224 protein-coding genes, 1 tRNA gene, 3 rRNA genes, 1 other RNA gene, 2 pseudogenes and 1 other annotated feature (2 of these 232 cut by a window edge) are annotated in these 230,686 nt (G+C 54.3%); of the genes and pseudogenes, 150 read left to right on the forward strand and 81 right to left on the reverse strand.

Annotation, left to right across the window (positions count from 1 at the left end; translation table 11 throughout):
- Together cheA and SK58_RS07555 are read left to right on the forward strand one after the other, a co-directional pair.
- On the forward strand, window positions 1-552 hold the final stretch of the coding sequence (gene cheA / locus SK58_RS07550) for a chemotaxis protein CheA (RefSeq protein WP_045341445.1). The gene continues 1,437 nt to the left of window position 1, outside the view; the window shows 552 of its 1,989 coding nt (coding positions 1,438-1,989); the start codon falls outside the window, past its left edge; its stop codon occupies window positions 550-552.
- A complete protein-coding gene (locus tag SK58_RS07555; RefSeq protein WP_015571587.1) occupies window positions 549-1,052 on the forward strand; it encodes a chemotaxis protein CheW in 504 nt (167 codons plus the stop codon). Before cheA ends, SK58_RS07555 begins: the two co-directional genes overlap by 4 nt.
- Window positions 1,053-1,117: 65 nt before the next feature.
- Here SK58_RS07555 and SK58_RS07560 read toward each other — a convergent pair whose 3' ends face one another.
- The 12 genes from SK58_RS07560 to smpB all read right to left on the reverse strand — a co-directional run bounded on the left by SK58_RS07560 (window position 1,118) and on the right by smpB (window position 12,738).
- Window positions 1,118-2,173 (reverse strand): ABC transporter ATP-binding protein, encoded by a 1,056-nt coding sequence (locus tag SK58_RS07560; RefSeq protein ID WP_015571586.1) that lies wholly within the window; start codon window positions 2,171-2,173, stop codon window positions 1,118-1,120.
- A 1-nt stretch (window position 2,174) separates the two neighbouring features.
- Window positions 2,175-3,386, reverse strand: a complete 1,212-nt coding sequence (locus SK58_RS07565; protein WP_047716675.1) for an ADP-ribosylglycohydrolase family protein — start codon at window positions 3,384-3,386, stop codon at window positions 2,175-2,177.
- A complete protein-coding gene (locus SK58_RS07570) occupies window positions 3,383-4,783 on the reverse strand; it encodes an extracellular solute-binding protein (RefSeq protein ID WP_032649199.1) in 1,401 nt (466 codons plus the stop codon). The genes SK58_RS07565 and SK58_RS07570 overlap by 4 nt, the downstream gene beginning before the upstream one ends.
- Before the next feature lie 14 nt (window positions 4,784-4,797).
- Complete coding sequence (locus SK58_RS07575; protein ID WP_017692842.1) at window positions 4,798-5,697, reverse strand: carbohydrate ABC transporter permease; 900 nt, start codon at window positions 5,695-5,697, stop codon at window positions 4,798-4,800.
- Complete coding sequence (locus SK58_RS07580) at window positions 5,697-6,620, reverse strand: ABC transporter permease (protein WP_223825259.1); 924 nt, start codon at window positions 6,618-6,620, stop codon at window positions 5,697-5,699. The genes SK58_RS07575 and SK58_RS07580 overlap by 1 nt, the downstream gene beginning before the upstream one ends.
- Before the next feature lie 121 nt (window positions 6,621-6,741).
- The gene (rbsK, locus tag SK58_RS07585) at window positions 6,742-7,980 is read right to left on the reverse strand and encodes a ribokinase (protein ID WP_048219593.1); all 1,239 of its coding nucleotides are present in this window, start codon (window positions 7,978-7,980) and stop codon (window positions 6,742-6,744) included.
- A gap of 541 nt (window positions 7,981-8,521) precedes the next feature.
- Entirely contained in the window at window positions 8,522-9,361 is an 840-nt protein-coding gene (locus tag SK58_RS07590; protein ID WP_048219595.1) for a TIR domain-containing protein, read from the reverse strand.
- Window positions 9,362-9,411: 50 nt separating this feature from the next.
- On the reverse strand, window positions 9,412-10,371 hold the full coding sequence (locus tag SK58_RS07595; protein WP_048219597.1) for a reverse transcriptase family protein: 960 nt from the start codon (window positions 10,369-10,371) through the stop codon (window positions 9,412-9,414).
- A 30-nt stretch (window positions 10,372-10,401) separates the two neighbouring features.
- Window positions 10,402-10,593, reverse strand: coding sequence for a hypothetical protein (locus SK58_RS07600; RefSeq protein ID WP_048219599.1), 192 nt, complete (start codon window positions 10,591-10,593; stop codon window positions 10,402-10,404).
- A gap of 452 nt (window positions 10,594-11,045) precedes the next feature.
- Window positions 11,046-11,720: a hypothetical protein gene (locus tag SK58_RS07605; protein ID WP_048219601.1), complete on the reverse strand. Its 675-nt coding sequence runs from the start codon at window positions 11,718-11,720 to the stop codon at window positions 11,046-11,048.
- 82 nt (window positions 11,721-11,802) lie between these two features.
- Window positions 11,803-12,166, reverse strand: a transfer-messenger RNA (tmRNA) gene (gene ssrA, locus SK58_RS22195).
- An 89-nt stretch (window positions 12,167-12,255) separates the two neighbouring features.
- The gene (gene smpB / locus SK58_RS07610; RefSeq protein WP_003863115.1) at window positions 12,256-12,738 is read right to left on the reverse strand and encodes an SsrA-binding protein SmpB; all 483 of its coding nucleotides are present in this window, start codon (window positions 12,736-12,738) and stop codon (window positions 12,256-12,258) included.
- A gap of 156 nt (window positions 12,739-12,894) precedes the next feature.
- Between smpB and SK58_RS07615 the strand changes: the two genes are divergently transcribed.
- Window positions 12,895-13,332, forward strand: coding sequence for a type II toxin-antitoxin system RatA family toxin (locus tag SK58_RS07615; RefSeq protein WP_003863117.1), 438 nt, complete (start codon window positions 12,895-12,897; stop codon window positions 13,330-13,332).
- Complete coding sequence (locus tag SK58_RS07620; RefSeq protein ID WP_017383006.1) at window positions 13,322-13,609, forward strand: RnfH family protein; 288 nt, start codon at window positions 13,322-13,324, stop codon at window positions 13,607-13,609. Before SK58_RS07615 ends, SK58_RS07620 begins: the two co-directional genes overlap by 11 nt.
- A gap of 108 nt (window positions 13,610-13,717) precedes the next feature.
- On the opposite strand, the gene bamE is transcribed toward SK58_RS07620, so the two are convergent.
- The 3 genes from bamE to nadK all read right to left on the reverse strand — a co-directional run bounded on the left by bamE (window position 13,718) and on the right by nadK (window position 16,820).
- Window positions 13,718-14,056 carry an outer membrane protein assembly factor BamE gene (gene bamE / locus SK58_RS07625; RefSeq protein ID WP_003863121.1) on the reverse strand — a complete coding sequence of 113 codons (339 nt, stop codon included), beginning with the start codon at window positions 14,054-14,056 and terminating at the stop codon, window positions 13,718-13,720.
- Window positions 14,057-14,194: 138 nt separating this feature from the next.
- Window positions 14,195-15,856 (reverse strand): DNA repair protein RecN, encoded by a 1,662-nt coding sequence (recN, locus tag SK58_RS07630; RefSeq protein ID WP_045333281.1) that lies wholly within the window; start codon window positions 15,854-15,856, stop codon window positions 14,195-14,197.
- 85 nt (window positions 15,857-15,941) lie between these two features.
- A complete protein-coding gene (gene nadK, locus SK58_RS07635) occupies window positions 15,942-16,820 on the reverse strand; it encodes an NAD(+) kinase (protein WP_017383004.1) in 879 nt (292 codons plus the stop codon).
- A 122-nt stretch (window positions 16,821-16,942) separates the two neighbouring features.
- On the opposite strand from nadK, the gene grpE reads away from it, so the two are divergent.
- Complete coding sequence (grpE, locus tag SK58_RS07645; protein ID WP_003863126.1) at window positions 16,943-17,536, forward strand: nucleotide exchange factor GrpE; 594 nt, start codon at window positions 16,943-16,945, stop codon at window positions 17,534-17,536.
- A gap of 51 nt (window positions 17,537-17,587) precedes the next feature.
- Here grpE and SK58_RS07650 read toward each other — a convergent pair whose 3' ends face one another.
- Both SK58_RS07650 and SK58_RS07655 read right to left on the reverse strand, forming a co-directional pair.
- On the reverse strand, window positions 17,588-18,874 hold the full coding sequence (locus SK58_RS07650) for an HlyC/CorC family transporter (RefSeq protein WP_026094274.1): 1,287 nt from the start codon (window positions 18,872-18,874) through the stop codon (window positions 17,588-17,590).
- A gap of 19 nt (window positions 18,875-18,893) precedes the next feature.
- A complete protein-coding gene (locus SK58_RS07655) occupies window positions 18,894-19,685 on the reverse strand; it encodes a cytochrome C assembly family protein (RefSeq protein ID WP_014832951.1) in 792 nt (263 codons plus the stop codon).
- A 166-nt stretch (window positions 19,686-19,851) separates the two neighbouring features.
- On the opposite strand from SK58_RS07655, the gene ffh reads away from it, so the two are divergent.
- The 7 genes from ffh to SK58_RS07690 all read left to right on the forward strand — a co-directional run bounded on the left by ffh (window position 19,852) and on the right by SK58_RS07690 (window position 25,269).
- A complete protein-coding gene (gene ffh, locus SK58_RS07660) occupies window positions 19,852-21,213 on the forward strand; it encodes a signal recognition particle protein (protein WP_003863132.1) in 1,362 nt (453 codons plus the stop codon).
- A gap of 116 nt (window positions 21,214-21,329) precedes the next feature.
- Window positions 21,330-21,578: a 30S ribosomal protein S16 gene (rpsP, locus tag SK58_RS07665; protein WP_003863133.1), complete on the forward strand. Its 249-nt coding sequence runs from the start codon at window positions 21,330-21,332 to the stop codon at window positions 21,576-21,578.
- A 15-nt stretch (window positions 21,579-21,593) separates the two neighbouring features.
- Entirely contained in the window at window positions 21,594-22,133 is a 540-nt protein-coding gene (rimM, locus tag SK58_RS07670; RefSeq protein WP_032609925.1) for a ribosome maturation factor RimM, read from the forward strand.
- Between the two features lie 31 nt (window positions 22,134-22,164).
- Window positions 22,165-22,932 carry a tRNA (guanosine(37)-N1)-methyltransferase TrmD gene (gene trmD / locus SK58_RS07675; protein WP_014832949.1) on the forward strand — a complete coding sequence of 256 codons (768 nt, stop codon included), beginning with the start codon at window positions 22,165-22,167 and terminating at the stop codon, window positions 22,930-22,932.
- A 43-nt stretch (window positions 22,933-22,975) separates the two neighbouring features.
- Window positions 22,976-23,323 carry a 50S ribosomal protein L19 gene (gene rplS / locus SK58_RS07680; RefSeq protein ID WP_002914145.1) on the forward strand — a complete coding sequence of 116 codons (348 nt, stop codon included), beginning with the start codon at window positions 22,976-22,978 and terminating at the stop codon, window positions 23,321-23,323.
- 132 nt (window positions 23,324-23,455) lie between these two features.
- Window positions 23,456-23,860 (forward strand): DUF2946 domain-containing protein, encoded by a 405-nt coding sequence (locus tag SK58_RS07685; RefSeq protein WP_045911905.1) that lies wholly within the window; start codon window positions 23,456-23,458, stop codon window positions 23,858-23,860.
- Between the two features lie 38 nt (window positions 23,861-23,898).
- Window positions 23,899-25,269 (forward strand): PepSY-associated TM helix domain-containing protein, encoded by a 1,371-nt coding sequence (locus tag SK58_RS07690; RefSeq protein WP_045911904.1) that lies wholly within the window; start codon window positions 23,899-23,901, stop codon window positions 25,267-25,269.
- 2 nt (window positions 25,270-25,271) lie between these two features.
- Here the strand turns inward: SK58_RS07690 and SK58_RS07695 are convergent, their stop codons facing one another.
- The 4 genes from SK58_RS07695 to SK58_RS07710 form a co-directional block, all read right to left on the reverse strand.
- On the reverse strand, window positions 25,272-25,757 hold the full coding sequence (locus SK58_RS07695) for an OmpA family protein (protein ID WP_017382956.1): 486 nt from the start codon (window positions 25,755-25,757) through the stop codon (window positions 25,272-25,274).
- A 12-nt stretch (window positions 25,758-25,769) separates the two neighbouring features.
- Window positions 25,770-26,990, reverse strand: coding sequence for a diguanylate cyclase DgcN/YfiN (gene dgcN / locus SK58_RS07700; protein ID WP_017692859.1), 1,221 nt, complete (start codon window positions 26,988-26,990; stop codon window positions 25,770-25,772).
- Window positions 26,983-27,519, reverse strand: a complete 537-nt coding sequence (locus tag SK58_RS07705; protein WP_032619208.1) for a regulatory sequestration protein YfiR — start codon at window positions 27,517-27,519, stop codon at window positions 26,983-26,985. The genes dgcN and SK58_RS07705 overlap by 8 nt, the downstream gene beginning before the upstream one ends.
- Window positions 27,520-27,672: 153 nt before the next feature.
- Window positions 27,673-28,047, reverse strand: coding sequence for a DUF2799 domain-containing protein (locus SK58_RS07710; protein WP_032649145.1), 375 nt, complete (start codon window positions 28,045-28,047; stop codon window positions 27,673-27,675).
- A 212-nt stretch (window positions 28,048-28,259) separates the two neighbouring features.
- On the opposite strand from SK58_RS07710, the gene aroF reads away from it, so the two are divergent.
- Genes aroF through SK58_RS07725 form a run of 3 tightly spaced genes read left to right on the forward strand, consistent with a single transcriptional unit; the run spans window position 28,260 to window position 31,395 of the window.
- The gene (gene aroF, locus SK58_RS07715) at window positions 28,260-29,330 is read left to right on the forward strand and encodes a 3-deoxy-7-phosphoheptulonate synthase AroF (RefSeq protein WP_006811632.1); all 1,071 of its coding nucleotides are present in this window, start codon (window positions 28,260-28,262) and stop codon (window positions 29,328-29,330) included.
- 10 nt (window positions 29,331-29,340) lie between these two features.
- Entirely contained in the window at window positions 29,341-30,462 is a 1,122-nt protein-coding gene (gene tyrA / locus SK58_RS07720; protein ID WP_045906905.1) for a bifunctional chorismate mutase/prephenate dehydrogenase, read from the forward strand.
- Window positions 30,463-30,522: 60 nt separating this feature from the next.
- Complete coding sequence (locus SK58_RS07725) at window positions 30,523-31,395, forward strand: SMP-30/gluconolactonase/LRE family protein (RefSeq protein ID WP_045340486.1); 873 nt, start codon at window positions 30,523-30,525, stop codon at window positions 31,393-31,395.
- Here SK58_RS07725 and pheA read toward each other — a convergent pair.
- The 4 genes from pheA to bamD all read right to left on the reverse strand — a co-directional run bounded on the left by pheA (window position 31,392) and on the right by bamD (window position 34,159).
- On the reverse strand, window positions 31,392-32,552 hold the full coding sequence (gene pheA / locus SK58_RS07730) for a bifunctional chorismate mutase/prephenate dehydratase (RefSeq protein ID WP_015571567.1): 1,161 nt from the start codon (window positions 32,550-32,552) through the stop codon (window positions 31,392-31,394). The genes SK58_RS07725 and pheA overlap by 4 nt on opposite strands.
- Window positions 32,553-32,582: 30 nt before the next feature.
- Window positions 32,583-32,708: a sequence feature (Phe leader region), on the reverse strand.
- Complete coding sequence (pheL, locus tag SK58_RS22835; protein WP_100229775.1) at window positions 32,660-32,707, reverse strand: pheA operon leader peptide PheL; 48 nt, start codon at window positions 32,705-32,707, stop codon at window positions 32,660-32,662. (Overlaps the previous feature by 48 nt.)
- 104 nt (window positions 32,709-32,812) lie before the next feature.
- Entirely contained in the window at window positions 32,813-33,154 is a 342-nt protein-coding gene (raiA, locus tag SK58_RS07735) for a ribosome-associated translation inhibitor RaiA (protein WP_003863162.1), read from the reverse strand.
- A gap of 267 nt (window positions 33,155-33,421) precedes the next feature.
- A complete protein-coding gene (gene bamD, locus SK58_RS07740; RefSeq protein ID WP_003863164.1) occupies window positions 33,422-34,159 on the reverse strand; it encodes an outer membrane protein assembly factor BamD in 738 nt (245 codons plus the stop codon).
- Window positions 34,160-34,290: 131 nt separating this feature from the next.
- On the opposite strand from bamD, the gene rluD reads away from it, so the two are divergent.
- The 9 genes from rluD (at window position 34,291) to SK58_RS07785 (ending at window position 46,142) form a co-directional block, all read left to right on the forward strand.
- Window positions 34,291-35,271, forward strand: coding sequence for a 23S rRNA pseudouridine(1911/1915/1917) synthase RluD (rluD, locus tag SK58_RS07745; RefSeq protein ID WP_017383977.1), 981 nt, complete (start codon window positions 34,291-34,293; stop codon window positions 35,269-35,271).
- A complete protein-coding gene (yfiH, locus tag SK58_RS07750) occupies window positions 35,268-35,999 on the forward strand; it encodes a purine nucleoside phosphorylase YfiH (protein ID WP_039270053.1) in 732 nt (243 codons plus the stop codon). Before rluD ends, yfiH begins: the two co-directional genes overlap by 4 nt.
- A 129-nt stretch (window positions 36,000-36,128) precedes the next feature.
- Window positions 36,129-38,702 (forward strand): ATP-dependent chaperone ClpB, encoded by a 2,574-nt coding sequence (gene clpB, locus SK58_RS07755; RefSeq protein WP_017692862.1) that lies wholly within the window; start codon window positions 36,129-36,131, stop codon window positions 38,700-38,702.
- Between the two features lie 429 nt (window positions 38,703-39,131).
- Window positions 39,132-40,673, forward strand: a 16S ribosomal RNA gene (locus SK58_RS07760).
- Between the two features lie 84 nt (window positions 40,674-40,757).
- Window positions 40,758-40,833 (forward strand) — tRNA-Glu (locus tag SK58_RS07765).
- 182 nt (window positions 40,834-41,015) lie between these two features.
- Window positions 41,016-43,921: ribosomal RNA gene (locus SK58_RS07770) — 23S ribosomal RNA — on the forward strand.
- A gap of 65 nt (window positions 43,922-43,986) precedes the next feature.
- Window positions 43,987-44,102 (forward strand): 5S ribosomal RNA (gene rrf, locus SK58_RS07775).
- Together the 16S, 23S and 5S rRNA genes with 1 tRNA gene alongside form the textbook arrangement of a ribosomal RNA operon.
- A 128-nt stretch (window positions 44,103-44,230) precedes the next feature.
- Window positions 44,231-44,683, forward strand: coding sequence for a DUF4385 domain-containing protein (locus tag SK58_RS07780; RefSeq protein ID WP_032619240.1), 453 nt, complete (start codon window positions 44,231-44,233; stop codon window positions 44,681-44,683).
- A gap of 151 nt (window positions 44,684-44,834) precedes the next feature.
- Window positions 44,835-46,142, forward strand: coding sequence for an MFS family transporter (locus SK58_RS07785; RefSeq protein ID WP_017383558.1), 1,308 nt, complete (start codon window positions 44,835-44,837; stop codon window positions 46,140-46,142).
- On the opposite strand, the gene SK58_RS07790 is transcribed toward SK58_RS07785, so the two are convergent.
- The 5 genes from SK58_RS07790 to trxC form a co-directional block, all read right to left on the reverse strand.
- On the reverse strand, window positions 46,139-46,462 hold the full coding sequence (locus SK58_RS07790) for a YfiM family lipoprotein (protein WP_003860739.1): 324 nt from the start codon (window positions 46,460-46,462) through the stop codon (window positions 46,139-46,141). The two genes, SK58_RS07785 and SK58_RS07790, sit on opposite strands and share 4 nt — an antisense overlap.
- Window positions 46,463-46,507: 45 nt before the next feature.
- Window positions 46,508-47,863, reverse strand: a complete 1,356-nt coding sequence (gene pssA / locus SK58_RS07795) for a CDP-diacylglycerol--serine O-phosphatidyltransferase (protein WP_026094276.1) — start codon at window positions 47,861-47,863, stop codon at window positions 46,508-46,510.
- A gap of 109 nt (window positions 47,864-47,972) precedes the next feature.
- Window positions 47,973-50,636, reverse strand: a complete 2,664-nt coding sequence (gene pat, locus SK58_RS07800; protein ID WP_048219604.1) for a bifunctional acetate--CoA ligase family protein/GNAT family N-acetyltransferase — start codon at window positions 50,634-50,636, stop codon at window positions 47,973-47,975.
- Window positions 50,637-50,671: 35 nt separating this feature from the next.
- On the reverse strand, window positions 50,672-51,370 hold the full coding sequence (gene tapT / locus SK58_RS07805; protein WP_003860734.1) for a tRNA-uridine aminocarboxypropyltransferase: 699 nt from the start codon (window positions 51,368-51,370) through the stop codon (window positions 50,672-50,674).
- A gap of 70 nt (window positions 51,371-51,440) precedes the next feature.
- Window positions 51,441-51,860 (reverse strand): thioredoxin TrxC, encoded by a 420-nt coding sequence (trxC, locus tag SK58_RS07810; protein WP_015572133.1) that lies wholly within the window; start codon window positions 51,858-51,860, stop codon window positions 51,441-51,443.
- A 204-nt stretch (window positions 51,861-52,064) separates the two neighbouring features.
- On the opposite strand from trxC, the gene SK58_RS07815 reads away from it, so the two are divergent.
- The gene (locus SK58_RS07815; RefSeq protein ID WP_017383555.1) at window positions 52,065-53,150 is read left to right on the forward strand and encodes a tRNA/rRNA methyltransferase; all 1,086 of its coding nucleotides are present in this window, start codon (window positions 52,065-52,067) and stop codon (window positions 53,148-53,150) included.
- A 39-nt stretch (window positions 53,151-53,189) separates the two neighbouring features.
- Here the strand turns inward: SK58_RS07815 and ung are convergent, their stop codons facing one another.
- Complete coding sequence (ung, locus tag SK58_RS07820) at window positions 53,190-53,879, reverse strand: uracil-DNA glycosylase (RefSeq protein ID WP_003860729.1); 690 nt, start codon at window positions 53,877-53,879, stop codon at window positions 53,190-53,192.
- Between the two features lie 315 nt (window positions 53,880-54,194).
- Here ung and grcA point away from each other — a divergent pair, with 315 nt between their 5' ends.
- Entirely contained in the window at window positions 54,195-54,578 is a 384-nt protein-coding gene (grcA, locus tag SK58_RS07825) for an autonomous glycyl radical cofactor GrcA (RefSeq protein ID WP_003860727.1), read from the forward strand.
- 52 nt (window positions 54,579-54,630) lie between these two features.
- Here grcA and srmB read toward each other — a convergent pair whose 3' ends face one another.
- Window positions 54,631-55,959: an ATP-dependent RNA helicase SrmB gene (gene srmB / locus SK58_RS07830; RefSeq protein ID WP_017383554.1), complete on the reverse strand. Its 1,329-nt coding sequence runs from the start codon at window positions 55,957-55,959 to the stop codon at window positions 54,631-54,633.
- Between the two features lie 132 nt (window positions 55,960-56,091).
- On the opposite strand from srmB, the gene SK58_RS07835 reads away from it, so the two are divergent.
- Window positions 56,092-56,829, forward strand: a complete 738-nt coding sequence (locus tag SK58_RS07835) for a tRNA(1)(Val) (adenine(37)-N(6))-methyltransferase TrmN (protein WP_017383553.1) — start codon at window positions 56,092-56,094, stop codon at window positions 56,827-56,829.
- Here SK58_RS07835 and nadB read toward each other — a convergent pair.
- Window positions 56,814-58,433: an L-aspartate oxidase gene (gene nadB / locus SK58_RS07840; RefSeq protein ID WP_048219606.1), complete on the reverse strand. Its 1,620-nt coding sequence runs from the start codon at window positions 58,431-58,433 to the stop codon at window positions 56,814-56,816. The genes SK58_RS07835 and nadB overlap by 16 nt on opposite strands.
- Before the next feature lie 425 nt (window positions 58,434-58,858).
- Between nadB and rpoE the strand changes: the two genes are divergently transcribed.
- From rpoE to SK58_RS07865, 5 genes are all read left to right on the forward strand, one after another.
- Complete coding sequence (gene rpoE / locus SK58_RS07845; protein WP_006176728.1) at window positions 58,859-59,434, forward strand: RNA polymerase sigma factor RpoE; 576 nt, start codon at window positions 58,859-58,861, stop codon at window positions 59,432-59,434.
- Between the two features lie 31 nt (window positions 59,435-59,465).
- Window positions 59,466-60,116, forward strand: coding sequence for an anti-sigma-E factor RseA (rseA, locus tag SK58_RS07850; RefSeq protein ID WP_015572138.1), 651 nt, complete (start codon window positions 59,466-59,468; stop codon window positions 60,114-60,116).
- Complete coding sequence (gene rseB, locus SK58_RS07855; protein WP_003860717.1) at window positions 60,116-61,069, forward strand: sigma-E factor regulatory protein RseB; 954 nt, start codon at window positions 60,116-60,118, stop codon at window positions 61,067-61,069. The genes rseA and rseB overlap by 1 nt, the downstream gene beginning before the upstream one ends.
- Window positions 61,066-61,542, forward strand: coding sequence for a SoxR-reducing system protein RseC (gene rseC / locus SK58_RS07860; protein WP_006811609.1), 477 nt, complete (start codon window positions 61,066-61,068; stop codon window positions 61,540-61,542). Before rseB ends, rseC begins: the two co-directional genes overlap by 4 nt.
- Window positions 61,543-61,973: 431 nt before the next feature.
- Complete coding sequence (locus SK58_RS07865; RefSeq protein WP_006811608.1) at window positions 61,974-63,203, forward strand: tyrosine-type recombinase/integrase; 1,230 nt, start codon at window positions 61,974-61,976, stop codon at window positions 63,201-63,203.
- Here the strand turns inward: SK58_RS07865 and xis are convergent.
- From xis to SK58_RS07910, 10 genes are all read right to left on the reverse strand, one after another.
- Window positions 63,181-63,465 carry an excisionase Xis gene (gene xis / locus SK58_RS22210; protein WP_022651668.1) on the reverse strand — a complete coding sequence of 95 codons (285 nt, stop codon included), beginning with the start codon at window positions 63,463-63,465 and terminating at the stop codon, window positions 63,181-63,183. The two genes, SK58_RS07865 and xis, sit on opposite strands and share 23 nt — an antisense overlap.
- Before the next feature lie 46 nt (window positions 63,466-63,511).
- Window positions 63,512-63,754 (reverse strand): DUF4060 family protein, encoded by a 243-nt coding sequence (locus SK58_RS07870; protein WP_017692869.1) that lies wholly within the window; start codon window positions 63,752-63,754, stop codon window positions 63,512-63,514.
- Window positions 63,741-64,352 (reverse strand): ASCH domain-containing protein, encoded by a 612-nt coding sequence (locus SK58_RS07875; RefSeq protein WP_032635810.1) that lies wholly within the window; start codon window positions 64,350-64,352, stop codon window positions 63,741-63,743. Before SK58_RS07875 ends, SK58_RS07870 begins: the two co-directional genes overlap by 14 nt.
- 34 nt (window positions 64,353-64,386) lie before the next feature.
- Window positions 64,387-65,472 carry a RecT family recombinase gene (locus SK58_RS07880; protein WP_022651666.1) on the reverse strand — a complete coding sequence of 362 codons (1,086 nt, stop codon included), beginning with the start codon at window positions 65,470-65,472 and terminating at the stop codon, window positions 64,387-64,389.
- 9 nt (window positions 65,473-65,481) lie between these two features.
- On the reverse strand, window positions 65,482-68,547 hold the full coding sequence (locus tag SK58_RS07885) for a RecE family exodeoxyribonuclease (RefSeq protein WP_048219609.1): 3,066 nt from the start codon (window positions 68,545-68,547) through the stop codon (window positions 65,482-65,484).
- Window positions 68,548-68,669: 122 nt separating this feature from the next.
- On the reverse strand, window positions 68,670-68,957 hold the full coding sequence (locus tag SK58_RS07890; RefSeq protein ID WP_022651664.1) for a hypothetical protein: 288 nt from the start codon (window positions 68,955-68,957) through the stop codon (window positions 68,670-68,672).
- An 83-nt stretch (window positions 68,958-69,040) separates the two neighbouring features.
- A complete protein-coding gene (locus SK58_RS23050) occupies window positions 69,041-69,199 on the reverse strand; it encodes a YdaE family protein (RefSeq protein ID WP_032654607.1) in 159 nt (52 codons plus the stop codon).
- 9 nt (window positions 69,200-69,208) lie between these two features.
- The gene (locus tag SK58_RS07900) at window positions 69,209-69,394 is read right to left on the reverse strand and encodes a YdfD/YebW family protein (protein ID WP_032665954.1); all 186 of its coding nucleotides are present in this window, start codon (window positions 69,392-69,394) and stop codon (window positions 69,209-69,211) included.
- 119 nt (window positions 69,395-69,513) lie between these two features.
- Window positions 69,514-69,699, reverse strand: a complete 186-nt coding sequence (locus tag SK58_RS07905) for a hypothetical protein (protein ID WP_032619247.1) — start codon at window positions 69,697-69,699, stop codon at window positions 69,514-69,516.
- 191 nt (window positions 69,700-69,890) lie between these two features.
- Window positions 69,891-70,304, reverse strand: a complete 414-nt coding sequence (locus SK58_RS07910; RefSeq protein ID WP_017693529.1) for a helix-turn-helix domain-containing protein — start codon at window positions 70,302-70,304, stop codon at window positions 69,891-69,893.
- Between the two features lie 120 nt (window positions 70,305-70,424).
- Between SK58_RS07910 and SK58_RS23170 the strand changes: the two genes are divergently transcribed.
- The 6 genes from SK58_RS23170 to SK58_RS07935 all read left to right on the forward strand — a co-directional run bounded on the left by SK58_RS23170 (window position 70,425) and on the right by SK58_RS07935 (window position 74,266).
- Complete coding sequence (locus SK58_RS23170; protein WP_017693528.1) at window positions 70,425-70,655, forward strand: helix-turn-helix domain-containing protein; 231 nt, start codon at window positions 70,425-70,427, stop codon at window positions 70,653-70,655.
- 2 nt (window positions 70,656-70,657) lie between these two features.
- Window positions 70,658-71,200: a toxin YdaT domain-containing protein gene (locus SK58_RS07915; protein ID WP_048219611.1), complete on the forward strand. Its 543-nt coding sequence runs from the start codon at window positions 70,658-70,660 to the stop codon at window positions 71,198-71,200.
- Window positions 71,201-71,635: 435 nt separating this feature from the next.
- Window positions 71,636-72,628, forward strand: a complete 993-nt coding sequence (locus SK58_RS07920; protein WP_039270085.1) for a replication protein — start codon at window positions 71,636-71,638, stop codon at window positions 72,626-72,628.
- Window positions 72,612-73,304, forward strand: coding sequence for a replication protein P (locus SK58_RS07925; RefSeq protein WP_048219613.1), 693 nt, complete (start codon window positions 72,612-72,614; stop codon window positions 73,302-73,304). Before SK58_RS07920 ends, SK58_RS07925 begins: the two co-directional genes overlap by 17 nt.
- An 11-nt stretch (window positions 73,305-73,315) precedes the next feature.
- Complete coding sequence (locus tag SK58_RS07930) at window positions 73,316-74,002, forward strand: DUF1627 domain-containing protein (RefSeq protein ID WP_048219615.1); 687 nt, start codon at window positions 73,316-73,318, stop codon at window positions 74,000-74,002.
- A gap of 3 nt (window positions 74,003-74,005) precedes the next feature.
- Window positions 74,006-74,266 carry a DUF977 family protein gene (locus SK58_RS07935; protein ID WP_048219617.1) on the forward strand — a complete coding sequence of 87 codons (261 nt, stop codon included), beginning with the start codon at window positions 74,006-74,008 and terminating at the stop codon, window positions 74,264-74,266.
- Window positions 74,267-74,439: 173 nt separating this feature from the next.
- Here the strand turns inward: SK58_RS07935 and SK58_RS07940 are convergent, their stop codons facing one another.
- A complete protein-coding gene (locus tag SK58_RS07940) occupies window positions 74,440-75,414 on the reverse strand; it encodes an SDH family Clp fold serine proteinase (protein WP_369700084.1) in 975 nt (324 codons plus the stop codon).
- A gap of 422 nt (window positions 75,415-75,836) precedes the next feature.
- Between SK58_RS07940 and SK58_RS07945 the strand changes: the two genes are divergently transcribed.
- The 9 genes from SK58_RS07945 to SK58_RS07990 all read left to right on the forward strand — a co-directional run bounded on the left by SK58_RS07945 (window position 75,837) and on the right by SK58_RS07990 (window position 80,158).
- Complete coding sequence (locus SK58_RS07945; RefSeq protein ID WP_048219621.1) at window positions 75,837-76,196, forward strand: helix-turn-helix domain-containing protein; 360 nt, start codon at window positions 75,837-75,839, stop codon at window positions 76,194-76,196.
- A gap of 2 nt (window positions 76,197-76,198) precedes the next feature.
- Window positions 76,199-76,675, forward strand: a complete 477-nt coding sequence (locus SK58_RS07950; RefSeq protein WP_048219623.1) for an ImmA/IrrE family metallo-endopeptidase — start codon at window positions 76,199-76,201, stop codon at window positions 76,673-76,675.
- Between the two features lie 459 nt (window positions 76,676-77,134).
- Window positions 77,135-77,368 (forward strand): DinI-like family protein, encoded by a 234-nt coding sequence (locus SK58_RS07955; protein WP_048219626.1) that lies wholly within the window; start codon window positions 77,135-77,137, stop codon window positions 77,366-77,368.
- Between the two features lie 404 nt (window positions 77,369-77,772).
- Complete coding sequence (locus SK58_RS07965) at window positions 77,773-78,372, forward strand: DUF1367 family protein (protein ID WP_017693509.1); 600 nt, start codon at window positions 77,773-77,775, stop codon at window positions 78,370-78,372.
- Between the two features lie 5 nt (window positions 78,373-78,377).
- Window positions 78,378-78,578 carry a hypothetical protein gene (locus tag SK58_RS07970; protein ID WP_032645668.1) on the forward strand — a complete coding sequence of 67 codons (201 nt, stop codon included), beginning with the start codon at window positions 78,378-78,380 and terminating at the stop codon, window positions 78,576-78,578.
- Window positions 78,569-78,862 carry a DUF1364 family protein gene (locus SK58_RS07975; RefSeq protein ID WP_048219628.1) on the forward strand — a complete coding sequence of 98 codons (294 nt, stop codon included), beginning with the start codon at window positions 78,569-78,571 and terminating at the stop codon, window positions 78,860-78,862. The genes SK58_RS07970 and SK58_RS07975 overlap by 10 nt, the downstream gene beginning before the upstream one ends.
- Entirely contained in the window at window positions 78,859-79,215 is a 357-nt protein-coding gene (locus tag SK58_RS07980; protein ID WP_048219629.1) for a RusA family crossover junction endodeoxyribonuclease, read from the forward strand. Before SK58_RS07975 ends, SK58_RS07980 begins: the two co-directional genes overlap by 4 nt.
- Entirely contained in the window at window positions 79,212-79,349 is a 138-nt protein-coding gene (locus SK58_RS22840) for a YlcG family protein (protein WP_017692888.1), read from the forward strand. Before SK58_RS07980 ends, SK58_RS22840 begins: the two co-directional genes overlap by 4 nt.
- Window positions 79,346-80,158, forward strand: coding sequence for an antitermination protein (locus tag SK58_RS07990; protein WP_006811581.1), 813 nt, complete (start codon window positions 79,346-79,348; stop codon window positions 80,156-80,158). Before SK58_RS22840 ends, SK58_RS07990 begins: the two co-directional genes overlap by 4 nt.
- Before the next feature lie 143 nt (window positions 80,159-80,301).
- On the opposite strand, the gene SK58_RS07995 is transcribed toward SK58_RS07990, so the two are convergent.
- Window positions 80,302-80,673, reverse strand: a complete 372-nt coding sequence (locus tag SK58_RS07995) for a hypothetical protein (RefSeq protein ID WP_006811580.1) — start codon at window positions 80,671-80,673, stop codon at window positions 80,302-80,304.
- A gap of 561 nt (window positions 80,674-81,234) precedes the next feature.
- Between SK58_RS07995 and SK58_RS08000 the strand changes: the two genes are divergently transcribed.
- From SK58_RS08000 to SK58_RS23175, 33 genes are all read left to right on the forward strand, one after another.
- Window positions 81,235-82,206, forward strand: a complete 972-nt coding sequence (locus SK58_RS08000; RefSeq protein ID WP_047736739.1) for a P63C domain-containing protein — start codon at window positions 81,235-81,237, stop codon at window positions 82,204-82,206.
- Window positions 82,207-82,384: 178 nt separating this feature from the next.
- On the forward strand, window positions 82,385-82,771 hold the full coding sequence (locus SK58_RS08005) for a phage holin family protein (protein WP_032654570.1): 387 nt from the start codon (window positions 82,385-82,387) through the stop codon (window positions 82,769-82,771).
- Window positions 82,758-83,039 carry a phage holin family protein gene (locus SK58_RS08010; RefSeq protein ID WP_022651286.1) on the forward strand — a complete coding sequence of 94 codons (282 nt, stop codon included), beginning with the start codon at window positions 82,758-82,760 and terminating at the stop codon, window positions 83,037-83,039. Before SK58_RS08005 ends, SK58_RS08010 begins: the two co-directional genes overlap by 14 nt.
- Window positions 83,039-83,668: a glycoside hydrolase family 19 protein gene (locus SK58_RS08015; RefSeq protein ID WP_023304238.1), complete on the forward strand. Its 630-nt coding sequence runs from the start codon at window positions 83,039-83,041 to the stop codon at window positions 83,666-83,668. The genes SK58_RS08010 and SK58_RS08015 overlap by 1 nt, the downstream gene beginning before the upstream one ends.
- A gap of 7 nt (window positions 83,669-83,675) precedes the next feature.
- On the forward strand, window positions 83,676-83,945 hold the full coding sequence (locus SK58_RS08020) for a hypothetical protein (RefSeq protein WP_023314673.1): 270 nt from the start codon (window positions 83,676-83,678) through the stop codon (window positions 83,943-83,945).
- A gap of 1,095 nt (window positions 83,946-85,040) precedes the next feature.
- The gene (locus tag SK58_RS08035) at window positions 85,041-85,271 is read left to right on the forward strand and encodes a hypothetical protein (protein ID WP_003859853.1); all 231 of its coding nucleotides are present in this window, start codon (window positions 85,041-85,043) and stop codon (window positions 85,269-85,271) included.
- Between the two features lie 219 nt (window positions 85,272-85,490).
- On the forward strand, window positions 85,491-86,489 hold the full coding sequence (locus SK58_RS08040; RefSeq protein ID WP_015570934.1) for a terminase small subunit: 999 nt from the start codon (window positions 85,491-85,493) through the stop codon (window positions 86,487-86,489).
- Window positions 86,467-87,774: a terminase large subunit domain-containing protein gene (locus SK58_RS08045; RefSeq protein WP_045349479.1), complete on the forward strand. Its 1,308-nt coding sequence runs from the start codon at window positions 86,467-86,469 to the stop codon at window positions 87,772-87,774. The genes SK58_RS08040 and SK58_RS08045 overlap by 23 nt, the downstream gene beginning before the upstream one ends.
- Window position 87,775: 1 nt before the next feature.
- Complete coding sequence (locus tag SK58_RS08050) at window positions 87,776-89,164, forward strand: DUF4055 domain-containing protein (protein WP_048219632.1); 1,389 nt, start codon at window positions 87,776-87,778, stop codon at window positions 89,162-89,164.
- Between the two features lies 1 nt (window position 89,165).
- Entirely contained in the window at window positions 89,166-90,257 is a 1,092-nt protein-coding gene (locus tag SK58_RS08055) for a phage minor head protein (protein ID WP_048219633.1), read from the forward strand.
- Window positions 90,258-90,343: 86 nt separating this feature from the next.
- Window positions 90,344-91,114: a hypothetical protein gene (locus SK58_RS08060; protein ID WP_045331455.1), complete on the forward strand. Its 771-nt coding sequence runs from the start codon at window positions 90,344-90,346 to the stop codon at window positions 91,112-91,114.
- Between the two features lie 12 nt (window positions 91,115-91,126).
- A complete protein-coding gene (locus SK58_RS08065; RefSeq protein WP_015570929.1) occupies window positions 91,127-92,080 on the forward strand; it encodes a major capsid protein in 954 nt (317 codons plus the stop codon).
- A gap of 2 nt (window positions 92,081-92,082) precedes the next feature.
- Window positions 92,083-92,361: an Ig-like domain-containing protein gene (locus SK58_RS23055; RefSeq protein ID WP_223862367.1), complete on the forward strand. Its 279-nt coding sequence runs from the start codon at window positions 92,083-92,085 to the stop codon at window positions 92,359-92,361.
- Window positions 92,362-92,397: 36 nt separating this feature from the next.
- Entirely contained in the window at window positions 92,398-92,880 is a 483-nt protein-coding gene (locus SK58_RS08070) for a DnaT-like ssDNA-binding protein (protein ID WP_048219635.1), read from the forward strand.
- A gap of 1 nt (window position 92,881) precedes the next feature.
- Window positions 92,882-93,142 (forward strand): hypothetical protein, encoded by a 261-nt coding sequence (locus tag SK58_RS08075; protein WP_032654540.1) that lies wholly within the window; start codon window positions 92,882-92,884, stop codon window positions 93,140-93,142.
- Window positions 93,143-93,145: 3 nt separating this feature from the next.
- Complete coding sequence (locus SK58_RS08080; protein WP_032654538.1) at window positions 93,146-93,496, forward strand: hypothetical protein; 351 nt, start codon at window positions 93,146-93,148, stop codon at window positions 93,494-93,496.
- A 1-nt stretch (window position 93,497) separates the two neighbouring features.
- Window positions 93,498-94,082, forward strand: a complete 585-nt coding sequence (locus tag SK58_RS08085; protein ID WP_048219637.1) for a hypothetical protein — start codon at window positions 93,498-93,500, stop codon at window positions 94,080-94,082.
- Window positions 94,079-94,489, forward strand: coding sequence for a DUF4128 domain-containing protein (locus tag SK58_RS08090; RefSeq protein WP_048219639.1), 411 nt, complete (start codon window positions 94,079-94,081; stop codon window positions 94,487-94,489). Before SK58_RS08085 ends, SK58_RS08090 begins: the two co-directional genes overlap by 4 nt.
- A gap of 57 nt (window positions 94,490-94,546) precedes the next feature.
- A complete protein-coding gene (locus SK58_RS08095) occupies window positions 94,547-95,218 on the forward strand; it encodes a phage tail protein (RefSeq protein WP_048219641.1) in 672 nt (223 codons plus the stop codon).
- A 61-nt stretch (window positions 95,219-95,279) separates the two neighbouring features.
- Window positions 95,280-95,591, forward strand: a complete 312-nt coding sequence (locus SK58_RS08100; protein ID WP_022651271.1) for a phage tail assembly chaperone — start codon at window positions 95,280-95,282, stop codon at window positions 95,589-95,591.
- Between the two features lie 47 nt (window positions 95,592-95,638).
- On the forward strand, window positions 95,639-95,902 hold the full coding sequence (locus tag SK58_RS08105) for a DUF1799 domain-containing protein (protein ID WP_045911865.1): 264 nt from the start codon (window positions 95,639-95,641) through the stop codon (window positions 95,900-95,902).
- A complete protein-coding gene (locus SK58_RS08110; protein WP_048219643.1) occupies window positions 95,899-98,811 on the forward strand; it encodes a phage tail tape measure protein in 2,913 nt (970 codons plus the stop codon). Before SK58_RS08105 ends, SK58_RS08110 begins: the two co-directional genes overlap by 4 nt.
- Before the next feature lie 74 nt (window positions 98,812-98,885).
- Window positions 98,886-99,239, forward strand: coding sequence for a hypothetical protein (locus tag SK58_RS08115; protein ID WP_020690998.1), 354 nt, complete (start codon window positions 98,886-98,888; stop codon window positions 99,237-99,239).
- Between the two features lie 56 nt (window positions 99,240-99,295).
- Window positions 99,296-99,643, forward strand: coding sequence for a phage tail protein (locus SK58_RS08120; RefSeq protein ID WP_015570921.1), 348 nt, complete (start codon window positions 99,296-99,298; stop codon window positions 99,641-99,643).
- Complete coding sequence (locus tag SK58_RS08125) at window positions 99,640-100,395, forward strand: phage minor tail protein L (RefSeq protein WP_048219645.1); 756 nt, start codon at window positions 99,640-99,642, stop codon at window positions 100,393-100,395. The genes SK58_RS08120 and SK58_RS08125 overlap by 4 nt, the downstream gene beginning before the upstream one ends.
- 1 nt (window position 100,396) lies before the next feature.
- Window positions 100,397-101,107, forward strand: a complete 711-nt coding sequence (locus SK58_RS08130) for a C40 family peptidase (RefSeq protein ID WP_048219647.1) — start codon at window positions 100,397-100,399, stop codon at window positions 101,105-101,107.
- Window positions 101,108-101,140: 33 nt separating this feature from the next.
- Window positions 101,141-101,770 (forward strand): tail assembly protein, encoded by a 630-nt coding sequence (locus SK58_RS08135; RefSeq protein WP_015570918.1) that lies wholly within the window; start codon window positions 101,141-101,143, stop codon window positions 101,768-101,770.
- A 52-nt stretch (window positions 101,771-101,822) separates the two neighbouring features.
- Complete coding sequence (locus SK58_RS08140) at window positions 101,823-105,368, forward strand: TipJ family phage tail tip protein (RefSeq protein ID WP_048219649.1); 3,546 nt, start codon at window positions 101,823-101,825, stop codon at window positions 105,366-105,368.
- A gap of 43 nt (window positions 105,369-105,411) precedes the next feature.
- Window positions 105,412-105,726 carry a hypothetical protein gene (locus SK58_RS08145; RefSeq protein ID WP_022651029.1) on the forward strand — a complete coding sequence of 105 codons (315 nt, stop codon included), beginning with the start codon at window positions 105,412-105,414 and terminating at the stop codon, window positions 105,724-105,726.
- On the forward strand, window positions 105,727-106,398 hold the full coding sequence (locus tag SK58_RS08150; RefSeq protein ID WP_048219651.1) for a hypothetical protein: 672 nt from the start codon (window positions 105,727-105,729) through the stop codon (window positions 106,396-106,398).
- Window positions 106,399-106,505: 107 nt separating this feature from the next.
- A complete protein-coding gene (locus SK58_RS08155) occupies window positions 106,506-106,739 on the forward strand; it encodes a phage exclusion lipoprotein Cor (protein ID WP_017382566.1) in 234 nt (77 codons plus the stop codon).
- Window positions 106,740-106,797: 58 nt separating this feature from the next.
- Window positions 106,798-108,063, forward strand: a complete 1,266-nt coding sequence (locus SK58_RS08160; RefSeq protein WP_047727259.1) for a phage tail fiber protein — start codon at window positions 106,798-106,800, stop codon at window positions 108,061-108,063.
- A gap of 8 nt (window positions 108,064-108,071) precedes the next feature.
- Complete coding sequence (locus SK58_RS23175; protein WP_229654969.1) at window positions 108,072-108,896, forward strand: phage tail fiber protein; 825 nt, start codon at window positions 108,072-108,074, stop codon at window positions 108,894-108,896.
- On the opposite strand, the gene SK58_RS08170 is transcribed toward SK58_RS23175, so the two are convergent.
- Window positions 108,874-109,386, reverse strand: a complete 513-nt coding sequence (locus tag SK58_RS08170) for a phage tail fiber protein (protein ID WP_306461097.1) — start codon at window positions 109,384-109,386, stop codon at window positions 108,874-108,876. The genes SK58_RS23175 and SK58_RS08170 overlap by 23 nt on opposite strands.
- A gap of 321 nt (window positions 109,387-109,707) precedes the next feature.
- Between SK58_RS08170 and SK58_RS08175 the strand changes: the two genes are divergently transcribed.
- The 11 genes from SK58_RS08175 (at window position 109,708) to acpS (ending at window position 121,792) form a co-directional block, all read left to right on the forward strand.
- Window positions 109,708-110,256 (forward strand): recombinase family protein, encoded by a 549-nt coding sequence (locus SK58_RS08175; protein ID WP_006811570.1) that lies wholly within the window; start codon window positions 109,708-109,710, stop codon window positions 110,254-110,256.
- Between the two features lie 116 nt (window positions 110,257-110,372).
- Complete coding sequence (locus SK58_RS22845) at window positions 110,373-110,795, forward strand: hypothetical protein (protein WP_047729222.1); 423 nt, start codon at window positions 110,373-110,375, stop codon at window positions 110,793-110,795.
- Window positions 110,796-111,553: 758 nt separating this feature from the next.
- Window positions 111,554-113,224, forward strand: a complete 1,671-nt coding sequence (locus SK58_RS08180) for a FliC/FljB family flagellin (RefSeq protein WP_032635822.1) — start codon at window positions 111,554-111,556, stop codon at window positions 113,222-113,224.
- Window positions 113,225-113,369: 145 nt separating this feature from the next.
- Window positions 113,370-114,302 (forward strand): RNA-guided endonuclease InsQ/TnpB family protein, encoded by a 933-nt coding sequence (locus SK58_RS08185; protein ID WP_048219653.1) that lies wholly within the window; start codon window positions 113,370-113,372, stop codon window positions 114,300-114,302.
- A 976-nt stretch (window positions 114,303-115,278) separates the two neighbouring features.
- Window positions 115,279-117,084: a translation elongation factor 4 gene (gene lepA, locus SK58_RS08190; protein ID WP_003860714.1), complete on the forward strand. Its 1,806-nt coding sequence runs from the start codon at window positions 115,279-115,281 to the stop codon at window positions 117,082-117,084.
- A gap of 15 nt (window positions 117,085-117,099) precedes the next feature.
- A complete protein-coding gene (gene lepB / locus SK58_RS08195; RefSeq protein WP_006811565.1) occupies window positions 117,100-118,074 on the forward strand; it encodes a signal peptidase I in 975 nt (324 codons plus the stop codon).
- A gap of 223 nt (window positions 118,075-118,297) precedes the next feature.
- Window positions 118,298-118,978, forward strand: coding sequence for a ribonuclease III (gene rnc / locus SK58_RS08200; protein WP_003860711.1), 681 nt, complete (start codon window positions 118,298-118,300; stop codon window positions 118,976-118,978).
- Window positions 118,975-119,880, forward strand: coding sequence for a GTPase Era (gene era, locus SK58_RS08205; protein WP_003860709.1), 906 nt, complete (start codon window positions 118,975-118,977; stop codon window positions 119,878-119,880). The genes rnc and era overlap by 4 nt, the downstream gene beginning before the upstream one ends.
- Before the next feature lie 17 nt (window positions 119,881-119,897).
- Window positions 119,898-120,605, forward strand: a complete 708-nt coding sequence (gene recO, locus SK58_RS08210) for a DNA repair protein RecO (RefSeq protein WP_015572142.1) — start codon at window positions 119,898-119,900, stop codon at window positions 120,603-120,605.
- A gap of 75 nt (window positions 120,606-120,680) precedes the next feature.
- Window positions 120,681-121,412 (forward strand): pyridoxine 5'-phosphate synthase, encoded by a 732-nt coding sequence (gene pdxJ, locus SK58_RS08215; protein WP_015572143.1) that lies wholly within the window; start codon window positions 120,681-120,683, stop codon window positions 121,410-121,412.
- Window positions 121,412-121,792 (forward strand): holo-ACP synthase, encoded by a 381-nt coding sequence (gene acpS / locus SK58_RS08220; RefSeq protein WP_015572144.1) that lies wholly within the window; start codon window positions 121,412-121,414, stop codon window positions 121,790-121,792. The genes pdxJ and acpS overlap by 1 nt, the downstream gene beginning before the upstream one ends.
- Here the strand turns inward: acpS and SK58_RS08225 are convergent.
- Window positions 121,789-122,049, reverse strand: coding sequence for a YfhL family 4Fe-4S dicluster ferredoxin (locus tag SK58_RS08225; RefSeq protein ID WP_003860704.1), 261 nt, complete (start codon window positions 122,047-122,049; stop codon window positions 121,789-121,791). The genes acpS and SK58_RS08225 overlap by 4 nt on opposite strands.
- Window positions 122,050-122,105: 56 nt before the next feature.
- Entirely contained in the window at window positions 122,106-122,954 is an 849-nt protein-coding gene (locus SK58_RS08230; protein ID WP_003860702.1) for a MurR/RpiR family transcriptional regulator, read from the reverse strand.
- 118 nt (window positions 122,955-123,072) lie between these two features.
- On the opposite strand from SK58_RS08230, the gene murQ reads away from it, so the two are divergent.
- The 4 genes from murQ to tadA are packed head-to-tail and all read left to right on the forward strand — an operon-like array spanning window position 123,073 to window position 126,546.
- Entirely contained in the window at window positions 123,073-123,969 is an 897-nt protein-coding gene (gene murQ / locus SK58_RS08235) for an N-acetylmuramic acid 6-phosphate etherase (protein WP_048219655.1), read from the forward strand.
- A gap of 9 nt (window positions 123,970-123,978) precedes the next feature.
- Complete coding sequence (locus SK58_RS08240) at window positions 123,979-125,343, forward strand: PTS transporter subunit EIIC (protein ID WP_015572146.1); 1,365 nt, start codon at window positions 123,979-123,981, stop codon at window positions 125,341-125,343.
- A gap of 3 nt (window positions 125,344-125,346) precedes the next feature.
- Window positions 125,347-125,982 (forward strand): phosphatidylglycerophosphatase C, encoded by a 636-nt coding sequence (yfhb, locus tag SK58_RS08245; protein ID WP_017383550.1) that lies wholly within the window; start codon window positions 125,347-125,349, stop codon window positions 125,980-125,982.
- Window positions 125,983-126,006: 24 nt separating this feature from the next.
- Window positions 126,007-126,546, forward strand: coding sequence for a tRNA adenosine(34) deaminase TadA (gene tadA / locus SK58_RS08250; RefSeq protein ID WP_023304227.1), 540 nt, complete (start codon window positions 126,007-126,009; stop codon window positions 126,544-126,546).
- Here the strand turns inward: tadA and mltF are convergent.
- Window positions 126,434-127,984 (reverse strand): membrane-bound lytic murein transglycosylase MltF, encoded by a 1,551-nt coding sequence (gene mltF, locus SK58_RS08255; RefSeq protein WP_017383549.1) that lies wholly within the window; start codon window positions 127,982-127,984, stop codon window positions 126,434-126,436. The genes tadA and mltF overlap by 113 nt on opposite strands.
- Before the next feature lie 267 nt (window positions 127,985-128,251).
- On the opposite strand from mltF, the gene purL reads away from it, so the two are divergent.
- From purL to glnB, 5 genes are all read left to right on the forward strand, one after another.
- Complete coding sequence (gene purL / locus SK58_RS08260) at window positions 128,252-132,139, forward strand: phosphoribosylformylglycinamidine synthase (protein ID WP_023295163.1); 3,888 nt, start codon at window positions 128,252-128,254, stop codon at window positions 132,137-132,139.
- 532 nt (window positions 132,140-132,671) lie between these two features.
- Window positions 132,672-134,105, forward strand: a complete 1,434-nt coding sequence (gene qseE / locus SK58_RS08265; protein ID WP_003860691.1) for a two component system sensor histidine kinase QseE/GlrK — start codon at window positions 132,672-132,674, stop codon at window positions 134,103-134,105.
- On the forward strand, window positions 134,102-134,854 hold the full coding sequence (gene qseG, locus SK58_RS08270; RefSeq protein WP_015572149.1) for a two-component system QseEF-associated lipoprotein QseG: 753 nt from the start codon (window positions 134,102-134,104) through the stop codon (window positions 134,852-134,854). Before qseE ends, qseG begins: the two co-directional genes overlap by 4 nt.
- Window positions 134,851-136,188, forward strand: a complete 1,338-nt coding sequence (gene glrR, locus SK58_RS08275) for a two-component system response regulator GlrR (protein WP_015572150.1) — start codon at window positions 134,851-134,853, stop codon at window positions 136,186-136,188. The genes qseG and glrR overlap by 4 nt, the downstream gene beginning before the upstream one ends.
- A gap of 80 nt (window positions 136,189-136,268) precedes the next feature.
- Window positions 136,269-136,607 carry a nitrogen regulatory protein P-II gene (glnB, locus tag SK58_RS08280; RefSeq protein WP_003860685.1) on the forward strand — a complete coding sequence of 113 codons (339 nt, stop codon included), beginning with the start codon at window positions 136,269-136,271 and terminating at the stop codon, window positions 136,605-136,607.
- A gap of 80 nt (window positions 136,608-136,687) precedes the next feature.
- On the opposite strand, the gene hmpA is transcribed toward glnB, so the two are convergent.
- Window positions 136,688-137,878 (reverse strand): NO-inducible flavohemoprotein, encoded by a 1,191-nt coding sequence (gene hmpA / locus SK58_RS08285; protein ID WP_048219658.1) that lies wholly within the window; start codon window positions 137,876-137,878, stop codon window positions 136,688-136,690.
- Between the two features lie 304 nt (window positions 137,879-138,182).
- Between hmpA and glyA the strand changes: the two genes are divergently transcribed.
- Window positions 138,183-139,436, forward strand: coding sequence for a serine hydroxymethyltransferase (glyA, locus tag SK58_RS08290; protein WP_003860678.1), 1,254 nt, complete (start codon window positions 138,183-138,185; stop codon window positions 139,434-139,436).
- Between the two features lie 53 nt (window positions 139,437-139,489).
- On the opposite strand, the gene SK58_RS08295 is transcribed toward glyA, so the two are convergent.
- A complete protein-coding gene (locus tag SK58_RS08295; RefSeq protein WP_015572152.1) occupies window positions 139,490-139,912 on the reverse strand; it encodes a DoxX family protein in 423 nt (140 codons plus the stop codon).
- 172 nt (window positions 139,913-140,084) lie between these two features.
- On the opposite strand from SK58_RS08295, the gene SK58_RS08300 reads away from it, so the two are divergent.
- Window positions 140,085-141,224: a 3-phenylpropionate MFS transporter gene (locus SK58_RS08300; protein ID WP_017692912.1), complete on the forward strand. Its 1,140-nt coding sequence runs from the start codon at window positions 140,085-140,087 to the stop codon at window positions 141,222-141,224.
- Here the strand turns inward: SK58_RS08300 and csiE are convergent, their stop codons facing one another.
- Entirely contained in the window at window positions 141,225-142,502 is a 1,278-nt protein-coding gene (gene csiE / locus SK58_RS08305; protein ID WP_015572154.1) for a stationary phase inducible protein CsiE, read from the reverse strand.
- Between the two features lie 125 nt (window positions 142,503-142,627).
- Here csiE and SK58_RS08310 point away from each other — a divergent pair, with 125 nt between their 5' ends.
- Window positions 142,628-143,266 (forward strand): DUF1007 family protein, encoded by a 639-nt coding sequence (locus SK58_RS08310; RefSeq protein WP_047636755.1) that lies wholly within the window; start codon window positions 142,628-142,630, stop codon window positions 143,264-143,266.
- Window positions 143,257-144,237: a nickel/cobalt transporter gene (locus SK58_RS08315; protein WP_047726723.1), complete on the forward strand. Its 981-nt coding sequence runs from the start codon at window positions 143,257-143,259 to the stop codon at window positions 144,235-144,237. The genes SK58_RS08310 and SK58_RS08315 overlap by 10 nt, the downstream gene beginning before the upstream one ends.
- Before the next feature lie 61 nt (window positions 144,238-144,298).
- On the opposite strand, the gene suhB is transcribed toward SK58_RS08315, so the two are convergent.
- Entirely contained in the window at window positions 144,299-145,102 is an 804-nt protein-coding gene (gene suhB, locus SK58_RS08320; protein ID WP_003860668.1) for an inositol-1-monophosphatase, read from the reverse strand.
- Window positions 145,103-145,234: 132 nt separating this feature from the next.
- On the opposite strand from suhB, the gene trmJ reads away from it, so the two are divergent.
- The 11 genes from trmJ (at window position 145,235) to sseB (ending at window position 154,031) form a co-directional block, all read left to right on the forward strand.
- Entirely contained in the window at window positions 145,235-145,960 is a 726-nt protein-coding gene (gene trmJ / locus SK58_RS08325) for a tRNA (cytosine(32)/uridine(32)-2'-O)-methyltransferase TrmJ (RefSeq protein WP_015572157.1), read from the forward strand.
- A gap of 236 nt (window positions 145,961-146,196) precedes the next feature.
- On the forward strand, window positions 146,197-146,688 hold the full coding sequence (gene iscR, locus SK58_RS08330; RefSeq protein WP_015572158.1) for a Fe-S cluster assembly transcriptional regulator IscR: 492 nt from the start codon (window positions 146,197-146,199) through the stop codon (window positions 146,686-146,688).
- 119 nt (window positions 146,689-146,807) lie between these two features.
- Window positions 146,808-148,022, forward strand: a complete 1,215-nt coding sequence (gene iscS, locus SK58_RS08335; RefSeq protein ID WP_003860663.1) for a cysteine desulfurase — start codon at window positions 146,808-146,810, stop codon at window positions 148,020-148,022.
- A gap of 24 nt (window positions 148,023-148,046) precedes the next feature.
- Window positions 148,047-148,433, forward strand: a complete 387-nt coding sequence (gene iscU / locus SK58_RS08340) for a Fe-S cluster assembly scaffold IscU (protein WP_003860661.1) — start codon at window positions 148,047-148,049, stop codon at window positions 148,431-148,433.
- Window positions 148,434-148,446: 13 nt separating this feature from the next.
- A complete protein-coding gene (gene iscA, locus SK58_RS08345; protein ID WP_003860659.1) occupies window positions 148,447-148,770 on the forward strand; it encodes an iron-sulfur cluster assembly protein IscA in 324 nt (107 codons plus the stop codon).
- A 76-nt stretch (window positions 148,771-148,846) separates the two neighbouring features.
- Entirely contained in the window at window positions 148,847-149,362 is a 516-nt protein-coding gene (gene hscB / locus SK58_RS08350; RefSeq protein ID WP_003860657.1) for a co-chaperone HscB, read from the forward strand.
- A gap of 14 nt (window positions 149,363-149,376) precedes the next feature.
- Entirely contained in the window at window positions 149,377-151,227 is a 1,851-nt protein-coding gene (gene hscA, locus SK58_RS08355) for a Fe-S protein assembly chaperone HscA (protein ID WP_032654486.1), read from the forward strand.
- A 1-nt stretch (window position 151,228) separates the two neighbouring features.
- Complete coding sequence (gene fdx, locus SK58_RS08360; RefSeq protein ID WP_003860652.1) at window positions 151,229-151,564, forward strand: ISC system 2Fe-2S type ferredoxin; 336 nt, start codon at window positions 151,229-151,231, stop codon at window positions 151,562-151,564.
- Between the two features lies 1 nt (window position 151,565).
- Window positions 151,566-151,766 (forward strand): Fe-S cluster assembly protein IscX, encoded by a 201-nt coding sequence (iscX, locus tag SK58_RS08365; RefSeq protein ID WP_003860650.1) that lies wholly within the window; start codon window positions 151,566-151,568, stop codon window positions 151,764-151,766.
- Window positions 151,767-151,827: 61 nt separating this feature from the next.
- Entirely contained in the window at window positions 151,828-153,114 is a 1,287-nt protein-coding gene (gene pepB, locus SK58_RS08370) for an aminopeptidase PepB (RefSeq protein ID WP_048219660.1), read from the forward strand.
- Between the two features lie 140 nt (window positions 153,115-153,254).
- Window positions 153,255-154,031: an enhanced serine sensitivity protein SseB gene (gene sseB / locus SK58_RS08375; RefSeq protein WP_023325069.1), complete on the forward strand. Its 777-nt coding sequence runs from the start codon at window positions 153,255-153,257 to the stop codon at window positions 154,029-154,031.
- Window positions 154,032-154,048: 17 nt separating this feature from the next.
- On the opposite strand, the gene SK58_RS08380 is transcribed toward sseB, so the two are convergent.
- The 4 genes from SK58_RS08380 to SK58_RS08395 form a co-directional block, all read right to left on the reverse strand.
- Window positions 154,049-154,819 (reverse strand): MurR/RpiR family transcriptional regulator, encoded by a 771-nt coding sequence (locus SK58_RS08380; protein ID WP_017692918.1) that lies wholly within the window; start codon window positions 154,817-154,819, stop codon window positions 154,049-154,051.
- Window positions 154,819-155,664 (reverse strand): 3-mercaptopyruvate sulfurtransferase, encoded by an 846-nt coding sequence (gene sseA, locus SK58_RS08385; RefSeq protein ID WP_048219661.1) that lies wholly within the window; start codon window positions 155,662-155,664, stop codon window positions 154,819-154,821. Before sseA ends, SK58_RS08380 begins: the two co-directional genes overlap by 1 nt.
- An 89-nt stretch (window positions 155,665-155,753) precedes the next feature.
- The gene (locus SK58_RS08390; RefSeq protein ID WP_048219663.1) at window positions 155,754-157,121 is read right to left on the reverse strand and encodes a 6-phospho-alpha-glucosidase; all 1,368 of its coding nucleotides are present in this window, start codon (window positions 157,119-157,121) and stop codon (window positions 155,754-155,756) included.
- A 12-nt stretch (window positions 157,122-157,133) separates the two neighbouring features.
- Window positions 157,134-158,678, reverse strand: coding sequence for a PTS transporter subunit EIIC (locus SK58_RS08395; RefSeq protein WP_048219665.1), 1,545 nt, complete (start codon window positions 158,676-158,678; stop codon window positions 157,134-157,136).
- A 286-nt stretch (window positions 158,679-158,964) separates the two neighbouring features.
- Here SK58_RS08395 and SK58_RS08400 point away from each other — a divergent pair, with 286 nt between their 5' ends.
- The 17 genes from SK58_RS08400 to SK58_RS08480 all read left to right on the forward strand — a co-directional run bounded on the left by SK58_RS08400 (window position 158,965) and on the right by SK58_RS08480 (window position 183,276).
- Window positions 158,965-163,917 carry an alpha-2-macroglobulin family protein gene (locus SK58_RS08400; RefSeq protein ID WP_048219667.1) on the forward strand — a complete coding sequence of 1,651 codons (4,953 nt, stop codon included), beginning with the start codon at window positions 158,965-158,967 and terminating at the stop codon, window positions 163,915-163,917.
- A gap of 1 nt (window position 163,918) precedes the next feature.
- Window positions 163,919-166,246: a peptidoglycan glycosyltransferase PbpC gene (pbpC, locus tag SK58_RS08405; protein WP_048219669.1), complete on the forward strand. Its 2,328-nt coding sequence runs from the start codon at window positions 163,919-163,921 to the stop codon at window positions 166,244-166,246.
- An 88-nt stretch (window positions 166,247-166,334) separates the two neighbouring features.
- Window positions 166,335-168,713 carry a DMSO/selenate family reductase complex A subunit gene (locus tag SK58_RS08410; RefSeq protein WP_048219671.1) on the forward strand — a complete coding sequence of 793 codons (2,379 nt, stop codon included), beginning with the start codon at window positions 166,335-166,337 and terminating at the stop codon, window positions 168,711-168,713.
- Window positions 168,710-169,339, forward strand: coding sequence for a DMSO/selenate family reductase complex B subunit (locus tag SK58_RS08415; RefSeq protein WP_015572168.1), 630 nt, complete (start codon window positions 168,710-168,712; stop codon window positions 169,337-169,339). The genes SK58_RS08410 and SK58_RS08415 overlap by 4 nt, the downstream gene beginning before the upstream one ends.
- Window positions 169,332-170,111 (forward strand): dimethyl sulfoxide reductase anchor subunit family protein, encoded by a 780-nt coding sequence (locus SK58_RS08420; RefSeq protein WP_032669390.1) that lies wholly within the window; start codon window positions 169,332-169,334, stop codon window positions 170,109-170,111. The genes SK58_RS08415 and SK58_RS08420 overlap by 8 nt, the downstream gene beginning before the upstream one ends.
- Window positions 170,111-170,986: a 4Fe-4S binding protein gene (locus SK58_RS08425; RefSeq protein ID WP_045911325.1), complete on the forward strand. Its 876-nt coding sequence runs from the start codon at window positions 170,111-170,113 to the stop codon at window positions 170,984-170,986. The genes SK58_RS08420 and SK58_RS08425 overlap by 1 nt, the downstream gene beginning before the upstream one ends.
- A gap of 124 nt (window positions 170,987-171,110) precedes the next feature.
- Window positions 171,111-171,542, forward strand: coding sequence for a nucleoside-diphosphate kinase (gene ndk / locus SK58_RS08430; protein ID WP_003860625.1), 432 nt, complete (start codon window positions 171,111-171,113; stop codon window positions 171,540-171,542).
- 147 nt (window positions 171,543-171,689) lie between these two features.
- A complete protein-coding gene (locus tag SK58_RS08435; RefSeq protein ID WP_003860623.1) occupies window positions 171,690-172,856 on the forward strand; it encodes a dual-specificity RNA methyltransferase RlmN in 1,167 nt (388 codons plus the stop codon).
- Window positions 172,857-173,147: 291 nt separating this feature from the next.
- Window positions 173,148-174,158: a cytoskeleton protein RodZ gene (rodZ, locus tag SK58_RS08440; RefSeq protein ID WP_045911326.1), complete on the forward strand. Its 1,011-nt coding sequence runs from the start codon at window positions 173,148-173,150 to the stop codon at window positions 174,156-174,158.
- 26 nt (window positions 174,159-174,184) lie between these two features.
- Window positions 174,185-175,303: a flavodoxin-dependent (E)-4-hydroxy-3-methylbut-2-enyl-diphosphate synthase gene (gene ispG, locus SK58_RS08445; protein WP_017383528.1), complete on the forward strand. Its 1,119-nt coding sequence runs from the start codon at window positions 174,185-174,187 to the stop codon at window positions 175,301-175,303.
- A gap of 81 nt (window positions 175,304-175,384) precedes the next feature.
- On the forward strand, window positions 175,385-176,659 hold the full coding sequence (gene hisS, locus SK58_RS08450) for a histidine--tRNA ligase (protein ID WP_022649001.1): 1,275 nt from the start codon (window positions 175,385-175,387) through the stop codon (window positions 176,657-176,659).
- Between the two features lie 13 nt (window positions 176,660-176,672).
- Window positions 176,673-177,293, forward strand: coding sequence for a YfgM family protein (locus SK58_RS08455; protein WP_017383526.1), 621 nt, complete (start codon window positions 176,673-176,675; stop codon window positions 177,291-177,293).
- A gap of 10 nt (window positions 177,294-177,303) precedes the next feature.
- Window positions 177,304-178,482, forward strand: coding sequence for an outer membrane protein assembly factor BamB (gene bamB, locus SK58_RS08460; RefSeq protein ID WP_017383525.1), 1,179 nt, complete (start codon window positions 177,304-177,306; stop codon window positions 178,480-178,482).
- Window positions 178,483-178,594: 112 nt separating this feature from the next.
- The gene (gene der, locus SK58_RS08465; protein ID WP_022648998.1) at window positions 178,595-180,067 is read left to right on the forward strand and encodes a ribosome biogenesis GTPase Der; all 1,473 of its coding nucleotides are present in this window, start codon (window positions 178,595-178,597) and stop codon (window positions 180,065-180,067) included.
- A gap of 299 nt (window positions 180,068-180,366) precedes the next feature.
- The gene (locus SK58_RS08470) at window positions 180,367-181,908 is read left to right on the forward strand and encodes a peptide MFS transporter (protein ID WP_015572174.1); all 1,542 of its coding nucleotides are present in this window, start codon (window positions 180,367-180,369) and stop codon (window positions 181,906-181,908) included.
- Between the two features lie 61 nt (window positions 181,909-181,969).
- The gene (locus SK58_RS08475; RefSeq protein ID WP_048219674.1) at window positions 181,970-183,004 is read left to right on the forward strand and encodes a Gfo/Idh/MocA family oxidoreductase; all 1,035 of its coding nucleotides are present in this window, start codon (window positions 181,970-181,972) and stop codon (window positions 183,002-183,004) included.
- Window positions 183,005-183,054: 50 nt separating this feature from the next.
- Entirely contained in the window at window positions 183,055-183,276 is a 222-nt protein-coding gene (locus tag SK58_RS08480) for a zinc ribbon domain-containing protein (RefSeq protein WP_015572176.1), read from the forward strand.
- On the opposite strand, the gene SK58_RS08485 is transcribed toward SK58_RS08480, so the two are convergent.
- The 3 genes and pseudogenes from SK58_RS08485 to xseA form a co-directional block, all read right to left on the reverse strand.
- The gene (locus tag SK58_RS08485; protein ID WP_006811517.1) at window positions 183,273-183,623 is read right to left on the reverse strand and encodes a protealysin inhibitor emfourin; all 351 of its coding nucleotides are present in this window, start codon (window positions 183,621-183,623) and stop codon (window positions 183,273-183,275) included. The two genes, SK58_RS08480 and SK58_RS08485, sit on opposite strands and share 4 nt — an antisense overlap.
- A pseudogene (locus SK58_RS08490) lies at window positions 183,624-184,642 on the reverse strand (M4 family metallopeptidase). It lies immediately after the preceding gene.
- Between the two features lie 58 nt (window positions 184,643-184,700).
- A complete protein-coding gene (gene xseA / locus SK58_RS08495) occupies window positions 184,701-186,074 on the reverse strand; it encodes an exodeoxyribonuclease VII large subunit (protein WP_032654466.1) in 1,374 nt (457 codons plus the stop codon).
- Between the two features lie 159 nt (window positions 186,075-186,233).
- Between xseA and guaB the strand changes: the two genes are divergently transcribed.
- Together guaB and guaA are read left to right on the forward strand one after the other, a co-directional pair.
- Window positions 186,234-187,700: an IMP dehydrogenase gene (gene guaB, locus SK58_RS08500; protein ID WP_003860601.1), complete on the forward strand. Its 1,467-nt coding sequence runs from the start codon at window positions 186,234-186,236 to the stop codon at window positions 187,698-187,700.
- A gap of 67 nt (window positions 187,701-187,767) precedes the next feature.
- A complete protein-coding gene (gene guaA, locus SK58_RS08505) occupies window positions 187,768-189,345 on the forward strand; it encodes a glutamine-hydrolyzing GMP synthase (protein WP_006811514.1) in 1,578 nt (525 codons plus the stop codon).
- 526 nt (window positions 189,346-189,871) lie between these two features.
- On the opposite strand, the gene SK58_RS22850 is transcribed toward guaA, so the two are convergent.
- The 4 genes and pseudogenes from SK58_RS22850 to SK58_RS08520 form a co-directional block, all read right to left on the reverse strand.
- Window positions 189,872-190,060, reverse strand: a complete 189-nt coding sequence (locus SK58_RS22850) for a hypothetical protein (RefSeq protein ID WP_154299765.1) — start codon at window positions 190,058-190,060, stop codon at window positions 189,872-189,874.
- Entirely contained in the window at window positions 190,047-190,898 is an 852-nt protein-coding gene (locus SK58_RS08510) for a DUF6602 domain-containing protein (RefSeq protein ID WP_154299766.1), read from the reverse strand. The genes SK58_RS22850 and SK58_RS08510 overlap by 14 nt, the downstream gene beginning before the upstream one ends.
- Before the next feature lie 161 nt (window positions 190,899-191,059).
- Window positions 191,060-191,400 (reverse strand): annotated as a pseudogene (locus SK58_RS23065) (integrase core domain-containing protein); the annotation flags it as partial.
- Window positions 191,401-191,758: 358 nt separating this feature from the next.
- Window positions 191,759-192,112, reverse strand: a complete 354-nt coding sequence (locus SK58_RS08520; protein ID WP_015572178.1) for a helix-turn-helix domain-containing protein — start codon at window positions 192,110-192,112, stop codon at window positions 191,759-191,761.
- A 337-nt stretch (window positions 192,113-192,449) separates the two neighbouring features.
- Here SK58_RS08520 and SK58_RS08525 point away from each other — a divergent pair, with 337 nt between their 5' ends.
- A complete protein-coding gene (locus SK58_RS08525; RefSeq protein WP_023295135.1) occupies window positions 192,450-193,625 on the forward strand; it encodes an efflux RND transporter periplasmic adaptor subunit in 1,176 nt (391 codons plus the stop codon).
- 23 nt (window positions 193,626-193,648) lie between these two features.
- Window positions 193,649-196,801 carry a multidrug efflux RND transporter permease subunit OqxB gene (oqxB, locus tag SK58_RS08530; RefSeq protein ID WP_017692935.1) on the forward strand — a complete coding sequence of 1,051 codons (3,153 nt, stop codon included), beginning with the start codon at window positions 193,649-193,651 and terminating at the stop codon, window positions 196,799-196,801.
- A gap of 66 nt (window positions 196,802-196,867) precedes the next feature.
- Here the strand turns inward: oqxB and SK58_RS08535 are convergent, their stop codons facing one another.
- The 3 genes from SK58_RS08535 to SK58_RS08545 form a co-directional block, all read right to left on the reverse strand.
- Entirely contained in the window at window positions 196,868-197,347 is a 480-nt protein-coding gene (locus SK58_RS08535) for an RrF2 family transcriptional regulator (protein WP_003860591.1), read from the reverse strand.
- A gap of 167 nt (window positions 197,348-197,514) precedes the next feature.
- The gene (locus SK58_RS08540) at window positions 197,515-198,903 is read right to left on the reverse strand and encodes a sensor histidine kinase (protein ID WP_045327324.1); all 1,389 of its coding nucleotides are present in this window, start codon (window positions 198,901-198,903) and stop codon (window positions 197,515-197,517) included.
- Window positions 198,903-199,580, reverse strand: coding sequence for a response regulator (locus SK58_RS08545; RefSeq protein WP_017383516.1), 678 nt, complete (start codon window positions 199,578-199,580; stop codon window positions 198,903-198,905). Before SK58_RS08545 ends, SK58_RS08540 begins: the two co-directional genes overlap by 1 nt.
- A gap of 203 nt (window positions 199,581-199,783) precedes the next feature.
- On the opposite strand from SK58_RS08545, the gene SK58_RS08550 reads away from it, so the two are divergent.
- The gene (locus tag SK58_RS08550; RefSeq protein WP_023295132.1) at window positions 199,784-200,620 is read left to right on the forward strand and encodes a MipA/OmpV family protein; all 837 of its coding nucleotides are present in this window, start codon (window positions 199,784-199,786) and stop codon (window positions 200,618-200,620) included.
- A 129-nt stretch (window positions 200,621-200,749) separates the two neighbouring features.
- Here the strand turns inward: SK58_RS08550 and SK58_RS08555 are convergent, their stop codons facing one another.
- The 3 genes from SK58_RS08555 to SK58_RS22245 all read right to left on the reverse strand — a co-directional run bounded on the left by SK58_RS08555 (window position 200,750) and on the right by SK58_RS22245 (window position 202,301).
- Window positions 200,750-201,496 (reverse strand): alpha/beta fold hydrolase, encoded by a 747-nt coding sequence (locus SK58_RS08555; RefSeq protein WP_032649056.1) that lies wholly within the window; start codon window positions 201,494-201,496, stop codon window positions 200,750-200,752.
- Window positions 201,497-201,506: 10 nt separating this feature from the next.
- Window positions 201,507-201,974, reverse strand: a complete 468-nt coding sequence (locus SK58_RS08560) for a DUF6130 family protein (RefSeq protein WP_045327329.1) — start codon at window positions 201,972-201,974, stop codon at window positions 201,507-201,509.
- A gap of 156 nt (window positions 201,975-202,130) precedes the next feature.
- Complete coding sequence (locus SK58_RS22245; protein WP_017383512.1) at window positions 202,131-202,301, reverse strand: YfgG family protein; 171 nt, start codon at window positions 202,299-202,301, stop codon at window positions 202,131-202,133.
- A 368-nt stretch (window positions 202,302-202,669) separates the two neighbouring features.
- On the opposite strand from SK58_RS22245, the gene SK58_RS08570 reads away from it, so the two are divergent.
- The gene (locus SK58_RS08570) at window positions 202,670-204,910 is read left to right on the forward strand and encodes an EAL domain-containing protein (RefSeq protein ID WP_017692941.1); all 2,241 of its coding nucleotides are present in this window, start codon (window positions 202,670-202,672) and stop codon (window positions 204,908-204,910) included.
- Between the two features lie 4 nt (window positions 204,911-204,914).
- Here SK58_RS08570 and ppx read toward each other — a convergent pair whose 3' ends face one another.
- From ppx to purM, 4 genes are all read right to left on the reverse strand, one after another.
- Window positions 204,915-206,453 (reverse strand): exopolyphosphatase, encoded by a 1,539-nt coding sequence (ppx, locus tag SK58_RS08575; protein ID WP_003860570.1) that lies wholly within the window; start codon window positions 206,451-206,453, stop codon window positions 204,915-204,917.
- Between the two features lie 3 nt (window positions 206,454-206,456).
- On the reverse strand, window positions 206,457-208,517 hold the full coding sequence (gene ppk1, locus SK58_RS08580) for a polyphosphate kinase 1 (protein WP_006811494.1): 2,061 nt from the start codon (window positions 208,515-208,517) through the stop codon (window positions 206,457-206,459).
- Window positions 208,518-208,744: 227 nt separating this feature from the next.
- Entirely contained in the window at window positions 208,745-209,386 is a 642-nt protein-coding gene (purN, locus tag SK58_RS08585) for a phosphoribosylglycinamide formyltransferase (RefSeq protein ID WP_048219677.1), read from the reverse strand.
- Window positions 209,383-210,420 carry a phosphoribosylformylglycinamidine cyclo-ligase gene (purM, locus tag SK58_RS08590; protein WP_017383509.1) on the reverse strand — a complete coding sequence of 346 codons (1,038 nt, stop codon included), beginning with the start codon at window positions 210,418-210,420 and terminating at the stop codon, window positions 209,383-209,385. Before purM ends, purN begins: the two co-directional genes overlap by 4 nt.
- A 266-nt stretch (window positions 210,421-210,686) precedes the next feature.
- On the opposite strand from purM, the gene SK58_RS08595 reads away from it, so the two are divergent.
- The 4 genes from SK58_RS08595 to SK58_RS08610 all read left to right on the forward strand — a co-directional run bounded on the left by SK58_RS08595 (window position 210,687) and on the right by SK58_RS08610 (window position 215,130).
- Entirely contained in the window at window positions 210,687-212,117 is a 1,431-nt protein-coding gene (locus SK58_RS08595; RefSeq protein ID WP_023295128.1) for a 6-phospho-beta-glucosidase, read from the forward strand.
- Between the two features lie 216 nt (window positions 212,118-212,333).
- Complete coding sequence (upp, locus tag SK58_RS08600; protein WP_003860560.1) at window positions 212,334-212,960, forward strand: uracil phosphoribosyltransferase; 627 nt, start codon at window positions 212,334-212,336, stop codon at window positions 212,958-212,960.
- Window positions 212,961-213,042: 82 nt separating this feature from the next.
- Window positions 213,043-214,332 carry a uracil permease gene (gene uraA, locus SK58_RS08605; protein ID WP_032673269.1) on the forward strand — a complete coding sequence of 430 codons (1,290 nt, stop codon included), beginning with the start codon at window positions 213,043-213,045 and terminating at the stop codon, window positions 214,330-214,332.
- Window positions 214,333-214,428: 96 nt separating this feature from the next.
- Window positions 214,429-215,130 carry a DnaA inactivator Hda gene (locus SK58_RS08610; protein WP_166792068.1) on the forward strand — a complete coding sequence of 234 codons (702 nt, stop codon included), beginning with the start codon at window positions 214,429-214,431 and terminating at the stop codon, window positions 215,128-215,130.
- A gap of 86 nt (window positions 215,131-215,216) precedes the next feature.
- On the opposite strand, the gene SK58_RS08615 is transcribed toward SK58_RS08610, so the two are convergent.
- From SK58_RS08615 to celB, 3 genes are read right to left on the reverse strand one after another with little or no spacing between them, the layout of a single operon-like run.
- Window positions 215,217-216,635: a leucyl aminopeptidase family protein gene (locus tag SK58_RS08615; RefSeq protein ID WP_032673268.1), complete on the reverse strand. Its 1,419-nt coding sequence runs from the start codon at window positions 216,633-216,635 to the stop codon at window positions 215,217-215,219.
- Complete coding sequence (locus tag SK58_RS08620; RefSeq protein ID WP_015572193.1) at window positions 216,635-217,591, reverse strand: N(4)-(beta-N-acetylglucosaminyl)-L-asparaginase; 957 nt, start codon at window positions 217,589-217,591, stop codon at window positions 216,635-216,637. The genes SK58_RS08615 and SK58_RS08620 overlap by 1 nt, the downstream gene beginning before the upstream one ends.
- A 3-nt stretch (window positions 217,592-217,594) precedes the next feature.
- A complete protein-coding gene (gene celB, locus SK58_RS08625; RefSeq protein ID WP_048219680.1) occupies window positions 217,595-218,914 on the reverse strand; it encodes a PTS cellobiose transporter subunit IIC in 1,320 nt (439 codons plus the stop codon).
- Window positions 218,915-219,059: 145 nt separating this feature from the next.
- Here celB and SK58_RS08630 point away from each other — a divergent pair, with 145 nt between their 5' ends.
- Complete coding sequence (locus SK58_RS08630) at window positions 219,060-219,884, forward strand: homeodomain-like domain protein (RefSeq protein WP_045141747.1); 825 nt, start codon at window positions 219,060-219,062, stop codon at window positions 219,882-219,884.
- Here the strand turns inward: SK58_RS08630 and arsC are convergent.
- Both arsC and bepA read right to left on the reverse strand, forming a co-directional pair.
- Entirely contained in the window at window positions 219,881-220,237 is a 357-nt protein-coding gene (gene arsC / locus SK58_RS08635) for an arsenate reductase (glutaredoxin) (protein ID WP_017383503.1), read from the reverse strand. The genes SK58_RS08630 and arsC overlap by 4 nt on opposite strands.
- Window positions 220,238-220,250: 13 nt before the next feature.
- Window positions 220,251-221,714, reverse strand: a complete 1,464-nt coding sequence (gene bepA / locus SK58_RS08640) for a beta-barrel assembly-enhancing protease (protein WP_023295124.1) — start codon at window positions 221,712-221,714, stop codon at window positions 220,251-220,253.
- 220 nt (window positions 221,715-221,934) lie between these two features.
- On the opposite strand from bepA, the gene SK58_RS08645 reads away from it, so the two are divergent.
- Window positions 221,935-222,999 (forward strand): AI-2E family transporter, encoded by a 1,065-nt coding sequence (locus SK58_RS08645; protein ID WP_003860546.1) that lies wholly within the window; start codon window positions 221,935-221,937, stop codon window positions 222,997-222,999.
- Window positions 223,000-223,138: 139 nt separating this feature from the next.
- Here the strand turns inward: SK58_RS08645 and bcp are convergent, their stop codons facing one another.
- On the reverse strand, window positions 223,139-223,609 hold the full coding sequence (gene bcp / locus SK58_RS08650; protein WP_015572198.1) for a thioredoxin-dependent thiol peroxidase: 471 nt from the start codon (window positions 223,607-223,609) through the stop codon (window positions 223,139-223,141).
- On the reverse strand, window positions 223,609-224,178 hold the full coding sequence (locus SK58_RS08655) for a glycine cleavage system transcriptional repressor (RefSeq protein WP_000213743.1): 570 nt from the start codon (window positions 224,176-224,178) through the stop codon (window positions 223,609-223,611). The genes bcp and SK58_RS08655 overlap by 1 nt, the downstream gene beginning before the upstream one ends.
- Window positions 224,179-224,323: 145 nt before the next feature.
- Between SK58_RS08655 and dapA the strand changes: the two genes are divergently transcribed.
- From dapA to ypfH, 6 genes are all read left to right on the forward strand, one after another.
- Complete coding sequence (gene dapA / locus SK58_RS08660) at window positions 224,324-225,202, forward strand: 4-hydroxy-tetrahydrodipicolinate synthase (RefSeq protein WP_003860542.1); 879 nt, start codon at window positions 224,324-224,326, stop codon at window positions 225,200-225,202.
- 16 nt (window positions 225,203-225,218) lie between these two features.
- Window positions 225,219-226,253 carry an outer membrane protein assembly factor BamC gene (gene bamC / locus SK58_RS08665; RefSeq protein ID WP_017383500.1) on the forward strand — a complete coding sequence of 345 codons (1,035 nt, stop codon included), beginning with the start codon at window positions 225,219-225,221 and terminating at the stop codon, window positions 226,251-226,253.
- A 109-nt stretch (window positions 226,254-226,362) separates the two neighbouring features.
- Window positions 226,363-227,076, forward strand: coding sequence for a phosphoribosylaminoimidazolesuccinocarboxamide synthase (purC, locus tag SK58_RS08670; protein ID WP_001171626.1), 714 nt, complete (start codon window positions 226,363-226,365; stop codon window positions 227,074-227,076).
- 120 nt (window positions 227,077-227,196) lie between these two features.
- Window positions 227,197-228,066 (forward strand): KPN_02809 family neutral zinc metallopeptidase, encoded by an 870-nt coding sequence (locus SK58_RS08675; RefSeq protein WP_001303362.1) that lies wholly within the window; start codon window positions 227,197-227,199, stop codon window positions 228,064-228,066.
- Window positions 228,066-230,012, forward strand: coding sequence for a tRNA(Met) cytidine acetyltransferase TmcA (locus tag SK58_RS08680; protein WP_040117929.1), 1,947 nt, complete (start codon window positions 228,066-228,068; stop codon window positions 230,010-230,012). The genes SK58_RS08675 and SK58_RS08680 overlap by 1 nt, the downstream gene beginning before the upstream one ends.
- Window positions 230,013-230,085: 73 nt before the next feature.
- A protein-coding gene (gene ypfH, locus SK58_RS08685; protein ID WP_023295120.1) for an esterase crosses the window boundary here: on the forward strand, window positions 230,086-230,686 show its 5' portion. 95 nt of this gene lie beyond the right edge of the window; the window shows 601 of its 696 coding nt (coding positions 1-601); the start codon lies at window positions 230,086-230,088; its stop codon lies off the right edge, out of view.

Consider the following 230,686-nt stretch of genomic DNA (forward strand, 5'->3'; position numbering starts at 1 on the left):
CGTCGTAACATTATGGCCATGGGCGGCCATGTCGAAGTCCTTTCAAAGCCGGGAGAAGGCACGACGATACGCATTATTCTGCCTCTGACGCTGGCAATCCTTGATGGCATGCTGGTGAAAGTTGGACAGGAGATCTATGTTCTGCCGCTCGGCGCGGTAATGGAATCGCTGAGGCCCGGCGAGGATATGCTCTGCCGCTTCGTCGGGGAGGAACGCCTGCTGCAAATTCGTGGCGAGTATCTTCCGCTGGTGATGCTGCGTCAGCGCCTATCGGTGCCCGGCGAGACCGCACCTGAAGATGGCATTGTGGTGATCGTCCAAAGCGCTGGATGCCGCTACGCCCTGTGGGTCGATCAGCTCATTGGTCAGCAACAGGTTGTGGTAAAAAACCTCGAACAGAACTATCGCAAAGTACCGGGCGTTTCAGCCGCGACCATTCTCGGTGATGGCAGCGTTGCGCTAATCCTCGACGTGGTTGAACTGTCGACGATGAACGGACAAAAGGAAAACCATGTCAGGCCGACGTTCGGCAAGCAAGGAGTAAAAGCATGACCCAAACAACGACAAAGCCTGCGGGCGCGGACGCCATTGCGCAGGAGTATCTGGTTTTTCGTCTCGGTAACGAAGAATATGGGATCGACATTCTGAAGGTACAAGAGATACGTGGATGCGATAGCGTTACTCGTATCCCGAACGCGCCAGGTTTTATCACCGGCGTGACCAACCTGCGCGGTGTGATAGTGCCAATAGTTGACCTTCGCGTGCGCTTCAGTCTTCCTGACGTTCAGCAGGATGACAGTACGGTAGTGATCATCCTTAACCTTAATAATCGCGTTGTAGGAATCGTGGTAGACGGTGTGGTTGACGTGCTGTCGATGGACATGGATCAGATTAAACCGACGCCGGACTTCGCGTCCATGCTATCAAGCCGCTATCTTCTTGGGCTTGGCGTGATGGAAAACAGAATGATCATCCTGGTCAATATCGAAATGCTGCTCAGCCGTGAAGAGATGGATATGGTGGATTCGATGCTGGAAACTAGCCTGGCCTAGCCTGATTTATACCCACCGCCATTATGAAATCCCCCTGCGATTGCAGGAGGGATTGATTAAGCATTCTATGACCGCAGGCGCTTACCGGTCTGGGCATCAAACAAGAACATTTTTTCCGCGTCTACGGTGAGGAAGACCTTCTGACCCACGTTGATATCCAGCTTTTCATGGGACACCACGATCAGCTCCTGATCGTTGATACGCACCCGGATCTCCTGTCCTTCCCCGGTCATTTCTATCAGCACGATTTCCGCTGGCATCCCTGACTCGCCGAGCCGGATATAGTGCGGTCGGGTGGCGCAGATGATCTCCATCCCTTCAATATGTGAGCGGAGGGGGCAGGGGAAGCGGTAGCCGTTGTTGAGCACAATCTCGCCGTGCTGAATCACGCCTTTAAGGGTGTTAATTTCCGGCGTGCCGATAAAGCCCGCGACAAACAGGTTATCCGGGTTACGGTACAGCTCTTCCGGGGTGCCGACCTGCTCAATATGTCCGGCATTCAGCACCACAATCCTGTCCGCCATGGTCATCGCTTCCGTCTGATCGTGCGTCACGTAGATGGTGGTGCGACCCATCCGCTGGTGGATCTTACGAATTTCTCCGCGCATTTTATGGCGCAGTTTGGCGTCCAGGTTGGAGAGCGGTTCATCAAACAAAAAGGCCTTCGGGTCACGCACCAGCGCGCGTCCCATCGCCACGCGCTGACGCTGGCCGCCGGAAAGATCCCGCGGGAGGCGATCGAGCAGATGCGTCAGGCCGAGGATTTCCGCTGCCTCTTCCACGCGCGCCATCCGTTCCGCTTTTGAGACGCTGGCAAGCTTCAGGGCAAAACTCATGTTGTCCCGCACCTTCATGTGTGGATAGAGCGCATAGCTCTGGAACACCATGGCGATATCGCGTTTTTTGGCGGGCAGAGTGTTGACCACCTCGCCGTGCATCAGCAGTTCACCGGAGGTGATGTCTTCCAGACCCGCAATCATGCGCAGCAGGGTGGATTTCCCACACCCGGACGGGCCGACCAGCACAATAAATTCGCCTTCGTGAATGCTCAGCGAGATCCCTTTAATGATGCTGACGTTGCCGTAGGATTTGCCGAGATTATTTAAAACGATTTGGCTCATGTTACTCTCCTCGCCCGGCGGTGTGGCCTGGCTGCAATAATGGCATGACGTGCTGGCGGTAAAGCGCCGCCGCAGCGAGATCCTGCTGGATAATGCTTTGTGCTGATTCGCTGAAGCGCAGCGCGGCCGTACGCAGATCCAGGCGGTTGGCGCTATCAATACCCGCCAGCACCTCAGGTTCGACAATGGCTTCCCCGTGCAGCGCGCCTAAAATCGCGCCGCTCATCACCCCGATAGAGTCGGTATCACGGCCTGAATTGATGGCGTCTTCCACCGCGCCGCGAAACTCGCCTTCGCGCAGCAGGCAGAAGGCCAGCGCCATTGGCAGTTCCTCAATCGACATCAGACGCGAGGGCTGGTAGGCCATGGTCGGGACGCCCGCTTTTTCCGGGCCGTGCATCAGGTCATCACCCATCGGTGAGAAGGGCAAAAGCGCATCGTGCAGGGCGTCAACGACCTGTTGATAATCCCATGCGGTTCCACGGTAGCGACGCGCGACCTCAAGCGTTGCCGCAATGGCCTGGCGGGTGCCGTCTTTAGCCAGTTTCAATGCGATGTTGGTGATAGCCTCAATGGTGATGCCAGGAATAAATGCCGCTGCAACGCAGGCGGCGAAGACCCCGGCGGCCTCCAGCCCATAGCTCTGCTGATGCCCCTGGGTGAAATTAATGGCTTCCTGGTAAGCTGCCTCAGGGTTGCAGGCATTAATAGCTCCGATGGGGGCGGCATACATGGCTGCGCCGCAGTTCACCATATTGCCCACGCCGCCCTGGCGCGGATCGCAGGCGGCCAGTTGCAGACGATGGAAGATCCATTTTTCCGGATAAAACAGGCGCTCAATAACCAGCGCTTCCCGATCCAGTTCCGGCACCCAGCGCGGTTCCCAGGCAATCTTCCGCACAAAAGACTCCCCCATATCCCACGCATCAACGTGACGGCCCAGCTCGCTGTAAACCTCCATCAGGCAGAGCGTCATCAGCGTATCGTCGGTGATGATACCGTTGCCGCGTACGCGGTTGTTGCGCCGTGCGGACGGCTCGTTCATCCGGTGCCAGCGCTGGTGGATGGAGGTGACGCGGCCATATTTCTCCGCGATTTGCCGGGCGGAGAGTTTCTCAACCGGTCCGCCTAAGGCATCACCGAACGCCACGCCATACAGCATGCCCAGAATGCGGGACGTGAACGATAAATCAGCGGCTTGAGTAACGGTCATTTTAATTTTTCCTCTGCATATTCGGTCATGGCGTTTCCACCTGCGGCTTTCCAGGCGCTGACATACTGATCCCACTGATCAAATGACGCTTTGCCAGAGACAAACTGGTACGCCCACTGGTTATAAATACTGCTGGTTGAGTCGATGGCGGCGGCAAACGACGCCGGGAAGATAAAGGCGTTATCCGCCGTAAAATAACGTTGTGAATTGTCGATATAGCGCAGCATCGCGGGCGTCCGCCACTCCACCGGCGGCTTCCAGTTGGCGGCCTGGATAAACCGCGGATACCAGGCATTAATTTTTGGCGTCACGTTTATCGTGTTGCCCTTACGAACGTAGTGCGTGTTCTCGAAGCCCATCTGCTCCATCATTTGCCCTTCCGGGCTTGCCAGAAAATCGAGCAGGATCATCACTTCCTTTTTATGTTTCGAGAGCGAGGACATGGCAAAGCCGCGCGTTTCCATGGAAACATCTGTCGCCGCCAGCCCTTTACCTGCCGGGCCTTCGGGTGGGTCGAGCAGGGTGAGGGTGGCGTCAGGATGGATCTGGCGCATCTTTTCCTGGTACACGCCGACGTTGCCCGGCGATGAGACGGATACCACGCCAACCTTGCCGGTATAAAACTCATCCTCTTTTAGCTCCCAGTTGGTGGTGATGTACTGGGAGGAGAGCAATCCTTTCTGATACAGCGAATGATAGAACTCCAGCTTGCTCCGCTCCTGCGGGCTTATCTGGGCGTTGATCAGCTTGCCCTGATCGTCCTTGAGCCAGGTGGCGTGAATGCCAAACGCCGGGTTCATAAAACCGTCGAGATCGCGCAGGTCTTTCTCGGAGGTGATCCCCCAGCTATCCGTTTTACCGTCGCCGTTGTAGTCACCGGCGTGGATCGCATTGAACAGCGTGACGTACTCCGTCAGCGTTTTGGGTGATGCGCTGAATCCGCTCTTCTGTAACCAGTCCTCACGGATCACCGGCTGGCGCGCGCGCAGGGGAAAGACATACAGCAGGGTCGGATGGTTTTGCAGGCGAAGCTGGTTGTGCGGCCACAGCGCCTCTTTCAGATAGCGGGTTTGCGCAATCCACGGACGCCAGTCTTCAAGAATGCCCTGTTCGACCATCTTCTGGTCGCTGCCGTTGAAATAGATCAGATCAGGGATGGTGCCGGAGAGGAGCATCACGTTCAGCACGTCGGAGTAGCCGGAAGACGACAGGTTGACGATCTCAATGTGGATATCGTGTCCCTGGCGTGCCAGCGCCTGCTCGATTCGCTGAATATGCGCGACATCTTCGCGGTTGGTGGTCAGCAGATCTTTTTCCACAATCCGGATAGTGACCGGCTCGGCCCAGACGGCCTGGCATAACAGCAGGCCGCAGGCGATTGCTGTGAATAATTTCATCGTCATCGCTCCTGTTAACCCTTCACCGCGCCGGACATGGTCCCTTTGGTGAAGAAGCGCAAAATAATCGGGTAGATGGCAATCAGCGGGGCGATGGTTAAGGTGATCATCCCGGCTTTCAGCGCCTTGATGCTGATCTGGCTGGCATCGGTGTAGTTCGACATGCTTTCGACGCCTACCATCGCCAGCTTATCGCCCTCGACGACAAACTGACGCAGCACCACCTGCAACGGCCATTTGTCCGGGTCGTTGAGGTACACCATGGCGCGGAAAAACTCGTTCCAGTGCAGCACCATGTAAAATAACGTGATCATGGCAATGGACGATTTGGCGACCGGCATAATGACGTACCACAGCGTCTGGAACGGGTTCGCGCCATCGAGTTCCGCGGCTTCCAGCAGCTCCTCCGGGATCTCTTCGAACAGGCGAACCAGAATAATCAGGTACCAGGCGAAGACGGCGCGATACAGGATGACGGACCAGTAGCTGTTCAGTAGCCCCAGCTTTTTCATCACCAGAAAATCGGGGATGATGCCCGGCTCAAAGACGATGGTGAACAGGACAAACATAAACAGCCAGCGGCGTCCCGGCAGGCGTTTTTGCGCCAGCGCCCAGGCCAGCAGCACGGTGAAAACTACGTTGATGATGGTGCCCACCACGGTAATCAGCATCGCATTGCCAAACCCGCGCAGCACGGCTTCGTTGGTCAGCAGCAGCTTCCATACGTCCAGCGAAAAGCCCTGCGGAATAATCTCCAGGCCGCTCATACCGGGCACGTTTGCCGGGCTGGAGAAGGATATCGCCACCAGGTTGAGGATCGGTTGTAGCGTCACGACAACCAGCAGCATCAGTACCGAGAGAATGAGCACGTATTCGATGCGCTCAAAAGGGGTGCTTCGTGATGAGATGCGCATTACCAGACTCCTTTACCCGTCAGGCGTTTTGAAACGTTATGTGCCAGCACGATAAGGATCATGCCGATCACGCCTTTGAATAACCCTGCGGCGGTCGCCAGCGAGAACTCCCCGGTGCGCAGGCCCATGCGGTAGACGTAGGTGTCGATGATGTCTATCTGACCGTTCACCACGTCGTTGGTCATGTTGAAGACCTGATCAAAACCCTGGCTCAGGAACAGCCCGACGTTGAGGATAAACAGCGTGGCGATGGTCGGGGTGATAGCGGGCAGGGTGATGTGCCAGATTTTGCGCCAGCGCCCGGCACCATCCATTTCCGCCGCTTCATACAGCTGTGGATCGATGGCGAGGATCGCCGCGATGTAAAGTAATGAGTCCCAGCCCGCGCTGCGCCACATTTCAGTGAACACCAGTACCCAGCGGATAGAGCCGCTGTCGGTCATAAAGGGGATCGGATCGTAGCCCATCGATTTAATGATGTCGTTAACCGCGCCATCAACCGGCGAGAGCGTGGCAATCGCGATACTGGCGATCACCACCCAGGAAAGATAATGCGGCAGATAAATCACCGACTGGACAAATTTACGGTAACCGGATGAGCGCACTTCATTGAGCAAGAGCGCCACGATAATGGGAACCGGAAAAATAAAAATCAGCTTCATTGCGCCGATAATCACGGTGTTCTGTATCACCTGCCAGAAAACAGGGGATGACATCAGCGTGGCAAAATACTGCATCCCGACCCAGATATTCGGCGGGATAATACGGTACTGCTCAAACGCAATTTTTGTTTCCCAAATGGGTAAATAGTGCCAGATAAAAAAATAGATAACCCCAGGCAGGGCCATCACGTAGAACGGCCACCACCGGCGTAACGTCTGGCGGCAACGTGCCATGCGGGATAGTGTTTGCTGGTGAGGCATGTTATTTACCTGCGGTATCGCGCCGCCGGGTTTAGATTCTGTCAGGGCTTTCATCGGACATACTCCCATTACTGAAATGGTTGTCGTGAATATAATCTGTGTTTGCAGAAATATGCGTGCGTTAAATTTTCTCGGTGAGAATTTTTTTATCGTTATATTGCGCGAGGCGGGTCAGGACATCTTTATATTCAGGCATATTTGATGCGCCTTCTTTTTCGACGGCCAAAGAGGCGAAAGCACAGGCAAATTTTGCTGCCTGAATAATGGATTCCCCTTTCGCCATCGCGGCGGCGAATGCGCCGTTGAAGGCATCGCCAGCACCGGTGGTATCCACACATACGGCTTTCAGCGCCGGGATATGAATGAATTGCTCACCGTCATAAATAAGCGCGCCTTTCGCTCCCATGGTGATGATGACGTGACCTACCCCTTTCGCTTTAATGGCTCTGGCGGCTTCCTTCGCGCTGGCAAGATCCACAATATGAATGCCGGACAGCAATGAGGCCTCAGTCTCGTTTGGGGTCAGAAAGTCCACGTTCTTCAGGCAGCTAACCACATCAGATGACCAGGGGGCAGGGTTCAAAACCACCTTAATCCCGTTACGGCGGGCAATTTCAATGGCCCGAAAGGTAGCGGGTAGATTATTTTCCAGCTGGGTTAAAAAAATATCTGCGTTTTTCACTTCAGGGGTAATCGCTTCAACTTCATCGGCTGTAATGGACCGATTGGCCCCAGGGCTGATGGCAATCATATTTTCACCATCACTTTGACAAACATAAATAAGCGCGGTGCCGGTTTTCTGATCTTTATCCTGATAAAGCGTGAAGCTGTCGATAGCAGAAGATGAAAGATGTTCAAAGGCCAACTGACTAAACTGATCGTTACCCACCTTACCGACAAAATGGGTTTTAACATTGCATTTGCTTACGGCCAGCGCCTGATTGGCGCCTTTGCCGCCGGGTCCAATAATGGTATTTTCGGAAAAAATAGATTCTCCGCTTTGCGGGAAACGATCGACATTAGCAATAATATCAACGTTGAATGAACCCAGAATACAGACTTTACCTTTCATCTTTCGCCCTTTATGTCGGGATTTGATCGTTTTTCTTGACTGCGCGGAGTCAAAAAAATGAATGATATTGCTATCTAAATTATTGACTGATTGGGTATGAAAAATACGGCGTTTGATAATTGCCCCACCGTGGCATCGCTCAATGCCGCCTTCCTGCGCTAATAAGTTCAGGTCGCTGCGAATCGTTTCCCTGGTGACGTTAAATACTTTCGCAAGCTGATTCACCGTCGCCCGTTCGTACCTGTTAAGCCAGGTCAAAATTGCATAATGCCGTTCTTTATTGAGCATAAGGTCACCTCTGTAGTTATATTATTGTTTCCTTGTTGTTAATGTTTTGGTGTTGTTCACAGATCGTTCGATAAAACAAAAGGAAACGGAAATATATGAGGTGATAACTATTTAATATCAATTGGTTATGTTGATTGCGTCAAGGGGGGTTGGGCTTTGATTTGCAGTGCGGGGATTTCAACGATGGCATGGGCCATGACGCAACGTTAGATTTTTCTCGGGCGCTTTAGCACGCAGAACATTGGTGTAGGTCTGGGGGGCTGTGGCTGATCCGGCATGAACCGGAATACCTGAACGTATAGCGATAATCGCCGGACTAAGTCGAATGGCTCGGAAAACGACAGACACAGAAAAGCCCGCAGGGCTTGCGCCGTGCGGGCTTTCAGGACTTCATCGGATGACTCTGGTAATCACCGATGGAGAATTTTGGTGGAGCTGGCTGAGAGCGACACCAAATACTAACTGTCTGATTCCTTGAGCAATGTAGCGGGAATCAATGTCACAGCAGTATGGCACATTTATAAAAGGCTCTTCAAGTGGTTCACACTAGCTTGTTCATATCAATGTCAAATCCAGCTTGTTTCATTTCTTTAGCCAACTGAAAGTGCCATGCGTTTGCCTCATCCATCTTTATGTAGACGACCCCACTAATATCGTTTGGAAGCTCTATTGCTCCATCAACCAAAGCCACTACACGATCTCTTCCTAACTTACTTATTAAAAAGCCATGTTCGAAAACAACATTTTGACGAGCACGTAGCTGTAGGTTGTCTGCATTGCCTTTGGAATTACCTATATCATCCGGTGTGTAGAGGACAACAGCAAATCCAACATCAGTATATTGCTCGATTTTCTCGATTATTGTTCTACCTGAGCTTGCTTGTTCATGCAGAATGATAGCTTTGTAATCCAATTGTTCTACAAATCGAGCTGTCTTGGTCTTCGCAGCATCATCATGCCCATGGACGATGAAAACCTTGTTAGAGTTCGAATTAGCTATTGATTTAGACGGTTTCTGGGACGAAGTCGATTTTTTGCTACCTGCGGGACCCGTGATGAACTCATCTGTTACATCAGTGGCTCGATATATTGCACGTTCTAAGTAAGATGGTCCCCCGATCATAAACACGCTGGAGTTTTGATCTTCTGCCTCTATTGCAGGTATTAAGGATTCAATGCTGGATTCAGTAGCCTTAACAGTTAATCTGTTAATTTCTGATGTTTGAATAGTCGTACCGTTTACTGTAATTGGATTGCCCTGCTCGTAAGGTTCTATGAAGCGAGCTATTAGCTGTTCTTTCGTGAGATCGGTTTTGTTTTCTTCAACGCCGGCTTTCCCGGTTTTTGCTGGTTTCTTTTCAATAACAACGTGATACAACATTTCATTTTCCTTGTATGGCACGATGATTATTTTAATCTCGCTGCGGTTTTTTAAGTACCTTGCTCTGATAGCTTTTTCGCGGTTTTAAGCTGCTGTGTGAAAAAACGAGCTTTATCTTTCTGTCTGGAGTCAACTTGACCAGCTGCATGCAGCTTACCTGCTAGCTTTTCTAGATGGATTATTTTTGCAGCGTTGTCTTTTGCTTCAGCCAAAATAGCAAATTCTTTTCCGATTGAATCATTGTGTGCCCAGCGTACCTTGAGTTCTCCATCCTGAATCACTATCCCTGTAAGTAGCTTTCCCTCTGATGACGAATAAAATCGCTCTTTCTTGTCTTTAGAGGTGAGACCATGAGAACGAATACATTTTTTAGCTTGGGCGGCAAATCCTTTTGGGATTTTCGAACCAGAGAACGCTACATCGTCAACATATGCCGTAAATACCAAGCTGTTTGAGGCTGCAAGGTTGCTAAGCTCGTCAAACATATCCTTATTGCCCCAAAACGCTATAGCCATGCTTATCGGGCTGCCTGTGGGCACTTTTCCTGCAAAGGTTGCGAGATTGGTCATTACATAAGCCACATCAGGTGACATCTCAAATTTATCAACAAATGCCTTATAGACCTTCGCTGCCCTAGTCGAGGGGAAAAACTTGTGAATGTCGAGCTTCAGAAGTTCAGTTGCTTGCTTATGTGATTCTGCATTAGTCAGGGTTGAATGCTTCTTCCGACCCGAGTGAAGATATGGAGGTAATTCGATTCTGCTCAATAAAAAGCCGATCTTCCTGTGAACTGCTTTGAGTTGGGCAATTGGTTCCTGAATCTTCCTCCCAGCGTCGTTTTCGAATTCTTTGAAAGCTGAATCAAGCATTAACTTATCTGCTTGTTTCTTTGATAAGCCAATGACTTGTAGGAGTTTTTTCTTGTTTTTAAGCTTGAATAGAGGAGATTGATTTAGGGGGTAGAGTTTGAGGGATTTTTGAAGACTAGGGGTACGTTTTGTGCTTTTCATTGTTGTTTATCCTATCTATTACGGCCTCCATTACAGGAATCCCTTGATGGAAGCTAAGATGAAGGCAACAGTATCAGAGTGAATAATCGCTGTGAAAGCCTCGTTGGCAACACAGCTCAAGAAAAACATGCCTAAGCCTTTAAGGTTTTTCTTTAACTCATCACTCACACAAAACGTTTGCTGAATACTAGCCTGGCATTTTTTACGTGTCTTTCGACCCATAATACATCTCCTTCTCAGTTCCCGGTTACCACTATGGTTACCGGCCTCGCCTGAACTGACAGGAATAAGAGATGTTCAGCAATTAACCCCAGTTTTCGACGTCACTTAGTGACGTCCCCTCGCCACAATCCCGGCAATACCAACTGTCACAGCAAGTACCAGAGCGTTGGTGATGCGTTAGCATCGTAACGTTGGAACATTGAGAACGTGTGGCATGCGTCGTGTGGGGAGAGAATAGAGGCCGAAGCCTCCACGATGGCTGACAAGCAGACCATCAAGCTTTTGCGAGGAGCTCTCTCCTAGGTACTAGCAGGATCATTTTATGATCAGATTCATGTGGTTAGCAATAGCGAAGAGGGGGTATGTTTCGAAATGTGAGTGAAAATGATTATGGGTTTTAGGGTGCGAATTCTACTCCCTAACAGGAAGCTGAATTCGTTGATTGAACAACTCTACTTATAACTACAAGGATGCCAGTTGCCCTTATCCCACAGGAAGAACTGGATTAAGTTGTTCTGCACTTTAGGAAGAATTTTGGCTCTGACATTGCCGTTACTGAATATGAGGATACCGCCCAAAATAATTGCTCTGGTATCCTGCAAGGATTTGACCTTGGCTTGTGCCACCATGCGAGCAATGACCTGGTAATCGTATTCACTGAGAGTAGCTTTGAGGTGTGGTAGTTCGTCCAGAACTGTACTTGCTTCGGCCCGGTGCAGAGATGGTTTATCATCGTAAGCGATGCGTTCTTTCAAATCAGAGACAGCCATATCTAATGTCTCAAGATAATCGTTCAGATCACCTTCATTACGTGCAGAGCCGCAGAACCAATGTTCTGTTTCCTCGGCGGTCCATTCGGCAATTTTTGCTCGAAGTTTTGCTCTGATTTGCTCTTGTGCTGATTTTTCCATCACGCCATTCTTCAGTTTCTTGGGGGCCCCCAAAGAAGCAACCATCTGTTGGCAAAGTGTCTGTAAACGAAGGGCAAGAAGACGAGCACGCTGAAAGCTTGCTGTTTGCAGGCTCAGTCTGTATTCGATGGCATTGCCGTCAGATACGAAACGCTTCCTGAACCACCAGGTGTGGTTACGCTTATAGAGGTAATGGGGGATGCTATTTGATGGCATATGGTACACTCCTGAGTCACAGTTGTGCCACACGCCCAAAGAAAAACGGCCTGAAACTCTAAGAGAATCAGGCCGTTATATTTGGTGGAGCTGGCGGGAGTTGAACCCGCGTCCGAAATTTCTACATCCTCGGTACTACATGCTTAGTTTGTCTTTACATTCGCACGCCAGCTGCGGACAAACACGCCACTGACGAACTAGCCTGATTAGTTTTAACGCTTCAACCCCAGGCAGGGTTTCCACGCGATCTCTTTTGGGTTTGACCTCTCTTTGATCCCCGTCTTAAGAGCGGAAGCTAGGGAGAGAGGGCTCTTAGCAGGTTATTAAGCTGCTAAAGCGTAGTTTTCGTCGTTTGCGACTATTTTTTTGCGGCTTTTAACGAGGCAAACCGCCCCTCGGCATGCACCTTGGGTTTCGCAAATCCCGTCGAATCCAGAATCAGCCCCAATAGTGTTGAACTCAGTATACCAGATTTTACTTCCTCGACACCAGCCCGAAACGCTAACTTATTGAATAGTACAATAAGTGCGCAGAATCAACGTCCTGCGTTTTTCATGATACGTGCTTTGTCGAGCTGCCACTCGCGTGCTTTCAGGTCAGTACGTTTGTCGTGCTGTTTCTTACCTTTCGCCACGCCGATTTTCACTTTGCACCAGGCGTTTTTCCAGTACAAAGAGAGCGCCACCACGGTGAAGCCTTCGCGGTTGATGCGTCCGTAGAGGGATTCCAGTTCGCGCTTGTTCAGCAGCAGCTTACGGGTGCGGGTAGGATCGCAGACGTAATGTGAAGAGGCGACGGTCAGCGGCGTAAAGTTCGCGCCGAACAGGAAGGCCTCACCGTCTTTCAGGATCACGTAGCTGTCGCCGATATTGGCTTTCCCGGCACGCAGCGATTTTACTTCCCAGCCCTGCAACGCAAGGCCTGCCTCGAATTCTTCTTCGATGAAATACTCGTGGCGAGCACGCTTGTTAAGCGCAATGGTCGCCGAACCAGGTTTATGTGCTTTTTTCTTCGTCATAAGTGTCGTAAAGCCGTCGGTAATCTGATTTTAAAAAGTCACCTCATTGCGTCCTGTGAGGTCTAACGCGCTATCTTAGCACGAGATAAGGCTTAGCGTTTTTTTAACAGGTGATAAATGTTATTATTTGTCTGTTGTGTGACCATGGAAAATGCTATGCCTCAGATTAGCCGTACCGCGCTTGTTCCTTACAGCGCGGAACAAATGTATCAGTTAGTGAACGACGTTCAGTCCTATCCGGAATTTATTCCGGGATGCACCGGTAGCCGGGTGCTGGAATCCGGCCCGACGCAGATGACTGCGGCCGTGGATGTCTCCAAAGCGGGGATCAGCAAAACGTTCACCACGCGCAATACCCTGACGAGCAATCAGAGTATTTTGATGCATCTGGTGGATGGTCCGTTTAAAAAACTGATGGGGGGGTGGAAGTTTACGCCGCTGAGCGCTGACGCCTGCCGCATTGAGTTTCATCTGGATTTTGAATTTACCAATAAGCTGATCGAACTGGCGTTTGGCCGTATCTTTAAAGAGCTGGCCTCGAATATGGTTCAGGCGTTCACCACGCGCGCCAAAGAGGTTTACAGTGTCGCATAAGATTGCTGTTGAGGTGGTGTATGCGCTGCCGGAGAAGCAGTATTTGCAGCGCGTGATGCTTGAAGAGGGTGCCACCGTTGAGGCGGCTATCCGGGCCTCCGGCATCCTTGAACTTCGCCGTGATATTGACCTGGCGAAGAATAAAGTCGGCATTTATAGCCGTCCGGTAAAGCTTGCTGATGCGCTGAAGGATGGCGATCGGGTTGAGATTTATCGCCCGCTGATTGCTGACCCGAAAGAGCTGCGCCGTCAGCGAGCGGAGAAATCGGGTAAGTAACGCTTTCTCCCCCGGTGGCGCTTCGCTTACCGGGACTACGATTCTGCGTAAGAATTCAGATACAAAAAAGGTGCTCATTGAGCACCTTTTTGCGTTGCTGACGCCTGATTATTTGGTCAGGGCAGGCTTGTTGTCGATGTTGGTCAGCACGCCGGCACTGCTGAAGGTCAGCGTCAGGGTTTGCTGGGTCACATCTTCATGACCAGGCTGCTGGCGGAATACATAGAACCAGGTGTTTGTGCCGAACGGATCGGACATCATCGGGGTTCCCAGGGCATAAGCGACCTGCTGTTGTGTCATACCCACGCGGATTTTGGACACATCGTTAGGGGTAAGGTAGTTCCCCTGGTTGATGTCAGGACGGTAAACCACTTTCTCCAGAGTGGAACAGCCTGCGGTCAACATCAGAAGAACCGCTGCGGCAGCGGTCAGCGTTTTACAGCGCATAGTGATTTGATTCCTTTTCGGGCCCGAGCAGTACGCGGCTCATATGTAATATGCCGATGATAATAGACCTTGCCCCACTTTGAAACCGGTCTGGCGGCGTTTTTGTTGTTCTGTATGACCCTGAGATCCCGAAAAAGTTTATGCCGCCAGCAGTTCTTTCGCATTCGCAAGCGTATTGCGGGTGACTTCACTGCCGCCGAGCAGGCGTGCCAGCTCTTGCAAGCGTGAGCGTTTATCCAGCGGCTTCATGTGCGTTTCCGTCATTTCGCCATCGGTTTCCTTGCTGACGATAAAGTGGTGATGACCACAACCGGCGACCTGCGGCAGGTGAGTCACACACATGACCTGCGTCGATTCACCTAACTGACGCAGCAGTTTGCCGACAACGGCCGCGGTCGGGCCGCTGATACCCACATCCACTTCATCGAAAATCAACGCCGGGGTTTCCATTTTACGGGCGGTAATCACCTGAATGGCCAGGGCGATACGCGACAGTTCACCGCCGGAAGCCACTTTCGAAATCGCCTGCAAAGGCTGGCCCGGGTTGGTGGTGACGCGGAATTCTACGCGATCTGCGCCTTCCGCCGTCAGGTGATTCTCTTCAAAGCGAACATCTATGGTGAACACCCCATGCGGCATCGCCAGCGTATGCATGCTGTCGGTAATGTGCTGGCTAAGCTCCAGCGCATAGTGTTGCCGCACGTCATGCAGCCGTTTCGCCGTTTCCAGCGCCTGCTGATGATGCAGATTAACCGCCAGAGACAAGGTTTCAAGGGAATCGGCCTGATCGTCCAGCTGCTGCTGTTCCTCCAGCAGAGACTGATAGTAATTCGGCAGCTCTTCCGGGGTTACGTGATGCTTACGCGCCAGTGAAATCTGCCGGGAGATGCGTTGCTCAAGCTCGAACAGACGGTTCGGGTCGAGATCCAGACGTTCACAGTAGTGGCGCAGTTCATCCCCGGCTTCTGAAATCTGAATCGCGGCCTCTTCCAGCATTTCCAGTACGCCAGAAAGCTTATTGTCCATGCCGGTCAGTTCGGTCACAAGCTGACGCACGTTATACAGCTGGCTCTGCAAATTCACGTCTTCGCCATCCGCCAGCATATTAAGGGCAGTCTGGCTGGTGGAAAGCAGCTGACCGCTGTTGGCCAGACGCTTGTACTCTTCGTCGATTTGCTCAAATTCACCCGCCTGCGGGTTAAATTCGTTCAGCTCTTTCAGCTGATATTCCAGCAGCTCGGCGCGCGCGGTACGCTCCTGGCTTTGCTGCTGATGCTGCGCAAGTTCGCGGCAGCTTTGATGCCACTGACGATAGTGCTCCGCCATGAGTTGAGTAAGCGCGTACTCACCTGCGTAGCCATCAAGCAGGACTTTCTGTTGTTCGGGTTTGATTAACTGCTGGTGCGCATGCTGACCATGGATCTGGATGAGCAGCTGGCCCAGCTCGCGAAGCTGGGAAAGGGGAACCGCTGTACCATTGATAAAACCGCGGGAGCGGCCATCGCTGCTGATGACGCGGCGAAGTAAACACTCACGTCCGTCTTCGAGCTGGTTCGCTTCCAGCCAGCGCAGGGCGGCAGGTGTGTCTTTCAACGAGAAGCGGGCGCAGAGATCGGCACGGGCGGCGCCTGTGCGCACCATATCCCCCTCAGCACGACCGCCGAGGCACAAGCCGAGGGCATCAATGGCAATGGATTTACCTGCACCGGTTTCACCGGTAATCGCCGTCATTCCGCTATGGAAGTCGATCTCAAGCTCACGAACAATGGCAAAGTTGCTGATGGTCAGTTGTGCCAGCATAATTGTTTTCCTGTATGAAAAACCATAACTGTGTTTGTATACAGTATAAACTGGTTTTATATACAGTAAAGTGCTGGATGCAAAATCAGAACAATTTTTTTGACCAGCCGAGCTTGGAGCTTAATGTGTTGAAATAGCTGTAATCTTTCGGGTGAATCAGGTTCAGATGGTAATCGCAGCGGCGAATGAGGACATCTTCACCTTCCTGAATGGGGAGCGCAATCTGACTGTCGCAGCTGATCTCCAGGTCGTTACGGCGATGGGAAAAACGCAGGCGGATGGTGCTGTCGCCGTTGATCACCAGCGGACGCGCCGAGAGCGTATGCGGGAACATCGGCACCAGGGTAATGGCATCCAGCGATGGCGTCAGGATTGGGCCTCCGGCTGAAAGTGAGTAGGCGGTTGACCCCGTCGGGGTTGAAATAATCAGCCCGTCAGAACGCTGCGAGAAAGCGAAGATTTCGTCGATATAGACTTCGAACTCGATCATGTGCGCCACTTTACCGGGATGGAGAACCACCTCGTTTATGGCGGTGCTGATGCGCTTCTGGCAGTCCTGCTGACACACCTGGGCTTCCAGTAAAAACCGTTTTTCACTGATATAGTGGCCTTCCAGCACGTCCGCCAGCTGCTGCTGCGCATTGTCCGGGTCGAGGTCGGTCAGGAAACCGAGATTGCCACGGTTTATACCTATAACCTTAATATCATAGCGAGCCAGCGTTCGCGCTGCGCCCAGCATATTGCCGTCGCCACCGACCACCACGGCGAGATCCGCCTGCTGGCCAATTTCCGCCAGCGTGCCGGTTCTGACGCTTTTAAGCTGCAACTCCTGGGCGATCTGCTGCTCGACCATCACTTCATAGCCTTTACCACACAGCCAGCGATACAACATTTCATGTGTCGTCAATGCGGTAGGGTGACGCGGATGGCCGACGATCCCAATACACCTGAAATGATTATTCATTTTCTGGAGGTCCTTGTGCCTGATGAATGATGACAATCTGCCTTGTTCCCTTGAATCCAGGAAACTGATCCCCATAATAAGCGAAGTTAGCGAGATGAATGCAGAAAAACGCGGAGAAATTCATGAGTAGTAAAGAACAGAAAACGCCTGAGGGGCAAGCCCCTGAAGAAATTATCACGGAACAGCACGATGAAGTTGAGGCAGTAGAGCCAGACACGTCTGCTGAGCAGGTGGACCCGCGCGATGAAAAAATTGCCAACCTGGAAGCTCAGTTGGTAGAAGCGCAGAATCGCGAACGCGATGGCGTACTGCGTATCAAAGCGGAAATGGAAAACCTGCGCCGTCGTACCGAGCTGGACGTTGAAAAGGCGCACAAATTTGCGCTGGAGAAATTCGTCAACGAACTGCTTCCGGTGATCGACAGCCTGGATCGCGCGCTGGAAGTGGCGGATAAAGCTAACCCGGATAACGCGGCGATGATTGAAGGCATTGAGCTGACGCTGAAATCCATGCTGGATGTGGTGCGTAAGTTCGGTGTTGAAGTGATTGCCGATACGGATGTACCGCTGGATCCAAACGTTCACCAGGCCATTGCGATGGTGGAATCCGAAGACGTTGCCGCGGGTAACGTGCTGGGCGTGATGCAGAAAGGGTATACCCTGAACGGTCGTACTATTCGCGCTGCGATGGTGACCGTGGCGAAAGCGAAAGCATAACGTGCTGCCTGTAGTGCCGGGTGGCGGCGTTCGCCTTACCCGGCCTACATTTTATTCGGCAATACTTTCGCGTAGAGGCTTAACGGGCAGGACCTTCACCTGCTTAATCATGTTGTCCTGAACGTCCAGAATATCAATATCATACTGTTCAATGCGCACGCGCGTGCCTGCCGCCGGGATCTCTTCCAGCGCTTCCAGGATCATACCGTTCATCGTCCGCGCTTCGTCTTCCGGCAAATGCCAGTTGAACGCTTTATTGATTTCACGAATGTTGGCGCTGCCGTCGATAAGCACTGACCCGTCGTTTTGCGGGGTGACCTCTTCCGCAAGGGAAGGCGACATTGACGTGGTAAAGTCCCCGACAATCTCTTCCAGAATATCTTCGACCGTCACCAGCCCCTGTATGTCGCCGTATTCATCCACCACCAGGCCGACTTTCTTCTTGTTTCGCTGGAACTTCACCAGCTGCGTGCTGAGTGGGGTGCCTTCCGGCACGTAGTAAATTTCGTCGGCGGCGCGCAGCATCACCTCTTTGGTGAACTCGTTTTTCTCAGTCATCAGACGATAGGCCTCGCGCACGCGCAGCATGCTGATGGCATCGTCGAGGGAATCGCGATAGAGGACGATACGCCCGTGCGGGGAGTGCGTCAGCTGGCGGACAATGGCCTTCCAGTCGTCGTTGATATCAATCCCGACGATTTCATTGCGCGGCACCATGATGTCGTCAACGCTGACCTTTTCCAGATCCAGCACCGACAGGAGCATGTCCTGATTGCGGCGGGAGATCTGCGAGCGGGATTCATTCACGATGGTACGCAGTTCGTCTTTGCTGAGCGCGCTACTAATGGTGACGTCTGCCTTTATACCGACCATGCGCATCAGCACCCGTGTCACCATATTCAGCAGCCAGACCAGCGGCATCATCAGAATAAGCAGCGGTGCTAACAGGAAGCTGCTCGGGTAGGCGACTTTTTCCGGGTAAAGCGCGGCGATGGTTTTGGGCAGCACTTCCGCAAACACCAGCACCACAAACGTGAGCACACCTGTGGCAATCGCCACGCCTGCGTTGCCGTATAGACGCATCCCGACGATGGTGCCCAGTGCAGAGGCGAGAATATTGACCAGGTTGTTACCGATAAGCACCAGGCTAATCAGCCGGTCCGGCTTACGCAGAAGCTTTTCGACACGACGCGCGGCACGGTTACCCTGCTTGGCGCGATGGCGTAACCGGTAGCGGTTCAGCGTCATCATGCCGGTTTCAGAGCCAGAGAAATAAGCGGAGATGACCACCATGATGACCAGAATGACGATCAGCGTGGTGGTAGAGATGTGTTCCAGGGGGAACTCCTTTTGTTACTTAGCCAGCAAATTGCTGTATGAAGCGGCTACCAAAATAGGCAAGCGTGAGAATGCCCGCACCCGCTACGTTGAACCAGACCACGCGACGACCGCGCCAGCCTTCATGATAATGGCCCCATAACAGGACAATATAGACAAACCACGCGATGATGGAGAGGACCGCTTTATCGATATTCTCCACGCTGAACAGGTTCTTCATATAAAACAAGCCCGTGCACAGCGTCAGCGTCAGCAGAACCACACCGACCTGGGTGATGTGGAACATCTTACGCTCAATCACCATCAGCGGCGGCATTTCGTGGTTAAACGCCAGCTTTTTATTTTTCAGCTGGTAGTCAATCCAGGCGAGTTGCATGGCGTAAAGGGCGGCGATGATCAGCGTCGCGTAGGAGAACAGCGACAGGCCAATATGCACCAGCATCCCCGGCGTGGCTTCCAGGTGAGTAATAAACTCATTGGGCATGAACGTGGCTAACGCCAGGTTGATCAGCGCAAAGGCGTAGACTATCGGCAGCAGCAGCCAGCCACGGTTTTTAGACGCGACAATGGTCATGACCGTACAGATCATCAGGCTGACCAGCGAGCCGACGTTCAGTACGCTCAGATTCTGCACGCTGCCGTCGCCGGGAATGATGCGTGATTCCAGCGCAAACGCATGGCTAATCAGTGCGATCACTGCCGAAAGAATAGCCATGCGCCGCCAGCCGCTGTTTTTTTGCAGCAGGCCAGGAATGATCAGCGCGAGGCTGACAGAGTAGGCAACAAGGGCGATCAGTGCGAAAACAGGCATATAGGCGTCGACAGTTGTCTTAATAAGAAAGAGAAGCAGTATAACGTTACGTGACGCCTGCTCCAACCGTTGCATAACAACAAAGGCGCCTTCATGTTATACTCCGGCAAAATTCTGTGTATGTGTCGCCCAGGCGACCTAACGTTTCTACCCCAGGCGAGAGACAATGTTTGATAATTTAACCGATCGTTTGTCGCGCACGCTGCGCAACATCAGCGGCCGTGGACGCCTCACCGAAGAGAACATCAAGGAAACGCTGCGCGAAGTGCGCATGGCGCTGCTGGAAGCAGACGTCGCGTTGCCGGTCGTGCGTGATTTTATCAACCGCGTGAAAGAGAAAGCGGTTGGCCATGAAGTGAACAAGAGCCTGACTCCGGGTCAGGAGTTCGTCAAAATCGTCCGTAACGAGCTGGTTTCGGCGATGGGCGAAGAGAACCAGGTGCTAAACCTGGCGGCTCAGCCGCCGGCCGTCGTGCTGATGGCGGGTCTGCAAGGTGCGGGTAAAACCACCAGTGTCGGTAAGCTGGGGAAATTCCTGCGCGAAAAGCACAAGAAAAAGGTGCTGGTGGTGTCGGCGGACGTGTATCGCCCGGCGGCGATCAAACAGCTGGAAACGCTGGCCGAGCAGGTTGGCGTAGACTTCTTCCCGTCCGACGTGGCGCAGAAGCCTGTCGATATCGTTAACGCGGCGCTGAAAGAGGCGAAGCTGAAATTCTACGACGTGCTGCTGGTGGATACCGCCGGTCGTCTGCACGTTGACGAAGCGATGATGGACGAAATCAAGCAGGTGCATGCTTCTATCAATCCGGTAGAGACCCTGTTTGTTGTTGACGCCATGACCGGTCAGGATGCAGCGAACACCGCAAAAGCGTTTAACGAAGCCCTGCCGTTAACCGGCGTGGTGCTGACCAAAGTCGACGGCGATGCCCGCGGCGGTGCGGCGCTCTCTATTCGTCATATCACCGGTAAGCCAATCAAGTTCCTCGGCGTGGGCGAGAAAACCGAAGCGCTGGAGCCGTTCCATCCGGATCGTATTGCCTCCCGTATCCTCGGCATGGGCGACGTGCTGTCGCTGATCGAAGATATTGAAAGCAAGGTTGACCGCGCGCAGGCGGAAAAACTCGCCAGCAAGCTGAAAAAGGGCGACGGTTTCGATCTGACCGACTTCCTTGAGCAGCTGCGTCAGATGAAAAACATGGGCGGCATGGCAAGCCTGATGGGCAAACTGCCAGGCATGGGCCAGATCCCGGACAACGTCAAATCCCAGATGGATGACAAAGTGCTGGTGCGTATGGAGGCCATCATCAACTCGATGACGCTGAAAGAGCGCGCGAAGCCAGAAATCATCAAAGGTTCCCGTAAACGCCGTATCGCAGCCGGTTGCGGCATGCAGGTGCAGGACGTTAACCGCCTTCTGAAACAGTTCGACGACATGCAGCGCATGATGAAGAAAATGAAGAAAGGCGGCATGGCGAAGATGATGCGCGGCATGAAAGGCATGATGCCTCCCGGTTTTCCTGGGCGTTAATCGCTTTTGAGATTGCTTTTTGCCCGAAAATGAGTAAAATTTTCGGGCTTTTAATATGACACCCGGGCTCCGTTCCTCGATGGGGCCCGGTTGTTTTATTCACACAAGAGGATGTTATGGTAACTATTCGTTTAGCTCGTCACGGCGCTAAAAAGCGTCCGTTCTACCAGGTTGTTGTGACTGACAGCCGTAATGCACGCAACGGTCGCTTCATCGAGCGCGTTGGTTTCTTCAACCCACTGGCCGCTGGCGCAGAAGAAGAAACCCGTCTGGATCTGGATCGTATCGCTCACTGGGTTGGCCAGGGCGCTACTGTTTCCGATCGCGTTGCTACGCTGATCAAAGCAGCAAACAAAGCAGCTTAATCTGTCACGGTGGTCATGATGAGCAATAAAGCACCTGTTGAACCGATCGTATTGGGAAAAATGGGTTCTTGCTACGGTATCCGTGGTTGGCTCAGAGTGTTTTCCTCCACTGAAGACGCTGATAGCATTTTTAATTACCAGCCCTGGTTTATCCAGAAAGGCGGTAAGTGGGAAGAGGTCGAGCTGGAAAGCTGGCGTCACCACAATCAGGACATCATCATCAAGCTGAAAGGCATTGACGATCGTGATGCCGCGAATGCGCTGACTAATTGTGAAATTGTCGTGGATTCGTCGCAGTTGCCACAGCTGGAAGAGGGTGACTACTACTGGAAAGACCTTATGGGTTGCCAGGTAGTGACCACTGAAGGCTACAGCCTGGGGAAAGTCATCGACATGATGGAAACCGGGTCAAATGACGTTCTCGTCATTAAGGCAAACCTGAAAGATGCATTTGGCATCAAGGAGCGGTTGGTTCCGTTCCTCGATGGACAGGTTATCAAGAAAGTCGATCTCACTACTCAAACCATTGAAGTAGATTGGGATCCTGGTTTTTAAATTCTCCGGATAAACGGTAAAAGACGGCGCTATGTGGATTGGCATAATTAGCCTGTTTCCTGAAATGTTCCGCGCGATTACCGATTACGGGGTAACTGGCCGGGCAGTAAAGAATGGCCTGCTGAGCATCCAGAGCTGGAGTCCTCGTGACTTCACGCACGACCGGCACCGTACCGTGGACGATCGTCCTTACGGCGGCGGACCGGGGATGTTGATGATGGTGCAACCCTTACGGGACGCCATTCACACAGCAAAAGCCGCGGCAGGTGAAGGCGCGAAGGTGATTTATCTTTCACCTCAGGGACGCAAGCTTGATCAAGCGGGCGTGAGCGAACTGGCGACGAATCAAAAGCTGATTCTGGTCTGTGGTCGCTACGAAGGGATAGATGAGCGTGTAATTCAAACCGAGATTGACGAAGAATGGTCTATCGGCGATTACGTTCTCAGCGGTGGTGAGTTACCAGCAATGACGCTGATTGACTCCGTTGCCCGGTTCATTCCGGGTGTACTGGGCCATGAAGCTTCGGCAACGGAAGATTCGTTTGCCGATGGATTGCTGGACTGTCCACACTATACTCGTCCTGAAGTGTTAGAAGGGATGGAAGTCCCGGCAGTATTACTGTCTGGAAACCATGCCGAGATACGTCGCTGGCGTTTGAAGCAGTCGCTGGGCCGAACCTGGCTTAGAAGACCTGAACTTCTGGAAAACCTGGCTCTGACTGAAGAGCAAGCAAAGTTGCTGGCCGAGTTCAAAACTGAACACGCGCACCAGCAGCATGAACATGATGGGAATGCGTAATACGCTCCCGAATATCAGTTTACCCAGGATAAGAGATTAAATTATGAGCAACATTATTAAGCAACTTGAACAAGAGCAGATGAAGCAGGACGTACCTTCCTTCCGTCCAGGTGACACCGTGGAAGTGAAAGTATGGGTTGTTGAAGGTTCCAAAAAACGTCTGCAGGCATTCGAGGGCGTGGTTATCGCTATTCGTAACCGCGGTCTGCACTCTGCATTCACTGTTCGTAAAATTTCCAACGGCGAAGGCGTTGAGCGTGTCTTCCAGACTCACTCTCCGGTAGTTGACAGCATTGCTGTTAAACGTCGTGGTGCTGTACGTAAAGCTAAACTGTACTACCTGCGTGAGCGTACTGGTAAGTCTGCTCGTATTAAAGAGCGTCTGAACTAAGATTCGCTTAAGCGACATCCTGTTAGAAAGGGCTGGCCGAAAGGCTGGCCCTTTTTTTATCCCATCGCACCTCTCGCGTTAACCCTTCCGTCATAAATCATTTACAATGTTCGCCTCTTGGGTGGAGGGTAAGTGGATAACGTACTGCATCAGCATAGCTGGAAACGCGCAGCGGCATTGACCGCGCTGTTTGCGATCCTGCTGATCGTCGTGGCGCCGCTGATCTCCGTCTCGCTGCAAAAAGATCCCATGAGCGCCATGCCGGGCATGCACCACGACATGAGCATGATGTCGATGGACGAGCATCATGGTGATATGCCGCATTCTATGCCAGTTGACCATGCGGAGGCGTGCGGCTACTGCGTGCTGTTAGCGCATGTTCCGGGCGTGATGCTGGCGCTTATCGTTCTGCTCAGCGTGGTGTTGCAGCGGCTGCGCGTGAAGCCGCCTCGTCAGGCGGTCAGCCACTGGCACTTTTTCCCCTGGCTTTACCCCAATACCCGCGCGCCGCCGCGTCGGTCTGCTTTCTCCCTTTAAAACAAAATCACTCACTTTTTGCCTTAAAAAGGAAAAGTATGACTACCTGCACTCCGCGCGCGGCATGGAGAAACCTGCTGCGTCGCCTCCATTTCTATATCGGGCTGTTTGTCGGTCCGTTTATCTTCTTCGCAGCGCTGACCGGAACGCTGTACGTCGCCACGCCGCAGCTTGAAAAGGCGCTGTACCATCATGCACTCCACACGGATGCCGTGGGTGAGGCGCAGCCTCTTGCTGAACAAATTGCCGTGGCGGAAAAGGCCGTGGGTTCAGCGCTGCGTTTACATGCTGTACGTCCGGGGCTGGAAGGGGGCGAAACGACCCGCGTGATGTTTGCCGACCCGGCGCTGGGTCCCTCCGAGCATCGGGCTATTTTTATTGATCCCACCAGCCTTGAGATTCGAGGGGATATGACCGTGTACGGCACCAGCGGGATTTTACCGCTGCGTCAGACTATCGATTATCTGCATACCTCGCTGATGCTGGGCAACATCGGGCGCCTCTATAGCGAGTTAGCCGCCTCGTGGATGTGGGTTGCTGCCCTGGGCGGGATCGCGCTGTGGTTCTACACCCGACCGAAGCGCCGTATTAACAATCGTTTCCAGAATCGTCGTCGCCTGCATGTGATCTTAGGCTGGACGTTACTGGCGGGAATGCTGCTGTTCTCAGTCACCGGGTTAACCTGGTCACAATGGGCCGGTGGCAACGTCGATAAGCTGCGTGCAGAGATGAACTGGCTGACGCCGCAGGTAAATACCACCCTTTCCGGTGCGCCGGAAATGAGGGATGAACACGCCGAACATCGTGGTCATCACGGGGAAATGACGATGCCTGAAATGCCAGTCAAACTGTCGCTTTTTGACAACGTATTGCAGGTCGCCCGCCAGTCAGGGATTGATGCGAACAACGTTGAGATCCGTCCGGCAAGCAGGGTCGACCAGGCCTGGACGGTGACGGAAATCGATCGCCGCTGGCCAACGCAGGTTGATGCCGTTGCCGTGGATCCCCACTCACTGAAGGTGCTGGACAGCACTCGCTTCGGGGATTTCCCGCTGATGGCTAAACTCACCCGCTGGGGCGTGGATTTCCATATGGGGATCCTGTTTGGTCTGGCAAATCAGCTGCTGCTCATCGCGTTTGGCGTTGCGCTGTGTGTGTTAATTATCTGGGGATACCGGATGTGGTGGATGCGTCGCCCTGCAACGTCAGCCGCGAATCCGGTACAGACGCTCTGCCAAAGCTGGCTGGCATTGCCGCTGTGGGGAAGGGGAATGACGTTCCTGATAAGCCTCCTGCTGGGGCTGGCGTTGCCGGTAATGGGCGTCAGTCTGGCGGTCTTTATTGTGATTGACTGGCTGCGCTGGCGAGCAGGTTCAGGCGTGTCGCTCGCCGGAACAGCCGTTAAATAGCCTTAAGGCGTGCTGATGACTACCGCAACCCGGCGGTTTTCAGCGCGCCCCTGCGCAGTGCGGTTGCTGCTGACAGGGTATTTTTTGCCTAAGCCCCGCGTAGTGAGATTGCTGCGCGGGATGTTCGCGCCCTTCGCCCAGGCATCCGCCACAACATTGGCACGTTTTAACGAAAGCGCTTCGTTGTAGCTCTCTTCGCCATAGTTATCCGTATGGCCATCCATCCTGGCGTGGTTCAGACCGGTTGCCGCCAGGCGTGAGGCCATAGTCTGGATCTGCGTTTCACTTTCCGGGCGCAGCCTGGCGTCATTTTTATCAAACAGGATCTTATCCGACAGGCCCAGAGACCAGTCGCCATTCAGTTCGTTAAAGCCGTAGGATTTCATGGCCGCAATTTGCTCTGGCGTGAATTTTCCTTCAGGGGATGACTGGCATCCGGACATTACCAGTGATGCCAGTATTAACGGCGCAAAGTATCGCTTTAACATATCGTCTTCCTTTCAGGATATTGTTTTCGAACGCTGGTTTTTGACCAGATACATATTGCGATCGGCTTGCTCCAGTAATGCTTCAACGGAGGCATTTTCCCACGCCAGAGCAAAGCCAATGCTGAGGGACATTGATGCTGTGTGCCCGTTATGCAGATCAAACGGACGGATAAATTGCTGCGACAGCGCAGCGCAAATAAATTCGACCTCACGTGCGGTGTGGACGCCGTAAAGGATCATGGCAAATTCATCGCCGCCAAGACGGTAAGACTGATGACGTTTTTCGCCAAACTCGACCATCCTTTTGGCGGCTTCGATCAGTACGCAGTCACCCGCGGCATGACCCCAGGTGTCATTGATAACCTTGAAGTTATCACCGTCCAGGAAGAGCAGGGCAGAATTGGTTTTTGCTGAAGCGTCGTTCATTAATGCCGCAATGTTGTTGCGAAACGCGGCGCGGTTTGCAAGCCCCGTGAGCGGATCGTGCATAGCGGTACGCAACAGTTGAGCGTTTTTCGCCTGTAGCTTGAGCTGCCACTCTTCCATTTCATCCAGCAGGCTGTTGAAGTCTTCACCAAACTGGTGGAACTCTTCAATGCGGCCTTCCGTTACCCGGCGAGAGAAGTTGCGGTTAGTGCGAACGTCATGCACAACGTCAGTGATGTTTTGCATTTCAACAACCATGCCATGATGTAGCGAGCGGGTGATGGTCAATGCGACGGCAGAGGCAAAAAGAATGCAGCCGGTGAGGACCGCAAATGAGAGCCAGATAAAGTGGCTAATCAGGCTGTCTCGCGCGGTCAGACGAATTTCGCCAATCACATTGCCATTATGTATGATGGGCTGTGCAACAGGAACAGGGAACAACCACCGGTTGACCAGCGCGCCCAGCGTGTCGGTATTATCCGCCGGGTTCCATGACCACCAGGCAAACCGTTTATGATGTGCGTTAAGCACTTCCGCCACGGCGAACTGCCCCTGCTTGCCGAGGGTCGCCAGCGTTTCATTTGCCGCCACGGCATCGTTGAACACCAGAGAGGCTTCAAGGCTGTGGCTCATGGTGGCGCCGGTAAGTTCGAGGTTTTTTTGCGCGTATTGCTTTAATGTCACCACGGAAGCGAAACACAGCAGCAACCATATAAACGTCATCGTTATAATGACGCTTATCATGCTGATTCGTCGCAACGTTCTTTTAAACGTCGGACGCGGTGTTGGTGCGACTTCCTTATTCATGCTTCTTATTCCGTGCGAGCATTAATACATCCGGATTGACTCTTACGCCACTGCGCGCCAGCGCATCCAGATTTACGGAAAACCTGACGAGGTTGTGCTCTATTATCAGACAAAATGCGCTGCCAATAACGCATTCAGGATTTTGTTCTGACATTAATAGCAACGCCTGGCCCTGATATTGATTTATTATTTCCTGTTGTTTTGCCGGCGACTCGCTCCCGAAATAGAGGGCATCACACCTTGCTGCGAGTGCTTCCCGATCGCTGTGCACAATGACAGGACTATAGGGCAACGGGTTGTGTTCATCTTCACTGCTGAGCGCCTGTCTGTAATGGGAAGAGGCATAAATACAGAGCTTAGGCTGGCCGGACAGTGCTGGCCATCGGGTGTAGCTCACAATGCCAGAAACAATCGAACGTACTGATTTATCCGTTTCCGTGAACGAGCCTGCCGTTGCAGGGGCTACTAAAATGAACAGTATTAGCGCCAGGGGGAGTCGGAGCAAAGCGATCAAGATTGCATTTCTCATCAGAATCCGCCAAACCGCCCCGGAAATAGATGTCCTTAAGAATTGTCGGCAGAATACCATTGTTTATCAAAGCCGTCATTATGTCAGAAATATCCCTGTTTTGACCTAAGCTAAATCTTACAGTGAGCTATATTCAGAGGAATTAAGGCAGGCTCAATTAAGCCTGCTGGAACGCATACTTTCATCCAATCCTTGTTGCCAGGATTCATGCAGTTTTACTGCATTTTCAGTTGCATCGCAGCTGGCAGGAAATGATTTGCCCGCTAATCCCCAGGCGTGAATAAAGCCCTCTTCGCATATTTTTTTCTGTCCGTCAGCGTAGCCACGAAGATATTCCGCTCGATCAACCTGAGGGTCATTAAAACTATCGGCCAGAGCCTGGTTATCTTTAACCGGAACACCATTCATAGCGTCTTCTTTACCGGCCGTGAACCAGTCCGGTCTGGTCCAGTCAGGCTGAAAAGTATAAGGATTGATCTGGCAACCCGACAAAATCAGCGACAACAACATAAAAGCAATTGAACGCATGGCTATTCTCCTTTTTGTGAGCATAGCCTGGCTTACAGGCGTGCGTGTGTAATTTTAACTTTACGATTTTAGGCCATTATTTTTGCAATTAAAGGGTCGGTGTAAAGTAATGTGTACGTATTTTGGATTGAAATCTTTACTTAATGTGATATCGTTGTGTCACCTCTTCGAGGAAAACCACTATCGCAAACGAGTTTGACAGGATCGCAATCATGCAAAAAGACGCGCTGAACAACGTACATATCACTGACGAACAGGTGTTAATCACCCCGGATCAACTGAAGGCGGAATTCCCGCTGAGCGTCGCGCAGGAAGCTCAGATTGAGCACTCGCGCCAGACCATTTCTGACATTATCGCTGGCCGCGATCCGCGCCTGCTGGTGGTATGTGGTCCTTGCTCTATTCACGATCCTGAAACCGCCATTGAGTACGCTCGTCGATTTAAAGCATTAGCGGAGGAGGTCAGCGATAGCCTCTATCTGGTGATGCGCGTCTATTTTGAGAAGCCACGTACGACCGTTGGCTGGAAAGGGTTGATCAACGATCCGCACATGGATGGCTCGTTTGATGTGGAAGCAGGACTGAAAATTGCGCGTCGCCTGCTGGTGGAACTGGTGAGCATGGGGCTGCCGCTGGCTACCGAAGCGCTGGATCCGAACAGCCCGCAGTACCTGGGCGATCTCTTCAGCTGGTCTGCGATTGGGGCGCGCACCACCGAGTCACAAACCCACCGCGAGATGGCGTCTGGCCTGTCTATGCCGGTTGGTTTTAAAAACGGTACCGACGGCAGCCTGGCCACGGCGATTAACGCCATGCGCGCCGCCGCCATGCCCCATCGTTTTGTCGGGATCAACCAGGCGGGCCAGGTATGCCTGCTGCAAACGCAGGGCAACCCGGACGGGCATGTGATCCTGCGCGGTGGTAAAGCGCCAAATTACAGCCCGGCGGATGTCGCGCAGTGTGAAAAAGAGATGGAACAGGCGGGACTGCGTCCGGCGCTGATGGTAGATTGCAGTCATGGTAATTCGAATAAAGATTACCGTCGCCAGCCTGCGGTTGCAGAATCTGTGATTGCTCAGATTAAAGATGGCAACCGTTCAATTATCGGCCTGATGATTGAAAGTAATATTCATGAAGGCAATCAGTCATCGGAACAGCCGCGTAGCGCGATGAAGCCCGGCGTCTCGGTCACCGATGCCTGCATTAGCTGGGAAACCACCGATGCGCTGCTGCGTGAGATCCACAAAGATTTGAACGGCCAGCTGGCGACGCGTCTGGCATAAGAGGGTAGTTATGGTTGCTGAATTGACCGCATTACGCGATCAAATTGATGAAGTGGATAAGGCGTTGCTGGATCTTCTGGCGCGCCGCATGGCACTGGTTGCTGAGGTCGGCGAGGTTAAAAGTAAATACGGACTGCCGATTTACGTTCCGGAGCGTGAGGCCTCTATGCTCGCCTCCCGCCGTAAAGAGGCGCAGGCCCTGGGCGTATCACCTGATTTGATTGAGGACGTCCTGCGTCGCGTGATGCGGGAGTCCTATTCCAGCGAAAACGACAAGGGCTTCAAAAGCCTCTGTCCGTCGCTGCGCCCGGTGGTTATCGTCGGTGGTGGCGGGCAGATGGGGCGTCTGTTTGAGAAAATGCTGACGCTTTCTGGCTATCAGGTGCGTATTCTGGAGAAAGAGGACTGGTCGCACGCGCCGGAGCTGATGAAAGACGCCGGAATGGTTATCGTCAGCGTGCCGATCCATGTGACGGAGCAAATAATCGCGAAACTTCCTCCGCTGCCGCAAGATTGCATACTGGTGGACCTGGCCTCCGTTAAAAATGGTCCGCTACAGGCAATGCTGGCGGCGCACACTGGCCCCGTGCTTGGGTTACACCCGATGTTTGGCCCGGACAGCGGAAGCCTGGCGAAGCAGGTAGTGGTTTACTGTGACGGACGGCAGCCGGAAGCCTACCAGTGGTTCCTGGAACAGATCCAGGTCTGGGGAGCACGTTTGCACCGCATTAGCGCGGTAGAGCATGACCAGAACATGGCGTTTATTCAGGCGCTGCGCCACTTTGCAACCTTCGCCTATGGGCTGCACCTGGCGGAAGAGAACGTTCAGCTTGAACAATTGCTGGCGCTTTCCTCGCCAATCTATCGTCTGGAGCTGGCGATGGTCGGGCGACTGTTTGCCCAGGATCCGCAGCTTTACGCCGACATCATCATGTCGTCTGAAAATAATCTGGCGCTGATCAAGCGCTATTATCAGCGTTTTGGCGAAGCGATCACCTTGCTGGAACACGGCGATAAACAAGCCTTTATCGACAGTTTCCGTAAAGTGGAGCACTGGTTCGGTGATTACGCCACGCGATTCCAGAGTGAAAGCCGCACGCTGTTGCGCCAGGCAAATGACAGTCGCCAGTAATGCGATGATGTATATACTGAAAGCCAGCATTGCTGGCTTTTTTCATTTTGGGGAACTGTCATGGCTGAACCGCAGCTGCTGTTGAACTATACCGGGCATCTGCCCGAATGCCCGACGTGGAGTGCAGAAGAGAAGGCGCTCTACTGGGCGGATATCCTGGAAGGGGAGATCCATCGGTACCATCTGCCCACCGCAGAGCACTCGGTGCTCTCATTCCATGAAGAAGTTGGGTGTTTTGCCCTGCGTGAACGCGGCGGATTTATCGTCGCGATGCGAAACGCCATCTGGCTGACCGATAAACACGGCCTGCTCCAGCGTAAGGTTTGCGATAACCCGTCCAACCCGCAGCTTGCACGCTTTAACGATGGCGGTACCGATCATCAGGGACGGTTTTATGCGGGCACGTTCTGGGGGCCGGGAGATTATAACGGCGCCATGCTGATGCGTATCGACAACGACCTGACGCCGCAAGTGATCCAGTGCGATATTCACGGGCATAACGGTTTAGCGTTTAGTCCTGATAAACGGTGGATGTTTACTTCTGATACGCCGAACGGCGTGATCTACCGTACGCCGCTTGATGAGCAGGGAGAACCCGGTAAGCGCGAAGAGTTTCGCCGGTTTAGCGAGGGAGAAGGTATACCCGACGGTGCGGCAATGGATGAGGAAGGCTGCTACTGGAGCGCACTGTTTGACGGCTGGCGTATCGCACGGTTTTCACCGCAAGGCGAACAGCTGGAAGAGTATCGGCTGCCGGTACGCTGCCCGACAATGGTCTGCTTTGGCGGCGACGATATGAAAACGCTGTTTATCACCACCACGCGGGAAAATATGGAGGCGGAGGAGCTGGCGAAATATCCGCTTTCCGGTGCCATCTTCACCCTGCCTGTAAATGTGGCAGGGATGAAGAAAAGCCGCTTTATCGAACGTTAAGCCGGATCGACCGGGACCACGTTTTCGCTCGGATAGCAGCCCAGCACTTTCATGGAGCGTGTGATCTCGCCCAGTTCGCGCAGGGCTTTCTGCATGGACGCAGACTCCAGGTTGGCCTGAACGTCGAGATAAAACATTTCTTCCCACGGGTTGCCATGTATTGGGCGGGATTCCAGCTTCGTCATGATCAGGTTGTGATTACGCAGCACCAGCAGCGCTTCAACCAGCGCACCCGCCTGCTGGCCGGTCGCCATCAGCAGGGTGGTTTTCGCCGGGACCTGGTCCGACACGTTGATGGCCTTGCGGGCCAGAACCACGAAACGGGTGATATTCTGCGTCTGGTTGGCCAGATTGCGTTCCAGCACCTGTAAGCCATACAGCGCGCCGCCCGCTTCGCTACCGAGAGCCGCGACGGCAGAAGAGTTTGCCTGCGCCACTTTTTCCATCGCCGCCGAGGTGCTTTCGGTGTATTCAATTTTCCAGTGCGGATAACGGTTCAGGAACTGGCTGCACTGCTGGAACGGCTGCGGGTGGCTGTACACCGTTTCGATCTGACTCAGATCGGTTGAGCCAGAGACCAGCACGCAGTGATCGATAGGGATAGTCAACTCGCCGACTAACGACAGGCTGGTGTGCTGGAGCAGATCGTAAACATCGTTGATGGCACCGGAACTGGTGTTCTCAATAGGCACTACGGCGTAATCTGCCTGGCCGGTTTCGACCTGGTTGAAAATGTCTGCAAATTTCGCGCAGCCGCTCTCAATAAACTCTTCGAAATGGCGGGCTGCGTACTGGCGAGCTGCCAGGTGAGAATAGGACCCTTTCGGGCCGAGGAAAGCGATACGAGCAGAGTGCGGGTTGGTTTTGTTCAGATGCTGCTGGAGCAGGGCTTGTTGCGTCAGAACGGAGTCTTCGATGATGAGCTGGAACAGGCGGGTGATGTAGTGCGCATCCAGATGATGCGCTTTGCCGAGTTGAATCAACCGTTCCAGTAAATCACGTTCGCGATCGATATCGCGCACCGGCCGATGGGACTCGAGCTTGGCTTTGCCCACTTCAACGGCGAGCGCGCGGCGTTCTGCCAGCAGGGCCAGTAATTTTTCGTCGAGTGCACTGATTTTTACGCGTAAATCCAGGAGCGGGTTTTCCGGTGTCATAGTGTTGTCTGTCTCATTTTATCGTTATCAATAAAAAAGGCCTCCCGGTGTGGGAGGCCTTGTTGTTCGTCTTCGCATTCTTTATCACACGACGAAACGCCTCCCGGTCAGGGGAAGGTAAAAAAGAATGCGAAGAAAAACGGCGTCTGTTTCATAAAGTCATCCTGAAATTGATAGGGTTAAAGTACCTGCACTGTTTTGATCCTGTCAATAAAAAACGCGCCCGAAGGCGCGTTGTCGGTACACTCAATTTTAGAGGATTACTCTTCTTCAACTTCTTCCGCGAAGCTGGCGTCTTTCACCGAGGTTGCGGCGCGACGTGCTTCACCTTTGTGTTGCACTTTATTGAGCTGCCGTTCCAGCTTGTTGATCAAATCGTTAATTGCGGTGTACATATCCTCGTGTTTTGCGCTGGCGACCAGATGGCCGTTTGGAGTATTGATAGTTGCATCAGCGATGAAACCCTGCGGCTCCTTGGACAGGATGATATGTGGATTAATCAAATGTGTTTGCCATTTATCCAGTTTGGCGAGACGGTCTGCGACATGCTGGCGGATTGCCGGAGTAATTTCCATTTGTTTACTGGTAATGTTCATTGTCATAAATTTTACCTCTTGTCTTTCCGTCTTGGTGATTCCAGCATACCCGACCTAATGTCAAAATGTGTGATTTAGATCACGTTATTTTGTCGGTTTTTGTCAGGGAATCTTTTTTGTGAGGCAGGGCAGGAAGAGGTGAGATTTACCTTGTCGAAGCCAACAATTGCGGTCATAGTTGAATGGATGTGTTGAAGCTAAACCGCTTCAGCGTAAGTGTGAAAGAATAAAAAAACGGCAGCCCGCGGGCTGCCGTTATGCGTTGTAGCGGTATCAGGTGTTGCTGCTGTTCGCGGCGATGATTTTCGCCACTTTGTCAGCCTGAGCCGTCATCTGCATCTGGCGATACGCATTTTCCATCAGCTTCAGGCCATCACGCGTGGCCTGGGTATCCGGATAATCACGCAGCATGCCTTCTACACGGTTAACCACGGCAACCCATGCGCCACGGCGGGTGTAGTATTCCGCAACGGAGTACTCATATTTCGCCAGACGATCTTTCAGGAATACCAGACGCTTAGTGGCATCGGTAATGTACTGGCTGTTCGGGTAGCTACGCACCAGTTTGGAGAAGTCATTGAAAGCATCACGCGCATGTTGCGGGTCACGGTCGGAACGATCCACCCCGAAGAAGCCCTGCAATGCACTGTCATCCAGCGCCATGTTAGTCAGGCCGCGCATGTACATCACGTAATCGATGTTAGGATGGGTAGGGTTCAGACGCATGAAACGATCGATAGTTGCCTGAGCCAGCGGCAGATCGGCATTTTTGTAGTAGGCGTAGATAAGATCTAACTGTACCTGCTGCGAATACGGACCAAACGGATAGCGATTATCCAACGCTTCCAGTTGCGTTATCGCCTGTTTCCAGTTACCGTCCTGCAACTTTTGTTGTGCAGTCGCATAGATTTCATTCGGCGGATTGTCAGGGACCTGTTCATTCGAACCGGAGCAGCCCACCAAAGCCAGGCTCAACGTGGCCGCTGCCACCAGATATTTCATGCGCGTCATGACGTTTTGACTTTCCTCAAATGTTTGTCCGGGAGAAACTCAGTTCCTGCTCCCGATTAAGACCAGCTACAATAGCACACTATATTAAACGGCAAAGCCGTAAAACCCAACGTTAAACGAAGAAGCAGTTTATGGCACAACGAGTAGAACTCACCGCAACAGTCTCCGAAAATCAGCTCGGTCAACGCTTAGATCAGGCTTTGGCCGAATTGTTCCCTGATTATTCGCGTTCACGCATAAAAGAATGGATCCTTGACCAGCGCGTGCTGGTAAACGGCAAGATCTGGGACAAACCAAAAGAGAAAGTGTTTGGTGGGGAAGCTGTCGCCATCAATGCTGAAATCGAAGAGGAAGTCCGCTTCGAGCCGCAGGATATCCCGCTGGATATCGTCTACGAAGATGACGATATTCTGGTCATCAACAAGCCGCGCGACTTTGTTGTTCATCCGGGCGCGGGCAATCCTGACGGTACGGTACTTAACGCTCTCCTTCATTATTATCCGCCGATTGCCGACGTACCGCGTGCCGGTATCGTTCACCGTCTGGATAAAGACACCACGGGTCTGATGGTGGTGGCGAAGACGGTCCCAGCTCAGACTCGCCTGGTGGAATCTTTGCAATTGCGCGAAATTACCCGTGAGTATGAAGCGGTGGCGATCGGGCATATGACCTCTGGTGGCACAGTTGAAGAGCCTATCAGCCGTCACCCAACCAAGCGTACGCATATGTCCGTACACCCGATGGGTAAACCGGCGGTAACCCACTACCGCATCATGGAACATTTCCGTATTCATACGCGCCTGCGTCTGCGTCTGGAAACCGGGCGTACTCACCAGATCCGCGTGCACATGGCGCATATTACCCATCCGCTGGTGGGTGACCCGGTTTACGGCGGTCGTCCGCGTCCACCAAAGGGCGCATCGGATGAATTCATCTCCGTGCTGCGTAAATTCGATCGCCAGGCGCTGCATGCGACGATGCTGCGTCTTTATCACCCAATTACTGGAATTCAGATGGAATGGCATGCGCCGATCCCACAGGATATGGTGGAACTTATCGACGCGATGCGCGCAGATTTCGAAGAACATAAGGATCACGTGGACTGGTTATGACCAAACTGATTGTCCCGGCGTGGCCACTGCCTGAAGGCGTGGCCGCCTGTAGTTCAACCCGTATCGGTGGCGTGAGCCAGGGCGCGTGGGAGTCTCTGAACCTCGGTGCGCACTGTGGCGATAACCTGGAGCACGTTGAAGAGAACCGTAAACGCCTCTTTGCTGCGGGAAACCTTCCTTCAAAACCGGTCTGGCTTGAGCAGGTGCACGGTAAAGCGGTGCTGAAGCTGACGGGGGAGCCCTATGCGTCTAAGCGCGCCGATGCTTCGTACAGCAATACGCCGGGAACGGTTTGCGCGGTGATGACTGCTGATTGCCTGCCGGTGTTGTTCTGCAATAAGGCAGGAACTGAAGTGGCTGCTGCCCACGCCGGATGGCGAGGCCTGTGCGAAGGCGTGCTGGAAGAGACCGTTGCCTGCTTCCATGACGATTCTGCAAATCTCATCGCCTGGCTTGGCCCGGCGATTGGCCCGCAGGCGTTTGAGGTCGGGCCCGAAGTGCGCGATGCCTTTATGGAAAAAGATCCGCAAGCGGTCGAAGCGTTTGTGGCTTCCGGAGATAAATATCTGGCCGATATTTATCAGCTTGCCCGCCAGCGCCTGAATAACGTCGGCGTGACCCAAATCTTCGGCGGAGATCGCTGTACCTTCACCGAAAAGGGTGATTTTTTCTCCTATCGCCGCGACAAGACGACAGGTCGTATGGCAAGTTTCATTTGGCTGATATAACCTAAAGAATCAAGACGATCCGGTACGCGCCGTTTTCTTTTCACATAATTCAGGTTATTAACCTTGAATAATTGAGGGATGACCTCATTTAATCTCCAGTAGCAAATTTGACCTGTTATGGGAGGAGTTATGCGTCTGGATCGTCTTACTAATAAATTCCAGCTTGCTCTCGCCGATGCCCAGTCCCTCGCACTGGGGCACGACAACCAATTTATCGAACCTCTTCATTTAATGAGCGCCTTGCTGAATCAGGAAGGGGGATCGGTACGTCCTTTATTAACGTCCGCTGGCATTAATGCCGGCCAGTTACGCACCGCCATCGATCAGGCGCTGAGCCGTTTACCGCAGGTAGAAGGTACCGGCGGCGACGTGCAGCCGTCGCAGGATCTGGTGCGCGTGCTGAACCTTTGCGACAAGCTGGCGCAAAAACGTGGGGACAACTTTATTTCGTCAGAGCTGTTTGTTCTGGCGGCGCTTGAATCACGCGGTACCTTAACCGACCTGCTGAAATCCGCCGGTGCAACCACCGCTAATGTGACCCAGGCGATTGAGAAAATGCGCGGAGGTGAAAGCGTGAACGACCAGGGAGCCGAAGACCAACGTCAGGCTTTGAAGAAATTTACGGTCGACCTGACCGAACGTGCCGAGCAGGGCAAACTTGACCCGGTAATCGGCCGTGACGAAGAAATTCGTCGGACTATCCAGGTACTGCAACGCCGTACCAAAAACAACCCGGTGCTGATTGGTGAGCCAGGCGTCGGTAAGACCGCCATCGTTGAAGGGCTGGCGCAGCGTATCGTTAATGGCGAAGTGCCCGAAGGGCTGAAAGGCCGTCGCGTACTGGCGCTGGATATGGGCGCGCTGGTGGCCGGGGCGAAATACCGTGGTGAATTTGAAGAGCGTCTGAAAGGCGTGCTGAACGATCTGGCGAAACAGGAAGGTAACGTCATCCTGTTTATCGACGAACTGCACACCATGGTGGGGGCGGGTAAAGCTGACGGCGCAATGGATGCCGGGAACATGCTGAAACCTGCGCTGGCACGTGGTGAACTTCACTGCGTCGGCGCCACTACGCTGGACGAGTACCGTCAGTACATTGAAAAAGATGCCGCGCTGGAGCGTCGTTTCCAGAAGGTGTTTGTCGCTGAACCAAGCGTAGAAGATACCATCGCCATTTTGCGTGGTCTGAAAGAGCGTTATGAGCTGCACCATCACGTGCAGATCACCGACCCGGCCATCGTTGCGGCGGCGACGCTTTCGCATCGTTACATTGCCGACCGTCAGTTGCCGGATAAAGCCATCGACCTTATCGATGAAGCGGCGTCCAGCATCCGTATGCAGATTGACTCGAAACCGGAAGAGCTGGACCGACTCGATCGCCGCATTATCCAGCTCAAGCTGGAACAGCAGGCGCTGAACAAAGAGTCTGACGAAGCGAGTAAGAAACGCCTCGATATGCTTAACGAAGAACTGGACGAGAAAGAGCGTCAGTATTCTGAGCTGGAAGAAGAGTGGAAAGCTGAGAAAGCCTCCCTCTCTGGCACCCAGACAATCAAGGCGGAGCTGGAGCAGGCGAAAATTGCCATTGAGCAGGCCCGTCGCGTAGGAGATCTGGCGCGGATGTCCGAGCTACAGTACGGCAAGATCCCTGAGCTGGAAAAACAGCTTGAGATCGCCACGCAGTCGGAAGGCAAAACCATGCGTCTGTTACGTAATAAAGTGACGGATGCCGAGATTGCCGAAGTGCTGGCGCGCTGGACGGGTATTCCTGTGGCTCGCATGATGGAAAGCGAACGTGAGAAACTGCTGCGTATGGAGCAGGATCTGCATCAGCGCGTCATTGGACAGAACGAAGCGGTCGAAGCGGTATCTAACGCCATTCGTCGTAGCCGTGCGGGGCTGTCCGATCCGAATCGTCCAATCGGCTCGTTCCTGTTCCTGGGGCCAACCGGTGTCGGTAAAACCGAGCTGTGTAAAGCGCTGGCTAACTTTATGTTCGACAGCGATGACGCGATGGTGCGTATCGATATGTCCGAGTTTATGGAGAAACACTCCGTCTCGCGTCTGGTCGGTGCGCCTCCGGGATATGTCGGTTATGAAGAGGGCGGTTACCTGACGGAAGCGGTTCGTCGTCGTCCTTATTCCGTCATCCTGCTGGATGAAGTGGAAAAGGCTCATCCTGACGTGTTTAACATTCTGTTGCAGGTGCTGGATGATGGGCGTCTGACGGACGGGCAGGGAAGAACGGTCGACTTCCGTAACACGGTGGTGATCATGACCTCGAACCTGGGTTCCGATTTGATTCAGGAACGCTTCGGTGAGCTGGATTACAGCCATATGAAAGATCTTGTGCTGGGTGTGGTCAGTCAAAACTTCCGTCCGGAGTTCATCAACCGTATTGATGAAGTGGTCGTGTTCCATCCGCTGGGCGAGAAACACATCGCGTCGATTGCGCAGATCCAGTTGCAGCGTCTGTACAAACGTCTGGAAGAGCGTGGGTATGAAATCCACATTTCCGACGATGCGCTGAAACTGCTGAGCGAGAATGGTTACGATCCTGTTTATGGTGCGCGTCCGTTAAAACGTGCTATCCAGCAGCAGATCGAAAACCCGCTGGCACAGCAAATCCTCTCTGGGGAGCTGGTTCCGGGCAAAGTTATTCGTCTGGAAGCCAACGACGATCGCATTGTGGCAGTGCAGTAAGTCACAAAACGCAAAAACGGGCCGCTTGCGGCTCGTTTTTGTTTAAAAACCAGGCGAAAATTGAGGTCTGGGATGTGATTTGCCTGGAAAGTGAGCGGTCAGTAAATAATTTTCACTTTATCCTTGCAGGTTCGGAATTACTCCCTATAATGCGCCTCCACTGACACGGAACAACGGCACGCAAGCCGCCGGGTCAGCAGAGAAAAGCAAAACAAACGCTTGACTCTGAAGCGGGAAAGCGTAATATGCACACCCCGCGCCGCAGCGAAAACGAAGCGGCACTGCTCTTTAACAATTTATCAGACAATCTGTGTGGGCACTCAAAGTGACATGGATTCTTAATGTCTTCGGACACTAAATGAATACCAAGTCTCAACGAGTGAACACGTAATTCATTACGAAGTTTAATTCATTGAGCATCAAACTTTTAAATTGAAGAGTTTGATCATGGCTCAGATTGAACGCTGGCGGCAGGCCTAACACATGCAAGTCGAACGGTAACAGGAAGCAGCTTGCTGCTTCGCTGACGAGTGGCGGACGGGTGAGTAATGTCTGGGAAACTGCCTGATGGAGGGGGATAACTACTGGAAACGGTAGCTAATACCGCATAACGTCGCAAGACCAAAGAGGGGGACCTTCGGGCCTCTTGCCATCGGATGTGCCCAGATGGGATTAGCTAGTAGGTGGGGTAACGGCTCACCTAGGCGACGATCCCTAGCTGGTCTGAGAGGATGACCAGCCACACTGGAACTGAGACACGGTCCAGACTCCTACGGGAGGCAGCAGTGGGGAATATTGCACAATGGGCGCAAGCCTGATGCAGCCATGCCGCGTGTATGAAGAAGGCCTTCGGGTTGTAAAGTACTTTCAGCGGGGAGGAAGGCGATAAGGTTAATAACCTTGTCGATTGACGTTACCCGCAGAAGAAGCACCGGCTAACTCCGTGCCAGCAGCCGCGGTAATACGGAGGGTGCAAGCGTTAATCGGAATTACTGGGCGTAAAGCGCACGCAGGCGGTCTGTCAAGTCGGATGTGAAATCCCCGGGCTCAACCTGGGAACTGCATTCGAAACTGGCAGGCTAGAGTCTTGTAGAGGGGGGTAGAATTCCAGGTGTAGCGGTGAAATGCGTAGAGATCTGGAGGAATACCGGTGGCGAAGGCGGCCCCCTGGACAAAGACTGACGCTCAGGTGCGAAAGCGTGGGGAGCAAACAGGATTAGATACCCTGGTAGTCCACGCCGTAAACGATGTCGACTTGGAGGTTGTGCCCTTGAGGCGTGGCTTCCGGAGCTAACGCGTTAAGTCGACCGCCTGGGGAGTACGGCCGCAAGGTTAAAACTCAAATGAATTGACGGGGGCCCGCACAAGCGGTGGAGCATGTGGTTTAATTCGATGCAACGCGAAGAACCTTACCTACTCTTGACATCCAGAGAACTTTCCAGAGATGGATTGGTGCCTTCGGGAACTCTGAGACAGGTGCTGCATGGCTGTCGTCAGCTCGTGTTGTGAAATGTTGGGTTAAGTCCCGCAACGAGCGCAACCCTTATCCTTTGTTGCCAGCGGTCCGGCCGGGAACTCAAAGGAGACTGCCAGTGATAAACTGGAGGAAGGTGGGGATGACGTCAAGTCATCATGGCCCTTACGAGTAGGGCTACACACGTGCTACAATGGCGCATACAAAGAGAAGCGACCTCGCGAGAGCAAGCGGACCTCATAAAGTGCGTCGTAGTCCGGATTGGAGTCTGCAACTCGACTCCATGAAGTCGGAATCGCTAGTAATCGTGGATCAGAATGCCACGGTGAATACGTTCCCGGGCCTTGTACACACCGCCCGTCACACCATGGGAGTGGGTTGCAAAAGAAGTAGGTAGCTTAACCTTCGGGAGGGCGCTTACCACTTTGTGATTCATGACTGGGGTGAAGTCGTAACAAGGTAACCGTAGGGGAACCTGCGGTTGGATCACCTCCTTACCTTAAAGAACCTGCCTTTGTAGTGCTCACACAGATTGTCTGATGAAAAGTAAATAGCAAGGCGTCTTGCGATTGAGACTGTACGTCCCCTTCGTCTAGAGGCCCAGGACACCGCCCTTTCACGGCGGTAACAGGGGTTCGAATCCCCTAGGGGACGCCACTTGCTGGTTCGTGAGTGAAAGTCACCTGCCGTCATATCTCAAAACTGACTTGCGAGTCATGTTTGAGATATTTGCTCTTTAAAAATCTGGATCAAGCTGAAAATTGAAACGACACACAGCTCATGTGTGTTCGAGTCTCTCAAATTTTCGCAATCAGAAGTGAAACATCTTCGGGTTGTGAGGTTAAGCGACTAAGCGTACACGGTGGATGCCCTGGCAGTCAGAGGCGATGAAGGACGTGCTAATCTGCGAAAAGCGCCGGCGAGGTGATATGAACCCTTGACCCGGCGATGTCCGAATGGGGAAACCCAGTGCAATCCGTTGCACTATCGTTAACTGAATACATAGGTTAACGAGGCGAACCGGGGGAACTGAAACATCTAAGTACCCCGAGGAAAAGAAATCAACCGAGATTCCCCCAGTAGCGGCGAGCGAACGGGGAGCAGCCCGGAGTCTGAATCAGCTTGTGTGTTAGTGGAACGGTCTGGAAAGTCCGACGGTACAGGGTGATAGTCCCGTACACGAAAGCACACATGCTGTGAACTCGAAGAGTAGGGCGGGACACGTGGTATCCTGTCTGAATATGGGGGGACCATCCTCCAAGGCTAAATACTCCTGACTGACCGATAGTGAACCAGTACCGTGAGGGAAAGGCGAAAAGAACCCCGGCGAGGGGAGTGAAAAAGAACCTGAAACCGTGTACGTACAAGCAGTGGGAGCCTCTTTTATGGGGTGACTGCGTACCTTTTGTATAATGGGTCAGCGACTTATATTCTGTAGCAAGGTTAACCGTATAGGGGAGCCGAAGGGAAACCGAGTCTTAACTGGGCGTTAAGTTGCAGGGTATAGACCCGAAACCCGGTGATCTAGCCATGGGCAGGTTGAAGGTTGGGTAACACTAACTGGAGGACCGAACCGACTAATGTTGAAAAATTAGCGGATGACCTGTGGCTGGGGGTGAAAGGCCAATCAAACCGGGAGATAGCTGGTTCTCCCCGAAAGCTATTTAGGTAGCGCCTCGTGAATTCATCTTCGGGGGTAGAGCACTGTTTCGGCTAGGGGGCCATCCCGGCTTACCAACCCGATGCAAACTACGAATACCGAAGAATGTTATCACGGGAGACACACGGCGGGTGCTAACGTCCGTCGTGAAGAGGGAAACAACCCAGACCGCCAGCTAAGGTCCCAAAGTCATGGTTAAGTGGGAAACGATGTGGGAAGGCACAGACAGCCAGGATGTTGGCTTAGAAGCAGCCATCATTTAAAGAAAGCGTAATAGCTCACTGGTCGAGTCGGCCTGCGCGGAAGATGTAACGGGGCTAAACCATGCACCGAAGCTGCGGCAGCGACACTATGTGTTGTTGGGTAGGGGAGCGTTCTGTAAGCCGTTGAAGGTGTGCTGTGAGGCATGCTGGAGGTATCAGAAGTGCGAATGCTGACATAAGTAACGATAAAGCGGGTGAAAAGCCCGCTCGCCGGAAGACCAAGGGTTCCTGTCCAACGTTAATCGGGGCAGGGTGAGTCGACCCCTAAGGCGAGGCCGAAAGGCGTAGTCGATGGGAAACAGGTTAATATTCCTGTACTTGGTGTTACTGCGAAGGGGGGACGGAGAAGGCTATGTCAGCCGGGCGACGGTTGTCCCGGTTTAAGCATGTAGGCGGAGGTTCCAGGTAAATCCGGTACCTTATTAACGCTGAGGTGTGATGACGAGGCACTACGGTGCTGAAGTGATAAATGCCCTGCTTCCAGGAAAAGCCTCTAAGCATCAGGTAACACGAAATCGTACCCCAAACCGACACAGGTGGTCAGGTAGAGAATACCAAGGCGCTTGAGAGAACTCGGGTGAAGGAACTAGGCAAAATGGTGCCGTAACTTCGGGAGAAGGCACGCTGATGTGTAGGTGAAGCCCCTGCGGGTGGAGCTGAAATCAGTCGAAGATACCAGCTGGCTGCAACTGTTTATTAAAAACACAGCACTGTGCAAACACGAAAGTGGACGTATACGGTGTGACGCCTGCCCGGTGCCGGAAGGTTAATTGATGGGGTTAGCGGCAACGCGAAGCTCTTGATCGAAGCCCCGGTAAACGGCGGCCGTAACTATAACGGTCCTAAGGTAGCGAAATTCCTTGTCGGGTAAGTTCCGACCTGCACGAATGGCGTAATGATGGCCAGGCTGTCTCCACCCGAGACTCAGTGAAATTGAACTCGCTGTGAAGATGCAGTGTACCCGCGGCAAGACGGAAAGACCCCGTGAACCTTTACTATAGCTTGACACTGAACACTGGTCCTTGATGTGTAGGATAGGTGGGAGGCTTTGAAGCGTGGACGCCAGTCTGCGTGGAGCCAACCTTGAAATACCACCCTTTAATGGCTGGTGTTCTAACGTGGACCCGTTACCCGGGTTGCGGACAGTGTCTGGTGGGTAGTTTGACTGGGGCGGTCTCCTCCCAAAGAGTAACGGAGGAGCACGAAGGTTGGCTAATCCTGGTCGGACATCAGGAGGTTAGTGCAATGGCATAAGCCAGCTTGACTGCGAGCGTGACGGCGCGAGCAGGTGCGAAAGCAGGTCATAGTGATCCGGTGGTTCTGAATGGAAGGGCCATCGCTCAACGGATAAAAGGTACTCCGGGGATAACAGGCTGATACCGCCCAAGAGTTCATATCGACGGCGGTGTTTGGCACCTCGATGTCGGCTCATCACATCCTGGGGCTGAAGTAGGTCCCAAGGGTATGGCTGTTCGCCATTTAAAGTGGTACGCGAGCTGGGTTTAGAACGTCGTGAGACAGTTCGGTCCCTATCTGCCGTGGGCGCTGGAGAATTGAGGGGGGCTGCTCCTAGTACGAGAGGACCGGAGTGGACGCATCACTGGTGTTCGGGTTGTCATGCCAATGGCACTGCCCGGTAGCTAAATGCGGAAGAGATAAGTGCTGAAAGCATCTAAGCACGAAACTTGCCCCGAGATGAGTTCTCCCTGAGACTTTAAGTCTCCTGAAGGAACGTTGAAGACGACGACGTTGATAGGTCGGGTGTGTAAGCGCAGCGATGCGTTGAGCTAACCGATACTAATGAACCGTGAGGCTTAACCTTACAACACCGAAGGTGTTTTGGCGAAGAGACGAAATTTTCAGCCTGATACAGATTAACAGAATTTGCCTGGCGGCTTTAGCGCGGTGGTCCCACCTGACCCCATGCCGAACTCAGAAGTGAAACGCCGTAGCGCCGATGGTAGTGTGGGGTCTCCCCATGTGAGAGTAGGGAACTGCCAGGCATCAATCAAGAAGAACCCCGTACCGTAAGGTGCGGGGTTTTTTGCTTTGTACGTGGAAAACATGCCGGATGGCGGCTTCCCCTTATCCGGCCTACAATTGTTAAAACAATTTTAACAATGGTGCCGCTTTGACTCGTCCCTTTGATTATCAACAAGATTTTGCCAATATTAATTTTCGCGAACATCCCGAACGGTATCAGGTGGGCCGGGGTGAGCAGGGCGTATTGATGGTCGAGCCTTATAAAAGCGAAATCCTGCCGCACTGGCGTTATAAAAATGCTGAAGTCGCAGCGCGTTCGGCAGAAGAGATCTACGCCCTTTTTGAAGAATACCGCAGGAAAAACGATTTTGTCGGCATGGATATGGCGCGTAAATTCATACAGATGGGATACACCCGTGCCCGGCGATACGCCAATCATAAAGGCGGTAAAAAGTATGATGAGAAGCGCCAGGTCAAACCCCTCGATCACGATCCAGTAAAAGCAGAAGCCGCTGCGGTGTTCAAAACGTGGTGGGATAAAATTCGTGCTGATGAAGATTATTTGCAGCGAAAAAAGGCTCACCAGCAAGCGTGGGGATAATTACTACGTCCGCTAATAATTCGATACCTGATCGAGTTCACAAAATCCAATGAAACATATTGGAAACATTTTATTTACCTAACGATTCGTTTTAAATCCGGTTTTACTGTTTGTGGGCAATGGCCCGCAATGTGAGACAGGGGATTTTAAAATGACAGAAACCGTAGCCAGTGCAGATACGGATAACACAAGTTTAGCAGGCAAGGATACTCGCCGTCGGGTTTGGGCAATCGTTGGAGCTTCATCGGGGAACCTTGTAGAGTGGTTTGATTTTTACGTCTATTCATTTTGTTCACTCTACTTTGCACATATCTTCTTCCCGTCAGGGAACACCACAACGCAGCTTCTGCAAACCGCAGGCGTTTTTGCCGCCGGGTTCCTGATGCGTCCCATTGGCGGATGGCTGTTCGGCAGGATCGCGGACAGGAAAGGGCGCAAGACATCCATGCTCATCTCCGTATGCATGATGTGCGTCGGCTCGCTGGTGATTGCCTGCCTTCCCGGATATGACACTATCGGAACATGGGCACCGGCGTTGTTGCTGCTGGCACGTCTGTTCCAGGGACTGTCAGTGGGTGGCGAATACGGCACCAGCGCGACATACATGAGCGAAGTAGCTGTTGAAGGGCGCAAAGGTTTCTATGCATCATTCCAGTATGTAACCCTCATTGGCGGTCAGCTGCTGGCGTTACTGGTTGTGGTGATCCTTCAACAAATCCTTAGCGATGAAGATTTACGCGCCTGGGGCTGGCGCATCCCGTTTGCCCTGGGGGCTGCCCTGGCGGTTGTGGCGCTGTGGTTACGCCGTCAGCTTGATGAAACCTCCCAGCAGGAGGTCAGGGCGCTGAAAGAAGCCGGTTCGATGAAAGGGCTGTGGCGAAACCGCAAAGCGTTTTTGATGGTATTAGGCTTTACCGCCGCAGGCTCGCTAAGCTTCTATACCTTCACCACCTATATGCAAAAATATCTGGTCAACACCACGGGCATGCATGCTAACGTTGCGAGTGTCGTCATGACGGTGGCGTTACTGGTCTTTATGCTCATCCAGCCGATTGTTGGCGCGCTGTCGGACAAAATAGGTCGCCGCACCTCCATGCTGATCTTTGGTGGCATGCTCACCCTGGGGACTGTTCCGCTTTTGACGGCGCTACAGCATACAACCTCTCCGTATGCCGCTTTCGCTTTGATTATGGTGGCACTTATTATTATTAGTTTTTACACGGCAATCAGTGGCATTTTGAAAGCAGAAATGTTTCCCGCACAGGTGAGGGCGCTGGGCGTAGGCCTCTCTTATGCGGTCGCTAACGCCCTGTTCGGCGGTTCGGCAGAGTATGTCGCGCTATCCCTTAAGTCATGGGGCAGTGAATCGACCTTTTTCTGGTATGTCACCATCATGGGGGCGCTGGCGTTTATTGTCTCCCTGATGCTGCATCGTAAAGGAAAAGGGATCCGCCTTTAATAATGCGCCATCTGCCAGACGGCGTAGCCGGTTGTTGCCCCGGCTACGTCCCAGGCAAAATCTTTCCAGCTCCAGCCGCTTCCCGAGGGGCGGCTATCCCAAAGTTCTTTTGATGCCCCCAGGCTGATGGAGAACATCAGCCCCATTGTGGCACTTCGATCCCGGCTATAACCCTGGTGCAGCGCATATTCATTACCCGCAGCGGACAACATTGCAGACGCCAGAAAGTGTTGAGCTTTATCCTGACCCGACCAGTTATCATTAGCCATATGGCTGCAACCGGTCAGGAAAAGAGGGATTATCAGGAAAGGCGTACGCATTAACAGACTCCATAGAAAAGCCCCGTCGATGACAGGGCTCGTGTATTACAGAATGCGGCTGATGAGGCGGTCGATACGGATCCGACGTAGACGGCGAATCAGCTTGCGAACTTTCACCGGATAATCAGCGATGCTTTGCAGATCGCGATAATGACGAACCACTGTAGTATGCGTGCGTATAAGCTCCAGCTCACGATCGCGTTTCGCGGCTAACGCATGCTGAGGATCGTGAATAAGGATGGCGTTTTCCAGATCCAGACGCCAGGCGCGTGGGTTGAGATTATTACCGGTCAGCAGCATCCACTCATCATCCACCCACATTCCTTTGAGGTGATAGCTGTTGTCTTCATCTTTCCAGAGACGCACAACCAGCTGGTCCGTGTTCACATAGTACTGTAAACGGCTCAGGAAGCGGCGCAGGTTAATCTCATAGAGATAAGGCAGTGCGCCGATGATCTTGAAAGGTTGATCTTCCGGAATGAAAAAGTCATTTGCCGTTTTATCCCCGACAATAATTTCCACCTTTTTACCATCACGCAGCAGCTGAATGATATTACGCACCAGAACGGCTGGAAGGTTGAAGTACGGGGTGCAGATGGTGAGCTTATGCTCCGCGCACGGCATCAAATGGAAGATGGTCTTGTTCAGCAGGCTGGATTTTCCCAGGCCTACCAGAGGCGTAACGGACAGTTCTTCATTACTGGCATCCCCCTGAAAACGATAAACCGCATCGCGCAGTTCCTGGCGGAAGGAGCGAACGTCGTTTTTGATTTCCGGGCTTTTCGGACGATGAGGATCGTCAAGACGGTGCACACCCCGGCCATGAACCAGGTTTTTATCAACCCAGTTGAACATGATGTCGGCCATCTGCGGATTGCGGATCAGATGGTAGCGATCGTAACGGTATTTATCGAGCTGATGGAGATACACATCATTCAGGCTGGCGCCGCTATAAAGGACGCTGTCATCAATGATAAATCCTTTAAAATGAAGAACGCCAAGCGCTTCACGGGTATTCACCGGTACGCCATATACCGGGATATCAATACCCGGATTTTCCTGGGCCGTGCGGCAATACCAGTCAGCATTGGTATTCGAGGCAGCCGCACCAATACGGCCGCGCTGAGCACGGTGCCAGTCAACCAGCACGCGAACATCCAGTTCTGGACGCTGACGTTTCGCTTCATAGAGCGCGTTCAGGATCGCACGCCCACCTTCATCTTGTTCAAGATAGAGCGCCACAATACAAATACGTCGCGTAGCGCTGGCAATCTTTTCAAGAAGCGTCTCCCGGAAATGAGCGGGAGCATAAAAGAACTCTACATCATCAACTGACTGAGAAATCTTCGGTAGTTGAGCAAGGTGTTGTTGATGTTTATTACGCTTAAATTTTGACAACATCACAGTGCGTTTCTTCTCTGTTCATTGAAGGGTTGTCTGTACCAGGCAAACAACATAAGCGGACAATGATACCCCAGTGCCGCGAAAAGTGGGTAACATTTCCAGCAGCTTACTCTTGTTTATCCGTCGAAATCAGGCTGAGGGACAGAGAGACAATGCCTTCATCCAGCTGGATATCAACGTCAAAACCGAGCTTCCGCGCCAGGGTCACCATACCCCGATTGTTTGGCATAGTAATGCCATTCAGGCGTGACAATCCGTGATCGCGCGTATAACCAATGAGTTTTTCGAGCAGCCGTCTGCCCAACCCCAAACCCTTAAGATCGGAACGCACCAGTACGGCAAACTCCGCATCCACGTTATCCGGGTCGGAAATGGCACGCGTCACGCCGAGGATCTCCTCTCCCGCTCCGGAACGGCGGACCGCCACAATCGCCATTTCTCGATCGTAGTCGATCTGGGTCATATTGGCTAAATCGTCGTGGGTAAATTCATTGATTTCGCTGAAATAGCGATAGTACAAATCTTCCTTCGTCACCTGCGAGATGAACGCCCGCAGCAGCGGCTCGTCTTCCGGCAGGATAGGGCGAAACAGCGCCCGCTCCCCATTTTTCATCTCCACCCACTCTTCCAGATGAAGAGGATAAGGACGAATGGCGAGACGGCTTTCCCGATCACCGATAAAGGGCGCAATATCCAGCGTCACGTCCAGCGCGGTAAATTCATTTCCGGAGGCAAGAAGGGGGTGGATATCCAGGCGCTGGATCTCCGCACAGTCAACAATGAGGTTGGAGACCTTCACCAGAAACTGGCTTAACCCGGCGATATCAAGCGGCCGCAGAGCGCTTCTCCCGCGGATTTTTTTGCTTTTGATGGCCTGAATAATCAAATAACGCGCCAGGTTCATGTTTAGAGGAGGAAGCGCGACAACCGCCTGTTCTTCTGGCCGCCACTCAACGCCGCCTTCACCCAGCATAATGAGCGGACCAAAAACCGGATCGTGTTCGACAACCACGCGTAGCTCCTGCGCACCTGCACGGTTGGCCATGCTCTGCACCAGCAGGCCGTGGATCCGGGCCTGTGGCCACGTCATTTTTACGCGATCGATAATGGCATCCGCGGCCTGTTGTACTTCTGTCGCGGTGCGCAGATACAGCATGACGCCCTGCACATCCGATTTGTGCGGAATATCGGGAGAGCGCAGCTTCAGCGCGACCGGATAACCAATCTGCTCAGCGATATGTACCGCCTCAGCGCTGTCGCCGGCAATCCAGGTGGGCAGGGTTTGCATCCCATAGCTGCCAAGAATGGGTTGCACCTCATGTGTGTCGAGAGAAGTGGCGCCCTCTTCGATGGCCTGCTGCAAAAGCCTGTGCACATCCACCGAATTTGCGGTGAGATTGCCCGACAGGGCAGGCGTTTCACGCAGCTGCTTCTGGTTGCGGCGGTATTCAACCATATGCATAAACGCGGTAATGGTGCCCTCCGGGGTACGGTAGGTTGGCAACCCGGCTTCACTAAACAGACGCCGTGCCTCCTGCGAGGAGAACTCGCCGCACCAGTTGGTCAGCAGGGTAACGTATTTGCCGCGGGGATGGTTTCGGACTACCTCAATCAGCGCACGCGCACTTTCGCTGCCTGGCGCAACCGCGCTGGGCGAATGGATAATCATCAGCGCATCAAAGTCCTGGCTATCGAGCAAAATCGTGATCGCCTTAATGTAACGATCGCTGCTGGCATCATCGCGCAAATCGAGGGGATTATCGGGAACAACGCTTCCCGGTAACGCGTCCCACAGGCGCTGTAGCGTCTCTTCACCCAGCGTGGCCAGCTTGCCGTTGCGTAGCCAGAGCTCGTCCAGCGCCAGGGCGGCGGGAGCGGCACCGTTGCTGACAATCATCAGCTTTTCACCGCGCAGGGGGCGCATGTGGCTTAACGTTTCGACGGCGGAAAAAAGCTCGTGCGTATCCTGTACCCGCAGTAAACCGGCGCGCTGGATCGCTGCATCCCATGCGGGATCCATCCCGGAACGGGAATGTAGCAGGCGCTGAGCCGCGGGGCTGCGCCCGCTTTTGATGACCAGTATCGGTTTATTACGCGATGCGCTACGCGACGCCGACACAAAACGACGGGCGTCGCTCAGGTGTTCAAGGTAGAGCAGGATAGCGCTGGTTTTGCTGTCACGCGCCAGGAAATCCAGCAGCTCATCGACGTCAATGTCCAGGCTGTCGCCCAAAGCGATGAAGTAGGAAAAACCCATCTCACGCTGCTGCGCCCAGTCGAGGATGGTATTGGATACCGCAGCCGACTGCGAAATAAAGGCCAGTTTGCCTTTGCGGATCGGAACCGGGGAAAAACTGGCATTCAGCCCTTGCCAGGGCGCAAGCAGACCGAGGCTGTTTGGACCAAGAATGCGCATCTGGTAGCGGCTGGCGCAGGCCAGCAGTTCGGGCTGCTGTTCAGGAGGCGAGGAAAGAATAATGCAGGTTTTACAGCCTTTCTGACCGAGCGACTCAAGCAGTTCGAGGTTTCGTTTCGCATGTGTACAGAGCACGGCGAGGTCGGGAACGAAAGGCAGGCTCTGCACATCCGGCCACGCCAGTACCCCCTGTACCGCCTTATAAGCGGGCGTAACGGGCATGACCGGGCCGTTAAACCCGCCAGCCAGCAGGTTACGCATCATCAGATACCCTGCGCGGTCCGGTTTCATCGAGGCGCCAATAACGGCAATGGATTTAGGACGGAGTAGCGCTTCTAACCCTCTCTGGCTCATGCAGGCCTCCCGTGAATGCAAGCGACCTGATGATTTTAAACGCTTTCTGCCTCTGTTGCTGTGACGCTACCCTTATGAACGGTTTTTCCCGCAAGATAACGTTCACGGAAGCAGGAGAAGTGGGAGCCCAGCGCGCCGGCCGCCTGGGTATCGCCCGCCAGATCCAGTAGCGCAATAGCGACTTCAGCGGTGCAATATTGACCGTCGGCATGCGCTTCACGCAAGCGATAGGCCGAAACGCGCGACAGATCGACGGAAATCACCGGCAGCGCATCAAGGTAAGGGCTTTTGCGAAACATCTTTCTCGCTTCGGTCCAGGTGCCGTCGAGCATAATAAACAGCGGCGGCTTACCGGATGGTGGCGCCGTAAGCACCTGACGTTGTTCGCCTGCATATGATGCCGGGAAAACGACCATGGGCTGATAGTCCGGGCTTGCCACCAGGTCGAGCAGAGCCTGAGGTGGCTCAGTGCGCGACCACTGAAACGCTGCGGTGTTGGGCAGAATATCGGCGATCAAACGCCCCGTGTTGCTGGGCTTCATCGGTTCGGTATCGAACATGACCAGACAAAAGCGGCTTTTCGCCTCGCTCGGTGCAAGCGTTTCGCACAGACACACTTTCAGCGGTAAAAGGCAGCGCTGGCAGCGGCGAATACGATTGCCTCGGGCCAGAAAAGGGCGGGTGGCGCGCGCAAGGCGCTCGGCGCGTAATTGAAGTACAGCGTTATCAGTCATGGGCGAAAAGGCAGGAAAAACCCCATTTTCGCAGAGGAGAGAACGGGGCACAAGATATGCCCCGTGAATGTTACAGGGATTCGTTTAACCAGCTGTCGAAAGGCGCTTTCGGTACTGCACCATTGAGCATGTCGATCACTTCACCATTTTTGAAAATCATAATGGTTGGAATGCTGCGAATGCGAAAACGGGCGCTGAGTTCACGTTCCGCTTCGGTATTCACTTTGACAAAACGCATTTTCCCGCTGCGCTCTTCAGCCACGTCTTCGAAGATGGGCGCAAAGTTACGGCAGGGGCCGCACCACGGTGCCCAGAAATCGACCACAACAGGCAGATCGTCCTTGAGGAGTTTGTCCAGCGTAGCACCCGTCGCGTTAATGACATCGCCATCAAATAATTCGTGGCCACAACGCCCGCATTTCGCACCGTCATCCACCCGGTCGTCCGGAATGCGGTTTACAGCCTGACAGTTGGCACATACGGTATTCATAACTAACCTCTGATAGAGCCGTGGAACAACGGCAGAACGCCGATAATGTTTCTGATATGTTACATATTATCAGTGAGCTTGTATGAAACGACAATGCGTTTTATTCAATGGGAACAATAGTCACAGGCTTTTGTACGAAATTATGGCTATGAGCTTGCACATCGGGTAATCTGCGCGCTTCGCGCAGCGCTGGTGGAGAAAAGCATGAACGACGAAATGAAAAACAAAAGCGGCAAGGTCAAAGTGATGTATGTCCGCAGTGATGATGACTCTGATAAACGCACCCAAAATCCGCGTACCGGAAAAGGTGGCGGGCGTCCGGCGTCTTCTCGTGCAGACGGTGGCCGTCGCCCCGCCCGCGATGACAGAAATAACCGCGGCGATGACCGCAAACGTGATGACCGTAAGCGTGACGATCGCAAACGCGATGATGTTGTCCGTGACGGTGGATCGCCATGGCGTACCGTTTCTCGCGCGCCCGGTGAAGAGGCGACCGAAAAAGCCGATCACGGCGGTATCAGCGGAAAAAGCTTTATCGATCCGGAAGTGTTGCGTCGTCAGCGTGCGGAAGAGACCCGTGTCTACGGTGAGAACGCCTGTCAGGCCCTGTTCCAGAGCCGCCCGGAGTGTATCGTTCGTGCATGGTTTATTCAGAGCGTGACCCCGCGCTTCAAAGAAGCGCTGCGCTGGATGGCGGCGAACCGCAAAGCCTACCACGTGGTTGACGATGCCGAGCTGACAAAAGCGTCCGGTACAGAACACCACGGCGGCGTCTGCTTCCTGATCAAAAAACGTAACGGCACTACCGTGCAGCAGTGGGTTAGCCAGGCGGATGCCGATGACTGCGTGCTGGCGCTGGAAGATGTGGGTAACCCGCATAACCTGGGCGCTATGATGCGTAGCTGCGCGCACTTTGGCGTGAAAGGCGTTCTGTTGCAGGATGCCGCGCTGCTGGAATCCGGTGCGGCGATTCGTACCGCGGAAGGCGGTGCAGAGCACGTTCAGCCGATCACCGGCGACAGCGTGCTGGAAGCCCTGGAGCAATTCCGTAAAGCGGGCTACACCATTGTCACCACCTCAAGCCGTGCCGCTACGCCGCTGTTTAAAGCGACGCTGCCGCGCAAAATGGTGCTGGTGTTAGGTCAGGAGCGTGATGGTCTGTCTGATGCGGCACTCTCCAGCGCTGACCTGAGCGTCTCTATCGACGGCACTGGCAACGTTGAAAGCCTGAACGTATCCGTTGCGACCGGCGTGCTGCTGGCGGAATGGTGGCGTCAGAACAAGGCATAAGCCTTTTATGTGCCGGGCCTGACCCGGCACATTCAAACCCTACTCGCTCTCTGCCGGTAACACAGGCATCCAGTCAATCGGCTTTTCGCCACGCTTTTCCAGCCACTCATTCGTCAGAACAAAATGATTACTGCCAAAGAAACCGCGATGCGCAGACAGCGGCGACGGGTGCGGTGCCTTCAGCACGTGATGACGCTGACGATCGATAATCGCCCCTTTCTTTTGTGCGTGCGATCCCCAGAGTAAAAACACGACGCCTTCACGATGCTCATTGATCAGGCTGATAACCTTATCGGTAAAGGTTTCCCATCCCAGACTGGCGTGGGAGTGTGCCTGACCCGCCCGGACGGTTAATACGGTATTCAGCAACAGCACGCCCTGGCGCGCCCAGCTTTCCAGATAACCGTGATTAGGGCGGGTAAAACCCGGAATCGTTCCTTCCAGCTCTTTATACATATTCAGCAGAGAAGGGGGGATGGCTACGCCCGGACGCACGGAAAATGCCAGTCCGTGAGCCTGCCCGGGGCCGTGGTATGGATCCTGCCCCAGGATAACCACCTTTACATCGCTCAGTTCGGTGTAGCGGAAGGCGTTAAACACATCTTTCTGCGGCGGATAAATTGTCTGGCCGGCCTGCCGTTCAGCCGCAACGGTACTGAGGGTGTTAATAAAATAGGGCTGCTGCTTCTCTTCTGCCAGCACGTCATGCCAGGTTAAAGGTGTTGTCATCTCGCTCTCCTGCGAATCTCATTCTGTGTCTAGCTTACCTGTTAAACCCCAATGAGCAAAATTACCCGCGGAAAACCAGGCTAAGTGACTCAATTTATGTTGAAAACCAGGCAGGATAAGTCGAATTGGTAAACCTTTAAAATTGATCTAAAACAAAAAATACAGACCACACTCTTTGTGTGGTTGGTGGTTTTGTTGATTTAAATCAATAAATCACCCGGGTCTGAATGTTATATATACACACAACAAACAATGGTTTTACCAATTGGCCGCAAAAGGCCAGCATCAGTTAATGTAGCCTAAGGGAGGCAACACATGATTACAGGTATCCAGATTACTAAAGCTGCAAATGACGATCTGCTGAACTCTTTCTGGCTGCTGGACAGCGAGAAAAACGAAGCGCGCTGTGTAGTAGCGAAAGCAGGTTTTGCGGAAGACGAAATCGTTCCGGTGAGCAAACTGGGCGAAATTGAATACCGTGAAATTCCAATGCAAGTGCAACCAGAAGTACGCGTGGAAGGCGGTCAGCACCTGAACGTTAACGTCCTGCGTCGCGAAACGCTGATGGATGCCGTTGAGCACCCGGAAAAATACCCGCAGCTGACCATCCGTGTGTCTGGCTATGCGGTGCGTTTCAACTCTCTGACCCCGGAACAGCAGCGCGACGTTATCGCGCGTACCTTTACTGAAAGCCTGTAAAGTTCAGCTTCGGGGGTGGAATAAAAAAGCCGGGAATGTCCCGGCTTTTTTTTTACTCTTCAGTTTTTGTCTCTGGCGCAGCAGAACTTGGCTTACGGCGCTTACCAATATTTTTGGTATCGCGGTGGCGCTGTTTAACGCGCGGCTTCTCTTTTTCTTTCTCTTTTCTCTCAGCACGTTTCGCGAGCGCTTTCTTGGACGGTTTACCCGTCATTTTTTCACTCGGCGCACGTGTGGTCGGACGAAGCCCGTCAATCACGCGAGCTTTCAGCGGCTCCTCAACGTAGCGGCCAATTTTCTGTAGCAGCAGATGGTCGTGCGCTTCTACCAGAGAGATAGCAATACCTTTGCGGCCCGCACGGCCGGTACGACCAATACGGTGCAGGTAAGTATCACCGCTGCGCGGCATATCAAAGTTGATTACGTGGCTCACGTCCGGGATGTCGATCCCACGCGCGGCAACATCGGTGGCAACCAGCACATTCACGCGGCCATCGGTCAGGCGCTTAATCCCTTCGGTTCGCTTAACCTGCGCCATTTCACCTTCGAGATAGCAGTTGTTAATGCCGGCGTTGCGCAGCATTTCTGCCAGCTCATGCACGCGCTCACGTTTGCGTACGAAGACGATGGTACGGGTTGCCTCTTCCTGCTTCAGCAGGTGTTTCAACAACTCAACCTTATGCTCAAGGTTATCTGCGCGGTAGTACCACTGGTGGATCTTCTTACGCTCACGGGTCGATGGCGTAGCGGACACTTCCACCGGATCTTCCAGCAGACGTTCGGCGAAATCTTTAATGGCATCCCCTTCAAGGGTTGCCGAGAACAGCATTGTCTGATTACGCCAGCGCGTTTCACCCGCGATGTGTTCGATATCCTGGGCAAAGCCCATGTCCAGCATGCGGTCAGCTTCATCGAGAATCAGCGTTTCCACCGCGCGGCAGTCGAAGTTCTCTTCTTTTATGTATTGCAGCAGACGGCCTGTCGTCGCGACAACGATATCCTGGTTTTCGCTGAACACTTCGGCGTGGTTCATATACGCTACGCCACCGGTGATGGTCGCGATATCCAGATGGGTGTTCGCCGCCAGCTCACGCGCGTGTTCGGCAACCTGCATCGCCAGTTCACGGGTCGGGGTCAGGATCAAAATGCGCGGCGGGCCTGATTTTTTACGCGGAAAGTCGAGCAAATGCTGCAACACAGGCAGCAAGTAGGCTGCTGTCTTCCCCGTGCCGGTTGGCGCAGAACCGAGCACATCGCGGCCCTCAAGCGCAGGCGGAATGGCCGCGGCCTGAATGGCGGTCGGGCGTGTAAAGCCTTTGCTCTCAAGGGCATTGAGCAGGCTTTCATCGAGTTCAAGTTCGGAAAAAGTCGTTACAGTCATGTTCTACCTCTGTGTGGGGCGCTGATTATAGACGTTACGGCTGTAATCTTCATCTGTTTGTATGGATATCGCTTTTCGACCACTTCGCTTTCCCCTATGCTACTCCAGTTTCACTCAGAAGGTTGCCCTGACATGTCTCAACTCAAAGCGCAGTTGCGCCGCGATGGTTTTACGTTTAAACAGTTTTTTGTGGCGCACGATCGTTGTGCGATGAAAGTCGGTACAGACGGTATTTTACTGGGTGCATGGGCGCCTGTCGCAGGTGTAAAACGCATTCTGGATATTGGTACGGGCAGCGGACTTCAGGCGCTGATGCTGGCGCAGCGAACGGAAGAACACGTCACGATCGACGCCGTTGAGCTTGATCCTCAGGCGTCCCGGCAGGCAAGTGAAAACGCTGCCGACTCTCCGTGGGCAGATCGCATCAGGGTAGAATGCGCCGATGTCCTGACCTGGGCGTCGGAGCAAACCGCGCGTTACGATTTGATTGTCAGCAATCCGCCGTATTTCACGCCAGGCGTGGAATGTGGAACGCCAGAACGCGAGCAGGCACGTTACACCGGCTCGCTCGATCACAAGGCGCTACTGACCAGTGCGGCGGAGCTCATCTCGGAAGAGGGATTTTTCTGCGTGGTCTTGCCTGAAAGCACGGGTAATACCTTCATTGAGATCGCACGGGGGATCGGCTGGAATCTGCGTCTTCGTACCGATATTTCGGATACGGAAGGACGCTTACCGCACCGCGTGTTGCTGGCGCTCTCGCCGAAAGAGGGGGAATGCTTTATCGACAGGTTGGTCATTCGTGGGCCAGACCAGCGTTATTCCGAAGATTACACTGCCCTGACCCAGGCCTTTTATCTGTTTATGTGAACCTGCGGCGTCAACACCGACGGGCCGGACATTTCAAGCGGTTCGGGATAGTCCAGCGTATAATGCAGGCCACGGCTCTCTTTGCGCATCATCGCACAGCGCACAATCAGCTCGGCAACCTGCACAAGGTTGCGCAGCTCCAGCAGATTATTAGAAACGCGGAAGTTGGCGTAATATTCATCAATTTCCTGCTGCAACATCATGATGCGGCGTAACGCGCGTTCCAGACGCTTCGTTGTGCGTACAATCCCGACATAATCCCACATGAAAAGCCGCAGCTCGTGCCAGTTATGCTGGATAACCACCAGTTCGTCCGGGTTTTCTACCCGACTTTCATCCCATGCCGGCAAGTGTGTTGTCGGACGTGCATAGGGCATGCGTTTGGTAATATCTTCCGCAGCCGACCACCCATACACCAGACACTCCAGCAGCGAGTTTGAGGCCATGCGATTCGCACCATGCAGGCCGGTGTAGCTGACCTCGCCGATCGCATACAAACCATCCACGTCGGTACGACCATGATCGTCAACCATCACCCCGCCACAGGTATAGTGTGCGGCAGGTACAATCGGCACCGGATCGCGGGTTAAATCAATACCCAGACTCAGCAGCTTTTCATAAATCATCGGGAAGTGCTGGCGAATAAAGTCTTCCGGTTTATGGCTAATGTCCAGATACATACAGTCGACGCCAAGCCGCTTCATCTCGTGGTCAATGGCGCGGGCCACGATATCCCGCGGGGCAAGTTCACCTCGGGGGTCGAAGTCCGGAATAAACCGGGAACCGTCCGGACGCTTCAGATACGCGCCTTCGCCGCGCAACGCTTCAGTTAACAGGAAGTTACGTGCCTGCGGGTGGAACAGGGCGGTAGGATGGAATTGATTAAACTCCATATTCGCCACGCGGCAGCCTGCGCGCCAGGCCATGGCGATACCGTCTCCGGAGGCGATATCCGGGTTAGTCGTGTACTGGTAAACCTTGGAGGCGCCGCCAGTCGCCAGCACAACGGCTTTTGCCTGGCAGGTTTCCACCTTCTCTTTATTCCGATTCCACACCCATGCGCCGACAACACGGCGCGTGCCGGGCAGGCCAATCTTATCGGAAATAATCAGGTCGACGGCGTTGCTGCGCTCCAGCACCCGAATATTAGGATGGCTGAGGGCTTTGCTGACCAGCGTGGTTTCAACCGCTTTTCCGGTTGCATCAGCAGCGTGCAGAATACGGCGGTGGCTGTGCCCGCCTTCACGGGTCAGGTGATAGCTCTCTTCACCATTAGGCTGAACATGCGTATCAAACAGCACGCCCTGATCGATAAGCCATTGCACGCAGTGGCGGGCATTGCTGGCGACAAACTCTGCCGCATGCTCATCCACGATCCCGGCGCCGGCAATCAGGGTGTCTTCTACGTGCGAGGCTATACTATCCGTTTCATCAAACACGGCGGCAATACCGCCTTGTGCATAGAAGGTGGAACCTTCGCTCATCGGCCCTTTACTCAGCACGATTACGTTCTGATGTTCCGCCAGGCGCAGTGCGAGGGATAGGCCGGCAGCACCGCTGCCGATGATCAGTACATCACAATGAAGTTCAGGCGTCGTGTTCATGATGTTTGTTTAATTTACTAAACATGGTGTGGGGAGAATAGCATTGTGATGCGAGATATCGCACGTTTTTTTTGTTGTGTGTTGCAATGACTAAACGGAAGGCCAGAAGTTAAATCTGCGCTAAATGGCCGGAAATATTTTGCGAAGCAGATCGTTAGCTTCAGATTTTGTGGTGAAATAAAGCCTGTGTTGCGTTACTCTTCTGACGATAAAGTTGATGATTCTTGTCAGAAAGCGGGTGCGTATCGTGAACAGACTTATAATGAGAGAAAATGAACGGTCTGCGGCGCGATGAACAAAAACAAAGGCGTTACGGAACTTATTGAAGAACAGACACTCTAATTCGGTGCTTGCTCAAAGTGCAATGTTGTTAGAGTGGCGTTTCGATAACGCGTGGAATTTGGTTTGGGGAGACATTACCTCGGATGAGCGAGCAGTTAACGGACCAGGTCCTGGTTGAACGGGTCCAGAAGGGAGATCAGAAAGCTTTTAACCTACTGGTGGTGCGCTACCAGCATAAGGTAGCGAGTCTGGTTTCCCGCTATGTACCGTCAGGCGATGTTCCTGATGTGGTGCAAGAGTCTTTTATTAAGGCCTATCGCGCGCTGGATTCATTCCGGGGGGATAGTGCTTTTTATACCTGGCTGTATCGTATTGCAGTCAATACGGCTAAGAATTATTTGGTTGCTCAGGGCCGTCGTCCGCCTTCTAGTGACGTTGACGCTATCGACGCAGAAAACTTCGAAAGTGGTGGCGCGCTGAAAGAAATTTCGAACCCTGAGAACTTAATGTTGTCAGAAGAACTGAGACAAATCGTTTTTCGCACGATCGAGTCGCTCCCGGAAGATTTACGCATGGCAATTACGTTACGGGAGCTGGATGGCCTAAGCTATGAAGAGATAGCCGCCATCATGGATTGTCCGGTCGGCACGGTTCGTTCACGAATTTTCCGTGCGCGAGAAGCCATTGATAATAAAGTTCAACCGCTTATCAGGCGTTGACGATAGCGGGATACTGGAAAAGGTATTAGGCATGCAGAAAGAAAAACTTTCCGCTTTAATGGATGGTGAAACGCTGGATAATGAGCTGCTCGATGAGTTGTCTCATTCTCCCGAAATGCAACAGACCTGGGAGAGCTATCATCTTATCCGCGACTCTCTGCGCGGTGATACCAGCGAGGTTCTCCATTTCGATATCTCAGCACGCGTTATGGCGGCCATTGAGAACGAACCTGTTCATCAGACCACGCCGCTGATTCCTGAAGCGCAGCCTGCACCTCACCAATGGCAGAAAATGCCGTTCTGGCACAAGGTGCGTCCATGGGCCAGCCAGCTCACCCAAATGGGGGTCGCTGCGTGCGTATCGCTTGCAGTTATCGTTGGGGTCCAGCACTATAATACTCAGTCTGAAGCCAATCAGCAGCCTGAAGCGCCAGTGTTCAATACGCTGCCGATGATGGGTAAAGCCAGCCCGGTTAGCCTGGGCGTACCGGCAGATGCCTCCGCAAGCGGCGGACAACAACAGCAGGTACAGGAGCAGCGCCGTCGCATTAATGCGATGTTGCAGGATTACGAGTTGCAGCGCCGTCTGCACTCCGAGCAGCTTCAGTTTGAGCAGGCCCAAACCCAGCAGGCTGCTGTGCAGGTGCCAGGAAACCAAACTTTAGGAACGCAATCGCAGTAATGAAGCAACTTTGGTTCGCCATGTCTTTGATGGCGGGTAGCCTGTTCTTCTCTGCTAACGCCTCGGCTGATGTTTCATCCGGGGCGTTGTTGCAGCAAATGAACCTGGCCAGCCAGTCACTCAATTACGAGTTGGCATTTATCAGCATCAATAAGCAGGGTGTCGAATCGTTACGCTATCGCCACGCCCGCCTTGATAACCAGCCGCTCGCCCAGCTTTTACAGATGGATGGCCCGCGTCGGGAAGTGGTCCAGCGTGGGAACGAAATCAGCTATTTCGAGCCTGGCCTTGAGCCGTTTACGCTCAATGGTGACTACATCGTTGACTCCCTGCCGTCGCTCATTTACACCGATTTTAAACGTCTCGCCCCCTACTATGATTTTATCTCGGTGGGGCGAACGCGTATTGCCGACAGGCTGTGCGAAGTGATCCGCGTTGTCGCGCGGGATGGGACACGTTACAGCTATATCGTCTGGATTGACGCAGAGACGAAGCTGCCGATGCGCGTTGATCTGCTCGATCGCGACGGTGAGACGCTGGAGCAGTTCCGCGTGATCTCCTTCGATGTGAACAGTCAGGTTGGCAACAGCATGCAGAATCTGGCCAAAGCCAGCCTGCCGCCTTTGCTTTCCGTGCCTGCCGGCGATTCTGTCAATTTTAACTGGGTACCATCCTGGATCCCGCAAGGGTTCAGCGAAGTTTCCAGCAGCCGTCGCCAGCTCCCAACCATCGAAACACCGGTTGAGTCGCGACTCTATTCCGATGGGCTGTTTAGCTTCTCGGTGAATATCAATCGCGCTACGGCGAACAGTTCCGAACAGATGCTCCGTACCGGTCGCCGGACGGTCAGCACGACGGTGCGCGATAATGCGGAAATTACCATTGTCGGTGAATTACCGCCGCCAACGGCAAAACGTATTTCAGACAGCATTAAATTCAGGGCTGCGCAATGATTAAAGAGTGGGCCACGGTCGTATCCTGGCAGGATGGCGTAGCGCTTGTCAGCTGTGACGTTAAAGCATCATGCAGCAGCTGCGCTTCGCGAGCCGGTTGCGGCAGCCGCGTGTTGAATAAGCTGGGGCCGCAAACGTCGCACACTATTGCTGTGCCGAGCGATCAGCCGCTGGTGGCAGGGCAAAAAGTGGAGCTGGGCATCGCTGAAGGTAGCCTGCTCACTTCCGCCATGCTGGTTTACCTTTCTCCGCTGGCAGGTCTGTTCGTGATGGGCGGGGTTTTCCAGATGCTGTTCGGCACAGATTTGGCCGCCATGTGCGGGGCCGCTTTGGGCGGCGTGGGCGGGTTCTGGCTTGCTAAAGGCGTTTCCCCAAGGCTTGCCGCCCGGGAAGCGTGGCAGCCTGTTATCCTCAGCGTTGCACTGGCACCCGACCAACTTCGTGTTGAGACGCTCTCTTCTGAGGCCCGGTAATCTGCCGGGCTTTATTATTATTTACATCGCAATAAAGAAAACGCCGTCTCTTCGCGCTATACCTGGCTCTAAGTGCATTTCCAGCTGACGAGGATGTAGTGTAGAATGCTGCGTTTTCGCACTGAAAAACGTCAGGCTAAGAACAGCGGCCTCCAGGAATTCGTAAGGCATAATTATTTAACTATATGAAGAACATACGTAACTTTTCGATCATTGCTCACATCGATAATTGATACCCCGCCAGCCTCCGCAAACCTCCGACAAAAACGCCTCAAGATCCCCATCAAATCAGCCTTTCCAAAAATTATACTGTTTGCATGTACAGTCAACCTACGACATCATAAGTCATGGTTTTTGTGTCCACCAGTGCGTCCATATTCTATGATGGACACATAACCTCCCGTTCTGATGGACACACGCAGGGACAAATCATGGCTATTTCAGATAGTTATCTAAAGTCGTGCCTTGGGCGCGAACGAGACAAAGTTGAAGAAAAGGCAGACCGTGATGGTCTGTGGGTACGCATCTCCAAAAAGGGGGCCGTTACTTTTTTCTACCGATTCCGCTTCCTGGGCAAACAGGACAAGATGACGATCGGCAGCTATCCGGAGTTCGGATTAAAAGCCGCGCGCGATGAAGTCGCAAAGTGGGCAGCTATTCTTGCCCGTGGCGAAAACCCTCGGATCAGGCAAAGCCTCGATAAAGCCAAGATTAACAGCCAGTACACCTTCGAAGAGCTGTTCCGTGAATGGCACTCAATGGTCTGCATTCAGAAAGAATCAGCCGGGCAGGTCCTCCGCTCGTTTGAACTGCACGTTTTCCCCAAGCTCGGGAAATACCCTGCGCATCAGCTCACGCTACACAACTGGCTCACTGTCCTGGACAGATTGGCCCAGGGTTACAGCGAGATCACCCGGCGCGTGATCAGCAACGGCCGACAGTGTTATTCCTGGGCAGTGAAACGGCAACTGCTGGAAGTTAACCCGCTGTCAGAAATGTCTGGGCGTGATTTCGGCATCCAGAAACAAATGGGTGAGCGAACCCTGGACCGTAAAGAACTGGCGATTGTCTGGCGAGCCATTGAGGATTCCCGCCTCATTGAGCGAAACAAGATCCTCTATAAATTGTCTCTGATATGGGCGTGCAGGGTTGGCGAACTCCGGCAGGCTGAAGTCGCACACTTTGATTTTGAAGAAGGGATCTGGACTGTTCCATGGGAAAACCACAAGACAGGGCGGAAGACAAAGAAACCGATAATTCGACCTATCATCCCGGAAATGCTCCCGCTGATAAAACGGGCCATTGAGCTGGCGCCAGGACGCTTTGTTTTTTCAAAATATGAAGACAAGCCGATGAGTGAAGGCTTCCATATGAGCATCAGCAGTAACCTGGTTAAGTTCATGCTCAAGGCCTATAACGAGCAGGTCCCACACTTTACTATTCATGATCTGCGCAGGACTGCGCGAACGAATTTCTCAGAGCTAACCGAGCCGCATATCGCCGAAATAATGCTTGGCCACAAACTGCCTGGTGTGTGGTCAGTGTACGACAAGCACACCTATGTTGAGGAAATGAGAGTGGCATATGGTAAGTGGTGGGCCCGACTTATGAGCATCGTCGAGCCCGACATTCTGGAGTTCACGCCGCGTCAGGTCGGGTGAGACGGCCTTTATCATCACGGGTTAGGTTCAGGTGAGACATCGGCTTACGGGTTGATCGTGACATCTCTTTAATCTGCCAGGCGGTGACTTTGGTTCTGAGCCATTTATTGGGTCCACCCATGTAAGCGCAATCTGGCTCAGGGAAAGGGTTCTCGTTTGGGGCTCTTTTCCTGTAGCGTTCGAGCGTACGTGAGGAAATACACAGCTGCCCGCAGATGTCTTTAGTGCTCATCAGCTCAAATTTATTCGTTGCTTTGCTCATCTTCGTTCTCCAAGGGCCCCAACCGGGGCCGTTTGATAATTCTTTATCAGGACGCCTGGCCGGGAAGGGCACGCAAGCGGCGCATGCCTGTCATTGCCGTGGCCACATAGCTCGCCTTGCGGTTCACCACCTCCACCCAGACCTTCACGCCTTCAACCTTCACCGTATACGTCTCTTTCATCTTGCTGCGCCCATAGTCGCCGTATCTTTGCTGGTGGGCTGCCAGCGCGATGTCGCATGCCTGACGCGCTAACGGGGATTGCTGGTTACCTCGGTTAATCAGTCGCATGGCCATCTCCTTCGATACGCTTAAACTTGATCACATAGACCCATGGGTTAGCGCGCCAGCTGTCAGAACCGTAGATAGACCGCCATAACGCTGCGTAAGCCTCTTTAACGTCACGTGCCGAGGAGCCAGAAATTCCCTCCGAACGTGCGTCTTCCTCACTGATATCGTTCAGCTGCTCGACCCGTACATCGGTGATCTCCAGCAGAATACGGCTGGCCCAGCGCGGCATGTGGATGCTGGGTGTCCAGCGGACATCCTCTGCCGGCGGCACGTTCTCGTAATGAGTTGGAACATGCGCAGGGTAATTCGCGCGATAAAGTTTCAGATCCGGCGCGCTTGCTCCAGCCTCTGCCCACGTCTCCCGCACCCAGATGCGATCACCGACGACACCGAACGGGCAATGGATTGCGATATCTTCAATTTTCGGCAACAACAGTCCGTTAAGAGGCCTGCTTAACCACATACCGGATAAACTTCCGCTTAATGTTCCCTCTGGCTGCGGCTTGATGATCCGCCGCGTCTGCGTCTTCCGTCCATCGAGGATCGCCCGCACCATCTCACCGTTAAAAATCATTCCGCGTTCGATAATTTTCGTCATATCGTTACCGGGAGGGCGAACCCTCCCGCCTCCCTTAGGCCACATATTCCGGTTTCATATCATCGAGGGTGATGCGGTACTTATCGTGCAATTCATCACCCAAGTGCCGTTTAGCCGCCAAGAGCATCTTTTCAACTTCCTCGAAGCGTTCTCCCGCACCTTCCACTCCCGGTTTTGGAAGTGCTTTGATAGCTGTATCAACTTTGTTTTTCGCATTCACAAAGTGGTACCGGCGCGTAGCTTTGTTTTTCAGTTCGGTGTGCAATGCTGCACCCAGTACGGATTTAGAAGCATTGATGTCGTTTCCGACGGTAGTGGCATCGTCCAGAGTTTCAGCAGAATCAATCCGTTTACGGTATTCATCAGCCAAAGTGTCGATATTTACTGAGGACTGCTGCGCGTTCTGTGTGGTAGATAAGTTGTCATCAGTAATTTCAGTCAAACTTATGTGCTGCACAGGGGCAGGGTTTACCTCCCGTTCTTCACGCCGATCATCCAGCTCGTCCGGGGTATAAACGCCCAGAATCACATCCGGGCAGAACAGGCGGGCCCAGCGCTTCACTGCGAGATATGCAAGCTGCTGGCGCGGGTCGTCAGCCCAGAGCGTTGAGTTACGGGTGCGAGCCTGAGCCAGCAGTAAATCGAGTTCTCTCGGCTGATCTTCACCCTTCAGGGTTGCGCGGATAATAATGCCGATCCCGGCTTCGTCAGCCAGGGTCCAGCCAGGGACCCGGTACTCGCCTTTTTCGCCTTTACGAATATGGAATTTTCCAACAACTTTTTCCCATGGCCCGTACCACTCATATTCAAAGCGGCTGGCAAGCACGCCGCTACGCGAAATGACGGCATTGACCAACTGCGCTTCGTACCCGAGCACACCATTAATCAGGTGCGTCTTCTGTGCTACAGCAAAGGGATTCATCTGCCATTGTGCTGCCTGCATCGCTACGGCCATGCAATCGGCCTGATTGCCCTGAAGATGCTTAGGAACTGTCGCGGTGCCCTGAGCCATAATCTGCGCAAAAGTGCTGATGGCGTTAAGGTATTGAGAATCGAACAGTGCCACGTTGGAATTAATAACGGTGTTCTGATCAGCAACGGTAACGTTGGTATTTTGCATATATCCCCCTTATGCCTGAGTACGCAGCGCTTCGAGGCGGCGCAGGTCGAAGTCGTTCAGTTCGTCGGTGTAGTCGGCAGTGATTGGTGCTGGCCATTCACCTGTGTCGAATCCGGTTGCGATAGCGCGCATCGCTTTGCGGTACTCGAGCATGCCCAGCTCCAGCAGTTCAGCGGATGCCTCGATGATGGCGATCCAGTGGTAGTTCTCGTCTTTGTTGACGAAAATCCAGAAGAACTGGTCCAGCGCCGCGGTTTCGCAGTACATGGCTGCGCTCAGGTGATAGTCGCGGTCAATGATTTCCCGGTGCAGTCTGGCGCGCAGGCTTTCCTGCTTTACGTTCCACATGCTGATAGTTTTCAGGTCTGCGCCGATACGCACACCGTCCAGGTCGATCTCGAGGTCCGGGCGCACACGAACTTCCAGGCCCGTCTCCTCGTCAAAGCCGAAGTAACTCACCTCGACGGCACGGCTCGGGTGGGTCAGCAGCATGCTGGCGGTCGGGTGAGCCAGAAGCGCTTTATGAATATTCAGTGCGGTGCCCAGCTGCTGGCGGGTAACCAGCACTTTCCCCTCCGGGTTATCGCGCCAGGCATCCAGCAGCTCGTCGGCAAACACGGCATCTGGTTTGACTGTCTTCACGGCCTGAATCAGATCGGCCTTAGTGCCAGATACTTTCAGCGGCTGTGGCTTCTGCGCTTCCTGCGCCACCATGTCAGGGTTGATGATCGCTAACTGCTCGAGCAGCGCGTCACGGCTGCCGCTAGTTTTAACCGGCGTCGGCAGGGTGGCGTTGTACTCTTTGATGCAGGCTTTCATTGCCGTTGCCGTCTGCTTCTGGTCTGCATCGATACGCTGGAAGTTAGCTGGCAGCGTCATATAGTTCTGCGCTGTTTCTTCCAGGCTAGCGCCCAGCGGCACCTGAGCGGGCAGCGTGGCGTTATGCTCTTCAAGAAATCTTTTGATATCGTCTGCGCTCAGCAGTACAGGCAGGCCGTTGTTGTACTCATCGATAAAGGTGCGCAGTGTCGCCGTGGTGGTGAATGCGCCTTCTGGGATAACCGGTTCAATGCTGAACTCTGCATCCAGCTGTTCAGGCTGCAACGCCAGCGCATGCACTAAGTTGCCCATGTCCAGAACTGCGGAGCGCTCTTTGACGATGGTTTTTTCAACGTGGCGCGCATTGAAGTACATCAGCGACACGCGCGCATCTTTTACCTGGGTAGAGCTGATGCCGTTAGCGGCGTGATAAACCTCGTTCGGAAGACCTTCATAGCGGCCTGGCTCGAAATAAGCAGGATATTCAACAGCTGGTTCTTCCTGATGCACTTCTGGTTCGTTTTGTGCCGATTCTGGTTCGTTCTGGTCTACTGAATCAGGAATTTGGGTTGCATCATCCCTGTCCTGGCTGGCGAGACTCGGCGCGCTGGTGGCCAGAATCTCAGCGGCAGACGGCTCTACGGTAGCTGGTTCCTCACCAGTGTCAGCACTGCTTTCACCTGGCTGCAATACGACTTTGCCCGGTGACAGCGCATCACAAGTCGGTTCTTCATTACTGTTATTCTCTTGAACCTGCACATTGCTGGTGGTCTCCACTTCCGTTTTTTCTGCTTCATTTGAGGCGCTCTGGTTGAGCAGGCCTTCAATGGAAAACATGCCGTTGCCCATACTTGTGATTTCCGGCTGCTCTTTCATTTCCTCAGCGCGGCGCGCACCTTCTTCACGAATCCGTTGTAAATTCTCTTCGTGAGTAGTGGTGGTCATACGGTGGGTTATTTCCCATTTCGGATCTGTTGGGTCGCTAATACCCTCGACAAATTCTCCACGTTCGGCTGCCAGCTGCTTGTCCACGCCTTCACGTGAAATAACTGGGGCGGCAGAAGGCAGCGGCATTAACTCGGTCGTGGAGTTGAAATTTGTGGTCATTGTTCGATTAACAAATTCCAGATGAGCAGCAGGGGTCTTGTGGATGTTCTCAGGAGCGATACGCACGAGATTGAAGATTGCTGTGCGGTTCACTGCCAGCACCCCCGGTTGATTACGCAGGATGTTGCTCCACGATTTCCACGGTTCCTCTTTTTTAGCGACGATCTCCTTCGCGCGGCGCAGCACGCTGCCTGGTATTTCGTGTGGGTTGAAATCCATGGGTAGCAGGGCGCAGGCAATTTCAAGATCAAGAGAATCAAGCGTATGGTGCGCCCCTTCGCCGCGGTCCGTTTTATAGCCCCCGTCGGCATTAGTACCGGAGTCAGTACGCTGCACGGCGCTGATGCGGTTACCTTTGGCCCATTCTTTTGTCAAAATTCCACGATCGAGGTGTGATGTTTCTGCCCATACTTGCGTAAACTTTAAAATCAGAGAGAGTTCGTGACGTTTCTCCATATCAAAAACGTCTCTGACGGCTCTGGTGTATTTCCACAGAAATGGCATATCCAGAGTCTGGATCTTTTCTACGCTTGCGGCTGCCAGCAGCAGGTTCTGGACGTATCCGTTATCAGTGTCCATTTCCAGCGTGCTTATTTCCTGATACTCCGCCTGCGTGAGGTGATAGCGAAGTTCATCCGACGTAAGCTGCGACAACAGCTGCTTGCGGAACGACATTTGCACGATCGGGTAGCGCGTGTTTTCGTCGTCGCCTTCGTCAATCTTCAGATCAGAATTGGTCGGAGGAACTGCATCAGCCTCGTTAAAAGCCTGTTCGTCGACGATTTCACCAGTAGACGTGTCAACGCCATTAACGACCGTGGCTTCGGCCATTTCCGCTTTTTGTGTTGCAGGATGCTCGGGCAGAGAAACCCCAGGGATCTGCTCCCAGTTCATTTTGCCTTTATCGAGCTGATAATAATCACAGAAGGTAAAACTGATTTCGCCTTCCGGTGGAAGTTCGTTTACAACAGGGAAATTAGTTGCGACCGCTTTGTAATAGTCTTTAAATTTGCGACCGGACTTAAGCAGTAAATAATCCAGGGTGGCATTAGCGGTTTCAAAGTCCTCGCTGCACCATAAAACTGCATCAGGCTGACCAGATTGTTTTTTTGCTCTTCGAACAAGAAATACAGGGTTCGTGTTAGTCATGACACATAATCCTCTTATCGTGTAGACTGGAGGTGCCTGAAAGACACCTCGTATTTACCTGGGGATGTCCGGTTCGCTTTGGTCGGTGAGACCGGACAGGCAGGCCCACTTCGGTGGGCTTTTTAATGGACAGTGATGAATGCACGCTCCATGAAGTTGCGCTTGTGCTGGCGATAGCTGCCGTGCCCGCTCTTTTCACCATCTTTAATTTTCACGGCCAGCAGGCTGATAGCCTCGATAGCGCAGTGCGGACAGTCGAACGAGTCAAGAACATAACCCCCATCAAGTACGACGGTGGTTTCGCCGTTTTCAGTGGTATGAATCAGGCCAGATACTTTCTTGTCGCAGTTGAATAAAGCGATGCTTTTGTTAATTGCTTTCAGATTTAATTCGACTTTTACGATTTCCATAGAATGTTCCTTTTGGTTTATTCAGGGTGTAAGAATCCACGCCAAATAAATGGCGAATTTTTTTCAAATTACAGGGCTGCTAATTACGCTTCGTGTGCCATCTGGTCTTTTTCAGCACACTGTTTTGAGCAATACTCTTTTTCTTTACGGGCAAGATTATTGCCACAAAAATAAAGCAAGGTGCGTTTAACTTCTTTCCCCGCTTCAAAAGGCTTGCGGCAGTATCCGCATTCTTTCTTCATTTCCGCTCCTTACAGGCTTGCCGGGATCTCGCCGTTACGAATAATTCCCTCTACAGGCCAGCACTCACCATTCACGTTTTGCTCAACAGCAGCTGCTTGGCACTGTTGCTGGTTGTCATAGACATCGATAACGACATCCTGCGATTCACCGTTAAGGGAGATAACAGTCAGAACCAGTGCGAATAAAGTGTTCATTACGGAGTACCCTTTTGAGCCAGTAAGTAACAAAGCTGGCGGATTCTGACTGTAATCCAGTTGAGGCGAACGGCCTGCTGCTGTGCTGGTTTGCGTGCAAAATCAATCATGCTTCCCCCTTACCAGACCTTTGGCCAGCCTGCTATTACGGCAGCGACGCCAATTTCATACTCCGGCTCATCCGGTTCTTTGCTCCGATGGAGATTAATGGCGATCTGGTCCGCCTCTTTCCAGTCATTCGCTTTAACTTGATATGTTCGATACCCATTACTGCCGGAGATCACTACGGTAAACCTCTTAGCCATGTCTTCCTCGTTTGCCTTGTCGCCGGCCAGCGGAACGTTTATCACCTGACAACGATGCGCTTGTTGTCGATGAACTGAAGAGTACAACCAAAGGTTCGATAAGTAAAGCTAAAATGGAACTCAAAGTTCTATTTGAGGGTAAAAAAAGACACCGTAGAGGTGTCATGTTTTTGTACTAGGCGGGAATGGGGCTATTTCTTGAGATCGTTCATGATGTCGTAAACATCATTCTTGAGTAAGTCCATTTCTTTCACCACACCCCTGGTGTGGATGATCAAACGGAGCTTTTCAGCTTCAGGCAACTGATTAAAGAGAGATAACAGGGTTTGTTCCTGTTCATCAAGAACGCGAGGTAATGTCGGAAGCTCTTCTCCATTCTCCCCTTCTGTGCCCGGTTCCATAAAGAACCAGTACTCAGGCCTACCAGTTACGGCTGACAGCCTTTTAAGGCGATCGCCGCTTGCAGCTGCTGCACCATTCGCCCATTTACGCACTGAGGTATGTGAAAGCATCACGCGCCTGGCTAAATCAGCCATGCTCCAGCCGTTTTCCTCCATCACTTGATGGATTCTTTTGGCAAACACAGGGTGAGGAGTTTTATTCATATTTTCATTTTACAACCAATGGTTTTATAGTTCATCAGAACTATTGGTTTGATTTTTGTTGGAACCAAAAGTTTTAAATGTTATTCTCCTGCCACCATAAACGAACACGCAGGTCAACAAATGGATAACCAACTTAAAAACAAAATCAGTAGCCATATGACGCAAGTAGGCATTGGAGAATGCTTTGGCATTTCTTCACAGGCCGTCGGTAAGTGGCTTCGGAAAGGAAAGATACCTCACGGTCGTATTTTGCCACTCTGTCGGATTCTTGAGTGGCAGGTTACACCTCATGAAATCGACCCTGTGGCATATCCAAACCCTACTGACGGCCTTCCACATCAGGAGTCCTGACCATGCACTCCATTTCATATCAACAAAATACCGGATTACATCCGGGGGCGATGATAAATCGCAATCAGCCAGGCGCGGCAGATAAGCACGAACAGATCCGCGATGCCGTTCGTGCCTGGGCTGCGTCACTGGATAACCAGGATGTCGTTGCCGGGATCATCGTTGAGGAGTGGGAACGACAGGGCGGCGCCGGGCTGGAATTTCCCGAAGACCTGAGCCGTAAGCGTCAGAAACTCTTCCGCTGGCTCGATGGTGATACGGAGTATGCGCGCAAAAACATCAGCCAGCTGTCGCCCGCGATCATCGCCGTTCTACCGCTTGAGTTCCGTGGACGTCTGGTACCTCAGGACTGCTTTATGACGCGCTATGCAGCGATGGAGAAGGAGATCGGCGAAGCGAAACGCGCGGTGATTCTGAGGGCGCCGCAGCACCAGCTGGTGAAAGAGGTGAGGGAGGGCATTGAACACCTGCTGGCGCTTCTGCCTGGGGAGGCTGTTGTTCAGGTTCTGAGTGGTCTCGCAGTCATGGGCCCGGGCGTCATGTGAGGTGTGCAGTGAATCATGTCGAATTTATTGAAAAGCACGTTCGCGAAGAACTTATCCGGCAGGGCTTCACCGCAGCTGTGGCGCAGGGGGGGCATTTCAGGCCGTCGATATGTACAAGCGAATGTCTCAGGCAAGTCGTAAGGGGAGAATTTTCGATGATGTTTTGCGTCACGCGAAGTTATGGGCAGAAAAACAGACAGTGCCGGCAGATCGGTTTGAGTCGAAGCGCATCAAGCGCGGTAAGCAGCAGGGGCTGTTCTAAAAGGGTGAAAGCCGCGGTGAGGGGGCACCAACGGCTTTCGGGTGCAAAAACGGGACGTAATTGCGAGGTCATTATGACAAACGCATGTACTAAACACCAGGCTAAAGGGGCATAGCATGTCAAATGTCGCTTATGCCGATTTTGCGGCACGTAGTGCCATCAGGAGCAACCGGATGGAGAACCAGAAGACCGGATTCATCCCGTTGTACCGGAGCGTACTGAAGAAGCCCTGGGCGAAAGATGTGTTCCTGCGCACGTTGTGGGAGAACCTTCTTTTGGGTGCTGCACGTCAGCCCTACACGGCGAACTTTAAAGGCCGTCAATGGCCCTTACAAACCGGACAACTGGTAACCACAACGGCCGATTTGGGGCTGAAATTATGCGACCGGGAAGGGAAGCCGAGTAGTCGTCACGCCGTGGACAGGATGCTTGATGTTTTCGAACGCGAAGGAATGATTTCTCGTTCTGGAGAGAAGCGAAAAGGCACTGTGATAACCATCACAAATTATGAGCAATATGCTCAAAAAATAGACGATTTACCCGCGCAATTCCCCGCGCATAACGGCGAGCATATCACCGCGCATGACGAAGCCAGTAGTGGCGCGGCTTGCGAGGGTCATGCCGCGCATTTACCCGCGCATAAGACCGCGCAATTTCCCGCGCATCATGAACAACAATATAATAACAACAATATAAATAATAAGATCTCTTCGTCTCGGAATTCTGAAGAATCCCGAAACGAGGCGACTCAAAAATTCCTCTCTCGTCACCCTGAAGCTGCCGACGGAATCTACACCCCGGCAGGAAAATCATGGGGTACTGCTGACGATCTCAAAGCCGCTCGCTGGATACACTCCCTGCGCCTGACGGTCAATGCCAGCCTGAGCGAACCGAAATGGGTCGAATGGGCTAACACAATCCGCCTGATGCGCGTCCAGGACAAACGTACGCACTTCGAGATTTGCGATCTGTTCAAGTGGGCCAACAAGGATGATTTCTGGAAAGACAACATCCTGAGCCCGTCAAGTCTGCGCAGGAAGTGGGACGACCTAACTACCAAGCGCCTGCGTAGCGGTGGACAGACAACGAAGACCACTGCCAAGGGCAAGGTCGATTTCAACAACACAGACTGGATCAACGGGGTGTTCGATGAAAAGTCTTTCTGAGCAGATGGTCAGCATAGACCGTGAAAATTTTGCGCGCATAGCACGCGGCATGCCTGAATTGCCGGATGCGCAGGACACGCCCGCTGAGCAGACCGCTGAAATCTTCAACGCGCTGTTTAGCGCCTTGCGTGCAACATTCCCGGCCAGCGTGCATAGCTTCAGCGACCAGTCTGAGTTTGACGAACTGCGCCGCCAGTGGGCTCAGGCATTTCGTGAAAACGGGATCACCACCATGGAACAGGTAAACGCCGGGCTGCGCATTGCACGTCGCCAGGAACGCCCGTTCCTGCCGTCGCCTGGTCAGTTCATCGCATGGTGTCGGGAAGGTCATGGCGCTCTCGGTATCACGGTTGACGATGTCATGTCCGAATACTGGCGCTGGCGAAAGCTGGTTTTTCGCTACCCGACCAGTGAGCAATACCCGTGGAGCCAGCCCGCGCTCTATCACATTTGCCTTGAACTGCGCAGACGCGGTACTGACGGCCAGCTCAGCGAGAAAGAACTTGTTCGCGTTGCTGGTGATCTACTCCACGACTGGGAAATGCGTGTTCTTGATGGAAAGCCTGTTCCACCAGTACGCCGGGCACTAACCGCACCAGCTCAGGAGCGAGGCCCGACTCCGGCGCAGATGCTGATGGCGAAATACAAACAGCGAAAAGATGCTGGACTGATTTGAGAGGAAATCACATGGAAACCGTAATTCAGGTACTGGAAAAAATGGGGCGGGCGACATACCGCGAAGTTGCTGACCGTCTTGAAATCGACCCGGTTGATGCGCTCACCATGTTACGTGAGCGGCGTGATCAGGGGTTATGCGATTTTGGAGACGGCGGCTGGTTCCTCGGTACCGTGAAAGGTCAGTCTCAGCAGTCAACGCCAAAGGCACCTGTTCATCCGGCGCCGCGTCTGAAAGGTGAGGAGCCGGAACCCGTTGATCCTGATATCGTCCGACAGCAGCTGCGTGAGCAGGGGGCAATGACGACAGTTTCGCTTGCTGCGGCCGTCAATCGCAATGCCCGCGGAATGGTCTCTGTTCTTCGCGCGCTGGAGCGCCAGGGCGTTGTGGTGAAGAACGGGAAGGGCAAAGGCGTTACCTGGTCCCTTGCTGTTGTTACAGAACCCCTTAAGCAAGAACCGGTACCGGAGGCACCTGCCGCGCCGGAAGAAGCAAAACCAGTCGAACAGATCGTGAGTGAAATCCCCTCGTTCACCGAAGGGCGCGCCGCAGTCGAAGCGGTACCAGCGGTGCGGGACATTTCTCGCGAAATCCGCCGCACCAGAAACAAGCTGGAGCAACTGACCAAACTGCGTGACGCGGTTCGTGTTATTGGTCGCCATAGAAATCTCGTGCAGCAGCTGACAGGGAGGGAATAACCGATGGCCAGAAAGAAAACGGACAAAGAACGCGCCCTGATCATCAATCGGATTATCGAACTGGTGAATGATCAGGGGCGCATCACCACGAATGACGTCGTTGCGATGTTCGGCCTGCACCGGACCACAGCAGAGAAATATCTCCGCGTAGCAGTGGAGCAGGGTGGTCTGGTTCGCCACGGGCGCTGCGGAATTTTCCGTGACCAGCGGGCAACTATCGACTTTGACCTGAAACGTTTTTCACACACCAAGGCGGCAGCATGAGCAAGTTTAAAACCCATACAGGAACGGATATCACCAAAGACGGAAAAAATGGGTGGGAATTGCGAAACTTGTTGGGTTGGTCGTATTGAAACCTAGCGAAGAGAAAGCGACTGAAAGATAGAGCAAACCCGGCTAATCGCCGGGTGAGGGGATACGTTTAAAGGGCAAATAGCTCACGCTTCAGGTTGTTGTCCATCAGGTTGTTGAATTGGTATGGCTCCAACTGGCGCTTGATCGCGTTTAGGTTTTGCTCTGCTTCTCTTGCCAGATCTTGACTTTCCTGGATCTGGTTTTCCAACATCTTGTTGAGTATTTCCATTTCCGGTTGCAGATTCTTTGGCATCGGTATCTTCCCCTTTATCATCTGGATCATGGGTAAAATCTACTACTCTTGGCTTACCGTAAGTAGCTATGTCACCATCATGAATTTTATCGCAAAATAATTCGTAGAGCATTTCGGTTAAACCGCTAGGACTCTCTACGCATTTGAATAGTTCCTTTGCTTCTTTACGATCGATCACAAAACCATGTGATGGGTAAGAAGCTATCAATTTGACCAATGCACCCTCTTTGAGGCTGTTTGACTTAGCTGTAAGTCGTTGCCCATAGGTGATGGCAATACTCATGGCCCTTTGGTGCTCACCCAACTTGATTGGATCAATCTGAGCAGCCATAGGCGATACAAGAGCTTCAGTAAGTCTAGTCGCAATATCAGCAGACATCTTAGTACTTATCTGATTTTCGTATCTTATCTTAACTAGATGCGAGTTAAACGCTGAAATAGAGCGATCTTTTAGCGCATCCAAAGCTGTCATGATCGCTAAGCCTGAGCTCATCTCCCCAATCTCATCATTTTTTTTGAGCTGTATGTCAAGCGGGCCGAGCTCACCCATGTCCCCAATAACAAGCTTATCGGCAGCTATAGCAATCAATGTTCCAGCGCTTTTACAAGGTCCAACCACTAACAAGGTTACCTTATCATAGTTGTGTTGCAATGCTCTGCCTATACGGTAACCCGCATTAGGGTCCCCCCCATACGTAGCGACGCAGAAGATAACATTTTTTCGAAGGCCGTGTTTAGTTTTTCGTTTCTTTATTCCATTAGTAAGGTCTTGGTAACCATCCCGATGAATATCGCCGGTATAAATATAAACGTCATGATTTTCCATTTTATCTCCTTTTCGGGTTGTCAGGGCTACCGAAAAAACCTATGAACAGGGGGGCACGAAATAAGATATCGGAAATTATCTGAAAAACTGTATGATTTTTCAAAATGCTTAACATATCTTGAACATAGATCACTTGAACATGGATACCCAGCCTAAATTCATCCTCGTTTCAACCAATGCATCTTTGAAGGCCTTTAAACAACGAGCAACCCTCTGTTGCTAACAAGGGTTGAGCGTTTTATGAACATTCAGACTCAAAGGTTTAAAGTTTTGTCTATTCATGATAAAAAAATTTACCAAAAAGGTTGATTTTTTTTCATGCGATCGCTAACCTTCGCATTATTGCAATGAAGTAACCTACAGGTTATGACCTGTCATCCATACATACTGAGGAATTAACTATGGCACTCACTGAATTCGGTAAGGCCGTCAGAAAAGCGAGGATAGATACTGGTAGCACGCTGTTAACCATGTCTCAGGAGTTGGAAACCACACCTGCTTTTTTGAGTGGTTTAGAAACCGGCAGTAAAAAAATCCCACAGAAGTGGGTAAAAAAAATTGACTCCTATTTCAGTTCAAAAGGGGTTCAACTTGAAGGTTTAGAAGAGCTTGCAGCTGTTGCTAATGAAGTCGTTCCAATTGATGGGCTTTCCCAACAGCAGCAGATGCTTGTGGCTGGATTTGCCAAGTCGCAATTCACACCAGAGCAACTTAAGAGCTTCGCTGAACTGTTACAAAAGATAAACAACAATGAGGTTTAATTATGTATCAGATGAGAGGCAACCGTGTTTCCCCTATGCAGGAAGAAGAAATTGCCTATAAGGCGATTAACTTTTGTAACGCATTTGGGATATCGGCCACCAAGCGTAAACGAAAGCGATACGATGACCTTTTCGAAAAACTGTCAAGTTACGGAATCACCCTTAGCGTTATGGACGACAAGCAGTGGGAATCTTTAACCTATGATCTCACTATCGGCCATTGTGACCCTGCTTCTCTAACAATCACGGTACCAAACAAGATTTACGAAAATGCTTGTTTGGGGGAAGAGCATGCTCTTGCGGTAATTTTTCATGAACTTGGACATTTACTACTTGGGCATAAACCAGTACTTCATTTTTCCAGCAAGGAACCGACTCGTGCAGAAGATGCTGAATGGCAAGCCGATACTTTCGCTGAGATTGTGCTGGAAACCATTGGGGTCCGAACGAGTCAGATGTCTCTCGATTTTTATATGTAAAAAGCCCTGCGCTAACAGGGCTTTTCGGGGCGGAAGTGCGCTAACACATTCCGTAGTGTATGGAGGCAATCCAATAACTACACATACCTTTGACGAGCGAAGTGTAGTTGTTCTCCTGGCCAATTGCAATCTGTATGGGTTTACAGGTATGCAGGGAAAACATTGCTATGGCTATGGGAACCTGTCGCAAATGTGGTAATTCATGCGAAATCATCTTCCGCTACACTGTATGTGTAGATGGAGTGGTGCGTCATGCAAAGAAGGGAAGACCTTTTCCTATTCCACTATGCAACTGCTCTTCTAAGAAAGCAGCGTAAAAAACCATAATACAAAACCCGCTACGGCGGGTTTAATTTTTTCCTACTGACATGAAATTAGCATTTTGTGCTCTTGTTGCGTTGACCATTTTTCCAGGTAGGTGTACTGTATAAAAACACAGTAAATGCAAAGGAGGCCACCATGAAAGTTGAATTAACCATTGATCGCACAAAGAAACTTCCAGATGGAGCAATGCCAGCGCTGGAAAAAGAACTGCTAAAACGGCTCCGGAATCAGTTCGAGGATTGCAGTCTGGTTGTTCGTCGTGCTGGTTCGAATGGGTTAAGCGTTTATGGTGGGGCAAAGGAAGCGAAGAAGACGGTTGAAGGGATCCTTCAGGAAACCTGGGAAAGTGCAGACGACTGGTTCTATTAAGGGTGTACTCAGGGGTAGCGCGCATTTTCAGAATACCGCAATTTGCGAATCCCTTTGATGCTGCTGCCGACAATTTCTATTCGCGTCTGTATGTCGCTCAGGGGGATTTCGTGGAGGATGTAGTTCAGTCAGATCTGCGAGTGACCATAACCGATGGGAAAGGAAGGGAGCTGCTGTCCTTCAAGTTGGGAGCGGAAGAGCGCTATATAATTTCCACCAAAGATAGCTCCATAACTCACAGAAAACTAAGCAGGGACGATCGTTACTGGTCCAAAGAAACCATTATGGAAGTTGTAAGGGAAATGGCTTCTAAAAATTGACTTGTCACTACGTACGCAATCATAATTCTTGAGCTGGCCTGAACAACCAGCAACCTGACCGCGATGCGCCACGGAGTGAACACCATGGCGCAGTTACAACTCATTAAGCAGTCCTCAGGGATCCTGATCCCGGCTACGCCGGAGACCAGCGATTTGCTGCAATCAAAAATCAAGCTCGGCGCCGTGCTGGTGGCCGACTTCAAACAGGTACGCAATCCTGCGTTTCATCGCCGCTTCTTCGCTTTGCTGAATCTGGGCTTCGAATACTGGGAGCCTACCGGCGGGGCAATCTCCTCCAATGAGCGCAAGCTGGTTACCGGCTACGCTAAATTCCTGGCTTCCTATGGCGGAAACGAAGGCGCCCTGCTCGATGCCGCTGAGCACTATCTTGAGCAGGTTGCGAGCCGCCGAGTAACAAACGGGATCAGCCTCTGTAAATCCTTCGATGCATACCGCGCCTGGGTGACTATTCAGGCCGGGCATTACGACGCTATCAAACTTCCGGATGGCACACTTCAGAAGCACCCACGCAGTATTTCATTCGCCAACATGGACGAAATTGAGTTCCAGCAGCTGTACAAGGCCGCGCTTGATGTCCTCTGGCGCTGGATATTATCCAAAGCATTCAGGGACCAGCGCGAGGCGGAGAACGCCGCTGCGCAACTCATGAGCTTCGCGGGGTGACGGGAATGAAGAAGACCTGGTTCCATCATACCGATTGCACAACCCAGCAGGCCGAAGAACTCATGGCGGAATACCAGCGCCGCGGCGTGAAGGTAGAGCGCAACCTGAACTCCGATTATCTCACCTGGACTGTCAGCGCCCGGCTGCCTGAAGGCAATAAACCACCGCGTATAAATCGCCGGTGGCAAAACCGGATATGGGGGTGAGCGTGGCTATTTATCGCAGCAAAAAATGGCTCGCCGCCGTCGGGCAGATCGAGCGTTGTGTTCTTTGTGGAGCATGGGGGACGCAGGTGGCACACCGGAACGAAGGGAAGGGCATGGGATTAAAAACCGATGATTGTGCGACAGCTGCGCTCTGCATTTGCTGTCATGACAGCATTGATAACGGGAATAAGCTGAACAGGGAGGAGCGTCGGCAGCTTATGGACCGCGCGATTGTTCTGACAGTGATTGAAGTTGCCCGCCGCGGGCTGGTGGTGCCCGCATGAAAATTTACGAAATTACGCCGATTGGCAAGCCCCGAATGACTCAGCGTGATCGATGGCATAAACGGCCAGCAACAGCAGCGTACTGGGCATACAAAGAACAGGTCCGGTTGCTTGGCATCCGTCTGCCTGAGTCCGGATATCACATCACGTTCGTCATCCCCATGCCGAAGAGCTGGAGTAAGACAAAGCGGGCGCAATATGTCGGCCAGCCTCACCAACAAAAGCCTGACAAAGACAATCTGGAAAAAGCTCTGCTGGATGCAGTGTTTGACGAAGATAGCCATGTCTGGGACGGACGGGTTACCAAAATCTGGGGAGAAACCGGGCAAATCATCATCGAGGAGGCCAGATGAAGCCAGAAACGCTTGAAATACTCCGCGCGCGCTGGCAGCGCCTTCGGATTTACCGCTACCGGGGATCGGTGCTGGTGGATTACCGCATCTTCCGTAATTACATCAGAATTGAATCAAAGCAGAGGGGCACATGAAACTGGAAGCAGCACTTAAACATTTTAGTCCTCAGGGAATGCATATCAGCGAAGATGTAAAGGGAACCTCTCCGGATCGTCTCACCGGCACTGATGTTATGGCGGCTATTGGCACCACCAGCAGCCGTGCGCGCTTCGGCCTGGCTGCTTTCTTCGGCAAAGCCGGCATTAGCAAAACAGATGAACAACTCGCAGTTCAGGCGCTGGCGCAGTTTGCCATTAAAAACGCCCCTAAAAATGTCCGCAAAGCCGCTGGCGATAAGCTCGGAGCCTGCATGTTGACGCTGGCGCAGTTTGCTTTCGCGGAGTATTCCTGTTCGGCGGCTACCAGCGTGATGTGTCACAGCTGTTGTGGTACCGGCCGGACCACTAAAGAGCAGGTCACCCGCAAGGTTTCGTACCCTTGGGGTAAAGCGCCATACTGGGCCAGCCGCTCCCGTGCCGTTCGTCCGTCTGACTGGGAGCTGTGGACAGAGGTAACAGAGGTTGTACCGGCGGTCTGTGATGTTTGCGAAGGCAAGGGAACGATAAGCGCCCGTTGTCGTTGCGGCGGCATAGGTGAAGTGGTGGACCGTAAAGCAACGAAGGAACGTGGCGTACCAGTTTTCAAAACGTGTGAACGTTGCTCTGGTATTGGCTTCTCTGCTATCTCCTCGGCGACGGTATATCGCGTCATTCTGAAGCGACTCCCTGACCTTCATCAGTCATCATGGTCGCGTAACTGGAAACCACTCTTTGAAATGCTTGTGGACACGCTGCGCAAGTGGGAATGTCAAGCGGCTGTCGAATTCGAGAAGGCAACAACTTAATAATATGATCGAAGCAAATGACGATGCATTTTTGCATGTTAGGGTTGACTTTGCATAAAAATGTCCTGTATGATTTCCACAGTTGATTATTGCGACCAAATGAAATTAAACCCGCTTTAGTGCGGGTTTTTGTAGCTAATTCATTAATTTCCACAGACAAGATCAGCTATGTAAGCGGCTGCACTTGAGCCACCTTTAACATAATCATATTTTCCAGCAACTTTTCCGCTCATTTCATACATTGTTATTTCACCAAACTCATTTTTGCATGCTTTAGAAGGAATGGTGAAATGAGAGTAGAGAATTTTCGCACTGGAGTTCTTGGAAATTGGAACTTCTTGTATGATTATTGACCGAATACCTTTGTTTTCAGTCAATGAACGTTCCTTACCATAGAAGTTGAAATTGTTTGTATTTGTCAGAAAGATCCAGCCGTCAATTTTGTCAGCTGTGTATGCAGGAAGAGAAGAAATAGCTAATAAAAATGCTCCTGCTAACTTCAATTTTTTATGCATTAATGGTTTTCCTCGTTATCCATTTTTGACTGGTACGCTTAAAGATGACACATCATCATTTGGTGATCAGGTTATCGGCACCATTCGCAAGCTATTTAATTAAAATTTCTGGTCGTGATCCGGCGTGCCTTTGCCATATCCGCGTCATGAGTTACACGATGGGTCACAGAACCTTCCGAGTGTGAGCCATAGGAATATGGCAAAGCGATTTTTTACCGCGATGCTATAGTTAAAGTGGCATTCGATAATGCTCTCGATACTGAAAATACTGGGTGGGGAGACACCCGCTTCGCAGAGACAACTGCATGACCCATGACCAGCAACCCAATGCTGGTCTTTTTTTTCCACTGGTCAGTGCACGGAGCTTCTACCTCTGTGGTTCAAGGTTCGAATCCTCGATGGTGGACCATTAAGCACTACAACATTCGTTTACTGAAGGCTACCATCCGTCGGCCTTTTATATGCTCTTGACTATGCAAGCATAAAATAGTGAAAAATGCTTGCTATGTGTTTTGGTTGCTGTTTATTATGCAAGCATGTTTTACAGAAAGGTGCTTGCATATGTCAGGCGATAAGAAAGATCCAAAGGGTAAAGCTAAGGGCGGGGTTGCCAGGGCGAAGTCTCTTACTAAAGAGCAGCGTTCTGACATTGCCAAAAAGGCTGCTGCTGCAAGGTGGAGGGATAAAATTCACAAAGCCACCCATATGGGTAATTTCAAAGATGAATTTGGAATAGATGCTGAGTGTTATGTCTTAAGTGATGAATCGAAAACCGCAGTAGTTACTAAGGCTGGACTTGCTCGACTTTTAGGTATCGGCAACTTCGCAAGGGATGTCGATAAACTACTAAGCGCTGGTTACATGAAGGAGTTTGGTGGTCCAAGTTTAATAGCGAAAATTGAAAATCCTATTAATTTTCAATATAGTGGGCAGTCCAAAAACATCAATAACGCTCATGGGTTTGATATTGATGTGATCGTTGATATCGGAAAGGCGCTGATAGATGCAAAAAGTGCCGATGCTCTGCCACCGTCTAGAATTCCTGCTGCCGATACAGCTCAAAAACTAATAAATGCTTCCGCTAAATCAGGTATAAAAGGCGTAGCCTATGCATTGGCCGGTTATCGACCTGAAGTTCAAGAGGTAATCGATGCTTTTAAGGCATTTGTACGAGAGGAAGCCCGCCAATATGAGAAAGAGTTTCCCGACGAGTTGTATGAAGAATGGTATCGGTTATATGGACTTAATCGTCCGGAAAAAGGCAGGCCGATCCGCTTTGGACAGTTGACTAATATGCAAATTTACGTCCCACTGGCTAAGAGTAAGGGGAAGATATTAGAGCAAATTCGCGCCAGTAGGGATGAGAATGGAAAGCAATCAGATAAGTTACACCTCTTCCTTTCTGAAATTGGCGTCAAGGCCTTACGACAACACATCGGCAAACTTCTTGGCGTTGCAGCAATGAGCGACAACAAAGAGGAGTATGAGGCCGGCATTGAAAAAGTTTTTGGCCGTATGAAGCCAGAATTATAAACTTTCTGCCCGGCCACCGCGCCGGGTTTTTATTGTCTAAAGTCTTTCCCAATACTGCCGATAATCTTCGTTCTGAAATTGAAAAAAATAAATATCTGCATTCGTTGCCCGCTCCCGTGCGGGCTTTTTTTATTCCCCTCATTACTGAGAGGATACACAGCTATATGAGGGGAGACCTATGTCCGATCCATTTTCCGGCACAGGGCTGGCCGGTTTAGCTTTGACTGGAGCAAGTGTTTACGGTCTATTGACCGGAACTGATTACGGTGTTGTTTTTGGAGCATTTGCAGGCGCAGTATTCTACATAGCGACAGCAGCTGACCTGAGTGTGTTACGTCGCCTGGCCTACTTCTTCGTGTCGTATATCGTCGGCATTCTTTGTTCGGGGTTGTTGGGGTCAAAACTCACATTTTGGACGGGGTACACCGAGAAGCCTCTGGATGCTATTGGTGCCGTAATAGCTTCTGCGTTAGCCGTTCAAATCCTTACGTTCCTGAACAAGCAGGACATCGGCTCGCTGGTGGCGCTGATAACGCGCCGGGGAGGTTCAGGTGGTACTAAATGACCCAACAGCAACTATCAACGCGCTGCTCTGCGCCGGAGTTGTAATTACTCTGATGTTTTACCGCCGTGGTGATTCGCGGCATCGGCCATGGATTTCGCGTTTAGCCTGGCTGATTACCGTCACTTACAGCGCTGTACCGCTGGCGTACCTGTGTGGGATCTACCCGCATTCATCATGGGCCACCATTGCGGCCAATATCATATTCCTTTCCGTGCTGGTGGCCGTCAAAGGCAACGTTGCACGTCTGGTTGATCATCTGAGGCACTAATGAACCAATCACAATTTCAGAAGGCGGCTGGTATCAGCGCCGGATTAGCTGCGCGCTGGTTTCCGCATATCGACGCCGCCATGAAGGAATACGGCATCACCGCACCGCTTGATCAGGCCATGTTTATTGCCCAGATGGGGCATGAAAGCACCAGATTTACCCGACTGGTGGAGAACCTGAATTACGCGGTTGAAAACCTGGTACCGACGTTCGGCAGCCACCGCATCACTCAACAGCAATCCGCCGCACTTGGCAGAACGGCAACGCAACCGGCAAACCAGAAAGCGATCGCCAATCTGGTATACGGTGGTGAGTGGGGAAAAGAACACCTTGGCAATCAGGTCGCTGGTGATGGCTGGAAATATCGCGGTCGTGGGCTGAAACAGATTACCGGCCTGAGCAACTATCGCAGTTGTGGCCAGGCGTTGAAACTGGACCTTGTTACTCATCCGGAGCTGCTTGAAAAGGATGAATACGCCGCGCGCTCTGCCGCATGGTTCTATGCCTCCCGCGGTTGCCTTCTTCATTCCGGCGACATTGAGCGCGTGACACTGTTAATCAATGGCGGCCGCAACGGGCTGGATAAACGCCGTGCGCTGTTTAATCTGGCGAAATCAGTTTTGGTGTGAGGTGAGAGTGGGTATCGAAACGATAATCGGGCTGGCCGCACTGGTGATTTCCGCCATTGCAGGCGCTTTTGGCCTGGGCCATATTCGCGGCACCAGCAAAGCTGAAGCGAAAGCCGACCAGCAGCGCACCAAAGATAACGCAGCGGCAACGGTCGCAGCAGCCGAACGCCGGGTAGAAGCAACGAAAGAGGCCAGCAATGTACAGCAGACTGTTAACCATATGTCTGACGACGATGTTGATCGCGAGCTGCGGGACAACTGGACCCGTAAGGGTTGAGGTAGCCGATACGTCTTGCGACTGGGTTAAACCCATCTACTGCACAGCGCACGACTGGGATGTACTGGACAGGCAGACGAAGCGCGACATCCTGGCGCATAACAAAGCGTGGCAGGCGAACTGCAAGTAGGCCTTAATTGAAAGATAACTAAATAAATTTTCCAAATGGTCGTTATATAGAGAGTGTGTTTAATTAAGGGGGCAAACAATGCCTTTTCTCATGGTGTTCTTTGTTGTCATTATGGTGTTACTCCTCTGGAAGGCAGGAATACCCCAGGCTATCATTATGTTAATCATACCCATCATGTTTAGTACTTTGGGAGGTATGGTTGCCGCCGTGGGAGTAAGCGCGTTCGCTACACCTATTGTTGGAGTGCCTGTTGGAATCGTTGTATTTTTAATGTTGATGGGTAAGTTTTTATCCAGAAGGTAACCTAAATCCAATACTGAGGACAGGCATGTCACATGAATAGCTATGGCTTTCTTATGCGCATTCTTCATCTATTACAAAGCTCATCTGCTGGTTGCTAATGATGATAAAATGCAGAGTCCCATGGATTTTGGGGTAGGAAAAGCCTGGATATGATGCTAGAAATCATAACATTAAAAAGACCGTGAGATGCAGTATGAAAATCTTAGGATTGGATGAGTACAGAACCCTTCGTGAGGGAGGGACAATGAAGTATTTTGAACTGGAACGCATGCCTAACAGCACTTGGGTTGCCATTTTCGAAAGTTTGTTTGCCGAAAAGGATGAAAAGGCGTGGGTAGAGGGTTACTGCATTGTGACGAACTGCTCAAACAGTGAAGTATCCACCCGGTTCATATACTTGAAAGAAAAGTGCGAAGAAGCGAACTCTATATACAGGGTTAAGCATTCTGCACTATAACTAATTAAATAAACTTAAACTCCTGGTGATTTGTTTGCTGCCATTTTCACTTCTTTCAGAATTGAATTCAGGTGTATGAGTTAAAAAAGACTTTTGGGATATTAAAGGTAACGTAAATCACAGGCAAAAGATTCGTCAATGTGATTGAGTGTTCATGGGACTAACAATCTTCTCTTGTAAGGAATTATGTGTAGAAGGAGATTTTATGGCACAGCTATTGATTTTTGCTGATGATGAGCCTGCTAAGTTGCTGAAAATTCGAAGTTATCGGAGCAAGATTCTTTATCTGTATGCTAATGATGAGGTGAGGTGTTTGGATGTGGTGATTTTTTTTTCAACTTTTCTGAAAGGCGAAAGTGGAGCCATATTGGTAGCAGCCGACAGATACGTGAGCAGGAAAGAAATTATCGAGGCTTATGATGCTCTGATTGGTTGAAAGCAGCGAGACTGGCGCGTAGCAGTAGGATGGGGCATGCTTGGTTCTATACGTCAGTAGAGTGATACAGGAGTTCATATCGGCCAGACGAAGCGTGATGCTACTTTAATCCAGCGGGTGAGCGCTTAATATTGTTTGTCCCAACGGTTCGAACCCATTTCTGATTACCACATTCAAGCCACTGGCACTCGCTGGTGGCTTTTTTTATTGGAGTGAATAATGGCAAAACCGGACTGGGGAGAGCTTCAGCAACGGTTCCTGTCCGAACATGCCGCAACCGGCGTATCACCAAAGGAATGGTGTGAAGCGCAGGGACTGAACTACGCTACCGCCCGTCGATATATCAAAAAAACTTCTGCGCAAACTGCGCAAAAATCTGCGCAGAAAAAAGTGCGCATTGCGCAGAAAGAACAAAGCGCAAATGAGCTGATGGATGATGATGGACTTACTGCTCAGCAACGCTTATTTGTTGCGGAATACCTAAAGGATGGTAACGCCACACAAGCAGCTATCAGGGCGGGTTACAGCAAAAAATCCGCTGAACAAATTGGTTATCAACTCCTTCAGAAAACTTCAGTTGCCCAGGCTATTGCACAACAGCAGAAAGCCTCCATTGCGCGCACGCTTGGCGGTGCCGATGAAGTCCTCGCGCAGATGTGGCAGCTTGCCACCTTCGATGCAAACCAGCTATCGCAGTATCGCCGCGGCGCGTGTCGTTACTGCTGGGGATTCGGTCACCAGTACCAGTGGCGCGATATGGTGGAGTTCGAAGAGAAACGACTCGAAGCGCTTGAGCGGAAAAGTCGCGAGCCCGCTGATGTTGGTGGCTATGGCTATGACCATAATCGTGAGCCTAACCCTGCCTGCCCACGCTGTAACGGCGATGGTATCGGCCAGCCTTACTTCGCTGATACGCGTAAACTCTCGCCAGTCTCGCGACTCGCTTACTCCGGCGTAAAGGTCGGAAAGAACGGCGTCGAGATAACCGCTATCAGCCGTGAGCGTATGTTCGAAGCCGTAATGAAACGGCTTGGCCTGGCGGATAGCGAGTTCGCTCAGCGTCTCCAGCAGATCGAAATCGACCGCCGGCAGCTGGAGGTTGAGAAACTCCGCAAAGAGCTGGCCGGTGATGGTGATGGTGACGAACCGACCCCAGTTCAGATCAATATCAACGTAGTGGACGCGAGGGCGGAAGATGGGGATCAGCCCGACACTTAACATTCCTCAGGCGCGTTTCCTCGCGATGCAGCACAAATTCAAAGCCTACGTTGCCGGGTTCGGTTCCGGTAAGACGTGGGTGGGTTGTGGCGGCATCTGTAAGGGGATGTGGGAGCACCCTAAAATCAACCAGGGTTATTTCGCGCCGACGTACCCGCAGATCCGTGACATCTTCTACCCGACGATTGAGGAAGTGGCCTTTGACTGGGGGCTGAGCGTCATAATCAATGAGGGGAACAAAGAGGTTCACTTCTACGAGGGGCGACGATACCGCGGAACCACAATCTGCCGCTCAATGGAGAAGCCAGGCTCGATAGTTGGTTTCAAAATCGGTAATGCGATGGTGGATGAACTGGACGTCATGGCGGCTGCCAAAGCGCAGCAGGCCTGGCGAAAAATCATCGCCCGTATGCGTTACAAAGTCGACGGGTTGCGTAACGGCATCGATGTAACGACTACGCCGGAGGGCTTCAAGTTCGTCTACCAGCAGTTCGTGAAGGCGGTCCGCGAAAAGCCTGAGCTTTCTGCTCTGTATGGGCTGATTCAGGCCAGCACGTTCGACAACGCGAAGAACCTGCCCCCGGATTACATTTCCTCGCTGCTGAGTTCTTATCCTGATGAACTGATTCAGGCATACCTGCGCGGGAAGTTCACCAACCTCAACAGTGGGACCATTTACCACACCTTTAACCGTAAACTGAACAACTGTTCTGACGAGATTCAGGATGGGGATCCGTTGTTTATCGGTATGGACTTCAACGTAGGGAAAATGGCCGCGATTGTTCACGTAAAGCGTAACGGGCTACCGCGCGCGGTTCGCGAACTGGTGAAAGTCTACGACACGCCGGCGATGATTAAGCGTATCCAGGAAGAGTTCTGGCGATATGAGGATGGGCGTTATGTGAAGAGCCGGGAGATTTACATCTACCCGGATGCGTCAGGCGACTCCCGCAAATCGCAGAACGCCAGCAAGACGGATATTGCCCAGCTTAACGATGCCGGCTTCAGTGTCATCGTTGATGATGCCAACCCGCCGGTTAAAGACCGCATTAACTCAATGAACGCCATGTTCTGCAACGCCAACGGTGAGCGCCGCTATCTGGTCAACGTCCAGAATTGCCCGGTCTACACCGAGAGCCTCGAGCAGCAAATCTGGGCGGCTAATGGCGAACCGGATAAATCAGCGGATAACGATCACCCCAATGATGCTGGTGGGTACTTCATTGTGAAGGATTACCCCATCGTGAAACCGGCATACTCAATCACCATGGACACCACTTTCTGATATGGCAAACGACGACATCACCTGGGTTCGACCAGAACACCGGGCGGCTTCTGCTGCCTGGCGGAAATACAGAGACTTTTGCAAAGGCGCTGAGGCCGTAAAAGCGGCGGGCAATAAGTACTTGCCTTATCTCGATCCAACCGATAAATCCACGCGCAACCGTAAGCGCAACGAGGACTATCTGCGCCGCGCTGTATTTTACGCCATTGCCGGCAATACGAAGATCGGCATGCTTGGCATGGCGTATCGCAAAGACCCAACGTTTAACGGCCCGGAGAAGCTGAAATACCTGCTGGATAATGCTGACGGGGCGGGTACCAGCATTTATCAGCAGTCGCAGCTGGTGGTTGAGAACGTGCTGGAGGTGGCGCGTGATGGGCTTTACGTTGACTATGCAGAGGCATCAGACGAAGCGATCATTCTCCGCTATCCGGCAGAGAACATCATCAACTGGCGAACAAAGCGAATTAACGGACGCGATCAGCTGGTACTGGTGGTCCTGCGCGAATGCGTAGAAGAGCCGGATGGTTACGCTTACAAGGACGAAATTCAGTACCGCGAGCTGGCGCTGGAAGAAGGGAAGTTTATCTGCCGTGTATGGCGCCGGGCAGGTGGCACCGCAAGCGGAACCTACAGCGTTGACAGTGAATACCACCCTAAGCCGAAAGGGAAGGACTACTGGGACGAAATCCCGTTCACCTTTGTCGGTGCTCAGAACAACGATCCCACTATCGATGATTCACCGCTGGCCGCGCTGGTGGAGATAAACCATGGCCATTATCGAAACAGCGCTGACTATGAGGACAGCGTGTGGTTCTGTGGTCAGGTGCAGCCGTATATGACTGGGCTTGATACCAACTGGCGAGATCACCTTGAGAAGACCGGAGTAAAAATTGGTTCCCGTTCACCGCTAATGCTTCCCAAAGATGGCTCGTTTGGCTATGCCCAGGCGCAGCCGAACATGCTGGCTAAAGAGGCCATGGACAGCAAACGCGATTACATGGTGCAGTTGGGCGCCAGGTTAATTGAGCAGAACGCCACGGCGAAGACTGCAACGCAGGCAAGCGGTGAACAGAGCGCATCAACATCAGTGCTGGGTATCTGCGTTTCAAACGTTTCCGAGGCTTACACGCTGGCGCTGGGCTGGTGTGCGAAGTACCTCGGAATTAAGGACGAATCGACGAGCTACACCATCAACCAGGAATTTATCGCGAAGGTTGCCGAATCCGGGATGGTTACCGCGATTGTTCATGCATGGCAGTCCGGCGCACTGCGCGATACTGACATGATTCGGGCGCTTCAGAAACTCGACCTCATCAACCCGGCAGACAGCCCGGATGATGTGATTGATGCGCTCCGCAATCAGGCGCCCTCATTGACCGGGGGCTGAGATGGCAACAGTCAACGAAAGTTTGCGGGATGAGGCCATTGCCCATTCCGTCTGGATTAGCCGCTATGCGACGGGTGTCGCTAACCGGATGGTGAAGCTGCTCAACGAGACGGACGCAGAACTGTCTGCCCGTCTGCTGGATGCACTGGATCGGCTCCCGGCTGATAGCTTCACGGTTACACGTCTGGAAAGCTTGCTCGGCAGCGTACGCGAACTTAACCATCAGGCTGTCGCTTCGATGCAGTCCGGGCTGGAAGGGGAACTGCTTGCGCTTTCCAGGAATGAGGTCAGTTATCAGCTGAGCCTGTTCGATTCCCTTCTTCCCTCACAGGTGCTGGCACGCTACCCGTTACAGGGAATCACCGCCGATATGGTTTATGCCGCGGCGATGGCTCAGCCATTTCAGGGGCGCCTGCTGAGTGAGTGGACGGAGAATCTGGAATCGGACAGGCTGGCGCGGATCGTAAACGCTGTACGCCGTGGCTATCTTGCTGGCGACACGGTTGAAACCATCGCCCGAAGCGTGCGCGGTCATGCCAATAAAGACTATCGCGACGGCGCGCTTCAGATGAGCAGGGCAAACGCCGCAAGCATCGCTAAAACAGCCGTTAATCATCTGGCTGCCACCGCGCGCAACAGCTTCACCAGCGCCAACAGTGACATCGTGAAGGGTAAGCAGTGGCTGTCTACGCTGGACAATAAAACCAGCCACGACTGCATTATTCGCGACCTGCTGCGATACACGCTGGATAATAAACCGATCGGGCATAAAGTACCTTACCTGCAAGGGCCCGGGAAAATTCATTTCTGCTGCCGTTCTACCGAAACCCTGATTCTTAAGTCGTGGCGCGAACTCGGTATCGATATCGATGAAATGGACGATGGTACCCGCGCCAGCATGGACGGACAGGTATCGGCGAAAACCACGTATCTGGAATGGCTGAGGCGACAATCGGCGCAGCGACAGGATCAGGTTCTGGGTGCCGAGCGTGGCCGTCTGTTCCGCGCGGGTGAAATCGACCTGGCTGATATGTTCACTGACAAAGGCGAGTGGATCAGCATGGAGCGTCTTAAGCAGCTATCAGGCGCTTGAACCTGACAACCATCACTTTCTACACGCCCTGGCATCCGCCGGGGCTTTTTTATGGGCGAGGCCCGACAAAATCCCGAGGGGAAATTATGTTAATTCGAAACATGCTTCTGAAATATTACGCACCTGAAAGCGGCGGTGAGGGCAGTGGTGGTGGCGGTATCGAAATCACCCCCGAAATCCAGAAGCTGATTGATGAGCGTGTGACCAGTGAAGTTACAGGCCTGAAATCAAAAAACTCTGAGTTGCTGGGCACCATCAAGCAGCAAAAAGAAAACCTGTCACGTTTTGACGGTATCGACCCAGACGCTGTACGCGGCATTCTCCAGCGTTTTTCTGACGATGAAGAGGCGAAGCTTATCGCCGCCGGAAAAATTGACGAGGTGCTGGATAAGCGTACCGAGCGCATGCGTGCTGACGTTGATAAGCAGATCAAAGCGGCGAACGAGCGCGCGGAAAAAGCTGAAGCGTTCTCCAACAAATTTCGGGATCGGGTCCTCGGGGATGCAATCCGTGCAGCAGCCTCTAAAGCGGGCGCGCTGCCGGAAGCTTCTGACGATCTGATTCTACGTGCCAAAGGCACATTCCAGCTCAACGACGAGGGCGAGGCCGTAGCAGTTGATGCAAATGGCGATGTTCTGTTCGGTAAAGACGGCAAAACTCCACTAAGCCCGCTTGAGTGGGCGGAGTCACTCAAGGAGACGGCTCCGCATCTGTTCCCTCGCGCAGAAGGCACGGGCGCGGGCGGACACAAGCCAAACGGTGGTGGAAGCCTGAAACGTTCCGAAATGAGCGCCAGCGACAAAGCGGACTACATCCGCAAACACGGCCAGCAGGCCTTCCTCAAACTTCCGAAATAAGGGATTCAAACCATGGCAACGACTGTTAATACCGACCTGGTTATTTATGACGATCTGGCGCAGACCGCGTTTCTTGAGCGTCGCCAGGACAATCTGGAAGTGTTCAACGCTTCCTCCAACGGTGCGATTTTGCTGGATAACGAACTGATTGAAGGTGATTTCCGTAAACGCGCCTTCTACAAAGTTGGTGGTTCCATCGAATCGCGCAATGTGAACTCTGTCGATAAAGTCACAGGTAAAAAAATCGGTGCCGGTGAAGCGGTATCCGTTAAAGCACCGTGGAAATACGGTCCGTATGAAACCACGGAAGAGGCCTTTAAACGCCGTGGCCGCTCCGTTGATGAGTTCTCCGAAGTGATCGGCGTTGATGTCGCAGATGCCACGCTGGAAGGCTATGTGAAATATGGCCTGAAAGCGCTGACTGCGGCGATTGGTGCTAACGCCGACATGGTCGTAACCGCCGACATTGAGACCGACGGTAAAAAGACCCTGACGCGTGGCCTGCGCAAATATGGCGACAAGTTTAACCGAGTGGTTCTGTTCGTGATGCACTCCGCGACCTACTTCGACATTGTGGATGAGGCGATTGCCAACAAAATTTACGAAGAAGCGGGCGTGGTGGTTTACGGCGGGCAGCCGGGCACGCTGGGTAAACCTGTGCTGGTGACCGACACCATGGATGCTGATGCGATCCTTGGGCTGGTGGCCGGCGCAGTGACCGTTACCGAGTCTCAGGCGCCGGGCTTCCGTTCCTACGATATCAACGATCAGGAAAACCTTGCGGTTGGCTATCGCGCTGAAGGTGTGGTGAACGTCGATCTGCTGGGCTACAGCTGGGATACCGCCAAAGGTGATAACCCTGACCTGACCGCCATCGGCACTGCTGGCAACTGGAAGAAGCACTTCACCAGCAACAAATCAACGGCAGGCGTGCTGATCAAACTGGAATCCGCAGTGGGGGAGTAACGCTGTCAGCGGATAAAACCTCCGCAACCGCTGACAGCACAGATGCGGTAACTGTTTCTCTGAAGTACACGCTGAACGGCTCCGGTGTATCCGGTAAAACCGTCGTGTGGACGTCTACAGGCGGCACGCTTAGCACGGCCAGTTCTCAAACCGGCTCTGCTGGTGGTGCAACGGTGAAACTCACATCAGACGTTGCTGGCACCTTCACGGTAACCGGCACGATTGAAGGAGTGGCGAAAACCACTGATGAGATCACCTACACTGCGCCTGCCGGAGAATAACGAATGGGGTGAAAGCCCCATAAACAGGATGATTAGATGATCAATACCGATATCACCTCTCCTGATGCCAACAGCTACGCCAGTGAAGAGGAACTTTCCTCGTTTGCGGAAATACGCGGCATTAAACTGCCTGACAAGCTCGCACCTTTGCTGATTAAGGCAATGGATTACCTGGAGGGGCTGGACTGGGTAGGCTCAAAAGCTGACCCGAGACAGGCTCTGGCATGGCCACGCGTGAATGTCGTTCTGGATGAACATGATTTCCCGCCGGATGAAGTTCCACGGCAGGTTTTAACCGCGCAGTGCATGCTGGCGGTAGAGGCAATCGACGGAGATTTACTCTCCAGCGTGCGCGAAGCCGCTGTGAAAACTGAACGTGTGGAAGGTGCTGTCACCATGACCTATGCGGTCGCAGATGGTGAAGTTTTCACTCCGTCCTATCCTGCTGTCATGGCGCTGCTGGGCGATCTTGCTGGTGGTCGTGGCTACGCAATCAATGCATTTGCAGAGAGGGCATGACATGCCGGACTTGAAAGTTATTAACCTGGCTAGCAGAAAAGATGCTGATCTGGAACATAACCGAACAGAGGTTATTAGGCTTCTGGAAGAGGCGCTTCATGCTGCTCGCGAAGGCAATTATCGTAGCATGGCTATTTTGCTTATTGATGAAAGCGGTGCGGTTATGGATGCCTGGCATAGCGGTGGTTTTCCGTACGTTATGGTTGGCGCCATCGAATCACTCAAAACTGATTTTATCAATCTGCAAATCGAGAGGCGCTGACGAATGCCCATTGATTACCTACGTATGCAGGCCAGAACAACGCGCATGCTCAGGCAGAACGGAGCGTTATACAACGTCACCCGTAAAGGCTCGGTAACGGTTATCGGCGGCGTTGAACATAAAACTGAAGAGGTCCGTTTTACTGCTGTGGGCGTGAAGACTGAATACGCGCCAGGCGAAATAGATGGAACGGTCATCGTTAACGGCGACGTGCAGATTGTTTTTACGTCAGAGCAGGAAATTAAAATCGGCGATGTGGTTGATATAGACGGCACAGCCTACCGCATTGTGAACCCCAACCCTGCAAAACCTGCCTCGCTGGTTCTCTGCTACAAAGCGCAACTGAGGGCTTAACATGGGCGAGAACACGGCATTCCTCGCTGAAATCACAGCCTTCGTCAATAAGGCCAAAGCGAATCAAGAAGCTGTGGTGCGCACGGTTGGTATTAAAATACTTAACCAACTGGTGATGATGTCCCCAGTGGGCAACCCGGAGTTGTGGGAAGTTAACCAGACAGCCGTTTCCTATAATCGCGCTGTTTACGACCATAACGAGGCGCAGCGGGCAAATCCCGACAACCTGACCAAAACCGGGCGACTGAAGAAAAAAGCCCGGGTGGTGGATGGGATGGATATCAAAGCACCGCCGGGGTATACGGGCGGACGCTTTCGCGGTAACTGGCAGGTATCGTTTGATGCTCCGACAGCTGATGAAACAGGGCGAATAGACAAGACCGGCGACCTGACAAAAGCAGCCGGGAACTACACGCTGTCACTGTTCAAAGTCGGGATGAAGGCCATTTATTTCTGCAACAACGTCCCGTATGCATACCCGCTTGAAATGGGGCATTCCACACAGGCACCGGGCGGAATGGTCCGTATAACCGCTGCTGAGTTTCAACGCTTCTTTGAGGAAGCTGTCAAGGAGGTGTCCAGGTGATTCCTGATATTGCATCTGCACTGGCCGCCAGACTGGGTACCTGGGCCGATGCCGAGGGCATTTCGGTTGCATGGGAGAACGTGCCGTTTACACCTCCTGCTAACGAGATGTACCTGGCCGTTCACGATATGCCTGTTACGCCGAGAACAATCGATCTCGGATTGCGCTGCCGGACTTATTCAGGCGTGTACCAGATTAATGTCGTGGCGCCAGCCGGCTCCGGCCGTACCTCAGTCGTTTCTCTGGCGGGCAGAGTAGTGCAATTGTTCCCTGAGGGGCTGGAAATTGCAGGAAGTGACTTCACCTGCTGGATCACCAGCACGCCAGCAGTTTTTCGCGGTATCCCGACCGCTGTTTCCTACACCATTCCCATCAGCCTGAACTACCGGGCCGACATCATTAACTGACCCCGTCAAAATCATCGGCAATTGTGCCGGTTTTCTAATTTCACAGGAGTAAACATTATGGGCTTTGCATTGCCTAACGGCGCTCATGTTTATCTGGCGTCGGGCTACGGCCCGGCCATTACTTTCACCGGCGCGACGAATGCTGAGCACGCGGTGATCACCGTCAGCGCCGCGGACGATATTGCGGTCGGCGATATCGTTCACGTGAACTGCAACTGGTCGGGTATTGATAACGTTATCGCGAAAATCGACGCGATTGCGGAGAATGCTGTCACTCTTCGCAACATCAATACCACCAACAAAAACAAATACGCGGCTGGCGGCGGTTCCGGCTCTATTCGCAAAATTGAAGAATGGACCGAACTGCCACAAATCACTGAGGTATCGAAATCCGGTGGTGATCAGAACACCACGCAGATTCAGTTCCTCAGCGATGACCGTCAGCGCAACCTGAATACCTATAAATCTGCCGTCTCTCAGACTTACTCGATCGCTCACGATTCAAGTCTCCCGGTATATCCGTTGCTGCGCCAGCTGGATGAAGACGAAGAGACTGTGGCGGCTTATATGTACGTTCCGAAGGCGAAGGAGAATCGTTACTGGGCGGCCACGGCATCTTTTGACGACACGCCGACCACGGCGGTGAACGAAGTCGAAACGGTAAGCGTCGTGCTGAACCTGCAATCGCCAGCAATGACGTTCTACAAAATCACAGGCGCCGCGGCATAAGCCAGGCATAACGATAGTCTAAGCCTCCTCCATGGAGGCTTTCTTTCACTAAGAGGCAACGATGGCGACTAAATTCACCCTTCAGCCCAAACCAACTTTTAAGGCCAACGTCTCGATCCCGCGCGCTGGCGATGAGGATGGCGTGCTGACATTCACATTCAATCACAAGCCACTCAAAGAACTGGCGGATCTGGAGAAAATGGAAGGCAAAACCGCCACTGATTTTCTGATGGAAATCATTGCTGGCTGGGCACTTCCCGATGCATTCAACGCGGAAAACCTGTCGGTGCTGCTGGAAAACTATCCGGCGGCAATGAAGGCAATCCCGGAAACCTACTACCGAGAGTTGATGGGGCAGCGCGAAAAAAACTGATAGCGGTTGCCTCTGCATTCTATACGCCTGAACCCACAGCGGCAGACCTGGCACCCTATGGGCTTACGCCGGATGACTATGACGATCAATACATCGACGTCTGGCCAGATGTATGGCCTTCATTCCTGGTGTTTCAGGCTGTCAGCACGCAGTGGCGCACGGGCATGGGAGGCGCATCAGGTCTTGATTACAACGTGCTGCCCTGGGTGATGCGCCTGCACAACGTCGACGACGAGGCAACCGCGCTTTCGGACATCCGAATCATGGAGTGCGCCGCACTAAAAGTTATGCATAAAGAGAGGGCGGAATGAGTAACGACATCGCCACGATTTCCCTGCGCGTAAATACCACTGAGCTGGAGCGTGGTAACCAGGCACTGGATCGCTTTCAGGAGACTGCGTCCGCCGCGGCAGGTAAAGCGGATGACCTGAACAGTACGTTCCGCACCGGGATCGACAACCAGAAAAAAAACAGCGAAAGCCTGAAACAGCAACGGCAGGAACTGCAAAACCTGCTGAATAAAATCAGCCCTGTTAACAAGGCGCTGGACGAGCTGGATACCATTCAGGAAAGCCTGTCTAAATTCCGGAACAAAGGTTTGGTGGGTGACGAGGATTTTACTCGTTACAACAGCGTGCTTGAGACAACCCGCGCGAAACTGGCGCAGGTCATGGAATCTGAAACAGCAGAGGGCCGTGCTCGCATTGAGCAGGCACAGGCAGCGCAACGGGCAGCTGCCGCAGGCAAAAATTTTATCGACTCACTCGAGGACCAGGTTGCAGCTATCGGAAAAACCCGTGCAGAGTTGCTCGAACTGAAGGCGGCCCAGCTTGGCGTGTCGGACCGCGCTGCGCCAATGATTGCCCGACTAAAAGAGCAGGAAGAGTCCTGGAAATCTGGAGCTATCAGTGCGGGGCAGTACCGTAATGCCATGCGTTACCTGCCAATGCAAATGACGGATATTGTGACTTCACTGGCCTCCGGTATGCCGGTTTATATGGTCGCTATCCAACAGGGTGGTCAGCTGCGTGATTCCTTTGGCGGAGTGGGTAACGCGCTAAAAGCGATGTTATCCATGGTAACCCCGGCACGTGTTGCGATTGGTGGTCTGGCTGGCGCTGTACTGATTGCGGCAAAAGCGGGATCGGACTACTTCACAGCCTATGACGGAATCAATAAAGCTATCATCCGCACCGGAAACATTGCCGGTACGTCAGCGCTACAGATTATGGCATCCTCCCAGTCAATCTCTGCTTCAACTGGGGCTACGGTGGGCACTGTCCAGAGTCTGATGACAGAGCTGGTTGGTATGGGCTCAATGACCCAGCAACAGCTTGAGAAAGCTACCAAAGCGACAGCGCTGGCAGTTGAAACTGGTATTGTTTCGGCTCAGGACATTACCAAGGCTTATAAGGATATTGATAAGGATCCGGTTAAGGCTCTTCAGAACCTTAATGAGCAATTCAACTTTCTCACCGTTTCACAGCTTAAGCACATTGACGAGTTAGTTAAGCAGAAAGACCAGACCGCTGCCGTTACTCAAGCTATGGATTTGTTTGGCGACACGATGGCAGAGCGTGGAGAGCAGGCTTACGACTCGCTGACACCATTTGGCCGCCTGTGGCTTGATATCAAGGGATGGGCGTCTGAGGCTATGCAGAGCATCGGTCAGTGGGTGGCTGAACTGGCATCAAACACGCTAAAGGAATTTAACGCAATTTATTACAGCGTCGCGATAGTTTTCCAGAAGCTGAACCAGATTATTTCTTCTTCTATCGCGGCTGCGATTAATCTCGTTCCTGACTGGGCGAAAACTGATACTTTGCAAGGATGGCAGGACTATAACGAACAAATGGCCGGCGCTTATGGTAACAGCGTATCTCAGCTGAAAAAGGACTGGGACGCAGCTGACATTAGCGCAGGCAAGTACCTCGATACATCCCGCAAGATAAGCTCCGCGACCACTGAGAAGGATCGGCAGGCAGTCGCTTCGTTTGGCAAAAAAACGAAAACAGGAAAACAAGGCACTGTGTCGGCTGGCGACCGCAGTACTGACACTGCTCAGGCCGAATTGCTGGCGCTTCAGGCGCAGTTGCGTGCTCTTCAGCAGTATAAAGGGCTGAACGACACTATCAGCCAGCAGCGCAAAGATCTGTGGACCACTGAGGCGAAATTTCAGGTGCTGGAAGAAGCCTCGCGTTCACGTTCACTGACGAAGCAGGAACAATCCCTGCTGGCGAGTAAAGACCAGGTGCTTCAGTTGGCACGGCAGAAAGCCCTGTTGGGTGATCAGATTACCGCACAGGAACAGCTGAACAAGCGAATGGATACCTCTCAGAAATATGTTACGCAGATGGCTGAGAAACAGGCTGCTTTGGTTGGTGGAGCTGGAATGAGCGAGCGGTTAGCTCAGCGTGAACTCGCGAAAAGTCAGCTTGCCGCTGGCTGGAAGAATGCTGGTGGCTCTCTGGAGGACGAGGGGTATCAGAAGCAACTCAAAGCAGCGAATGATTACTATGCCGCAGAGGACAGGTTGCGTGGCGACTGGTTGACCGGCGCGAAAAAGGGCTGGGCTGAATTTGAGGACTCCGCAACCAATGTTTACTCACAAGTGCAGACACTTACCAGCAATACATTCACCGGTATGGCCAGCACTCTTACAGACTTTTTTACCACTGGAAAAGCTAACTTCTCAGATTTCCTGACAACCTTTTTGAAAGGAACAGCCCAGATGCTGACACAGTTGGCGCTGGTTAACGGAATGAAGTCTGCGTTTGGGGGGACATCATTTGGTTCATTTTTCGGATTTTCTAGTGGCGGCGCAGTTCCGGAATTCGATACTGGCGGCTACACAGGGGATGGAGGAAAGTATCAGCCAAAAGGCGTGGTGCATGGTGGCGAATTCGTCTTCACCAAAGAGGCAACAAGTGCGCTGGGGGTTGGAAACCTCTATTCACTTATGCGAAGCGCACAGGGTTATGCAAATGGCGGTTATGTTGGCCACGCTCCGATGTATGGGCTTCAGTCATCATCGGCCGGTGGGGTAAGTATTCAAACGTCCGTAGTTGTTCAAAACCAGAACTCTCAGCAGCAGACTTCTGCAAATAACGATGCTGTTTCTCGCGCTTACAAGCAGACTATTGATCAATCTGTTCGGGCAGGTATTGCGAAACAACTTCAGCCTGGTGGGCTCATCTGGAATGCAACAAAATCAAGATAAGAGACATGGTGTTTGTTTTATCACATTATTCATCATGTTAAGATGTTTCCGATTGCAATCAAAGGAAACTTAAAATGAAGAAGGTAGTGGCTTTAGCTCTTGGGGCTTTAATGTTGTCTGGCTGTACTGTTCGTGTTGCTGATATGACCGTTGGTAGTACTAAAAATTACAACCTGAATGCAGCGAAGTTTGAAAAAGGTCAACGTGTGACTGGTGAAGACAAAGCTCCAATTGTTATTTTCCCGCTGGGCATTCCAAGCGTTAAAACTGCAATGGATCGGGCTATTGAAAAAGATAAGTGTTCCGTAGGCTTAAGCGATGTTGTTATTTATCAATTAAACCACGCATTTCTGTTCGGCACATATGGTTACCGTGTTGAAGGCACGCAGATTATCGACAAGTCTCAGCTTGGTTGTGAAACCCGCTAATTTCCTTCTCATATTGTCACAAGCCACCTTCGGGTGGCTTTTTTTATGGAGCAAACATGGCACTGGAAACGTTCACCTGGCGAACGCAGATACAGGCGGGAATGGAAGGAACGTTTAGCCATAAAACCCGCTCTGCAACCTTTGGCGATGGCTATGAGCAGATTGCAGGGGAAGGCATCAACCCTGAAAAGCAGTCATGGCCTGTAACCCTAACGGGCAAAAAAACGGACATGCTCCAGGCCCTTAAATTCTTTCGTTCTCACGTTATAAAGTCATTCATCTGGACATCGCCAGTTGGCGAAACTGGGCTCTACCGGATTGAGGCCGAATCAATCAAGTCACAGCCCTTATCCAGCAACGTTCTGACCATTTCCGCAACATTCAAACAGGCGTACGCACCATGATCACAGCAGACTATCAAAGCCTTGAGCCCGGTAATAAAGTCCGGCTTATCGAAGTTGATGGCTCTACGTTCGGCGTGGATGATGTACTGCGATTTCACGCATACAACCTCCCGCACACAGAAGAAGAAATCGCTGCCGCTGGTGGCGATGAATCAAAGCTGAAGGCGAAAAGTATCTGGTGGCAGGGGGAGGAATATGCCGCCTGGCCGTATCAAATAGAAGGGCTTGAAGCCTCCACAGACGGCAACAGTGCCCAGCCAACACTCACGGTTGCAGATATCGATAGCAAGATTACAGCGCTGTGCCTTGCTTATGACGATATGCTACAGGCGAAAGTCACTATCCATGACACTTATTCGCATTATCTCGATGCGAAAAACTTCCCAGCAGGTAACGCAACAGCTGATCCGCAACAGGTCAGAAAACGAGTTTTGTACATTGATGGTAAAAGCAGCGAAATTCCGGGCGAAAGTATCGAATTCGTACTCGATAGCCCGATGTCGTTGCAGGGTAAGATGATCCCCACGCGCCAGCTTCATTCCCTGTGTACCTGGTGCATGCGCAATAAGTACCGAACCGGTGACGGTTGCGATTATGCCGGAACCAGATACTTCGATAACAATAATAATCCTGTCGATGATCCCTCGCTTGATGTCTGTAACGGCACGCTCACGGCGTGCAAACTTCGCTTCGGAGAGAAGGAAGAACTGCCGTTTGGTGGTTTCCCGGGAACGTCTTTAATCAGGAGCTGATATGCGTCAGAAAACCATTGATGCGATTATGGCGCATGCCGCCGCTGAATATCCTCGTGAGTGCTGTGGTGTGATGGCGCAGAAAAGCCGCGTTGAACGTTATTTTCCTTGCCGGAATCTTGCCGTGGCGCCGGAGGACAATTTTGTCCTTTGCCCGGAAGATTACGCAGCTGCTGAAGACTGGGGTACGGTGATCGCCATCGTTCACAGCCACCCTGACGCCACTACGCAGCCGAGCGAACTGGATAAAGCGCAATGCGACGCAACGCTTTTACCCTGGCATATCGTGAGCTGGCCCGAGGGGGATTTACGCACCATTCAGCCGCGCGGAGAGCTGCCACTGCTGGAGCGTCCGTTTGTGCTTGGTCACTTTGACTGCTGGGGGCTGGTAATGAGCTATTTCCGGCAAAAGCATGGTATCGAACTCCACGATTACCGGGTTGATTATCCCTGGTGGGAAAACGACTATCCGGACAACTTCTATCAGGATTGCTGGTACGAGTGCGGATTCCGTGAATTCGACGGGCCGCCGAAACCTAGCGATATGGTGATCATGCAGGTTCAGGCTGATAAGTGGAATCATGCGGGGATTCTGCTGGAAGGCAACATGCTACTGCATCACCTTTATGGGCATCTGAGCCAGCGCGTACCTTATGGCGGTTACTGGCGTGAGCGCACAATGAAAATATTGCGGTTTAAAGACTGTTTCTGATAACCGCCTGTGACAGTTTTTTATGGGGAAAAAATGGCTGCATTACTCAATGTTGAGCCTGTCCGCACAATTCGATTGTACGGCGTGCTAGGTGCCACCTTCGGGCGTGAATATCGTTTATCAGTAGCTTCACCAAAAGAGGCCATCCGCGCCCTGAGCGTTATCGTGCCGGGTTTTGAGCGTTTCCTTAACACCAGCAAACAACGGGGTTTAACTTATGCGGTATTCAGCGGGAAACGAAACCTCGTAAACGATGAACTCAGTATGGACAGGAGCACAGAGGAAATCCGTATCGCGCCGGTGATCATCGGCAGTAAGCGAGCCGGGGTTTTTCAGACAATCCTCGGGGTTGCCCTTGTCGCTGTTGCTGCGTTCGTCACGGGAGGGGCCGCGATCGGGATTGGTGGGACTGCTTTTGCTGGTGGATGGGGAGCTGTGGCGGGGATTGGGGCATCAATGGCGATCGGCGGCGTAGTCCAGATGCTTTCTCCACAGACTACCGGGCTAGCCAGCAAGCAATCAGCAGATAACCGCGCCAGCTATGCATTTGGTGGCGTGACGAACACAACCTCTCAGGGAAACCCTGTCCCCATTCTCTATGGTAAACGGCGAATCGGCGGCGCTGTTGCCTCTGCCGGGATTTACGTAGAAGATCAGCAATAACAAATATTTGTCAATCAGGCCACCTTCGGGTGGCTTTTTTTATGGGCGCGATATGGTTAAAACAATTACCGGACGTAAAGGCGGCAGCTCGAGTTCTCGCACCCCTGTCGAGCAGCCCGATGATCTCCAGTCCGTTGCGAAAGCGAAAATCCTGATGGTTCTCGGTGAAGGGGAGTTTGCTGGTGGGCTGACTGCGAGGGATATCTATCTTGACGGCACACCTTTACAAAACGCTGATGGTTCCGAGAACTTCAGCGGTGTCGTGTGGGAGTTTCGCCCAGGGACACAGGCTCAGGATTACATTCAGGGGATACCTGGCACAGAAAATGAAATCAGCGTCGGTACCGAAATATCCAGCGAAACAGCCTGGACGCATACCTTCACCAATACGCAGCTTTCGGCGGTTCGCCTGCGCCTGAAGTGGCCATCTCTTTTCAAACAGCAGGATAACGGGGATTTAGTAGGGTACTCCATCAACTATGTGGTGGAGCTTCAGATGGACGGTGGTAGCTGGCAACAGGTCCTTGATACTAATGTGACCGGGAAAACCACATCAGGTTATGAACGCAGCCATCGTATCGATTTACCGAAAGCTGGCAGCACCTGGACCATCAGACTGCGCAAGATTACCGCTGACGCAAATAGTGCCAAAATCGGCGACACGATGACGCTTCAAAGTTATACAGAGGTCATCGATGCCAAACTGCGCTATCCAAACACAGCTCTATTGTACATCGAGTTTGATTCCAGCCAGTTCAATGGCTCTATTCCACAAATCGCCTGTGAACCACGTGGACGTGTCATCCGCGTACCGGATACTTACGATCCGGAAACAAGAACTTATAGCGGTACGTGGCTTGGGACATTCAAATGGGCCTGGACTGATAACCCCGCGTGGATATTCTACGACCTGGTGGTTAGCGACCGTTTCGGGCTTGGGGATCGTCTCACAACAGCGAACATAGACAAATGGACACTTTACCAGGTTGCACAGTATTGCGATCAGATGGTGCCGGATGGCAAAGGCGGAAGTGGCACCGAACCACGTTATACCTGCAACGTCTACATTCAGGAACGCAACGACGCTTATACGGTCCTGCGTGATTTTGCTGCTATCTTCCGCGGGATGACCTACTGGGGCGACGACCAGATTGTGGCGCTGGCGGACATGCCGAGGGATGTTGATTTTACATACACGCATGCGAACGTTATCGATGGCCGGTTTACCTATTCCAGCAGCACCACAAAGAACCGTTATACCAATGCGCTCGTATCCTGGTCTGATCCCGATAACGCCTATTCTGATGCGATGGAACCTGTTTTTGAACAGGCGCTGGTTTCGCGTTATGGTTTTAATCAACTTGAGATAACAGCTATTGGTTGTACCCGGCAATCGGAGGCGAACCGAAAAGGGCGATGGGGGATCCTGACCAACAACAAAGATCGCGTTGTTACTTTCAATGTAGGGGAAGATGGCAACATTCCACAGCCTGGCTATGTAATCGCCGTAGCGGACCGAAATCTCTCCGGGCGCGACCTGGGCGGCCGTATCTCTGCGGTGAATGGTCGCGTGCTAACGCTGGACAGGGCGCCGGATGCTTCGCCAGCCGACAGGATGATTGTCAATCTTCCATCGGGTGTTTCACAGTCACGCACCATTCAGTCGATAACGGGCAATAAAGTGACCGTTACGACCGCTTACAGTGAAACGCCTGTGGCTGAGGCCGTATGGGTCATTGAGTCTGATGAGCTCTACGCACAGCAGTATCGCGTTATTACGGTAACTGATAATAATGACGGCACGTTCACAATCGTCGGTGCAAATCACGATCCGGATAAATTTGATCGCATTGATACCGGAGCCATCATTGACCAGCGGCCGGTGAGCGTGATCCCGCCGGGCAACCAGTCGCCGCCTGCGAACATCGTGATCAGCTCGTTTTCCGTGGTGCAGCAGAACATTAGCGTCGAAACCATGCGCGTGAGCTGGGACCAGGCGCAGAACGCTATCGCCTATGAAGCGCAATGGCGCCGCAACGAAGGGAACTGGGTTAACGTGCCGCGCAGCTCCACCACGTCATTCGACGTTCCTGGGATTTATGCCGGGCGTTATCTGGTACGGGTGCGCGCCATCAATGCCGCAGAAATTTCATCCGGGTGGGGCTATTCAGAAGAGAAAACGCTGACCGGTAAAGTGGGCAATCCCCCGAAACCGGTCGGCTTCATCGCTTCTGATAATGTGGTTTTCGGTATCGAGCTGAGCTGGGGATTCCCGGCGAACACCGACGACACGCTGAAGACGGAAATTCAGTACAGCCTGACAGGGACGGAAGACGATGCGATGCTGCTGGCAGACGTACCCTATCCGCAGCGCAAGTATCAGCAGATGGGCCTTAAGGCAGGGCAAATTTTCTGGTACCGCGCGCAGCTGGTGGACCGCAGCGGAAACGAGTCAGGGTATACAGACTTTGTGCGCGGGCAGGCCAGCATCGATGTATCCGATATCACAGATGCAATCCTGGAGGACATGAAAGGCTCCGATACGTTCAAAGACCTGATCGAGAACGCGGTGGACAGCAATGAAAAAATTGCTGGCATGGCTGACGACATCAAACAGGCCAACGACGAACTGGCGCAACAGGCGCAGGAAATAGCAAAAAACGCTCAGGAAATCGGTAAGGTTCAGACCAGCGTTACTAACCTGTCGAGCACGGTCGGAGATGTGTCATCCTCTCTTTCAGAGCTTGAGCAGACCGTCGCAACGGCTGATACGGCGCTGGGCCAGCGCATCGATAACATCAGCGTGTCTGTGGACGGCATGGCGGGGGGAGTGAAGAACTCCGCCATCGCGATTATTCAGGGCAACCTGGCGCAGGTGGCCGCGCGCAAAACACTGTCGGCATCGGTCGCCGGTAACAGCGCGCAGCTGGACCGCATTGATGAGGTGATCGTCAACGAGAGGGAGGCAACGGCGCGTTCGCTGCTGAGTTTGCAGACTGACGTGAACGGCAACAAGGCATCCATCAACAGCCTGAACCAGACCTTCTCCGATTACCAGCAGGCCACCGCCACGCAGATAAACGGCATCACGGCGACCGTCAACGGACACACATCAGCCATCACAACCAACGCTCAGGCCATAGCGAACGTTAATGGTGATCTGAAAGCGATGTATAACATCAAGGTTGGCGTCTCCAGTAATGGACAGTATTACGCCGCAGGGATGGGGATCGGCGTCGAGAACACGCCATCCGGCATGCAGTCACAGGTCATCTTCCTGGCTGACCGCTTCGCCGTAACGCACCAGGCCGGAGCCACAGTGACCTTACCGTTCGTTATCCAGAACGGGCAGGTGTTCATCAGAGACGCGCTGATAGGTGATGGCACCATCAGCAACGCCAAGATCGGCAACTACATCCAGTCCAATAACTATGTTGCTGGCTCAGTCGGGTGGAGGCTGGATAAGGGCGGTACGTTTGAGAACTACGGTTCGACAGCTGGTGAGGGGTCCATGAAACAGACAAACCAGACAATCAGCGTGCGGGACTCCAGGAATGTGTTGAGGGTGCAGATCGGGAGAATCACGGGAACATGGTAACGGGAGGCCTCTTACGGGGCCTCTTTTTTTTCAGGAGGACTGGATGGCGGAATATGGTGTTCAGACATGGGACGCCTCAGGCAATGTAAATAACTATGGTGTTAAGCCTGTCAGCGTTTGTGGCTATCTCCAGCTGGCTCAGAACCAGAAAACAGGCTCTTACACCGTAGCGCTTCCACCGGGTTGCAGGCTGACCTATTTTCAGAGCATGAACGGCGATCAGTTTGGAACGAGTCGGAGGAAGATCACCATTTCGGGGGGAACAGCAACAGTGTCAGCAGTAGGCGATACCGACTACTCAGCAGGGACTGAGCCTGCGGCAGCGGCTTATCTCATTTTCCAGATCGAGAGGGCATAAATGGCGGAGTATGGCGTTTTACTGACGACCACGAGCGGGGAAGTATGGGTGACCGCGAACAGCTCGCCAATCGCTCTTCAGGCGCGAAAGACAGCGGCACTTCAGGGAACATCGGGGTTCAATACCAAAGTGACGCACACATTCCCCGCAGGTCAGCCTGTTGTCGCCTTCGTTCATTGCACGGTTGAGGTCGAAATCATCCAGACGATAAGCGGGAACACCATCACGATTGATTTTCTCAGACCGAATGCAACCGGCACAGCGTACGTTTATTTTTTCTCTATTTTCCCGCAGACAAAGCCAGACTACGGGCTGGCTGTGTGGGATGCATCAGGGACGCTGATTTTAACAAACGAAACGCGCACGCTGAGCGATGTTGTCACCCTCGGTACCGCCGGGGTGGATGCCAGCTCAGGATACAACATCAATACAACTCTGGCGGGGAAGTGGGCCTGTATGCCTGCCATGCTGGGGCTAATTACCGGGGTTATATCGGCTGGCGGTCAGCCGCAGCCATACATGGCCATATACAAGAGCATGGCAAAACTTGAGGGAAGCAATACGCGGATATTCGCCAGACCGCAGACAACCCCCGGCGGCAACCTTCAAAACGTCGCGTATTCGAATCTGAGGAACGTGATTATGGCCATTAACTGCGCCAACTATGATTGATCGTTTTGAACGATCAATTTCGAATAATTGATCTACCAAATCAATTATATCCCGTTAATTCATATTGTTATTGTGTAGCTTCATGAATGCCCTGGGATATAACAACTATGAAAAATATGATTCTTTGCCTGGCGGTAGCGGTATTGCTCTCCGGTTGCGCTGGCGTTATTGAGAAGCAGCAACCTGTATGCACCGGAACAGCCCTGGTTGGCGGACAGGAAAGCAGCGTCCAGATCTACGGAGTCCGCAAGCAAAATAATCAGACGCAGTACCGCGCCGGTTATCCCTTTAACTGGTCATGGGTGAGCGCCAACACGTTCACCAGCACCACCTGCCACTAACCCATTCAGTTTTGAACAAACCCCGCTCCGGCGGGGTTTTTTATTGCCTGGAGAAAATATGCTTTATAACACTGGCACCATCGCCATTAACGGAAATACAGCCACCGGCACCGGCACGAACTGGACGGCACCGGCCAGCCAGATTCGGGTTGGCCAGACGTTGTTTGTTCTTTCTAACCCGGTACAGATGTTTCAGATCACGGCCATCAACAGTGCGACGTCACTGACGGTTACACCCGCAGCGTCTCCGGCGCTCAGCGGCCAGAAGTACGGCATTCTTGTTACTGATAGTCTCTCGGTCGATGGCCTGGCGCAGAGCATGTCTCAGCTCATCAACGAGTATGACGAGAACATCGGCGCGTGGGAGACGTTCGCCACCACCTCAGCAAACCAGAACATCACCGTTACCATCAACGGCACTCGTGTAACTATTCCGGCGATCGGTAAGCTGGCGCAGAAGGGGAGTAATGGAGCTATCCCGATTGGGCAGGGCGGGACCGGGGCAACGAATGTCGCTGACGCTCGCACAAACCTCGGTTTAGGAACATCAGCCATACTTAATGCGCGGTCCAACGAGACTTACCCTGCTGATGGTGTGCTAACTGTAGGGCAGTTTGGGATAGGCGCGGATTGGTTGCCCCTGACTACTGATTTTAAGACCATTGAAAAAGGTGGCATTTACGCTGGCGGTGGCGCTACGGGAGTTAATTTCTTTAACCCGTACGCGCCTGTTCTCGTCATGTGTAGATATGCCACCTCCGCAATGCAAGCTCTTCAGGCTGATAACACTACCCTTGCATTCAACGTGAAGGATGCAAATGGCTGGAGGGGTTGGGTTAAGCTTTATAGCGAATACAACACGACCCGCGCCAGCGACGGTACATTGAAAGCTGCATCGCCAGTGGTGGCAATATTTTCCGATGGCTCATACCGGACGAATGACGAATCGGAGGGCTGCACTGTAACCCGTCTGGTCACAGGCCAATATCTGGTGGAAGGGTGTCAGGGGCTGAACTCAGACGCAGCATGGGGCGGCATCGATGGAGGTTTTGACATCCCTACCGATCGCAACAAGCAACCGCTTATCTGGCTGGATTATGAGGTTAACGCCGATGGTTCGGTACTGGTAAAAACCTATCATCGTACTCACCCTGATGCGCCTGCATTCGCCAGAAACGAACTGGAAGGCGTGGGTGACGGTGATCCTGTCGACATTCCTAGCGACCAGTTCGTGTCCGTGCGCGTCGAAATGCCTGCCGATTCTTTATACAACCAAAAAATCAGAGCAGCAGAGCTGGCCATGACTGCTGATGCGGGTGAATAAAGGTCGGTTTGGTAGACAGCAATGGTTACGTGCCTGTGTCACTGGGAGGTACGGGTAGCAACAGGGGGGCCGCAATTGGTGTCAACATCGATGGAACCTTATCTTCTACTGGCTGGTTTAATGATATTTCAACCAACCCTTCCACAATAGGTTCTGCCCGAATAACTGATGATAATGTATGGCGGAGCTATATTTCTGTTCGCCATCGGAACGGTTCTAATGCGGCCTCAGGAGGAGATAGTGCGAATTACGGATTTATGCTGGTCGATGAAGCAATGTCAGCTCAGTCAGCCGCAAATATCACAATTCGTAAACAGGCAGGCGGTACGTGGCTTTCACCTGTCAAATTATATTCAACGGGTAATACGACTAAAGCAAGTGATGGCACCCTAAAGGCGGCCTCACCTGTTGCTCGCATTGTTAATTCTCAGGAACAGAACCAGCGCACGGATATATCCGAGGATGGTTTTGCATGGTGCGGCTGCGGTACTGCGAACACCGAAGCTGAAGGAATCAAAATTTCCCGGGTCGATGTTGGTGTTTATGTGCTGAGAGGTTCGGCAGGCCTGGCGTCAGAGGGATGGCAGTTACTGCCGCCAATGGACCCAGGCGGCATGGGAGAGCTTGGGATTGTTGAAGCAGAGCAGGCAGAAAGCGGTGGGCTGACTATCCGCCTGTTTAAGCGAAAATACATGCTGAGCGATGAAGGGGAGATCGTCAAAACAAAAGGGGAACCGATGGACGTGCCGGTGAACAGCTGGATCGATGTTCGCTTGGATATGCCTGATGATTCTGCCTTTAATCAGATGATCAATCAGAAACTTCAGCCATAGCTGCACGCTGATTCCAGATACTGTTTTGCGGCATCTCTACACGGACACTGACAAACTGATCGGCCGGAATATCGGCCGGTTCGCCATCCACGAAACCTTCCCGTGAGTTCCTCGCAAATATCGGTGCTGACGGGTATTCCCGGTGGAATGTTTTCACGAGCACTGATCCGTCGGCATTAACCTCATAGTCAAGCCAGATTAGGGCCTGCCCATTACGATCTTTAGGGATATCGAAGCCACCATCAATCCCACCCCACGCCGCATCTGAATTCATACCCATGCAGCCCTCGATCAGATACTCTCCGGCTTTCATGCGAGTTACGGTACAGCCCTCTGATTCGTTATTAGTTTCAAACGAACCGTCTGCATACAGTTTAACTACTGGGGAAGCTGCTTTTAACGTGCCGTCACTAGCTCTGGTAGTGTTACCAGTGTCATAAACTCGTAACCATGGAAGGAATGAGGCGCTTTCTCTTGCCCTCCACCACATACCCTGGTTTCCTCGTCCCCCAAGCTGAAAGCAGTAGGATGAATCGGAACTATGAGCACAGTTTATCCCCATAAACACAGCAGTAGCTGAGGGACCGTCATAAGGGCTACTTAAAAATCGGCCATCGATAGCTATATCCCAGCCAGCACTACTATTACCCGGCCCGCCCAAGCCAAAATCTCCCCGGGATAACATCTGTCCTGTCGAGCTGTAAGCATCCCGTGTCGCGCTACTTCCTAAACCGACGTTTTATAGATTGCCCTGCGGCATCCATGCCGATAACTTCACCTGATTTTTTGCAGAAAATATTGGGTGAAAAACATGCTAATTGGCTACGTAAGGGTGTCAACAAATGACCAAAACACAGATCTTCAGCGACAAGCTCTCGAACGCGCAGGATGTGAACAGGTTTTTGAGGAAAAAATGAGCGGGACGGTAGCGAACCGGCCAGCGCTTAAAAAGCTTCTTCGAACGCTGAGTGAGGGCGATACGCTGGTAGTGTGGAAGCTGGATCGCCTCGGGCGAAGCATGCGAAATCTGGTACTGCTGGTCGACGAACTCCGGCAGCGCGGCATCCACTTCAAAAGCCTTACGGACAGCATCGACACTTCCAGCCCAATGGGGCGTTTCATATTCCACATCATGTCAGCCCTGGCCGAGATGGAGAGGGAGTTAATCGTGGAACGCACCCGGGCAGGACTGGCGGCAGCCCGGGAGAAAGGGCGCATAGGCGGCAGAAGGCCGAAGTTAACCCCTGAGCAATGGGCGCAGGCTGGCAGGCTGATCGCAAACGGAATGGACAGAAAGCAGGTGGCGATTATTTACGACGTTGCGGTGTGCACCTTGTATAAAAAATTTCCGGCGCGGTAGGGGTAGAGGAAAAAAATATTGAACATTTAATCCAATTTTCGTAATAAAGTATTGAAATAATGTAATAAAGTTGTTGAAATTTTGGTAAGCGGTTGGGTTGAGCATTGGGGGTATTCATGGCAAAAACAGATTCTATTACACCTGAAGAGTTTAGGGCTATTCACTTTGAATTGTCTAAAATCTCATCAACATGGGCAGACTTATGGTTAACATTGTTTTCTATCCGTGCTGAAGGCAGCAGGGTGATTACTATTAGATATTCCGATATCGAAGATGACATGCTGCACTTGGCTGGAACTCCAAAATTTGAGCCACGAACAATTAGATTAAATTTATTGCTTTCTAAGTTAATTGCGTACAGAAAGGATTGCTATCCTTCTGATATTTATGTTTTCCAGAGTAGATCAAATCGAGTTAAAGGGTTAGCTAGGCCTGTGACTGTAATAGCAATGAATAATGCCTTAAAACAAGCATCCAAATATGTAACAAGGAAAAACATCACCATGAAAAGTGCTTTAAGGGTAATCGGAAGGAACTAGTTGGACGAGGGTTCATACACTAAATACCCACCTGTTTATGGAAAGTTAGGACGATGGTCAATGATCACGTCCTTTATCAAGTCATTATTCTCCCTGATGATTTTCGATTTACTACTCGATTGGATGTAAGATATGTACATGCATGAATCTTAGGAGGGATTTCGAGTAAGTAAAATGAGATCCTGATCAGAATAAATCAAACCTGGCATTGAGTAGAGTAAATAATAAAGCAGCGCATGCAAGATTTAATAGTATAACAAAACGGGCAGAAACATTCACTGAACAAATCTCCTGATCATGTATTAGACAGAGAATGACTGTAATGTAAAACCATCTTACATACACCTACTAAAAAAGACAGATAAAACAAGGTGCCATCCGATGAGATAGCTAAGCATTTGCGCCTTGGATAGGTCTTACCATCGGAGCATCGGGTTATGCTCGCTTGTTGAGTGCTGAGAAATGAAGAGATTAGAGGTTTATAAGAGGGAGCCAGTTTGTCAAACGAGATAGTTTATTTACGATGCTCAACTTATTGAATTATATGGCTTTATTATGGTGGGTTGAAGGGCGTTAAGACGAACTTATCACAAGCATACAGTTCTGTTTCGCTTGGGGCCTGAAAGCAGATGGGGACGGTTTTCACTTTTTCTTCTAAAGGTCCAGAATACTTTGCCGATAGTGAACATAGCGGCGCAGGAGCCAAATGGTGGAAGCCGTAAACTTAATTTAAGTTCAGTCAAATAGGAATTACTATCATGGCACAAGTCATCAATACCAACAGCCTCTCGCTGATCACTCAGAACAACATCAACAAGAACCAGTCTGCGATGTCAACAGCCATTGAGCGTCTGTCATCCGGCCTGCGTATCAATAGTGCAAAAGATGACGCTGCTGGCCAGGCGATTGCCAACCGCTTCACCTCTAACATTAAAGGTCTGACTCAGGCTGCGCGTAACGCCAACGACGGTATCTCCGTTGCGCAGACCACTGAAGGCGCACTGTCTGAAATCAACAACAACTTACAGCGTATCCGTGAACTTACCGTTCAGTCTTCTACAGGTACTAACTCCCAGTCTGATCTGGACTCCATCCAGGACGAAATCAAATCCCGTCTGGACGAAATTGACCGCGTTTCCGGACAGACTCAGTTCAACGGTGTGAACGTGCTGGCTAAAGACGGCTCTATGAAAATTCAGGTTGGTGCAAACGATGGTCAGACCATCAGTATTGACCTTAAAAAAATCGATTCGGATACTTTGAATCTGAAAGGGTTTAATGTAAATGGTAAAGGTGCTGTTGATAATGCTAAACTGACCGAAGCAGACCTGACCGGCTTTACTAAGACTCCAGGAGCAAACGGTAACAACACCTGGACTAAAAATGATGTTACTACTTATCAGTCAGCGACTACAGCTGACTTGCTGAATAGCGTTGCAAACGGCAGTAAAATCAGCCAGACAGCACCAACCATCTCTAACGGTTTAGGCGTTGATGCTGACGCTGATTACACCTTTGATACAGCCAGCAAGTCCTACAAATTTGATGCAACAGATGTAACATCAGCAAATGCCCTCAACTATCTGACCAAGGGTGGTTCCGCTACTGCTACAGTTAAAATTGGTACAACCACTCAAGATGTTATCATTGATAGCGCAGGAAATATCACTGCGGCTGATGATAATGCACAACTGTATCTTGATACTACTGGTAACTTGACCAAGAACAGTGCAGGCACGCCTCCAGCAGCTACGCTTGCAGGATTGATGTCTGGCGCTTCTGCTGTTGCAAGCGAAATTACCACGGCTGATAAAGGTACGTTAACAACTACTGGTTCAGGTGCAACAGGATTTAAAATTACAGGTGCATCGATCTCTGCTGACGATATGGCAACAGCATTATCTGGTAAAGTTTATACTGTTACTAACGGTGCTGCTTCTTACGACGCTGATGCAGGTGGAGCGGTAACTGCTGGCGGTAAAGCTGTTAACCTGGATTTAGATGGAAAGCTAACTACTGATACAGAAAAAACGGTAACTACTACTTATCAAGAATTTGCTAACGGAAGCTTTATTGATGATAAAGGAGCTGCTCTGTATAAGGCAGCCGATGGTTCAATAACCACAGAAGCGCAAGGTGCTTCGGCAGCTACTTCTGACCCGTTGAAAGCGCTGGACGATGCTATCGCCTCTATCGATAAGTTCCGTTCTTCTCTGGGTGCAGTACAGAACCGTCTGAGCTCTGCGGTAACTAACTTGAATAACACCACTACCAACCTGTCTGAAGCGCAGTCCCGTATTCAGGATGCCGACTATGCGACTGAAGTGTCGAATATGTCCAAAGCGCAGATCATTCAGCAGGCAGGTAACTCCGTGCTGTCCAAAGCTAACCAAGTTCCTCAGCAGGTTCTGTCTCTGCTGCAAGGCTAATTTCATATTAAGTGTCAAAGCCCCATATATGTGGGGCTTTTTTATTGGCTGAATAAGCTCGTTAAAAGTAGTCAAATCCTCTAATCAAAGCTCGCACGATGATTTAGAATTTCACCAGTTTTGCTCCGTTTACACAGGTCCAGTTGTGATTAAAAAACAGGCATTCAAATTTTTGCTTGAACCAAACAAAGGTCAGTTATCTGACTTTTTGGCCTTTGCTGGTTCCTGTCGTTTTGTTTACAACAAAGGCCTTGCTCTTCTTAACGAGAATTACCGTTCGGGTAAAAAATTCATAGGCTACAATCAGCTGGCTTCTGAATTAGTGGAATGGAAGAATGAAGAGAGCCTTTCTTGGTTGAAAGAAGCTCCATCTCAGTGTTTACAGCAATCGTTAAGAGATTTAGACAGAGCATTCAGAAACTTTTTCACCGGCAAATCACAATATCCAAAGTTTAAAAAGAAAGGTCGGCATGATTCTTTCCGTATACCATGCCAAAGGGTTAGAGTAGATCAAGAAAAAAAACTGGTATCTCTCCCTAAAGTCGGCTGGGTAAAGTATCGCAAGAGCCGTGAAATCATTGGTGATTTAAAAAATGCAACTATTTCCCTTAATCAGGGAAAATGGTATATCAGTTTTAATACAGAGCAAACAGTTCCTGATCCAATACACCCCTCTGATATCAAAACTACAATTGTACTTAATAATGTGAATAGCGTTCATCTGTCATCTGGGGTTGGCGGTGATAACACTTACCAAGCGGAAGAAAAGAAAAAGTTAATCCGTCTCAATAAAACACTGGCGAGAAGAAAGAAATACAGCAAAAATTGGCTAAAAACCAAAGGTAAAATTGATAGAGTAAGATCAAAGGCATCAAGGATAAGACTTGATAATATCCATAAAGCAACCACGGCAATTTGTAAAAATCACGCAGTTGTTGAGGTTGTGAACTTGATGGATTCTGTATCTGCCAAGAACGATAACACTCCGAGTACGAGATACGAATTTGTCAGGCAGTTGATATACAAACAAGAGTGGCTGGGTGGTGAAATTATTCGCCGGGAGAGTAAACTCTTGTAACGGTTTTTTCCGTGATGATGTTGTACTATGTGACGAATTTTAAGCGGCAGGGCATGTCGTTTCTGCTTGTGGAGGAAGGTTAATTCAACTTCCGTTGAAGCAAGAATCTCTTGATTGTTATTGAGAATGTCAACGTCTGGTCCAATACTTTACAAGTAGAAGTATATAAGTATGTTGAAATGGATTTGCGAGTTTTCAGTTGTGAAAGTTAAAAGCTAACTCAAAACGTAATTTATAAACCACTCGGTATCTCAACTAGTACCGCCCCTCAATGATTCTTGAAAATAGGCTTAAAACTTACTGGGTCTGCGACAGACTCAGGTTACCAAGCTTGTTTACAAAATAGGATTACTTGACTGCTCTATTGGCTGTCTACGGAACAATGAGTGGAAATTGAAGTATAAGAGCAATTTACGAGGCAGAAAAAGAAGATAAAAAAAGCTGAGTAATACACGCATTATTCTCAATAGAACGAGTAAAGTAAACTGCCGCCTGTCGTATGCAAAACGGGCGGCGACTGGCCGGTGATGGGGCGATAGTAAGAGTTGCAGAGCGAGCTTCGAAACTGATACAGGCTTTGCGGTAATCGAACCTGTAATGAAGAAGACGCCAGGTGATGTGTTGTTGATTCTGTGCGACTGCCACACACAGTTTGCCAATCTGATGGGGCTGTCACTCATGACAGATGATGGCGAAGCGATCGAAGGTGCTGCTCTGGAAGGGGGGAGGTGCTTGGTAGAGTGACGTTCTTCATCAACCGCGCGCTGGGTGATGATGACTGCCCAACAATTTAATTTACATTGCTTAACTGTAGGCACTCGTTATCACTCAATGAACAGGAGATCGTATGCTGACGATTTGGGCGCTACAGTGTAATATGCATGCCAGTCGTTGATGGGGTAGTTACTGTGGAGTGTCCACCGCTGTGTCCATCAAGAAGATTTAATCCGCATAGCGAGTAAATAAATCCATACATATGAAAAACATAAGAAATTTCTCCATCATTGCTCACATTGACCACGGTAAGTCGACGCTGTCTGACCGTATTATCCAGATTTGCGGTGGCCTGTCTGATCGTGAAATGGCAGCCCAGGTTCTGGACTCCATGGACCTGGAACGCGAACGCGGTATTACCATCAAAGCGCAGAGCGTGACGCTCGACTATAAAGCTTCCGATGGTGAAACCTATCAGCTGAACTTTATCGACACCCCAGGGCACGTTGACTTCTCTTATGAAGTGTCACGCTCGCTGGCGGCCTGCGAAGGCGCGCTGCTGGTGGTGGATGCCGGGCAGGGCGTAGAGGCCCAGACGCTGGCAAACTGCTACACCGCCATGGAAATGGATCTTGAAGTGGTGCCGGTTCTGAATAAAATCGACCTGCCAGCCGCCGATCCTGAGCGCGTAGCGGAAGAGATTGAAGACATCGTCGGTATTGATGCGACCGATGCAGTGCGCTGCTCGGCGAAAACCGGTGTCGGTGTTCCGGACGTACTGGAACGTCTGGTGCGTGATATTCCGCCGCCGGAAGGCGACCCGGATGCGCCGCTACAGGCGCTGATCATCGACTCCTGGTTTGATAACTACCTCGGCGTTGTCTCGCTGGTGCGTATTAAAAACGGCACCATGCGTAAAGGCGACAAAATCAAGGTCATGAGCACCGGCCAGGTCTACAACGCTGACCGTCTGGGCATCTTCACGCCAAAACAGGTTGACCGTACCGAACTGAAATGCGGCGAAGTGGGCTGGCTGGTCTGTGCAATTAAAGACATCCTCGGCGCGCCGGTGGGCGATACCCTGACCGGTGCACGTAACCCGGCAGATAAAGCGCTGCCAGGCTTCAAAAAGGTGAAACCGCAGGTTTATGCGGGTCTGTTCCCGGTCAGCTCTGACGATTACGAAAACTTCCGCGATGCGCTCGGAAAGCTGAGCCTCAACGATGCCTCCCTGTTCTACGAGCCAGAAAGCTCAACGGCGCTGGGCTTTGGCTTCCGCTGTGGCTTCCTCGGTCTGCTGCACATGGAGATCATTCAGGAACGTCTGGAGCGTGAATACGATCTGGATCTGATCACCACCGCCCCGACGGTTGTCTACGAAGTAGAAACCACGTCGAAAGAGGTGATCTACGTTGACAGCCCGTCCAAGCTCCCGCCGCTGAACAATATTCAGGAACTGCGCGAGCCAATCGCAGAGTGTCACATGCTGCTGCCGCAGGAGTTCCTCGGTAACGTGATCACCCTGTGTATTGAGAAGCGTGGCGTTCAGACCAACATGGTTTACCACGGTAACCAGGTGGCGCTGACCTATGAAATTCCGATGGCGGAAGTGGTGCTCGACTTCTTCGACCGTCTGAAGTCTACCTCCCGTGGCTATGCGTCGCTGGACTACAACTTCAAACGCTTCCAGGCCTCGAACATGGTTCGTGTGGACGTGCTGATCAACGGCGAGCGTGTGGATGCGCTGGCGCTGATCACCCACAACGATAACGCCCCGTACCGTGGTCGTGAGCTGGTTGAGAAGATGAAAGATCTGATCCCGCGTCAGCAGTTTGACATTGCGATTCAGGCGGCCATTGGCAACCACATCATTGCCCGTTCAACCGTGAAGCAGCTGCGTAAAAACGTTCTGGCTAAGTGCTACGGCGGCGACGTCAGCCGTAAGAAAAAGCTGTTGCAGAAGCAGAAAGAAGGTAAGAAGCGTATGAAGCAGGTCGGTAACGTTGAGCTGCCGCAGGAAGCATTCCTTGCCATCCTTCATGTTGGTAAAGACGGTAACGGTAAATAACCTTAAGGAGTTGGCATGGCGAACATGTTTGCCCTGATCCTGGTCATCGCTACCCTGGTGACAGGTCTGTTGTGGTGCCTGGATAAGTTTATCTTCGCCCCAAAACGCCGTGAACGTCAGGCTGCCGCGCAGGCAGCCACGGGCGATGCGCTGGACGCGAAAACCCTGAAAAAAGTCGGCCCAAAACCGGGCTGGCTGGAAACAGGGGCATCGGTATTCCCGGTGCTGGCGATTGTGCTGGTGGTGCGTTCATTTATCTATGAACCGTTCCAGATCCCGTCAGGATCGATGATGCCAACGCTGCTGATCGGTGATTTCATTCTGGTTGAGAAGTTTGCCTATGGCATCAAAGATCCGATCTATCAGAAAACGCTGATCGAAACGGGTCATCCGAAACGTGGCGACATCGTGGTGTTTAAATATCCGGAAGATCCGCGGCTGGATTATATTAAACGCGCGGTAGGTCTGCCGGGCGATAAAGTGACCTACGATCCGGTGGCGAAAGAGGTGACCATTCAGCCAGGCTGTAGCTCTGGCACCGCATGTGAAAATGCGCTGCCAGTCACTTACTCCAACGTTGAGCCAGCTGATTTTGTGCAGACCTTCGCCCGCCGTAACGGCGGTGAAGCGACCAGCGGATTCTTCCAGGTGCCAAAAGGTGAAACCAAAGAGAATGGCATTCGTCTGGTTGAACGCAAAGAGACGCTGGGCGATGTTACTCACCGCATTCTGACCGTGCCCATCGCACAGGATCAGCTGGCAATGTACTACCAGCAGCCAGGCCAACAGCTGGCGACCTGGATTGTGCCGCCGGGACACTACTTCATGATGGGTGACAACCGCGATAACTCTGCGGACAGCCGTTACTGGGGCTTTGTGCCGGAAGCGAATCTGGTCGGTAAAGCAACCGCTATCTGGATGAGTTTTGAGAAGCAGGAAGGCGAGTGGCCGACCGGCGTTCGCCTGAATCGTATTGGCGGAATTCATTAATTTTCGCCAAAAATAACACGTAGCGGCTTTTATTCGCCGCTACGTGAATTATTTCAGCGATAAATCTCTTTGAACTAACGACATCCCCTGTCGTTGTGTATAGAATATTCCCCCGAAGTTTAAGGTTGGCCCTGCAAGGGTGCCACGGCACACGAAACCGCGTTGGTTTTCTCAGGTCGGTTTCGTGTGCTGCATTTTTGACGCATTCATTTATTGGTATCGCATGAACCCCATCGTAATTAATCGGCTTCAACGGAAGCTGGGCTACACTTTTCATCATCAGGAGTTGTTGCAACAGGCATTAACCCATCGCAGTGCCAGCAGCAAACATAATGAGCGTCTCGAGTTTTTAGGCGACTCTATTTTAAGTTTCGTGATTGCAAATGCGCTTTATCATCGTTTTCCGCGTGTGGACGAAGGTGATATGAGCCGCATGCGCGCCACGCTGGTGCGCGGCAATACCCTCGCTGAAATCGCACGCGAATTTGAGCTGGGTGAATGCCTGCGTCTGGGGCCAGGTGAGCTGAAAAGTGGTGGTTTCCGTCGTGAATCCATCCTTGCCGATACGGTCGAGGCATTGATCGGTGGCGTGTTCCTGGACAGCGATATCCAGACCGTAGAAAAGCTGATCCTTAACTGGTATCAGACCCGCCTGGACGAAATCAGCCCGGGCGATAAACAAAAAGATCCTAAAACGCGTCTGCAAGAATATTTGCAGGGTCGTCATCTGCCGCTGCCATCCTATCTGGTGGTGCAGGTGCGTGGCGAAGCCCACGATCAGGAATTTACCATCCATTGCCAGGTCAGTGGCCTGAGTGAACCGGTGGTCGGCACGGGTTCAAGCCGTCGTAAGGCTGAACAGGCTGCCGCCGAACAGGCGTTAAAAATGCTGGAGCTGGAATGAGCATCGACAAAACCTATTGCGGATTTATTGCCATCGTCGGACGTCCGAACGTTGGCAAATCCACCCTGCTGAATAATCTGCTTGGGCAGAAGATTTCTATCACCTCGCGTAAGGCGCAGACCACGCGTCACCGCATTGTCGGCATCCATACTGAAGGCGCGTATCAGGCGATCTACGTCGATACCCCGGGCCTGCACATGGAAGAGAAGCGCGCCATCAACCGTCTGATGAACAAGGCGGCGAGCAGCTCCATCGGCGACGTAGAGCTGGTGATTTTCGTTGTGGAAGGCACCCGCTGGACGCCTGACGACGAAATGGTCCTGAACAAGCTGCGCGACGGCAAAACGCCGGTGATCCTCGCAGTCAATAAAGTGGACAACGTGCAGGAAAAAGCCGATCTGCTGCCGCACCTGCAATGGCTGGGCAGCCAGATGAACTTCCTGGACATCGTCCCGCTGTCTGCGGAAACGGGTCTGAACGTTGATACCATCGCGGGTATCGTGCGCAAGCATCTGCCGGAAGCGACTCATCACTTCCCGGAAGACTACATCACCGATCGCTCTCAGCGTTTTATGGCGTCTGAAATCATCCGTGAGAAGCTGATGCGTTTCCTGGGCGCTGAACTGCCGTACTCTGTGACGGTGGAGATCGAGCGTTTCCAGAGCAACGAGCGTGGCGGCTACGATATTAACGGTCTGATCCTCGTTGAGCGTGAAGGGCAGAAGAAGATGGTGATCGGCAATAAAGGCGCCAAGATCAAAACTATCGGAATCGAAGCCCGTAAAGACATGCAGGACATGTTTGAAGCACCGGTTCACCTGGAACTGTGGGTGAAAGTGAAATCTGGCTGGGCCGATGATGAGCGTGCGCTGCGCAGCCTCGGTTACGGCGAAGATCAGTAACCTAAGACGACGAGCATATGGATGGATGGCAGCGCGCCTTTGTCCTGCATAGTCGTCCCTGGAGCGAAACCAGCCTGATGCTGGACGTCTTCACGGAAGAGTCCGGTCGCGTGCGCCTTGTTGCCAAAGGCGCACGTTCCAGACGTTCTAATCTGAAAGGTGCCTTGCAGCCTTTCACCCCGCTGCTGGTCCGCTTTGGCGGGCGAGGGGAAGTCAAAACCCTGCGCAGTGCTGAAGCCGTCTCCCTGGCGCTTCCTCTTTCTGGTATCACGCTCTACAGCGGTTTGTATGTTAACGAACTCATCTCACGGGTTCTTGAACATGAGACCCGCTTCTCTGAACTTTTCTTTGATTACCTGCACTGTATTCAGGCACTTGCTGGCGCAACCGGCACCCCTGAGCCTGTGCTGCGTCGTTTCGAACTGGCGCTGCTCGGACACCTTGGTTACGGCGTTGATTTTCTGCACTGTGCGGGAAGCGGAGACGAGGTAGAAGACACCATGACCTATCGCTATCGTGAGGAAAAGGGCTTTATTGCCAGTGTCGTCGTCGATAACAGCACCTTTACCGGGCGCCAGCTCAGAGCACTGTATGAACGCGAGTTCCCGGACGCCGATACTCTGCGTGCGGCAAAACGCTTTACCCGAATTGCGCTCAAGCCGTATCTTGGGGGCAAACCTTTAAAGAGCCGCGAATTATTCAGGCAGTTTATGCCGAAACGCTAATGTTTTACCCCTCACCCCAGCCCTCTCCCGGAGGGGGAGGGAGAAGGTAAATGAACAAAAATACCGAGGATTGTCATGGCTGAATTACTGTTAGGCGTCAACATCGATCACATCGCCACGTTACGTAATGCACGCGGTACCGCGTATCCCGATCCGGTTCAGGCGGCGTTTATCGCTGAGCAGGCTGGCGCCGACGGCATTACCGTTCACCTGCGTGAAGATCGTCGCCACATCACCGACCGGGACGTGCGCATCCTGCGTCAGACGCTGGACACCCGCATGAATCTGGAGATGGCGGTCACCGAAGAGATGCTGGCGATTGCCTGCGAGACCAAACCGCATTTTTGCTGCCTGGTGCCGGAAAAGCGTCAGGAAGTGACCACCGAAGGCGGTCTGGATGTGGCCGGGCAGCTCGACAAAATGCGCGATGCCTGCAAACGCCTGGCGGATGCCGGTATCCTGGTTTCTCTGTTTATCGACGCCGATTTCACCCAGATTAAAGCCGCTGCCGACGTGGGTGCGCCGTATATTGAAATTCACACCGGCTGCTATGCCGATGCCGAAAACGATGCAGCGCAGGCGAAAGAGCTGGAGCGAATCGCCAAAGCGGCAACCTACGCCGCGAGCCTGGGACTGAAGGTTAACGCCGGTCACGGCCTGACCTATCACAACGTAAAAGCCATCGCTGCCCTGCCGGAAATGCACGAGCTGAACATCGGCCACGCCATCATTGGCCGCGCGGTGATGAGCGGTCTTAAAGAAGCGGTTTCCGAGATGAAGCGCCTGATGCTGGAAGCGCGTCAGTAATGGCTATTCTGGGCTTAGGCACCGACATCGTTGAAATAGCCCGCATTGAAGCGGTGATCGCCCGGAGCGGCGATCGCCTCGCAAGACGCGTGCTGAGCGATAACGAATGGGCTATCTGGGAGGCGCATCAACAGCCGGTGCGCTTTCTGGCAAAGCGTTTCGCGGTAAAAGAGGCGGCGGCGAAAGCGTTCGGCACGGGCATTCGTAACGGCCTGGCGTTTAACCAGTTTGAAGTGTTTAACGATGAGCTGGGTAAGCCACGTCTGCGTTTATGGGGCGAGGCGCTTAAGCTGGCGGAAAAGCTGGGCGTGGCGCACATGCACGTAACGCTTGCCGATGAACGCCACTACGCCTGTGCGACGGTGATTATCGAAAGTTAAATTTTGTCCGCATGGTGCATCAGGACAAACTTATCCCACAGCTGTTCTTCGTTCTCGACGTGTGCCGGATCTTTTAAGATCGTATTGGGAATGGGGCACACCTTCTGGCAGGTCGGCGTCTCATAGTGGCCGATGCATTCGGTGCAGCGGTCGCTGTTAATCTCATAAATGCTGTCGCCCATCGAAATCGCCTCGTTCGGGCATTCGGGTTCGCACATATCGCAGTTGATGCATTTTTTGGTGATTAACAGCGCCATCAGGAAATTCTCAGAAACATCACAAACAGGGCGGGCATTATACGCTCATTCGTTGTTCAGACCAGTTTTTTTACCAGCTCTTCGCTGTGACGAATACGCTCTGGCGCACGCTCCAGATCCTGCTGAACCAGCGCCATAAACAGCAGGTCCGTCAGCATCATCTGCGCACTCGTCGACGAAATCGCCGCACTGCGAGTGGCCTGTTCCTCGGCGATGGTATACAGACAGCGGGTGGCCCGCTGCTGGAGCGCATTCGGGCTGAAGCCAGTAATCGCCAGAATTTTTCCTCCTACGCGCAGGGCTTCGTCGGTAGCCATATTAATTTCACGGCGCTCGCCGGAATAGGAGATGGCCAGCAGTAAATCGTCAGGATCCATGGCCTGCACGGTCGCCAGCAGCGCGTGCATATCCTGTTCAACGATGGCGTTATAGCCGATTTTTGTCAGCTTCCAGCCAAAGTTACGCGCAACCAGTCCGGAGGCGCCGATCCCGGTCAATACAATACGCCGCGCGTCGCGAAGCATGGCTACACTTTCCAGCAGCTTCTCTTCCGTGTTCACATCCAGCGTGGCATGCATTGCCGCCACGTTCTCTTTGATCAGCTTTTCGCCGACCAGACGCATCGGATCGTCGCCGCGGATCTGGTTATGCACCGGCATTGACTGCGGATTAGGGTTGCTTACCAGTGCTTCACTGATCGCCAGTTTTAGCGCCGGAAAGCCTTTATAGCCTATCTTCTGGGCAAATTTCACCACGCTCGACTGGCTCACCCCGGCTTCGCCTGCCAGCTGCTGGGAGCTGAGGTGTCGCGCGCGATCGGGCTGGGAAAGTAAATAATCCGCCAGCTTTTTGTCACTCTGGGCAAACCCTGCGTAGCGCTGGCGAATACGAATTAAACAGTTCATACGGTCTCCTGGCGAAAATGTGATTACCCGCGCAAATACGAATTTTGCTCGCCTGAATGAATTTTATATTCCATTATAGTGCGTTTATTATGAATTAAAAATTCCAGAGGTAAATAACATGAATCTAGGCTCTCTTGTTTCTGAAACGCGTAACCCGCAAACCATGGATCTTGATGCACTGTCCACGCTGGAGCTGGTAAACCGCTTTAATCAACAGGATACCCTCGTCGCGCTGGCAGTCAAAGAGACATTGCCCGAGGTGGCGAAAGCCGTAGACGCCGCTGCCGACGCTCTGAAAGCAGGAGGACGCATTATTTACATGGGGGCGGGTACCAGTGGGCGCCTCGGTGTGCTGGATGCCTCAGAGTGTCCCCCGACCTTTGGCGTTCCGCATGGTCTGGTCGTTGGCCTGATTGCCGGTGGCCCCGGCGCGCTGCTGAAAGCGGTGGAAGGGGCAGAAGACAATAAACAGCTTGGGGAAGACGATCTCAGGGCGCTGAACCTGACCGCGCAGGATCTGGTCGTCGGGCTGGCGACTTCTGGTCGTACGCCGTACGTCATTGGTGGGCTGGAATACGCAAGACAGACGGGATGTACCACGGTGGCCATCTCCTGTAACCCGGGTTCGCCGATTGCGCAGGTGGCTGCCATTGCCATCTCTCCGGTCGTCGGGCCGGAAGCGCTCACCGGCTCCACGCGCCTGAAATCGGGAACCGCGCAGAAGCTGGTGCTCAATATGATCTCCACCGGCGCGATGGTGAAATTCGGCAAGGTCTACCAAAACCTGATGGTGGATATGCAGGCCACCAACGTCAAGCTGGTGGACAGAGCCTGCCGCATGGTGATAGAGGCGACAGGGGCAGGTCGGGAAGAGGCGGAAGCGGTACTCAAACAGACCGATTACGACGTTAAACCCGCCATTCTGATGATATTAACCGGGCTGGATGCAGCCGCGGCCAGAGCCAGGCTCGAAGCCCATCACGGGTTTTTACGGGCGGCATTAGAACACCAATAAGAGGCGTGTATGGACAAAACAGCAGCGCTCGCCAGCGACATCCTGCTTGGGATCGGTGGGGAAAAAAATATTCAGCGTCTGGAAAACTGCATGACGCGTGTACGCGTCGAGGTGCACAACGACGAAAAGCTTGATTTAACGCGCCTGAAGCAGCTCCCCGGCGTGAGCGGGTACGTTAAACAGGGGCAACAGCACCAGCTGATTGTCGGTCCGGGCAAAGCGGCGCAGGTGGTTGATGCCATGCGCGCCCTGATGACGGGCAGTGAAACGGCTCCCGCCTTTGACGACGCGGAACGCACCAAAGCGCAGGCGAAAGCCAAATACAAAGCCCCCATGAGCGATGCGCTGCGCCAGCTGGCAAACGTCTTTATTCCTCTGATCCCGGCGTTTATCGCATCGGGGCTGATCACTGGGATTATCAATATCCTCAAGCGTCCGGATATTGTCGGGAATTTCGCCACCCAGTATCCGAACCTGCTGGGTATTCTGGCGATTTTCGGCAGCGCGGTGTTTGCCATCATGAACATTCTGGTGGGGGTAAACACGGCCAAAGTGTTCGGCGGCTCGCTGGCGATGGGCGGCGTAATGGCGGGTATCCTCTCCAGCCCGCAGCTGGCGCAGATTACGCTGTTTGGCGAGGCGCTTCAGCCTGGCCGAGGTGGGGTGATTGCCGTGCTGCTGGTGGTCATTCTGATGTGCTGGATCGAGAAAAAGCTGCGCGCGTTGCTGCCAGGCTCGATTGAGCTGATCCTCAACCCGCTGCTGACCACATTGATTACCGGGAGCGTGGCGATTGTGGCGCTACAACCGTTAGGCGGCGCGATCTCTGAAGCCATCGCCCACGGCGCGTCTCTGGCGATCGATCGCGGCGGGCTGCTGGTGGGGGCCGTGCTGTCCGGGACCTTCCTGCCGTTAGTGCTGACCGGTCTGCATCAGGGGCTGGTGCCGATCCACGTCGAACTGGTACAGGCGCACGGCTATAACGCACTGCTGCCGATCCTGTCGATGGCGGGCGTTGGGCAGGTCGGCGCGGCCATCGCGGTGCTGATGAAAACCCGCAACGCGCGTCTGAAAAAGGTCATTAAAGGGGCGCTGCCGGTCGGGTTACTCGGTATCGGCGAACCGTTGATTTTCGGCGTGACCTTGCCGCTGGGTAAGCCGTTCCTGGCCGCCTGCCTCGGTGGCGCGGTGGGCGGGGCGTTAATCAGCTACTGGAAAGTGGCGACCGTCATTACCTTCGGGATCTCCGGTTTACCGCTGGCATTAACCATCGTGACCGGAAAAGTGATGCTCTATCTGTTAGGCTATCTGGTAGCGGTGATCGCCGGGTTCCTGTTTACCTGGCTGTTAGGATTCAACGACCCAGAGGAGTAAGGTTTGGCCAGTCACGAGCGTCGCGTTGTCTTTTTTGATCTGGATGGAACGCTGCATCAGCAGGATATGTTCGGCACCTTTATGCGCTACCTGCTGCGGCGCCAGCCCCTTAACGCGTTGCTGGTATTACCCCTGTTACCCGTTATTGGTATCGCGCTGCTGGTGAAAGGCCGTGCAGCGCGCTGGCCGATGAGCCTGCTGCTCTGGGGATGCACGTTTGGTCATAGCGAAGCGCGCCTTAAGCAGCTCGAACAGGATTTTGCGCACTGGTTTCGCGGGCACGTCGCCGCGTTTCCCGTGGTACAGGCGCGCCTGACCAGCTATCTCGACGCCAACGATGCCGATATCTGGCTGATTACCGGCTCCCCGCAGACGCTGGTGGAGCATGTCTATTTTGATACGCCCTGGCTGCCGCGCGTGAATCTTATCGCGACACAAATCGCGCGCGGCTACGGCGGCTGGGTGCTGACTATGCGCTGCCTCGGACATGAAAAAGTGGTGCAGCTGGAGAAACGCATCGGTACGCCGCTGCGTCTGTACAGCGGCTACAGCGACAGCAAGCAGGACAACCCGCTGCTCTATTTTTGCCAGCACCGCTGGCGCGTCACGCCTCTGGGCGAACTTCAGCAACTCGAATAGTCTTATCTGTACCGGCTGTGTATAATGCCGCCCGCTTTTCGACTGGAGTATCAGCCCTTGTCCAACCCTGAACACAATCATGAATACTGGATGCGCCATGCGCTGGCGCTGGCTCAGCGCGCCTGGGACGAGGGCGAAGTGCCCGTGGGCGCGGTACTGGTCCATAACAATCAGGTGATTGGGGAAGGGTGGAACCGTCCGATTGGCCGTCACGATCCTACCGCGCATGCTGAAATTATGGCGCTGCGTCAGGGCGGACTGGTGCTGCAAAACTATCGTCTGCTTGATACCACCCTGTATGTCACCCTTGAGCCGTGCGTAATGTGCTCCGGGGCGATGGTGCACAGCCGAATCGGTACGCTGGTGTTTGGCGCGCGGGATGAAAAGACGGGCGCTGCTGGTTCACTGATGGACGTATTTGGGCATCCGGGGATGAACCACCAGGTGAAAACTATCGGCGGGGTACTTGCACCAGAATGTTCGGGTCTGTTAAGTGACTTTTTTCGAATGCGTCGGCAGCAGAAAAAGCAACAAAAGGCAGAATTGAAACCGCAGGATGATTAAGCTCGTCCGGTGCGACCACCGGATAGCTTTCAGCCAGCTGTTGCGCCTCGGCCGCCTCTTTTTCTTTCTCCAGCAGATATCCCACCAGGCTTATCTGGTACTTACGAATATTTTCCACGTAGGCATACGCTTCATGCCCGCGCGCATAGCCGTACGTCAGCTTCTGGTACCACTGTTTCTGGCTAAGCAGCGGCAGGCGCTGTTTTACATCTGACCAGCTGTCCGGGTTACCTTTGGTTTTCGCCGTCAGCGCCCGCGCGTCGAGCATGTGCGCATAACCCATGTTATAGGCGGCCAGCGCAAACCAGATCCGCTCCCCTTCCGGGACCGTCTCCGGCACTTTCGCCATCATATCCTGTAAATACTGCGCGCCGCCGCTGATGCTCTGTTCCGCATCGGTCCGGTCGCTGATGCCGAGGCTCTGGGCGGTATTTTTGGTCAGCATCATCAACCCGCGCACGCCCGTGGGGGAGGTGGCCTGAGCATCCCAGTGCGATTCCTGGTAGGAAATCGCCGCCAGTAGCTTCCAGTCAATCTCCTCGGCGTACTTCTCAAACAGCGGTTGCAGGTCCGGCAGCACGCTGTCCACCGCGCGCAGGAAAGTGCGGGTGTCAACGTAATCAAAATCGTCCCCGTGACCGAGATATTTCTCTTCCAGGCGCGCCAGGGTGCCGTCTTCATTGATGGAATTAAAGAAATCGAGCATAGCCGCAGAGACGGTTTGATCGTCATCCAGCTGGGTAAACCAGGTCACCGGCTGTTCGTCGGTCACATCCAGCGCCACGGCGATTTCAGGATGAACGCGCTGGAAAAGGCTGATCGCCACCGAATCAGCAATAGTATAGGCCAGTTTTTTATCTTTTACCTGCTCCAGTAATTCGGTCGTGCCGAGTTTAGGATCGACCGTCCAGCTGAGGTTCGGGTATTTTTTCTCTTTCAACGCCCGCAGATCGTCAATCACCACATGGCCTGGCGCAATGGTCAATTGCTGGTCGGTGATGTCGGCCAGTGAGCGTGGGCGCAGGCTACCCACACGATAAACCACCTGCTGCGACACGGAGTAATAGGTCGGGCCCGGTTGATAGTTTTTGCTGCGTTCGCTGTTGTACACCAGACCTGCGGCGAGAATATCGGCACGGTCATGGTCCAAATCATCAAACAGCTGGTTGATGTTCTGCCGCACGGTAACTTTCAGCTTCACGCCCAGATAGTCCGCAAACAGCTGTGCCAGTTCGTAATCAAGACCGATGGTTTTACCGTTGATATCGTCGTAAATAAGCGGGGAGGAGAGGGTACTGACGCGCAACTCCCCCCGCTCCTGAATGGCGGCGATACGGTTTTCGGCCTTGCCGAACCAGGGGATAGACGGCCAGAGGGCCACTGCCAGCAGCAACGTAACAATGCCGATGAGCAGATAATTAATCTTTAATTTTTTCAATTAGTTAATTCTCTGCGACGCCGGTTGCCTCAGTGTGCTGTAGTCATGTTAAGAGTAGAGTTTGCCATTGATTGAGCGGCATTTTGCGCAAAGTAGCGCCAGTTGGCAACCAATTAGAGAGACAGGTCACATCTATTGTTAAACATAAAGGATGATTTTATTTCGACGCAAACGGTTTCGTCGGCGCTCAGGATTCTCTATAATGACGCCCGTTTTCCCCCCTTGCGCACACTGTAAGCGCCCCGGCGCTTCGAAGACGAGAGACTTATGATGGAAATTCTGCGTGGTTCGCCTGCACTGTCTGCCTTCCGTATTAACAAACTGCTGGCACGTTTTCAGGCGGCCGACCTTCCGGTAAGCAATATTTACGCTGAGTATGTCCATTTTGCTGACCTGAACGCCCCCCTGAATGCAGAGGAGCGCGTACAGCTGGAACGCCTGCTTAAATATGGCCCAAGCCTGAGCAGCCATACGCCGACCGGCAAATTAATCCTCGCCACGCCACGCCCTGGCACCATCTCCCCCTGGTCTTCCAAAGCCACCGACATCGCTCACAACTGCGGCCTGAGCCAGATTAACCGTCTGGAGCGCGGTGTGGCGTACTATGTGGAAGCGTCAACCCTGAGCGACGCGCAGTGGCAGGTGGTTGCCGCAGAGCTGCACGACCGCATGATGGAGAGCGTGTTTGATTCTCTGGATGATGCGCAGAAACTGTTCTCCCACCATCAGCCTGCGCCGGTACAGAGCGTGGATTTGCTGGGGCAGGGGCGTCAGGCGCTGATCGACGCAAACCTGCGTCTTGGTCTGGCGCTCGCAGAAGATGAAATCGACTACCTTCAGGATGCATTCGTTAAGCTGAATCGCAACCCGAACGACATCGAACTGTATATGTTCGCGCAGGCCAACTCCGAGCACTGCCGCCACAAGATTTTCAACGCCGACTGGATTATCGACGGCGAACAGCAGCCGAAGTCGCTGTTCAAAATGATCAAAAACACCATGGAGCAAACCCCTGACCACGTGCTGTCTGCCTATAAAGACAACGCCGCGGTGATGGAAGGTTCCGAGGTGGGCCGCTTCTTCGCCGACCGCGAAGCGGGGCGCTATGACTTCCACCAGGAGCCTGCGCATATCCTGATGAAAGTGGAAACCCACAACCACCCGACGGCGATCTCCCCGTGGCCGGGTGCAGCGACCGGCTCCGGCGGTGAAATCCGTGACGAAGGTGCGACCGGTCGCGGCGCGAAACCAAAAGCGGGTCTGGTCGGTTTCTCCGTTTCCAACCTGCGTATTCCGGGCTTTGAGCAGCCGTGGGAAGAAGACTTCGGCAAGCCAGAGCGCATTGTCACCGCGCTGGATATCATGACCGAAGGCCCGCTGGGCGGCGCGGCGTTCAACAACGAATTTGGTCGTCCGGCGCTGAACGGTTACTTCCGTACCTACGAAGAGAAAGTGGACAGCCACAACGGCGAAGAGCTGCGCGGCTACCACAAACCGATCATGCTGGCGGGCGGGATCGGCAACATTCGCGCCGATCATGTGCAGAAAGGCGAGATCGTCGTCGGCGCGAAGCTGATCGTGCTCGGCGGCCCGGCAATGAACATCGGTCTGGGCGGCGGGGCAGCCTCGTCTATGGCTTCCGGTCAGTCTGATGCGGATCTCGACTTCGCGTCCGTGCAGCGCGACAATCCGGAAATGGAGCGCCGTTGTCAGGAAGTGATCGACCGCTGCTGGCAGCTCGGCGATGCCAACCCGATTCTGTTCATCCACGACGTGGGCGCGGGTGGACTCTCTAACGCCATGCCTGAGCTGGTGAGCGACGGCGGTCGCGGCGGACGCTTCAACCTGCGCGATATCCTGAGCGATGAGCCGGGCATGAGCCCGCTGGAAATCTGGTGTAACGAATCCCAGGAGCGCTACGTGCTGGCGGTTGCCGCCGATCAGCTGCCGCTGTTTGACGAGCTGTGCCGCCGCGAGCGCGCGCCGTATGCGGTCATCGGTGAAGCGACCGAAGAGCAGCACCTTTCCTTAAGCGACACCCACTTTGACAACCAGCCGATCGATCTGCCGCTGGACGTGCTGCTCGGCAAAACGCCGAAGATGACCCGCGACGTGCAGACTCGCAAAGCGGCGGGCAAAGCGCTGGATCGCCAGGGCATCACCGTGGCAGAAGCGGTTAACCGCGTGCTGCACCTGCCTGCCGTGGCAGAGAAAACCTTCCTGGTGACCATCGGCGACCGTACCGTGACCGGTATGGTGTCGCGCGATCAGATGGTCGGCCCGTGGCAGATCCCGGTCGCTAACTGCGCTGTGACCACCGCGAGCCTCGACAGCTACTACGGCGAAGCGATGGCGCTGGGCGAACGCACACCAGTGGCGCTGCTGGACTTCGCCGCTTCTGCCCGTCTGGCGGTCGGTGAAGCGCTGACCAACATCGCCGCGACGCAGATTGGCGATATCAAACGCATCAAACTTTCCGCGAACTGGATGGCCGCTGCCGGTCACCCGGGCGAAGATGCCGGCCTGTACGAAGCGGTGAAAGCGGTGGGTGAAGAGCTGTGTCCTGCGCTCGGCCTGACCATTCCGGTGGGTAAAGACTCCATGTCGATGAAAACCCGCTGGCAGGAAGGTAACGAGCAGCGCGAGATGACCTCTCCGCTGTCGCTGGTGATCACCGCGTTTGCGCGCGTGGAAGACGTGCGTCATACCGTTACGCCGCAGCTTTCCACTGAAGATAACGCCCTGCTGTTGATTGACCTCGGCAAAGGCCATAACGCACTGGGCGCCACCGCGCTGGCGCAGGTTTACCGCCAGCTCGGCGATAAGCCAGCCGACGTGCGCGACGTCGCCCAGTTGAAAGGCTTCTACGACGCAATTCAGGCGCTGGTGGCGCAGCGTAAGCTGCTGGCCTACCACGACCGTTCCGATGGTGGCCTGCTGGTGACGCTGGCAGAGATGGCCTTCACCGGTCACTGCGGCGTTGAAGCAAACATTGCCACGCTTGGCGAAGACCGCCTGGCGGCGCTGTTTAACGAAGAGCTGGGTGCCGTCATTCAGGTACGCGCCGCAGATCGCGACGCGGTGGAAGCGATTCTGGCGCAGCACGGTCTGGCAGACTGCGTACACTATCTCGGTAAAGCGGTGCAGGGCGACCGTTTCGTGATTGAAGCCGACGGCCACGCGGTGTTCAGCGAAAGCCGCACCACGCTGCGTATGTGGTGGGCGGAAACCACGTGGCAGATGCAACGCCTGCGTGACAACCCGGAATGCGCCGATCAGGAACACAACGCGAAGGCGAACGACAACGATCCTGGCCTGAACGTGAAGCTCTCCTTCGACATTAACGAAGACATTGCCGCGCCGTACATTGCGACCGGCGCGCGTCCGAAAGTAGCCGTGCTGCGCGAGCAGGGCGTTAACTCCCACGTTGAGATGGCGGCGGCCTTCCACCGGGCGGGCTTTGACGCCATCGACGTCCACATGAGCGACCTGCTGGCCGGGCGTACCGGGCTGGATGATTTCCAGGCGCTGGTCGCCTGCGGGGGGTTCTCCTACGGTGACGTGCTGGGCGCGGGCGAAGGCTGGGCGAAGTCTATTCTGTTCAACAGCCGCGTGCGTGACGAGTTCGAAACCTTCTTCCATCGTCCGCAGACGCTGGCGCTGGGCGTGTGTAACGGCTGTCAGATGATGTCTAACCTGCGCGAGCTGATCCCGGGCAGCGAAGCCTGGCCGCGCTTTGTGCGTAACCAGTCTGACCGCTTCGAAGCGCGCTTCAGCCTGGTAGAAGTGACCCAAAGCCCGTCTCTGCTGTTGCAGGGAATGGTCGGTTCACAGATGCCAATCGCGGTTTCGCACGGTGAAGGTCAGGTTGAAGTGCGTGATGCGGCGCACCTGGCTCAGCTTGAAAGCAAAGGACTTGTAGCGCTGCGCTTTGTTGATAACTTCGGCAAGGTCACCGAAACCTATCCGGCTAACCCGAACGGTTCGGCAAATGGCATTACCGCCGTCACCAGCGAAAGCGGTCGGGTGACGATCATGATGCCGCACCCGGAACGTGTCTTCCGTACCGTGAGCAACTCCTGGCACCCGGAAAACTGGGGCGAGGACAGCCCGTGGATGCGCATTTTCCGCAACGCGCGTAAACAACTGGGTTAAGTTTCAACGCCCTGACTGTAGGCCCGGTAAGCGCGAGCGCCACCGGGCTTTTTTGTACCTGTCGCAAAATCGCGACAATCCTCTGGGTTGAGTGTCTCCAATAAGAGACATTTAACTTATTGATTTATATATGTCAGGACGGGTTCCCGTTAAGGTGTTGCTTAATAGCGACACTTAGCCTGGAAATCATTCACCTGACAATCAATGCATTTTAATAATAAAATGATTATTAATCATAAGGATAGTATCAATTTTTGCAATCTGGCACGCGCGTTGCATAATAGTAACCAGTGGCTCATTCACCTTCTTATGTCAGCCCCTTCGGGACGTGCTACATAAACTTCGAATGACGCACAAAAAGGTGCCTGCCGTCCAACTACTGATTATTGCAATGCTTTATCAGGCCAGGGCGAAACGTCGAGTTAGGCACCGCCTTATTCCATGACAAAGCCGGGTTTTTACCCGGCTTTGTTGTATCTGAAGGGCAGACTCAGTTACGCTCTCCTCAAACCCGGATGATGAGAGTAATGTGTTGAAACGCTGGCCCGCTTTCCCTCGCTCCCTGCGACAGCTCGTTATGATGGCCTTCCTGCTGATCCTGCTACCTTTGCTGGTTCTGGCGTGGCAGGCATGGCAAAGCCTGAATGCGTTAAGTGCCCAGGCGGCCCTGACTAACCGCACCACGCTTATTGATGCCCGCCGTAGCGAGGCAATGACCAACGCCGCGCTGGAGATGGAGCGTAGCTATCGCCAGTATTGCGTGCTGGACGACCGCACGCTGGAGAGGGTTTATCAGAACCAGCGTAAACGCTACAGCGAAATGCTGGATGCCCATGCCGGGGTCTTGCCGGATGACAAACTCTATCAGGCGCTGCGTCAGGATCTGAACGATCTGGCGCAGCTCCAGTGCAAAAACAGCGGTCCTGATGCCGCCGCCGCCGCCCGACTTGAAGCCTTCGCGAACGCCAATACGGAGATGGTGCAGTCCACCCGTACGGTTATCTTTTCCCGTGGCCAGCAACTCCAGCAGGAGATTGCCGAGCGCGGCCAGTTCTTCGGCTGGCAGGCGCTGGTGCTGTTCCTCGTCAGCCTTGGGCTGGTACTGCTCTTTACCCGCATGATTATCGGCCCCGTAAAGGGGATCCAGCGGATGATTAACCGCCTGGGGGAGGGCAAATCTCTCGGGGATACGGTTGTTTTTAAAGGCCCGCGCGAGCTGCGCTCGGTCGGTCAGCGTATCATCTGGCTTTCTGAACGCCTGGCGTGGCTGGAATCGCAGCGTCATCAGTTCCTGCGCCATATCTCACACGAACTCAAAACACCGCTGGCCAGTATGCGTGAAGGCACGGAGCTGCTGGCAGACGAAGTAGCGGGGCCGTTAACCCCTGAGCAAAAAGAGATCGTGGCGATTCTGGATGCCAGTAGCCGCAATTTACAAAAACTTATTGAACAACTGCTGGACTATAACCGCAAGCTGGCGGATGGTGCTGTGGTGCTTGAAAGCGTTGAGATTGAACCGTTGGTGGACATGGTGATCTCCGCCCATAGCCTGCCAGCAAGAGCTAAAATGATGCATACCCAGGTGGATCTCAATGCGCCTTCCTGCCTGGCAGAGCCGATGCTGTTGATGAGCGTACTGGATAATCTTTATTCCAATGCGGTGCACTATGGTACTGAATCCGGTACCATTTATATCAGAAGCAATAACAACGGTTCGCGGGTATTTATTGACGTAGCGAATACGGGAAGCCCGATTCCGGATGATGAAAAAACGATGATCTTTGAGCCCTTCTTCCAGGGGAGTCATCAGCGAAAAGGTGCGGTAAAAGGAAGTGGTCTGGGGCTGAGTATTGCCCGCGACTGCATACGACGCATGCAGGGTGAGCTTAACATCGTGAGTGATGAACGCGCCGATGTCTGTTTTCGTATCGAACTGCCTCTTGAGCCGGAAAAATCAATGAAATGAATAACAACCTGGTGAGTATGTCACACGTCTTTTACCGCGCACTGCGCGCGGTGTTTTCCAGCAAAAATGTGCGCCTGAGCCTGCCCTGCTTACTGCTGGCCGGCTGTGTAACCCATGCGCCGAAAAGTGCAATTAGCCACAAACAGGAAGATAAATGGCCGCAAAAACAGCTGGCCGATTTCCTTTCAACACGTTGCGATGATATCTGGAACCTGTCGGGGCGTGATGTTGAATCCAATCCGCTGTTCTGGCTGCGCGGAATAGACTGCGCCCAGCGGCTGGCGCCCGCCGAGGCCCGTGCCCAGGCGGCGATGCTGGTGGACGATACCTGGCAGGACGCGTTTAAACGTGGGATCGTGATGGCGGATGCCAGAATCACGCCTGTCGAACGCCGCGCCAACGTGACGCGGCTGGATACTTACGTGATCAATATTCCCCCGCAGGTGCGCCCGGTCTATCAGCTCTGGCGGGATGGACAAACCCTGCAATTACAACTGTCTGAAGAGCGTTTCCGCTACAGCAAATTGCAGCAGTCGAGCGACAGCGAGCTTGATGCGCTTCGCCAGCAGCAGGAGTCGCTGCGCGAGCAGCTGGAAACCACCACCCGCAAGCTCGAAAATCTGACCGATATCGAAAGACAGCTCTCGACGCGTAAGCCGGCAGGCAGCTATCTGCCCGATGGGTCGAAAGGCAACTCTGCCACGACGCCAGACAGTGAGACGCCGAAACAAGAGGATGTGAAGCCATGACAAGCCGTAAACCTGCCCATCTGTTACTGGTGGATGACGATCCCGGGCTGTTAAAGCTGCTGGGAATGCGTCTGGTCAGCGAAGGCTACAGCGTGGTCACCGCTGAAAGCGGGCAGGAGGGGCTGAAAGTGCTCAGCCGCGAGAAAATCGATCTGGTGATCAGTGATTTGCGCATGGATGAAATGGATGGCCTGCAACTGTTCACGGAGATCCAGAAGCAGCAGCCCGGGATGCCGGTGATTATCCTCACCGCTCACGGATCTATTCCTGATGCGGTGGCCGCGACGCAGCAGGGGGTATTCAGCTTCCTCACCAAACCAGTGGATAAAGACGCCCTCTATAAAGCAATCGACAGCGCCCTTGAGCATGCGGCGCCATCCGGCGACGACGCCTGGCGTGAATCCATCGTGACGCGTAGCCCTGTGATGCTGCGCCTGCTGGAACAGGCGCGGATGGTGGCGCAATCCGACGTTAGCGTGCTGATCAACGGCCAGAGCGGGACCGGGAAAGAGATCCTGGCCCAGGCTATCCACAACGCCAGCCCGCGCAGTAAAAATGCCTTTATTGCCATCAACTGTGGCGCGCTGCCGGAACAGCTGCTTGAGTCTGAGCTCTTCGGCCATGCCCGCGGCGCCTTTACCGGCGCGGTGAGCAGCCGTGAAGGGCTGTTCCAGGCGGCTGAGGGGGGCACGCTGTTTCTTGATGAAATTGGCGATATGCCCGCGCCGTTGCAGGTCAAACTGCTGCGCGTGTTGCAGGAGCGAAAAGTGCGTCCGCTTGGCAGCAACCGCGATATCGATATCAACGTGCGTATTATTTCCGCTACCCATCGCGATTTACCCAAGGTGATGGCGCGCAACGAGTTCCGTGAAGATCTTTACTATCGACTGAATGTCGTCAACCTTAAAATCCCGGCGCTGGCCGAGCGTGCGGAAGATATCCCGCTGCTGGCAAATCACCTTTTGCGCCAGGCCGCTGACCGCCACAAACCATTTGTGCGCGCGTTCTCCACCGATGCGATGAAACGCCTGATGACCGCAAGCTGGCCGGGCAACGTACGCCAGCTGGTGAACGTGATTGAGCAGTGCGTGGCGCTGACGTCATCGCCGGTGATCAGCGATGCGCTGGTGGAGCAGGCGCTCGAGGGGGAAAACACGGCCTTACCGACGTTTGCGGAAGCGCGAAACCAGTTCGAGCTGAACTATCTGCGTAAGCTGCTGCAAATCACCAAAGGCAACGTGACCCACGCGGCGCGCATGGCCGGGCGTAACCGTACCGAGTTTTATAAATTGCTCTCACGCCACGAGCTGGAAGCGAACGATTTTAAAGAGTAATACCGCAAAATTCGCCTGAATATGATACTGTGAGCAACCGATTACGAGGCTGCTTACTGGCAAGAGTTTAAGGACCCACCATGAAAAAGATTGATGCGATTATTAAACCTTTCAAACTGGATGATGTACGTGAAGCGCTGGCAGAAGTAGGCATCACCGGGATGACCGTAACTGAAGTGAAAGGTTTTGGTCGTCAGAAGGGCCACACCGAGCTATACCGTGGCGCAGAGTACATGGTGGACTTTCTGCCGAAAGTGAAAATCGAGATCGTGGTGAGCGATGATATCGTCGATACCTGTGTGGATACCATCATCCGCACGGCGCAGACCGGTAAAATTGGCGACGGGAAAATCTTCGTCTTTGACGTGGCGCGCGTGATCCGTATCCGTACCGGCGAAGAAGACGACGCGGCGATTTAACATTCTTGCCGGGTGGCGCTGCGCGTACCCGGCCTAAAAAACCCTTCGTAGGCCCGTGCAAGCGCAGCGCCGCCGGGCGATTACAGCACTTTATGCGGGCCGAAACATTCGTAATGAATGTTGTCTTTATTCACGCCCAGGTCTACCAGCTGCTTCGCGGCATACTGCATAAACGCTCCTGGCCCACAAACGTAGAACTGCATCCCCGGTGCGCTGAACGCCCCTTCATGCTGCCCTAAATTCATCAGGCCTTCGCTGTCGAAACGAGCCGCTGCGCGGTCTGCCTCCGTCGGCAGGCGATACCAGGTATGCGCGGTGAAACGCGGCAGGGTCGCTCCAAGCGCTTTGACTTCATCCGCAAAGGCGTGCACATCACCGTTCTCCGCCGCGTGGAACCAGTTAACCTGCGCGCTGTGGTTTGCTTTCGCCAGCGTATCCAGCATCGCCAGCATTGGCGTCTGACCTACGCCTGCGGAGATCAGCGTCACCGGGGTATTCGTTTCAACGGCCATAAAGAAATCGCCCGCCGGTGCCGCCAGATGGACCACGTCGCCCACGCTGGCTTCGTTATGCAGCCAGTTGGATACCTGACCGCCTTCCTCACGTTTAACCGCAATGCGATAGCCTTTGCCGTCTGGCTTGCGGGTCAGGGAGTACTGGCGAATCTCCTGGTGCGGGAAGCCTTCAGGCTTCAGCCAGACGCCCAGATACTGGCCCGGCTGGTAATAGGCAACCGGCTGACCGTCCACTGGCTCAAACTCAAAACTGGTGATCAGTGCGCTGCGCGGGGTTTTCTCGACGATGCGGAAGGCGCGCGTGCCTTCCCAGCCGCCATTCTTGCTGGCGTTTTCGCTGTAGATCTGCGCTTCACGGTTGATGAATACGTTTGCCAGCACGCCATAGGCCTTACCCCAGGCATCCAGCACTTCCTGGCCCGGGCTGAACATTTCGTCCAGTGTTGCCAGCAGGTGACTGCCGACGATGTTGTACTGCTCAGGTTTGATCTGGAAGCTGGTGTGCTTCTGGGCGATTTTTTCCACCGCAGGCAGCAGAGCCGGCAGGTTTTCGATGTTGCTGGCATAGGCGGCAATAGCGTTAAACAGCGCTTCGCGCTGATCGCCGTTACGCTGGTTGCTCATGTTGAAAATCTCTTTGAGCTCCGGGTTATGCGCGAACATGCGATCGTAGAAATGGGCGGTCAGTTTAGGACCCGTTTCAACCAGCAGGGGGATTGTGGCTTTCACGGTAGCGATGGTTTGGGCGTCGAGCATAGCAGCTTCCTTCTGATGTTACTTTAATGATGTATTTTAGATGCATCTTATAAAAATACCCCTGCAATGTAAATGGTTCTTTGCATCGTGAAAAATATGCATCACAAAGCTGAAAAGAAATCCGTTGAAAATGGCGAGAGCTTTATTGCTCAAACCCTTGCGTGGCGTGGAGGTAAACGTTTGCGTAAAATCGTTTGTCAAGACCTGTTATCGCAGAACTATTCAGTTATACTGTTGCCCGTCGTCCAACAGGACTGCCTTTTCAGGCCAAAAATTTACTTGTTAGCTGAGTCAGGAGATGCGGATGTTAAAGCGTGAAATGAACATTGCCGATTATGATGCCGAACTGTGGCAGGCTATGGAGCAGGAAAAAGTACGTCAGGAAGAGCACATCGAACTGATCGCCTCCGAAAACTACACCAGCCCGCGCGTAATGCAGGCGCAGGGTTCTCAGCTGACCAACAAATATGCTGAAGGTTATCCGGGCAAGCGCTACTACGGCGGTTGCGAATACGTTGATATCGTTGAGCAGCTGGCGATTGACCGTGCGAAAGAACTCTTTGGCGCTGACTACGCGAACGTCCAGCCGCACTCTGGCTCTCAGGCTAACTTCGCTGTTTACACCGCGCTGTTGCAGCCGGGCGATACCGTTCTGGGTATGAACCTGGCGCAGGGCGGCCACCTGACTCACGGCTCCCCGGTTAACTTCTCTGGCAAACTGTACAACATCATCCCTTACGGTATTGATGAGTCCGGTAAAATTGACTATGAAGACATGGCGAAGCAGGCCAAAGAGCACAAGCCGAAGATGATCATCGGTGGCTTCTCTGCTTACTCCGGCATCGTTGACTGGGCAAAAATGCGTGAAATCGCTGACAGCATCGGTGCGTACCTGTTCGTCGACATGGCGCACGTTGCCGGTCTGATTGCGGCAGGCGTTTACCCGAACCCGGTTCCACATGCGCACGTTGTGACCACCACTACCCACAAAACCCTGGCGGGTCCACGCGGTGGTCTGATCCTGGCGAAAGGCGGTGACGAAGAGCTGTACAAAAAGCTGAACTCCGCCGTGTTCCCAAGCGCCCAGGGCGGCCCGCTGATGCACGTTATTGCCGCGAAAGCCGTCGCGCTGAAAGAAGCGATGGAGCCAGAGTTCAAGGTTTATCAGCAGCAGGTTGCTAAAAACGCCAAAGCGATGGTGGAAGTGTTCCTGAACCGTGGCTACAAAGTGGTCTCTGGCGGGACTGAAAACCACCTGTTCCTGCTGGACCTGGTTGATAAGAACCTGACCGGTAAAGAAGCTGACGCAGCCCTCGGTCGCGCCAACATTACCGTCAACAAAAACAGCGTGCCAAACGATCCGAAGAGCCCGTTCGTGACTTCCGGTATCCGTATCGGTTCTCCGGCCGTAACTCGCCGTGGCTTTAAAGAAGCGGAAGTGAAAGAGCTGGCGGGCTGGATGTGTGACGTTCTGGACAACATCAATGACGACGCGGTTATCGAGCGCGTTAAAGGTAAAGTTCTGGACATCTGCGCACGCTTCCCGGTGTACGCATAATTCTCTGCGTCGCAGAACTGAAAAAGGCCGCTCATGCGGCCTTTTTTTATGGGCTAACGTCGGTCGAGGGAGATGGCCCCCGGCCCGGTAATCGCCAGCAAAATAAAGCCGCCAGCGATACTTACATTTTTGTAGAAGTTAATCATATTTGGCAGAACCGCATCGCCCGTCATATCCCAGTAGTGGTGACCAATCACCGCCGTTCCCAGCGTATAGAAGACAAAGATCACCGCGAGGGGGCGGGTGAAAAAGCCCAGCACGATCAGAATCGCGGCGGGGACTTCCATCACCACCGCAACAATGGCGGCCAACATGGGCATGGGGGCGCCGAGCGACGTCATATACTGAACGGTGCCGCTAAACCCCGTCAGCTTGGGATAACCGAAAATAATAAACAGGACCACAATAGCAATGCGGGCAATTAAAAGCAGGAAAGAACGAGAGGAGCCGAAATCGAAATAACGTAAGTTGTTCATGGCAAACGACCTCTTCAGGCGATGTTCTTTAAACGTAATACAATTTTGCCGCTCTCGCCATACGCCGACCGGCTGTCCATGATGTTAATTTATCGTTAATTTATAGCGCGCTAACGACTTGCTAAAGTCAGGGATTAACGCCAGACTATCGCCTCCATTTCGGGAGGGATTCATGGTCTTGCATTCCACGCGCTGGCTGGCGCTCAGCTATTTCACCTATTTCTTTAGTTACGGTATTTTTTTGCCTTTCTGGAGCGTCTGGCTCAAGGGAATTGGTCTGACGCCTGAGACCATTGGCATCCTGCTGGGCGCGGGGCTGGTGGCACGTTTCCTGGGTAGCCTGCTGATTGCGCCCCGCGTCAGCGATCCCTCCTTACTGATTAAAGCGGTGCGAATTCTGGCCCTGCTGACGCTGGTCTTTGCGGCCTGCTTCTGGGTCAGCCATCAGTTTGCCTGGCTGATGGTGGTAATGGTTGGCTTTAATCTGTTCTTCTCCCCGCTGGTGCCGCTGACGGATGCCCTGGCGAACACCTGGCAAAAGCAGATCATCATGGACTATGGCCGGGTGCGCCTGTGGGGATCGATTGCCTTCGTGATCGGCTCTGCGCTGGTCGGGAAACTGGTCAGCCTCTATGACTATCGTGCCATTCTGGCGCTGTTAACGCTCGGCATCGCCTCGATGCTGCTCGGTATGTTGCTGCGTCCGTCGGTAATGCCGCAGGGCGAAAGCCGCCATCAGGAGAGCGCCGGCTGGCCCGCCTGGCGCTCGCTGGTGGCGCAAAGCTGGCGTTTCCTGGCCTGCGTCTGTCTGCTCCAGGGGGCACATGCGGCCTATTACGGCTTCAGCGCCATCTACTGGCAGGGGGCGGGCTACTCGGCTTCTGCGGTAGGCTACCTGTGGTCGCTCGGCGTGGTGGCGGAGGTCATTATCTTCGCGCTGAGCCAAAAACTTTTCCGTCGTTTCGGGGCGCGTGACCTGCTGCTGCTTTCCGCCGTTTGCGGCGTGGTGCGCTGGGGCATCATGGGCTGGACGACTGAGCTGCCGTGGCTGATTGTGGCGCAAATTCTGCACTGCGGAACCTTCACCGTGTGCCATCTGGCGGCGATGCGCTACATCGCGGCGCGAGAGGGTGGGGACGTTATTCGTCTTCAGGCGGTCTATTCAGCGGTGGCGATGGGCGGCAGTATTGCGGTGATGACCGTATTTGCCGGTTTCCTCTATCAGCACCTGGGGCACGGTGTGTTCTGGGTGATGGCGCTGGTCGCTTTACCTGCCATCGTCATCCGCCCAAAGGTGGCTGCTCGCTCGTAACTATGATTCGAGCATAACGCGAATATGTTCCTGCTGCTGCGTGTTCAGGGCCTCAACGGCATGAATGAGCGGCGGCGAGAACAGCGGCAGGGCGGTTGGATAAGGCGTAATGACCAGCGCTGCCTCGCGGGGGGCGCCCTCCTTCTTAAACGCCTCCAGGCTAAGATAACGAATATTGAGCGGCAGCAGCGTCAGCTCGCGAAGCTGCTGCTCAATTAACGCTTCACAGGCTTTATCTTCCCCCGTTAACAGGACCACCTGTTTTTCATGCAGGTCGGTCTCCTGCATCAGCCAGGCACCAAAAATCACCGCCACCAGAGCCATCTCTTCACCGGAGAATCGCAGACCAAATTCGGCTTCCAGCTCAAACAGTGCCTCTTTAGTGGTGCGCAGCAGCCGGGGGTATAAACGGTGGATCTCTTCCGGCAGGCTGTTGTCGATGCCGATGTCAAATAAGGAGCGGTCCAGCGCCTGAGCCAGATGAATATAAAGCTGATCGGTCAGCCCTTGCTCATCGCTGAAGTTCATCCCGGTTTGCGCCCGGAAACGGGCAATCATACGCACGATGGCGCGACGCAGGCGCTGATCCTGCTGGTGTTTATCCATCACCGGGTCGGGTGTGCGAAGCATCATAAACAGCAGCGCCAGGAACAGCTGTTCATCGCTGTGCGTTCCCTGCGGGACGCGCCGTTTCCAGTGGCGGACAATTTCCTGCGCCGTAAAGTATTCCCCTCGGGACTGCGTCCAGCTGCGCTGAACGGGCGAAAACTCTGGCGTATTGCCCAGATGATGCTGAATCAGACAATATTGCAGATAAAGCTGTAAAAACTGTACGTCGCGGGACTCAAACTGGCGCTGAAGCTTGCGCGCGCAAAAGTTGATAAGCGCCCGAAGGTTCGCATCGTCATAAAGCGGGCGGGCAATGCCGTGCTGTTTAAGCGCGGTTTTTAAGGCAGGGGTAAACTGTTGGGCGACAAAATGTGGACAGAGCCGAAGTGCCCTGCGCAGCCAGTGCAGCAGGCACAAACGTTGATTAAGGGCGGAACCCTCAATTCGGTAGCAGCCATCATGGTGCGTGACGATATCAAGCCGATGATAGCGCTGGATTTCATCGCGCGTCTCGGCTATATCTTGCCGTGCCATGACGTCGTCCACGCCGTTGGCAGCGATTATGCTCTGTGCGGTGATGGCAGCATCGGGCAGGTAAAGCATCAAAAGCACCTGGCAGCGGCGCTGCGAACTGGAAAGCACAGATGGAATTTCAAGCGTCGTCATCATCTGTCGGGTATCCAGTGTGAATGTTTGATAAGAATAGCTAAAGGATGGGCGCTGAAAAGCGCACCGGCAGGCCTTTCACTCAGGATTGCTGGCGAACATCACAGAATTTTTGACGTGAGGAACAGATGCAAATAGTTAAACAAAGCGCGGTAGCGTTATTTTTGGCGGTTTTCACTTGTGCCGCCGGCGCACATCCTCACAGTTTTATCAGCCTGAAAACCGAACTGGTGACGGACGGCACGCAGCTCAGCGGCCTGAAAATGCGCTGGACGATGGATGAAATCACCTCCGCCGATCTGCTGTACGATGCCGGAAACGCCAGGCCTGGCGATGAGATCTGGAAAAAGCTGGCGGCGGAAGTCATGGCCAACGTACTCGGCCAGCACTATTTCACCGAGTTCTGGCACAACGGACAAAAGGTGAAGTTTCTCAACCGTCCCACGGTGTACGGTATGACCCGCGACGGACATCAGGCGGTGCTGACCTTTATCCTTCCGCTGGCGCACCCTCAACCGTTGGCCGGGCAGAAGTACACGTTTTCCACGTTTGACCCAACCTACTATGTCGACATGCGCTATGACAATGACAGCGACGTACGGCTGCCGGACGCGCTGCAAAAAAGCTGCAAAATTGCCGTGCACACCCCGAAACCCAGCGAAGAGATGCTGAACTTTGCCGTTTCTCTTGATAAAGAGGATGCGCCCCCCGAAGACATGGAGTTAGGTAAACAGTTTGCGCAGGAGGTGACGTTACAATGTCAGTGATCTCCTCTTCCGTCAGTAAGCCGCGTCGCTGGCTGCACCTCTGGCCTCTGGCGCTCTTTTTGTTGTTTGCGGTTGGCGGCGCGCTCTGGCTGTGGCAGGCATGGCCGCAGGTGATGATGAAAAGCATCCTCTGGCAGCGGGAAGTTAATCAGCAGATGAGCGGTCTACTGAAAGCCGTGGCGGAAAATCCGAACAAAGCGGGCGGCGCTCTTCTGGCGTTCAGCTTTATCTATGGCGTGCTGCATGCCCTGGGACCGGGGCACGGCAAAATCGTCATCACGACCTGGCTTGCCACGCATCCGTCGAAGCTGAAATCGAGTATCGGCCTGACGCTGGCTTCTTCTTTACTTCAGGGCGGTGTGGCGATTGCGCTGGTCGTGGTCGTCCTTTCGCTGCTACAGCTGCCGGCCCGCCAGCTGCATATGAGCAGCTTCTGGCTGGAGAAGGGGAGTTACGCGCTGGTAGGCGTGCTGGGGCTGATCCTCTGCTGGCGGGCGCTGAAAAAATTGCGCGCGTTGCTGCGAAAACCAAAATTCAAATCCTTTACACCGCATCACGTTCACCATGAAAACTGCGGGTGCGGGCATCAGCATCTGCCGACGCAGGAACAATTACAGAACAGTGAGGACTGGCGTGCGCGCCTGATGATTGTTCTCTCAATGGGGATGCGTCCGTGCTCGGGCGCAATCATGGTGCTGTTGTTCAGCAAAGTGACAGGCGTATTTGGCTGGGGCATGCTCTCGGCGCTGGCGATGGCGGCGGGAACGTCTCTGACGATCTCTTCGTTAGCCCTGCTGGTGCACAGCTTCCGTCAGCTGGCGGTAAAACTCAGCGGCAATAAAACGCCGGTATTGTGGCGACAGGTTGGCTGGACGACGCTGGCGCTGGCGGGCGGGGTGATTCTGCTGGTAGCGGCGGTGACAATGTGGATGAGTGCGGTGCCGGTGGGTAGGGGGTTGCGGCCTTTCTAGCCGTATCTGAGGCGTGTTGTAGGCCCGGTAAGCGTGGCGCCACCGGGCTTAACAGACTGAATTAACGCTTCAGCGCATCGCTCAGTTCATCACGCATGTTTGCCAGCATGGCTTTAACAACGCGCGGGTTACCTGCAACGATGTTGCCGGTAGACATATAGTTATGGCCGCCGGTGAAGTCGCAAACAATCGCGCCTGCTTCACGAGCGATCAGCTCGCCCGCCGCGAAGTCCCACGGCTTCAGAGACAGCTCAAAGTAACCGTCAACGCGGCCGGTCGCGACGTAGGCCAGATCCAGTGCAGCAGAGCCGGTGCGACGGAAGTCCGCGCATTCGGTGAACAGCTTGCCCAGGATATTCATATAAGTGGTTGCGTGCTGCTTCGCCTTGAACGGGAAGCCGGTCGCCAGAATCGTGCCGTCCAGATCGCGTGCATTGCTGCAACGCAGACGGTAGCCGTTCAGCTGCGCGCCCTGACCGCGGGTCGCGGTGAACAGTTCGTTACGCATTGGATCGTAAACAACGGCGACTTCAGTACGGCCTTTGATGCGTACTGCGATAGACACAGAGAAGTGTGGCAGGCGTTTGACGAAGTTGGTGGTGCCATCCAGTGGATCGATAACCCATTGAACATCCTGATCGGTACCTTCATGTTCACCGCTTTCTTCGGTGATGATGGTGTGCTGCGGGTAAGATTTGCGGATCGTTTCGATAATAATCGCTTCTGCGGCTTTATCTACGTTCGTCACGAAATCATTGCTGCCTTTCTGGCTGGTTTCTACGGAGTCTGGGGTTTCGTAGTGTTTGGCAATTACATTACCCGCCTTGCGCGCTGCGCGCACGGCGATGGTCAGCATCGGATGCATCGGTCTCTCTCACTGGATGTTAAAGAACAGGAAAATCGGCGCAGAGTATAGCAGCGGGATCGGATTATGTCTCTCGTTTATGATAATATGCCCGAATATTCTTCAGACACTGAATCCAGACATTTAAAAATTATGCTGCAAAACATTCGAATCGTGCTGGTCGAAACATCGCACACCGGCAACATGGGCTCTGTGGCCCGCGCTATGAAAACCATGGGCTTAACGAACCTGTGGCTGGTGAATCCGCTGGTGAAACCAGACTCTCAGGCTATTGCTCTGGCGGCCGGCGCCAGCGACGTGATCGGGAATGCGCAGATCGTGGACACCCTGGATGAAGCCCTGGCCGGTTGCAGCCTGGTGGTGGGGACCAGCGCGCGCTCCCGTACGCTGCCCTGGCCGATGCTGGACCCGCGCGAATGCGGCCTGAAAAGCATCTCAGAAGCGGAACAGGCGCCGGTTGCGCTGGTGTTTGGCCGTGAACGCGTTGGCCTGACCAACGAGGAATTACAGAAGTGTCACTATCATGTGGCGATTGCCGCCAACCCGGAATACAGCTCGCTGAATCTGGCGATGGCGGTGCAGGTGATCGCCTACGAAGTGCGCATGGCATGGCTGGCGACGCAGGAGAAACCGGTGGAACCTAAAGAAGAGACGGCCTACCCGCTGGTGGACGACCTCGAGCGCTTCTACGGTCATCTGGAGCAGACGCTGCTCTCAACCGGCTTTATCCGTGAAGGCCACCCGGGTCAGGTGATGAACAAGCTGCGCCGTATGTTCACCCGCGCGCGTCCGGAAAGCCAGGAGCTGAACATCCTGCGCGGGATTCTGGCGTCGATTGAGCAGAAGAATAAGGAATAGTGTCGTCTGTTCGCCGGGTGGCGCTTCGCTTACCCGGCCTACAAAGCCCGTAGGCCCGTGCAAGCGCAGCGCCGCCGGGCAAAAAATACGGCACAGAAGGTTAAATACCTGACTAAAACAGTCAAGTAAATAGTTGACCAATTTAGTCAGGAATGTCAGACTTGGCCCTGCTATGCAATACCCCCATTTTACAATAAAAAACCCCGGGCAGGGGCGAGTTTGAGGTTAAGTAAGACATGAGACTGACATCTAAAGGGCGTTATGCCGTGACCGCGATGCTGGACGTTGCGCTCAACTCCGAAGCGGGCCCGGTTCCGTTGGCTGATATTTCTGAACGACAAGGGATCTCCCTCTCTTACCTGGAACAGCTGTTCTCCAGACTGCGTAAAAATGGACTGGTGTCCAGCGTTCGTGGCCCGGGCGGCGGTTATCTGCTGGGTAAAGACGCAGGCAGTATTGCGGTTGGCGAAGTGATTAGCGCCGTTGACGAATCCGTCGACGCGACCCGTTGCCAGGGTAAAGGCGGCTGCCAGGGCGGCGATAAGTGCCTGACCCACGCGCTGTGGCGCGATCTGAGCGACCGTCTGACCGGCTTCCTGAACAACATCACCCTGGGTGAACTGGTGAATAACCAGGAAGTTCTGGACGTGTCGGGTCGTCAGCAAAGCCATGAATCACAGCGCAGCACCCGTTCGCAGGACGCCATCGACGTTAAACTGCGCGCGTAATAAAAAGATAAGTATTTCAGAATCAGGCCGGGGCGTTAGCTCGCCCCGTGTACTCGGTCGTACATCCAGCCGGTTGCCTGATTCCTTGCATTGAAGCGATGTACGGAGTTTATAGAGCAATGAAATTACCGATTTATCTCGATTACTCCGCAACCACGCCGGTGGACCCGCGTGTTGCCGAGAAAATGATGCAGTGTCTGACCCTGGACGGAAACTTTGGTAACCCAGCTTCCCGTTCTCACCGTTTTGGCTGGCATGCTGAAGAGGCGGTTGATATCGCCCGTAATCAGATTGCTGACCTGGTTGGTGCCGATCCGCGTGAAATTGTTTTCACCTCCGGCGCGACCGAATCCGACAACCTGGCGATCAAAGGTGCTGCCAACTTTTATCAGAAAAAAGGCAAGCACATTATCACCAGCAAAACCGAACACAAAGCCGTGCTGGACACCTGCCGTCAGCTGGAGCGTGAAGGGTTCGAAGTGACTTACCTGGCGCCGCAGAGCAACGGGATCATCGACCTGAAAGAGCTCGAAGCGGCCATGCGTGATGACACCATTCTGGTTTCCATCATGCACGTTAACAACGAAATCGGCGTTGTGCAGGACATCGCAACCATCGGCGAAATGTGCCGTGCGCGCGGCATCATCTACCACGTGGATGCGACCCAGAGCGTGGGCAAACTGCCTATCGACCTGAGCCAGCTGAAAGTGGACCTGATGTCCTTCTCCGGTCACAAAATCTATGGTCCGAAAGGTATCGGCGCGCTGTACGTTCGTCGTAAGCCACGTATCCGCATCGAAGCACAGATGCACGGCGGTGGTCACGAGCGCGGCATGCGTTCCGGTACGCTGCCTGTTCACCAGATCGTGGGCATGGGCGAAGCGTATCGCATCGCGAAAGAAGAGATGGAAACCGAGATGGCACGCCTGCGTACGCTGCGTAACCGTCTATGGGACGGCGTGAAAGATATGGAAGAAGTGTATCTGAACGGCGATCTCGAGCAGGGCGCGCCAAACATCCTCAACGTCAGCTTCAACTATGTTGAAGGTGAATCGCTGATCATGGCGCTGAAAGACCTGGCGGTTTCTTCCGGTTCTGCCTGTACGTCTGCAAGCCTCGAGCCATCCTACGTGCTGCGCGCGCTGGGTATGACTGACGAACTGGCACACAGCTCTATCCGTTTCTCTTTAGGTCGTTTTACTACCGAAGAAGAGATTGACTACACCATCAAACTGGTTCGTAACTCCATTGGCCGTCTGCGCGACCTTTCTCCACTGTGGGAAATGTTCAAGCAGGGCGTGGATCTGAACAGCATTGAATGGTCACATCACTAATCGGTACATAAGGAGAATTCAATCATGGCATACAGCGAAAAAGTTATCGATCATTACGAGAACCCGCGCAACGTTGGCTCTTTTGACAACAGCGATGAATCTGTCGGTAGCGGTATGGTTGGCGCGCCAGCGTGTGGCGACGTAATGAAGTTGCAGATTAAAGTCAACAATGAAGGTATCATTGAAGACGCGCGCTTCAAGACCTACGGCTGCGGTTCTGCTATCGCTTCCAGCTCCCTGGTCACCGAATGGGTGAAGGGCAAGTCTCTGGACGAAGCACAGGCAATCAAGAACACGGATATTGCTGAAGAACTCGAACTGCCGCCGGTGAAAATTCACTGCTCAATTCTGGCAGAAGACGCGATCAAAGCCGCCATTGCGGATTACAAAAGCAAACGTGAAGCAAAATAATTGAGGTTTGAGTATGTCGATTACCCTTAGCGACAGCGCTGCCGCGCGAGTAAGCTCTTTTCTGGCGAACCGTGGTAAAGGCTTTGGCCTGCGACTGGGCGTACGTACCTCCGGCTGTTCTGGTATGGCTTACGTACTGGAGTTTGTTGACGAACCGGCGTCTGATGACACCGTGTTTGAAGACAAGGGCGTGAAGGTGGTGGTCGATGGCAAAAGCCTGCAATTCCTCAACGGCACTCAGCTGGACTTCGTAAAAGAAGGCCTGAACGAAGGGTTCAAATTCACGAACCCGAACGTCAAAGACGAGTGTGGTTGCGGCGAAAGCTTCCACGTTTAACCGCGCGTCATCCGAAACCCCACCGTGGCTTTGCTACGCGTGGGGTTTGTTCTAACAGGCTACCCCTGAGATTGTTATGGATTACTTCACTCTCTTCGGACTACCCGCTCAATACCCGATCGATCTCCAGGCGCTGACGGTCCGTTTTCAGGATCTCCAACGTCAGTACCATCCGGATAAATTCGCCAGCGGGACGCAGGCAGAGCAGCTGGCTGCGGTGTCACACTCCGCAACCATCAACCAGGCCTGGCAAACGCTGCGTCATCCGCTGGCGCGTGCAGAATATCTGCTCTCGCTCCATGGTTTCGATCTGGCGAGCGAACAGCATACCGTGCGCGACACCGCCTTTCTGATGGAACAGCTGGAGCTGCGCGAAGAGCTGGATGAAATTGAACAGGCTAAAGACGAAGCGCGCCTGGAAAGCTTTATCACGCGCGTAAAGGGCATGTTCGATACCCGCCATCAGCAGATGGTGGAGCAACTGAACAACGAGACCTGGGACGTGGCGGCAGACACTGTGCGCAAACTCCGTTTTCTCGATAAACTGCGAAGCAGTGCTGAACAACTCGAAGAAAAGCTGCTCGATTTTTAATTTCGGAAGCAATTATGGCCTTATTACAAATTAGTGAGCCTGGCTTAAGCGCCGCACCGCACCAGCGTCGTCTGGCGGTCGGTATTGATCTGGGCACCACCAATTCTCTCGTGGCGACCGTGCGTAGCGGCCAGGCGGAAACGCTGGCTGACGAGCAGGGGCGCCATCTGCTGCCTTCCGTGGTCCACTACCAGCAGCAGGGTCACGCGGTCGGGTTTGATGCCCGCACCAACGCCGCGCGCGATCCGGCCAATACCATCAGTTCGGTTAAGCGCATGATGGGCCGCTCGCTGGCTGATATCCAGACCCGTTACCCGCATCTGCCGTATCAGCTACAGGCCAGCGAAAACGGCCTGCCGATGATCGCGACGTCTGCCGGTCTGCTGAACCCGATTCGCGTTTCTGCTGACATCCTCAAAGCGCTGGCGGCGCGCGCCACGGCGACACTCGGCGGCGATCTCGACGGCGTGGTAATCACCGTTCCGGCCTACTTCGACGATGCACAGCGTCAGGGCACCAAAGACGCTGCGCGTCTGGCGGGCCTGCATGTGCTGCGTCTGCTGAACGAACCGACGGCGGCGGCCATTGCCTACGGCCTCGATTCCGGTCAGGAAGGGGTGATTGCGGTTTACGATCTCGGCGGCGGGACGTTTGATATCTCAATCCTGCGCCTGAGCCGCGGCGTGTTCGAAGTGCTGGCGACCGGCGGGGATTCCGCGCTCGGCGGCGATGACTTCGACCATCTGCTGGCAGACTACATCCGCGAGCAGGCGGGCATCAGCGATCGCAGCGATGCGCGCGTACAGCGTGAACTGCTGGATGCGGCCATCGACGCCAAAATTGCCCTGAGCGACGCGCAATCGGTCACGGTTAACGTTGCGGGCTGGCAGGGTGAGATCACCCGCAATCAGTTCAGCGAACTGATCGCGCCTCTGGTTAAGCGTACCCTGCTGGCCTGCCGTCGCGCATTGAAAGATGCGGGCGTGGAGGCCAGCGAGGTGCTGGAAGTGGTCATGGTGGGCGGCTCAACCCGCGTGCCGCTGGTGCGCGAGCGCGTGGGCGAATTCTTTGGCCGCACGCCGCTGACCTCTATCGACCCGGACAAAGTAGTTGCCGTGGGCGCCGCTATCCAGGCCGATATCCTGGTCGGCAACAAGCCGGACAGCGAAATGCTGCTGCTGGACGTCATCCCGCTGTCTCTGGGTTTAGAAACCATGGGCGGCCTGGTGGAGAAAGTCATTCCGCGTAACACCACCATTCCGGTGGCGCGCGCGCAGGAGTTTACTACCTTCAAAGACGGCCAGACTGCGATGTCCATCCACGTGATGCAGGGCGAGCGCGAGCTGGTGCAGGACTGCCGCTCTCTGGCGCGCTTTGCGCTGCGCGGAATTCCGGCGCTGCCGGCGGGCGGGGCGCATATTCGCGTCACTTTCCAGGTGGATGCGGACGGCCTGCTGAGCGTCACGGCGATGGAAAAATCCACCGGCGTGGAATCGTCCATCCAGGTGAAGCCGTCCTACGGCCTGACCGATGGCGAAATCGCCTCCATGATTCAGGACTCAATGAGCTACGCCGAGCAGGATGTGAAGGCGCGTATGCTGGCCGAACAAAAAGTGGAAGCCGCACGCGTGCTGGAAAGCCTGAACGGCGCGCTCGCTGCCGATGCCGCGCTGTTAAGCGCCGCTGAGCGCCAGGTGATTGACGACGCTGCCGCGCGCTTAAGCGCAGTCGCCGAAGGCAATGACGCTGACGCAATAGAAGAAGCCATTAAAAACGTTGATAAACAAACCCAGGACTTCGCTGCTCGCCGCATGGACAAATCTGTCCGCGTCGCGCTGAAAGGCCAGTCCGTGGACGAGGTTTAATATGCCAAAGATTGTAATTTTGCCTCATGCGGACCTCTGTCCGGATGGCGCTGTTCTGGAAGCGAAGACCGGTGAAACCATTCTCGATGTAGCCCTGCGTGCAGGTATCGAAGTGGAACACGCCTGTGAAAAATCCTGTGCCTGCACAACGTGCCACTGCATCGTGCGTGAAGGTTTCGACTCTCTTGCAGAGAGCACCGAAGACGAAGACGACATGCTGGACAAAGCATGGGGTCTGGAGCCCGACAGCCGCTTAAGCTGCCAGGCCGCGGTGACCGATGAAGATCTGGTCGTGGAGTTCCCACGTTACACCATCAACCACGCACGCGAGCATTGATATGGGACTGAAGTGGACAGACAGCCGTGAAATCGGCGAGGCGCTCTACGACGCGAACCCGGATCTCGATCCGAAGACCGTACGATTCACCGATATGCATCAGTGGATTTGCGATCTGGAAGATTTTGACGACGATCCAAACGCATCCAATGAAAAAATTCTGGAGGCGATTCTGTTAGTCTGGTTAGATGAAGCAGAATAGATAACATAAACGGGCTGCCTTCAGGCGGCCCGTTTGCTAGTTGCTAATAAGGATAAATAAAATGACCGAAGCGATGAAGATTACGCTCTCCACGCAGCCAGCCGACGCACGCTGGGGCGAAAAAGCCAACTACAGCATCAACAACGACGGTATTACCGTGCATCTGACGGGCAATGATGATTTGGGCCTGATCCAGCGCGCCGCGCGTAAAATTGACGGCCTTGGCATTAAGCATGTGTCGCTGGAAGGCGAAGGCTGGGACACCGACCGCAGCTGGGCGTTCTGGGCAGGCTACAAAGGGCCGAAAGGCACCCGCAAAATCGAGTGGGCGAACCTCGACGAAGCCGGTCAGAAAGAGCTGGAAAGCCGCCTGCAAATCATCGACTGGGTGCGCGACACCATCAACGCCCCGGCGGAAGAGTTAGGCCCTGAGCAGCTGGCGCAGCGCGCGGTTGACCTGCTGTGCGGCGTGGCGGGCGACAAGATGTCTTACCGCATCACCAAAGGTGAAGACCTGCGCGAGCAGAACTACATGGGCATCCACACCGTGGGCCGTGGCTCCGAGCGTCCTCCGGTCCTGCTGGCGCTGGATTACAACCCAACCGGCGATAAAGAAGCGCCGGTCTTTGCCTGTCTGGTCGGAAAAGGCATCACTTTCGACACCGGCGGCTACAGCCTGAAGCAGAGCGCGTTCATGGACTCCATGAAGTCCGACATGGGCGGTGCGGCCACCATCACCGGCGCGCTGGCGTTCGCCATCACCCGTGGCCTGAACAAGCGCGTGAAGCTCTACCTGTGCTGCGCGGACAACATGGTGAGCGGCAACGCCTTCAAGCTGGGCGACATCATTCGCTACCGCAACGGTAAAAACGTTGAGGTGATGAACACCGACGCCGAAGGCCGTCTGGTGCTGGCCGATGGCCTGATCGACGCCTCTGCGCAGAAGCCGGAGCTGATTATCGACATGGCAACCCTGACCGGCGCGGCGAAAACGGCGCTGGGTAACGACTATCACGCCCTGTTCAGCTTCGACGACAAGCTGGCCGCTCGCCTGCTGGCCAGCGCGGCGGCGGAAAACGAACCGTTCTGGCGTCTGCCGCTGGCCGAGTTCCACCGCAGCCAGCTGCCGTCCAACTTCGCCGAGCTGAACAACACCGCGAGCGCGGCGTACCCGGCGGGGGCAAGCACCGCAGCAGGCTTCCTGTCTCACTTCGTTGAGAACTACCATGAAGGCTGGCTGCACATTGACTGCTCCGCAACCTACCGTAAAGCGGTGGTTGAGCAGTGGTCTGCGGGCGCGACCGGTCTGGGCGTGCGTACCGTGGCGAACCTGCTGACGGCTGAGTGATCTTTTTTGCCGGGTAGCGCTACGCTTACGCGCGCCTTCGGAGTCATCGTATTGCCCGGCGGCGCTGCGCTTGCACGGGCCTACGTTTTGTAGGCCGGGTCAGCGAAGCGCCACCCGGCGTTTTTTGAAGTAGCCAAACTATGTCAGAAACCAAAAACGAATTAGAAACCCTGCTGGAGCAGGCGGCGACCGAACCCGCCCACCGTCCGGCATTTTTCCGCACTCTGCTGGAATCCACCGTCTGGGTGCCGGGCACCGCGGCGGAAGGGGAGCAGGTTGTCGAAGACAGCGCGCTGGATCTGCTGCACTGGGAGAAAGACGACGGCACCTCGGTGATCCCGTTCTTTACTTCGCTCGAGGCCTTGCAGGAAGCGGTAGAAGACGAACAGGCGTTCGTGGTGATGCCGGTGCGCACGTTGTTCGAAATGACCCTGGGGCAGACGCTGTTCCTCAACGCCAAACTGCCGACCGGGAAAGAGTTTACTCCGCGCGAAATCAGCCACCTGATTGGTGACGAGGGCAACCCGCTCAGCACTCAGGAGGTGCTGGAAGGGGGCGAAACGCTGCTGCTGTCTGAAGTGGCCGAGCCGCCCGCGCAGATGATTGACTCCCTGACCACGCTGTTTAAAACCATCAAGCCGGTAAAACGCGCGTTTCTCTGCTCCATCAAAGAGAGCGCTGACGAAAAGCCTGTTCTGCTGATAGGGATTGAGGCCGACGGCGATATCGACGAGATCATCCAGGCAGCGGGAAGCGTGGCAACCGACACCCTGCCGGGCGATGAGCCGATTGATATCTGTCAGGTGAAGAAAGGTGAGAAGGGGATCAGCCACTTTATTACCGAGCACATCACCCCGTTCTACGAGCGTCGCTGGGGCGGCTTCCTGCGCGATCTCAAGACCAACCGCATTATCTGATTACGGCGGGGTGACCTTCACCCCGTTGCTTCCAGCAGCAGTAAATCCATCAGCAGCACCAGATTCGACTCAAACGACGTTACCCCTGCGGCTTCGGCGGCGAAATGTACCGCTTCGTCATAGAGGGCAAAATGCACGTCCGCCATACCCGCCAGCGTATTGGCCGACGCGCGGGTAAACGCGACGATGGTCATGCCGACGTTTTTGGCGATCCGCGCTTTATCCAGTACCTGCTCCGTTTCGCCGCTGCGTGAAACGGCAATAAACACCTGATAGCGCGCGGCGTTGCTGAGAAAAATATTCCGGCTGTCTCCCGGCCCGGAGATGAACGCCGTTTTTCCCAGCACCTGCAACTTCTTGGTCAGGTACTCGGCAAAAAGGTACGAAAACCCGGCGCCGTAGAGAAAGAAGCTCTCTTTCTGGCGCAGCAGGCTGGCAAACTGCTGGCGTTTGTCCTGAGTGACCCACTGGAAGGTCTGCTGATAGTTGGCAACGAACCGGGTAAAAAGCCCGGGCATTTCCGCATGTTGCTCAGGCTGTACGGTGATATGCGGCGTGTCAGAAAGCAGCTGCTTGCAGTGCCAGATAAACTCGCTAAAGCCGCTAAACCCCAGCTTCTGACACAGCCGCATAATCGTCGCGGTAGAGACAAATGTCGCCTGCGCCAGCTCGCGCACCGTGATGTTGCCCACCAGCAATGGATGCTCAGTGAGGTGGGCGAGGACGCGATACTCCGCGCGGGTCAGCGACGATCCGCGCGTTAACAGCGTTGCCAGGCGGTTATCCATTATTTCGCCGGTTCAACCGGCAGATCGTCCCGTGCACCCCATTCACTCCAGGCGCCGTCGTACAGAGTCACGTCATTCGCGCCAAGGGTTGCCAGCGCCAGGATCACCACGCAGGCCGTCACGCCGGAGCCGCAGCTGGCAATAACCGGACGATGCAAATCCACGCCCTGACGTTCAAAAATGGCACGCAATTCATCGGTGGTTTTCAGCTCGCCTTCAAACACCAGATCGCCCCACGGTACGTTCAGCGCCCCCGGGATATGTCCGCGTTTCAGTCCCGGACGCGGCTCGTCCGCTTCTGCGTTGAAACGTGGAGCGGGACGCGCATCGACGATTTGCGCCGTGTTTTCGTGGCTCACGACCAGCACGTCGGTCAGGCGCTTGACCACGTTAGCGTCAAACGTGGCATCAAATTCCCCTTCCGGCAGCGTGACGTCACCCCGCTGAAGCGGTAGTTCGTCGCGCTTCCAGCCTGCAAGTCCGCCCGCCAGAATCGATACCTTTTCCACGCCGAAGTTTTTCAGCATCCACCACGCTCGCGGCGCGGAAAACAGATTACCTTCATCGTAAACAACAAGATGTTTATCTTTGCTGATGCCCAGCTCGCGCATCGCCACGGAAAACGCTTCCGGGCGAGGCAGCATGTGCGGCAGGGGAGAGGTGTGATCGGAGAGGGCTTCGATATCAAAAAATACCGCGCCAGGCAGGTGCCCTGCACGGTATTCAGCGGGAACGTCACGATGCTCCTGGCCCGGAGGGGCCATGCGCGCGTCGATAATCTGAACTTCCGGGTCGTCGCCGTGCTCAATCAGCCAGTCGGCAGCGACAAAATATGAGGTGGACATGGTTGCCTCCATTCTTTTCCGTAAAAAAGGATTGTCGGTGTTTTTTCTGACACCGACAAGCTAACCACGTTCAACTCGCGAGCAAGCCCCTATTTTTTCACCGCTTCACCGTCCTGCCAGGCCTTTTGCAGCGCAGGCCAGTAGTCGCGGTTGGCTTCGATCATCTCATCCAGAATCGCTTTCGCGTGCTCCATGGTCGGCACGGTGCGGTTCAGAGTAAACGCCTGCAACGCTTTCTCGTAGCTGCCTTCGATGGTTGCCTCAACCAGCAGCTGTTCAGAGGCCAGCTGCTGTTGCAGGAGCGTCTGGTGGAACAGCGGTACCTGACCCACGCGGACAGGCTCCGGCCCTTCGGAGGTGATATAGGCAGGCACTTCCACCACCGCATCGTACGGCAGGTTGGTAATCGCCCCGCGGTTTTCCACCATCACCAGATGGCGTTGGCGCAGGTTGAACGCCAGTGAGCAGGCGACATCGACGATAAATTCGCCGTGAACACCTACGTGGAAGGCGTCCGGTAAAATTCCGGTGCGCTGGTACTCTTCGGCGGCGGCAAACAGCTTTTTCTCACGCCCGTTCATCACTTCGTTGGCGCGGGTATAGTCAGGGTTCTGATGCTCCACAATCTGGTTTGGCATCAGGTAGTACTGTAGATACGGGTTCGGCAGGTACTCCGGGAAGTTATCCATAATCGGCTTGATGTTGCGCCAGGTTTTCACCCACGACGGATCCGAGTGCTGCGGGTCGGTTTTCGCGGCATCTTCCGTCAGCAGGCCAAACTTCGCGATATGTTTACGCAGCTCCGGCAGCTTGTCCTCGCCGTCCACCCGCACGCGGGTAAACCAGCCGAAATGGTTGAGGCCAAAATAGTCCACCTCCAGTTTATGGCGATCCACGCCCAGAATGGCACCCATATTGCGCATCGCGGCAACCGGCATATCGCAGATGTTCAGCACGCGTGCGTTGGGGCGCAGGCGACGCACGCCCTCAGCGACAATCGCCGCCGGGTTGGAGTAGTTCACGATCCACGCCTTTTCGTGCGCGTAGCGTTCCACCCGATCGATCAGCTCTACCATCGGCAGGATCGTACGCAGGCCATATGCCAGCCCGCCGGGTCCGCAGGTTTCCTGGCCGACCACCCCGTGGCGCAGCGGGATCTTTTCATCCTGCTCGCGCATTTTGTACTGTCCGACGCGCATCTGGGCAAAAACAAAATGCGCGCCGCTGAAGGCCACTTCCGGATCGCTGGTGACGATGAATTTGATGCTCTGGCTGTGGTCGCGAATAACCTTCTCCACCACGGGCGCAATGGTGTTCTGGCGCGCCTCGTCAATGTCATACAGGCGGATCTCTGCCAGAGGGAAATCATGCAGACGTACCATCAGGCTTTTCACAATACCTGGCGTGTAGGTGCTACCGCCGCCGGCAATCGACAGAATAAATGGGGATGTAAACATCTTTAGCTCCTTTCAGAGAAACGTCTCAACGGCTTCTCGCATTTTTTTGACATGCAGCCCGTAGACCACCTGAACGTTGTTACCTTGTTTGATAACCCCTTTCGCGCCGGTCGCTTTCAGGCGCGGTTCGTCGATGATGTCGACGTCCTTCACCGTGACGCGTAAGCGGGTGTAGCAGTTATCCACTACCTCTATATTTTCCCGACCGCCCAGACCCACCACGATGGATTCGCCCAGCTCGTCGTTATTGCCCTTCGCCTGGTACTCCTGCTTGCTGTAAAGGCGTGTCTCCTGGTCCTCATCTTCACGCCCCGGCGTTTTCATGTTGAAGCGCAGGATCAGGAAGCGGAATACCACGAAGTAGAGGGCAAACATGATCAGCCCCACCACGATGTACATGGGCCAGTTGGACTTCTCCGTGCCGAGCGGCAGGTTGTAGAGGATGAAATCGATAATCCCGTTGGCGCCGATGGCGTGAACGCCAAACAGCGAGAACAGCATCATGCCGATGCCGGTCAGCACCGCATGCACCACGAACAGCAGCGGGGCGACGAACAGGAAGGAGAATTCAATCGGCTCGGTTACGCCGACCAGCAGCGAGGTCAGCGCCGCCGGGATCAGAATCGCTTTCGCAATCGCTTTACGCTCTGGCTTCGCGGTCATGTACATCGCCAGCGCGGCGGCAGGAAGGCCGAACATCTTGCTGATGCCGCGCGCATCCCACACCACGGTACTGCTGAGCTGCTTCACGTCCGGGCAGGCCATCTCGGCGAAGTAGATATTGCGCGCGCCCTGATAGGTTGCGCCACACACCTCCTGCGTACCGCCCAGTTCGGTATACAGGAACGGCGTATAGACCAGATGATGCAGGCCCGTCGGCACCAGAATGCGTTCAAGGAAACCGTAGATCGCCACGCCAAACGGACCGGACCCTTTGATCGCCAGCGCCAGAGCGCTTATTCCATGCTGTGCGTACGGCCAGAGTTCGCTCATGACCACGCCGAGCAACATAGAGACAGGCAGCATCACAATCGCGACAAAGCAGTGGCCGGAGTAAATCGCCATCGCGCCGTTAAACTGGACACCGGAATATTTGTTGTACAGATAACCGGAGAGCGCCCCGGTCAGGATCCCGGCGAAAACGCCCATCTCCAGCACCTGAACGCCCAGCACCATGCTTTGTCCGGCGGCTTTCATCTGGTCCGCAGGCGCCAGTTCCCCCTGAAGCTGTAACGTCACGTTCATCGCGTTAATGAATACGATAAAGGTCACCAGCCCAATCAGCGCCGCGTAGCCTTTGTCTCGTGTTGCCAGTCCAATGGGGATCCCGACGGCAAACACCAGCGCCAGGTTGACCAGCACCGACACGGCAGATTTGGCGATCAGCTGGCCGACACTCTGGATCAGCGGGTGGCCGAGAAACGGCAGGTACTCGGCCAGATTGCCGTTACCCAGTACATTCCCGAAGGCGATAAACAGGCCGACGATGGGTAAGATAAGTACAGGTCCGTACAATGATTTTCCGAAATTTTGTAGGGCGTTCACGGCTCGTTTCATGGCTTTCTCTCTTATTGAACCGCGCACTCGGGGTGCGTCATGGTCATAAAACTAGCAGGCCTGATGCGAGCTTATCCAGCTATCTTCTTGTTTTAAAAACAAATGACGCGAAAGGTAACATGTTACGTTATGCGCTGTGATCGCCGTTCCATCACGGTTTGGCTGCGTGATGCCATTCTGCGAGGTGCTTTCCAGATTATAAAATTGGACTTTTTGTATTAACGAAACTTGCGGATAATACTTATCCGGACGATGACCAACAGGCCCCTCAGGCCAGGGACACAGGATGAAACCGTTTCGCTTAGCTGCGATCTCTCTCGCGCTGCTCACCACCTTTACGCTTGTCGGCTGTGATAACAGCGACGACAAACCTCAGGCCGCTGCCCCCGCAGCGTCTACTGCATCAGAACAGAAAACCCCGGCAAAACCGGATCCTGAAAAGCTGGCTAAGCTGGCCGCGCAGAGTCAGGGCAAGGCGTTGACGCTGCTGGATGCCTCTGAAGTGCAACTCGACGGCGCTGCGACGCTGGTTCTGACCTTCTCTGTACCGCTGGAGCCCAGCCAGGATTTTGCGAAAACGGTGCATGTGGTGGATAAAAAAAGCGGCAAAGTGGACGGCGCCTGGGAACTGGCCCCCAATCTGAAAGAGCTGCGCCTGCGCCATCTGGAGCCGAATCGTAATCTGGTCGTCACCGTCGAACGTAATTTGCTGGCGCTGAACAAAGCGACATTCGGCATCGACTATGAAAAAGCGATCACCACCCGGGATGTTGAACCGACGGTCGGATTCGCCAGCCGCGGATCGCTGCTGCCGGGTAAGGTGGTGGAAGGATTGCCGGTGATGGCGCTCAACGTCAACAATGTGGATGTGAACTTCTATCGCGTGAAGCCGGAGTCGCTGGCCTCGTTTGTCAGCCAGTGGGAGTACCGTAACTCGCTGACCAACTGGGAATCTGACAACCTGCTGAAGATGGCGGAACTGGTCTACACCGGCCGTTTCGACCTCAACCCGGCGCGCAATACGCGTGAAAAACTGCTCCTGCCGCTCAAAGATATTAAGCCGCTCCAGCAGTCTGGCGTCTATATCGCCGTGATGAATCAGGCTGGTCACTATAACTACAGTAACGCCGCGACGCTCTTTACCTTAAGTGATATTGGGCTGTCCGCTCACCGTTATCATAACCGCCTGGACATCTTCACCCAGAGTCTTGAAAACGGTGCGGCGCAGTCAGGTGTGGCCATTACCCTTCTGAACGATAAAGGGCAGACCCTGGCCGAGGCGAACAGCGACGCCGATGGTCATGCGAAACTGGAAACCGATAAAGAAGCCGCGCTGATCTTGGCCAGTAAAGATGGCCAGACGACGCTTCTCGACCTCAAACTTCCGGCGCTCGATCTGGCGGAGTTTGATATCGCCGGTAACCCGGGTTACAGCAAACAGTTCTTTATGTTTGGCCCGCGCGATCTCTATCGTCCGGGTGAAACGGTGATCCTGAACGGCCTGCTTCGCGACAGCGATGGCAAACCGCTTCCCGATCAGCCGGTAAAACTTGACGTGCTGCGCCCGGACGGACAGGTGGCGCGTACGGTCGTTGTGCAACCTGAGAACGGCCTTTATCGCTTCAACTATCCGCTCGATAGCGGCGCCCAGACCGGCATGTGGCATATTCGCGCGAGTACGGGCGATAACCAGCAGCGCATGTGGGATTTCCACGTCGAAGATTTTATGCCTGAGCGTATGGCGCTGAATCTGACCGGGCAAAAAACGCCAGTTTCCCCGCAGGATAATGTCGACTTTAACGTTGTGGGCTATTACCTGTATGGCGCGCCGGCTAACGGCAATTCTCTGCAAGGCCAGCTTTTCCTGCGTCCGCTACGTGACGCGGTGCCTGCGCTGCCTGGCTTCCAGTTCGGTGATATTGCCGAGGAGAACCTGAGCCGTAGTCTGGATGAAGTGCAGCTTACGCTGGACGAACAGGGGCGTGGGCAGGTTACCACCGAAAGCCAGTGGAAAGAGGTGCACTCGCCGCTGCAACTGATTTTGCAGGCCAGCCTGCTGGAATCAGGTGGGCGTCCGGTAACGCGACGCGCCGAGCAGGCTATCTGGCCTGCGGCTGAACTTCCAGGGATCCGCCCACAGTTCGCCAGCAAGGCCGTTTACGACTACCGTACCGATACCACCGTCAATCAGCCGATTGTCGATGAAAACGGCAACGCCAGCTTTGACATCGTCTATGCCGATGCCAGCGGGACGAAAAAAGCGGTATCTGGTTTGCAGGTGCGTCTGATCCGTGAGCGTCGCGACTACTTCTGGAACTGGTCCGAGAGTGAGGGCTGGCAGTCTCAGTTTGATCAAAAAGATCTGGTTGAGGGCGAGCAGGAGCTAAACCTCAAGGCCGATGAAACCGGTAAAGTCACCTTCCCGGTGGAGTGGGGCTCATACCGTCTGGAAGTGAAAGCCCCTGATGACATGGTCAGCAGCGTGCGCTTCTGGGCGGGGTACAGCTGGCAGGATAACAGCGATGGCACGGGCGCTGCTCGCCCGGATCGTGTGACGCTGAAACTGGACAAGCCATCCTATCAGCCAGGCGATACCATCAACCTGCATATTGCAGCGCCGGCCGCAGGCAAGGGCTATGCAATGATCGAATCCAGCGAAGGACCGCTGTGGTGGAAAGAGATCGACGTGCCAGCAAACGGTCTGGATCTCGCCATTCCGGTGGATAAGGACTGGAAACGTCACGATCTCTATCTCAGCACGCTGGTGGTTCGTCCTGGCGATAAATCCAAATCCGCCACGCCAAAACGGGCGGTTGGCCTGCTGCATCTGCCAATGGGGGACGAAAATCGTCGCCTGAACATCGCACTGGATAACCCGCAAAAAATGCGTCCGAACCAGACGCTTTCTGTGAAAGTGAAAGCCAGCGTAAAAGAGGGGACTGTGCCACAGAAGGTGAACGTACTGGTCTCGGCTGTCGATAGCGGCGTGCTGAACATTACCGACTACGTCACGCCGGATCCGTGGGAAGCTTTCTTCGGTCAGAAGCGCTATGGCGCGGACATCTATGATGTTTACGGCCAGGTGATTGAAGGTCAGGGACGTCTGGCCGCACTGCGCTTTGGCGGAGACGGCGATGAACTGAAACGCGGCGGTAAGCCACCGGTGAACCATGTCACCATAATTGCACAGCAGGCGCAGCCGGTTACGCTTGATGCCAACGGCGAAGGCACCATCACGCTGCCGATTGGCGATTTCAACGGCGAACTGCGTCTGATGGCGCAGGCCTGGACGGAAGACGATTTCGGCAGCAGCGAAAGCAAAATCATTGTGGCGGCTCCGATTATCACCGAGCTTAACACGCCGCGATTCCTCGCCAGTGGCGATACCTCCCGCCTGACGCTGGACCTGACTAACCTGACGGACCAGCCGCAAACGCTGAACATTGCGTTAACCGCAACCGGTAAGTTGTCGCTCGAAGGCGCTCAGCCAGAGCCGGTTAAGCTGCCGCCTGGCGCACGTAGCACCCTGTTTATTCCGGTGCGCGCCCTGGAAGGCTATGGTGATGGTGAAGTGACTGCTCAGGTGTCGGGGCTTCAGCTCCCTGGTGAGACGTTTGCGCCGCAGCAGAAGAGCTGGAAAATTGGCGTGCGTCCCGCATTCCCGGCGCAAACGGTGAATACGGGCACGATGCTGAACCCTGGCGAATCCTGGAGTGCACCAGCACAGCATATCAACGGTTTCTCGCCTGCCACGCTACAGGGGCAGCTGTTGCTCAGCGGTAAACCACCTTTAAATCTGGCGCGCTACATTCGTGAACTTCAGGCCTATCCATACGGATGTCTTGAGCAGACCACCAGCGGCCTGTTCCCGTCGCTTTACACCAACGCGGCACAACTTAAGGCACTGGGTATTAAAGGCGATACCGACGATAAACGCCGTGCGGCCATTGATATCGGGATCTCCCGTCTGCTGCAAATGCAGCGTGACGATGGCGGTTTTGCCTTGTGGGATAAAAACGGCCCGGAAGAGTACTGGCTGACCGCCTATGTCACGGACTTCCTGGTGCGGGCAGGGGAGCAGGGTTACAGCGTGCCTGCCGAGGCAGTGAATAACGCCAACAGCCGACTGCTGCGCTATTTACAGGATCCGGGGATGATGTCCATCCGCTACAGCGACGACACCCAGGCCAGCAAATTTGCTGTTCAGGCGTACGCTTCGCTGGTGCTGTCTCGTCAGCAAAAAGCGCCGCTCGGTGCGCTGCGTGAAATCTGGGAGCGCCACGCTCAGGCTGCTTCCGGGCTTCCGTTGATGCAGCTGGGCATGGCACTCAAACTGATGGGGGATGCACCGCGCAGCCAGCAGGCGCTGGATCTGGCTCTCAAAACTCCCCGTAACGACAGCCGAAACTGGATGGCGGATTACGGCAGCCAGCTGCGTGATAATGCCCTGATGCTCTCCCTGCTGGAAGAGTACAAGCTGCTGCCGGATGCGCAAAACAGGCTGCTGAACGCGTTATCTGAAGACGCGTTCAGCCAGCGCTGGCTGTCTACCCAGGAGAGCAATGCGCTGTTCATGGCCGGACGTTCACTGCAAACCTTGTCAGGCGCGTGGACGGCAACGACCAGCCTCTCTGAACAGACCCAGAGCAGTGATAAAGCGCAGGTAGAAAACCTGAACGGCGACCAGCTTGATGCCTTGCAGGTGACGAATACCGGCACTACGCCGCTGTGGGTACGACTGGACACGACTGGCTATCCGGAGTACGCGCCTCAGCCATCCTCTAATGTCTTGCAGATTGAACGTCATATCCTGGCGACAGACGGCAGCAGCAAGTCGCTCTCTTCTCTGAAGAGCGGTGAGCTGGTTCTGGTGTGGCTGGAGGTGAAGGCCAGCCAGAACGTGCCGGATGCGCTGGTGGTGGATCTGCTCCCGGCAGGTCTGGAGCTGGAAAACCAGAATCTGGCGAGCAGCAGCGCCAGCTTGCAGGACAGCGGCAGTGAAGTGCAAAACCTGCTGAATCAGATGCAACAGTCTGATATTCAGCACATGGAATTCCGCGACGATCGCTTTGTGGCCGCGGTGCCGGTCAATGAAGGTCAGCCGGTCACGCTGGTTTACCTGGCCCGTGCCGTTACGCCGGGAACCTACCAGGTGCCTGTTCCGATGGTCGAGTCCATGTACGTTCCGCAGTGGCGGGCAACGGGGGCGGCCAGTGGCCCGCTGATCGTTGTTCCGTAAGATGCGGATAGCACGCCTGATTCGCTCCCGCTGGCTGTGGCTGGCGGGAGCGCTTCTCGTTTCAGGGGGGCTGATTGTCGTCGCTGACCGCGTGTGGCCGTTGCCCCTGAAAGAGGTCAACCCAGCGCGAGTGGTGGTGGATGAGCAGGGTGTTCCGCTGTGGCGTTTTGCCGACAGCGAAGGCATCTGGCGCTATCCGGTTACCATTGAAGAGGTTTCCCCACGCTATCTTGAGGCGCTGATCCAGTATGAAGATCGCTGGTTCTGGGATCACCCGGGCGTCAATCCGCTTTCTGTACTGCGTGCCGCCTGGCAGGATCTCACCTCCGGGAGAGTGGTTTCCGGCGGGAGCACGCTTACCATGCAGGTGGCGCGCCTGCTGGATCCGCATCCGCGTACCTTTGGCGGTAAAATTCGTCAGCTGTGGCGGGCGATGCAGCTGGAGTGGCATCTCTCCAAGCGTGAAATCCTGACGCTGTATCTTAACCGTGCCCCGTTTGGCGGCACGTTGCAGGGCGTGGGCGCGGCAAGCTGGACTTACCTGGGCAAACCGCCGTCTCAGCTGAGCTATTCCGACGCGGCGCTGCTGGCAGTGCTGCCGCAGGCACCCAGCCGTCTGCGCCCGGATCGCTGGCCGGAACGTGCCGAAGCGGCGCGGAACAAAGTGCTCGACCGCATGCTGACTCAGGGCGTCTGGTCTGAGAAGCAGGTGAAAGAGTCCCGTGAAGAGCCGGTCTGGCTGGCTCCCCGGCAGATGCCGCAGCTGGCGCCGCTCTTTTCCCGCATGATGCTGAGTAAAAGTCGTGACACAAAAATAGTCACCACGCTGGATGCAGCTTTGCAACGACAGCTTGAAGAGCTGGCAATGAACTGGAAATCACGCCTGCCTGCCCGCAGTTCGCTGGCGATGATCGTCGTGGATCATACATCCATGAAAGTGCGTGGCTGGGTAGGCTCGGTAGATATCAATGATGACAGCCGTTTCAGCCACGTGGATATGGTCAATGCGATCCGATCGCCGGGATCGGTCCTCAAGCCATTCATCTATGGCATGGCGCTGGACGATGGTCTGATCCATCCCGCTTCGTTATTGCAGGATGTGCCAAGAAAAACGGGGGATTATCGTCCGGGCAACTTTGACAGCGGCTTCCATGGGCCGGTCAGTATGAGCGAAGCCCTGGTGCGTTCCCTCAACCTGCCTGCGGTGCAGGTTCTGGAAGCGTACGGCCCAAAACGTTTTGCCGGAATGCTGAGCAACGCGGGATTACCGCTCATTCTGCCTGCGGGGGCACAGCCCAACCTTTCTCTGATCCTGGGGGGCGCAGGCGCACGCCTGGCTGATATCGCTGCCACCTATAGCGCCTTTGCGCGTCAGGGTAAGGCGGGCCGGCTGCGTTTACAGCCGGGCGATCCGCTGATCGAACGTCCGCTGCTGTCGCAGGGGGCGGCGTGGATCATTCGTCGCATTCTCGCTAATGAAGCACAGCCCCTGCCGGACAGTGCGCTGCCCCAGGTTGCGCCGCTGGCGTGGAAAACGGGCACCAGCTATGGCTACCGGGATGCCTGGGCCATCGGGCTGAACGCCCGGTATGTCATTGGAATCTGGACCGGACGCCCGGACGGCACGCCCGTTGCCGGGCAGTTTGGTTTCGCCAGCGCGGTACCGCTCCTGAATCAGGTCAATAACATGCTTCAGTCCCGCTCGATGGTGGATGAAGTGCGTCTGCCGCGCGATCCGCGTCCCGCAAGCGTAGGACGGGGCGTAATTTGCTGGCCGGGGGGCCAGTCCCTGCCTGAAGGGAGCGAAAACTGTCGGCGTCGGCTGTCAACCTGGCTGCTGGAAGGCAGTGAACCGCCTACGCTACTGCTGCCGGAACAGGAAGGTATTCGCGGGATCCGTTTCCCGGTCTGGCTGGATAAAGAAGGCAAACGCGTTGCGGCGGATTGCCCTGATGCGACAGAGAAAGTGCTGGATGTCTGGCCGCTGCCGCTGGAGCCCTGGCTGCCTGCTGCCGAAAAACGGGCTGCTCGTCTCCCCGCCCGTTCAGCGGTTTGCCCTCCGCTGGATAACCATAATGCGGCGCCGCTGATGTTGTCAGGCGTCAGAGAAGGGGCGGTAATTAAACGTCTTCCAGGTGAGAAAAATATGACCCTCAACGTTTCAACCAGCGGCGGAGAGGGGCAACGATGGTGGTTTTTGAATGGCGAACCGCTGGACGGGCATCAGAAGAATTATTCACTGCAATTATATTTGCCGGGTAAATATCAATTAATTGTATTAGATGAAACAGGACAAACGGCGACAGTGAATTTTGAATTAGATCGCTAAGTATTACCCCTCAAGAGTTAGCTTGATAATTATCAATATTCGTTCCTGAAAAAAAACGAGAATGCGTTTTTATTTGAAGGAACGAGCAATGAAAAAAAATAAACATCAGGGAGTGGGGTTTATTCCCGCCATATCCCGGCGTCAGTTTATTCAGGCAGGGTCAGCGCTCGCCGCCCTGCCGTTTGTCGTCAAAACCGGCAAAGCACAGGCACAGGGCACGGCGGTTTCAGACGCTACGCCTGAAGAAAAAGTGGTGCAAACCTGTAGTACGTTTGACTGCGGCGGGAAGTGTGATATTCGTGCTCACGTCAGTGATGGCGTTGTGACCCGAATTTCAACGCGTCCGGATAACGCGCTGGATCCGCAGATGCCAGTAATGCGCGCCTGCGTTCGTGGTCGGGCTTATCGGAAATTTGTTTATCACCCCGATCGACTGAAATATCCAATGAAACGCGTAGGTAAACGTGGCGAAGGAAAATTCGAGCGTATTACCTGGGATGAAGCCACCACCCTCATTGCGAATCAATTAAAAACTATTACGCAAAAATACGGTGCTGCGTCACGCTATGTTCATGTGGGCACCGCGGTGTCCGGCGGGACCTTTTCCGGCGATAAAATGGTTCGTCGTCTGCTCAACTTAACCGGCGGCTATCTCGAAAGCTATCACTCGGTCAGTATGGGTAACACGGCGGCGGCAACGCCGTATACCTATGGCACCGCCGCCAGCGGCAGCTCTCTGGACACGCTGCTGGACACCAAACTGGTCATTCTCTGGGGGCATAACCCGACGGAAACCATCTTCGGGCACAGCAACCACTTCTACCAGAAGATGAAGCAAAACGGCACGCGCTTCATTGTTGTCGACCCACGCTATTCCGATACGGTTTCCTCCCTTGCCGATCAGTGGATCCCGCTGCTTCCCACAACAGACAACGCCCTGATGGACGCGATGATGTATGTGATCGTCACGGAGAATCTGCACGATCGCGACTTTATTCAACGCTACACCCTGGGCTTTGACGAAGACGCCATGCCAGAGGGCGTTCCGGCCAATGAATCCCTGATGGCTTACCTGAGCGGTGCAAAGGATGGCGTGGCGAAAACGCCTGAGTGGGCAGAGAAAATCACCCACGTGCCTGCACAAACTATTCGTCAGCTGGCGCGTGACTACGCAACCACCAAACCCGCCGCGCTGATCCAGGGCTGGGGACCGCAGCGTCACAACTGCGGCGAGCGCACCGCGCGCGGCTCGACGATACTGGCCACGCTAACGGGTAACGTCGGGGTGAAAGGCGGCTGGGCAGCAGGCTATGGCGGCTGCGCAAACCGCAAATTTGCGGCCGGGCCAGAGATGCCGGACAACCCGGTCAACGCCAAAATTTCGGTCATGAACTGGGTCCAGGCCGCGGATGATGCTTCTAAGGTAACCGCGGAAGATGGCCTGAAGGATGCTGAGAAGCTGGACAGCAATATCCGCATCCTGTTCTCGCTGGCGGGCAATTATCTGGCTAACCAGAACCCGGATCTTCATCATGCAACCCGTGTCCTGGAAGACGAGTCGAAAATCGAGTTTATCGTCGCAAGCGATCTGTTTATGACGCCGAGCGCCAGATACGCCGACCTGCTTTTGCCGGAAACCAGCTTCATGGAACGCTGGAATATCGGCGAAACCTGGGGCACGGCAAGCTATCTGATCCTGTCAGAAAAGCTGATTGAACCTGAATTTGAACGCCGTTCAGACTACGACTGGCTACGGGAGGTCGCTGCTAAGCTTGGCGTCGAGCCAGCGTTCAGCGAGGGCCGTGACGAAAAAGCGTGGATTGAGCACATCTGGGAGCAGACGCGGCTGTCCATGCCGGATGAAAACCTGCCGGACTTCGCGACGCTACAGAAGACGCGTCAGCATCTTTTCAAAAGCGCGCCGTACGTTGCCTTTGAAGACAACATTCGCGATCCGCAGAATCATCCGTTCCCGACGCCGTCCGGAAAAATTGAGATCTTCTCGAAGCGTCTGTACGACATGCAGCACCCGGAAATCCCGGCGCTGTCGCACTACGTGCCTGCCCATGAAGGGCCGGAAGACGAGCTGGTCAAAACCTTCCCGCTCCAGCTGATCACCTGGAAAGGGAAAAACCGCGCTAACTCCACCCAGTACGCCAACCCGTGGTTAATTGAGGCGCAGCAGCAAAAGCTGTGGATCAACCCGCAGGATGCGCAAAAGCGCGGCATTGCGCAGGGGGATACCGTGCGTATTCATAACGCGCGCGGCATTTGTGAGATCCCGGCGGAGGTCACGCCGCGCATCATTCCAGGCGTGGTGGCCATGCAGGCAGGCGCCTGGTGGCAGCCGGACGCGCAGGGTATCGATAAAGGCGGCTGCGCGAACGTGCTCAGTTCCGCCCGTATTACCGCGCTTGCGAAAGGGAATTCCCATCAAACCATGCTGGTGGAGGTAGCTAAAGCATGAGTCAGTTTAAACATTACGCACCGGTGAGCGACAAACAGCTGGGTTTTTATATCGACTCTTCTCGCTGCTCGGGCTGCAAGGCATGTCAGGTGGCGTGCAAAGATAAAAACAACCTTGAGGTCGGACGTCGTTTCCGTCGCGTTTATGAAGTCAACGGCGGGAGTTTTATCCCGACCGGGCAGGGCGGCGTCAGCAACAACGTTTTTGCCTACACGCTCTCTATTTCCTGTAACCACTGCGCAGACCCTGTCTGCACCAAAAACTGTCCAACCACCGCGATGCATAAGCGTCCGGGGGACGGCATTGTGCGCGTTGATACTGATAAGTGTGTCGGCTGCGGCTACTGCGCATGGTCTTGCCCTTACGGCGCGCCACAGCTCAACGAGCAGACTGGGCAGATGTCCAAATGTGATTTCTGCGTGGATCTCCAGGCGAAGGGAGAGCAGCCCGTCTGTGTGGCAACCTGTCCACTCGAAGCGATTAAATTCGGGCCGATTGATGAACTGCGGGCGAAGTATGGTGCGGTCTGTGATGTGAAAGGCCTGCCTGATTCCTCCATCACCAAACCAAACCTGGTGATCAAAGCGCATCAGGGCGCAGAGAAAGAGGGGAAACGTCATGCATGAGTTACCACTGCTGATTTTTACGTTGTTCCTGCAAGGATCGGTTGGCGTTACGCTGTGGCTGGCGTTCGGAAGCACGCAACGCAGCGCGCTGCTGCCGGCAGCCGGAGCGTTTGTGCTGGCGAGTCTGGGGCTGCTCGCCTCCGCGCTGCACATGGGCTATCCGCTTAATGCTCTTAACGCGCTGCGCCACGTATCCAGCTCCTGGCTGAGCCGTGAGATTATCTTTGCCAGTCTTTATCTTGCGGCGCTTGGCTTCGCAACGCTGCTTATGTTTGTCAAAAAGCCAGGCTGGAAGCCACTGTTGGTTGTGGCAGGTCTGGTTGGTTTAGTCGACGTGTTCTGCATGGCGCAGATCTACATGCACGCATCCGTGGTGACATGGCAGCACGTTAACACGCTGGTGCTGTTTATCGGCTCGGTAGGAATAATCGGCTCAGCCTGCATGGCCTGTGCGCCGCATGCCCGCATCAACGTGCGTGCGGCGGTTGTCATTATTACGCTGCTGGTGCTTGTGCGTCTGGTGATGCAGCCCGTCTGGCTGGCAGATATTACGGCTATGGACAACACCGTGGTGACGTTCCCTCACGCACCGCTACAGATGCTGGAGCAACTTCGAACCGTGCATCTGCTGAGCTGGTGCGTATCCGTTGCGGGTATGCTGTGCTTTGCTGCGGGCGGTCTGAAAGCGGCGCGATCTCCCATGCTGCTGGGAAGCGCATTGCTGATTGTCGGTGAGCTGATGCTGCGCTTCGTTTTCTTCAGTATTGGCTGATGGGCGGATTGACCTTTGCCCCGGCGATGGACGTGACGCATGCGTGCGTCCGTCGCCGTTTTCGCCACGCTTCCTGCCTCGCCTGCGCGGACGTCTGTCCTGTGCAGGCTTTTTCTTTTACCGACTCAGGCGTCTCGGTTGATGACAGCCGCTGTATTGAATGCGGTGACTGCCTGTTCGTCTGCCCCGCTGAGGCCATCACCGGCATCACGCCGCGAAAACGCTTTCTGTGTGGCGATACGCTTGTTGGGCCGTTTACTGACCGTGCGCCAGGGGTGAATGAGCTTCTGCTGTGGCACGCGCAGTACCACGTTCGTTTTATCAGTATCGACGCGGAGCAGAATCCTGACTGGTTGCTGGCGATTGCCCGGTTGAATCTGGCGCTTCGTCGGCGCGGTGAAGCGGCGTGGGCGTTTAAACATATACCCGTCAACGAGGTTAATACCGCCCGGCGTGCGCTGATGCACGTTCCCCGTGAGGATGTCCGGGCCTGTAGCGTCGTGCCCGGTCAGCGTAAACTGCGCAGGGCGTTTTCTGCGTTTAGCGAGGCAGAGATAACTCTCGATGCCAAATCCTGCATACTGTGCGGCGCGTGCTGGCGAAGTTGTATGGAAAACGCGATTCGGTTTAAGAACGCTGAACTGGTCGTGGAAACCGGACGCTGTACGGGGTGCGGCGGCTGCGAAGCGGTATGCCAGCATGCGGCGATAAACGTGACGCAAACAGACGGGGTAGGGAAAAGCGTGACCATACCGGCATATGAAGCCGTTTGCCTGACGTGCCACCGTCATTTCTGGTCATTTACGTCTGATGAAAAGCAGTGTCCGCTCTGTTTTCATCATCAACACGGTATGCGAAATACGAGCTGTTGCTAATCTTCGTCTCATTTTAAAAAAATGTTATGCATAACCATAGGCAATGGCGCTATTGCTCTTTATAATCCGCGCCACACCATACTCAGGTATGCAAAAACAACAGAACATTTTACAGAGGTTATCAATGGCTATTGAACGTACTTTTTCCATCATCAAACCAAACGCGGTGGCAAAAAACGTTATTGGCAGCATCTTCGCTCGCTTTGAATCAGCAGGGTTTAAGATCGTTGGCACCAAAATGCTGCACCTGACCGTTGAGCAGGCTCGCGGTTTTTACGCTGAGCACGAAGGTCGCCCATTCTTTGATGGTCTGGTCGAGTTCATGACCTCTGGCCCAATCGTGGTATCCGTACTGGAAGGCGAAAACGCGGTACAGCGTCACCGCGATCTGCTGGGTGCAACCAACCCGGACAACGCGCTGGCAGGTACTCTGCGCGCCGACTATGCAGACAGCTTCACCGAGAACGGCACCCACGGTTCCGACTCTGTTGAATCTGCTGCGCGCGAAATCGCGTTCTTCTTCGCTGAAGGCGAAGTGTGCCCGCGCACTCGCTAATAATTTCGTAAATGCCGCGTGCAAACGTGGCATCCCTGCGCCAGACTTTGTACAATGCAACGCCCCGGACGAGCAGACTGCTTACCGGGGCGTTTCTTTTCAACCCACCAAGGGCCACAACGTGTAACAACGAGGCCGGAAAAAATTATGTCTGAATTAGTGAATACCTCCGAAGTCGCCATTCCTGCGGTTCCCAATAAAAATGGAAAAATTAACCTGCTGGACCTGAACCGTCAGCAGATGCGCGAGTTCTTTAAAGAGATGGGCGAGAAGCCATTTCGTGCCGATCAGGTCATGAAATGGATGTACCACTATTGCAGCGACAACTTTGATGACATGACGGACATCAACAAAGTGCTGCGCAATAAGCTTAAAGAAGTGGCGGAAATCCGCGCACCGGAAGTGGTGGAAGAGCAGCGCTCTTCAGATGGCACCATCAAGTGGGCCATTGCCGTTGGCGATCAGCGCGTTGAAACCGTGTATATCCCGGAAGACGATCGCGCTACGCTGTGCGTCTCTTCTCAGGTGGGCTGTGCGCTGGAGTGCAAATTCTGCTCTACGGCGCAGCAGGGCTTTAACCGTAACCTGCGCGTGTCGGAAATTATCGGCCAGGTCTGGCGTGCCGCGAAAATTGTGGGCGCGGCGAAAGTCACCGGTACACGTCCAATCACCAACGTGGTGATGATGGGGATGGGTGAACCGCTGCTCAACCTGACCAACGTCGTTCCGGCGATGGAAATCATGCTCGACGATTTCGGCTTTGGTCTGTCCAAGCGCCGCGTTACGCTCTCTACTTCCGGCGTTGTGCCTGCGCTGGACAAACTGGGCGACATGATTGACGTTGCGCTGGCCATCTCCCTTCACGCGCCAAACGACGCCATCCGTGACGAAATTGTGCCGATCAACAAAAAGTACAATATCGAAACCTTCCTGGCTGGCGTGCGCCGTTACCTGGAGAAATCCAACGCGAACCAGGGCCGCGTGACCATTGAATACGTGATGCTGGATCATGTTAACGACGGTACCGAACATGCACACGAGCTGGCTGAACTGCTGAAAGATACGCCATGTAAGATCAACCTGATCCCATGGAACCCGTTCCCGGGCGCGCCGTATGGCCGTAGCTCGAACAGCCGTATCGATCGCTTCTCAAAAGTGCTGATGGAGTATGGTTTCACCACCATCGTTCGTAAAACGCGTGGCGATGATATCGACGCAGCCTGTGGTCAGCTGGCGGGTGACGTTATTGACCGTACCAAACGTACGCTGCGTAAGCGCATGCAGGGTGAGTCAATCGCGGTCAAAACCGTTTGATTATTATGCATACACGGCGCGTTTTTTGCGCCGTGAAGCATTAATTTACTGAATATTCAGTCACAATCATTATGACTGATTAATAATTACGGTGCGTTTCATACGACTTTCGGGCAGTATGTAACGACGTAACAACAGTTTAGCGTGAAGGCCTGCCAGCGCTGTCATCTGCGGCCCGACAGTCTTATACTGTTTGTTCCAGGTTAACTGACCTAAAGTTTCGCGGTGCGGGTGGCATTGTGACTCACCGGCACCTGAACCCTTATTTTCACGTACCAGTAGTTGTAGCGAATGAATACTGAAGCCACTCACGATCAAAATGCAGCACTCTCCACTGGCGTTCGTCTTCGCAACGCCCGTGAACAACTCGGACTCAGCCAGCAAGCCGTTGCAGAACGCCTGTGCCTGAAGGTTTCCACCGTTCGCGATATTGAAGAAGATAAGGCACCCGCCGATCTGGCTTCAACGTTTCTGCGCGGTTATATCCGTTCTTACGCCAAACTGGTTCATATCCCTGAAGACGAATTACTGCCGATGATGGAGAAGCAGGCGCCTGTGCGTGCGGCAAAAGTTGCGCCGATGCAGAGCTTCTCTCTGGGTAAACGTCGTAAAAAACGCGATGGCTGGCTGATGAGCTTTACCTGGCTGGTCCTGTTCGTGGTTGTCGGCCTGACGGGCGCATGGTGGTGGCAAAACCACAAAGCGCAGCAGGAAGAGATCACGACGATGGCCGATCAGTCCTCCGCTGAGCTCAATCAGTCTGGTAATAACGGCGCGCAAAGCGTGCCGCTGAGCACCGAAGGAGCTGCGACCTCCAGCGAACCTCAGGCGGCAGCAAGCAGCACGCCTGCAACCGAGCCAGCGACGACGCCAGAAGCGACGGCGAATAACGCACCAGCCACCCAGGCCCAGGATCAGAACGCGGTCGTATCACCTTCACAGGCCAATGTTGATACCGCCCCTGCGGCAACGGCACCGGCAGATAACACCGCGGCGTCACTGCCAACTGACCCGGCGGGTACGGCGGCACCTGCCGTTGACCCGAATGCGCTGGTGATGAATTTCACGGCGGATTGCTGGCTGGAAGTGACTGATGCGACAGGTAAAAAGCTGTTCAGCGGCCTGCAACGTAAAGATGGCACGTTAAATCTAACGGGCCAGGCACCTTACAAGCTTAAAATCGGCGCACCGGCAGCGGTACAGATCCAGTATCAAGGAAAACCTGTCGATCTGAGCCGCTTTATCAGAACTAACCAGGTTGCGCGTCTTACCGTTAATGCCGAACAATCAGCAGCACAGTAACAGACGGGCAATGCGGGAGATTTTACATGCATAACCAGGCTCCTATTCAACGTAGAAAATCGAAACGGATTTACGTTGGGAACGTGCCAGTCGGCGATGGGGCGCCTATCGCCGTCCAGTCGATGACCAATACGCGTACTACGGATGTAGAAGCGACGGTCAATCAAATCAAAGCATTAGAACGCGTAGGCGCGGACATTGTTCGCGTCTCTGTACCGACCATGGATGCCGCCGAGGCGTTCAAACTGATCAAGCAGCAGGTGAGCGTTCCGCTGGTTGCCGATATTCACTTCGATTACCGTATCGCGCTGAAAGTCGCTGAATATGGTGTCGATTGCCTGCGTATTAACCCAGGCAACATCGGCAACGAAGAGCGCATTCGCATGGTTGTTGACTGCGCCCGCGACAAAAACATTCCAATCCGTATCGGCGTGAACGCTGGCTCACTGGAAAAAGATCTCCAGGAAAAGTACGGTGAGCCGACGCCGCAGGCGCTGCTCGAATCCGCAATGCGTCACGTCGATCATCTGGATCGCCTTAACTTCGATCAGTTTAAAGTGAGCGTGAAAGCGTCTGACGTCTTCCTGGCCGTTGAATCGTATCGTCTGCTGGCAAAACAGATCGATCAGCCGCTCCACCTTGGGATCACCGAGGCGGGCGGTCTGCGAAGCGGTTCGGTAAAATCGGCGATTGGTCTCGGCCTGCTGCTCTCTGAAGGCATCGGCGACACGTTACGCGTCTCCCTGGCCGCCGATCCGGTGGAAGAGATCAAAGTCGGTTTCGACATCCTGAAATCACTGCGTATCCGCGCGCGTGGGATCAACTTCATTGCCTGCCCAACCTGTTCACGTCAGGAGTTTGACGTGATCGGCACCGTGAATGCTCTGGAGCAGCGCCTGGAAGACATCATCACCCCGATGGACGTTTCCATCATCGGCTGCGTGGTGAACGGTCCGGGTGAAGCGCTGGTGTCCACGCTGGGCGTTACCGGCGGTAACAAGAAAAGTGGTCTCTATGAAGATGGCGTTCGTAAAGATCGTCTGGATAATAGTGATATGATCGACCAGCTCGAAGCCCGGATTCGCGCGAAAGCGACGATGATGGACGAAGCGAAGCGCATCAGCGTTCAGCAGGTTGAAAAATAACGTGATGGGAAGCAGGCTGCTTCCCATGTATGATTGAACCCATTCTTTGGGTTCTTTTTTGTATATAGAAAGAGAATAAACGTGGCAAAAAACATTCAAGCCATCCGCGGCATGAACGATTATCTGCCTGGCGAAACCGCCATCTGGCAGCGCATTGAAGGCACACTGAAGCAGGTGCTCGGCAGCTACGGTTACAGCGAAATTCGTTTGCCGATTGTAGAGCAGACCCCGTTATTCAAACGCGCGATCGGCGAAGTAACCGACGTGGTTGAAAAAGAGATGTACACCTTTGAGGATCGCAACGGCGACAGCCTGACCCTGCGTCCTGAGGGGACGGCGGGTTGCGTACGCGCCGGCATCGAACATGGTCTCCTGTACAATCAGGAGCAGCGCCTGTGGTATATCGGCCCGATGTTCCGCCACGAACGTCCGCAAAAAGGCCGCTACCGTCAGTTCAACCAGCTTGGCGTGGAAGTGTTTGGTCTGCAAGGACCAGATATCGATGCTGAGCTGATTATGCTTACTGCCCGCTGGTGGCGTGCGCTCGGTATTTCTGAGCACGTTTCCCTGGAGCTGAACTCTATCGGTTCTCTGGAAGCGCGTGCGAACTATCGCGATGCGCTGGTGGCGTTCCTGGAACAGCACAAAGAGAAGCTCGACGAAGACTGTAAGCGTCGAATGTACAGCAACCCGCTGCGCGTACTTGATTCCAAAAATCCTGACGTACAGGCGCTGCTGAACGATGCGCCAGCGCTGGGTGACTACCTGGATGAGGACTCCCGCGAACACTTTGCCGGCCTGTGCAAGCTGCTTGAAGCGGCGGGCATTGCTTATACCGTTAACCAGCGTCTGGTGCGCGGTCTGGACTACTACAACCGCACCGTATTTGAGTGGGTCACCACCAGCCTCGGTTCGCAGGGCACCGTCTGTGCCGGCGGTCGTTATGACGGACTGGTCGAGCAACTGGGTGGTCGTGCAGCACCGGCTGTAGGCTTCGCGATGGGCCTTGAGCGACTTGTTTTGCTGGTTCAGGCAGTTAATCCGGAATTTAAAGCCGATCCTGTTGTCGATATATACCTGGTGGCTTCAGGTGCGGATACGCAGTCTGCGGCGATGCAGCTTGCCGAACGCGTGCGCGATGCGCTGCCGGACGTTAAGCTGATGACCAACCACGGCGGCGGCAACTTTAAAAAACAGTTTGCTCGTGCCGATAAGTGGGGCGCAAGTATCGCACTGGTGCTGGGTGAGTCCGAAGTGGCCAACGGCGAAGTGGTAGTCAAAGACCTGCGCTCTGGTGAGCAAACTACGGTAACGCAGGATGGCGTTGCGGCGCACTTGCGCACTCTATTGGGCTAAGGAGAAGGACTGCGTGGAAATTTACGAGAACGAACACGACCAGGTTGATGCGGTTAAGCGCTTCTTTGCTGAAAACGGCAAGGCACTGGTTGTAGGGGTTATTTTAGGTGTTGGTGCGCTGGTAGGCTGGCGTTACTGGAACAATCATCAGGCTGACTCTGCTCGCGGTTCGTCCCTGAACTACGAAAATACCGTTAGCGCAATCCGTGCCGATCAGCCGCAAACGTTGACGGCTGCGGAGAAATTTGCCGCTGACAACAAAAACACCTACGGCGCGCTGGCTGCGCTGGAAGTGGCTCAGCAGTATGTTGATAAAAACGAACTGGACAAAGCCGCTGCGCAACTGTCTCAGGGGCTTGCTGCTGCCAGTGACGAAAATCTGAAAGCGGTGATCAATCTGCGTCTGGCGCGTATCCAGGTTCAGCAGAAAAAAGCCGACGACGCGCTGAAAACGCTTGATACCATCAAAGGCGAAGGCTTTGCCGCTATTGTTGCCGATCTTCGCGGTGAAGCACTGCTGAGTAAAGGTGATAAAGCGGGCGCGCGTAAAGCGTGGCAAGCTGGCGTGGATAGTAAAGCTTCACCTGCGCTGAGCGAAATGATGCAGATGAAAATAAATAATTTGTCCGTCTGAGAGGGACCCAATGCAATTGCGTAAATTACTTCTGCCAGGACTGCTTTCTGTTACGTTATTGAGTGGTTGTTCACTGTTCAGTGGCGAAGAAGACGTTGTTAAAATGTCCCCGCTGCCGACGGTTGAAAACCAGTTCACCCCATCCACCGCCTGGGACACCTCCGTGGGTGATGGTATTGGCGATTTTTATTCCAACCTGCACCCGGCATTTGCTGACGGCGTTGTCTATGCGGCCGATCGCAAAGGCACCGTTAAAGCGCTGAACGCTGATGACGGAAAAGAAGTGTGGTCCATTAACCTGGCGGAAAAAGACGGCTGGTTCTCCCGTAAACCTGCACTGCTTTCTGGCGGCCTGACCGTTGCTGGCGGTCACGTGTATGTGGGCAGCGAAAAAGCGCAGGTTTACGCGCTGAATGCCAGCGACGGTTCGGTTGCATGGCAGACCACCGTTGCCGGTGAATCCTTGTCGCGTCCGGTTGTCAGCGACGGCCTGGTGCTGATCCATACCAGCAACGGCCAGTTGCAGGCGCTGAACGAAGCCGATGGTCTGGTAAAATGGACGGTTAACCTGGATATGCCAGCGCTGTCTCTGCGTGGCGAATCTGCTCCGGCGACCGCCTTTGGCGCCGCCATTGTGGGCGGTGACAACGGCCGTGTCAGCGCGGTACTGATGCAGCAGGGCCAGATGATCTGGCAGCAGCGTATTTCCCAGGCGACCGGTTCAACTGAAATTGACCGTCTGAGTGACGTGGACACCACGCCAGTTATCGTCGACGGTGTGGTTTACGCGCTGGCATACAACGGCAACCTGACGGCGCTGGACCTGCGTAGCGGCCAGATCATGTGGAAACGTGAGCTGGGTTCCGTGAACGATTTCATCGTCGACGGCAACCGTATTTATATGGTGGATCAGAACGACCGTCTGCTGGCGCTGAGCACCGAAGGTGGCGTGACGCTGTGGACGCAGAGCGATCTGCTGCACCGTCTGCTGACCGCACCGGCACTGTATAACGGCAGCCTGGTGGTGGGCGACAGCGAAGGCTATATGCACTGGATCGATCCAGAGAATGGTCGCTTCGTGGCACAGCAGAAAGTGGATAGCTCAGGCTTCCTGACGGAGCCCGTTGTGGCTGACGGCAAACTGCTGATTCAGGCAAAAGACGGCACGCTGTACGCGATCACGCGTTAATTACACGGCGGTTGTAGTATACTAAACGGCTCCTGTTCACTCAGGAGCCGTTTTGACATTTTTAAAAACGCTGCGAAAGCGACGTTATTTTGAATTTTATGAGGCTTCAAACATGGTACCTGTGGTCGCGCTTGTCGGGCGCCCTAACGTTGGAAAATCCACTCTTTTTAACCGTTTAACACGCACCCGTGATGCGCTGGTTGCGGATTTCCCGGGGCTGACGCGTGACCGTAAGTACGGTCGTGCAGAGGTGGAAGGACGCGAGTTCATCTGTATCGATACCGGGGGTATTGACGGTACGGAAGACGGCGTAGAAACCCGCATGGCAGAGCAATCTCTGCTGGCTATCGAAGAAGCGGATGTGGTTCTGTTTATGGTGGATGCTCGCGCTGGCCTGATGCCCGCGGATTCTGCTATCGCTAAACATCTGCGTTCACGCGAAAAGCCAACCTTCCTGGTGGCGAACAAAACTGACGGCATCGATGCCGATCAGGCTGTTGCGGATTTCTGGTCTTTAGGCCTGGGCGATATTTATCCTATCGCGGCCTCGCATGGTCGTGGCGTTACCAGCCTGCTGGAAACCGTTCTGCTGCCGTGGGTAGATGAAGTGAACCCGCCGGAAGAGGTGGACGAGGACGCTGAATACTGGGCGCAGTTTGAAGCCGGAGAGGAAGGCGAGGAAGAGCCGGAAGACGACTTCAACCCGCAGGATCTGCCTATCAAGCTGGCTATCGTGGGTCGCCCAAACGTAGGTAAGTCTACGCTTACTAACCGTATTCTCGGTGAAGAGCGCGTGGTGGTTTACGACATGCCAGGCACAACGCGTGACAGCATTTACATTCCAATGCAGCGCGATGAACGTGAGTACGTACTTATCGACACCGCAGGGGTGCGTAAGCGCGGGAAAATCACCGATGTGGTAGAAAAATTCTCGGTGATCAAAACCCTTCAGGCGATTGAAGACGCCAACGTGGTGCTGCTGGTCATCGACGCACGTGAAGGTATCTCCGATCAGGATCTCTCTCTGCTCGGCTTTATCCTCAATAGTGGGCGCTCGCTGGTTATCGTCGTCAACAAGTGGGACGGGCTGAGCAATGAAGTGCGCGAGCAGGTGAAAGAGACGCTGGACTTCCGTCTGGGCTTTATCGACTTTGCCCGCGTTCACTTCATCTCTGCCCTGCACGGGAGTGGTGTTGGCAACTTGTTCGAATCCGTTCGTGAAGCCTATGACAGCTCTACCCGCCGTCAGAGCACGGCGATGCTGACCCGTATCATGAACATGGCTGCTGAAGACCACCAGCCGCCGCTGGTGCGCGGTCGTCGCGTGAAGCTGAAATATGCTCACGCCGGGGGGTATAACCCGCCTATCGTGGTGATCCACGGTAACCAGGTGAAGGATCTGCCGGACTCCTACAAACGCTACCTGATGAACTACTTCCGCAAGTCGCTGGACGTGATGGGTACGCCTATCCGTATTCAGTTCAAGGAAGGGGAGAACCCGTTTGCGAATAAACGCAACACCCTGACGCCGAACCAGATGCGTAAGCGTAAGCGTTTGATTAAGCACATTAAGAAAAGCAAATAATTCTTACCGAACTCACTAAAACCCGCGCCTGTCGCGGGTTTTTTTCGCCCATTCAAAAGGCCTGCCTTCCCTGTGTGATGTCAATCACTATTCGCTTTTAACCATGTTTATATCTAAGAAAGTAGACAATCATCGAATTTTCGTCTTAAAGTCCAGGGTTCGGTACTAGACAAAACTAGCGCCTGGTTATCAAATGGTTAACCAACATTTCGCCGCATGTAAAAAATCGATCGGATACGTAACCGTTCGGCGTACATGCTGGTGTTTACAAGCACGACACATACCTTTTCGGGAGAATTATGCAATCCTCTGTTAATCAAAAAGAGAGCCGAACCTTCTTCGGCCATCCTTATCCGCTCGGTTCGCTGTTCTTCACCGAGATGTGGGAGCGTTTTTCGTTTTACGGTATTCGCCCGCTACTGATTCTGTTTATGGCCGCCACCGTGTATGACGGCGGAATGGGCCTGGCGCGTGAAAACGCCTCGGCGATTGTCGGCATCTTTGCCGGCACCATGTACCTCGCTGCGCTGCCGGGCGGCTGGCTGGCGGATAACTGGCTCGGCCAGCAGCGGGCCGTCTGGTACGGTTCGATTTTGATTGCGCTCGGGCACCTGTCGATCGCCCTGTCGGCCATCATGGGCGACAACCTGTTCTTCATCGGCCTGATGTTTATCGTGCTCGGCTCCGGCCTGTTCAAGACCTGTATCTCGGTCATGGTCGGCACCCTGTATAAAAAAGGCGATGCGCGTCGTGACGGCGGTTTCTCGCTGTTCTATATGGGCATCAACATGGGCTCGTTCATTGCCCCTCTGATTTCCGGCTGGCTGATTAAAACCCACGGCTGGCACTGGGGCTTTGGTATCGGTGGTATCGGGATGCTGGTCGCCCTGATTATCTTCCGCGTGTTTGCCGTTCCGGCCATGAAGCGCTACGACAGTGAAGTCGGTCTGGACTCCACCTGGAACAGTCCGGTAGTGAAACGTAACGGCGTGGGTGCCTGGCTGCTGGCGCTGGCTGTGGGTGTTGCAATCATCGTAACGTTGATTGCCCAGGGCGTGATTGTGATTAATCCGGTCGCGGTCGCCAGCGTGCTGGTGTATGTGATTGCCGCCTCCGTCGCGCTCTACTTCATCTATCTGTTCATCTTCGCCGGGCTGAATCGCAAAGAGCGCGCAAGGCTGCTGGTGTGCTTTATTCTGCTGGTCTCCGCCGCGTTCTTCTGGTCCGCGTTCGAGCAGAAGCCAACCTCCTTCAACCTGTTCGCCAACGACTACACTAACCGCATGATCGGTGATTTTGAGATCCCGGCGGTGTGGTTCCAGTCGATCAATGCCCTGTTCATCATTCTGCTGGCCCCGGTATTTAGCTGGGCATGGCCGAAGCTGGCGAGCAAAAACATTCGTCCGAGCAGCATCACCAAGTTCGTGATCGGCATTCTGTGCGCGGCGGCGGGCTTTGGCCTGATGATGCTGGCGGCGCAGAACGTGCTGAGCAACGGTGGGGCAGGGGTTTCTCCGTTCTGGCTGGTGGGCAGTATCCTGATGCTGACGCTCGGGGAACTGTGCCTGAGTCCGATTGGTCTTGCGACCATGACCCTGCTGGCGCCGGAGAGAATGCGCGGCCAGATGATGGGCCTGTGGTTCTGCGCCAGTGCGCTGGGTAACCTGGCTGCGGGGCTGATTGGTGGTCACGTGAAGGCCGACCAGCTGGATATGCTGCCAGACCTCTTTGCCCGTTGCTCCATTGCGCTGCTGATTTGTGCTGCGGTGCTGATCGTCCTCATTGTTCCGGTGCGCCGCATGCTGGAAAATGCGCAGACTAAACCGGCCGCTAACGCCTGATAAACCTCGACCTTGCCGGGGTGGCGTTATGCCCCGGCAATTGACTTAACGAGGTAAGAACATGCTGTTAGGGTTTGTTGGGCTTGGTGCAGTGGTTGAAACGGCTTACTTACCGGCAATACGAAATCTTTTTCCTGATACTCCGCGCTGTTTAGGTTTTGATATTCATCCCGAGAAGCAGCCTGAAGGGGTCACACGTTGCGCGTCGCTCGGTGAACTTCTTTCCCACCCGCTGGATACCCTGTTTATCACCACTTCCTCCCTGTACCATCTCGAGGTACTTGAGCAGGCGCTGGCCTCACCCGCGTCGCGTATTGTGGTAGAAAAACCGATTGTCGCCACGCTGCCCCAAATTGAAAAACTGAAAGCGCTGCTGGCTCAACCGGGAGCCGCCGACCGCGTGCTGGCGCTCGATCACTGGATGGCGCGTCTCGATAGCGTAAAGCAATCACTGGTCGCTCATGTTTCTGACATCGTCAAAATCGAAGGCTTTTTGCAGGAGCCAAGCGGGTATAACGCTGAAGGAGAGCCCATTGCGCTCAACTTCGCCACCGGCGAGCCAGACGCGCGAACGCTTCGCCATCCAGATGGTGTGATTCTGGATATCGGTACGCACGTGCTGGCGATGCTGCGTGAAACGGTGCGTTACCTGGGCGGCAGTGACGATATGACGTTGCAGGTGGTGACAGCAAAAGACCGCCTGGGCCGCGAAATCGCAACGGGCGATCTGACCACGGCGGAAGGCGAGGCGCATTTGCAGGGAAGCATCAGCGGCGTGCCGGTGGACATCTGGCTTAACAAATACGCGGGGCCTGCGGGCGGGCAAAAGGGATTACGCTTCTATTTGCGCGACGGGCGCATCGTCAGCCACGACCGACGCGGCGCAGAAGATGTGCTGGAGCTGATTAAGGGTAAAGAAATTCAGCGCTGGCATATTCCCGGTACGATCTACGGGCATTGCCTTGCGGAGCATATTCTGGGGGCAAAAAGTCTCTTTGAACGGGATCCGCACGAGGTGAGCCGCACGACGCGCCGCAGGGTCGAGGAGGTGACGCTGCTGCTGACCTTACAGCAACAGTTGCGTGGCCCGCACTGAACACGACGTGGTAAAATTATCGCAGACCTGAACGCTTTGAAGGAGTCACCATGACGATTACCTGCCCGGATTGCCAGACACCGCTGGAGCCCCTGAACGGGGTAGCGCACTGCGAAAGTTGTAATAAAGATATCGCGCTCGAAGCCCGCTGCCCGGAGTGTCATCAGCCACTCCAGGTACTAAAAGCCTGCGGTGCGGTGGACTATTTTTGCCAGAACGGCCACGGTCTTATCTCTAAAAAACGCGTGGAGTTTGTTCGGGCCGAAGGTTAATCGCACACGCAGCCTTCACCTTTCTGCCACAGTTCCACCAGCGACTCGGGTGCTTCCTGCTCGGGTACCAGCACGATGATATCGGCGTAGTGCGCCTGATTTTGGCCGGTCCAGATAATCTGGATGCGGAAATAGCGCTGGTCACCGCTGCCGGGGGAAGAGGCTTGCCCGGGCGGCTGGCCGCGCGGGAAAGCCTGCTCAAGAATGCTCACCAGGCGCTGGCGCTGGGCCTCATTAAGCGAGGAGAGCGCAATGGTGCGCTGGCCGCTCAGCTTAGGGATAAAGGCGACGCCGCCTTCCCGGGCCAGCTCAACCACGGCGTCATCCGTCAGTTCCGGAACCTGCATTTACAGTACTCCCACCTGTTCCCAAGCTTGTTTAATGGCCGCCCCAACGTCGCTACCGGATCGTTTCTCGCCGTGCGCTATCGTCAGTTTTGCGAAAGCGTCAAAATCCGCATCCTGCGCCAGGTTGCGATCGCAAACCGTGTCGTACCAGGCATAACCCGCTTTTCCCAGGCGTAGCCACCGATCGCCGTTGCGGCCAGGTAAAACGCGCGGTTGGGGATGCCGGAGTTAAGATGCACGCCGCCGTTATCCTCGCGCGTTTTGATGAAATCTTTCATGTGCGCGGGCTGCGGGTCTTTGCCGAGCAGCGGATCGTCGTAGGCGGTACCGGGTTCAGACATTGAGCGCAGCCCTTTGCCGTTAATCCCCGCTGCCAGCAGCCCTTCACCAATCAGCCAGTCTGCCCGATCGGCGGTTTGCTTAAGATGGTATTGCTTCACCAGCGAGCCGAACACGTCTGATAAGGACTCGTTCAGCGCGCCCGACTGCTCAAAATAGATCAGTCCGGCTTCGGTCTCGGTCACGCCGTGGCTCAGCTCATGCGCCACCACGTCGATGGCAATGGTGAAGCGGTTGAAGATTTCTCCGTCACCGTCGCCAAAGACCATCTGCTGGCCGTTCCAGAAGGCGTTCTGATATTCCCGGCCATAGTGCACGGTGCCGGTGAGGATCAGCCCTTTGTTATCGAGCGAATCGCGCTGATATTCTTTCCAGAAGAAATCATGGGTGATACCCAGATAATCGTACGCTTCATCCACCGCCACATCGCCGTTGGAGGGCTGGCCTTCATAGCGCACCTGGGTACCCGGCAGCTCCTGGGTCTGTTTCGCATCGTAGATGTCACGCTCAAGCTGACCGGCTTTATTAACATGCGGGGCGGCGGGTTTGCCCGGCATATGGGCCATCAGCGTCTGGACGTGGGTTAAGGTCTGACGGGCGCAGCGCTGCTGCGGCTCAGAACCGCTTTCGATAATACGGCGAAGAATATACGGAGGGATGACGCTATGAAAATGGGGCATGCTGCTCTCCTTATTAAAAAAGGCAATAGCAGCAGTATAGTTTGTAACCGGCGAAGATTTATCCGCTTTTACGCTGGCGCGTTTTTTTCACCGGTTTGATCTCTTTCACCTCACTCTCGACCCAGCCGTCAGAAAGCCGGGTGGTGAGCACATCCCCGGCTTTAACCTGTTTCGTTTGTTTCAGCACTTTGCCGTCCGTCGCAGTGGTCACACTATAGCCGCGAGCCAGCGTGGAGAGCGGGCTGACGGCTTCCAGATGGGTGACCGCATTGCCAAAACGCTCGCGCGTGGTGCTCAGGCGTGAGCGGATATTTTCCGCGAGGCGGAACTCAAGCTGCTGGATACGCGTTTGTGCGCGATAAATCTTCGGCTGCGGGTTTTGCTGGTTCAGACGCTGCGTGACGCGCTGCTGGCGAGATACCGCCCGCTTAAGCTGGTTATCCAGCGCGAAGTTCATCCGCTGACGCAGACGTTCCAGCACGGTTTGCTGACGCGCCAGACGCAATTGCGGATGCTGCTGTTGCAGACGATGGTGAAGCTGGGTAAAGCGGCGGGTACGGTTGGCGAGGAAGTAGTCCATCGCCATCTCCAGGCGCTGCTGCCCGTTCTGGATCTGACGCAGCAGCTCCAGCTGGTTACGGCTGACTACCTCTGCCGCCGCGGACGGCGTGGGCGCGCGTAAATCCGCGACAAAATCCGCAATCGTTACATCCGTTTCGTGACCGACGGCGCTTACCACCGGGATAAGGCTGGCAAAGATTGCCCGCGCCACGCGCTCGTCGTTAAAGCTCCAAAGGTCTTCCAGCGAGCCGCCGCCGCGCCCAACGATTAATACATCACACTCCTGACGGGCATTTGCCAGTTCAATCGCGCGCACGATCTGCCCCGGCGCATCGTCACCCTGAACGGCAGTTGGGTAAATAATGACGGGCAGGGAAGGGTCACGGCGCTTCAGAACGTGCAAAATATCGTGCAGGGCCGCACCTGTTTTCGAGGTAATGACCCCAACGCAGTGAGCGGGTGAGGGCAGGGGCTTTTTAAACTGCTGGTCGAACAATCCCTCAGCCGAAAGCATGGCTTTGAGCTGCTCGTACTTCTGTTGCAGCAAGCCTTCGCCCGCGGGCTGCATGCTCTCGACGATAATCTGATAATCGCCGCGCGGCTCATACAGGGTAATGTTGGCGCGAACCAGAACCTGCTGGCCATGCTGAGGACGGAACGTCACGCGACGGTTGCTGTTGCGGAACATCGCGCAGCGCACCTGAGCGGTGTCGTCTTTCAGCGTAAAGTACCAGTGACCGGAAGCAGGCTGCGTGAAGTTAGAGATTTCACCGCTGATCCAGACCTGTCCCATTTCCTGCTCAAGCAGCAAACGTACCGTCTGATTAAGGCGGCTGACAGTATAAATTGAGGGGGATTGAGAGGATAACATGTGAGCGGGATCAAATTCTAAATCAGCAAGTTATTCAGTCGATAGTAACCTGCTGAGAGGTGAGCGCAAGCATTTTTTTCAAAAAAGTGTGGATGCAATCGGTTACGCTCTGTATAATGCCACGGCAATATTTAACCACCCAGGTCAGAGATATTGCCCATGCTACGTATCGCTAAAGAAGCACTGACGTTTGACGACGTCCTCCTCGTTCCCGCTCACTCCACCGTTCTGCCGAATACTGCCGACCTCAGCACGCAGTTGACGAAAACCATTCGTCTGAACATTCCTATGCTCTCCGCAGCAATGGACACCGTGACTGAAGCGCGTCTGGCTATCGCCCTGGCACAGGAAGGCGGCATTGGCTTTATCCACAAAAACATGTCTATCGAGCGTCAGGCGGAAGAAGTTCGCCGCGTGAAGAAGCATGAATCCGGTATCGTGTCCGATCCTCAGACCGTTCTGCCAACCACCACGCTGCACGAAGTGAAAGCCCTGACCGAACGTAACGGCTTCGCAGGCTATCCGGTAGTCACTGAAGACAACGAACTGGTGGGTATCATTACCGGTCGTGACGTGCGTTTCGTGACTGACCTGAACCAGCCTGTCAGCGTCTACATGACGCCAAAAGAGCGTCTGGTGACCGTGCGTGAAGGCGAAACCCGCGACGTGGTGCTGGCGAAAATGCACGAAAAACGCGTTGAGAAAGCGCTGGTAGTGGACGCGAACTTCCACCTGCGCGGCATGATCACCGTTAAAGATTTCCAGAAAGCAGAACGTAAACCGAACGCCTGTAAAGACGAGCATGGCCGTCTGCGCGTCGGCGCTGCGGTTGGCGCAGGTGCGGGTAACGAAGAGCGCGTTGACGCGCTGGTTGCTGCGGGCGTTGACGTGCTGCTGATTGACTCCTCCCACGGCCACTCCGAAGGCGTTCTGCAACGTATTCGTGAAACCCGTGCTAAATACCCGGATCTCCAGATCATCGGCGGTAACGTAGCAACCGGCGCAGGCGCTCGCGCGCTGGCGGAAGCGGGTTGCAGCGCGGTGAAAGTGGGTATCGGCCCTGGCTCTATCTGTACCACTCGTATCGTCACCGGCGTAGGCGTGCCGCAGATCACGGCGGTTTCTGACGCGGTTGAAGCGCTGGAAGGTACCGGTATTCCGGTCATCGCGGACGGCGGTATCCGTTTCTCTGGCGACATCGCCAAAGCGATCGCCGCAGGTGCCGCAGCCGTGATGGTGGGCTCCATGCTGGCCGGTACCGAAGAATCCCCGGGTGAAATCGAACTCTACCAGGGGCGTTCTTATAAATCCTACCGCGGTATGGGCTCCCTGGGCGCGATGTCTAAAGGTTCCTCTGACCGTTACTTCCAGACCGATAACGCCGCAGACAAACTGGTGCCGGAAGGTATTGAAGGCCGTGTGGCGTATAAAGGCCGACTGAAAGAGATCATTCACCAGCAGATGGGCGGCCTGCGCTCCTGTATGGGTCTGACCGGCTGTGGTACCATTGACCTGCTGCGTACCAAAGCGGAATTCGTACGCATCAGCGGTGCGGGTATCCAGGAGAGCCACGTTCACGACGTGACGATCACCAAAGAGTCCCCGAACTACCGTCTGGGCTCCTGATAAATTTCCGCGCCCGGCTCAATGCCGGGCGCTTTGTTTTGTTTCACTTGCCTCGGAATTAGCGTCAATGACGGAAAACATTCATAAACATCGCATTCTCATCCTGGACTTTGGTTCTCAGTACACTCAGCTGGTGGCGCGCCGCGTGCGTGAGCTGGGCGTTTACTGTGAGCTGTGGGCGTGGGATGTCACGGAAGCACAGATTCGCGAGTTCAATCCAAGCGGCATCATCCTGTCCGGCGGCCCGGAAAGCACCACCGAAGAGAACAGCCCGCGTGCGCCGCAGTACGTGTTCGAAGCGGGCGTACCGGTGTTCGGCGTTTGCTACGGCATGCAGACCATGGCGATGCAGCTGGGCGGCCACGTAGAAGGCTCTAACGAGCGTGAGTTCGGCTACGCACAGGTTGAAGTCGTCACCGACAGCGCGCTGGTTCGCGGTATCGAAGACTCCCTGACCGCAGACGGCAAACCGTTGCTGGACGTGTGGATGAGCCACGGCGACAAAGTCACCGCTATCCCGTCTGACTTCGTGACCGTTGCCAGCACTGAAAGCTGCCCGTTCGCCATCATGGCGAACGAAGAAAAACGTTTCTACGGCGTGCAGTTCCACCCGGAAGTGACCCACACCCGTCAGGGTATGCGCATGCTGGAGCGCTTCGTGCGTGACATCTGCCAGTGTGAAGCCCTGTGGACCCCGGCAAAAATCATCGACGATGCCGTGGAGCGTATCCGCCAGCAGGTTGGTGATGACAAAGTGATCCTCGGCCTCTCCGGCGGCGTGGACTCCTCCGTAACCGCGATGCTGCTGCACCGCGCCATCGGTAAAAACCTGACCTGCGTCTTCGTGGACAACGGTCTGCTGCGTCTGAACGAAGCCCAGCAGGTTATGGACATGTTTGGCGACCACTTCGGTCTGAACATCGTTCACGTGGAAGGCGAGCAGCGCTTCCTGGACGCGCTGAAAGGCGAGAACGATCCGGAAGCGAAACGTAAAATCATCGGTCGCGTGTTCGTGGAAGTGTTCGACGAAGAAGCACTGAAGCTGGAAGATGTGAAATGGCTGGCGCAGGGCACCATCTACCCTGACGTGATCGAGTCAGCGGCCTCCGCTACCGGTAAAGCACACGTCATCAAATCTCACCACAACGTGGGCGGCCTGCCGAAAGAGATGAAGATGGGCCTGGTTGAGCCGCTGCGTGAGCTGTTCAAAGACGAAGTGCGTAAGATCGGCCTGGAGCTGGGTCTGCCGTACGACATGCTCTACCGTCATCCGTTCCCGGGCCCGGGTCTCGGCGTACGCGTGCTGGGCGAAGTGAAGAAAGAGTACTGCGACCTGCTGCGTCGCGCGGACGCTATCTTCATCGAAGAGCTGCACAAAGCTGACCTGTACAACAAAGTGAGCCAGGCGTTCACCGTGTTCCTGCCGGTTCGCTCGGTCGGCGTGATGGGCGATGGCCGTAAGTACGACTGGGTAGTCTCCCTGCGTGCGGTGGAAACCATCGACTTCATGACCGCGCACTGGGCGCACCTGCCGTATGACTTCTTAGGCCGCGTGTCTAACCGCATCATCAACGAAGTGAACGGCATTTCCCGCGTGGTGTATGACATCAGCGGCAAGCCACCGGCGACGATCGAGTGGGAGTGAGTCCGCTCCCGGCACTGTCTGGCACGATCTAGCAAGAAATACCTTGGAGCCCGCTTAATTGCGGGCTTTCGGCTTTTAGGTGCTGGCAGTTTTTGGCAGCTTTGTGCATCTATGTGGCATAGGATGGGGCATTCACTTAGCCAAGTGCTATGCTTGGCGTTCGATAACATATCGCCTCTGCCGAGGGGAGCATAGTATCAAATCCCACCATTCGCCCGATTTCATTCGTTTTTCCTACTTTTTTGATGTGTTTCTGAGCATGGTATTTTTTGAACGGAATCCGCGAACCCCAAGCCAAACCTAAAGAAAAACTCTACAAGGTGAATGACCGGGATAGGCTCTACGTGGTCGTCACGGCAGTGGGCTCGGTCTCCTTTCGCTACAACTACTCGATGAGTCGCTTGTGTCGGACTCGACCGACAAGCTGGCTAGCTCCCACTGGCAGAAGTCGGCCTCAACCTGGTGGGCACCGTGGCTCAAATAAAGATGATCAAGCTGGGCTACTTATCAAACCGCGCTACCAATCTCAATCTAGTGAGATATAAGTTTGTATGTATTTCTCATCATGGTGGAGTTTCTTATCCTTTAAAATTTCAATGGCCGGAACTGAAGTAGTGGTGTAACTATAAATCAAACTACCGCTACAAGCATGACCGATCAGCAACGATGTTTTCTCTATATTTATATCGCTGCGTTTAAAATTATTTTTGGTCATAATTTAACCCTCCAGTCAGAGTTGGCATGTAGGTGGTGATTTCTGGATATAACACGGTCGTGCTTGATGCTGCCAAAAACATATAACTGCAAAAAAGATGAAAGTGCAGATTTTTATTATCAACTGGCGTCAGGAAACGATTCTTTGCTGGGGATTTTTTGGTGGGAGGATACATCCATGATTTACCATTTGGATGCATATAGAGAGCGATTCCGTCTTCGACACTTAAAATCATATTATGCTTGTGATGATTCTTTACATCGGATTCGTACCAATCATCAATCTCATTAGCAAATGTTTTGGGATCAAAGTCAAAGGCCTCACATATAAGTATAGATAAAATTTGATCATATTCGATTTCTTCTCTATTGAAAGGATATGAAATTATTGAGGCATCTCTAAAAATCGGAGTCGCTGGGAGTGAAATGTCTGCCGTAGCTTTTACTCGCGCTAATTTGTTCAAAGCATCTCGCAGTCCTGCTTTGGACAGGCGACTCTTGACTTCTCCAATAGCGCAAACTCCTTCAATAGGAAAAAAACGCTGATGCTCATTCGATTCTATTCGCGGCACTGCCGACGGGGCATAAATCACGATGTCCGCTTGGGTAGAAATTTCCCCAGCTGAGTTCATTAGAAAACCTGTACCGATTTCAAGTCTTGCGGGCACGCACAACTTTAAGAATCCTCGAATAATTTCTTCCCTGTAGGTGCCAAATTCACCAGAGTGTATTAGTTTTCCCGTTTTTGGAGATACAAATGTTTGGCGTGAGGCAGCTGAAAAAGAATGCCTAAAGAGTTCGATTTTCTCATTCAAAAGCGCGCTAAATGCTGGGTTCATTAGTTGGCTCTATTCTATTTAAAACGATCTGGTTAACGGCGAAAACTGTCGAATTTTGCTCGACAGTAGCCCAATCATAGCGAAGCGCGCGCAAGTTCATCCACCAAAGAGATTAGATTTCTGCATCGAACTTCAAAGCTAGTCACATTCTGCGTTTAAATCTATTGTAAGTATACCGGTTTAGTTCCCTCCAATTTTTGAGATTTCCGATTTTCCCTCATCAGCTGGTGCGCTTTCGGCGTCAGGTTGTTAAGGGGGACGTGTGGGCGTTCGCTGTTGTATTCGTTCAGCAAGTTCTCTGTGACTTCCCTTGCCTCTTTCAGCGTTCTGAACAGATAAAAATCCAGGATTCCCGTCCGGTAGATCCTGTTAAAACGTTCGATAAACGCATTCTGCATGAGCTTGCCTAGACTGATAAGTTCCTGGCAACAGCATGCTCTTCTGCCCACCGCCCAAGAGCCAGAGAGGTAAATTCCGAGCCGTTGTCCATGTGCATTTGAAGCGAAACCGTGTTTAACCTCTCTCACGCCCATTCATAATTTACCGATCATCAGTCTTCAAAGGAGGGGGAGGCTACCAATCCTTACACAACGGTGTCTATCCGGACGAAACAACCCATGACTTGGGGTAGATCACATCAGTGGCTGGTTGTGCTCGAATCAGACTTTTTATAAAAGATGGTATTTTTCATGGTACTGCCACATCATAACAATATAATATACTGATATAATTGTATTTTAATTTTCAATCAATAATTGAGTGTGAATAAGCCAGTAACCCAACCTGTTTTCTCATAAACAGGTAAAAGTATTAAAACCCTCTGTTAAACAGAGGGTTTTTTTGCCCGACCGGAACGTGAACTACTGGCTCATCTGCCGCGATTCACGGCAGCCGATACTGCGTCGCCATGCGCCGGGTGCCTGACCATACTGACGCTTAAAGCTGCGGTTGAAGGACTGCTGAGAGTCAAAGCCCAGCGCGATCGCCACGTTCAGAATCGGTTCATCGCTGTGGGCCAGGCGCTCAACCGATTTTTGCAGCTTTTGCGCGCGAATATATTCGGCGAGAGGGGAGCCGGTATGCTCTTTGAAAAGCCGCTGGAGGTGCCATTTCGAATAGCCGGCTCGCCTGGAGACGGTTTCAATGTCCAGACGGCTATCGAGGTTATTGTCGATCCAGTCGAGTAAATCGTGAATGAATGCACCCGTGTTCATTTTGCTTCCCCCTACGCCGCGCATTAAAAAGCATCTTTGTTTGTTGCACTTAAAGGTGACCCGTTTTTACATTAATTGCAAGTTTTATTGTTGCATTTAAATCCCTTCTCAAAACGCGTGATTTATCTTCGCCGCAAATAGCACATAAAGTGCAACAATTATTCTTGCACTTAATTAAGCGCCTTCCTACAATCGCCGCGATAGTGTATTCGCAACTGTTACAGTTTTGTGGCGATGAACGACACAAATGGCCTTCAGCCAGCTACCGGACAAAGGAAGTGGCGCGGCGCCTCCCGCTGCGTCTTGCCCGGCGGCTACAATAACCGGAATAAAAATAATGAGCCTGCAAAAAACCTGGGGTAACTTTCATCTGAGCGCGATGGGGGTGGTTTTACTCTCCGCGCTTCTCGTCGGGTGCGATGACAGCGTCGCGCAAAATGCCGCGCCGCAAGCGCCCGTTGTCAGCGCTGCTGACGTGGTGGTGAAATCCATTAGCCAGTGGGACAGCTTTAACGGTCGCATTGAAGCGGTGGAAAGCGTTCAGCTGCGTCCGCGCGTCTCCGGCTACATTGAGAAAGTGAATTACACCGACGGCCAGGAGGTGAAAAAGGGCGAGGTGCTGTTCACGATTGATGACCGAACCTATCGCGCCGCGCTGGAACAGGCGCAGGCGAACCTGGCGAGAGCCAAAACGCAGGCCAGTCTGGCGCGAAGCGAGGCTAACCGTACCGATAAATTAGTCAATACCAACGTGGTGTCCCGCGAAGAGTGGGAGCAGCGCCGTTCCGCCGCTACCCAGGCGCAGGCCGATATTCGCGCCGCGCAGGCGGCGGTAGACGCCGCGCAACTTAACCTCGACTTCACCAAAGTGACCGCGCCTATCGACGGTCGCGCCAGCCGGGCGCTGATCACCAGCGGTAACCTGGTGACGGCGGGCGACAGCGCCAGCGTGCTCACCACCCTGGTCTCGCAGAAAACGGTTTATGTCTACTTCGACGTGGACGAGTCAACCTACCTTCACTATCAGAACCTGGCCCGCAGCGGGCAGCGGGTGTCCGGCGATCATGCGGCGCTGCCGGTGGAGATTGGCCTGACGGGCGAGGAGGGCTATCCCCATCAGGGCAAAGTGGATTTCCTGGATAACCAGCTCACGCCGGGTACCGGAACGATCCGCATGCGCGCGCTGCTGGATAACTCACAGCGTCAGTTCACGCCTGGACTCTTTGCCCGCGTGCGTCTGCCGGGCAGTGCGGAATTTAAAGCCACGCTTGTTGATGATAAGGCGGTGCTGACCGATCAGGATCGTAAATATGTCTATATCGTGGATAAAGACGGGAAAGCGCAGCGCCGCGACATTACGCCCGGGCGTCTGGCCGACGGTTTACGTATCGTACAGCAGGGGCTGAATCCCGGGGATAAAGTCATCGTCGATGGTTTACAAAAAGTGTTTATGCCGGGTATGCCGGTTAACGCGAAAACCGTTGCCATGACCGCCAGCGCCGCCCTCAACTGATCCCTTACCTGAGAATCCAATCCATGGACTTTTCCCGTTTTTTCATCGACAGGCCGATTTTTGCCGCCGTACTGTCGATTCTGATTTTTATCACAGGATTAATCGCCATCCCGCTGCTGCCGGTGAGCGAATACCCTGACGTCGTGCCGCCAAGCGTGCAGGTGCGCGCCGAGTACCCGGGCGCCAACCCGAAAGTGATTGCCGAGACCGTGGCAACGCCGCTGGAAGAGGCGATCAACGGCGTTGAGAACATGATGTACATGAAATCCGTCGCGGGCTCCGACGGCGTGCTGGTGACTACCGTCACCTTCCGTCCGGGCACCGACCCGGATCAGGCGCAGGTTCAGGTGCAAAACCGCGTCGCGCAGGCCGAAGCGCGTCTGCCGGAAGACGTGCGGCGTCTGGGCATCACGACTCAGAAACAGTCGCCAACGCTGACGCTGGTGGTGCATCTGTTTTCGCCTGGCGGTAAGTACGATTCACTGTATATGCGTAACTACGCCACGCTGAAGGTGAAGGACGAGCTGGCGCGTCTGCCTGGTGTGGGGCAGATTCAGATTTTCGGCTCGGGTGAATACGCGATGCGCGTCTGGCTGGACCCGAACAAGGTCGCGGCCCGCGGGCTGACCGCTTCGGACGTGGTCACGGCGATGCAGGAGCAGAACGTGCAGGTGTCCGCCGGGCAGCTTGGCGCCGAGCCGCTGCCGAAAGAGAGCGATTTCCTGATCTCCATTAACGCCCAGGGCCGCCTGCATACCGAAGACGAGTTCGGCAACATTGTCCTGAAAACCACGCAGGATGGTACGGTCGTCCGACTGCGCGACGTTGCGCGTGTCGAGATGGGGTCCGGCAGCTACGCGCTGCGCTCCCAGTTGAACAATAAAGACGCGGTCGGGATTGGTATCTTCCAGTCGCCGGGGGCAAACGCCATCGATCTGTCTAACGCGGTACGCGCCAAAATGGACGAACTGTCCACACGATTCCCGGACGATATGAAATGGGCGGCGCCTTACGACCCGACGGTGTTTGTACGCGACTCGATCCGCGCTGTGGTGCAAACGCTGCTGGAAGCGGTGGTGCTGGTCGTGCTGGTGGTGATCCTGTTCCTGCAAACCTGGCGCGCGTCGATAATCCCGCTGATTGCGGTGCCGGTATCGGTAGTGGGCACGTTCAGTATTCTCTACCTGCTGGGCTTTTCGCTGAATACCCTGAGCCTGTTCGGGCTGGTGCTGGCGATTGGTATCGTGGTGGACGATGCCATCGTGGTGGTGGAAAACGTCGAACGAAATATCGAAGAGGGGCTCGCCCCACTTGCGGCAGCGCATCAGGCGATGCGTGAAGTGTCCGGACCGATTATTGCCATTGCGCTGGTGCTGTGTGCGGTATTCGTTCCGATGGCGTTCCTCTCCGGCGTGACCGGTCAGTTCTACAAGCAGTTTGCGGTAACGATAGCCATTTCCACGGTGATCTCCGCGATCAACTCGCTGACGCTCTCGCCAGCGCTGGCCGCGCTGCTGTTGAAGCCGCATGGCGCCCCGAAAGATTTCCCGACCCGGCTTATCGATCGTCTGTTCGGCTGGATTTTCCGTCCGTTTAACCGCTTTTTCCACCGCAGCTCGACTGGCTATCAGGGGCTGGTGGGCAAAACGCTCGGCCGACGCGGGGCGGTGTTTGTGGTTTATTTGCTGCTGCTTTGCGCTGCGGGCGTGATGTTTAAAGCCGTTCCCGGCGGGTTTATTCCGACGCAGGATAAGCTGTACCTGATCGGCGGCGTGAAAATGCCGGAAGGCTCGTCGCTGGCGCGCACCGATGCGGTGATCCGCAAAATGAGCGAAATCGGGATGAATACCGAAGGCGTGGATTATGCGGTCGCGTTTCCTGGCCTGAATGCGCTCCAGTTCACCAATACGCCGAACACCGGGACGGTCTTCTTTGGCCTGAAGCCTTTCGACCAGCGTAAACATACTGCGGCGGAAATAAACGCGGAGATCAACGCGAAAATCGCGCAAATCCAGCAGGGCTTTGGCTTCTCGATTCTGCCGCCGCCGATTTTAGGTCTGGGCCAGGGATCGGGCTATTCGCTGTACATTCAGGATCGTGCTGGTCTGGGCTATGGCGCGCTGCAAAACGCGGTGAACACCATGTCCGGGGCGATTATGCAGACGCCGGGGATGCATTTCCCTATCTCAACCTACCAGGCAAACGTTCCGCAGCTGGATGTACAGGTTGACCGTGATAAGGCGAAAGCGCAGGGCGTGTCGCTCACCGATCTCTTCGGGACGCTGCAAACCTATCTGGGCTCGTCTTATGTGAATGACTTCAACCAGTTCGGTCGCACCTGGCGCGTAATGGCACAGGCCGACGGGCAGTTCCGCGACAGCGTGGAAGATATCGCGAATTTACGCACCCGTAATAGCCAGGGTGAAATGGTGCCGATTGGCAGTATGGTGAAAATCACGACCACCTACGGTCCGGACCCGGTGATCCGCTACAACGGCTACCCGGCGGCGGATCTGATTGGCGATGCCGACCCGCGCGTGCTCTCTTCCGCGCAGGCGATGACGCAGCTGGACGGTATGTCTAAGCAGATCCTGCCGAACGGGATGAATATTGAATGGACGGACCTGAGCTTCCAGCAGGCCACCCAGGGCAACACGGCGCTGATCGTCTTCCCGGTCGCGGTGCTGCTGGCGTTCCTGGTGCTGGCGGCGCTGTATGAAAGCTGGACGCTGCCCCTGGCGGTGATCCTCATCGTGCCGATGACGATGCTCTCCGCGCTGTTCGGCGTCTGGCTGACCGGGGGCGATAACAACGTCTTCGTGCAGGTAGGGCTGGTGGTACTGATGGGGCTGGCCTGTAAAAACGCGATTCTTATCGTGGAGTTTGCCCGCGAGCTGGAAATTCAGGGCAAAGGCATTATGGAGGCCGCGCTGGAAGCGTGCCGCCTGCGTCTACGCCCGATTGTAATGACCTCTATCGCCTTTATTGCCGGGACCATTCCACTGATCCTTGGTCACGGGGCAGGGGCAGAAGTGCGCGGCGTCACCGGGATCACCGTGTTCGCCGGGATGCTGGGTGTGACGCTGTTTGGTCTGTTCCTGACGCCGGTCTTTTACGTGACGCTGCGTAAGTTCGTGACGCGCGGTAAAGCGGAAAGAGAGGTGTTGCCTGCGTAGGACGTAGCAGATAGCAAAAAGCCGCCTTCACAATGAAGGCGGCTTTTTTTTCGCAGTCTGTCAGGATTAGGGCGCTTTTTTATGCTGTGTGCAGAGTTCCGGCACCGGATCGCACCCGCTGGTATCGGCTTTTTTCACCTCTTCCAGCGCGCTGGCGACGGTATGGCGCGCTAAAACCGCTAACGAAGCCTGCTCCGCTTCATCAGCGATTGATTTGAAGTACCAGCAGGCGTTGGCGCTGACCACGCAGCGGGCCGGGACGTCAGGACGGGACGCCCACAGCTTTTTATCTTCAGTGACGGAGAGGTAGATATCACGCAGGGTAATCTCTTCCGCCGGGCGGCCAAGGTGAATAGAGCCGTTGCGGCCAAGCGTGGAGACGATAATGCCGTCGCGGGCGAGAGGAACCATTAATTTGCGGATAAAGCTCGGATTCGCTTCCAGGCCGTAAGCCAGAATTGCACTCGTCGAACGTTCACCCGATTGCTCCGCCATCGCTACGCTGAGAACCATCTGCAAAGCTGTCGGGAAGCGGTAATCTAACATTTTTCTGTCCTGGGTTGCGGTGAATCTTGTTCTTTTTGGCACCGCAGAGGTGAATAATCAGTAAGTAACAATATAACAAATACGGTAATTTTATTGAAGCAATCTGCGGCATACGTGAAGTAACGCTACGCTGACACATGTCAGGACGTGTAGCGCCGCGTTTACGTTCATGCGAACGCCGGATTCGGGAAATCAACGATCACCATAAGACCACCTTCGGCTGACGTACTCAGATTGACCCTGCCGTTGTGTTGCTGCGTAACGGCTTTAACGATAGCAAGCCCCAGTCCACTCCCGCTTTGGGTCTGATTAGGATCGCGGAAGAACCTGTCGAACACACGCTCCCGCAATTCAACCGGAATGCCGGGACCCGCGTCTGAGACGCGCAGCTGAGCGGACTTATCACGCGATTGCAGTTGTACCTCAATGCGTCCACCCTCAGGGCTGTACTTCACGGCATTCTCAATTAAATTGTCGATCAGCGATACCAGACGTTCCCGAATGCCTGTGATATGGATTTCATCATCGGCGATGAATTCAAACTCAATTCTGCGCCCGGACGCCAGCGGTTCCAGGGCAGCCATTCGCTCCTGAATAAGCGTCGTCAGCGGCACAGGCGACATCACCGTGCTGATGTGCGCTTCGCTGTGCATCATCAGCAGAAGCTGATTGACGAGACGCGCAGCACGGCTATTGCTGCGAACAATGCCCGCAAGCAGCTCCTGCTGGCTTTCGCTGATGACCCAGGACTGCAACGCCTCGACGTTGATCCGCATCGCGGCCAGAGGCGTACGCAGTTCGTGTGCGGCATCGGCAATAAACATTCTTTCCCTTTCGGCGCTTTCCCGCACCCTGGCCAGAAAGTCATTAATCGCGTCGACTGTCTGGCGAAGCTCCCTGTGTCTGGGGACGGCTTTTAAAGGCGAGAGATCGTCCGGCGTGCGCAATGAAATTTCATTCACCACCTTGTTCCAGGGGCGCATCGCGATGCGGATGGACAGCCACGCGGGGAACAGAAGAAAAGGGATGCATATCATCAGCGGCATGACGTAGTAGCCGCGCGAGTTCAGATAGATAAAGAAATTCCAGCTACCGGCAGGGGTAAAAAGGGTGACTTCCACGTCGGAGTGCGCGGATTTGAGGGTACGGCTCGTCCATGTATGGTCCTCACTCTGGACATGCTGCATGACCCCCAGACGGCTATTTTTTACCCCCGTTGGCGCACCATCCGAAGAAAAAATAATCTCGTTATTCTTGCGAACAATGAGGTTGATGGACAGCTCCGGATCTTCGCCGCCGCCATAGCCCTCCCGCAGCGCCTTGCTGAACGCTGCCAGCACAGCATCACGCGCCTGCGGACGATCGTCCATGCTCTCTACCAGGGAAAACAGGGTTTCATAAGTCTCACTGCCCGTCAGTATGGGAGGGCTACGCAGGTCTTCCAGCAAAATGAAGGTTAAAAAGAGACACCAGAGCAACGTAAGCAGCAGCATCTGGGCGACCAGCATTCGCCTGACCAGCGTGGGAAGCCGGAGGTGGTGCCAAAAATTACGCATCAACCTGCTGCCTTCTGAACGGGTACGGTATCGATGACATACCCAACGCCTCTTACCGTTCGCACAAAGCCATCGCCAATTTTTCGCCGCAGGTTACCCATATGCACGTCAAGCGCGTTGCTGAGGTTTTCTTTCGTGCCAAATATCCTTTCTTCCAGATACCGTCGCGTAAGCACGCGATCGGCGCGCAGCATTAACGTTTCAAGCAGCGCATATTCGCTTGCCGTCAGCTCAACGTGGCGTGCGCTCACCGTTACGCGACGCGTCGGAATATGAAGCGACAAACCGCGAATTTCTATTGCCTCATTTTCAAAACCGTAACTGCGCCGCGCAAGGGCTCTCACGCGCGCCAGCAGTTCGGCGAGAACAAAAGGTTTGACCAGATAATCGTCTGCACCTGCATCCAGCCCGCACAGGCGGTCCTGTAGCGTGCCTCGCGCCGTCAGGATGATGACAGGGACGCCCTTAAGCTGTTGACGCAGGCGCGTCATCAGGCTCATGCCATCGCCATCGGGCAGCCCCAGGTCGAGCAAAATAAGTTCCGGCACGCAGATCCCAAGCTGATGCAGCGCATCCTCTTTGCGGCGTACCCATATGACATCAAATCCTTGATCTGCAAGGGCGATACGCACGCCATTGCCGAGATCCAGGTCGTCTTCAATTAGTAGAATTTTCACATTGGTAACTGTATCAACAGTGCATGAAGAACAACTGAAGAAAAAACGGTAACAGGAATTCTTCAGGGTTTACAGAACCTTCACGTGCTTCAGCATTTCTTCATTTACGGCTCATAAGAACCTTAGGGTGAGTATTCAGAATGAGCGCTCTGGCGTTTAACACCGCTTGTATCGCAATCATCTGAATCCAAAGGGCTTCTTTAATGAGAAACATCACACTGCGTAATAGTTTCCCCCGTTCACGCATCGGTCGCAGCATGAAAAGCATCTTGCCGGGGGCCGTCCTGGCGTTACTGGCCACCCCGACCCTGGCGGCAGATCAGCCTCAGGGCAACGTGTTAACCCTGGGAGGCGGCGTGGATGTTGCGCCACGCTATTCCGGTTCGGACAAGAGCCGGGTCTCTGCGGCTCAGGTGGTTGATTACGCGATGGCCAATGGTTTTTTTGTCAGCACCACGCGGGGGATCGGCTACGGCAACAGCTTTGGTAACCTGGACTACAACGCAGCGCTGAGCTATCGCGCAGGACGTAAGGATCGCGACGTAAGCAGCGATTCGATCGCCTCCGGCAGCGACGACCTGCGAGGAATGGGTGACATTAAAGGCTCAGCTATCGTTGTGCCAGGGCTGGGATACAGGGTGACTGACTGGCTGACCGTGCAGTTGCAGGCAGAGGTCCCGGTTTCTGAGAGAGACAATGGTGAAGCTGTGCATTTCGGCATTGCCAGCCCGCTCTATACATCTCCGAAAAATGCGTTAACGCTGGCGCTGACCGGTAGCTGGGGATCCAGTAAGTATGTGCAAACCTACTACGGGGTGAATGCCGCCCAGTCGGCCGCATCGGGTTTTGCCCGACACGATGCCGGATCGGGAATATATGCGTATTCGCTGAGCCTGGACTGGACCCATAAGCTTACCTCCAGCTGGAGCCTGCTTGCCGCAGCTGGCGTTACGCAGCTGACGGGGGAGGCCGGCGATAGCCCCATTGTTCAGCGAAAAACGTCTCCTGTGGGAAGTTTGAAGGTGACGTACAGCTTCTGATGGTTCAGCGAGGGGGAAGGCGCGTTTGTGACAAAACCGCACATAACCCCGTTGCAGGAGCCGGAAGTGCATAAAGCCCGCAGGATGGCGTGGCCCGAAGTCGGACCGTTCATCATGCGGGCTTTTTTATCACTGTTGACCCGATAACGCCTGTTCAATCGTACGGGTAATGACGTCCGGCTGGCTGACCATCGATACATGGCTTGCCGCTACCTCCGTGGTGTTGGCGTTGATTTTCTTCGCCATTGCGCGCTCTAGCTCAGGATTGATCATCCGGTCATTTTTGCTGACCACATACCAGCTCGGTTTGTCATGCCAGGCGGCATGCGCGATTTTCTCCCCAAACGCATCGGCCTTAATGGGGCTCTGCGTCGCGGCAATCACGCTGCGCTCAACGTCCTTCACGTCAGGGGCGAAATTCTCGCTGACCGCTTTTATCGGCAGATATAAATACCCCTCTGTGGTTTTAGCGAGGCTGGCGCTCCCTGGCGGAGCAGGGAAGCTATTTGCCAGAGCTGCCGTCGACTGGCCGGAATCCGGCGCAAAAGCGGCAACGTAAACCAGTGACTTCACGCGGGCATTGTTTCCCGCCTCGCTGATTACCGTCCCGCCCCAGGAGTGACCGACCAGCACCACATCCCCATGAGCCCGGGCGATAGCACGCTGCGTGGCGGCGACATCATCTTTCAGAGACGTGAGCGGAAGTTGTACCGCAATGACCTCGGTATGGTGTTTTTGCAGCCGGGTAATCACCTTATTCCAGCTGCTGCCGTCGGCAAACGCCCCGTGCACCAGCACCACGCTGGCTTTCGTCTCTGCCAGCGCGCTGGTGGAAACCGCCAGCACCATCGCTGTTAATACAGACAATGCTTTCATAACAGGCTCCTTAAAAGTGATGAACCGCGGCGTGTGGCGGCACGGTGAATTCAACAGTTTTATGGTCGATGGGTTTATGCGTCGGGTCGGCAACGACGATCGTCACCTTGTGCTTTCCTGCGGGCAGCCCGACCAGGATCACCGGCTCGCCGCTGGTATCAGCCCAGTGCCAGGGCGCGTCATCCACCACAACGTGAATATGGCCGATACGCGGAGTGACTTTCAGCGCGTCGGGTCCAAATACAGGTTCAATGCGCAGGTTTTCGACACGGTACTGAATAAAGACCGCACCTTTACTTAGCGGTCCCGCCAGCGGCGGATCGACAATCAGTTTTGCTGGCGGCTGGGGGTATTCAGGCGGGGCAACGGCGGCTGGACCGTTGACATCAGCGGCGCTCAGGCCATCCAACGGTGCGGCCAGTGCGCCAGCAAAGGACGTCAGCGCAAATACAGGAAGCAGGAAATATCGACGAATCATCTGTGTCTCTCCTCATCAGTTTATTATGGCGAGGGATACAGAAGACCATTTTTATGTATCGGGGATGTTTGCTTTTGCGGGCGTTTTGTACCGGTTTGTCAGCGTAGCGCTCGGGATACAGTGCGATACAGTTTGTCTGCCGGGAGCGAACACGCTTTAGCGCTCGGGCGAATCCACCACAAGACCTGATTGCTGTGACTGAATTTTGTCCTGATGGTGATACCAGGCGCCAATGGAGGAATAAACAAAGCGGCCAAAGAAAAACAGGAAACTGATGAGCAGTATGATGCGGGTCATCCGGGTGTTAAATCGATGTCGTTTTCGCATACGCGTAGCCTGACTCACTTTCTTTTCCTGAGTATACCCTTTTGGGCGATACGGCTATTAAGGCACAGCCGCAAGTCAGGGTCAATTCGGCGAAATGTAAAATAGCGTCAATGCTTACATTAATTTATGTTATTAAAAACAACGCTTTTATTTATCGCATTGATAATTACAGGAAAAATATTCAAAAAAAACGTAAGAAAGGTTTATTCAGATAAATTAATTTGATTTAGGTCAACCGCATCCCGTCGTTGATATTTAAAATCCCTCCTCCACTGTGCTTGCCAGGAATTTTCCAGGCAACGTGTACGTCAGGTTGGATGCCTGTCTTCATTTACCCTCTGGAGCGCAAGGGTTGTAAACGAGCATCTATGAATATTCACCACATCCTGAAGCAAAATAAAGACCGCTGGTGGGCACTTCCTCTTATTTTACCCGTCGTGTTACTCCCGGTGCTTAGTGTGGCTAATACCTTAACGCAGTTGGGCGACGGTATCGTTGCGCTCTATTATCTCCCGCTCTCCTTTTTGCTAACGCTGATGTTATTCTTTGGCCTGGAAGCCCTCCCCGGGGTGGTGGTGTCGCTGTTTTTACGTTATTACCCCTCCGTTGGGTTATTTGAAGCCATGGCCGGCATTCTGCATTTTATCGTTCCTCTGGTGCTCAGCTGGGGCGGTTATCGCGTGTTTGCGCCCCGGCGCAATATGACCGCTTACGGTGACATACGCCTGATGGGGCAGCGTATTTTCTGGCAGGTGTTTTGCCCGGCAACGCTATTTCTGCTGCTGTTTCAGTTTGCGGTCTATCTCGGCGTCTATGAGAGCCGCCAGAGCCTCGCAGGACTGAATCCCCTCAATATTCGGACCCTTATTAACTATCAGGGGCTGCTGGTGAGCGGGCTGACGGGCGTGCCGCTAAGCTACCTGCTGATCCGCCTGATACGTCATCCGCGCTATATCAAGGGACTGATGTCCCAGCTCCGCGCGCAAATAGACAAAAAGGTGACGGCCTTTGAGTTTGTGGTGTGGTTTTTAGCCCTGGGCGGGTTGCTGGTCATGCTGCTGCTGCCCATGAATGCAAACAGTTCCATTTTCAGTACCAACTACACCTTGTCCCTGCTGATGCCCGTGATGCTCTGGGGGGCGATGCGCTTTGGCTACAAGCTGATGTCACTCATCTGGACGCCGGTCCTGCTGGTGTCGATTCACTTTTTTTATCACTACATTCCGGTGCAAGAGGGGTATGGCATTCAGCTGGCGATCACCTCATCCAGCTATCTGGTCTTTTCCTTCGTTGTGACGTACATGTCGATGCTGGCGACACGCCAGCGGGCCATCAATATTCGCTCCCGCAGTCAGGCTTTTCTCGATCCGGTGGTGCATATGCCCAACCTGCGGGCGCTGTCGCGCGAGCTGGCCAGTCATCCGTGGTCAGCGCTCTGTTTACTGCGCGTGCCCGAGCTGGAGGTGCTGGGACGCAATTACGGCGTGATGCTGCGGATCCAGTATAAACAGCAGCTGGCGCAATGGATAAACGGTACCCTTCAGCCCAATGAGCGAGTCTATCACCTCACGGGGTATGACATGGCGGTGCGTCTGGAGGCGGAGTCGCATCAACAGCGCATTGAAACGCTGGACGAGCATATCAAGCAGTTTGTTTTTATCTGGGATGGTATGCCGGTACAGCCTCAGGTCGGCGTGAGCTATTGCTATGTACGCTCACCCGTCAATCATCTCTATCTGGTGCTGGGGGAACTGGGCATCGTGGCCGATCTCTCCCTTTCTACCAACCACCCGGAAAATCTTCAGCAGCGCGGGGCTGTTCATTTGCAGCGTAGCCTGAAAGATAAGGTCGCGATGATGAGTCGTTTGCAGGCCGCGCTGGAGCAGGACGCTTTTACCCTGCTGGTTCAGCCCGTTCGCGGGCTGCGCGGTGATTGTTATCACGAGGTGCTGCTGCGAATGCGTGATGATAACGGGGCGCTGATCTTTCCCGAGCAGTTCCTGCCCATTGCACAGGAGTTTGGGTTATCGTCGCGTGTTGATTTATGGGTACTGGAGCGTACGTTGAGTTTTCTGGCACAGCACCGCCAGCGTTTGCCGGGCCAGCGCTTTGCGATCAACCTCGCACCTTCTACCGCCTACCGGGCGCAGTTCCCGCTTGAAGTGAGCCGCCTGTTAGCCAAATACGCCGTTGAAGCGTGGCAGCTGATCTTTGAAGTGACCGAAAGCAGCGCCTTTGGTCATGCGGATCTGGCGGCGTCGACCCTCAGGAAATTACAAAAAATGGGCATCCGGATCGCCATTGATGATTTTGGCACGGGCTACGCCAGCTATGCGCGGTTAAAAAGCGTGGACGCAGACATTCTCAAAATCGACGGCGGTTTTATTCGCAATATTGTCAGCAACAGCCTGGATTACCAGATTGTGGCTTCCATTTGCCATCTGGCCCGGATGAAGAAAATGCTGGTGGTGGCGGAATATGTGGAAACGGAAGAGATACGTAGCGCGGTGCACGCGCTAGGTATCGATTATGTGCAGGGCTATTTGATTGGGTTGCCGACTGAGCTTGATACGTTGCTCAACACGCAGCCTTCTCAGGAGAGCGCCTGAGCCGTTACGCTGCCGCCTCAGAACTCTCTTCTTCAATCTTCAACAGCCAGCCGGTGACCGCTTCCCAGTACTGCTGCTCTTTTTCCAGATCCAGCAGCACCAGCGCGTTCTGGCTAAACCAGTCGTGCGGGAAGCTCAGCGTCCAGTGATAGTCATCCGTTTTTAGCTTCAGCGTCGGCGGCGTGGTGGTCGCCTGTCGCTGATTATTGAGCAACACGCCCAGGCGCAACAGCTGAATGAGCGGCAGGAACTGCTTTTTCTTAAATAACGTAAAGCGCGGCAGATCGTCGAGCTTGATGGCTTTGCGGTGATAGCGCACCAGCGTCGCCATCATGGTTTGCTGCTCCTGGTTGAAGCCAGGCAGGTCGCTGTTTTGCAGAATATAGGCTGAATGGCGATGCATGCCGCTGTGGTTAATGTTCAGCCCCACCTCGTGCAACATGGCGGCCCATTTCAACAGCGCGGCCAGCTGCGGATGCGCCAGCTTCGGATTCTGCTCCTCCCACTGCTCGTACATCTGCACCGTGGTTTCGAGAACGCGCTTCGCCTGTTCGCGGTCGATGTTGTACTGGTTGGCCAGGCTCTGCGCGGTGCGGCTGCGAATATCCTGATGACGGAAACGGCCTTCCATCTCATACAGCACGCCTTCACGCAGGGCGCCGTCAGAGAGACGTAGCTCTTTGATCGCCAGCGCGTCAAACACGCCGCAGAGGATCGCCAGCCCCGGCACGAACACGGCTTTACGTTCGTCGGACAGACCCGGCAGACTCAGGGCGTCGAAGCTCTTATGCTTAAGCACCTCTTCGGTGAGTTTCACCAGGCGCTCAGGCGTAATAAACCCGTCTTTTTCACCCATTGCCAGCAGCACTTCATGGGCCGCTTTAATTGACCCCGATGCGCCCAGCGCCACGTTCCAGCCCTGAATACGGTATTGCCAGGCCAGATTTTCCAGTTTTTGTACGGCGGCCATGCGCGCGCGCTGGAAGTTTTCACGGGTGATGACGCCGCCAGGGAAATACATCTGCGCGAAGCTGACGCAGCCCATACGGCGGCTTTCCACCAGACGCGGCTCGAAGTCTTCGCCAATGACCAGTTCCGTGGAGCCACCGCCGATATCAATCACCAGCTTGCGGCCTTTTTCCGGCTGCGTATGCTCCACGCCCATAAAAATCAGGCGCGCTTCTTCGTTACCGGAGATGATCTCAATCGGGTAGGGGATAACCTTTTCCGCGCGCTTAAGAAACTCCGGCGCGTTCAGCGCCTGGCGTAGCGTATGCGTCCCGACGATGCAGACGCTGGACGGCGAAAAGCCTTGCAGACGCTCTGCGAACAGCGACAGGCAGTTCAGCCCGCGCTCCATGGCCTCTTCGCTCAGCATGTTACGCGCGTCGAGACCATCGGCCAGATGCACACGCTGCTTCAGACGACCGATGATCTGCATTGCGCCATCCACCTCGCGGGCGATGACCATATGGAAACTGTTTGAGCCAAGATCGACCGCAGCGAACTCCTGCGGGCGTGGGGTATTATCATTTATTGGCATAGGTTAATCGGGTTGCTCAAGTGATTTGATGTAATCGTAAATCGCCAGCTGCGAGCGCACTTTACGGCGATTGCCGCGCGGTACATAGCGATTACTGAGTTCTTTGTCGATATAACGTGCTTTCACCGTATCGCTGAACAGGATCTCGATAATGTCCAGGATACGCTGCTTCAGGCGAGGATCCAGCAGCGGTGCCGCCACTTCAATACGGTAATCAATGTTACGCGTCATCCAGTCGGCGGACGAGAGGTATACGCGCTTATCACCGGCGTTATCGAAAATATAGACGCGATCGTGTTCAAGATAGCGGTCCACAATGCTGATCACACGGATATTGTCGCTGATGCCTTCCAGTTCCGGAATGAGCGAGCACATGCCGCGAATGAGCAGATTTACCGGAACGCCGGAGCTGGAGGCCGCGTACAGGCGGTCCACCAGCCCTTTGTCCACCAGATTGTTGAGCTTCAGCGTGATGCCGGACGACAAGCCGTTCTGCGCATTGGCAATCTCTTTATCGATCATATCGTACAGCAGGCGCCGTGAGTTCTGCGGTGACACCAGCAGATAATCGAAGCTCACCGGGCGGTACGGGTTCTCAATGAAGTTGAACACCCGACGCACTTCGTTGGTGATGCGGGCATCGGCAGTCAGCAGCGAATAGTCGGTGTAGATTCTCGCGGTTTTCTCGTTAAAGTTCCCGGTACCGATATGGGCGTAGCGCACCACGTCGTCGCCCTCTTTACGGGAGATCAGGAACAGCTTGGCGTGAATTTTCAGCCCTGGCGCGGAGAAGATGACGTGTACGCCCGCTTCCGTCAGTCGGCGCGCCCAGTGGATGTTGGCCTCCTCGTCGAAGCGAGCCTGGAGCTCAACCACCACGGTCACTTTCTTGCCGTTGTGCGCCGCGTGGATCATCGCATCGATGATACGGGAATCTTTCGCCACGCGATAAATGTTGATTTTGATCGCCAGCACGTTCGGATCGAACGAGGCCTGACGCAGCAATTCCAGCACGTGTTCAAAGGTGTGATACGGATAGTAGAGCAGCACATCCCGTTCGCGGATGGCGTCGAACCCGTTGCGGAACTTATCGAACCAGATATGGCGCAGGCGCGGCAGCGGTTTGTTCACCAGATTGGCCTTGCCGACGTTCGGGAAGCCAATGAAATCTTTAAAGTTGTGGTAACGCCCACCGGGGATAATGGAGTCGTAGCGGGAGATGGTCAGCTTATCGCGCAGCATCTCCACCATCGCGTCCGGCATATCGCGTTGATAGACAAACCGCACCGGCTCCGCCGTCAGGCGCTGCTTGAGGCTGGAAGACATCAGCTCCATCAGGCTGGCCTCCATCTCATGCACCAGATCGTACTCGGCGTCACGGGTCATCTTCATCGAGTAGGCGTTGAGCGCGTCGTAATCGAAGAAGCCTTTGAAGATATCGTCCAGGCAGTAGCGCAGGATGTTATCCAGCAGGATCATCGGCTTACGCCGGCGCGGGGTTTCCGGCGGCAGGTTTACAAAGCGTGGGACTTTATCAGACGGTATTTCCAGCAACGCGTAGTTAATGGTCTCACCACGAATGATTTCTACCGCCAGATAGGTGTAATCATCTTTCAGGAACTGCACCAGATCGGTTTCACGGTTGATCAGAATCGGGGTAATGTGCTGGCGCAGATAATGTTTGAAATAGTGGCGCAGCCAGTTTTGCTGATTCGCGGAGAGCTGGCGTTCGTTGATCAGGAAGATTTGGTTGCGTGCCATTTCCAGCAGCAGCTCGTTATAGAGGCCATCAAATTCCTGATCGGCTTTCATGACGCGAGACTGGATTTTTCCAAGCAGATGCCGCGAGTGGGAGTTTAAGCCCTGTTCTTCGCTGATGATGATTCGGCGTTTCAGTTCGGCGAAGCGAACCTTGTAGAACTCATCCAGATTGTTGGAATAGATGCCTAAAAAACGCATACGTTCAATCAGCGGGTTGCTTTTATCGGCCGCTTCCTGAAGTACACGTTCGTTGAATGCTAACCAGCTTAGCTCTTTCTCGATGTATAACTTTTCCTGACCCATTACAGCTCACACTCCAGTTCAATCACAGGACGTGGTAAATCCGTCTCGTCCTTATTATGGCGAGCATTTCCACGATATGTCCAACAGTGCCAGAAAAGTATGACAGTTATTTTTTTGTTGGGGAATTTAGAGGGTTGGGGGAGGGGGGGCGGGTGGCGCTGCGCTTACCACGACCTACGGGACCGTAGGCCCGTGCAAGCGAAGCGCCGCCGGGCAATTCAAACAGACTACTCTTCAGCCGCATAACCCTGCGGGGGCAACTTCACGCCGTCCAGCCAGGCTGCGCCGTTGCGCATCTCCAGACGTCCATCGACAAACCAGCTTACCACCAGCGGATAAATGGCGTGTTCCTGCGTCTGCACTCGTTCGGTCACGTCGTCTTCGTTGTCGCCGTCAAAGACCGGTACTTTTGCCTGCAAAATCACCGGACCACCGTCCAGCTCGTCGGTGACGAAATGCACGGAGGTACCATGCTCCCCATCGCCGTTCTCCAGCACCTGACGATGGGTGTGCAGACCGGGGTATTTTGGCAGCAGGGAAGGGTGAATATTGAGCAGTCGTCCGGCGTAGTGTGCAACAAAAGCCGGGCTCAGGATGCGCATGTAGCCTGCCAGCACCACCACGTCAGGTGCGTAGGCGTCAATCTCCTGCACCAGCTCACGGTCAAAGGCTTCACGCCCGGCGAACTGGCTGGCTTCCAGCGCGTGCGCAGGAATGTTCGCTACCCGCGCGCGCTCAAGGCCGAATGCATCGGCCTTGTTGCTGAATACTGCCCGAATGGTGCCATTGATTTTCTTCTGTTTGCAGGCGTCTATGATTGCCTGCAAATTGCTTCCGTTGCCGGAAATGAGCACCACGATGTTTTTCATTCAATGACCACACGCTGTTCGGAATCGGAAGCTTTAATCGTACCGATTTTCCACGCGTTTTCACCTTTTTCTGTCAGCAGCTTAACCGCTTTATCCGCTTCGCTGGCGGGCAGGGCGATAACCATGCCCACGCCGCAGTTAAAGGTGCGGTACATTTCGTGAGAGCTCACGTTGCCTGCGGTTTGCAGCCAGTTGAAGACGGACGGCCACTGCCATGAGGATGCGTCGATCACCGCCTGGGTATTGTCCGGCAGCACGCGCGGAATGTTTTCCCAGAAGCCGCCGCCAGTGAGGTGAGCGATGGCGTGCACGTCAACGTTCTCAATCAGCTCCAGCACGTTTTTCACGTAGATGCGCGTCGGGGCCAGCAGGTGATCGGCCAGCGGTTTGCCGTCCAGCTCGGTGGTCAGCGGGTCGCAACCGCTCACTTCGAGGATTTTACGCACCAGAGAGTAGCCGTTGGAGTGCGGACCGCTGGAGGCCAGCGCAACCAGCACATCGCCGTCAGCCACTTTGCTGCCGTCGATAATTTCTGATTTTTCTACCACGCCGACGCAGAAGCCTGCGACGTCATAATCTTCCCCGTGATACATGCCAGGCATTTCCGCGGTTTCACCGCCGACCAGCGCACAGCCGGATTGCAGGCAGCCTTCGGCGATACCGTTAATGACGCTGGCTGCGGTATCCACGTCCAGCTTGCCGGTCGCGTAGTAATCGAGGAAGAACAGCGGCTCGGCGCCCTGTACCACCAGGTCGTTGACGCACATCGCCACCAGATCGATACCAATCGTATCGTGACGCTTAAGATCCATCGCCAGGCGCAGTTTTGTACCGACACCATCCGTACCCGAGACCAGCACAGGTTCACGATATTTTTGCGGCAGCGCGCACAGTGCGCCGAATCCACCCAGGCCACCCATCACTTCCGGGCGGCGGGTTTTTTTCACCACACCTTTGATTCGGTCAACCAGCGCATTACCTGCGTCAATATCAACACCGGCATCTTTGTAGCTGAGAGAAGTTTTGTTGGTCACGGCTTAAATCCCCACGCAATTGCATAGCTAGTAAGAAAAATCGGCGCAATTCTAACAGTCCAGGCAAACGTTTGCGAGTCTATTCTCGGCGCGGGGATCTTTTTTTCTGTGCGGGCTGTCCAGGGCAACAAACTTGACTCTGTTCACGAAAATGAAACCGGTTTCGGCGATCTGCTTGCAACGGCTATCCCCTTTGCACATCATCAAACTGAAACCGGTTTCTGTAACTGTTTTTGCAGAAAATAACGCAGAATGAGGGATAGCGAATGTCAGGATTTAAAGCAGGTTTTCTGTGGGGTGGGGCCGTTGCGGCGCACCAGCTTGAAGGCGGCTGGAAAGAGGGCGGCAAGGGCGTGAGCGTTGCCGATGTCATGACGGCAGGCGCCCACGGGGTACCGCGTGAAATCACCAACGGCGTGCTGGAGGGGAAAAATTACCCAAACCACGAAGCCATCGACTTCTATCACCGCTATAAAGAAGACATCAAACTCTTTGCCGAGATGGGGTTCAAATGCTTCCGCACCTCCATCGCCTGGACGCGTATCTTCCCGAAAGGCGACGAGCTGGAGCCGAACGAAGCGGGACTCAAATTCTATGACGATCTTTTTGACGAGTGCCTGAAGCACGGCATCGAGCCGGTGATCACGCTTTCCCACTTCGAGATGCCTTTCCACCTGGTGACGGAATACGGCGGCTGGCGCAACCGTAAGCTGATCGACTTCTTTGTTCGCTTCGCGAAGGTCGTTTTTGAGCGCTACCAGCATAAAGTGAAGTACTGGATGACCTTTAACGAGATCAATAACCAGGCCAACTTCCACGAAGACTTTGCGCCGTTTACCAACTCCGGGCTGAAATATGCGCCGGGAGAAGATCGCGAGCCGGTGATGTTCCAGGCGGCGCACTATGAGCTGGTGGCCAGTGCCCTGGCGGTGAAGGCGGGGCGCGAGATCAACCCGTCACTGCAAATCGGCTGCATGATTGCCATGTGCCCCATCTATCCGCTGACCTGTGCCCCGGACGATATGATGATGGCGATGAACGCCATGCATCGTCGCTACTGGTTCACCGACGTTCACGTGCGCGGCAAGTATCCGCAGCATCTGCTCAACTACTTTGAACGTCGCGGCTTCGCGCTGGATATCACCGAAGAAGATAAAGTGGCGCTGACGCAGGGCTGCGTGGATTACATCGGGTTCAGCTACTACATGTCTTTCGCCACCAAAGCGACGGCGGACAACCCGCAGCTGGACTACGACGAGAGCAAGAGCCTGGTCTCTAACCCGTACGTGCAGAAATCGGACTGGGGCTGGCAGATTGACCCGGTGGGGCTTCGCTACTCCCTCAACTGGTTCTGGGATCACTACCAGCTGCCGCTGTTTATCGTTGAGAACGGCTTTGGCGCGATCGACGTGCAGGAGAGCGACGGCACGGTGAACGACCAGTACCGCATCGACTACCTTTCCGCGCATATCCGCGAGATGAAAAAAGCGGTGGTGGAGGATGGCGTAGATCTGATGGGCTATACCCCGTGGGGCTGTATCGACCTGGTCTCTGCCGGCACCGGCGAGATGAAAAAACGCTACGGCTTTATCTTTGTCGATAAAGATAACGAAGGTAACGGCACGCTGAACCGCAGCAAGAAGAAATCGTTCGACTGGTATAAGCAGGTGATTGCCAGCAACGGAGAGCAGCTATAATTGCCCGGTGGCGCTGCGCTTACCGGGCCTACGGGATGTGTAGGCCGGGTAAGCGTTAGCGCCACCCGGCATAATCCCGCCCCCAAGCCGGAGCCCAGCCTCCGGCTTTTTTGTTTTTGATTGATATACGTCAAGCAAGATGGGTATGGCGCAATCCGAAAAAAGCGGTATAATCCCGCGATTTTTTTGCGGATGCCACCTCAGAGGAGAAAGAGAATGAAGATTGTGGAAGTGAAACACCCACTCGTTAAACACAAGTTGGGCCTGATGCGTGAGCATGACATCAGCACGAAGCGTTTTCGCGAACTGGCTTCTGAAGTGGGTAGCCTGCTGACCTACGAAGCGACCTCTGATCTGGAAACGGAAAAAGTGACCATCGAAGGCTGGAACGGTCCGGTACAGGTTGAGCAGATCAAAGGTAAAAAAATTACCGTGGTGCCAATCCTGCGTGCGGGTCTGGGCATGATGGAAGGCGTACTGGAGCACGTCCCAAGCGCGCGTATCAGCGTGGTGGGTATCTACCGTAACGAAGAGACGCTTGAGCCGGTCCCGTACTTCCAGAAGCTGGTCTCTAACATCGACGAGCGTATGGCGCTGGTGGTTGACCCGATGCTGGCGACCGGCGGTTCGATGATCGCCACCATCGACCTGCTGAAAAAAGCGGGATGCAGCAGCATCAAAGTGCTGGTGCTGGTTGCGGCGCCGGAAGGTATCGCGGCGCTGGAAAAAGCGCACCCGGACGTTGAACTCTATACCGCGTCTGTCGACCAGGGACTGAACGAGCACGGGTACATCATCCCGGGGCTCGGCGATGCCGGCGATAAGATTTTTGGTACTAAATAATCGAATAACGATAAAGAAGCCGACTTTGATAGTCGGCTTTTTTTTGAATAAAAACCAACAATGACACTCAGAGGAAAACACTATGACGCGCCGTGCTATCGGGGTGAGTGAAAGACCGCCGCTTTTACAGACAATCCCGCTTAGTTTGCAGCACCTGTTCGCCATGTTTGGCGCAACCGTGCTGGTGCCAATCCTGTTTCACATTAACCCGGCTACCGTGCTGCTGTTTAACGGCATCGGTACGCTACTTTACCTCTTCATCTGTAAAGGCAAAATCCCGGCCTATCTCGGGTCGAGCTTCGCGTTTATCTCCCCGGTTCTGCTGTTGCTGCCGCTGGGTTATGAGGTCGCGCTGGGCGGCTTTATCATGTGCGGCGTGCTGTTCTGCCTGGTCTCCTTCATCGTGAAGAAAGCCGGTACCGGCTGGCTGGACGTGATGTTCCCGCCTGCGGCAATGGGGGCCATCGTTGCCGTCATCGGCCTGGAGCTGGCGGGCGTGGCGGCGAACATGGCCGGGCTGCTGCCTGCGGACGGTCAGTCACCGGATTCTACAACCATTATTATTTCGCTGGTGACGCTGGGCGTGACGGTTTTCGGTTCCGTCCTCTTCCGCGGCTTTATGGCGATTATCCCGATCCTGATCGGCGTGCTGGCGGGTTACGCGCTCTCCTTCGTGATGGGCGTTGTGGATACCACCCCGATTGCCGAGGCGCACTGGTTCGCGCTGCCAACCTTCTACACCCCGCGCTTTGAATGGTTCGCCATTTTCACTATTCTGCCTGCCGCGCTGGTGGTGATTGCTGAGCACGTCGGCCACCTGGTGGTGACGGCGAACATCGTGAAGCGCGACCTGATCCGCGACCCGGGCCTGCATCGCTCCATGTTTGCCAACGGTTTCTCCACCATCATCTCTGGTTTCTTCGGCTCCACGCCAAACACGACTTACGGTGAGAATATCGGCGTAATGGCGATCACCCGCGTCTACAGCACCTGGGTTATCGGCGGCGCGGCGATCATCGCCATTCTGCTCTCCTGCGTTGGTAAACTGGCGGCGGCGATCCAGATTATCCCGGTTCCGGTGATGGGCGGCGTTTCCCTGCTGCTGTACGGGGTGATCGGTGCCTCCGGTATTCGCGTGCTGATTGAATCCAAAGTGGATTACAGCAAGGCGCAGAACCTGATCCTGACCTCCGTTATCCTGATTATCGGCGTGAGCGGCGCGAAGGTGCACATCGGCGCGGCAGAGCTGAAGGGTATGGCGCTGGCGACCATCGTCGGCGTCGGCCTGAGCCTGATTTTCAAGCTGATCTCGGTGATCCGCCCGGAAGAGGTGGTGCTGGACGCAGACGAAAGCGAAAAAGCGCCACATTGATCGTCATGCCGGGCGAAGGATCGCCCGGTTCTCTCCTTGCAGGTTCCGTGTTAAACTCCATTCCGATTTTATGTAAGATCTCTGGTTGAGGTATTTCTGAACGGACCGGCACAGCTCTCTCTGCCACTTTATCTCCCTGACGACGAAACTTTCGCGAGTTTCTGGCCGGGTGATAACCCCTCTTTACTGGCTGCACTGCAAAACGTGCTGCGCCAGGAACACAGCGGATACATCTATATCTGGTCACGCGAAGGCGCGGGACGCAGCCACCTGCTGCATGCCGCCTGTGCGGAGCTTTCGGCGCGCGGTGACGCGGTAGGCTATGTGCCGCTGGATAAACGCACCTGGTTTGTGCCTGAGGTGCTGGAGGGCATGGAACATCTTTCCCTGGTCTGCATCGATAATATCGAATGCGTGGCGGGGGACGAACCGTGGGAAATGGCGATCTTTAACCTCTACAACCGCATTCTGGAGTCGGGCAAAACCCGGCTGCTGATCACCGGCGATCGTCCGCCGCGCCAGCTCAATCTGGGGCTGCCGGATCTGGCGTCTCGTCTGGACTGGGGGCAAATCTACAAGCTGCAACCGCTGTCGGATGAAGACAAACTCCAGGCGCTTCAGCTGCGCGCTAAGCAGCGTGGGTTTGAGCTGCCGGAGGACGTGGGTCGGTTCCTGCTTAAACGCCTGGACAGGGAAATGCGCACGCTGTTTGACACGCTCGATCAGCTCGATCGCGCGTCTATTACCGCGCAGCGCAAGCTAACCATTCCGTTTGTGAAAGATATTCTTAAGCTTTGAGTTTTTTGCCCGGTGGCGCTGCGCTTACCGGGCCTACGAAAACCCGTCATACCTTGTAGGCAGGGTAAGGCGCAGCCGCCACCCGGCTAAAGATCCCCCAACAAGTGCTCCACCAGCAGCGGAATCGGCCTTCCCGACGCCACGCTTCGTCCGCTTTCACGCCACAGTGCCGTACCGCTGATGTCCAGATGGGCCCACGGAATGGTCGGCGGGCAGAAGTGATGCAGCAACCACGCCGCCGAGGCGCTGATTGCCGCATTGTTGGTCGGCGTGTTGCACAGGTCGGCGATGGCGCTGTCGGTCTGTTTTTTCAGCCGGGCGTCCAGCGGCAGGGACCACACTTCGTCACCACTGCGCTTACCCGCCAGCGTCAGCGCCGCGCGCAGCGGTTCATCTTGCGTCATTAATCCGCTCAATTCATAGCCCAGCGCTTTCACCACCGCTCCGGTTAAGGTCGCCATATCAATGATATAGTGCGCCTGCGGATGGCGCTGACTCGCCCAGGCGATAGCGTCTGCCAGCACCAGCCGGCCTTCGGCATCGGTATTGTTGATTTCAACGGTGGTGCCGTTGCAGGCCATCGCCACCGTGCCGGGCTGCATGGCGTCGGGGCCGATGGCGTTTTCCGCCAGCGCCAGCACGCCCATGATGCGCACGGGTAATTTCAGCTCCGCAACGGTCAGCATCAGCCCGAGCACGTTAGCCGCGCCGCACATGTCATATTTCATGGTGTACATGCCCGCGCCTTCCTTCAGCCACAGGCCGCCGGTGTCGAAGGTAATGCCTTTTCCCACGTAGCAGCGCACCGGGCCATCAGACACGCCGTTATAGTGAATAGCGAGCAGACGCGGTGGGCAGGTCGCCCCTTTGCCAACGGCGTGCAGTAGCCCCAGCCCCTGCTTAACAATTTGCTTTTCATCCAACACCTCGCAGCGCAGGGCAGGGCTGGCGGCACACAGTTTTTGCGCCTCTTCCACCACAAACTGCGGCGTGCAGCGGTCGGACGGCATATCCGCCAGACGTCGCGCCGCAACCATGCCGAGCGCAATGGTCTGCTGCTGGCGGAAGGTCGTCTCCAGCTTCGCCTGCTGTTCCGGCAGGCAAAGGGCAGTGATGCAGGTAAGACGCAGCGCTTCGTCCGTCTTCTTCAGCTTCAGGTCACTGAGCCTGTGCGCCTGATTAAAGAGAAAACGCAGTACCTGCGCCAGCACCACATCGTCAATATCCGTCACGTCCAGCACGAGTTCGGCGCTGGCGGGGGCGGCAAGCAGCGGTCGCAGGGCGGTGAGCAACCCTTCGGTCAGGGCGTCATGCCAGAGCGCATCCGGAAACAGGGTGATGCGGGCAAACGGCGCGCAGCCAAAGCGCGCATCCGCGACGGTGCTCTGCTGGCGCATTTCAGCGACAAGAGCGCTTTCCGGTATCAGGGAACTGTCAGCGCGCGCAATCAAATGGCTTTGCGGCTTCGCGTCTGAAAGCGCGTTGATAAACTGGTATGTGATCATCATGACTCCTCAATCGGTGCGCGGATCCGCGCGGCATAGGCCTGCATCCACTCCTCATCTACCGCGTGATAGTGCGTTTTCTCCCGCAGGCGTTCAGTACGGAAAACGGTGAGGGGCTGGCGAGCCGTCGCCACCACAAACGAGAAGGTTTTGATGTTGGTTGCGGCGCCAAATTCTCCTTTGCTGTTCATGCACACCACGGAGAGATCGCCCGCGCGACCGAAGCGCGACATCAGCTTGTCTTCCAGTTCGAACACCACCGAATCCGCCGCCTGCTGCGGCGTCATCCCTTGCGCCATCCGGCGAACGATTTCGTAGCTGGTACAGCCCTTCATCAGATCTTCACCGACGCCCGTGGCGGTGGCCGCGCCGGTTTCGCTGTCGCAGTAAAAGCCGGAGCCGATGATGGGTGAGTCACCGAGGCGACCGCGTTTTTTCATAAACAGGCCGCTGGTGGAAGTGGCGACGCTCATCGATCCCTGTTTATCGAGGCCAATGATGCCGACGGTGTCATGTCCGTCGTAGGGGCTTAACCCCTTGTCCAGCGTTTCGCGGCAGCGCTTACGGTAGTGTTGCATGGCCCGATCCGTGAGCATGGTTTTGTCGGCAAAGCCCTGGCTCAGCGCCCATTCGCGCGCGCCCTGGCCGACCAGCAGGCTGTTATAGCGCTGGCGGCTGAGCGCGTGCGCCACGCGTACCGGGTTGGCGATATCCACCAGATTGCCCACGGCGCCGAACGCCAGCGTGTCGCCGTCCATATAGGCCGCGTCCAGCTCTACCTCGCCGTTCTCGGTCGGCAGCCCGCCGTAGCCGACGGATTTATAAAACGGAAAGTCCTCCACGGCGGCGACGGCATCGACTACCGCCGCAGCGACCGGTTTCCCGGCCGCCAGGGCAGACGCAGATTCCGTTACCCCTTCAAGCGCCATTCGCCAGGTTGCGATAATTCCCCACATGCTTTACTCCTGTTTTGCAAGGGTGGTGTCGGTTTGCGTAGCGGTAGTCAGCTCCGCGGCGCGGTACTGTTTATCCACGATACGGATGAAAGGCAGGTACAGCATGGCGCCAATCAGCAGGTTGATCAGCTGCATCACGCTGCCGCTCAGGTGCCCGGTGACGATAAAGCCGCTGATAACCGGCGGCAGCGTCCAGGGGATAAACACCCCGGTGGTGACGGCGACCGCACCAATTTTCATCGCCGCATACTGCACGGTGACCAGCACCAGCGGCACCAGATTGAACGGGATGAGCATGATCGGGTTCATGATCACCGGCAGGCCAAAGAGAATCGGTTCGTTGATGTTAAACACCGACGCGCCCGCACCGAGGCGTGCTACTTCGCGCATGTTTTTGCTGCGGGCGAAAATCAGCATCGCAATCACCAGCGACAGCGTGGCGCCCGCGCCGCCCATCCAGATCATGTCAAAAAACTGTTCGGTGATGATGTGCGGCGGCGTCGTTCCCGCCTGGATCGCGGCGATGTTGTCGGTCTGGTTCTCCATCCACAGCGGGCGAATAATCCCGTTGATCATCGAACCGGAGTTAATGCCCACTGACCACAGAATGGTGATGCTGAATACGGTCATCAGCGCCCCGAAATAAGAGGTGCCGTAGTGGCGCACCGGGGTGGCAACCACTTCATAAATAAACTGGTGGATGGTGTGATAGTGGGTGTTTTCAAAGATGATGCGGATAAGCAGCACCAGAATCATCACCAGCAGGGCCGGGATCAGGGCCGCGAACGACTCCTGCACCGCCGGAGGCACGCCGTCCGGCATTTTGATGACCAGCTTTTTGCGCTTCAGCCAGCAGAACAGTTCCGTCCACAGCAGGGAACCGATCATCGCCACGAACAGCCCTTTGCTGCCAATCCACTCTACCGGCATCACGGTAATGCCGCCGTTTTCCGCCACTTTGATAAAAGGCGTCAGGATCAGAAACGCGACCAGCGCCAGGATGCCGCAGGAGATGCGGTCTTCACCATAATGCTCAGCCAGGCGGTAGGCCACCAGGAAGCTGATAAACAGCGACATGGTTGAGAACACCGCGTTAAACGGGATCTCTATAATTGCACTCCAGCTCTCACCAAAGGCCTGAGACATAAACTGCTGATAGGCCTGATTCGGGAAGGAGGAGATCACCAGCAGAATAGAGCCGACGATGATAAACGGCATGAATGACACGTAGGCGCCGCGAATGGCCCCAAGATGACGCTGCTGGGCCGTTTTCGCCGCCAGCGGCATCAGTTTTGCTTCAAGAAATCCCAGAACATTGTTCATTGTGAACTCCGTACAAGATTGAGGGGTGTTGTTTATGTTATGTCTGTGGATTATCAGTGAAGCGCGGCGAGCGAAAGGTGAAATTGGTCACAAAGCATTCGCTGCTCTGATATAAATCTCATAAGATTAGTTCCGGAGAGACGCGATGGAAATCAAACTGCATGCCAACGCCACCACCACGCCGCGTATCCGTCGTTATCTTCAGCAGTCAGATAAAAGCGACAGGGAACTTGCCGTTGAGCTGGGGATCTCGGTCACCACCGTCAGGCGCTGGCGCAACCGCGACCAGGTTTCGGATAACCACACCACGCCAAAAGTGATACACAAAGCGCTGAGACAAGAGCAGGCGACACTGATAAATGCCCTGCGGGATATCACCGGGGCACCGCTGGACGATCTGCTGCTGCTGGTGAATGACGGACTCGGGATCGCCGTTTCCCGCGCGACCCTGAACCGCTACCTCAAACCAGCTTCAGTAAAACAAAAGGGGGCGTCGTTGCAGGGCAAAAAGGCGCTGAAGGCCGGTATCATGCCGCAGAAGCTGTTTCTGCATCATCAGCCGCTGTCGCTGCATATGGACGACGGTGGCGAGCAACACCTGCTCTGGGCGCGTGAACCCGTCAGCGGCTGGTGTTACGCCCGGCTTTATGCTGGCGTATCGCCGCAGTTGCTGACCCGCTGGACGAACGAGGTGCTGGCTGCCTGTCCGGCTGATATTCAATCTGTTGAGACTTTTGGGCTAGAAGTGAACTTGCCGGAGCATAACGTCACCGTAAAAGTGCATTCACAGTATTATCTCGCCCTTCAGGTCACCGTGCCGTTACGCGAAATCATTCCGCGGGTGAACAGTGAACCGATGGGAGAGCTGTTGATCCAATTGTGTGAGTTTTACAACCGGGGAAAAGCGCAGAAAAAGCTGGGAGAGCGTACGCCGCAGGCGTTTCTGGAAGCGCTGCGGCGTAACGATTAGACGATCTCGAGCACGTCTTCCGGCGGACGGCCGATACGCGCCTTGCCATTTGCCACTACAATCGGGCGCTCAATCAGCTTTGGATTGTCGACCATCGCCTGAATCAGCCGATCTTCAGTGAGACTGGTATCGTTCAGATTGAGCGACTTATACAGATCTTCTTTCTGACGCATCAGGTCGCGTGCGCTGCCCATGTTCAGCATCTTCAGCAGCTGGCGGATAGTCTGCGCGTCCGGCGGCGTCTCCAGGTACAGCACCACTTCCGGTTCGATGCCGTTAGACTTCAGCAGGCTGAGGGTGTCTCGGCTCTTGGAGCAGCGAGGGTTATGGTAAATTTTTACCGCGTCTGTCATGACTTCTCCTTTATTACATCTTCTCGTACGGCTTAAAGCGTTGTTGCAGGCCGCGCAGCTGGTCGATTCGCGCATCGTAGCGGGCCTGTTGCAGGCTGCCAAGCTTCACCTGCGAGCTGGCGCTGCTCAGCAGGGAAATGGCCTGATCGAGACGACCCGCCAGCGCCAGACCTTCCGCACGCGCGGCCAGCTCCTGATCGCGGTTACCCAGTTGCCCCTGGGCCTGGGCGAGCAGCTCCCAGCCGTTCTGGTCATCTTTATTGTTAAAGGTGTAGCGGTTCAGAATGGTCACCGCCTCGCCGGGCTGGCCGCCCTGTAGGTAGGCGTTCGCCAGGTTAAGCTGCAATACTGGATTATTACGAAGATCTTTCGCCCCTTTCAGGCGATTAATCGCATCGGTCGCTTTTTTCTGCCCCAGATCGATATCGGTGGCGAGGTCGAGATACCACGGATTGTCAGGCGCCGCCGCCAGCAGCGGCTGTAGCGCTTTTCGCGCTTCATCGTATTTGCTGGCCTCCATCGCCTGGAGCGCCTGACCATACTGCGCCGCGTTTTTCTCGCGCACGTTGCCTTTCGCCAGCCCGTCCAGCAGATCGCTGGTGAGCTGATTACGTCCGGAGTTGTACATGCCAAGCGTTCTCACTTTGGCCATGTAGAAATCCTGCGAAGACTGCACCACGACCGGACGCATCTGGTTGGCTCGGTTACGCGCATCCGAGAGGCGGCTTTCCGGCAGCGGGTGGGTCAACAGAATTTCAGGCGGGCGCGACGAGTAGCGTGCCTGGTCGAGCAGCTTTTCCAGGAAGCTCGGCATGGCCTGCGGGTCAAAGCCGGAACGCTGTAAAACCTGAATGCCGATGCGGTCTGCTTCCTGCTCGTTCTGCTGGGTAAAGCTGATCATCCCCTGACGCGTCCCCGCCAGCGTCCCGGTAAGTGCCGCCATCCCGGCCTGCGGGCTGGCCATCGCCAGCAGAATAGAGCCCAGCGCGCCCACCCAGGTTAGCGGGGCGTTACGCTTCTGATCTTCCATCGCACGCGCCAGATGGCGCTGGGTGACGTGCGAAATTTCGTGCGCCATGACGGACGCCAGCTGGCTTTCGTTATCGGAATAACGGAACAACGCCGAATGCAGTACCACGTTCCCGCCAAAGAAAGCGAAGGCGTTGATTTCGTCGTTATTGATTAAATAGAAGTGGAAGGGCGTTTTTACCGAGTCGGCGTGCGCCACCAGACGCATCCCCAGGCCGTTAATGTATTGCACCAGCAAAGGGTCGTTAATCAGCGGAGCACTGCCGCGCAGCTGGCGTACGTAATAATCACCCATCTGCATCTCCTGCCCGATGGAGAGCGTGCTTCCTGCCGTGGTGCCCATGTCCGGCAATGAATCGGACGAGTCAGCGAAAGCGGGCAACACCTGACCCACCGTCACGGCGGCAATCAGTGTCGCAACCAGTGTTTTTCTCAACTGCCTGAACATAACCACTGTCCTGTATGTTGGATGTGCTAATTTGACCGATGAACCCGCATAACGTTCATCTCCGCTGCTCTGCGAGTGTAGCCGTGTTAAGAGATGAAGAAAATCCCATTCATCAGGGTTTTGCGAAACCTGACAGTGAAACAAAAAGGAAAGTCTTTTTTGTGACAGTTAGATACAATTCACCGTCTCACTCCCGCCATTCGATTCAGGGAAGGGTTGTATGCTCGAAATGTTAATGCAGTGGTATCGGCGTCGGTTTAGCGACCCGGAAGCCATTGCTTTGCTGGTCATTCTGGTTGCCGGATTCGGTATCCTGTTCTTCTTTAGTGGCCTGCTGGCGCCGCTACTGGTAGCGATTGTGCTGGCGTATCTGCTGGAGTGGCCCACCGCGCGTCTGGAACATATCGGCTGTTCCCGGCGCTGGGCGACCAGCATTGTTCTGGTGCTGTTTGTCGGCATTCTGCTGCTGATGTCCTTCGTGGTGATGCCCATCGCCTGGCAACAGGGGATCTACCTGATCCGCGATATGCCCGGCATGCTGAATAAACTGTCTGATTTTGCCGCCACGCTGCCGCGCCGCTATCCTGCGCTGATGGACGCCGGGATCATCGATGCGATGGCCGAAAACATGCGCGCCCGCATCATGACCATGGGTGACTCGGTGGTGAAATACTCTCTGGCCTCGCTGGTAGGCCTGCTGACGCTGGCGGTTTACCTTGTTCTCGTGCCGCTAATGGTGTTCTTCCTGGTCAAAGATAAAGAGCAGATGCTGAACGCGGTGCGCCGCGTGCTGCCGCGCAATCGCGGTCTCGCCGGTCAGGTCTGGCAGGAGATGAACCAGCAGATCACCAACTACATTCGCGGCAAAGTGCTGGAGATGATTGTGGTGGGCGTGGCGACCTGGATTGGCTTCGTGATCTTCGGACTGAACTACTCGCTGCTGCTGGCGGTGCTGGTCGGATTCTCGGTTCTGATCCCGTATATCGGCGCGTTTGTGGTGACCATTCCGGTAGTCGGTGTGGCGCTGTTCCAGTTTGGTCTGGGTACGGAGTTCTGGAGCTGTTTCGCCGTATACCTGATTATTCAGGGACTGGACGGGAACCTGCTGGTGCCGGTGCTGTTCTCAGAAGCAGTTAACCTGCATCCGCTGGTCATTATCCTGTCAGTGGTGATTTTCGGCGGGCTGTGGGGATTCTGGGGGGTATTCTTCGCCATTCCGCTGGCGACGCTGATTAAGGCCGTGGTCCACGCGTGGCCGGATGTGCCAGCGGTGGAAGAGAAGTAGATTTATTGCGGGCTGATGCCCTCACCCCAACCCTCTCCCGCGGGGAGAGGGGGCAAACACTAAAAACGGTAGCGCATGCTACCGTTTTGCATTTACCTTGTAGGCCGGGTAAGCGCAGCGCCACCCGGCACTAAAATTATCACGCGTTCTCTTTCAGCCACTTCAACACCACGTCGTGGTGGTTGCTGGTTTTGAAATCATCAAACACGTGCTCAACTTTACCGTCAGCGTCAATCAGGAAACTGATGCGGTGAATACCGTCGTACGTTTTGCCCATAAAGGACTTCTCACCCCAGACGCCAAACTGCTCGCAAACCTGGTGGTCTTCATCGGAAAGCAGCGTGAAGTTCAGCAGCTCTTTTTCCGCAAAGCGTGACAGCTTCTCTGGCTTATCGGTGCTGATGCCCAGCACTTCCACACCGACCTTTTTCAACTCATCCATGTTGTCGCGTAGACCGCAGGCCTGTACGGTACAGCCCGGGGTCATGGCTTTCGGGTAGAAATAGACCAGAACACGCTGTCCCTGGAAGTCGGTCAAATTTACTTGCTCGCCGTCTTGATCCGGTAAGCTAAATTTCGGTGCGATATCACCGGCTTTCAGTGGGTTCATTACTCAACTCCATCCTGTTCGTGCTGCGAATAATCGACGACGCTTATACTGCCTTGCGCATGTAATTCTGTACAGAGGGCTTTGAACGCTTGCTCGATATTTGACGCATCCTGCGAGGCAGGGCTGTGTGCGGTAATTTGAATAAACAGCGTCGGGATTGCGTTTTCATCGCCCGGCTGCGTGCGGGAAACCAGTTCGGCAATGTTCATCTGATGGCTGTCAAACAGCGCCGTGAAACGTTCAATCAGATGAGGTGAATCAGGCACTTCAACCTGTACCCAGACCGTGGCAGGCAGAGCCGGACGCGGGCGCGCGGTGGTGCGCTTCATCACAATCAGTAAATCCAGCTCTGCGCCTTTCAGCGGCAAGGTAGATTCGATGAGGGTAATGGCATTCCATGTTCCGGAAAGCAGCATGATGAACGTGAACTCTTCGCCAAGCATAGCCAGCCGGCTATCTTCGATGTTGCAGCCGCAGCTGCTCACGTGGCGAGTGATGGTATTCACGATACCCGGCCTGTCAGCACCCAGCGCAGTGATAACCAGGTAATGTTGTGATGAGGTTGTCAAACCTGTTCTTCCTTTGCGTGGTTAAGTCTTCCTAAGGAAAGCATAAAAAAAACATGCATACAACCGCCTGAGAGCCTCAGGTCGCTTGCTTTTATTACAGTTCCAAACGTAACATTGAGGCTCTTGTTCGCACAGAGGATGGCTCATGTTCACGGGAAGTATTGTCGCGCTTGTTACACCGATGGATGAAAAAGGTAATGTCTGCCGGTCAAGCATGAAGAAGCTCATTGATTACCATGTCGCCAATGGAACCTCGGCGATCGTTTCGGTAGGGACTACCGGTGAATCCGCTACGCTGAGCCACGAAGAGCACGGCGACGTTGTGATGCTGACCCTGGAACTGGCGGACGGGCGTATTCCGGTCATCGCGGGGACGGGCGCAAACGCAACGGCAGAAGCGATTAGCCTGACTCAGCGTTTTAACGACAGCGGCATTGTCGGCTGCCTGACGGTGACCCCTTATTACAACCGTCCTACTCAGGAAGGTTTGTTCCAGCATTTCAAAGCCATCGCTGAACATACTGACTTGCCACAAATTCTGTATAATGTGCCGTCCCGTACCGGTTGCGATATGCTGCCGGAAACCGTTGGCCGTCTCTCGAAAGTAAAAAATATTATCGGGATTAAAGAGGCGACAGGGAACTTAAGCCGCGTTCATCAGATCAAAGAGCTGGTTTCAGACGACTTTATCCTGTTGAGCGGTGATGATGCGACCGCGCTGGACTTTATGCAGCTCGGTGGTAATGGCGTGATTTCCGTTACGGCGAACGTGGCGGCGCGTGATATGGCTGACATGTGCAAACTGGCCGCAGCCGGTCACTTTGATGAAGCTCGCGTGATTAATCAGCGTCTGATGCCGTTGCACAATAAATTATTTGTCGAACCCAATCCGATCCCAGTGAAATGGGCATGTAAGGAGTTGGGGCTTGTAGCAACCGACACGCTGCGTCTGCCAATGACACCGATTACCGACCACGGTCGTGAAATTGTCGCTGGCGCGCTGAAGCATGCCGGTTTGCTGTAAAGTTTAGGGAGATTTGATGGCTTATTCAGTACAGAAGTCGCGCCTGGCGAAGGTTGCGGGTGTTTCGCTTGTTATGCTCCTCGCTGCCTGTAGTTCAGACTCGCGCTACAAGCGCCAGGTGAGCGGTGATGAATCCTATCTGGATGCGCCGCCGCTTGCTGAACTTCACGCGCCTGCCGGCATGATCCTGCCGATCCAGAACGGTGATTATAATATTCCGGTTACCAACGGCAGTGGCCTGGTGGGTAAAGCGCTTGATATTCGTCCGCCGGCTCAGCCTCTGGCGCTGGTGAGTGGCGCGCGCACGCAGTTTACCGGTGATACGGCCTCTCTGCTGGTGGAAAGCGCACGCGGTGCCACGCTGTGGCCGCAGGTTGTGAGCGTTATTCAGTCGAAAAACTATACGATTGATAAACGCGACGACGCCAGCCAGACCTTAACCACCGACTGGATTGAGTGGAACCGTCTCGATGAAGACCAGCAGTATCGTGGTCGTTATCAAGTCTCCGTTAAGCCGCAGGGTTATCAGCAGGCGGTTACCGTTAAGCTGTTGAATCTTGAGCAGGCAGGTAAACCGGTTGCCGATCCGGCCGCCATGCAGCGCTACAGCACTGAAATGCTGAACGTGATTGCCGCTGGTCTGGATAAGAACGCTACCGATGCCGCAAACGCCGCGCAGAACCGTAACGGTTCAACGTTTGATGTGCAGAGCGGTGCAGACGATACCGGCCTGCCAATGCTGGTGGTGCGTGCGCCGTTTAATCAGACCTGGCAGCGTCTGCCAGCAACGCTTGAAAAAGTGGGCATGAAGGTGACCGACAGCACCCGTTCAACGGGCAGCATCACAGCGACCTATAAGCCGCTGTCTGATAGCGCCTGGCAGGAGCTGGGGGCAAGCGATCCACAGCTGCCTTCCGGTGACTACAAAATCCAGGTTGGCGACCTCGATAACCGCAGCAGCCTGCAATTTATCGATCCGAAAGGACACACGCTGACCCAGGCGCAGAACGATGCGCTGGTCGCTGCCTTCCAGGCCGCATTCAGCAAATAATAGTGAGGGCTGGTTAATCCAGCCCTTTTTATTTTCGTGCTACGCAAACGTGTGCGTGGCATAATATGGCCAGTTTTGAATACAAATCATCACACCAGGAGTAATGAAGATGCAGAAGCAAGCTGAGTTGTATCGTGGCAAAGCGAAAACCGTATACAGCACGGAAAACCCGGATCTGTTGGTGCTCGAATTCCGCAATGATACGTCAGCAGGAGACGGCGCACGCATTGAGCAGTTCGATCGTAAGGGCATGGTGAACAACAAGTTCAACCACTTCATTATGACCAAACTGGCCGAAGCCGGTATCCCGACTCAGATGGAAGCGTTGCTGTCCGATACGGAATGTCTGGTAAAAAAACTGGATATGGTGCCGGTTGAGTGCGTGATCCGTAACCGTGCCGCAGGCTCCCTGGTGAAGCGTCTGGGCATTGAAGAGGGTATCGAACTGAATCCACCGCTGTTCGATCTGTTCCTGAAAAACGACGCCATGCACGACCCGATGGTCAACGAATCCTACTGCGAAACCTTCGGCTGGGTAAGCAAAGAGAACCTGGCGCGCATGCAGGAACTGACCTACAAAGCCAACGACGTGCTGAAAAAGCTGTTTGATGACGCGGGCCTGATCCTGGTCGACTTCAAGCTGGAGTTCGGTCTGTACAAGGGCGAAGTGGTGCTGGGCGACGAATTCTCGCCGGACGGCAGCCGCCTGTGGGACAAAGAGACGCTGGATAAAATGGACAAAGACCGTTTCCGCCAGAGTCTGGGTGGCGTGGTCGAAGCGTACGAAGCGGTTGCTCACCGTTTAGGCGTTAAGCTCGACTAAACTGCGCATTTGCCAAAGGATGTTGGCATCCTTTGGCGTCTTATCCTTGTTTACTATGGTAATCCTTTCATTAACCGCCTACGATCATAGCTATTATAAATGGAATAGTTCGAGGTGTTTATGCGCTGGCAAGGGCGTCGTGAAAGTGACAACGTAGAAGACAGACGCAGCAGTGGTGGCGGTGGTCCGTCTATGGGCGGGCCAGGTTTCCGGTTACCCAGCGGCAAGGGCGGCATTATTCTGCTGGTCGTCGTGCTGGTGGCGGGCTACTACGGCGTCGACCTGACCGGTTTGATGACCGGTGAAACCGGGCAACAGCAGCAGTATTCTCAGCGCTCCATCAGCCCGAATGAAGATGAAGCGGCGAAATTTACTTCCGTTATTCTCGCGACGACCGAAGATACCTGGGGTCAGCAGTTCGAGAAAATGGGGCGGACTTATCAGCCGCCAAAACTGGTGATGTACCGGGGCGCAACCCGCACCGGCTGCGGCACCGGGCAGTCCGTTATGGGGCCGTTCTACTGCCCGGCGGACAGCACCGTCTATATCGATCTCTCCTTCTATGACGACATGAAAAGCAAGCTGGGCGCCGACGGCGATTTTGCCCAGGGCTACGTGATCGCGCATGAAGTCGGCCACCACGTGCAGAAGCTCCTCGGCATTGAGCCTAAAGTGCGTCAGATGCAGCAGAATGCTTCTCAGGCGGAGGTGAATCGTCTGTCCGTACGCATGGAGCTTCAGGCCGACTGCTTCGCTGGCGTCTGGGGACACAGCATGCAGCAGCAGGGCGTGCTGGAAACAGGCGATCTGGAAGAGGCCCTGAATGCCGCACAGGCGATTGGTGACGATCGCTTGCAGCAGCAGAGCCAGGGGCGCGTTGTGCCGGACAGCTTTACCCATGGCACCTCAGAGCAGCGCTACAGTTGGTTTAAGCGTGGCTTCGACAGCGGCAACCCGTCGCAGTGTAATACCTTCGGCAAAGCTATGTGATGTTGGGGTTTGAACAGCTGGTCAACCAGCTTCAGCGTACCGGGCACCGCCGGCTGGTGGTGCTCAGCGGCGATGAAGCGTGGACGTTGAGCCAGGCGACCATTCTGCGCGATACGTTACCAGGAGACTGGCTGTGGCTGGAGGAAAACCCCTCTAAGACCATCAGCGGCCTGCTGGGACGTGAATACCTGCACGCCGTTTTTGACGCGCGTCGCGGGTTTGACGTCTCGGCCTTCGCCGCCCTCAGCGGGACCCTGCGCGCCGGAAGCCTTCTGATGCTGCTGGTGCCGCCGTTCTCCGTCTGGGCTAACAGGCCCGACGCGGATTCTCTACGCTGGAGCGACAGCGCCGAGCCGATCGCCACCCCGCACTTTGTTCACCACTTTTGCCGGACGCTTGCCGCCGATTCAGATGCCATCGTCTGGCATCAACATCGTCCTCTGTGCCTTCCCGTTACGTCAGATTTACCCGCCTGGCAGCCTGCCAGCGGTGAACCGCAGCGCGAGCAAGCTGAGATCCTCGACGCTCTTCTGACCATGCCTGCGGGCGTGGCCGCCGTGACGGCACCGCGCGGACGCGGAAAGTCCGCCCTGGCGGGCATGTTGCTCAACGGCATTCAGGGGAGTGCAGTCGTGACGGCACCGGCAAAAGGGGCGACGGATGTCATCGCGCGTTTCGCCGGGGAACATTTTCACTTTATGGCCCCGGATGCGCTGCTGGCCTCCACAACAGAAGCTGACTGGCTGATTGTCGATGAGGCGGCCGCCATCCCCGGCCCGCTGCTGGAGAAGCTGGCGTCGCGCTTTCCCCGCGTGTTGCTGACCACCACGGTGCAGGGTTATGAAGGCACGGGCAGGGGATTCCTGCTGAAGTTCTGCGCCCGGTTTAGCGGGCTGCGGCGTTATACCTTATCCACGCCTGTTCGCTGGGCTGCCGGATGTCCCCTTGAGCGGATAGTGGCGAACGCGCTGCTGTTCGACGATGCGCTTATCGATCGCAAACCGGAAGGCGAGGTACGTTTAACGTCGCTGGAGCCCGGGATGTGGGAGAGCGATCCGACGCGCGGGGCAGGCGTGTATGAACTGCTTTGCGCCGCGCACTACCGGACGTCACCCCTCGATTTACGCCGGATGATGGACGCCCCCGGCCAGCACTTTGCTGTTGCTCAGGCGGGCGCGGAGATCGCGGGCGCGCTCTGGCTGGTGGAGGAGGGGGGATTACCCCCTGAACTTAGCCGCGCAGTCTGGGCGGGCTTTCGTCGGCCGCGTGGAAATCTGGTGGCGCAGTCGCTGGCAGCGCACGGCGGCTCGCCGCTCGCGGCGACGCTGAAAGGCCGACGCGTCAGCCGCATTGCGGTTCATCCCCATCGCCAGCGGGAAGGCATCGGCCAGCGGCTGATCCGCAGTGCCAGCGGAGAAGATTATCTCTCGGTCAGCTTTGGCTATACCGACGAGCTGTGGCGTTTCTGGCGGCAGTGCGGGTTTGTGCTGGTGCGAATGGGCAGCCACCGGGAAGCCAGCAGCGGGTGCTATACGGCGATGGCGTTGCTGCCGCTGAGCGAGGCGGGGCATCAGCTCTGCGAACAGGCGCATCAGCGGTTATGTCGTGATATGCGCGTCCTGTCGGCCTGGAATGGCGAAAAGATCCCGGTGACGGATGCATGGGAAGCTACCCTTAATAGTGACGACTGGCTGGAGCTGGCGGGGTTTGCCTTTGCTCACCGGGCGTTTTCAACTTCGGTTGCGGCGCTGACGCGGTTGTTGTTAGCCGTGGACATGCCGCTCCCGGCACTGCGGGGGAAAATGGAAGGGAATATGCACGATTTCGGGCGCAAAGCGTTGCTGGCGAAGCTACGCGAGGAAACCGCTCACGCGCTTGAAAGGCTTGATTACTCCCGTAGCCAGCAGCTGAAAGCCGACATTTTGCAATGGCAATTTTTTCAATGAGTTCTTCAGTAAAGTGGCATGGTCATTACCCCGCGGAGGCGTAAAATCCTGCTTATCAATTAAGGAGATCGCCATGAAACATGACCATTTTGTTGTGCAAAGCCCGGATACACCTGCTAAACAGCTCCTGCTTCTGTTTCATGGCGTGGGCGACAATGCCGTCAATATGGGACAAATTGGCAGCTGGTTTGCACCCGTTTTCCCACACGCGCTGATCGTCAGCATCGGCGGCGTGGAGCCGTGCGGTCCGGACGGGCGGCAGTGGTTTTCCGTCGAGGGCGTGACGGAGGAGAATCGTCAGGCGCGTATTGATGCCGCTATGCCAGCCTTTATCGATACCGTGCGTTACTGGCAGCAGCAGAGCGGCGTAGGCGCCGACGCAACGGCGCTGATTGGCTTCTCTCAGGGCTCAATCATGTCGCTGGAAAGCGTAAAAGCGCAGCCCGGACTGGTGTCCCGCGTGATTGCCTTTAACGGGCGTTTTGCGACGTTACCGCAAAGCGCGACCACGCAGACCACGATCCATCTCATTCATGGGGGGGAAGACCGGGTAATTGAGCTTTCGCATGCGGTTGCTGCCCAGGAGACGCTGATGCGCGAGGGCGGAGATGTGACGCTGGATATCGTAGACGATCTGGGGCATGCCATTGACGATCGCAGCATGCAGTTCGCGC

The organism is Enterobacter sp. BIDMC93, assembly GCF_001037805.1.
Lineage (GTDB): Bacteria > Pseudomonadota > Gammaproteobacteria > Enterobacterales > Enterobacteriaceae > Enterobacter > Enterobacter hormaechei_C.

Coding starts and splice junctions, on each gene's coding strand:
- SK58_RS07555 (WP_015571587.1), top strand. CDS start 549: ATGACCCAAACAACGACAAAGCCTGCGGGCGCGGACGCCATTGCGCAG.
- SK58_RS07560 (WP_015571586.1), bottom strand. CDS start 2,173: ATGAGCCAAATCGTTTTAAATAATCTCGGCAAATCCTACGGCAACGTC.
- SK58_RS07565 (WP_047716675.1), bottom strand. CDS start 3,386: ATGACCGTTACTCAAGCCGCTGATTTATCGTTCACGTCCCGCATTCTG.
- SK58_RS07570 (WP_032649199.1), bottom strand. CDS start 4,783: ATGAAATTATTCACAGCAATCGCCTGCGGCCTGCTGTTATGCCAGGCC.
- SK58_RS07575 (WP_017692842.1), bottom strand. CDS start 5,697: ATGCGCATCTCATCACGAAGCACCCCTTTTGAGCGCATCGAATACGTG.
- SK58_RS07580 (WP_223825259.1), bottom strand. CDS start 6,620: ATGCCTCACCAGCAAACACTATCCCGCATGGCACGTTGCCGCCAGACG.
- rbsK (WP_048219593.1), bottom strand. CDS start 7,980: ATGCTCAATAAAGAACGGCATTATGCAATTTTGACCTGGCTTAACAGG.
- SK58_RS07590 (WP_048219595.1), bottom strand. CDS start 9,361: ATGTTGTATCACGTTGTTATTGAAAAGAAACCAGCAAAAACCGGGAAA.
- SK58_RS07595 (WP_048219597.1), bottom strand. CDS start 10,371: ATGAAAAGCACAAAACGTACCCCTAGTCTTCAAAAATCCCTCAAACTC.
- SK58_RS07600 (WP_048219599.1), bottom strand. CDS start 10,593: ATGGGTCGAAAGACACGTAAAAAATGCCAGGCTAGTATTCAGCAAACG.
- SK58_RS07605 (WP_048219601.1), bottom strand. CDS start 11,720: ATGCCATCAAATAGCATCCCCCATTACCTCTATAAGCGTAACCACACC.
- smpB (WP_003863115.1), bottom strand. CDS start 12,738: ATGACGAAGAAAAAAGCACATAAACCTGGTTCGGCGACCATTGCGCTT.
- SK58_RS07615 (WP_003863117.1), top strand. CDS start 12,895: ATGCCTCAGATTAGCCGTACCGCGCTTGTTCCTTACAGCGCGGAACAA.
- bamE (WP_003863121.1), bottom strand. CDS start 14,056: ATGCGCTGTAAAACGCTGACCGCTGCCGCAGCGGTTCTTCTGATGTTG.
- recN (WP_045333281.1), bottom strand. CDS start 15,856: ATGCTGGCACAACTGACCATCAGCAACTTTGCCATTGTTCGTGAGCTT.
- nadK (WP_017383004.1), bottom strand. CDS start 16,820: ATGAATAATCATTTCAGGTGTATTGGGATCGTCGGCCATCCGCGTCAC.
- grpE (WP_003863126.1), top strand. CDS start 16,943: ATGAGTAGTAAAGAACAGAAAACGCCTGAGGGGCAAGCCCCTGAAGAA.
- SK58_RS07655 (WP_014832951.1), bottom strand. CDS start 19,685: ATGCCTGTTTTCGCACTGATCGCCCTTGTTGCCTACTCTGTCAGCCTC.
- ffh (WP_003863132.1), top strand. CDS start 19,852: ATGTTTGATAATTTAACCGATCGTTTGTCGCGCACGCTGCGCAACATC.
- rpsP (WP_003863133.1), top strand. CDS start 21,330: ATGGTAACTATTCGTTTAGCTCGTCACGGCGCTAAAAAGCGTCCGTTC.
- rimM (WP_032609925.1), top strand. CDS start 21,594: ATGATGAGCAATAAAGCACCTGTTGAACCGATCGTATTGGGAAAAATG.
- trmD (WP_014832949.1), top strand. CDS start 22,165: ATGTGGATTGGCATAATTAGCCTGTTTCCTGAAATGTTCCGCGCGATT.
- rplS (WP_002914145.1), top strand. CDS start 22,976: ATGAGCAACATTATTAAGCAACTTGAACAAGAGCAGATGAAGCAGGAC.
- SK58_RS07690 (WP_045911904.1), top strand. CDS start 23,899: ATGACTACCTGCACTCCGCGCGCGGCATGGAGAAACCTGCTGCGTCGC.
- SK58_RS07695 (WP_017382956.1), bottom strand. CDS start 25,757: ATGTTAAAGCGATACTTTGCGCCGTTAATACTGGCATCACTGGTAATG.
- dgcN (WP_017692859.1), bottom strand. CDS start 26,990: ATGAATAAGGAAGTCGCACCAACACCGCGTCCGACGTTTAAAAGAACG.
- SK58_RS07705 (WP_032619208.1), bottom strand. CDS start 27,519: ATGAGAAATGCAATCTTGATCGCTTTGCTCCGACTCCCCCTGGCGCTA.
- SK58_RS07710 (WP_032649145.1), bottom strand. CDS start 28,047: ATGCGTTCAATTGCTTTTATGTTGTTGTCGCTGATTTTGTCGGGTTGC.
- aroF (WP_006811632.1), top strand. CDS start 28,260: ATGCAAAAAGACGCGCTGAACAACGTACATATCACTGACGAACAGGTG.
- tyrA (WP_045906905.1), top strand. CDS start 29,341: ATGGTTGCTGAATTGACCGCATTACGCGATCAAATTGATGAAGTGGAT.
- SK58_RS07725 (WP_045340486.1), top strand. CDS start 30,523: ATGGCTGAACCGCAGCTGCTGTTGAACTATACCGGGCATCTGCCCGAA.
- pheA (WP_015571567.1), bottom strand. CDS start 32,552: ATGACACCGGAAAACCCGCTCCTGGATTTACGCGTAAAAATCAGTGCA.
- raiA (WP_003863162.1), bottom strand. CDS start 33,154: ATGACAATGAACATTACCAGTAAACAAATGGAAATTACTCCGGCAATC.
- bamD (WP_003863164.1), bottom strand. CDS start 34,159: ATGACGCGCATGAAATATCTGGTGGCAGCGGCCACGTTGAGCCTGGCT.
- rluD (WP_017383977.1), top strand. CDS start 34,291: ATGGCACAACGAGTAGAACTCACCGCAACAGTCTCCGAAAATCAGCTC.
- yfiH (WP_039270053.1), top strand. CDS start 35,268: ATGACCAAACTGATTGTCCCGGCGTGGCCACTGCCTGAAGGCGTGGCC.
- clpB (WP_017692862.1), top strand. CDS start 36,129: ATGCGTCTGGATCGTCTTACTAATAAATTCCAGCTTGCTCTCGCCGAT.
- SK58_RS07785 (WP_017383558.1), top strand. CDS start 44,835: ATGACAGAAACCGTAGCCAGTGCAGATACGGATAACACAAGTTTAGCA.
- SK58_RS07790 (WP_003860739.1), bottom strand. CDS start 46,462: ATGCGTACGCCTTTCCTGATAATCCCTCTTTTCCTGACCGGTTGCAGC.
- pssA (WP_026094276.1), bottom strand. CDS start 47,863: ATGTTGTCAAAATTTAAGCGTAATAAACATCAACAACACCTTGCTCAA.
- pat (WP_048219604.1), bottom strand. CDS start 50,636: ATGAGCCAGAGAGGGTTAGAAGCGCTACTCCGTCCTAAATCCATTGCC.
- tapT (WP_003860734.1), bottom strand. CDS start 51,370: ATGACTGATAACGCTGTACTTCAATTACGCGCCGAGCGCCTTGCGCGC.
- trxC (WP_015572133.1), bottom strand. CDS start 51,860: ATGAATACCGTATGTGCCAACTGTCAGGCTGTAAACCGCATTCCGGAC.
- SK58_RS07815 (WP_017383555.1), top strand. CDS start 52,065: ATGAACGACGAAATGAAAAACAAAAGCGGCAAGGTCAAAGTGATGTAT.
- ung (WP_003860729.1), bottom strand. CDS start 53,879: ATGACAACACCTTTAACCTGGCATGACGTGCTGGCAGAAGAGAAGCAG.
- grcA (WP_003860727.1), top strand. CDS start 54,195: ATGATTACAGGTATCCAGATTACTAAAGCTGCAAATGACGATCTGCTG.
- srmB (WP_017383554.1), bottom strand. CDS start 55,959: ATGACTGTAACGACTTTTTCCGAACTTGAACTCGATGAAAGCCTGCTC.
- SK58_RS07835 (WP_017383553.1), top strand. CDS start 56,092: ATGTCTCAACTCAAAGCGCAGTTGCGCCGCGATGGTTTTACGTTTAAA.
- nadB (WP_048219606.1), bottom strand. CDS start 58,433: ATGAACACGACGCCTGAACTTCATTGTGATGTACTGATCATCGGCAGC.
- rpoE (WP_006176728.1), top strand. CDS start 58,859: ATGAGCGAGCAGTTAACGGACCAGGTCCTGGTTGAACGGGTCCAGAAG.
- rseA (WP_015572138.1), top strand. CDS start 59,466: ATGCAGAAAGAAAAACTTTCCGCTTTAATGGATGGTGAAACGCTGGAT.
- rseB (WP_003860717.1), top strand. CDS start 60,116: ATGAAGCAACTTTGGTTCGCCATGTCTTTGATGGCGGGTAGCCTGTTC.
- rseC (WP_006811609.1), top strand. CDS start 61,066: ATGATTAAAGAGTGGGCCACGGTCGTATCCTGGCAGGATGGCGTAGCG.
- SK58_RS07865 (WP_006811608.1), top strand. CDS start 61,974: ATGGCTATTTCAGATAGTTATCTAAAGTCGTGCCTTGGGCGCGAACGA.
- xis (WP_022651668.1), bottom strand. CDS start 63,465: ATGAGCAAAGCAACGAATAAATTTGAGCTGATGAGCACTAAAGACATC.
- SK58_RS07870 (WP_017692869.1), bottom strand. CDS start 63,754: ATGCGACTGATTAACCGAGGTAACCAGCAATCCCCGTTAGCGCGTCAG.
- SK58_RS07875 (WP_032635810.1), bottom strand. CDS start 64,352: ATGACGAAAATTATCGAACGCGGAATGATTTTTAACGGTGAGATGGTG.
- SK58_RS07880 (WP_022651666.1), bottom strand. CDS start 65,472: ATGCAAAATACCAACGTTACCGTTGCTGATCAGAACACCGTTATTAAT.
- SK58_RS07885 (WP_048219609.1), bottom strand. CDS start 68,547: ATGACTAACACGAACCCTGTATTTCTTGTTCGAAGAGCAAAAAAACAA.
- SK58_RS07890 (WP_022651664.1), bottom strand. CDS start 68,957: ATGGAAATCGTAAAAGTCGAATTAAATCTGAAAGCAATTAACAAAAGC.
- SK58_RS23050 (WP_032654607.1), bottom strand. CDS start 69,199: ATGAAGAAAGAATGCGGATACTGCCGCAAGCCTTTTGAAGCGGGGAAA.
- SK58_RS07900 (WP_032665954.1), bottom strand. CDS start 69,394: ATGAACACTTTATTCGCACTGGTTCTGACTGTTATCTCCCTTAACGGT.
- SK58_RS07905 (WP_032619247.1), bottom strand. CDS start 69,699: ATGGCTAAGAGGTTTACCGTAGTGATCTCCGGCAGTAATGGGTATCGA.
- SK58_RS07910 (WP_017693529.1), bottom strand. CDS start 70,304: ATGAATAAAACTCCTCACCCTGTGTTTGCCAAAAGAATCCATCAAGTG.
- SK58_RS23170 (WP_017693528.1), top strand. CDS start 70,425: ATGGATAACCAACTTAAAAACAAAATCAGTAGCCATATGACGCAAGTA.
- SK58_RS07915 (WP_048219611.1), top strand. CDS start 70,658: ATGCACTCCATTTCATATCAACAAAATACCGGATTACATCCGGGGGCG.
- SK58_RS07920 (WP_039270085.1), top strand. CDS start 71,636: ATGGAGAACCAGAAGACCGGATTCATCCCGTTGTACCGGAGCGTACTG.
- SK58_RS07925 (WP_048219613.1), top strand. CDS start 72,612: ATGAAAAGTCTTTCTGAGCAGATGGTCAGCATAGACCGTGAAAATTTT.
- SK58_RS07930 (WP_048219615.1), top strand. CDS start 73,316: ATGGAAACCGTAATTCAGGTACTGGAAAAAATGGGGCGGGCGACATAC.
- SK58_RS07935 (WP_048219617.1), top strand. CDS start 74,006: ATGGCCAGAAAGAAAACGGACAAAGAACGCGCCCTGATCATCAATCGG.
- SK58_RS07945 (WP_048219621.1), top strand. CDS start 75,837: ATGGCACTCACTGAATTCGGTAAGGCCGTCAGAAAAGCGAGGATAGAT.
- SK58_RS07950 (WP_048219623.1), top strand. CDS start 76,199: ATGTATCAGATGAGAGGCAACCGTGTTTCCCCTATGCAGGAAGAAGAA.
- SK58_RS07955 (WP_048219626.1), top strand. CDS start 77,135: ATGAAAGTTGAATTAACCATTGATCGCACAAAGAAACTTCCAGATGGA.
- SK58_RS07965 (WP_017693509.1), top strand. CDS start 77,773: ATGGCGCAGTTACAACTCATTAAGCAGTCCTCAGGGATCCTGATCCCG.
- SK58_RS07970 (WP_032645668.1), top strand. CDS start 78,378: ATGAAGAAGACCTGGTTCCATCATACCGATTGCACAACCCAGCAGGCC.
- SK58_RS07975 (WP_048219628.1), top strand. CDS start 78,569: ATGGGGGTGAGCGTGGCTATTTATCGCAGCAAAAAATGGCTCGCCGCC.
- SK58_RS07980 (WP_048219629.1), top strand. CDS start 78,859: ATGAAAATTTACGAAATTACGCCGATTGGCAAGCCCCGAATGACTCAG.
- SK58_RS22840 (WP_017692888.1), top strand. CDS start 79,212: ATGAAGCCAGAAACGCTTGAAATACTCCGCGCGCGCTGGCAGCGCCTT.
- SK58_RS07990 (WP_006811581.1), top strand. CDS start 79,346: ATGAAACTGGAAGCAGCACTTAAACATTTTAGTCCTCAGGGAATGCAT.
- SK58_RS07995 (WP_006811580.1), bottom strand. CDS start 80,673: ATGCATAAAAAATTGAAGTTAGCAGGAGCATTTTTATTAGCTATTTCT.
- SK58_RS08000 (WP_047736739.1), top strand. CDS start 81,235: ATGTCAGGCGATAAGAAAGATCCAAAGGGTAAAGCTAAGGGCGGGGTT.
- SK58_RS08005 (WP_032654570.1), top strand. CDS start 82,385: ATGTCCGATCCATTTTCCGGCACAGGGCTGGCCGGTTTAGCTTTGACT.
- SK58_RS08015 (WP_023304238.1), top strand. CDS start 83,039: ATGAACCAATCACAATTTCAGAAGGCGGCTGGTATCAGCGCCGGATTA.
- SK58_RS08035 (WP_003859853.1), top strand. CDS start 85,041: ATGGCACAGCTATTGATTTTTGCTGATGATGAGCCTGCTAAGTTGCTG.
- SK58_RS08040 (WP_015570934.1), top strand. CDS start 85,491: ATGGCAAAACCGGACTGGGGAGAGCTTCAGCAACGGTTCCTGTCCGAA.
- SK58_RS08045 (WP_045349479.1), top strand. CDS start 86,467: ATGGGGATCAGCCCGACACTTAACATTCCTCAGGCGCGTTTCCTCGCG.
- SK58_RS08050 (WP_048219632.1), top strand. CDS start 87,776: ATGGCAAACGACGACATCACCTGGGTTCGACCAGAACACCGGGCGGCT.
- SK58_RS08055 (WP_048219633.1), top strand. CDS start 89,166: ATGGCAACAGTCAACGAAAGTTTGCGGGATGAGGCCATTGCCCATTCC.
- SK58_RS08060 (WP_045331455.1), top strand. CDS start 90,344: ATGTTAATTCGAAACATGCTTCTGAAATATTACGCACCTGAAAGCGGC.
- SK58_RS08065 (WP_015570929.1), top strand. CDS start 91,127: ATGGCAACGACTGTTAATACCGACCTGGTTATTTATGACGATCTGGCG.
- SK58_RS08070 (WP_048219635.1), top strand. CDS start 92,398: ATGATCAATACCGATATCACCTCTCCTGATGCCAACAGCTACGCCAGT.
- SK58_RS08075 (WP_032654540.1), top strand. CDS start 92,882: ATGCCGGACTTGAAAGTTATTAACCTGGCTAGCAGAAAAGATGCTGAT.
- SK58_RS08080 (WP_032654538.1), top strand. CDS start 93,146: ATGCCCATTGATTACCTACGTATGCAGGCCAGAACAACGCGCATGCTC.
- SK58_RS08085 (WP_048219637.1), top strand. CDS start 93,498: ATGGGCGAGAACACGGCATTCCTCGCTGAAATCACAGCCTTCGTCAAT.
- SK58_RS08095 (WP_048219641.1), top strand. CDS start 94,547: ATGGGCTTTGCATTGCCTAACGGCGCTCATGTTTATCTGGCGTCGGGC.
- SK58_RS08100 (WP_022651271.1), top strand. CDS start 95,280: ATGGCGACTAAATTCACCCTTCAGCCCAAACCAACTTTTAAGGCCAAC.
- SK58_RS08110 (WP_048219643.1), top strand. CDS start 95,899: ATGAGTAACGACATCGCCACGATTTCCCTGCGCGTAAATACCACTGAG.
- SK58_RS08115 (WP_020690998.1), top strand. CDS start 98,886: ATGAAGAAGGTAGTGGCTTTAGCTCTTGGGGCTTTAATGTTGTCTGGC.
- SK58_RS08120 (WP_015570921.1), top strand. CDS start 99,296: ATGGCACTGGAAACGTTCACCTGGCGAACGCAGATACAGGCGGGAATG.
- SK58_RS08125 (WP_048219645.1), top strand. CDS start 99,640: ATGATCACAGCAGACTATCAAAGCCTTGAGCCCGGTAATAAAGTCCGG.
- SK58_RS08130 (WP_048219647.1), top strand. CDS start 100,397: ATGCGTCAGAAAACCATTGATGCGATTATGGCGCATGCCGCCGCTGAA.
- SK58_RS08135 (WP_015570918.1), top strand. CDS start 101,141: ATGGCTGCATTACTCAATGTTGAGCCTGTCCGCACAATTCGATTGTAC.
- SK58_RS08140 (WP_048219649.1), top strand. CDS start 101,823: ATGGTTAAAACAATTACCGGACGTAAAGGCGGCAGCTCGAGTTCTCGC.
- SK58_RS08145 (WP_022651029.1), top strand. CDS start 105,412: ATGGCGGAATATGGTGTTCAGACATGGGACGCCTCAGGCAATGTAAAT.
- SK58_RS08150 (WP_048219651.1), top strand. CDS start 105,727: ATGGCGGAGTATGGCGTTTTACTGACGACCACGAGCGGGGAAGTATGG.
- SK58_RS08155 (WP_017382566.1), top strand. CDS start 106,506: ATGAAAAATATGATTCTTTGCCTGGCGGTAGCGGTATTGCTCTCCGGT.
- SK58_RS08160 (WP_047727259.1), top strand. CDS start 106,798: ATGCTTTATAACACTGGCACCATCGCCATTAACGGAAATACAGCCACC.
- SK58_RS08170 (WP_306461097.1), bottom strand. CDS start 109,386: ATGTGGTGGAGGGCAAGAGAAAGCGCCTCATTCCTTCCATGGTTACGA.
- SK58_RS08175 (WP_006811570.1), top strand. CDS start 109,708: ATGCTAATTGGCTACGTAAGGGTGTCAACAAATGACCAAAACACAGAT.
- SK58_RS22845 (WP_047729222.1), top strand. CDS start 110,373: ATGGCAAAAACAGATTCTATTACACCTGAAGAGTTTAGGGCTATTCAC.
- SK58_RS08180 (WP_032635822.1), top strand. CDS start 111,554: ATGGCACAAGTCATCAATACCAACAGCCTCTCGCTGATCACTCAGAAC.
- lepA (WP_003860714.1), top strand. CDS start 115,279: ATGAAAAACATAAGAAATTTCTCCATCATTGCTCACATTGACCACGGT.
- lepB (WP_006811565.1), top strand. CDS start 117,100: ATGGCGAACATGTTTGCCCTGATCCTGGTCATCGCTACCCTGGTGACA.
- rnc (WP_003860711.1), top strand. CDS start 118,298: ATGAACCCCATCGTAATTAATCGGCTTCAACGGAAGCTGGGCTACACT.
- era (WP_003860709.1), top strand. CDS start 118,975: ATGAGCATCGACAAAACCTATTGCGGATTTATTGCCATCGTCGGACGT.
- recO (WP_015572142.1), top strand. CDS start 119,898: ATGGATGGATGGCAGCGCGCCTTTGTCCTGCATAGTCGTCCCTGGAGC.
- pdxJ (WP_015572143.1), top strand. CDS start 120,681: ATGGCTGAATTACTGTTAGGCGTCAACATCGATCACATCGCCACGTTA.
- acpS (WP_015572144.1), top strand. CDS start 121,412: ATGGCTATTCTGGGCTTAGGCACCGACATCGTTGAAATAGCCCGCATT.
- SK58_RS08225 (WP_003860704.1), bottom strand. CDS start 122,049: ATGGCGCTGTTAATCACCAAAAAATGCATCAACTGCGATATGTGCGAA.
- SK58_RS08230 (WP_003860702.1), bottom strand. CDS start 122,954: ATGAACTGTTTAATTCGTATTCGCCAGCGCTACGCAGGGTTTGCCCAG.
- murQ (WP_048219655.1), top strand. CDS start 123,073: ATGAATCTAGGCTCTCTTGTTTCTGAAACGCGTAACCCGCAAACCATG.
- SK58_RS08240 (WP_015572146.1), top strand. CDS start 123,979: ATGGACAAAACAGCAGCGCTCGCCAGCGACATCCTGCTTGGGATCGGT.
- tadA (WP_023304227.1), top strand. CDS start 126,007: ATGCCGCCCGCTTTTCGACTGGAGTATCAGCCCTTGTCCAACCCTGAA.
- purL (WP_023295163.1), top strand. CDS start 128,252: ATGATGGAAATTCTGCGTGGTTCGCCTGCACTGTCTGCCTTCCGTATT.
- qseG (WP_015572149.1), top strand. CDS start 134,102: ATGAATAACAACCTGGTGAGTATGTCACACGTCTTTTACCGCGCACTG.
- glrR (WP_015572150.1), top strand. CDS start 134,851: ATGACAAGCCGTAAACCTGCCCATCTGTTACTGGTGGATGACGATCCC.
- glnB (WP_003860685.1), top strand. CDS start 136,269: ATGAAAAAGATTGATGCGATTATTAAACCTTTCAAACTGGATGATGTA.
- hmpA (WP_048219658.1), bottom strand. CDS start 137,878: ATGCTCGACGCCCAAACCATCGCTACCGTGAAAGCCACAATCCCCCTG.
- glyA (WP_003860678.1), top strand. CDS start 138,183: ATGTTAAAGCGTGAAATGAACATTGCCGATTATGATGCCGAACTGTGG.
- SK58_RS08295 (WP_015572152.1), bottom strand. CDS start 139,912: ATGAACAACTTACGTTATTTCGATTTCGGCTCCTCTCGTTCTTTCCTG.
- SK58_RS08300 (WP_017692912.1), top strand. CDS start 140,085: ATGGTCTTGCATTCCACGCGCTGGCTGGCGCTCAGCTATTTCACCTAT.
- csiE (WP_015572154.1), bottom strand. CDS start 142,502: ATGATGACGACGCTTGAAATTCCATCTGTGCTTTCCAGTTCGCAGCGC.
- SK58_RS08310 (WP_047636755.1), top strand. CDS start 142,628: ATGCAAATAGTTAAACAAAGCGCGGTAGCGTTATTTTTGGCGGTTTTC.
- SK58_RS08315 (WP_047726723.1), top strand. CDS start 143,257: ATGTCAGTGATCTCCTCTTCCGTCAGTAAGCCGCGTCGCTGGCTGCAC.
- suhB (WP_003860668.1), bottom strand. CDS start 145,102: ATGCATCCGATGCTGACCATCGCCGTGCGCGCAGCGCGCAAGGCGGGT.
- trmJ (WP_015572157.1), top strand. CDS start 145,235: ATGCTGCAAAACATTCGAATCGTGCTGGTCGAAACATCGCACACCGGC.
- iscR (WP_015572158.1), top strand. CDS start 146,197: ATGAGACTGACATCTAAAGGGCGTTATGCCGTGACCGCGATGCTGGAC.
- iscS (WP_003860663.1), top strand. CDS start 146,808: ATGAAATTACCGATTTATCTCGATTACTCCGCAACCACGCCGGTGGAC.
- iscU (WP_003860661.1), top strand. CDS start 148,047: ATGGCATACAGCGAAAAAGTTATCGATCATTACGAGAACCCGCGCAAC.
- iscA (WP_003860659.1), top strand. CDS start 148,447: ATGTCGATTACCCTTAGCGACAGCGCTGCCGCGCGAGTAAGCTCTTTT.
- hscB (WP_003860657.1), top strand. CDS start 148,847: ATGGATTACTTCACTCTCTTCGGACTACCCGCTCAATACCCGATCGAT.
- hscA (WP_032654486.1), top strand. CDS start 149,377: ATGGCCTTATTACAAATTAGTGAGCCTGGCTTAAGCGCCGCACCGCAC.
- fdx (WP_003860652.1), top strand. CDS start 151,229: ATGCCAAAGATTGTAATTTTGCCTCATGCGGACCTCTGTCCGGATGGC.
- iscX (WP_003860650.1), top strand. CDS start 151,566: ATGGGACTGAAGTGGACAGACAGCCGTGAAATCGGCGAGGCGCTCTAC.
- pepB (WP_048219660.1), top strand. CDS start 151,828: ATGACCGAAGCGATGAAGATTACGCTCTCCACGCAGCCAGCCGACGCA.
- sseB (WP_023325069.1), top strand. CDS start 153,255: ATGTCAGAAACCAAAAACGAATTAGAAACCCTGCTGGAGCAGGCGGCG.
- SK58_RS08380 (WP_017692918.1), bottom strand. CDS start 154,819: ATGGATAACCGCCTGGCAACGCTGTTAACGCGCGGATCGTCGCTGACC.
- sseA (WP_048219661.1), bottom strand. CDS start 155,664: ATGTCCACCTCATATTTTGTCGCTGCCGACTGGCTGATTGAGCACGGC.
- SK58_RS08390 (WP_048219663.1), bottom strand. CDS start 157,121: ATGTTTACATCCCCATTTATTCTGTCGATTGCCGGCGGCGGTAGCACC.
- SK58_RS08395 (WP_048219665.1), bottom strand. CDS start 158,678: ATGAAACGAGCCGTGAACGCCCTACAAAATTTCGGAAAATCATTGTAC.
- SK58_RS08400 (WP_048219667.1), top strand. CDS start 158,965: ATGAAACCGTTTCGCTTAGCTGCGATCTCTCTCGCGCTGCTCACCACC.
- pbpC (WP_048219669.1), top strand. CDS start 163,919: ATGCGGATAGCACGCCTGATTCGCTCCCGCTGGCTGTGGCTGGCGGGA.
- SK58_RS08410 (WP_048219671.1), top strand. CDS start 166,335: ATGAAAAAAAATAAACATCAGGGAGTGGGGTTTATTCCCGCCATATCC.
- SK58_RS08415 (WP_015572168.1), top strand. CDS start 168,710: ATGAGTCAGTTTAAACATTACGCACCGGTGAGCGACAAACAGCTGGGT.
- SK58_RS08420 (WP_032669390.1), top strand. CDS start 169,332: ATGCATGAGTTACCACTGCTGATTTTTACGTTGTTCCTGCAAGGATCG.
- SK58_RS08425 (WP_045911325.1), top strand. CDS start 170,111: ATGGGCGGATTGACCTTTGCCCCGGCGATGGACGTGACGCATGCGTGC.
- ndk (WP_003860625.1), top strand. CDS start 171,111: ATGGCTATTGAACGTACTTTTTCCATCATCAAACCAAACGCGGTGGCA.
- SK58_RS08435 (WP_003860623.1), top strand. CDS start 171,690: ATGTCTGAATTAGTGAATACCTCCGAAGTCGCCATTCCTGCGGTTCCC.
- rodZ (WP_045911326.1), top strand. CDS start 173,148: ATGAATACTGAAGCCACTCACGATCAAAATGCAGCACTCTCCACTGGC.
- ispG (WP_017383528.1), top strand. CDS start 174,185: ATGCATAACCAGGCTCCTATTCAACGTAGAAAATCGAAACGGATTTAC.
- bamB (WP_017383525.1), top strand. CDS start 177,304: ATGCAATTGCGTAAATTACTTCTGCCAGGACTGCTTTCTGTTACGTTA.
- der (WP_022648998.1), top strand. CDS start 178,595: ATGGTACCTGTGGTCGCGCTTGTCGGGCGCCCTAACGTTGGAAAATCC.
- SK58_RS08470 (WP_015572174.1), top strand. CDS start 180,367: ATGCAATCCTCTGTTAATCAAAAAGAGAGCCGAACCTTCTTCGGCCAT.
- SK58_RS08475 (WP_048219674.1), top strand. CDS start 181,970: ATGCTGTTAGGGTTTGTTGGGCTTGGTGCAGTGGTTGAAACGGCTTAC.
- SK58_RS08480 (WP_015572176.1), top strand. CDS start 183,055: ATGACGATTACCTGCCCGGATTGCCAGACACCGCTGGAGCCCCTGAAC.
- SK58_RS08485 (WP_006811517.1), bottom strand. CDS start 183,623: ATGCAGGTTCCGGAACTGACGGATGACGCCGTGGTTGAGCTGGCCCGG.
- xseA (WP_032654466.1), bottom strand. CDS start 186,074: ATGTTATCCTCTCAATCCCCCTCAATTTATACTGTCAGCCGCCTTAAT.
- guaB (WP_003860601.1), top strand. CDS start 186,234: ATGCTACGTATCGCTAAAGAAGCACTGACGTTTGACGACGTCCTCCTC.
- guaA (WP_006811514.1), top strand. CDS start 187,768: ATGACGGAAAACATTCATAAACATCGCATTCTCATCCTGGACTTTGGT.
- SK58_RS22850 (WP_154299765.1), bottom strand. CDS start 190,060: ATGACCAAAAATAATTTTAAACGCAGCGATATAAATATAGAGAAAACA.
- SK58_RS08510 (WP_154299766.1), bottom strand. CDS start 190,898: ATGAACCCAGCATTTAGCGCGCTTTTGAATGAGAAAATCGAACTCTTT.
- SK58_RS08520 (WP_015572178.1), bottom strand. CDS start 192,112: ATGAACACGGGTGCATTCATTCACGATTTACTCGACTGGATCGACAAT.
- SK58_RS08525 (WP_023295135.1), top strand. CDS start 192,450: ATGAGCCTGCAAAAAACCTGGGGTAACTTTCATCTGAGCGCGATGGGG.
- oqxB (WP_017692935.1), top strand. CDS start 193,649: ATGGACTTTTCCCGTTTTTTCATCGACAGGCCGATTTTTGCCGCCGTA.
- SK58_RS08535 (WP_003860591.1), bottom strand. CDS start 197,347: ATGTTAGATTACCGCTTCCCGACAGCTTTGCAGATGGTTCTCAGCGTA.
- SK58_RS08540 (WP_045327324.1), bottom strand. CDS start 198,903: ATGCGTAATTTTTGGCACCACCTCCGGCTTCCCACGCTGGTCAGGCGA.
- SK58_RS08550 (WP_023295132.1), top strand. CDS start 199,784: ATGAGAAACATCACACTGCGTAATAGTTTCCCCCGTTCACGCATCGGT.
- SK58_RS08555 (WP_032649056.1), bottom strand. CDS start 201,496: ATGAAAGCATTGTCTGTATTAACAGCGATGGTGCTGGCGGTTTCCACC.
- SK58_RS08560 (WP_045327329.1), bottom strand. CDS start 201,974: ATGATTCGTCGATATTTCCTGCTTCCTGTATTTGCGCTGACGTCCTTT.
- SK58_RS22245 (WP_017383512.1), bottom strand. CDS start 202,301: ATGCGAAAACGACATCGATTTAACACCCGGATGACCCGCATCATACTG.
- SK58_RS08570 (WP_017692941.1), top strand. CDS start 202,670: ATGAATATTCACCACATCCTGAAGCAAAATAAAGACCGCTGGTGGGCA.
- ppx (WP_003860570.1), bottom strand. CDS start 206,453: ATGCCAATAAATGATAATACCCCACGCCCGCAGGAGTTCGCTGCGGTC.
- ppk1 (WP_006811494.1), bottom strand. CDS start 208,517: ATGGGTCAGGAAAAGTTATACATCGAGAAAGAGCTAAGCTGGTTAGCA.
- purN (WP_048219677.1), bottom strand. CDS start 209,386: ATGAAAAACATCGTGGTGCTCATTTCCGGCAACGGAAGCAATTTGCAG.
- SK58_RS08595 (WP_023295128.1), top strand. CDS start 210,687: ATGTCAGGATTTAAAGCAGGTTTTCTGTGGGGTGGGGCCGTTGCGGCG.
- upp (WP_003860560.1), top strand. CDS start 212,334: ATGAAGATTGTGGAAGTGAAACACCCACTCGTTAAACACAAGTTGGGC.
- uraA (WP_032673269.1), top strand. CDS start 213,043: ATGACGCGCCGTGCTATCGGGGTGAGTGAAAGACCGCCGCTTTTACAG.
- SK58_RS08615 (WP_032673268.1), bottom strand. CDS start 216,635: ATGATCACATACCAGTTTATCAACGCGCTTTCAGACGCGAAGCCGCAA.
- SK58_RS08620 (WP_015572193.1), bottom strand. CDS start 217,591: ATGTGGGGAATTATCGCAACCTGGCGAATGGCGCTTGAAGGGGTAACG.
- celB (WP_048219680.1), bottom strand. CDS start 218,914: ATGAACAATGTTCTGGGATTTCTTGAAGCAAAACTGATGCCGCTGGCG.
- SK58_RS08630 (WP_045141747.1), top strand. CDS start 219,060: ATGGAAATCAAACTGCATGCCAACGCCACCACCACGCCGCGTATCCGT.
- arsC (WP_017383503.1), bottom strand. CDS start 220,237: ATGACAGACGCGGTAAAAATTTACCATAACCCTCGCTGCTCCAAGAGC.
- bepA (WP_023295124.1), bottom strand. CDS start 221,714: ATGTTCAGGCAGTTGAGAAAAACACTGGTTGCGACACTGATTGCCGCC.
- SK58_RS08645 (WP_003860546.1), top strand. CDS start 221,935: ATGCTCGAAATGTTAATGCAGTGGTATCGGCGTCGGTTTAGCGACCCG.
- bcp (WP_015572198.1), bottom strand. CDS start 223,609: ATGAACCCACTGAAAGCCGGTGATATCGCACCGAAATTTAGCTTACCG.
- dapA (WP_003860542.1), top strand. CDS start 224,324: ATGTTCACGGGAAGTATTGTCGCGCTTGTTACACCGATGGATGAAAAA.
- bamC (WP_017383500.1), top strand. CDS start 225,219: ATGGCTTATTCAGTACAGAAGTCGCGCCTGGCGAAGGTTGCGGGTGTT.
- purC (WP_001171626.1), top strand. CDS start 226,363: ATGCAGAAGCAAGCTGAGTTGTATCGTGGCAAAGCGAAAACCGTATAC.
- SK58_RS08675 (WP_001303362.1), top strand. CDS start 227,197: ATGCGCTGGCAAGGGCGTCGTGAAAGTGACAACGTAGAAGACAGACGC.
- SK58_RS08680 (WP_040117929.1), top strand. CDS start 228,066: ATGTTGGGGTTTGAACAGCTGGTCAACCAGCTTCAGCGTACCGGGCAC.